The 225,760-nt window shown below is 33.5% G+C and carries 202 protein-coding genes, 2 tRNA genes and 3 pseudogenes (1 of these 207 only partly in view); 127 read left to right on the top strand and 80 right to left on the bottom strand.

Annotated features, from left to right (window positions below; genetic code table 11):
* The 7 genes from JOOMADRAFT_RS05650 to JOOMADRAFT_RS05675 form a co-directional block, all read left to right on the top strand.
* Nucleotides 1-84, top strand: partial view of a gluconate:H+ symporter gene (locus tag JOOMADRAFT_RS05650; protein WP_008611905.1) — the final stretch only. Its footprint begins 1,239 nt before the window's first position; 84 of the gene's 1,323 nt are visible here — the last part of the coding sequence; the start codon falls outside the window, past its left edge; its stop codon occupies nt 82-84.
* Nucleotides 85-319: 235 nt separating this feature from the next.
* Nucleotides 320-1,645, top strand: a complete 1,326-nt coding sequence (locus JOOMADRAFT_RS05655; protein WP_008611906.1) for an alpha-L-fucosidase — start codon at nt 320-322, stop codon at nt 1,643-1,645.
* 194 nt (nt 1,646-1,839) lie between these two features.
* On the top strand, nt 1,840-2,304 hold the full coding sequence (locus tag JOOMADRAFT_RS05660) for a RidA family protein (RefSeq protein ID WP_008611907.1): 465 nt from the start codon (nt 1,840-1,842) through the stop codon (nt 2,302-2,304).
* A 291-nt stretch (nt 2,305-2,595) separates the two neighbouring features.
* Complete coding sequence (locus tag JOOMADRAFT_RS05665; protein WP_008611908.1) at nt 2,596-3,699, top strand: D-TA family PLP-dependent enzyme; 1,104 nt, start codon at nt 2,596-2,598, stop codon at nt 3,697-3,699.
* Between the two features lie 61 nt (nt 3,700-3,760).
* The gene (locus JOOMADRAFT_RS05670; RefSeq protein ID WP_008611909.1) at nt 3,761-4,831 is read left to right on the top strand and encodes a dipeptidase; all 1,071 of its coding nucleotides are present in this window, start codon (nt 3,761-3,763) and stop codon (nt 4,829-4,831) included.
* A gap of 247 nt (nt 4,832-5,078) precedes the next feature.
* On the top strand, nt 5,079-5,216 hold the full coding sequence (locus tag JOOMADRAFT_RS20140) for a hypothetical protein (RefSeq protein ID WP_008611910.1): 138 nt from the start codon (nt 5,079-5,081) through the stop codon (nt 5,214-5,216).
* A gap of 315 nt (nt 5,217-5,531) precedes the next feature.
* On the top strand, nt 5,532-5,741 hold the full coding sequence (locus JOOMADRAFT_RS05675; RefSeq protein ID WP_157136656.1) for a hypothetical protein: 210 nt from the start codon (nt 5,532-5,534) through the stop codon (nt 5,739-5,741).
* 273 nt (nt 5,742-6,014) lie between these two features.
* On the opposite strand, the gene JOOMADRAFT_RS05680 is transcribed toward JOOMADRAFT_RS05675, so the two are convergent.
* Together JOOMADRAFT_RS05680 and JOOMADRAFT_RS05685 are read right to left on the bottom strand one after the other, a co-directional pair.
* Nucleotides 6,015-7,136, bottom strand: coding sequence for an IS91 family transposase (locus tag JOOMADRAFT_RS05680; protein WP_008611912.1), 1,122 nt, complete (start codon nt 7,134-7,136; stop codon nt 6,015-6,017).
* 2 nt (nt 7,137-7,138) lie between these two features.
* A complete protein-coding gene (locus JOOMADRAFT_RS05685) occupies nt 7,139-8,017 on the bottom strand; it encodes a tyrosine-type recombinase/integrase (RefSeq protein ID WP_394359000.1) in 879 nt (292 codons plus the stop codon).
* A 194-nt stretch (nt 8,018-8,211) separates the two neighbouring features.
* On the opposite strand from JOOMADRAFT_RS05685, the gene JOOMADRAFT_RS05690 reads away from it, so the two are divergent.
* Nucleotides 8,212-8,838, top strand: a complete 627-nt coding sequence (locus JOOMADRAFT_RS05690; RefSeq protein ID WP_008611914.1) for a hypothetical protein — start codon at nt 8,212-8,214, stop codon at nt 8,836-8,838.
* Complete coding sequence (locus tag JOOMADRAFT_RS05695) at nt 8,816-9,343, top strand: hypothetical protein (RefSeq protein ID WP_008611915.1); 528 nt, start codon at nt 8,816-8,818, stop codon at nt 9,341-9,343. Before JOOMADRAFT_RS05690 ends, JOOMADRAFT_RS05695 begins: the two co-directional genes overlap by 23 nt.
* 95 nt (nt 9,344-9,438) lie before the next feature.
* Here JOOMADRAFT_RS05695 and JOOMADRAFT_RS05700 read toward each other — a convergent pair whose 3' ends face one another.
* The 3 genes from JOOMADRAFT_RS05700 to JOOMADRAFT_RS05710 form a co-directional block, all read right to left on the bottom strand.
* On the bottom strand, nt 9,439-10,491 hold the full coding sequence (locus JOOMADRAFT_RS05700; protein WP_040879554.1) for an NAD(P)-dependent alcohol dehydrogenase: 1,053 nt from the start codon (nt 10,489-10,491) through the stop codon (nt 9,439-9,441).
* Between the two features lie 314 nt (nt 10,492-10,805).
* Entirely contained in the window at nt 10,806-12,356 is a 1,551-nt protein-coding gene (locus JOOMADRAFT_RS05705) for an Rne/Rng family ribonuclease (RefSeq protein ID WP_008611917.1), read from the bottom strand.
* Between the two features lie 438 nt (nt 12,357-12,794).
* On the bottom strand, nt 12,795-13,115 hold the full coding sequence (locus JOOMADRAFT_RS05710) for an HU family DNA-binding protein (RefSeq protein WP_280985323.1): 321 nt from the start codon (nt 13,113-13,115) through the stop codon (nt 12,795-12,797).
* A gap of 103 nt (nt 13,116-13,218) precedes the next feature.
* Here JOOMADRAFT_RS05710 and mutY point away from each other — a divergent pair, with 103 nt between their 5' ends.
* From mutY to gldD, 4 genes are all read left to right on the top strand, one after another.
* Entirely contained in the window at nt 13,219-14,262 is a 1,044-nt protein-coding gene (gene mutY, locus JOOMADRAFT_RS05715) for an A/G-specific adenine glycosylase (RefSeq protein WP_008611920.1), read from the top strand.
* A gap of 144 nt (nt 14,263-14,406) precedes the next feature.
* The gene (locus tag JOOMADRAFT_RS05720; protein WP_008611921.1) at nt 14,407-14,895 is read left to right on the top strand and encodes a single-stranded DNA-binding protein; all 489 of its coding nucleotides are present in this window, start codon (nt 14,407-14,409) and stop codon (nt 14,893-14,895) included.
* Nucleotides 14,896-14,920: 25 nt separating this feature from the next.
* Entirely contained in the window at nt 14,921-16,240 is a 1,320-nt protein-coding gene (locus JOOMADRAFT_RS05725) for a gliding motility-associated protein GldE (RefSeq protein ID WP_008611922.1), read from the top strand.
* The gene (gldD, locus tag JOOMADRAFT_RS05730; protein WP_008611924.1) at nt 16,237-16,797 is read left to right on the top strand and encodes a gliding motility lipoprotein GldD; all 561 of its coding nucleotides are present in this window, start codon (nt 16,237-16,239) and stop codon (nt 16,795-16,797) included. The genes JOOMADRAFT_RS05725 and gldD overlap by 4 nt, the downstream gene beginning before the upstream one ends.
* Before the next feature lie 32 nt (nt 16,798-16,829).
* Here the strand turns inward: gldD and JOOMADRAFT_RS05735 are convergent, their stop codons facing one another.
* Nucleotides 16,830-17,708 carry an IS982 family transposase gene (locus JOOMADRAFT_RS05735; protein ID WP_008610872.1) on the bottom strand — a complete coding sequence of 293 codons (879 nt, stop codon included), beginning with the start codon at nt 17,706-17,708 and terminating at the stop codon, nt 16,830-16,832.
* 81 nt (nt 17,709-17,789) lie between these two features.
* Between JOOMADRAFT_RS05735 and JOOMADRAFT_RS05740 the strand changes: the two genes are divergently transcribed.
* On the top strand, nt 17,790-19,358 hold the full coding sequence (locus JOOMADRAFT_RS05740; RefSeq protein WP_008611925.1) for a hypothetical protein: 1,569 nt from the start codon (nt 17,790-17,792) through the stop codon (nt 19,356-19,358).
* A gap of 69 nt (nt 19,359-19,427) precedes the next feature.
* Here the strand turns inward: JOOMADRAFT_RS05740 and JOOMADRAFT_RS05745 are convergent, their stop codons facing one another.
* A complete protein-coding gene (locus tag JOOMADRAFT_RS05745; RefSeq protein ID WP_008611926.1) occupies nt 19,428-20,144 on the bottom strand; it encodes a hypothetical protein in 717 nt (238 codons plus the stop codon).
* 127 nt (nt 20,145-20,271) lie between these two features.
* Here JOOMADRAFT_RS05745 and istA (JOOMADRAFT_RS05750) point away from each other — a divergent pair, with 127 nt between their 5' ends.
* Nucleotides 20,272-21,816, top strand: coding sequence for an IS21 family transposase (gene istA, locus JOOMADRAFT_RS05750; RefSeq protein WP_008610833.1), 1,545 nt, complete (start codon nt 20,272-20,274; stop codon nt 21,814-21,816).
* 17 nt (nt 21,817-21,833) lie between these two features.
* A complete protein-coding gene (gene istB, locus JOOMADRAFT_RS05755) occupies nt 21,834-22,562 on the top strand; it encodes an IS21-like element helper ATPase IstB (protein WP_008610934.1) in 729 nt (242 codons plus the stop codon).
* An 88-nt stretch (nt 22,563-22,650) separates the two neighbouring features.
* Here istB (JOOMADRAFT_RS05755) and JOOMADRAFT_RS05760 read toward each other — a convergent pair whose 3' ends face one another.
* Nucleotides 22,651-23,862 (bottom strand): outer membrane protein assembly factor BamB family protein, encoded by a 1,212-nt coding sequence (locus JOOMADRAFT_RS05760; RefSeq protein ID WP_008611927.1) that lies wholly within the window; start codon nt 23,860-23,862, stop codon nt 22,651-22,653.
* Between the two features lie 337 nt (nt 23,863-24,199).
* Here JOOMADRAFT_RS05760 and JOOMADRAFT_RS05765 point away from each other — a divergent pair, with 337 nt between their 5' ends.
* On the top strand, nt 24,200-25,066 hold the full coding sequence (locus JOOMADRAFT_RS05765; protein ID WP_008611928.1) for a hypothetical protein: 867 nt from the start codon (nt 24,200-24,202) through the stop codon (nt 25,064-25,066).
* 60 nt (nt 25,067-25,126) lie between these two features.
* Here the strand turns inward: JOOMADRAFT_RS05765 and JOOMADRAFT_RS05770 are convergent, their stop codons facing one another.
* The 5 genes from JOOMADRAFT_RS05770 to JOOMADRAFT_RS05785 form a co-directional block, all read right to left on the bottom strand.
* Entirely contained in the window at nt 25,127-25,549 is a 423-nt protein-coding gene (locus JOOMADRAFT_RS05770; RefSeq protein WP_008611929.1) for a hypothetical protein, read from the bottom strand.
* Nucleotides 25,550-25,588: 39 nt separating this feature from the next.
* On the bottom strand, nt 25,589-26,848 hold the full coding sequence (locus JOOMADRAFT_RS05775) for a PepSY-associated TM helix domain-containing protein (protein WP_008611930.1): 1,260 nt from the start codon (nt 26,846-26,848) through the stop codon (nt 25,589-25,591).
* A gap of 5 nt (nt 26,849-26,853) precedes the next feature.
* Nucleotides 26,854-27,138, bottom strand: coding sequence for a hypothetical protein (locus tag JOOMADRAFT_RS20490; protein ID WP_245547651.1), 285 nt, complete (start codon nt 27,136-27,138; stop codon nt 26,854-26,856).
* Nucleotides 27,139-27,224: 86 nt separating this feature from the next.
* Nucleotides 27,225-29,189: a TonB-dependent receptor gene (locus JOOMADRAFT_RS05780; protein WP_245547652.1), complete on the bottom strand. Its 1,965-nt coding sequence runs from the start codon at nt 29,187-29,189 to the stop codon at nt 27,225-27,227.
* A 14-nt stretch (nt 29,190-29,203) separates the two neighbouring features.
* Entirely contained in the window at nt 29,204-29,737 is a 534-nt protein-coding gene (locus tag JOOMADRAFT_RS05785) for a hypothetical protein (RefSeq protein WP_050989658.1), read from the bottom strand.
* Nucleotides 29,738-30,065: 328 nt separating this feature from the next.
* Between JOOMADRAFT_RS05785 and JOOMADRAFT_RS05790 the strand changes: the two genes are divergently transcribed.
* From JOOMADRAFT_RS05790 to JOOMADRAFT_RS05850, 13 genes are all read left to right on the top strand, one after another.
* On the top strand, nt 30,066-32,024 hold the full coding sequence (locus JOOMADRAFT_RS05790) for a DUF2779 domain-containing protein (RefSeq protein ID WP_040879944.1): 1,959 nt from the start codon (nt 30,066-30,068) through the stop codon (nt 32,022-32,024).
* Between the two features lie 2 nt (nt 32,025-32,026).
* The gene (locus tag JOOMADRAFT_RS05795; protein ID WP_008611935.1) at nt 32,027-33,025 is read left to right on the top strand and encodes a helix-turn-helix transcriptional regulator; all 999 of its coding nucleotides are present in this window, start codon (nt 32,027-32,029) and stop codon (nt 33,023-33,025) included.
* 101 nt (nt 33,026-33,126) lie between these two features.
* Entirely contained in the window at nt 33,127-33,399 is a 273-nt protein-coding gene (locus JOOMADRAFT_RS05800) for a DUF2604 domain-containing protein (protein WP_008611936.1), read from the top strand.
* Nucleotides 33,399-35,084: a ThiF family adenylyltransferase gene (locus JOOMADRAFT_RS05805; protein WP_008611937.1), complete on the top strand. Its 1,686-nt coding sequence runs from the start codon at nt 33,399-33,401 to the stop codon at nt 35,082-35,084. The genes JOOMADRAFT_RS05800 and JOOMADRAFT_RS05805 overlap by 1 nt, the downstream gene beginning before the upstream one ends.
* Entirely contained in the window at nt 35,072-35,542 is a 471-nt protein-coding gene (locus JOOMADRAFT_RS05810; protein WP_008611938.1) for a Mov34/MPN/PAD-1 family protein, read from the top strand. Before JOOMADRAFT_RS05805 ends, JOOMADRAFT_RS05810 begins: the two co-directional genes overlap by 13 nt.
* Before the next feature lie 234 nt (nt 35,543-35,776).
* The gene (locus JOOMADRAFT_RS05815) at nt 35,777-36,184 is read left to right on the top strand and encodes a hypothetical protein (RefSeq protein WP_008611940.1); all 408 of its coding nucleotides are present in this window, start codon (nt 35,777-35,779) and stop codon (nt 36,182-36,184) included.
* A 78-nt stretch (nt 36,185-36,262) separates the two neighbouring features.
* Nucleotides 36,263-37,099, top strand: a complete 837-nt coding sequence (locus tag JOOMADRAFT_RS05820) for a DUF932 domain-containing protein (protein WP_008611942.1) — start codon at nt 36,263-36,265, stop codon at nt 37,097-37,099.
* Between the two features lie 615 nt (nt 37,100-37,714).
* Complete coding sequence (locus JOOMADRAFT_RS05825; RefSeq protein WP_008611944.1) at nt 37,715-38,053, top strand: single-stranded DNA-binding protein; 339 nt, start codon at nt 37,715-37,717, stop codon at nt 38,051-38,053.
* Between the two features lie 69 nt (nt 38,054-38,122).
* Entirely contained in the window at nt 38,123-38,572 is a 450-nt protein-coding gene (locus tag JOOMADRAFT_RS05830) for a JAB domain-containing protein (protein WP_008611945.1), read from the top strand.
* A 129-nt stretch (nt 38,573-38,701) separates the two neighbouring features.
* Entirely contained in the window at nt 38,702-38,899 is a 198-nt protein-coding gene (locus JOOMADRAFT_RS20495; protein ID WP_040879946.1) for a hypothetical protein, read from the top strand.
* 375 nt (nt 38,900-39,274) lie between these two features.
* Nucleotides 39,275-39,853, top strand: a complete 579-nt coding sequence (locus JOOMADRAFT_RS05840) for a BfmA/BtgA family mobilization protein (protein WP_008611949.1) — start codon at nt 39,275-39,277, stop codon at nt 39,851-39,853.
* Nucleotides 39,822-40,856 (top strand): MobB family relaxase, encoded by a 1,035-nt coding sequence (mobB, locus tag JOOMADRAFT_RS05845; protein WP_008611950.1) that lies wholly within the window; start codon nt 39,822-39,824, stop codon nt 40,854-40,856. Before JOOMADRAFT_RS05840 ends, mobB begins: the two co-directional genes overlap by 32 nt.
* A complete protein-coding gene (locus tag JOOMADRAFT_RS05850; RefSeq protein WP_008611951.1) occupies nt 40,853-42,298 on the top strand; it encodes a type IV secretory system conjugative DNA transfer family protein in 1,446 nt (481 codons plus the stop codon). Before mobB ends, JOOMADRAFT_RS05850 begins: the two co-directional genes overlap by 4 nt.
* 44 nt (nt 42,299-42,342) lie before the next feature.
* Here JOOMADRAFT_RS05850 and JOOMADRAFT_RS05855 read toward each other — a convergent pair whose 3' ends face one another.
* Genes JOOMADRAFT_RS05855 through istA (JOOMADRAFT_RS05885) form a run of 7 tightly spaced genes read right to left on the bottom strand, consistent with a single transcriptional unit; the run spans nt 42,343 to nt 51,619 of the window.
* On the bottom strand, nt 42,343-42,726 hold the full coding sequence (locus JOOMADRAFT_RS05855) for a hypothetical protein (RefSeq protein WP_008611952.1): 384 nt from the start codon (nt 42,724-42,726) through the stop codon (nt 42,343-42,345).
* 43 nt (nt 42,727-42,769) lie between these two features.
* Complete coding sequence (locus JOOMADRAFT_RS05860) at nt 42,770-43,666, bottom strand: helix-turn-helix transcriptional regulator (RefSeq protein ID WP_008611953.1); 897 nt, start codon at nt 43,664-43,666, stop codon at nt 42,770-42,772.
* A gap of 10 nt (nt 43,667-43,676) precedes the next feature.
* Nucleotides 43,677-45,728 (bottom strand): protease Lon-related BREX system protein BrxL, encoded by a 2,052-nt coding sequence (gene brxL / locus JOOMADRAFT_RS05865; RefSeq protein ID WP_008611954.1) that lies wholly within the window; start codon nt 45,726-45,728, stop codon nt 43,677-43,679.
* 11 nt (nt 45,729-45,739) lie between these two features.
* The gene (locus tag JOOMADRAFT_RS05870) at nt 45,740-47,974 is read right to left on the bottom strand and encodes a hypothetical protein (protein ID WP_008611955.1); all 2,235 of its coding nucleotides are present in this window, start codon (nt 47,972-47,974) and stop codon (nt 45,740-45,742) included.
* Complete coding sequence (locus tag JOOMADRAFT_RS05875; protein WP_008611956.1) at nt 47,955-49,274, bottom strand: AAA family ATPase; 1,320 nt, start codon at nt 49,272-49,274, stop codon at nt 47,955-47,957. The genes JOOMADRAFT_RS05870 and JOOMADRAFT_RS05875 overlap by 20 nt, the downstream gene beginning before the upstream one ends.
* Nucleotides 49,275-49,328: 54 nt before the next feature.
* Nucleotides 49,329-50,057 (bottom strand): IS21-like element helper ATPase IstB, encoded by a 729-nt coding sequence (istB, locus tag JOOMADRAFT_RS05880; RefSeq protein WP_008610934.1) that lies wholly within the window; start codon nt 50,055-50,057, stop codon nt 49,329-49,331.
* Between the two features lie 17 nt (nt 50,058-50,074).
* Nucleotides 50,075-51,619: an IS21 family transposase gene (gene istA, locus JOOMADRAFT_RS05885; protein ID WP_008610833.1), complete on the bottom strand. Its 1,545-nt coding sequence runs from the start codon at nt 51,617-51,619 to the stop codon at nt 50,075-50,077.
* A gap of 153 nt (nt 51,620-51,772) precedes the next feature.
* Between istA (JOOMADRAFT_RS05885) and JOOMADRAFT_RS19830 the strand changes: the two are divergent.
* The 5 genes and pseudogenes from JOOMADRAFT_RS19830 to JOOMADRAFT_RS05910 form a co-directional block, all read left to right on the top strand.
* Nucleotides 51,773-52,045 (top strand): annotated as a pseudogene (locus JOOMADRAFT_RS19830) (conjugal transfer protein TraK); the annotation flags it as partial.
* Nucleotides 52,026-52,985 carry a conjugative transposon protein TraM gene (gene traM / locus JOOMADRAFT_RS05895; RefSeq protein WP_040879557.1) on the top strand — a complete coding sequence of 320 codons (960 nt, stop codon included), beginning with the start codon at nt 52,026-52,028 and terminating at the stop codon, nt 52,983-52,985. The pseudogene JOOMADRAFT_RS19830 and the gene traM, both read left to right, overlap by 20 nt.
* 87 nt (nt 52,986-53,072) lie before the next feature.
* Nucleotides 53,073-53,873: a DUF4138 domain-containing protein gene (locus JOOMADRAFT_RS05900; protein WP_008611958.1), complete on the top strand. Its 801-nt coding sequence runs from the start codon at nt 53,073-53,075 to the stop codon at nt 53,871-53,873.
* Nucleotides 53,874-53,968: 95 nt separating this feature from the next.
* Nucleotides 53,969-54,712 (top strand): DUF6577 family protein, encoded by a 744-nt coding sequence (locus JOOMADRAFT_RS05905; protein ID WP_008611959.1) that lies wholly within the window; start codon nt 53,969-53,971, stop codon nt 54,710-54,712.
* 28 nt (nt 54,713-54,740) lie between these two features.
* Nucleotides 54,741-55,802 (top strand): nucleotidyl transferase AbiEii/AbiGii toxin family protein, encoded by a 1,062-nt coding sequence (locus JOOMADRAFT_RS05910; RefSeq protein ID WP_008611960.1) that lies wholly within the window; start codon nt 54,741-54,743, stop codon nt 55,800-55,802.
* Nucleotides 55,803-55,861: 59 nt separating this feature from the next.
* Here JOOMADRAFT_RS05910 and JOOMADRAFT_RS05915 read toward each other — a convergent pair whose 3' ends face one another.
* From JOOMADRAFT_RS05915 to JOOMADRAFT_RS05925, 3 genes are all read right to left on the bottom strand, one after another.
* Nucleotides 55,862-57,193 (bottom strand): site-specific integrase, encoded by a 1,332-nt coding sequence (locus JOOMADRAFT_RS05915; RefSeq protein WP_008611961.1) that lies wholly within the window; start codon nt 57,191-57,193, stop codon nt 55,862-55,864.
* Nucleotides 57,194-57,353: 160 nt separating this feature from the next.
* On the bottom strand, nt 57,354-57,770 hold the full coding sequence (locus JOOMADRAFT_RS05920; protein ID WP_050989662.1) for a hypothetical protein: 417 nt from the start codon (nt 57,768-57,770) through the stop codon (nt 57,354-57,356).
* Between the two features lie 609 nt (nt 57,771-58,379).
* Nucleotides 58,380-58,751, bottom strand: a complete 372-nt coding sequence (locus JOOMADRAFT_RS05925; protein WP_008611962.1) for a hypothetical protein — start codon at nt 58,749-58,751, stop codon at nt 58,380-58,382.
* A gap of 95 nt (nt 58,752-58,846) precedes the next feature.
* On the opposite strand from JOOMADRAFT_RS05925, the gene JOOMADRAFT_RS05930 reads away from it, so the two are divergent.
* The gene (locus JOOMADRAFT_RS05930; RefSeq protein ID WP_008611963.1) at nt 58,847-59,743 is read left to right on the top strand and encodes a DMT family transporter; all 897 of its coding nucleotides are present in this window, start codon (nt 58,847-58,849) and stop codon (nt 59,741-59,743) included.
* Nucleotides 59,744-59,804: 61 nt separating this feature from the next.
* Here the strand turns inward: JOOMADRAFT_RS05930 and JOOMADRAFT_RS05935 are convergent, their stop codons facing one another.
* Both JOOMADRAFT_RS05935 and JOOMADRAFT_RS05940 read right to left on the bottom strand, forming a co-directional pair.
* Nucleotides 59,805-61,868, bottom strand: coding sequence for a M16 family metallopeptidase (locus tag JOOMADRAFT_RS05935; RefSeq protein ID WP_008611967.1), 2,064 nt, complete (start codon nt 61,866-61,868; stop codon nt 59,805-59,807).
* A 9-nt stretch (nt 61,869-61,877) separates the two neighbouring features.
* Nucleotides 61,878-63,209, bottom strand: coding sequence for a M16 family metallopeptidase (locus tag JOOMADRAFT_RS05940; RefSeq protein WP_008611968.1), 1,332 nt, complete (start codon nt 63,207-63,209; stop codon nt 61,878-61,880).
* A gap of 189 nt (nt 63,210-63,398) precedes the next feature.
* Between JOOMADRAFT_RS05940 and JOOMADRAFT_RS05945 the strand changes: the two genes are divergently transcribed.
* The 5 genes from JOOMADRAFT_RS05945 to JOOMADRAFT_RS05965 all read left to right on the top strand — a co-directional run bounded on the left by JOOMADRAFT_RS05945 (nt 63,399) and on the right by JOOMADRAFT_RS05965 (nt 67,264).
* Complete coding sequence (locus JOOMADRAFT_RS05945) at nt 63,399-63,860, top strand: DUF4199 domain-containing protein (RefSeq protein WP_040879953.1); 462 nt, start codon at nt 63,399-63,401, stop codon at nt 63,858-63,860.
* Between the two features lie 97 nt (nt 63,861-63,957).
* Nucleotides 63,958-64,626: a 50S ribosomal protein L21 gene (gene rplU, locus JOOMADRAFT_RS05950; RefSeq protein WP_008611970.1), complete on the top strand. Its 669-nt coding sequence runs from the start codon at nt 63,958-63,960 to the stop codon at nt 64,624-64,626.
* Nucleotides 64,627-64,694: 68 nt separating this feature from the next.
* On the top strand, nt 64,695-64,955 hold the full coding sequence (gene rpmA / locus JOOMADRAFT_RS05955; protein WP_008611971.1) for a 50S ribosomal protein L27: 261 nt from the start codon (nt 64,695-64,697) through the stop codon (nt 64,953-64,955).
* Between the two features lie 140 nt (nt 64,956-65,095).
* Nucleotides 65,096-66,682 carry a tetratricopeptide repeat protein gene (locus JOOMADRAFT_RS05960; RefSeq protein WP_008611972.1) on the top strand — a complete coding sequence of 529 codons (1,587 nt, stop codon included), beginning with the start codon at nt 65,096-65,098 and terminating at the stop codon, nt 66,680-66,682.
* A 165-nt stretch (nt 66,683-66,847) separates the two neighbouring features.
* On the top strand, nt 66,848-67,264 hold the full coding sequence (locus JOOMADRAFT_RS05965; RefSeq protein ID WP_157136658.1) for a carboxypeptidase-like regulatory domain-containing protein: 417 nt from the start codon (nt 66,848-66,850) through the stop codon (nt 67,262-67,264).
* On the opposite strand, the gene JOOMADRAFT_RS05970 is transcribed toward JOOMADRAFT_RS05965, so the two are convergent.
* A complete protein-coding gene (locus JOOMADRAFT_RS05970) occupies nt 67,261-68,139 on the bottom strand; it encodes an IS982 family transposase (RefSeq protein ID WP_008610872.1) in 879 nt (292 codons plus the stop codon). The two genes, JOOMADRAFT_RS05965 and JOOMADRAFT_RS05970, sit on opposite strands and share 4 nt — an antisense overlap.
* A gap of 58 nt (nt 68,140-68,197) precedes the next feature.
* Here JOOMADRAFT_RS05970 and JOOMADRAFT_RS05975 point away from each other — a divergent pair.
* The 3 genes and pseudogenes from JOOMADRAFT_RS05975 to JOOMADRAFT_RS05985 all read left to right on the top strand — a co-directional run.
* Nucleotides 68,198-70,696: pseudogene (locus JOOMADRAFT_RS05975) on the top strand (TonB-dependent receptor); the annotation flags it as partial.
* 385 nt (nt 70,697-71,081) lie between these two features.
* Complete coding sequence (locus JOOMADRAFT_RS05980) at nt 71,082-72,089, top strand: phytase (protein ID WP_008611973.1); 1,008 nt, start codon at nt 71,082-71,084, stop codon at nt 72,087-72,089.
* A 67-nt stretch (nt 72,090-72,156) separates the two neighbouring features.
* The gene (locus JOOMADRAFT_RS05985; RefSeq protein WP_008611974.1) at nt 72,157-72,744 is read left to right on the top strand and encodes a DUF3332 domain-containing protein; all 588 of its coding nucleotides are present in this window, start codon (nt 72,157-72,159) and stop codon (nt 72,742-72,744) included.
* Between the two features lie 114 nt (nt 72,745-72,858).
* Here the strand turns inward: JOOMADRAFT_RS05985 and JOOMADRAFT_RS05990 are convergent, their stop codons facing one another.
* Nucleotides 72,859-75,117, bottom strand: a complete 2,259-nt coding sequence (locus tag JOOMADRAFT_RS05990; protein WP_008611975.1) for an acyl-CoA dehydrogenase family protein — start codon at nt 75,115-75,117, stop codon at nt 72,859-72,861.
* Nucleotides 75,118-75,478: 361 nt separating this feature from the next.
* Between JOOMADRAFT_RS05990 and JOOMADRAFT_RS05995 the strand changes: the two genes are divergently transcribed.
* From JOOMADRAFT_RS05995 to queG, 4 genes are all read left to right on the top strand, one after another.
* The gene (locus JOOMADRAFT_RS05995) at nt 75,479-75,760 is read left to right on the top strand and encodes a hypothetical protein (protein ID WP_157136659.1); all 282 of its coding nucleotides are present in this window, start codon (nt 75,479-75,481) and stop codon (nt 75,758-75,760) included.
* 145 nt (nt 75,761-75,905) lie between these two features.
* Nucleotides 75,906-76,928 carry a Holliday junction branch migration DNA helicase RuvB gene (gene ruvB / locus JOOMADRAFT_RS06000; RefSeq protein WP_008611976.1) on the top strand — a complete coding sequence of 341 codons (1,023 nt, stop codon included), beginning with the start codon at nt 75,906-75,908 and terminating at the stop codon, nt 76,926-76,928.
* Between the two features lie 39 nt (nt 76,929-76,967).
* Entirely contained in the window at nt 76,968-78,302 is a 1,335-nt protein-coding gene (locus tag JOOMADRAFT_RS06005) for a cytochrome P450 (protein WP_008611977.1), read from the top strand.
* Entirely contained in the window at nt 78,299-79,228 is a 930-nt protein-coding gene (gene queG, locus JOOMADRAFT_RS06010) for a tRNA epoxyqueuosine(34) reductase QueG (protein WP_008611978.1), read from the top strand. Before JOOMADRAFT_RS06005 ends, queG begins: the two co-directional genes overlap by 4 nt.
* A 48-nt stretch (nt 79,229-79,276) precedes the next feature.
* Here queG and JOOMADRAFT_RS06015 read toward each other — a convergent pair.
* A pseudogene (locus JOOMADRAFT_RS06015) lies at nt 79,277-80,335 on the bottom strand (bestrophin family protein).
* 277 nt (nt 80,336-80,612) lie between these two features.
* Between JOOMADRAFT_RS06015 and JOOMADRAFT_RS06020 the strand changes: the two are divergent.
* From JOOMADRAFT_RS06020 to tsaB, 21 genes are all read left to right on the top strand, one after another.
* Nucleotides 80,613-82,901, top strand: coding sequence for an NADP-dependent malic enzyme (locus tag JOOMADRAFT_RS06020; protein WP_008611979.1), 2,289 nt, complete (start codon nt 80,613-80,615; stop codon nt 82,899-82,901).
* A gap of 84 nt (nt 82,902-82,985) precedes the next feature.
* Nucleotides 82,986-83,567 carry a Holliday junction branch migration protein RuvA gene (gene ruvA, locus JOOMADRAFT_RS06025; RefSeq protein ID WP_008611980.1) on the top strand — a complete coding sequence of 194 codons (582 nt, stop codon included), beginning with the start codon at nt 82,986-82,988 and terminating at the stop codon, nt 83,565-83,567.
* A 5-nt stretch (nt 83,568-83,572) separates the two neighbouring features.
* On the top strand, nt 83,573-90,679 hold the full coding sequence (gene sov / locus JOOMADRAFT_RS06030) for a T9SS outer membrane translocon Sov/SprA (RefSeq protein WP_008611981.1): 7,107 nt from the start codon (nt 83,573-83,575) through the stop codon (nt 90,677-90,679).
* Nucleotides 90,680-90,751: 72 nt separating this feature from the next.
* On the top strand, nt 90,752-91,132 hold the full coding sequence (gene gcvH / locus JOOMADRAFT_RS06035; protein ID WP_008611982.1) for a glycine cleavage system protein GcvH: 381 nt from the start codon (nt 90,752-90,754) through the stop codon (nt 91,130-91,132).
* Nucleotides 91,122-91,496, top strand: coding sequence for a VanZ family protein (locus JOOMADRAFT_RS06040; protein WP_245547656.1), 375 nt, complete (start codon nt 91,122-91,124; stop codon nt 91,494-91,496). Before gcvH ends, JOOMADRAFT_RS06040 begins: the two co-directional genes overlap by 11 nt.
* 64 nt (nt 91,497-91,560) lie before the next feature.
* Complete coding sequence (locus tag JOOMADRAFT_RS06045) at nt 91,561-92,271, top strand: energy transducer TonB (RefSeq protein ID WP_008611985.1); 711 nt, start codon at nt 91,561-91,563, stop codon at nt 92,269-92,271.
* A gap of 112 nt (nt 92,272-92,383) precedes the next feature.
* The gene (locus JOOMADRAFT_RS06050; protein ID WP_008611986.1) at nt 92,384-93,163 is read left to right on the top strand and encodes an energy transducer TonB; all 780 of its coding nucleotides are present in this window, start codon (nt 92,384-92,386) and stop codon (nt 93,161-93,163) included.
* A 330-nt stretch (nt 93,164-93,493) separates the two neighbouring features.
* Nucleotides 93,494-94,399, top strand: a complete 906-nt coding sequence (gene cyoE, locus JOOMADRAFT_RS06055) for a heme o synthase (protein ID WP_008611987.1) — start codon at nt 93,494-93,496, stop codon at nt 94,397-94,399.
* Nucleotides 94,399-94,980: a cytochrome c oxidase subunit 3 gene (locus JOOMADRAFT_RS06060; RefSeq protein WP_008611988.1), complete on the top strand. Its 582-nt coding sequence runs from the start codon at nt 94,399-94,401 to the stop codon at nt 94,978-94,980. The genes cyoE and JOOMADRAFT_RS06060 overlap by 1 nt, the downstream gene beginning before the upstream one ends.
* A gap of 50 nt (nt 94,981-95,030) precedes the next feature.
* Nucleotides 95,031-96,008 carry a cytochrome c oxidase subunit 3 gene (locus JOOMADRAFT_RS06065; RefSeq protein ID WP_008611989.1) on the top strand — a complete coding sequence of 326 codons (978 nt, stop codon included), beginning with the start codon at nt 95,031-95,033 and terminating at the stop codon, nt 96,006-96,008.
* An 18-nt stretch (nt 96,009-96,026) separates the two neighbouring features.
* Nucleotides 96,027-96,374, top strand: coding sequence for a cytochrome C oxidase subunit IV family protein (locus JOOMADRAFT_RS06070; protein WP_008611990.1), 348 nt, complete (start codon nt 96,027-96,029; stop codon nt 96,372-96,374).
* A 73-nt stretch (nt 96,375-96,447) separates the two neighbouring features.
* The gene (locus tag JOOMADRAFT_RS06075) at nt 96,448-97,128 is read left to right on the top strand and encodes a hypothetical protein (protein ID WP_008611991.1); all 681 of its coding nucleotides are present in this window, start codon (nt 96,448-96,450) and stop codon (nt 97,126-97,128) included.
* Nucleotides 97,118-97,798, top strand: a complete 681-nt coding sequence (locus tag JOOMADRAFT_RS06080; protein WP_008611993.1) for an SCO family protein — start codon at nt 97,118-97,120, stop codon at nt 97,796-97,798. The genes JOOMADRAFT_RS06075 and JOOMADRAFT_RS06080 overlap by 11 nt, the downstream gene beginning before the upstream one ends.
* Before the next feature lies 1 nt (nt 97,799).
* Nucleotides 97,800-98,330, top strand: a complete 531-nt coding sequence (locus JOOMADRAFT_RS06085) for a DUF420 domain-containing protein (RefSeq protein ID WP_008611994.1) — start codon at nt 97,800-97,802, stop codon at nt 98,328-98,330.
* Between the two features lie 10 nt (nt 98,331-98,340).
* Nucleotides 98,341-98,553 (top strand): hypothetical protein, encoded by a 213-nt coding sequence (locus JOOMADRAFT_RS06090; protein ID WP_008611995.1) that lies wholly within the window; start codon nt 98,341-98,343, stop codon nt 98,551-98,553.
* A gap of 168 nt (nt 98,554-98,721) precedes the next feature.
* Complete coding sequence (locus tag JOOMADRAFT_RS06095) at nt 98,722-99,426, top strand: ABC transporter ATP-binding protein (RefSeq protein WP_008611996.1); 705 nt, start codon at nt 98,722-98,724, stop codon at nt 99,424-99,426.
* The gene (locus tag JOOMADRAFT_RS06100) at nt 99,416-100,645 is read left to right on the top strand and encodes an ABC transporter permease (protein ID WP_008611997.1); all 1,230 of its coding nucleotides are present in this window, start codon (nt 99,416-99,418) and stop codon (nt 100,643-100,645) included. The genes JOOMADRAFT_RS06095 and JOOMADRAFT_RS06100 overlap by 11 nt, the downstream gene beginning before the upstream one ends.
* A 2-nt stretch (nt 100,646-100,647) precedes the next feature.
* On the top strand, nt 100,648-101,904 hold the full coding sequence (locus JOOMADRAFT_RS06105; RefSeq protein WP_008611998.1) for an ABC transporter permease: 1,257 nt from the start codon (nt 100,648-100,650) through the stop codon (nt 101,902-101,904).
* A gap of 11 nt (nt 101,905-101,915) precedes the next feature.
* Nucleotides 101,916-103,037 carry an efflux RND transporter periplasmic adaptor subunit gene (locus JOOMADRAFT_RS06110; protein WP_008612000.1) on the top strand — a complete coding sequence of 374 codons (1,122 nt, stop codon included), beginning with the start codon at nt 101,916-101,918 and terminating at the stop codon, nt 103,035-103,037.
* 28 nt (nt 103,038-103,065) lie between these two features.
* Nucleotides 103,066-104,436, top strand: a complete 1,371-nt coding sequence (locus JOOMADRAFT_RS06115; RefSeq protein WP_008612009.1) for a TolC family protein — start codon at nt 103,066-103,068, stop codon at nt 104,434-104,436.
* 21 nt (nt 104,437-104,457) lie between these two features.
* Nucleotides 104,458-105,129: a tRNA (adenosine(37)-N6)-threonylcarbamoyltransferase complex dimerization subunit type 1 TsaB gene (gene tsaB / locus JOOMADRAFT_RS06120; RefSeq protein WP_008612010.1), complete on the top strand. Its 672-nt coding sequence runs from the start codon at nt 104,458-104,460 to the stop codon at nt 105,127-105,129.
* A 126-nt stretch (nt 105,130-105,255) separates the two neighbouring features.
* Here tsaB and JOOMADRAFT_RS06125 read toward each other — a convergent pair whose 3' ends face one another.
* Together JOOMADRAFT_RS06125 and JOOMADRAFT_RS06130 are read right to left on the bottom strand one after the other, a co-directional pair.
* Nucleotides 105,256-106,068: a mechanosensitive ion channel family protein gene (locus JOOMADRAFT_RS06125; protein WP_008612011.1), complete on the bottom strand. Its 813-nt coding sequence runs from the start codon at nt 106,066-106,068 to the stop codon at nt 105,256-105,258.
* A gap of 149 nt (nt 106,069-106,217) precedes the next feature.
* A complete protein-coding gene (locus tag JOOMADRAFT_RS06130; RefSeq protein ID WP_008612012.1) occupies nt 106,218-106,418 on the bottom strand; it encodes a dodecin family protein in 201 nt (66 codons plus the stop codon).
* Between the two features lie 189 nt (nt 106,419-106,607).
* Here JOOMADRAFT_RS06130 and JOOMADRAFT_RS06135 point away from each other — a divergent pair, with 189 nt between their 5' ends.
* Nucleotides 106,608-108,875, top strand: a complete 2,268-nt coding sequence (locus tag JOOMADRAFT_RS06135; protein ID WP_008612013.1) for an inorganic phosphate transporter — start codon at nt 106,608-106,610, stop codon at nt 108,873-108,875.
* Between the two features lie 76 nt (nt 108,876-108,951).
* Here the strand turns inward: JOOMADRAFT_RS06135 and JOOMADRAFT_RS06140 are convergent, their stop codons facing one another.
* Nucleotides 108,952-109,869 (bottom strand): NifU family protein, encoded by a 918-nt coding sequence (locus JOOMADRAFT_RS06140; RefSeq protein ID WP_008612014.1) that lies wholly within the window; start codon nt 109,867-109,869, stop codon nt 108,952-108,954.
* Between the two features lie 85 nt (nt 109,870-109,954).
* On the opposite strand from JOOMADRAFT_RS06140, the gene JOOMADRAFT_RS06145 reads away from it, so the two are divergent.
* The 5 genes from JOOMADRAFT_RS06145 to JOOMADRAFT_RS06165 all read left to right on the top strand — a co-directional run bounded on the left by JOOMADRAFT_RS06145 (nt 109,955) and on the right by JOOMADRAFT_RS06165 (nt 113,011).
* Nucleotides 109,955-110,950: a PorP/SprF family type IX secretion system membrane protein gene (locus JOOMADRAFT_RS06145; protein ID WP_008612015.1), complete on the top strand. Its 996-nt coding sequence runs from the start codon at nt 109,955-109,957 to the stop codon at nt 110,948-110,950.
* Nucleotides 110,951-110,980: 30 nt separating this feature from the next.
* Complete coding sequence (locus JOOMADRAFT_RS06150) at nt 110,981-111,496, top strand: gamma carbonic anhydrase family protein (RefSeq protein WP_008612016.1); 516 nt, start codon at nt 110,981-110,983, stop codon at nt 111,494-111,496.
* Between the two features lie 118 nt (nt 111,497-111,614).
* Nucleotides 111,615-112,490, top strand: coding sequence for an ACP S-malonyltransferase (gene fabD, locus JOOMADRAFT_RS06155; protein WP_008612018.1), 876 nt, complete (start codon nt 111,615-111,617; stop codon nt 112,488-112,490).
* Nucleotides 112,491-112,623: 133 nt separating this feature from the next.
* Nucleotides 112,624-112,785, top strand: a complete 162-nt coding sequence (locus tag JOOMADRAFT_RS19835) for a DUF1328 family protein (protein ID WP_008612020.1) — start codon at nt 112,624-112,626, stop codon at nt 112,783-112,785.
* 37 nt (nt 112,786-112,822) lie between these two features.
* The gene (locus tag JOOMADRAFT_RS06165; RefSeq protein ID WP_008612022.1) at nt 112,823-113,011 is read left to right on the top strand and encodes a hypothetical protein; all 189 of its coding nucleotides are present in this window, start codon (nt 112,823-112,825) and stop codon (nt 113,009-113,011) included.
* Between the two features lie 69 nt (nt 113,012-113,080).
* Here JOOMADRAFT_RS06165 and JOOMADRAFT_RS06170 read toward each other — a convergent pair whose 3' ends face one another.
* Entirely contained in the window at nt 113,081-113,272 is a 192-nt protein-coding gene (locus JOOMADRAFT_RS06170) for a hypothetical protein (protein WP_008612024.1), read from the bottom strand.
* A gap of 633 nt (nt 113,273-113,905) precedes the next feature.
* On the opposite strand from JOOMADRAFT_RS06170, the gene JOOMADRAFT_RS06175 reads away from it, so the two are divergent.
* Both JOOMADRAFT_RS06175 and JOOMADRAFT_RS06180 read left to right on the top strand, forming a co-directional pair.
* Complete coding sequence (locus JOOMADRAFT_RS06175; RefSeq protein WP_157136660.1) at nt 113,906-114,241, top strand: hypothetical protein; 336 nt, start codon at nt 113,906-113,908, stop codon at nt 114,239-114,241.
* Between the two features lie 123 nt (nt 114,242-114,364).
* A complete protein-coding gene (locus JOOMADRAFT_RS06180; RefSeq protein WP_008612026.1) occupies nt 114,365-116,593 on the top strand; it encodes a TonB-dependent receptor in 2,229 nt (742 codons plus the stop codon).
* Between the two features lie 177 nt (nt 116,594-116,770).
* On the opposite strand, the gene groL is transcribed toward JOOMADRAFT_RS06180, so the two are convergent.
* The 7 genes from groL to miaB form a co-directional block, all read right to left on the bottom strand.
* The gene (gene groL, locus JOOMADRAFT_RS06185; protein ID WP_008612027.1) at nt 116,771-118,402 is read right to left on the bottom strand and encodes a chaperonin GroEL; all 1,632 of its coding nucleotides are present in this window, start codon (nt 118,400-118,402) and stop codon (nt 116,771-116,773) included.
* Nucleotides 118,403-118,559: 157 nt separating this feature from the next.
* A complete protein-coding gene (locus JOOMADRAFT_RS06190; protein ID WP_008612029.1) occupies nt 118,560-118,838 on the bottom strand; it encodes a co-chaperone GroES in 279 nt (92 codons plus the stop codon).
* A gap of 249 nt (nt 118,839-119,087) precedes the next feature.
* A complete protein-coding gene (gene secG / locus JOOMADRAFT_RS06195) occupies nt 119,088-119,441 on the bottom strand; it encodes a preprotein translocase subunit SecG (RefSeq protein ID WP_008612030.1) in 354 nt (117 codons plus the stop codon).
* Between the two features lie 7 nt (nt 119,442-119,448).
* A complete protein-coding gene (locus tag JOOMADRAFT_RS06200; protein WP_008612032.1) occupies nt 119,449-120,342 on the bottom strand; it encodes a hypothetical protein in 894 nt (297 codons plus the stop codon).
* Between the two features lie 3 nt (nt 120,343-120,345).
* A complete protein-coding gene (locus JOOMADRAFT_RS06205) occupies nt 120,346-120,837 on the bottom strand; it encodes an LptE family protein (protein ID WP_008612033.1) in 492 nt (163 codons plus the stop codon).
* A 37-nt stretch (nt 120,838-120,874) separates the two neighbouring features.
* A complete protein-coding gene (locus JOOMADRAFT_RS06210) occupies nt 120,875-122,146 on the bottom strand; it encodes a sigma-54 interaction domain-containing protein (protein ID WP_008612034.1) in 1,272 nt (423 codons plus the stop codon).
* A gap of 27 nt (nt 122,147-122,173) precedes the next feature.
* Nucleotides 122,174-123,619, bottom strand: coding sequence for a tRNA (N6-isopentenyl adenosine(37)-C2)-methylthiotransferase MiaB (gene miaB, locus JOOMADRAFT_RS06215; protein ID WP_008612035.1), 1,446 nt, complete (start codon nt 123,617-123,619; stop codon nt 122,174-122,176).
* A 134-nt stretch (nt 123,620-123,753) separates the two neighbouring features.
* On the opposite strand from miaB, the gene JOOMADRAFT_RS06220 reads away from it, so the two are divergent.
* From JOOMADRAFT_RS06220 to JOOMADRAFT_RS06260, 9 genes are all read left to right on the top strand, one after another.
* Nucleotides 123,754-124,989: an LVIVD repeat-containing protein gene (locus JOOMADRAFT_RS06220; protein WP_008612036.1), complete on the top strand. Its 1,236-nt coding sequence runs from the start codon at nt 123,754-123,756 to the stop codon at nt 124,987-124,989.
* 192 nt (nt 124,990-125,181) lie between these two features.
* Nucleotides 125,182-125,949 (top strand): hypothetical protein, encoded by a 768-nt coding sequence (locus JOOMADRAFT_RS06225; RefSeq protein ID WP_008612037.1) that lies wholly within the window; start codon nt 125,182-125,184, stop codon nt 125,947-125,949.
* A 237-nt stretch (nt 125,950-126,186) separates the two neighbouring features.
* Nucleotides 126,187-128,709 carry a type I DNA topoisomerase gene (gene topA, locus JOOMADRAFT_RS06230; RefSeq protein WP_008612038.1) on the top strand — a complete coding sequence of 841 codons (2,523 nt, stop codon included), beginning with the start codon at nt 126,187-126,189 and terminating at the stop codon, nt 128,707-128,709.
* A gap of 94 nt (nt 128,710-128,803) precedes the next feature.
* The gene (locus JOOMADRAFT_RS06235) at nt 128,804-129,961 is read left to right on the top strand and encodes a formimidoylglutamase (protein ID WP_008612041.1); all 1,158 of its coding nucleotides are present in this window, start codon (nt 128,804-128,806) and stop codon (nt 129,959-129,961) included.
* A gap of 147 nt (nt 129,962-130,108) precedes the next feature.
* Complete coding sequence (gene porK, locus JOOMADRAFT_RS06240) at nt 130,109-131,464, top strand: T9SS ring complex lipoprotein PorK/GldK (RefSeq protein WP_040879568.1); 1,356 nt, start codon at nt 130,109-130,111, stop codon at nt 131,462-131,464.
* Nucleotides 131,465-131,524: 60 nt separating this feature from the next.
* Entirely contained in the window at nt 131,525-132,181 is a 657-nt protein-coding gene (gene porL, locus JOOMADRAFT_RS06245; RefSeq protein ID WP_008612044.1) for a type IX secretion system motor protein PorL/GldL, read from the top strand.
* Between the two features lie 45 nt (nt 132,182-132,226).
* Nucleotides 132,227-133,828 (top strand): type IX secretion system motor protein PorM/GldM, encoded by a 1,602-nt coding sequence (gene porM / locus JOOMADRAFT_RS06250; protein ID WP_008612045.1) that lies wholly within the window; start codon nt 132,227-132,229, stop codon nt 133,826-133,828.
* Between the two features lie 15 nt (nt 133,829-133,843).
* Complete coding sequence (gene porN / locus JOOMADRAFT_RS06255; RefSeq protein ID WP_008612046.1) at nt 133,844-134,734, top strand: type IX secretion system ring subunit PorN/GldN; 891 nt, start codon at nt 133,844-133,846, stop codon at nt 134,732-134,734.
* Between the two features lie 137 nt (nt 134,735-134,871).
* Nucleotides 134,872-135,747: a pirin family protein gene (locus JOOMADRAFT_RS06260; protein ID WP_008612047.1), complete on the top strand. Its 876-nt coding sequence runs from the start codon at nt 134,872-134,874 to the stop codon at nt 135,745-135,747.
* Between the two features lie 266 nt (nt 135,748-136,013).
* On the opposite strand, the gene JOOMADRAFT_RS06265 is transcribed toward JOOMADRAFT_RS06260, so the two are convergent.
* On the bottom strand, nt 136,014-136,223 hold the full coding sequence (locus JOOMADRAFT_RS06265) for a hypothetical protein (protein ID WP_008612048.1): 210 nt from the start codon (nt 136,221-136,223) through the stop codon (nt 136,014-136,016).
* 171 nt (nt 136,224-136,394) lie between these two features.
* On the opposite strand from JOOMADRAFT_RS06265, the gene JOOMADRAFT_RS06270 reads away from it, so the two are divergent.
* From JOOMADRAFT_RS06270 to JOOMADRAFT_RS06330, 13 genes are all read left to right on the top strand, one after another.
* Entirely contained in the window at nt 136,395-136,853 is a 459-nt protein-coding gene (locus JOOMADRAFT_RS06270; protein ID WP_008612049.1) for a GAF domain-containing protein, read from the top strand.
* Nucleotides 136,854-136,963: 110 nt separating this feature from the next.
* A complete protein-coding gene (gene purH, locus JOOMADRAFT_RS06275) occupies nt 136,964-138,496 on the top strand; it encodes a bifunctional phosphoribosylaminoimidazolecarboxamide formyltransferase/IMP cyclohydrolase (RefSeq protein WP_008612050.1) in 1,533 nt (510 codons plus the stop codon).
* Between the two features lie 151 nt (nt 138,497-138,647).
* Nucleotides 138,648-139,676, top strand: coding sequence for a rod shape-determining protein (locus JOOMADRAFT_RS06280; RefSeq protein ID WP_008612051.1), 1,029 nt, complete (start codon nt 138,648-138,650; stop codon nt 139,674-139,676).
* A 9-nt stretch (nt 139,677-139,685) separates the two neighbouring features.
* Nucleotides 139,686-140,507 carry a rod shape-determining protein MreC gene (gene mreC, locus JOOMADRAFT_RS06285; protein ID WP_008612052.1) on the top strand — a complete coding sequence of 274 codons (822 nt, stop codon included), beginning with the start codon at nt 139,686-139,688 and terminating at the stop codon, nt 140,505-140,507.
* The gene (mreD, locus tag JOOMADRAFT_RS06290; protein ID WP_008612053.1) at nt 140,500-141,009 is read left to right on the top strand and encodes a rod shape-determining protein MreD; all 510 of its coding nucleotides are present in this window, start codon (nt 140,500-140,502) and stop codon (nt 141,007-141,009) included. The genes mreC and mreD overlap by 8 nt, the downstream gene beginning before the upstream one ends.
* Nucleotides 141,006-142,934, top strand: coding sequence for a penicillin-binding protein 2 (mrdA, locus tag JOOMADRAFT_RS06295; RefSeq protein ID WP_008612054.1), 1,929 nt, complete (start codon nt 141,006-141,008; stop codon nt 142,932-142,934). Before mreD ends, mrdA begins: the two co-directional genes overlap by 4 nt.
* Nucleotides 142,935-144,215 carry a rod shape-determining protein RodA gene (gene rodA / locus JOOMADRAFT_RS06300; protein WP_008612055.1) on the top strand — a complete coding sequence of 427 codons (1,281 nt, stop codon included), beginning with the start codon at nt 142,935-142,937 and terminating at the stop codon, nt 144,213-144,215.
* A gap of 285 nt (nt 144,216-144,500) precedes the next feature.
* Nucleotides 144,501-145,739, top strand: coding sequence for a site-specific integrase (locus JOOMADRAFT_RS06305; RefSeq protein ID WP_008612056.1), 1,239 nt, complete (start codon nt 144,501-144,503; stop codon nt 145,737-145,739).
* On the top strand, nt 145,736-146,545 hold the full coding sequence (locus JOOMADRAFT_RS06310; RefSeq protein ID WP_008612057.1) for a hypothetical protein: 810 nt from the start codon (nt 145,736-145,738) through the stop codon (nt 146,543-146,545). The genes JOOMADRAFT_RS06305 and JOOMADRAFT_RS06310 overlap by 4 nt, the downstream gene beginning before the upstream one ends.
* Before the next feature lie 203 nt (nt 146,546-146,748).
* Entirely contained in the window at nt 146,749-146,994 is a 246-nt protein-coding gene (locus tag JOOMADRAFT_RS06315; protein ID WP_245547702.1) for a helix-turn-helix domain-containing protein, read from the top strand.
* A gap of 493 nt (nt 146,995-147,487) precedes the next feature.
* Entirely contained in the window at nt 147,488-147,724 is a 237-nt protein-coding gene (mbpA, locus tag JOOMADRAFT_RS06320) for a mobilization protein MbpA (RefSeq protein ID WP_008612060.1), read from the top strand.
* A gap of 93 nt (nt 147,725-147,817) precedes the next feature.
* On the top strand, nt 147,818-148,675 hold the full coding sequence (locus tag JOOMADRAFT_RS06325) for a relaxase/mobilization nuclease domain-containing protein (protein WP_008612061.1): 858 nt from the start codon (nt 147,818-147,820) through the stop codon (nt 148,673-148,675).
* 11 nt (nt 148,676-148,686) lie between these two features.
* Nucleotides 148,687-149,133 carry a DUF6730 family protein gene (locus tag JOOMADRAFT_RS06330; protein WP_008612062.1) on the top strand — a complete coding sequence of 149 codons (447 nt, stop codon included), beginning with the start codon at nt 148,687-148,689 and terminating at the stop codon, nt 149,131-149,133.
* Between the two features lie 236 nt (nt 149,134-149,369).
* On the opposite strand, the gene JOOMADRAFT_RS06335 is transcribed toward JOOMADRAFT_RS06330, so the two are convergent.
* Nucleotides 149,370-149,780 (bottom strand): helix-turn-helix domain-containing protein, encoded by a 411-nt coding sequence (locus tag JOOMADRAFT_RS06335; protein ID WP_008612063.1) that lies wholly within the window; start codon nt 149,778-149,780, stop codon nt 149,370-149,372.
* Between the two features lie 167 nt (nt 149,781-149,947).
* Here JOOMADRAFT_RS06335 and JOOMADRAFT_RS06340 point away from each other — a divergent pair, with 167 nt between their 5' ends.
* Genes JOOMADRAFT_RS06340 through JOOMADRAFT_RS20720 form a run of 3 tightly spaced genes read left to right on the top strand, consistent with a single transcriptional unit; the run spans nt 149,948 to nt 150,724 of the window.
* Nucleotides 149,948-150,253 carry a hypothetical protein gene (locus tag JOOMADRAFT_RS06340; protein WP_008612064.1) on the top strand — a complete coding sequence of 102 codons (306 nt, stop codon included), beginning with the start codon at nt 149,948-149,950 and terminating at the stop codon, nt 150,251-150,253.
* Between the two features lie 30 nt (nt 150,254-150,283).
* Entirely contained in the window at nt 150,284-150,577 is a 294-nt protein-coding gene (locus tag JOOMADRAFT_RS06345; protein WP_008612065.1) for a hypothetical protein, read from the top strand.
* A 12-nt stretch (nt 150,578-150,589) separates the two neighbouring features.
* Complete coding sequence (locus tag JOOMADRAFT_RS20720) at nt 150,590-150,724, top strand: helix-turn-helix transcriptional regulator (RefSeq protein ID WP_008612066.1); 135 nt, start codon at nt 150,590-150,592, stop codon at nt 150,722-150,724.
* A 332-nt stretch (nt 150,725-151,056) separates the two neighbouring features.
* Here JOOMADRAFT_RS20720 and JOOMADRAFT_RS06360 read toward each other — a convergent pair whose 3' ends face one another.
* The 11 genes from JOOMADRAFT_RS06360 to JOOMADRAFT_RS06410 all read right to left on the bottom strand — a co-directional run bounded on the left by JOOMADRAFT_RS06360 (nt 151,057) and on the right by JOOMADRAFT_RS06410 (nt 162,806).
* A complete protein-coding gene (locus tag JOOMADRAFT_RS06360; RefSeq protein WP_008612068.1) occupies nt 151,057-151,674 on the bottom strand; it encodes a hypothetical protein in 618 nt (205 codons plus the stop codon).
* 30 nt (nt 151,675-151,704) lie between these two features.
* Entirely contained in the window at nt 151,705-152,892 is a 1,188-nt protein-coding gene (locus JOOMADRAFT_RS06365) for a hypothetical protein (protein WP_008612069.1), read from the bottom strand.
* 15 nt (nt 152,893-152,907) lie between these two features.
* The gene (locus JOOMADRAFT_RS06370) at nt 152,908-155,967 is read right to left on the bottom strand and encodes a CHAT domain-containing protein (RefSeq protein WP_008612070.1); all 3,060 of its coding nucleotides are present in this window, start codon (nt 155,965-155,967) and stop codon (nt 152,908-152,910) included.
* 3 nt (nt 155,968-155,970) lie between these two features.
* Complete coding sequence (locus JOOMADRAFT_RS06375) at nt 155,971-157,134, bottom strand: tetratricopeptide repeat protein (RefSeq protein WP_008612071.1); 1,164 nt, start codon at nt 157,132-157,134, stop codon at nt 155,971-155,973.
* A 1-nt stretch (nt 157,135) separates the two neighbouring features.
* On the bottom strand, nt 157,136-157,738 hold the full coding sequence (locus JOOMADRAFT_RS06380; RefSeq protein WP_008612072.1) for a sigma-70 family RNA polymerase sigma factor: 603 nt from the start codon (nt 157,736-157,738) through the stop codon (nt 157,136-157,138).
* A 174-nt stretch (nt 157,739-157,912) separates the two neighbouring features.
* Entirely contained in the window at nt 157,913-158,401 is a 489-nt protein-coding gene (locus JOOMADRAFT_RS20390; RefSeq protein ID WP_008612073.1) for a hypothetical protein, read from the bottom strand.
* Between the two features lie 70 nt (nt 158,402-158,471).
* Nucleotides 158,472-158,675, bottom strand: coding sequence for a hypothetical protein (locus tag JOOMADRAFT_RS06390; RefSeq protein WP_008612074.1), 204 nt, complete (start codon nt 158,673-158,675; stop codon nt 158,472-158,474).
* 181 nt (nt 158,676-158,856) lie between these two features.
* On the bottom strand, nt 158,857-159,348 hold the full coding sequence (locus tag JOOMADRAFT_RS06395; protein ID WP_008612075.1) for a hypothetical protein: 492 nt from the start codon (nt 159,346-159,348) through the stop codon (nt 158,857-158,859).
* Between the two features lie 21 nt (nt 159,349-159,369).
* A complete protein-coding gene (locus JOOMADRAFT_RS06400) occupies nt 159,370-160,212 on the bottom strand; it encodes a hypothetical protein (RefSeq protein WP_008612076.1) in 843 nt (280 codons plus the stop codon).
* Nucleotides 160,213-160,238: 26 nt separating this feature from the next.
* A complete protein-coding gene (locus JOOMADRAFT_RS06405; protein WP_245547657.1) occupies nt 160,239-161,489 on the bottom strand; it encodes a hypothetical protein in 1,251 nt (416 codons plus the stop codon).
* Nucleotides 161,490-161,627: 138 nt separating this feature from the next.
* The gene (locus JOOMADRAFT_RS06410; protein WP_008611204.1) at nt 161,628-162,806 is read right to left on the bottom strand and encodes an IS4 family transposase; all 1,179 of its coding nucleotides are present in this window, start codon (nt 162,804-162,806) and stop codon (nt 161,628-161,630) included.
* Nucleotides 162,807-163,027: 221 nt separating this feature from the next.
* Between JOOMADRAFT_RS06410 and JOOMADRAFT_RS06415 the strand changes: the two genes are divergently transcribed.
* Entirely contained in the window at nt 163,028-164,530 is a 1,503-nt protein-coding gene (locus JOOMADRAFT_RS06415) for an ATP-binding protein (RefSeq protein ID WP_008612078.1), read from the top strand.
* A 105-nt stretch (nt 164,531-164,635) separates the two neighbouring features.
* Here JOOMADRAFT_RS06415 and JOOMADRAFT_RS06420 read toward each other — a convergent pair.
* The 3 genes from JOOMADRAFT_RS06420 to mutS form a co-directional block, all read right to left on the bottom strand.
* Nucleotides 164,636-164,721: transfer RNA gene (locus tag JOOMADRAFT_RS06420), tRNA-Leu, on the bottom strand.
* Between the two features lie 84 nt (nt 164,722-164,805).
* A tRNA-Gly gene (locus JOOMADRAFT_RS06425) sits at nt 164,806-164,878 on the bottom strand.
* A 143-nt stretch (nt 164,879-165,021) separates the two neighbouring features.
* Nucleotides 165,022-167,589: a DNA mismatch repair protein MutS gene (gene mutS / locus JOOMADRAFT_RS06430; protein ID WP_008612079.1), complete on the bottom strand. Its 2,568-nt coding sequence runs from the start codon at nt 167,587-167,589 to the stop codon at nt 165,022-165,024.
* A 552-nt stretch (nt 167,590-168,141) separates the two neighbouring features.
* On the opposite strand from mutS, the gene JOOMADRAFT_RS06435 reads away from it, so the two are divergent.
* Entirely contained in the window at nt 168,142-168,672 is a 531-nt protein-coding gene (locus tag JOOMADRAFT_RS06435; protein WP_008612080.1) for an RNA methyltransferase, read from the top strand.
* Nucleotides 168,673-168,820: 148 nt separating this feature from the next.
* Here the strand turns inward: JOOMADRAFT_RS06435 and folK are convergent, their stop codons facing one another.
* Nucleotides 168,821-169,945, bottom strand: a complete 1,125-nt coding sequence (gene folK / locus JOOMADRAFT_RS06440) for a 2-amino-4-hydroxy-6-hydroxymethyldihydropteridine diphosphokinase (protein ID WP_008612081.1) — start codon at nt 169,943-169,945, stop codon at nt 168,821-168,823.
* Between the two features lie 473 nt (nt 169,946-170,418).
* Here folK and sppA point away from each other — a divergent pair, with 473 nt between their 5' ends.
* Nucleotides 170,419-172,182: a signal peptide peptidase SppA gene (sppA, locus tag JOOMADRAFT_RS06445; protein WP_008612082.1), complete on the top strand. Its 1,764-nt coding sequence runs from the start codon at nt 170,419-170,421 to the stop codon at nt 172,180-172,182.
* A gap of 3 nt (nt 172,183-172,185) precedes the next feature.
* The gene (locus JOOMADRAFT_RS06450; RefSeq protein WP_008612083.1) at nt 172,186-172,896 is read left to right on the top strand and encodes a queuosine precursor transporter; all 711 of its coding nucleotides are present in this window, start codon (nt 172,186-172,188) and stop codon (nt 172,894-172,896) included.
* Nucleotides 172,897-172,925: 29 nt separating this feature from the next.
* On the opposite strand, the gene JOOMADRAFT_RS06455 is transcribed toward JOOMADRAFT_RS06450, so the two are convergent.
* Nucleotides 172,926-173,804, bottom strand: a complete 879-nt coding sequence (locus JOOMADRAFT_RS06455; RefSeq protein WP_008610872.1) for an IS982 family transposase — start codon at nt 173,802-173,804, stop codon at nt 172,926-172,928.
* A 479-nt stretch (nt 173,805-174,283) separates the two neighbouring features.
* Between JOOMADRAFT_RS06455 and JOOMADRAFT_RS06460 the strand changes: the two genes are divergently transcribed.
* The 8 genes from JOOMADRAFT_RS06460 (at nt 174,284) to hemN (ending at nt 191,140) form a co-directional block, all read left to right on the top strand.
* Nucleotides 174,284-177,016, top strand: coding sequence for an AsmA-like C-terminal region-containing protein (locus JOOMADRAFT_RS06460; protein WP_008612084.1), 2,733 nt, complete (start codon nt 174,284-174,286; stop codon nt 177,014-177,016).
* 152 nt (nt 177,017-177,168) lie between these two features.
* Nucleotides 177,169-178,251, top strand: a complete 1,083-nt coding sequence (locus JOOMADRAFT_RS06465; protein WP_008612085.1) for a carbohydrate-binding family 9-like protein — start codon at nt 177,169-177,171, stop codon at nt 178,249-178,251.
* 11 nt (nt 178,252-178,262) lie between these two features.
* Complete coding sequence (locus JOOMADRAFT_RS06470) at nt 178,263-179,372, top strand: glycoside hydrolase family 10 protein (protein WP_008612086.1); 1,110 nt, start codon at nt 178,263-178,265, stop codon at nt 179,370-179,372.
* Nucleotides 179,373-179,795: 423 nt separating this feature from the next.
* A complete protein-coding gene (locus tag JOOMADRAFT_RS06475; protein ID WP_008612087.1) occupies nt 179,796-182,930 on the top strand; it encodes a SusC/RagA family TonB-linked outer membrane protein in 3,135 nt (1,044 codons plus the stop codon).
* Between the two features lie 4 nt (nt 182,931-182,934).
* Nucleotides 182,935-184,416, top strand: a complete 1,482-nt coding sequence (locus JOOMADRAFT_RS06480; RefSeq protein WP_008612088.1) for a SusD/RagB family nutrient-binding outer membrane lipoprotein — start codon at nt 182,935-182,937, stop codon at nt 184,414-184,416.
* 392 nt (nt 184,417-184,808) lie between these two features.
* Complete coding sequence (locus JOOMADRAFT_RS06485) at nt 184,809-187,946, top strand: SusC/RagA family TonB-linked outer membrane protein (protein ID WP_008612090.1); 3,138 nt, start codon at nt 184,809-184,811, stop codon at nt 187,944-187,946.
* An 11-nt stretch (nt 187,947-187,957) separates the two neighbouring features.
* Nucleotides 187,958-189,628: a SusD/RagB family nutrient-binding outer membrane lipoprotein gene (locus JOOMADRAFT_RS06490; protein WP_008612091.1), complete on the top strand. Its 1,671-nt coding sequence runs from the start codon at nt 187,958-187,960 to the stop codon at nt 189,626-189,628.
* A 153-nt stretch (nt 189,629-189,781) separates the two neighbouring features.
* The gene (hemN, locus tag JOOMADRAFT_RS06495) at nt 189,782-191,140 is read left to right on the top strand and encodes an oxygen-independent coproporphyrinogen III oxidase (protein WP_008612092.1); all 1,359 of its coding nucleotides are present in this window, start codon (nt 189,782-189,784) and stop codon (nt 191,138-191,140) included.
* 42 nt (nt 191,141-191,182) lie between these two features.
* Here hemN and JOOMADRAFT_RS06500 read toward each other — a convergent pair whose 3' ends face one another.
* The 8 genes from JOOMADRAFT_RS06500 to JOOMADRAFT_RS06535 all read right to left on the bottom strand — a co-directional run bounded on the left by JOOMADRAFT_RS06500 (nt 191,183) and on the right by JOOMADRAFT_RS06535 (nt 199,870).
* Nucleotides 191,183-191,890, bottom strand: coding sequence for a sulfite exporter TauE/SafE family protein (locus tag JOOMADRAFT_RS06500; RefSeq protein ID WP_008612093.1), 708 nt, complete (start codon nt 191,888-191,890; stop codon nt 191,183-191,185).
* A 4-nt stretch (nt 191,891-191,894) separates the two neighbouring features.
* Entirely contained in the window at nt 191,895-192,341 is a 447-nt protein-coding gene (locus JOOMADRAFT_RS06505) for a FixH family protein (RefSeq protein WP_008612094.1), read from the bottom strand.
* A gap of 7 nt (nt 192,342-192,348) precedes the next feature.
* Nucleotides 192,349-193,770: a cytochrome c oxidase accessory protein CcoG gene (gene ccoG / locus JOOMADRAFT_RS06510; protein WP_008612095.1), complete on the bottom strand. Its 1,422-nt coding sequence runs from the start codon at nt 193,768-193,770 to the stop codon at nt 192,349-192,351.
* A gap of 197 nt (nt 193,771-193,967) precedes the next feature.
* Nucleotides 193,968-194,831: a cbb3-type cytochrome c oxidase N-terminal domain-containing protein gene (locus JOOMADRAFT_RS06515; protein WP_008612096.1), complete on the bottom strand. Its 864-nt coding sequence runs from the start codon at nt 194,829-194,831 to the stop codon at nt 193,968-193,970.
* Nucleotides 194,828-195,019 (bottom strand): hypothetical protein, encoded by a 192-nt coding sequence (locus tag JOOMADRAFT_RS06520; RefSeq protein WP_008612097.1) that lies wholly within the window; start codon nt 195,017-195,019, stop codon nt 194,828-194,830. The genes JOOMADRAFT_RS06515 and JOOMADRAFT_RS06520 overlap by 4 nt, the downstream gene beginning before the upstream one ends.
* 2 nt (nt 195,020-195,021) lie before the next feature.
* Complete coding sequence (gene ccoN, locus JOOMADRAFT_RS06525) at nt 195,022-197,226, bottom strand: cytochrome-c oxidase, cbb3-type subunit I (RefSeq protein ID WP_040879579.1); 2,205 nt, start codon at nt 197,224-197,226, stop codon at nt 195,022-195,024.
* Between the two features lie 3 nt (nt 197,227-197,229).
* Nucleotides 197,230-197,427, bottom strand: a complete 198-nt coding sequence (ccoS, locus tag JOOMADRAFT_RS06530) for a cbb3-type cytochrome oxidase assembly protein CcoS (RefSeq protein ID WP_040879581.1) — start codon at nt 197,425-197,427, stop codon at nt 197,230-197,232.
* A gap of 70 nt (nt 197,428-197,497) precedes the next feature.
* Nucleotides 197,498-199,870, bottom strand: a complete 2,373-nt coding sequence (locus JOOMADRAFT_RS06535) for a heavy metal translocating P-type ATPase (protein WP_008612100.1) — start codon at nt 199,868-199,870, stop codon at nt 197,498-197,500.
* 102 nt (nt 199,871-199,972) lie between these two features.
* On the opposite strand from JOOMADRAFT_RS06535, the gene JOOMADRAFT_RS06540 reads away from it, so the two are divergent.
* Nucleotides 199,973-200,659 (top strand): Crp/Fnr family transcriptional regulator, encoded by a 687-nt coding sequence (locus JOOMADRAFT_RS06540; RefSeq protein ID WP_040879961.1) that lies wholly within the window; start codon nt 199,973-199,975, stop codon nt 200,657-200,659.
* Here the strand turns inward: JOOMADRAFT_RS06540 and JOOMADRAFT_RS06545 are convergent.
* A complete protein-coding gene (locus JOOMADRAFT_RS06545) occupies nt 200,656-201,123 on the bottom strand; it encodes an ankyrin repeat domain-containing protein (protein WP_008612102.1) in 468 nt (155 codons plus the stop codon). The two genes, JOOMADRAFT_RS06540 and JOOMADRAFT_RS06545, sit on opposite strands and share 4 nt — an antisense overlap.
* A gap of 446 nt (nt 201,124-201,569) precedes the next feature.
* Here JOOMADRAFT_RS06545 and JOOMADRAFT_RS06550 point away from each other — a divergent pair, with 446 nt between their 5' ends.
* Nucleotides 201,570-201,764 (top strand): cold-shock protein, encoded by a 195-nt coding sequence (locus JOOMADRAFT_RS06550; protein ID WP_008612103.1) that lies wholly within the window; start codon nt 201,570-201,572, stop codon nt 201,762-201,764.
* Between the two features lie 168 nt (nt 201,765-201,932).
* Complete coding sequence (rpsU, locus tag JOOMADRAFT_RS06555; RefSeq protein ID WP_008612104.1) at nt 201,933-202,127, top strand: 30S ribosomal protein S21; 195 nt, start codon at nt 201,933-201,935, stop codon at nt 202,125-202,127.
* A 30-nt stretch (nt 202,128-202,157) separates the two neighbouring features.
* On the opposite strand, the gene JOOMADRAFT_RS06560 is transcribed toward rpsU, so the two are convergent.
* Entirely contained in the window at nt 202,158-202,958 is an 801-nt protein-coding gene (locus tag JOOMADRAFT_RS06560; RefSeq protein WP_040879584.1) for a DUF2797 domain-containing protein, read from the bottom strand.
* A 40-nt stretch (nt 202,959-202,998) separates the two neighbouring features.
* On the opposite strand from JOOMADRAFT_RS06560, the gene JOOMADRAFT_RS06565 reads away from it, so the two are divergent.
* Nucleotides 202,999-204,519 (top strand): GH3 auxin-responsive promoter family protein, encoded by a 1,521-nt coding sequence (locus JOOMADRAFT_RS06565; RefSeq protein WP_008612106.1) that lies wholly within the window; start codon nt 202,999-203,001, stop codon nt 204,517-204,519.
* Between the two features lie 221 nt (nt 204,520-204,740).
* A complete protein-coding gene (locus JOOMADRAFT_RS06570) occupies nt 204,741-205,103 on the top strand; it encodes a hypothetical protein (RefSeq protein WP_157136662.1) in 363 nt (120 codons plus the stop codon).
* A gap of 72 nt (nt 205,104-205,175) precedes the next feature.
* On the opposite strand, the gene JOOMADRAFT_RS06575 is transcribed toward JOOMADRAFT_RS06570, so the two are convergent.
* The 11 genes from JOOMADRAFT_RS06575 to JOOMADRAFT_RS06625 form a co-directional block, all read right to left on the bottom strand.
* Entirely contained in the window at nt 205,176-206,183 is a 1,008-nt protein-coding gene (locus JOOMADRAFT_RS06575) for a type II toxin-antitoxin system antitoxin SocA domain-containing protein (RefSeq protein WP_008612108.1), read from the bottom strand.
* 18 nt (nt 206,184-206,201) lie between these two features.
* On the bottom strand, nt 206,202-206,420 hold the full coding sequence (locus tag JOOMADRAFT_RS19660) for a hypothetical protein (protein WP_050989665.1): 219 nt from the start codon (nt 206,418-206,420) through the stop codon (nt 206,202-206,204).
* A 450-nt stretch (nt 206,421-206,870) separates the two neighbouring features.
* The gene (locus tag JOOMADRAFT_RS06585) at nt 206,871-207,125 is read right to left on the bottom strand and encodes a hypothetical protein (RefSeq protein ID WP_008612109.1); all 255 of its coding nucleotides are present in this window, start codon (nt 207,123-207,125) and stop codon (nt 206,871-206,873) included.
* A 79-nt stretch (nt 207,126-207,204) separates the two neighbouring features.
* Entirely contained in the window at nt 207,205-208,434 is a 1,230-nt protein-coding gene (gene clpX / locus JOOMADRAFT_RS06590) for an ATP-dependent Clp protease ATP-binding subunit ClpX (protein ID WP_008612110.1), read from the bottom strand.
* Nucleotides 208,435-208,477: 43 nt separating this feature from the next.
* Nucleotides 208,478-209,155 carry an ATP-dependent Clp endopeptidase proteolytic subunit ClpP gene (gene clpP / locus JOOMADRAFT_RS06595; protein ID WP_008612115.1) on the bottom strand — a complete coding sequence of 226 codons (678 nt, stop codon included), beginning with the start codon at nt 209,153-209,155 and terminating at the stop codon, nt 208,478-208,480.
* A gap of 90 nt (nt 209,156-209,245) precedes the next feature.
* On the bottom strand, nt 209,246-210,568 hold the full coding sequence (tig, locus tag JOOMADRAFT_RS06600) for a trigger factor (protein ID WP_040879587.1): 1,323 nt from the start codon (nt 210,566-210,568) through the stop codon (nt 209,246-209,248).
* 260 nt (nt 210,569-210,828) lie between these two features.
* Nucleotides 210,829-211,170: a phage holin family protein gene (locus JOOMADRAFT_RS06605; protein ID WP_008612117.1), complete on the bottom strand. Its 342-nt coding sequence runs from the start codon at nt 211,168-211,170 to the stop codon at nt 210,829-210,831.
* Between the two features lie 89 nt (nt 211,171-211,259).
* Complete coding sequence (locus tag JOOMADRAFT_RS06610) at nt 211,260-212,741, bottom strand: SGNH/GDSL hydrolase family protein (RefSeq protein WP_008612118.1); 1,482 nt, start codon at nt 212,739-212,741, stop codon at nt 211,260-211,262.
* A gap of 21 nt (nt 212,742-212,762) precedes the next feature.
* Nucleotides 212,763-214,007, bottom strand: a complete 1,245-nt coding sequence (locus JOOMADRAFT_RS06615) for an OmpP1/FadL family transporter (RefSeq protein WP_008612119.1) — start codon at nt 214,005-214,007, stop codon at nt 212,763-212,765.
* 109 nt (nt 214,008-214,116) lie between these two features.
* The gene (locus JOOMADRAFT_RS06620; RefSeq protein WP_008612120.1) at nt 214,117-214,887 is read right to left on the bottom strand and encodes an alpha/beta fold hydrolase; all 771 of its coding nucleotides are present in this window, start codon (nt 214,885-214,887) and stop codon (nt 214,117-214,119) included.
* An 83-nt stretch (nt 214,888-214,970) separates the two neighbouring features.
* Nucleotides 214,971-215,684 (bottom strand): pyridoxine 5'-phosphate synthase, encoded by a 714-nt coding sequence (locus JOOMADRAFT_RS06625; protein ID WP_008612122.1) that lies wholly within the window; start codon nt 215,682-215,684, stop codon nt 214,971-214,973.
* A gap of 190 nt (nt 215,685-215,874) precedes the next feature.
* Between JOOMADRAFT_RS06625 and JOOMADRAFT_RS06630 the strand changes: the two genes are divergently transcribed.
* The 8 genes from JOOMADRAFT_RS06630 (at nt 215,875) to murI (ending at nt 224,049) form a co-directional block, all read left to right on the top strand.
* Nucleotides 215,875-216,531: a CBS domain-containing protein gene (locus tag JOOMADRAFT_RS06630; protein WP_008612124.1), complete on the top strand. Its 657-nt coding sequence runs from the start codon at nt 215,875-215,877 to the stop codon at nt 216,529-216,531.
* 79 nt (nt 216,532-216,610) lie between these two features.
* Nucleotides 216,611-217,495, top strand: a complete 885-nt coding sequence (locus JOOMADRAFT_RS06635; RefSeq protein ID WP_008612125.1) for an NAD kinase — start codon at nt 216,611-216,613, stop codon at nt 217,493-217,495.
* Between the two features lie 110 nt (nt 217,496-217,605).
* Nucleotides 217,606-218,298 carry a type IX secretion system protein PorG gene (gene porG, locus JOOMADRAFT_RS06640; RefSeq protein WP_008612126.1) on the top strand — a complete coding sequence of 231 codons (693 nt, stop codon included), beginning with the start codon at nt 217,606-217,608 and terminating at the stop codon, nt 218,296-218,298.
* Nucleotides 218,299-218,304: 6 nt separating this feature from the next.
* Nucleotides 218,305-219,042, top strand: a complete 738-nt coding sequence (locus tag JOOMADRAFT_RS06645; protein ID WP_008612127.1) for an isoprenyl transferase — start codon at nt 218,305-218,307, stop codon at nt 219,040-219,042.
* A 7-nt stretch (nt 219,043-219,049) separates the two neighbouring features.
* Nucleotides 219,050-221,590: an outer membrane protein assembly factor BamA gene (gene bamA / locus JOOMADRAFT_RS06650; RefSeq protein WP_008612128.1), complete on the top strand. Its 2,541-nt coding sequence runs from the start codon at nt 219,050-219,052 to the stop codon at nt 221,588-221,590.
* A 117-nt stretch (nt 221,591-221,707) separates the two neighbouring features.
* Nucleotides 221,708-222,532, top strand: a complete 825-nt coding sequence (locus JOOMADRAFT_RS06655; RefSeq protein WP_008612129.1) for an OmpH family outer membrane protein — start codon at nt 221,708-221,710, stop codon at nt 222,530-222,532.
* 143 nt (nt 222,533-222,675) lie between these two features.
* Complete coding sequence (locus JOOMADRAFT_RS06660; protein ID WP_008612130.1) at nt 222,676-223,185, top strand: OmpH family outer membrane protein; 510 nt, start codon at nt 222,676-222,678, stop codon at nt 223,183-223,185.
* A 75-nt stretch (nt 223,186-223,260) separates the two neighbouring features.
* Nucleotides 223,261-224,049, top strand: coding sequence for a glutamate racemase (murI, locus tag JOOMADRAFT_RS06665; protein ID WP_008612133.1), 789 nt, complete (start codon nt 223,261-223,263; stop codon nt 224,047-224,049).
* A gap of 144 nt (nt 224,050-224,193) precedes the next feature.
* On the opposite strand, the gene JOOMADRAFT_RS06670 is transcribed toward murI, so the two are convergent.
* Nucleotides 224,194-224,682 (bottom strand): dihydrofolate reductase, encoded by a 489-nt coding sequence (locus tag JOOMADRAFT_RS06670; RefSeq protein WP_040879591.1) that lies wholly within the window; start codon nt 224,680-224,682, stop codon nt 224,194-224,196.
* Between the two features lie 3 nt (nt 224,683-224,685).
* Nucleotides 224,686-225,078, bottom strand: coding sequence for a 2TM domain-containing protein (locus tag JOOMADRAFT_RS06675; RefSeq protein WP_008612135.1), 393 nt, complete (start codon nt 225,076-225,078; stop codon nt 224,686-224,688).
* Nucleotides 225,079-225,760: the final 682 nt, after the last annotated feature.

Raw genomic sequence — 225,760 nt, forward strand, 5'->3', positions numbered from 1 at the left:
ACACTTTCTACATGGACGGTTATGGAAACTACAGTCGGAATAATGGGGCTTCTAGGTGTTTTGCTATTAAATATGTTTGTTTAATAAAATAATTAATGTTAGAACAAAAATACAAGACTGCTTCGCTACAAGAAAAATGACCAAACTTTAACTATCATAAAATAAATAGCTAATAAAAATATCGTTATTAAAATCTATTTTCTGTTGATACTTTTTAATAGTAAGAGACTATTTTGGAAGCCTTTTTTAAATTATGAAACAAGTGGAGTTTAATAAATTCTGTCTACTTTTATTAGATAATAATGAAAAAAAATAAAATATGAATCTAAGAATTTTAGTACTATTTTTTCTAGCGAGTACTAGTATAAACGCTCAGCAGTTTCAAGATGATAAAGATAAAATGCAGTGGTTTGGAGATGCTAAGTTGGGTGTTTTTATTCATTGGGGTTTGTATTCTGTAAATGGAATTGACGAATCATGGTCTTTTTATAATGGCTATATTTCTCATGAAGATTATTTAAAACAAACTAGCGGATTTACAGCTAGCAAATACAATCCAGAGGAATGGGTAGATCTCATTAAAGAGTCTGGAGCTAAATATTCTGTTATTACCTCTAAGCATCATGACGGATTTGCACTCTGGAATTCTCGTTATGGCGATTTTGATGCGGTAAAAAGTGCAGCAGCTAAAAAAGATGTTCTAACTCCTTTTGTTACAGCTTTACGTAATAACAATCTAAAGGTTGGAATTTATTACTCACTTCCAGATTGGTCATATCAAGATTATACACATTTTACACGAGATAGCATACGGTATAAAATTGGGGAGGAGTCTAAGAGATGGGATAAGTTTTTAAGATTTTACCAAGGACAATTAAAAGAATTGTCGGATAATTATAACCCAGATTTATACTGGTTTGATGGCGATTGGGAGCATTCTTCGGAAGAATGGGAAGCTCCAAAAGTGCGACAAATGTTATTAGATAAAAATCCAAATACCATTTTAAATTCGAGATTAAAAGGACACGGAGATTATGCAACTCCAGAGCAAGGAATGCCAATTACTAGACCAAAAGATGAATATTGGGAGTTATGCATGACGATGAATAATTCTTGGGGGTATCAAAAAAATGATCATGATTATAAATCACTAAACCAAATTATAGGCATTTTCACTGATGTTATTGGAAATGGTGGTAATTTATTGTTAGATATCGGTCCAAAGGCAGATGGTTCTATTCCAAAAGAACAAGTTGCTATTTTAAAAGGTTTGGGGAGATGGACTTCTAAACATAAAGAAGCTATTTATGGAACAGTGGCTGGAATACCAAAAGAGCATTTTTATGGCGCTTCAACCTTATCAAAGGAGGGAAATATTTTATATCTTTTTGTAAAAGGAAATCCAGAAGGAGAAGTTATTGTAAGAGGATTAAAAAATGACATAAATAGGATATGGGTAGTAGGAGAAGGCACTAAGCTTTCTCATAAAGTTGTTGGAAGTGTGTATTGGAGCGAATATCCAGGAATAAAATACATTCAAGTTCCAGATACAGTTTTTGATGAAAATATGACTGTTTTAGCGTTGCTTTTGGACGGGAAAGTAGATTTGTATCGAGAAGATGGCGCTGTAATTGAAAGCAATTAATAAGTTTTCTAAAAGAAAAGAGTTTGTTTGCTGAACTTATCAAACATATATTAATGAGCATTAATGTCCGAGAAAAATACAAGACCGCTTCGCTATAAGAAAAAAGAACAAAGACTAAATATTAACTATCATAAAATAAGTAGTTTAAAGAAATAACATTACTAAAATCAATTGTTTAACTTAAATTTATTTGTGTGAAAAAGCCTTCAGAAAAAATAAAAGAATTAGGATTAATACTGCCTCCAGCACCAAAACCAGCAGGAGTATATCGCCCAGTTTTGGTAGTAGATAATTTCTTGTATGTATCTGGACAAGGACCTGTAAATACCGATGGAAGTTTGATGTTTGGAAGAGTAGGGGATGATGTAAATTTAGAAGATGGATATGCTGCTGCTAGGCAAGTAGCACTCACAATGCTTTCTACTATTCAAACTCATTTTGGAGATATTGATAAAATAAAACGAGTGGTAAAGGTATTGGGGATGGTAAATTGTACCCCAGATTTTAGAAAACATCCTTTAGTAATAAATGGATTTAGCGAATTAATGGCGGAAATTTTTGGAGCAGAACACGGAATTGGAGTTCGTAGTGCAGTAGGAATGATGCTTCCCGATAATATTCCTGCAGAAATAGAAGCAATGTTCGAACTTCATAAATAACGTAAGTTAGACATAAGAATTATGAAAATATAAGAGAACTGGCCTATTTAAAAAGTATTGAAAATCAAGGAAGCCGTATGGGATTATAGATAAAAAGCTGTTTGAGCGTAGCGAGTTCTTTTTATTTGTGGAGGGTGTTTCCGTAGATTTTCTCATGCTTTTTAAATCAGTCTTGACTTTTTTGTTTCGTTTTTGTGTCAAGACAAAAATGAAAATTGACTTAGGTGATTGAAAATAATATGGTTAAATATACGCTATGTTGATATATAGAACTCACGTTAAATAGAAAATATGAATTGGTACGAAATTTCAAACATTGATACAATTGCTACACCAGCGCTACTAGTATTTCCAGAGCGGATAAAATTAAACATTCAAAGAATGCTTGAGATTTCAGGAGATGTAAATCGACTAAGACCTCATACAAAAACGCATAAAACTGCAGAGGTAATAAAATTGCAACAAGAGGTAGGAATTAATAAATTTAAGTGTGCTACTATTGCTGAAGCAGAGTTATTGGCAAAATGTGGTGCCAAAGAAATTCTTCTGGCAATGCAACCTGTTGCTGAAAATATAAATCGCTTTTTTAAACTGAAGGAAACGTATCCAAACTCTTATTTTTCAACACTTGTAGATAATGATTTAATACTTGAGCAAATTAATAAATTGGCAGGTGAAAAAAGTATGAAAGTCGGTCTTTGGATGGATGTAAATGTTGGGATGAATAGAACAGGCATTGTGCCAGATGAGAAAGCTTTTAAGTTATTTAAATCGCTCATAGCTTCAGAGAATATTATTGCAGAAGGCTTCCATGTATACGATGGACATTTACGAAACCCCAATTTTAATCAACGTAAAAAAGATTGCGATACTGCTTTTGAAAAAGTTTTATTGCTAAAAGCTAAGTTGGAGAAAGAGAGTTTCAATGTAAAACATATTATAGCGGGAGGTTCTCCTTCTTTTCCAGTACATGCGTTAAGGGATGATGTCGATTTGAGTCCTGGTACAACCTTGCTTTGGGACGCTGGCTATGGAGATTTGTTTCCAGAAATGAAAATGCTTCATGCGGCAGTTTTGGTTACTCGAATAATTAGTAAACCTTCTGAGGGGATTTTGTGTTTAGATTTAGGACATAAATCGCTTGCCTCAGAGATGCCTTTTCCAAGAGTAAAGTTTTTAAAACCAAACGACTTTGAGCAAATAAGTCAGAGTGAAGAGCATTTTGTGGTTAAAACTAAAACTCCTGAAAAATATAATATAGGTGATGTTTTTTATGCTGTACCGATGCACATTTGTCCTACCGTTGCAAAATACCAAGAGCTTAAGGTGGTAAAAAATAACGCTGTTGTAGGAACTTGGGACGTAGTGGCTAGAAATCAGAAAATAACTATTTAGTAGGATATAGAAAGGATTATATTTCAACACTCAACATTCAACATTCAAAATAAAAAAAAATATGTTTATACTTGATGCGCACCTAGATCTTTCCATGAATGCTATAGATTGGAATAGAGACTTACGATGGACAGTTGAAGAAATCCGTGCTTATGAAAAAGGTATGACCGATTTGCCTGGGAGATCCGCAAATACAGTGTCTTTGGATGCTATGCGAAAAGGGAATGTTGGGGTGTGTGTAGCCACGCAAATAGCACGTTATGTAAAAAAAGACAATCCCTTACCAGGTTGGAATTCTCCACAACAAGCATGGGCACAAACCCAAGCGCAATTAGCTTGGTATTTGGAGATGGAAGCTCTAGGAGAGATGAAGCAGATTAGAAATGTGAATGAGCTAGACTCACATTTGGAGTACTGGAATCATTCGGATGATTGTAATAAAGCGATTGGTTTTATTCTAAGTTTAGAGGGAGCCGATTCTATAGTTTCTATGGAGCATTTACATAAAGCGCATGCATATGGATTGAGAGCTATTGGTCCTGCGCATTATGGACCAGGAACTTATGCTTTTGGGACAGATTCTGTAGGAGGAATAGGTGAGAAAGGAAAGGAATTGCTTAGAGAAATTGAAAAACTAAACTTAATCTTAGACGCCACACATTTATGCGACCAAAGTTTTTGGGAAGCTTTGGATGTTTATAATGGTGCCATTTGGGCAAGTCATAATAATTGCAGGACTTTAGTAAATCACAACAGGCAATTTTCTGATGAGCAAATTAAAGAATTGCTTAAAAGAAATGCTGTAATTGGAGTAGTAATGGATGCTTGGATGATGGTTCCTAATTGGGTGCGAGGGAAATCTACTCCTAAAAGTATGGATGCTTCTTTGAAGCAAGTGGTAGATAATATCGATCATATTTGTCAGCTTGCAGGAAATACTTCTCAAGTAGGAATAGGCTCCGATTTAGATGGCGGTTTTGGATTAGAGCAAAGCCCACATGATATAGATACAATAGCCGATTTACAAAAAATTCCAGAATTACTAAAAGCACGTGGATATTCAGAAAAGGATATTCAAGGAATTATGCATGGAAATTTCTTGAAGTTTATAAGAAGGGTTTGGAGAGGGTGAGTTTTAATCCCTTATAGAGGGGCTAATTCTCCAGAGCATGTCCTGAGTATATAAAGGGTTCTGTCTCGAAATGAGTTAAATTTGTTTTCTTTGAGGATCTTGTGAGCTTGCCCCGAGGCAGTTGATTAATTATATGAAATAGTTCTAAATATAGAAAATATTCACTATATTTGATATGATTCATCGATATAATTTTACAATTTATAGATGTTTTTAATAATAGTTACTAACTTAAAATTATTAAAACATGAAAAATTTATTCCTTCAAACACGTTCTTTTTGGAGTGTTACTATGTGCTTATTATTACTTACTTTTTGTTTAATAGGGTGCGAAAAGGAGCAAATTACATTTGAAGATCCTACAGTGATAAATGCTAAAAATTGATTCCAATTAAATAAAGTTGAAAACAATTTTGAACTATTAAATTATGTAAATTACATTGATTGGAAGAATGCCAAATCGTTCACTGATGAAAGTACAAAAGTTCTAGAAATACCTCTTATTTTAGAAGAAAATATCAGACTTAATTCTGATAAGGACTTTACGTTATATAATAGATTAATTATTAAAGAGGTTATAGAAACTGGTAAATTATCATCCTTTATTGTTAATATCTTTGTGAGAAATAGTAAACTAAATGATATTGATGATTTGAATTACTTTAATATTCCAGTTGATTTTTCGGGAAAAATAATTATAATGAATACTAATAGTAGGAGTGTTTATCTTAATACTATTTTTAATGGTGAATCAAAAAATAAAGATTTAATAGCTAAAGCTCCCGCTGTTTGTTATGAAATTATTGAATTATTTGACACTGGTCCACCCCGACCAACTGGTATTAAATTTTGTGATACGAGTGGTAATGTAGAAAATCTAAGTACAGGCAGTCCAAACTATCCACAATAACTAAGCGTTCGTGTGGTCGGTACGACCAAACATGAACGCCGTGTTGACTGAACCGGTAGTTGATCGGTTAGCCTACTATGGGGATTGGTTTATTTTTTAAGAGGAGTTTAAGGGGGTGTTCCAGATTTATTTTTATTTCGTATGTCACTCAACAATCGTTTTTCTGCCTTTTCAAGATAGCTAAATCAAGTATTCATGTTTTACAAAGTTTTTTTCTTTCATTAATTTAAAATTTAGCCAATAGCTGCCTGTTACGTGCTTGGCAACGTTATTTTATTGAGGGGTATGTAACTGATCTATCCAGTATTTTGGCGGACCTCGAGCTGTAAATGTTGTAATGGTTATTAAGTGTCCTTGTCGGCATTTAGGGCATATATTGTGTAATAACGGTGGTTTTTCTTTTAACCTTACAGGATCAAGCGTTTTCTTTAATTCAGCTAAATTTTGCCTTTTATGATAAGAGCTCAGCATACCATAATGTCTGATACGGACAAAACCTTTGGGCAGTATGTGTAAAGCAAAACGTCTGATGAACTCGGCATCTGGTAAGCACATTGAAGAGCGTTTGCCGCCATGCCGGTAATCTTTCATCGAAAAGGTCACAGAACCATTCCCGACATCCTGTATGCGATGGTTACTAATGGCTATTTTATGGGTGTAGCGCCCTAAGTATTCTATTACTTGTTCGGGACCTAAAAAGGGACGCTTACAATACACTACCCAGGGCTTTTTAAATAGGCTATTATAAAAACCTGATAACATCTCCAGATTAGGCTCTTTTCGTAATTGTGACACAAAGCGTGCTCTGAACACCTTACTCATGGCTTTTACAGGGAACAGGTATTTTCCTCTGTGTTTTACTGGTTTCCATCGTCCTGAAGGTGTTAATCCGCCTCCAGGAACAATACAATGCAGATGCGGATGCAACGATAAATTTTGTCCCCAGGTATGCAGTACTGCAATCATTCCCGATCGAGCGCCTAAAAATTTAGGATTGTTCCCAAAGTCATGAATCACCTGCCAGGCCACTTTAAAAAGGATGTTATAAAGTGGTTTAGGCATATAAAGGCACAAGCGGTTAAGTTCCTGTGGCAGTGTGAATACCACATGAAAGTAAGGCACGGGTAACAGTTCAGCTTCGCGAGCCCGTATCCACTGTTCTTTTTGATGTCCCTGGCACTTGGGACAATGACGATTTCTGCAACTGTTATAGCTTAAGTGTAAGGTGTTACAATCTGGATTATTACAACGGTCTATGTGACCACCCAAAGCTAGGGTTCTACATTTTCGGATGGCATGTAAAGTCCGATGTTGCCAACTGGTATAGCAATAGGCCTGTAAATGGTCTTGATTGCGTTCTAACACCTGAGCTACTTCGTAGGTAGCACAACGCATAGCTATTCGCTATATAACCGATCTAACGGACTAAAAGGCTTTTGCCTACCTAATTGCGCCACATGAAGGTAAACCAGCGTGGTTTGGATATCGGCATGCCCCAACAACTCCTTTATACTAATAATATCCAATCCCATTTCCAGTAAATGGGTAGCATAACTATGCCGAAAACTATGTGTAGTCACCTGTTTTTTAATGCCACTATGTTTACGGGCTTCGCGTATAATCCACTGTATACCCCGGGTAGATAACGGCACAGGTGTACCTTCTGAATGATTGCCGTTAAAGCACCAGATACGAGGATGTTCGGCTGAGATATAGGTTTTAAGACCTCGAATTTGCAGATCAGATAAAGGAACGTAACGATCCTTGTTACCCTTACCCTGACGGATATGTAGCATCTTTCGATCGAAATCCAGATCCTTTAACTGAAGGTTACGAAGTTCGAAGCAACGTAGTCCACACCCGTATAGCATAGCCAGTACCAATCGGTGTTTGAGTAGTTTTGGCGTTTTAAGAAGACGTTTTACCTCTTGACAGCTTAATACTACGGGAAGTCTGTTTGGACGCTTAATGGCTGGAAGTACCACGCGCATCTTCTGTAACTCATAGATACGATACAGATACCTTAATCCGTAAACCGTATGTTTAAAAAAACTCTCTGATGGTGTTTTGTTTTTAGATTTTAAAACATGGAGATAATCTAAAATTTGTTCCTCATCCAAATCTAGTGGACTACAGTTAAAATGCAAGGTGATGTGTGCTAAACAACGTGCATAATTGGTAAGCGTGCTTTGGCTTTTTCCTGATAACGTTACAGAGCGTTCTAGTTTGCGATATAAATCTGTAAACTCAGGTACAGAATGACACGCTTTTTCAATGAGCGTATGACTTTTTTTTCATAATTTTAATATTTCAAGATTTAATATGACTTAAAGGTAGCCAAAAGTGACTTTACTGCACTGGAAAGCTACCTTTAGGTTTAGTTCAACATGGGGGAAATAGAGGAGGAAGTAGTACATCTAGTACAGATAATTATAAAATCACCGCAAACCTTACAGGTAAAGCCAAGTGTGTGTATGATAAACTAAATATAACAAGTAATAAGTTTAAAAATGCCATACAAAAGTTTGATGGCGATTTTCCTGTAAGCCATTTGACTTTTAATATTAATAATTCACTTCCAAGTGGTAATTATGGAATAACAAAAAAGCCTGCTAATTATAATATTACAATTGAGATGAGTAATACACAACTTTCAAAAATATCTGACCTAGGAAGTGTTGTAGCGATTACACATGAGATAATTCATGCAGAAATATACAGGAAAATGTTAAGTGCTGCAAAAAAAGGAGATTTGAATCAAGGAGAGTATTCAACTCAGGACAGAATAAATTATATAAATTCATTGGCTGATAACTTTCCTGGATTATATGATTATTATTGGAAAAGATACAAGCCTACATGGAATCATAATTTAATGGCACAACATTATAGAAATACAATTGCAGATATAGTGCAACAATTTGATAATAATAGATTGTCAAGGCAGATATATGTTGATATTGCATGGGCAGGCTTAAGAATCTTAGAGGATAGAAAAGAATCTGATGCATGGTCTAATTTATCTCCTTCAGAACAAAACAGAGTGCTTTTAAATCTAAAAAATAACTTTTTTAATGGAATTTCAAATTGCAAATAAAATGAAAACCTTATTTTTTTCTATTTTATCTTTTTTTTGTGCGACTATATCTTTTTCTCAAGACAAAGAGTTTTATACCTTATATAAGGGAGGAGAAAAAGTTCAAAAAAAAATAGTCTACATATACTTTAATAAGGATTCTATAGGGAATTCTGTGGATATCCAAAATGATACTATTTACTTTGTGTACGAAGCAAGAATACATGCATACGGAAACTCATTTGAAACTCTTACAGATAGGTTCCAAAATAAAGAAGGGATAAAGCTATATGATAAATTAAATAAAAATGATATTGATAATTTAATATATAGTATGGAAGATTTATACAAAATAGAAGAAAAGCAAATAAAGAAAGACCGTAATAGAGTTGAGAATGAAACAGGATTTAAAGGACTTCCTCCAATAGGTCGTCATGCTGATTTAGATATACGTATATGTGTGCCTAACAATAATGAGGATACGTTTCGTATTTATAAAGTGAATTGGTTATATGAAGTTTTTTAGGATATGACATTATAGAAGGATTATAAATGTAAATATTTAAGAATATATATAGCCTTTCTCTGTTTGAGAAAGGCTAGTTGTTTATAGGTAATTGTTTATACCTCTTTCAGGCTTTTCATATCAATAACAAATCGGTATTTTACATCCGATTTTACTACCCTATCAAAAGCTGTATTGATATTTTGGATGTCTATCATCTCAACATCAGAAACAATATTATGCGCTCCGCAAAAATCTAACATCTCTTGGGTTTCTTTAATACCACCAATCATTGAGCCAGCTACACGTTTTCTGCCCATTACTAATGCACCACCATGAACAGGATCTATTGGCTCAATGGCACCAACTAATACCATAGTTCCATCTCTTTTTAATAGCCCTAGGTATGGATTAATATCATGGCCAACAGGGATAGTATTTAATAAAAAGTCAAAACTAGCTGTATGCTCTTGCATTTGGGTGTTGTCTTTAGAGATTAATACATCATCAGCCCCCAAAGATTTTGCATCAGTTGCTTTTTCTGGAGAAGTGGTAATCATAATAACTTCGGCGCCTAAAGCATGAGCAAATTTTATTCCCATATGGCCAAGTCCTCCTAAACCAATAACGCCAACTTTGTCTCCTTTTTTAACATTCCATTCTCGTAGTGGTGACCATGTTGTAATTCCAGCACAAAGAAGTGGTGCAGCAGCTTTTGTATCTATATTTTCTGGTACTTTCAATACAAAATCTTCTCTAACAGTTACTTGTTCAGAATAACCTCCAAAGGTATGCCCGCCCAAATCTTTATCTTTTCCATTGTAAGTTAGTATTGCTCCATTTTCGCAATATTGTTCTAGGTCTTCTTTACAAGAGTTACACTCTTTGCAAGAATCAACCAAGCAGCCTACTCCTACTAAATCTCCTACTTTAAATTTTGTTACTTTAGATCCAATTTCTGTAACTCTACCAATAATTTCGTGACCAGGAACTACAGGATATTTTGAGTTTTTCCAATCGTTTCGTACTTGGTGGATATCACTATGGCAAACCCCGCAAAAATCTATTTCAATTTTTACGTCATTCTCTTTTGTATTTCTACGTTCTATTTTATGGGGAATTAAATCTGCATCGTTTGACAATGCCGCATATGCTTTTACCTGACTCATAACTAAATTTAATTTTGTTAGTAAGAGCAAGTTATTTAATAGTTTATAGAATAATATTAACACATGTTAATTTAAGAATCAACAAAAGTTAAATCTCTCATTGAGGGTTTTATTTCCCAAAGCTTGTCCAGAGTTTACAGAAGAGCTCTACATCGAAATGGATTACATTATTCTCCATTGAATACCTCGTAGGCTTGTTTCGAGGGAATTTATTTTATTAAACATCAACTTAACAGCCTGAATTTTAGTGGAGTAAATAAAAAAAACCACGCTTACAAATAGTTATTTGAATGGCGTGGTTTTAGAAAAATATTTTAAAATTTTAAATTATTACCGTCTTTGTCTTTAAAGCGGTATTCTAGATATGTGTAAGCATCTCTTGGTAAAATCTTGACCCATTTTTTATGTTCTAAAAACCATTTAGAACGTACGGATGGAAATCCTTTTGTTAAATATGCAGCAATAAATGGGTGTGTATTAAGTACAATTCCATTTTTACTGTTCTTGCTTTGCATGATGCGTTCTAGATCGAAAGTAATTTTGTTTATTAAAACAATTGGGGCTTCAATTTCACCACCATTTCCGTTCGGGTTTTCCTCACGGGTTTTAATATTCATTTCTGGTCTTACGCGTTGTCTTGTAATTTGTATGAGGCCAAACTTACTTGGAGGTAGGATTTTGTGTTTGGCTCTATCGTCTCGCATTTCTTCTCTTAAATGGTCGAATAGTTGTCTTCGATTGTCGGCATTTGCCATATCTATAAAATCAACAACAATAATGCCTCCCATATCTCGTAATCTTAATTGGCGTGCTACTTCAGAAGCAGCAATTAGATTAACCTCTAAGGCGGTGTCTTCTTGAGACTTTGCTTTGTTAGAACGATTTCCGCTATTTACATCTATAACATGTAATGCTTCGGTGTGTTCTATAACCAAATACGCCCCTTTACTGGAGGATACGGTTCGTCCAAAAGAAGTTTTTATTTGTCTCTCAACTCCATATTTTTCATAAATAGGAATATTTGATTCATACAATTTTACAATAGATTCTTTCTCTGGTGCAATTTCATGCAAGTAATCTTTAATTTGAAAATAAAGCGTTTCGTCATCTACATAAATTCCAGTAAAATCATCGTTAAATACATCTCTTAAAATAGAGGCTGCCCGATTCATTTCACTTAAAACTTTAGATGGATAATTTGCCTTATAAATTTTTTTGCACAACGCTGTCCATTTTGCTAACAGGTTGTTTAAATCTTTGTCTAGTTCGGCGACTTTTTTGCCTTCTGCCACTGTTCGCACAATCACTCCAAACCCTTTTGGGCGGATGCTTTGTACAAGCCTTTTTAAACGATCTTTTTCTTCTTTACTTTCTATTTTTTGAGAAACAGAAACTCGATCAGAAAAAGGAACCAATACCAAATACCTTCCGGCTATAGATAGCTCAGAACTAATTCGGGGTCCTTTTGTAGAAATAGGCTCTTTTACAATTTGTACTAGTATAGATTGATTGGCTTTTAAAACGTTGTTTATTACGCCATTCTTGTCTATATCTTTTTCAAATGGGAAGTCTTTTAAAGAGAAATCTTTTAATTTACCTGTGCTTACACGTTTTATGAATTTCAACAAGGAGCTCAATTGTGGGCCTAAATCGTGGTAATGCAAAAATGCATCTTTTTCGTATCCTACATTTACAAAAGCTGCATTTAAACCAGTAACTGGTTTTCTTACTTTTGCAAGCATAATGTCACCCACGGAAAAGTCGCTACTTTCTTCTTCCTTGTGTAATTCAACAAGTTTTCCATCCTTTAATATGGCAAAATCAACGTCAGAGGAACTAGATCTTACAATTAATTCTTTATTCACTCTGAATGAATTTTTATCTGTTTTGATATTTTAATTCCCTCACAGAGGGTTTAATTTTCCGACGCTTTCCGCGGAAAAGTATTATAAATAAACAAAATTGCTTAGTATTATACCCTTAATAGGAATTAAAATTGCAAAACTGATGGATTAAACAATAAAATTTGTTTCATCTAAAAAAAATGAAATAAATTTTTACTACAGGTTTTTTTGAATAAACCCAACGAAATTTACCCTAGCGTTCTTGCTAAGATTAAATTTCTTTTTCAATGAACGTTTGTATAATGAGTATACAATCACATAAAAAAGAAAAAGTAGTTATCTAACTACTTTTTCTTGTGACGGTTAGCTCTTCTTCTTTTCTTACGCTTATGCGTAGCTACCTTATGTCTTTTTCTTTTTTTACCGCTTGGCATCGACTTTAATTTTTTATATTAATACTTATTTTACTTCTACGCTAGTTTTAACACCCTCTACAAATACTTTTGCGGGTTTGAAAGCTGGGATATTGTGAGCAGGAATCTTAATAGTTGTGTTTTTAGAAATGTTTCTTCCTGTTTTTTCTGCTCTAGTTTTGATAATGAAACTACCAAAACCTCTTAGGTAAACATTATCACCGCTTTCTAATGAGTTTTTCACCTCTTCCATAAAGGATTCAACAGTTGCCTGTACATCTCCCTTTTCCATGCCAAGTTTCTCTGAAATCTTAGCTACAATGTCTGCTTTAGTCATTTTTTTATATTTGTTTACAGTGTTATAAATTTAGGGGATGCAAATATATAAATTAATTACCCAATAAATAAACTGTAAATAATTAAAATTTAACTAAATAAAGCTATTATTTTTGTACACGATAAAGAAACATATGGATTTTAAAGGCGTTATCATGCATTGGTATGATAAAAATAAAAGGATTTTACCATGGAGAACAACCAAAAATCCGTACAATATATGGCTTTCTGAAATCATGCTTCAGCAGACTAGAGTGGAACAAGGACTCCCTTATTACCTAAAGTTTACCGAAAAGTATCCTACAGTTTTTGATCTTGCACAGGCTTCGGAAGAAGAAGTTTTGAAATTGTGGCAAGGACTTGGCTACTATTCTAGAGCTAGAAACTTACATACAACAGCTAAAAAAGTTGCTTTCGAATTTGATGGAAACTTTCCTGATAACTATAAGGATTTAAAACAACTAAAGGGAGTGGGAGATTATACGGCTAGTGCTATTGCCTCTATTTGTTATAATGAAATAACGCCTGTTGTAGACGGGAATGTATATAGGGTTCTAGCTAGATTTTATGGGATAGATCTACCAATTAATAGTACCGAAGGGGTTAAATATTTTAAATCTTTGGCAGAAGAATTAATAGATACTCAAGACCCAGGCACTTACAACCAAGCATTAATGGAGTTTGGAGCAAAGCAATGTAAACCTCAATCTCCAGATTGTAGTATTTGTGAGCTTCAGTCTAAATGTGTTGCTTTTAATAAGAACGAAATTTCTTTACTTCCTGTTAAATTAAAAAAGACGAAGGTTAAAAAGAGATATTTTAATTATTTAATTATTACGGATGATAAAAAAACAGTCCTTCAACAGCGAACAAAGAAGGATATATGGCTTAATTTATATGAATTCCCTTTGATTGAAACTTCTTCAGCAATAAAAATAGACGATTTAATAAAGCACGAAGACTTTTTAAAACACACAAAAGGCTACACTTTTGATGTGAATTTGTATAATGAGGAGTCTAAAGTTCATAAATTATCACATCAACATATATATACTCAGTTTTGGATTGTAACTTTGCAGAGCGAATTAAAAAACGGGATTTCTGTAGATAATGTAAGAGATTATCCTGTACCTGTGCTAATTGCAAATTTTGTTGAAGAGTTTGGATTTAATAGTTAGTGCGTTTTAATTGCAAACAAATACTTTTAAAGTTGAAGTTGCAATTTGAAGGACATCTTGTAAATTACCATTTTTTTGCAATGAAAATTTAGTAATTTTTAATACATTTATAAATTAACGAAATAGATTTTAAGAAATAATATTATGAGTGGAACGTTAAATAAAGTAATGCTGATTGGTCACTTAGGAGACGACGTGAAAATGAATTATTTTGAAGGAGGCAATTGTATTGGACGTTTCCCGCTAGCAACCAATGAAACGTATACAAACAGACAAACAGGAGAGCGTGTTTCTAATACCGAATGGCATACTGTTGTAGTACGTAATAAAGCTGCCGAAGTTTGTGAGAAATATTTAAGCAAAGGTGATAAAGTTTATATTGAAGGACGCTTAAAAACAAGACAGTGGCAGGGAGAAGATGGAAATATGAGATATACCACAGAGGTACAGGCAACAGATTTTACTTTCTTATCTAATAAAGGAGAAAGTGCAGGAGGGGCTCAGCAAAATGCTTCTTCGCCTAGTCAAAATCAAAGTAGCAATAACCAAAATACAGAATCGCCTCAGCAGCATCATCAAGCATCGGAACAATCGCCATTATCTCCAGATGCAGATGACGATTTACCATTTTAACCAAGTTTAATCAAAACAAAAACCTTTGGACCCAGAGCCCTCGAGTTTATTTTCAATTTTATTATTTATTGACACAACTTCAATTATTAAATTGATAGTTTTAGTTGTATTACTTGCTTGTTCTGCTCTTATTTCTGGAGCAGAAGTAGCCTTTTTTTCACTTTCTCAAACAGATGTTAACGACGTCCAAGACAAAAAAACTACCGTAGGAAACATAATTGTAAAGCTACTAGACAAACCAAAAAAGTTATTAGCAACTATTTTGGTTGCCAATAATTTTATAAATATTGCCATTGTATTATTGTTTAGTTCTCTCGGAAATTTTTTCTTCGGAGGCTTAGAGGGAAGAATTTTAGGAATTATAGAAGTGCGTTTTATTGTGGAAGTAGTTGTTGCTACTTTTCTAATTTTGCTCTTTGGAGAAATTCTTCCAAAAGTATATGCAAATAGAAACAAGCTCAAATTTGCTTATTTTATGGCATATCCCTTGAATGTTTTAGATACACTTTTCTATCCTTTAAGTATGCCAATGCGCTCCATAACCATCTTTTTACAAGATAAATTAGGAAAACAGCGTACCAATATTTCAATAGATCAACTTTCTCATGCATTAGAACTTACCTCGGAGGAAGATACAACAATAGAAGAACAGAAAATCTTACAAGGAATTGTTTCTTTCGGAAATACGGATACACGACAAGTAATGCAGCCTCGAATAGATGTTTTTGCATTAAATGAAGAGATGAAGTTTCAGGAAATTGTGGATGAGATTATTAAGAATGGCTATTCTAGAATTCCAGTTTTTAAAGATAATATGGACAATGTAACTGGAGTTTTATATGTAAAAGATTTATTGCCATATCTAGATAAAAAGAATTTTGATTGGGCTTCTTTAAAAAGAGAGCCTTATTTTGTTCCTGAAAATAAAAAATTAGACGATTTATTGAAGGAGTTCCAAGAGATGAAAAAGCATTTAGCTATTGTTGTGGATGAATATGGAGGGACTTCGGGATTGGTAACTTTAGAAGATATTATTGAAGAAATTGTAGGAGATATTAGTGATGAATTTGATGATGAAGATCTTGTTTATTCTAAATTAGATGAAAAAAACTTTGTCTTTGAAGGAAAAACAGCATTAAAAGACTTTTATAGAGTTATTGATATTGAAGATGAAAGTATTTTTGAAGACAATAAAGGAGAATCTGAAACCATAGCAGGATTTGTTTTGGAAATAGCGGGAAGCTTCCCAAAAAAAGGAGAAAATATTGTTTTCAATAATATTACCTTTAAAATTGAAGCGTTAGATAAAAAGCGAATCAAACAAATAAAAGTTACACTTCATTGAAAAAAGCAATCTTTATAAACATATTTATTTTAAGCGTAGTTTTATATTCATGTGGAAATGATCCAGTTCCAAAACCTAATGGAATGCTTCGTTTGGAATATCCTACTGCTTCTTATATTTCAGTAGAGAGAGTATGTCCTTATATTTTTCAAGTGAATAAAGAAACAACGGTAAAGACCTCTAACAATTGTTCCATGACGGTTGATTATCCGCAAATGAATGCGAGTATCTATATTACGTATAAGCCCGTTAAGAACAATTTGGACAAATTATTACGAGATGCTCAAAAACTTACTTATGAGCATGTAGCTAAGGCCGATAATATCCAAGAACAGCCATTTGTAAATCCAGATAATAAGGTTTATGGAATGTTTTATTTGGTAACAGGCAATGCGGCTTCGGCTTCTCAATTTTATGTAACCGATAGCACTTCTCACTTTCTAACAGGGTCATTATATTTTAACACCAAACCTAATTACGACTCGGTACTTCCAGCCGCTAAATACTTAGAAGAAGATATTAGAAAGATTATGGAAAGCCTAAAGTGGCAAAATTAACTACCTAAATAATATATTAACCCGTTGTGCATTTAGGCAATATTGATTTTTAGGTTATTGATATTTCTGTTGAATTCAAATATGTTTATATATTGAATGACCGTCATAGCCGTAATCTTAGATAATATTCTGTTTTTGAATCCCTCAAAAGATTTAGCATAATTCCTTCGAATCATAAATTGGTCGCAAAGTTGAGAAAACAATGTTTCAATACGCTTTCTGGATTTCTTAAAAACGTACGGCTGCTCCCTATAGTTATGCTGGTTTGTTCTCATAGGGGTTTCAAGTCTAATATTATGATATTCAAATAAATTCAATTGATATTCAGCCGACAAATACCCTTTATCACCAAGTAATATGCAATCACTTAATTGATGCTTTATATCCTTTAAATAATTAATATCGTGCACAGAGGCTGGACTAATATCCATACTTTCGATAACACCCTGAGCAGAACAGACAGCATGTAATTTATATCCATAATAATGGCTTGATTGACTTGCACAATATCCTTTTTCGGGCAGACTGTAGTTTTGTTCTTTACATATCTTACTTCTAGCGCTTCTTGATAATTTACAGACCTCTAACGGCATACTGTCAACAATATAACAATGCTCAGATTTATTCAACTTTCTCACTAATGCCTTGCGAAGTGATTCTCTAAAAGAAAACAACTTACGCTTTCTTCTATTGTAGACACTGCGCTCTATTTTGCTGGATAGACCAGCAGGTAACATTCGAAAAAGCTGGCATTCACTATCAACACTCATATATTCTGATGTTAAATCAATAGCTATAAGCTCTTTATCTCTTAATTTAGGTTTACGGATTTGATGTAAATAATCCATTTTACAATCCAATTCTTTTAAAACCTTGAGGATTTTGTCGTAATTTGCTTGAAAGTTGTGCATATAAATTATAGTGTGGTTACTACAATTTACTGCATTTTAGCAGTTTGCACAACTTTTTCTAAATGCACAACGGGTTATATTATGTTGCGTATACTAATTTTAATAGTATTGATTCTTCCATGGTTTTCATGGTCGCAGGCTGCGGATATCGACAAGGAGTATTTCTCTGTTGCTTATGTGAAATTACCTTCTCATCCTATTTTAAATGAGAACGAGCGAACTTATAATGTTTCAAGTACAATAGACGAAACCGTAGGGAATTTAATTTCTGAAACAGCTATTTCTAACGATATCCAAATACAAGGATTTAGAAGAGAAGAAGTAGCACCTAAAGTACATGTAAAGTTAAATTTATCGAGTTTTTTAATCGATCCCCAATCGTTTTCTATTGACAGTAAGCTTATAGAGGTAAAAGACGATGATGGGAATGTTGTGCGGTCATATTATGTATACCGTTATTTGTTTAGTTACAAAGTAAGAGGAGGGTATATGGTTGAAAATCCGTTTGAACTTAAAATGGAAAATAACCTAGACAGAGTGGAGAAATACGCTTCAGATTATTTTAACAGTAAACAAGAGGCTTACGCACATTACGATGTAAATAAAGAGGAGATAAAAGAAGAAATACTTTATAATTTTGTGGAGTATGTTAGTTATAGAATAGATGATATAATAAACTCGGCTTTTGGATATAGACCCTATAAAACGAATGCTTATTTATGGATATTAGATTCAAGAAATAATCCGCTTACAGAGCCTCAGAAAACAGAATTTAGCAAGGTAAAAGCGATAATGAGTGGAATAAACCATGAAGCTCCAATTGAAGAAACTAGAGAAGCATTATCTCCAATAGTTGAAGCGTTTGAACAAATGGCTAATCAAATAGAAGGAGATTCTAGAAGAGAGCGAAAGGTAAAATTTGCTTGTTTATATAATTGCGCTATTCTATCATACTATATGGACATCCCTAGTCAAGCCATAAAATATGCTGAAATGATTTTTCCACTTAAGTATAGCGATACAGATGCAGAAGAGTTAATAAATACCGCCAGTGATTTAGATAAAATACTAGCCGCAAATATGGTAGATAGTAGAAGAATGGTAGTTCCAATAGATGAGAAATTTAATGAGGTAGAAGTTGAAGAAGTAAGTAGTTTTGCATATTTGGTTACCGTTGAGAACGATACATTAATCGCAAATATGAATTATCAAGATCTTGCAATGGTAGGAGCAGAAGCAAAGGTATATTTACCCGATGAGAACGGAAATTTAAAGCTAAATATATTTAATGCAGCAGATTTAAAAGAATTAGTTTTTGATGAGAACAACATATATGTTCAGAAGGAATTTATTTCATACAAAAACAACCCTCGGGCTAAGTCGCCAGAAAAATATTTGGTACGAAAAGAATTTGAAACAGAAGAGCTTTCTATGTATGCATTTCTAGACGATGAGGTTGTTTTCTTTATAAAAGATGAAGAGGTAGGTTATTCTAACCGTTCGTATAAATTTTTGATGGGGTTTAAAAATGAGTTAAAAAAGTTTACAGGTTCTTGTTCTAAAGTAAATGAGTTGATAGATAAGAACTATTATAAAAACAATACGGCAAGCTTACGCAGTTTTATTGAAGATGTTGTGTATTGTGAATAGAATAAAGAAAGAGGAGTTTTTAAACTCCTCTTTTACCTTATAAGTACATTGTATTTAAATCGATAGTGTCTATTCTGATTTAAAAACTTTAACCTGATTTTTTACACTATAATAAATATCATCGGTAGCATAATCTACATCGTAAATTGGTCTTAGATTATCAACAGTTATTTTATCTAGTTCTTCTCCTGTTTCTTTATCTACTTTTATTAATAAGCGTTCACCATTTTCTCCTTTAGCAAAAAGAATAGCATATTTGTTTGTTTCTTGTAGGGCATTGTGTCTTTCCTTAGCAAAAAGCATTGCTGCAGCGGTAGCTATATAGCCTGCATCGCCAATTGCTTTAGCTTTATCACCAAAAACTGCCGAAGTAGAACTTCTACTTACTATATTTCCTTCAGAATCTCTGTAGTAAGTATTTGTAGTAGAAGTTGCACCAGCAACAGCAAAGCCAATATTTGCAAGTCCTAGCCCTATATTTTTTAGTACACGACCTGTTTCTCCAGGTTGCTTGTATTGGTTATGAAATATAACTTTTCCACTTTTATCAACTCCAACAACTTCATTTAACCCTGTTATTGTTACATTATTAGGGAAAATTTCTAGACTTGTTAAATCTTTTTCATTTTTAAGTTTTAATTCTGCATAAGGCTCGGGTTTTTCAGTACTGTTTTCATCAAATCGGTAGAGCTCTTCATCGTTGTATATAATAAAGTTTCCAGAGTTTTCATTGTATTCAGCAAATGTTGGTCGCTTTTCGTGGAAATTCTTGCCAAACTGACCCATGTAATCCTGCGAAAGTGACCCACTGAATCCTATTTAAAGTGACCCGGGTATTCCTGTCTAAATTGACCCACCTCTAGAAAGAGCATGTATTAAATAACTTGTATGGTTATAATCAAGAAAAATAACCATGGCAAACATACATTTAGACATGCGAAAAATCAAACAACTATATCGTTTACATACTCAAGGAGTTAGTAAGCGGAGCATCAGTAAACAACTTGGTATATCCAGGAATACTGTTCGCAAATACATCGAATTATTACTAAAGAGCAAGCTTACAAGTGAAGAGGTTGATAAGCTTGGTTTTGAAGATTTACGTATATTATTGCATATTGATGAGACCCACATAACGACTCGTCATGAGTATGTTTTTAAGTTATACCCAGAGGTAAGCAAACGCCTTAAAAAGGTTGGAGTTACTCGTTACATGATCTGGGAGGACTATTATCAAAATAAAAAGGTATTTATCTCTTATTCTAGATTTTGTCATTTGTATAGAGTTTGGTCTCGTACTCAAAATCCAGTCATGCGATTTAACCATAAGGCTGGGGATAAAATGTTTGTGGACTTCACAGGAAAGAAATTAGCTATCATAGATCCCGCTACTGGTTTACTAAAAGAAATGGAAGTATTTATTGCTGTACTAGGAGCAAGCGGCTATACCTATGTAGAAGCTTGTCGTTCACAAAAACGAGAGGATTTTATTGGGTGCATAGTAGGTGCATTACATTTTTTCGGAGGCGTTCCTAGAGCAATAGTAACTGATAACTTAAAGTCAGCTGTTACAAAAAGTAGCAAGTATGAGCCTATCCTTAATGAGAGTTTATTGGCTATGGCAACTCATTATGATACCACGATACTTCCAACAAGAACCTATCGTCCAAGAGATAAGGCACTAGTAGAAAATGCTGTAAAGATTATCTACACAAGAGTTTTTGCTCCATTAAATGGGAATGATTATTATACCTTAAGTGCTTTAAATGAAGCTGTATTAGAACTCACGGGGAAGCATAATAAAATTAACTTTCAAGCAAGGGACTGTTCTAGGTTAGATTTATTTACATCTTTGGAGCAAGAAGAATTATTGCCATTGCCTACAGATAAATATCAACTACGTGCCTACCTAATGGGAACAGTATATAAGACCTCTCATATCCACATTAATAAAGATAAGCATTATTACAGCGTTCCTTATCGTTATATAGGAAAGAAGGTTCGCATCATTTATACAAAAGACACCGTTGAAATTTACTATAAGCAAAAACGGATTGCTGTTCATAAAAGAGGCTTAAAACGTCATGGTTACACTACCGATAGCGAGCATATGCCTTCAACACATCGTTATGTAGCTGATTGGAATCCTGACACCTTTTTAAATTGGGCTGAAGGTATTGGAGGCCATTGTAAAACTTTCATCACTTTATTATTAGGAAAAAGACAACATCCTGAACAATCCTATAAATCTTGTGCTGGTGTATTAGGGCTAGCTAAAAAAGTTGGGAATGAACGTCTTGATAATGCTTGTAAACGAGCTTTAGATTATGAACGCATCAATTATCAAAGTGTTAAAAGTATTCTTGAAAAAGGATTGGATTTTATACAGGAAGATACCAATACAGAATCTACAATCCCTAAGCATGGAAACATCAGAGGGGGCGATTATTATAAATAATTAAATCATTATAAATTATGAATGACCAAACATTACAACAAATGAAACAACTAAGGCTATATGGCATGCATAGAGCCTTTACGACAACACTAGAAGCAAATCATCTAGCATATACTAATGATGAGCTAGTAGCGTATTTATTACAATCTGAATGGGATGATAAACACAATAGAAAAATAGAACGATTAACCAAAGCAGCCAAGTTTAGATATAAAGCTTCTGTAGAAGAGATATCTTTTGAATCCAGCCGAATGATTGACAAAAACCTATTAATTAGGTTCACATCGTGCGAGTTTATTAAAAACAAGGAAAACATACTCATTACAGGAAGCACAGGTGTTGGTAAAAGCTTTATTGCCTCAGCTATTGGATACCAAGCTTGTTCTCTAGGGTATAAAGTCAAATATTACAATATCAATAAGCTTTTTGCTAAACTCAAACTAGCTAAAGCAGACGGTTCATACATGAAAGAAATCGATAGAATAGAAAAACAGGATTTGCTCATTCTTGATGATTTTGGACTTCAAGAACTTGATACTAATAAAAGACAAGCTTTTATGGAAATCATCGAAGACAGACATGGAAAACGTGCTACTATCATAGCCTCACAACTACCAATTATGGGATGGCATCAAATTATCGGAGAACAAACTATTGCTGATGCTATTTTAGATCGACTGGTACATGCAGCACATAGAGTGGAACTTAAAGGTGAATCCATGAGAAAAAAAAGAAAAAAACAATGATAAATTTTATATTTTTATAAGCACAAAACTGCTCTTTTTAGAACCTGTTTTACTATGCTCAATTTAAACAGGAATGGGTGGGTCAACTTTACAGGAATTTACACTTTTCGTTCAACTTTAAATTTTTTCTCCATATTTTTTCACCTGTTTTATAATTTACCATATTTGCGTAGGTGGCAGTTATGTATAAAACACGACCGTTTTTAGTTTTTTCAAGAAAATAAATAGGATCCTCTTCATCATCACATATTTTTACATCTTTTTTCCACATTTTCTCACCTTCTTTATTAATAAGCATCATTTCATCATCATACACATACAAGAAATCGGTACCAATGGGAACAACACTCTTAATTCCTTTACCTTTAGGATCTTTTTTCCATACTTTTTCACCAGTTGTATAATCGTAGAAATTGAATCCTTTCTGATGTGCTAAAAGCATTTTATCTTGCCAATCTTCAAAAAGAACAACATATTTGGTAGTTAGTTTTTTATCCCATATTTGGGTGCCATTTTCTGCATTATACAGCATTACTTCGTTTTTGTTGGAAATTATTCCTTTACTTTCTATAGTTACTACTTTTGCTCCGTCTAATGATCTTTTGAAATCAATAATATCACCAGAGTCTACTTTCCATAATAATTCTCCTGTTTGCTTATCTAGCACGAAGAATTGTTTTTTAATTAAAGAAAAAACTTTATCGTTGGTATAATCCATTTTGTCTAGATCTCCAATTTTATTCATTCCAGCTATTTTACTCACGGTTTGTAACCATTCTGCATAGGTTTCAGAAACAACGGTTTGCCATTCGAACTTTTGTTCTGGAATATTGTATTTAGCAATTATGAGTTCTTTGCCTTTAACACCTCTTAGTAAAAAGGCATTTTCATCAAAAAGATATTCCGCTTGGAAATACTCTGCTTCGCCTTCAGCAGAAAAAAGTATTTGCCCATCATAACTATTAATAACAAAGAGTCTTCCGTCAAAAAATTTCTCAACAAAGGGAGTGGATTCAATAACATTAAACTTGGTATAATCAATCCCTCCAGTAGTTAAAAATTCAGCTGCCATATCGACTCCTGTACGTTGAGGGGCTGGTTTCTCCCAAATAATTTTTTCTTGTTCGGGGTCGTAAGCATATACCTTGGCGCCATCTGAAATTACAGTAATGCCGTTGAAAGGTACAACTAGAAGGTCGTCTACTGTGTTTTCAAAATCTAAAGTTTTAGAGGCTTCTCTCTGTGAGAAGCTAAGCTGCGTTGCAAGAAGGCAGCATAAGATAAGTACTATTTTTTTCATTTTATTTACATAATTTGATAGCTCTAAATATAGAAAAAAGTAATCATTTAGAGGTAAATAGATAATTTTAGTTAGAATATTTTTTATGTATTTACGTAAGAGATACTTAGAAGAGGATATTAGAAAGATTATGGGAATAGTTCATTGGAAATAAGATACTCCTTCTCCAAGAATAACTTATTAGTGCTTTCAAATTCTCAAATTATAGCTTAAAAAAATAATTAAGTAGGGTAAATCTTAATGTTTAATCAAAAATTTACTACTTATTGATGTTAAATTATGATTTTATATTTGTAGGAGGTGTCTTTATAAAGGTCTAATTATAAATATAATATATATGTCTATCTCAAAAACATATCCGAGATTTCTCCTTACTACACTACTTTTTTTGTCTTTTGTAACAAGCACGCTAACTGCTCAAGATTCTGTGGATATAATCACCATGCTAAATGGAGATATTAAAAAGGGGAAGGTAATAAGTGTAAATTCCGATGCTATAAAGTTTACTTATGTTGGGGAAAGTTTGGAATATGAGATTTCCAAAGAGGAAATAAATCAAATTCAATTTTCCAGTGGTAGGGTAGAAGTTGTGAATGAGCCAAAGCAAGCTTCTAGTTTGATAGCAAATAATTCATCTTCAGGAAGTACTAAAAATAAAGTGGCTGTGTTACCTTTTTCTATTGTATCTAATGATGATGCCATAAAACCTGATGTTTTTGGGGTGCAAGTACAAAACGATTGTGCAAATATTTTGCGAGAAGAGAGTGCGTTTGCTGTAACTATTCAAGACCCAATGACTACAAATGCATTATTGGCTAAAAAAGGAATAGATGCAGCGGCTATAGCTACACTTTTACCAACTGAATTAGCTTCTATACTTGGAGTGGAATATGTTATGTATGGCGCAACTGAAGTTATAAATGAAGGAACAAGAACTTATGGTAGTGATGTAGTTTCTTACAAGGATAAAGAAAAGGAGAAAGACAGAAAAAATACAGAGAATAAAGGGGTAGCAATAGCTTCATCTAATTCTTCAACAACAATAAGCTACGATGTAAAATTAGATTTAAAAATCTTTAACGATAAAGGGGAAAATATATATGCAGAGTCTAGACATCCTTTTGGATTGGGGATTGATGCGTATCACTCAGGGTTAAAGTATATGATTAAACGTTGCCCTTTTGGTAGTAAGTATAAAAAATAATTAAAAAATGCCTTCAAAACTTAATTTTGGAGGCATTTTATTTGATTAAGATGTCAAAAATTACTTTTCATTTAACAATAACTCAGCATTTTCAATACTGGTATTGATTTCTTGTTTTAAGGCTTTTACGTTTTCTTCTTCTTCTTTTAATAATTCCTTTTTTTCTTCGGAGAGTTCTTTTCCGTTAAGGATTTCTTCATGGTCAAAACGTTCTCCAAAACTCTGCATCCAATCCATCATTGATTTATGTGCTGCTTGAAGGTCTTTTTTTGCCGCTTCATATTGCATTCCAGTTTCTGTGGAATCTACTTTTGCGTTTAGCGCGCCAATTAATTTAGTTATGGTATTCATTTTAGGCATCAAGCTATCGTGTACAGCCATTACCATTTCCATTTTAGAAGGCTCTGAACTTTGTTTTTTCTCTTGCTTGCAACCAATTACGCTAAATGAGATTGCTAAAATTATTAATAATAATTTTTTCATTTTTAATGATTTTTTATTTTCAATAGACTTTCAAATATTCTATAGTTGGGTTTGTAGTTTTTTCTTGTTAAAACTCCCAATAAGAGCAAAAATACAGATTAATATAACACTTAATCCAAATAGAGGGAGTAGAATACAAAGAATTCCAACTAGAATAACAACACCATAACTTGCTTTAAAAGATGCTGGAACTTTTGGAATTCCCCAATCTCCTTTGCGTTTTCGTAAAGCATAGGAGATTAATGCGGAAAGACTCATTAGGAATAAAACTGCCCCTGCAAAAATCATTAAAATCCAATTCCACTTTCCAAATTGCCCTTGGTGAAAAGCCATCAACCACATTCTGCCGCGCATTAAAATTCCAACATCTTCCCAATTGTGTTGCAATACTTGTGCTCCAGTATGCGGATTAAAATGAATCATTTTTTGGTCATTTTGATTTGCATAATATGTGTTGGAAACACTGTAAACCCCGTTTTTCCCTTTTGGAAAACTTATTTTTACCTCCCCAGGAAGGTTTAGCAGTTTTGCTTTTACTACCATTTCATCTAAGGAAATTATAGGAGCGTTTTCAGGGTTGTTATTTACACTAAACTTATTCCAAGTGGAAGGGTAACCCGTGTTGGTTTTCTCTTGAACCCATTTAAATCCAGCTCCCCAAATATCTGTCCAAGGTAATCCTCCAGCTAGAATTATTAGGAATAAAATGGACATCCAAAATCCAGTAATAGCATGGGTGTCTCTAAAAAAAGTACGTTTACCTAGATTTGTTCTCGGAATAAAATAACCTTTTATTTTCCAACCACGTTCTGGCCACCAAATAAATAAACCAGTAAGGATTAAAACTACCATCCAGCAGGCAATTAATTCAACTACTTTAGTTCCATATTTCCCCATGAGAAGCTCTCCATGAAGTTTTCTTACTTTATACATAAACGATTTTTGGGGCAATATTTCTCCAGAAACGTCTCCTTTATACGGATTTACAAATAAACTGCTAGCATGTCCAAACATTCCAGAAGTAAATTCGGTTGCTTGAGTTTCTTCAGAAGAAAGAATCATCCCGTTAGGCTTTTTTACCGCATTTTCTTTGGCTATTTCCCATTGCTTTTGGTAAGAAATTGCCTTCCCTTGTGCTGCTACTTCTTTTACGGGTTTATAAATGGGAGCTTCGTATTGTGCTTTAAATAGATATATTACTCCAGTAACCGAGAGTAAAAGTATGAATGGAAGCGAAACAAGGCCTGCAATAAAATGCCATTTCCAAAGCCACTTGTTGAGTTTAGTGTTTTTTTTCATCTGTATTAAAATTTATAACGAATTCCTACATGAAAAGCACGCGGATTTCCAATGCTGTAATTATTTTCTTTACTGTATTGGTTAAAAGACGCCCTTGTAGAATAGAGGGTATCGAAAATGTTTAAAGCATGTGCCCAAATTTCAAATTGTTTGAGTTGGTAGCTAGCCCGTAAATTAAAAATATTATGTCCATCATAGGTTGCGGTGCTAAAAGTTCCATCGCCATTATCTATTTGGTTTTCGAAACTAGTATTGTATTTTCCTACCAATTCATATTCTAAACCAAGCATAAAATTTTTAATGAAATTAGGGTGATAATTTATTTGAGTGTTCCCTAAAAGACTAGGAGCCGTTTCTTGGTCGGTGTTAGAATAATCTATACCCCTTCGTAAAATTTAATGTAGCGATGCTTTGCAAAACTTCCATTGTGGGTTAAGCTTAATTCTGGAATTGGTTTATAGGTTATTCCATATTCAACTCCGTAAGAGCGTGTTTCTCCAGCATTGGCATTGTAAAATTCATCGTTAGTATCTCGCAAGGTTACTAAGGTGTTTTTTCCGTCTAAAATGTAAAGTGCAGCATCCAGTTTCCATTTTTCAGATACAAAATATCCACCTATTTCATAATTGTCATAGTGGCTAGGCTTTAAGTCAAAAACTTCTCCACCAACACCTACATAACTATTTCTGTATAAAGTAGAAGTCTGCGGGGGTGTAAATCCGTTTGAATAATTAGCATAGACACCAGAACGGTTTGTAAAGTTGTAATTAAAACCAATTTTAGGAGCAAAATTATCATAATTATTTTCCGAATCTTTAGGCCCTGCCTGCCCGTCTAACATATTATTGTAATCATAATCAAAGCGGTCGTAACGTAATGCAGCTGTAATTTTTAAGTTTTCAATAGGATTAATTTCATACTGAAGAAAACCAGCATAATTAAATATATCGGCATTGTAATTAAGTATGTAATCCCCATTGTTTAAATTATAATCAGTATTAATTCCTGTAGATGGATCCACAAAAACAGTTATAGATTCTGCAACATAAGTCTGCGGAGAATAATCGGCGGTTGCCCCAATAATTAATGATGAGTTTGCAAAATCAAAATCTTTTTTATGCTGAAGTAAACCAACAAAACTATTGTAAGTATTAGAGTTTATTTCTCCAGAACCTTCTCCCGTTAATTGTCCGTTTTGTCTAATTTGACGAATTCGATACGACGGAATTTGATCCATAGTATTGTTTCTGAAAACAAAGTTGAACGAAGTTTTATTTTTTTCATTCCAAACCTTATCTAATGTGGATCTAAAGCGAAAAGCTTTGGCTACCCTTTCAGTAAAAGTTTGATCGCTTTCATAATTCCCTGCTTGATAATCTTCTTCTGTTAAAGAACCAGACATATCTGACCGATAATCTACCATATCAAAAATATTTGTCCATCGAAGCGATGGATCTATTTGATACACAGTTTTAAAAGTAACCGCAAATTTTTCGTAATCGCTATGTTGTATTGGACCATTATTTCTCTGAATGTATTGTGTGCCGAGGTAGAGTCCTAGTTTTTCACTTACATTTTTTGAAGCATCAAAAGAATACTTTGTGAGTCCTAAATCGTTAATTTCAAAACCTAAACTCCCTTGTAATTCTGGAGTAGGTTCTTTGGTGATAAAGTTAAAGCTTCCTCCAATAGCTTCGCTTCCATAGATGCTAGAAGCAGAGCCTTTTAAAATTTCTACTCTTCCAAAAGAAACATCGTTCATTTCCAATAGAGCATTATGGTTAAAAACTGCTGTAGGTCTAATTGGAAGTCCGTCTTCTAAATATAAAAACAAAGATTTTGTCGAGATAGGAGAACGTACAGCCATCATATGTTGTTCGTTGCTCGATGCTTTGGAAGTAGACATATAAATACCTGGCGCTTGATTAACTAATTGCTCAATTCCAAAAGGCTTTGTTTCTTCTATGGTTTTTGCACTAATAACCGAAATAGCACCCGGAACTTCCGAACGCTTTTGTTCTTCACGACTAGCAGAAACTATTATTTCTTCCAAATTCTCGGTGCTTTCTTTGAGAATAATGGTATTAAAATGGTTGTTTAATACGATCCTTCTTGTTTCATACCCCATGTATTTTACAATAACTTTAGGGGCGTTTAGCGTAATGGAAAAATTACCATTTACATCTGTAGAAACTCCTTTATTTTGATTGTTTTCTGATATAATTGTTACTCCATCTAATGGAGTGTTTTGTGAGTCTTTTACTTGCCCTTTAAATGCATTTTGTGCAGTAAGAGTATATCCCATCAAGAAAATGACGGTTGCTATAAATATATTTTTCATTGGTTTACGTTAGCTTATAAAGAATATTGAAGTCCGAAGGTTAATGTTTCTTGATTTTTTAGTTGAATACCATTCATGTTTTGATAGATAGGAAGCGCTGCTTCAAAACCAAAACGTAAATTTTTCAAACTTCCTTTAAAGGCATATAAGTTGAAGCCTATACCTGCTTCTGCATATGTTTTTCCACTGTTTGCAGTGTCTGCTGTTACAACCATCATCGGATTTAAATCTGGATTCTCACCTTCTATTTTTCCGAGAGATGCCCACTTTATACGCCCAGAAAAGCTAAACCATTGGTTAACAGGCATTGATATCCAGTTATTAATGCTGTATTCGTTTCCTAAGCGGTATTCGTTATCATTTTCTCCAAAACGGAAAACCCCTTTAATTTGTGACCCAAACGATAGGCGTTCCCATTGTTTTAAATAAGTAAGTCCTAAGTTGGTATCAAAAGTGCCGCTTCCAATTTGCATGGGGTAAGGTAGAATTGTTTCGTTTGGAGCAGACATTGGAGTAATGTCTTTTTTGTCTATGCTTCCTGTTGGCAATGAAACACCTACTTGAGCATGTAATTGCTGACTATTTTTATTGAAAAATGTATACAGAGCTACAAGTTTAAGGTCTCATAACCCGAAGGTCACTGGTTCGAGTCCAGTTCCCGCTACTAGGAAAAACAAGGGTTTCAAGAGATTGAGACCCTTTTTTATTTCCACCTAGTACAGAATAAGTACAGAATCAGCTTTTTTTTGATTCTTTATATAATTTGTATTCATTCTAAACTATTTGAAGGTAAGTTTAATTAATTTTCATTCTAAAAGCATTATTTCCTACATTGAAGCTGAAAAAAAATTAGCCAAACAAAACTCAGCAAAATCAATGTTACCTCTAACTAAATCTCGCTTTAAATTAGGATTAGAATGCCCAAATAAACTTTACTTCACTTCAAAAAAAGAATTTGCTAATACACATTTGGAAGATTCATTTTTAATAGCCTTGGCAAAAGGAGGTTTTCAAGTAGAAGCCTTGGCTAGATTACACTACCCTAACGGAATCTTTATAGATACTGAAAATTACGAATATGATAAAGCAATTCAACAAACTCAAATTTGCTTCCAAAAAGATAATGTAGCTATTTATGAAGCTGCATTTGAAAGTGAAGGTCTTTTTATTCGGACGGACATTGTTTCTAAGAAGGGAAATCATATTAAACTCATCGAAGTTAAAGCAAAATCCTTTGACCCTAGTGATGAATTTCTTTTTGTAGGAAAACGAGGTGGTATAAATAGCGGATGGAAATCTTATTTATTCGATTTGGCTTTTCAAAAATATGTAGCACAAAAGGCTTATCCAGAGTTTACATTTGAAGCTTATTTGTTAATGGCAGATAAAACTAAGGTTGCAAAAGTAGATGGACTAAATCAATTGTTTCGTATTCCTAATAATGGTAACCCTAGAGCGTATACTGTAACCAGTATAACTTCCCTTAACGAAATTGGAGATTCTGTGCTTTCAGAAATTAATGTTGATGCTATCATTAATGCTATTATGGATAATAGACATCCTTATTTCGATAATCTTTCATTTAAAGAATCTATTGAACTTTTTAAGGAGGCTTATCAAGCCAACAGGTATCTTAATTGGCCTACAGATTTTAGCAGTTGTAAAAACTGTGAATTCAAAACTTCAAAAGAACAAGAGATTCAAGGATTGCAATCGGGGTTTAAATATTGTTTTGAAAAACAACATAATTGGTCTCCAACAGACTTTGATAAACCTAATGCTTTTGAAATATGGAATTTTAGAGGGAAGAACTTGGTTGCCGAAAACAGATTGTTAATGACAGACATCACAGAAGAAGATATTAATGTCAAACCCAGTGCAGGGAAATTATCAGCTTCAGAAAGACAATGGTTACAGGTAGAAAAGGCTCAACAAAGCGACACCTCTATTTTTGTACTGAAGGAGGAATTAAAGGATGAAATGGATAATTGGATGTTCCCCTTACATTTTATTGACTTCGAAACCAGCACCGTGGCGTTACCTTTCACAAAAAACAGAAGACCCTATGAACAAGTTGCATTTCAGTTTTCACATCATCAATTGAATGAAGATGGAAGTATTGAGCATAAAAATCAATACATCAATAACGTCCCCGGAGAATTTCCGAACTTTAAATTTGCAAGAGCATTGAAAAAGGCTCTTGCAAATGACAACGGCACTATTTTTAGGTTTGCAGCTCATGAAAACACCATTGTCAATGCCATCATTGACCAGTTACAAGCAAGTAATGAAAGTGATCGTACTGAACTCATAACTTTTTTGAAATCTATATCCACGGCAACAAAAAATAATGCTGACTATTGGGATGGATATCGAAGTATGGTAGATCTTAATAAAGTTGTTAAGGATTATTATTATAACCCACTTACAAAAGGATCTAATAGTATAAAAGCAATACTTCCCGCAAGTTTAAATTCTAGCCCCTACTTACAGGAAAAATATGGAAGACCTATTAATGAAATTGGTGTTGGAAGTTCCAATTTTGAAAAGAATCATATTTGGTTGCATAAAAAGGAAAGTGTGATAATCAATCCATATGAAATGTTACCTCCTCTTTTTCAAGGTTGGAGTATAACTGATTTGGAAAATACCCTCTCTGAACTGGAAGGTGTTGCTGATGGAGGAGCTGCCTTAACAGCCTATGCTAAATTACAGTATATGGATATGGAGGAAAATGAACGTCAAGAAATCACAAACGCCCTACTGAAATATTGTGAACTTGATACTTTGGCTATGGTAATGGTATATGAACATTTCCAAGAATTAATAAAATAAGTATGGGAAAGTTACCTAAGAATATTCAGTTGCGATACCGTGTCATTGATCGTTTACTTAGAGATTATGATACCGTTAAAACAACCATGATAATTGATAAAATATTTGAAAGGCATGATATTTCAGTTGGCAAAACTACAATTCAGAAGGACATAAGAAATATGATGATGGATTATCATGCTCCTATAGAATATGATAATTCAAAAAAGGCCTACTATTATCCCGAAAACGTAGATGAAATTTTTCCAATTATAGAATTGTTAAATGAAGAAATTGATGCCTTGCTCTTTTACTTTAAAACCATAAATCAATATAGAGACTATCCCATATTCACGGAAATATCTATGACCACAAAGAAAGTTATAGATTCATCAAACATTCCATTGAAAACTAAAGAGCTTTTTGAACAAGATACTTTACTGGAAACGGAAAGACATCCTTTAATACCAGGTCTAGGACTAATCACTGGATTGCTTGAAAGTATTGCAAATCAAAATATAATTGAAGTTAATTATAGACGCCATAATAAAGATCCAAAGAAGCATTTAATTAAACCGCTATTATTAAAGGAAGACAAATTATTATGGTATTTAATTGGAATCAATATTAAATATGATAGCTTGATAACTTTTGGATTAGATAGGATAATTAGTTTTAAGAATACTGGTGAAGATTTTGAGAAAATTGAATTTGATAGCCAAGAATATTTTAAACATTCTTTCGGGGTGACTGTTACGGATGAAGACCCTATTGAAGTGATTATTTCTTTTAATTCAAGACAGGGACATTATCTTAAAACGCTTCCCATTCACAACACACAGGAGATAATTGAAGAGAACTCAGAGTTTTTAATCATTAAAGTTATGGTAAAACCATCTTATGAATTCTACTCAAAAATTCTTAGTTATGGTTCGGATGCTAAAATAATATCTCCAAAGTCTGTTATAGATAAGGTGATAGACACCTTAAATAAAGCCAAAGACCAATACCTATCTCCATAAATTAAAAAATATAAATATTTTTTTTCATGGCGCACTTAGATTGCGCCATGTGGTTGTTTTTTTGTAGAGTAAAATAATTTTTAATCTAAATTCATTGCAGTATGAAGAAAGAAAAAATAACCATAAAGGTTCTGATAGAGAATGACAGAATCTATGTAGATGATTACAATGCCAACCAGAAAGTTCAGGTAATTGTAAATAAAACTTTAGCAAATCTTAATATAACAGCTGAAGGGAGAGAGCTTCGTCACGAGGATGGAGAGCCTATTACTGACTTTTCAAAAACAATTGAAGAAGCCAATATCCAAGATGGAGAATGCCTCCGATTTGTTAAAAAAAGCACCAAGCCTGACAGAGATAAAGGTTTTGCATAATGGAAACATTTTTATGGCACGAAAAGGAAGCTTTAAAAAACCTTTACGAGAGTGAAATTGATATTCTAAAAAGGGGGCTAAAAGGAGATTTTAAGTTATTCAAATTATTTGATCCAGCTACAACAGATGGTAGAATTGTTGCAGTTGGAGAACTTTCATTTGGGAATAATCAGAAGCAAGATTTGCAAATTATTTTTCCAACGAAATATCCTTTTGCTCCCCCAAAACTCATTTCAGTTAATACTCAAAGGGATAATGACGGTAATTTAATTGAAGGTATTCAGCCTAAACATTTCAATAAAGGAAACCAATACAATGATGCTTCTTTATGTCTTTTTGAGAAAGAATTATGGAATAAAGAAGAACATAATATTGCTTGGACTTTAAGAAGGGCTCAAAAATGGTTAGTCAGAGCTAATTCTCCAGAAGGGTTTTCTAAAGAAGAAATAATTGAAGAGTACCCTGCTATCATGCCACATTTGGGGCAAGTGCTTTTACCAAAAAGCATAGAACTCCCAAAAGGCTCTAATTCAGGACAGTTTGTTTTGACACAATTCAAGCCGAATCATTATATCCTAGAGCAAAATGTTTTAAGTAAGACTCCATTTACTTTAAGCATTAATAAAGAGGTTTTTAATTGGTTTGCCTTTGATAAAAAGTTGACACAAAAAGAACTCCTTTCAAATATTAATGCACAGGCTTTTATTAATATTCTATCCAAATATTTTGGTGTAAATCTTGCAGACTTAGAAACTAAGAATCTTGCATTTTATTTACCGGCAGAAGAAAATCCATGGTACTTTTTCAAATTTAACTTACAACAGGTTAATGGCCAATTAATAATTAGTAACCCTATTTATTATATCTCTAGAACGATAAGTAATGAACTCTATTTAAGGAGCAAAGATATTTTTGATGATAAAATATTAATAAACAAAAACGTTACGATTATTGGTGTTGGTGCTATTGGCAGTGAAGTTGCAAAATCATTAGCTAAAAATGGTGTAGGTAATTTTAATCTATTTGATATAGATACTTTTGAAATTGGAAACTCCATTAGGCATGCTGCTGACTTATACTATATTGGAGAGAAAAAAGTAGAGGTAGTAAAGCAATTAATATTAAGGTCTAATCCCAATATTTCTGTAAATGCCTATCATCAAGATGTGCTGAACGATAATGGTTTGCTTGAATCTGCATTAAGTAAAAGTGATTTATGTATTGTTTTAACTGCTGAGGATTCCGTCGATTATTTAATTAATGATAATTACATTAAAAATTTTAATTATCCATTTGTATTTGCACGAGCTTCAACAGGAGCGTTCTCCGGAGCCATTCAAGTGGTAGATTCTGATAGTGCATGTTTAAGATGCCTAAGCTTGGAAGGAATCGATGTATTACCTCAACCTAAAAGCAAAGTCAATTTTTCAGAATTGAAACGAGAATACGGAAGTTGTTCTAGTCCTGCATTGCCTGGTTCTGAAATCGATACGAAAGAAATAGCTCTACAAGTTGCTAGGGTTGCTATACAATGCTTAATGCATAATGAAAGTTCCAATTACCCAAAACTTGCCCACAAACTGCTTTTTTGGCATGGTCCGTATGGGTCTAAAAATCGTAAGCCTTTCACTTGGGAAATGAAAAACCATGAAAAATCCAAATCTTGTAAGTTATGCAATCCATAAAGAAGGTTCATTATAAAAAACAAGCGATTGAAATGTTTCAATCCGAAATTGAAAAATTTGAAGGCTTGGAATCCGGCGGTGTGCTTATAGGTCATTTGGAAGATGATGTGTTAATAATAGACAAGGCTTCAAACGGAGGACCAAATGCAGTCCATGAAGAGTTTTATTTCAGAGCCGATCCTAATTATATTGATATGTTTATCGATATGGAAATCGCTAATTCTGATTGTAAATTACGATATATAGGCGAATGGCACACGCATCCACAAATAGACCCTACTCCCAGTGATTTAGATTTACAATCTCTAAATGAAATATCTGAATCATCTGGAGATTTTTGTATATTATTAATTATAGGGGCTATTAATTTTCAGCCAAAATTCTTTTCTAAACAAGCGATCTCAATTATTAAACATGTTAAAGAGCGTAAGTTCTACCTACTCAAGTTAAATCCTTAATTTTTATAAATTGGATTAAGTTTTTATGATTCATGTTTCCTCGTTATAACTAAAATAGTTAAGAATATATCTATCCAATATTCCCGAAAATTAAACTCGCAAAATATTTCTCGGAAAAGGGACGGCATAAAGCCGTTCCGATGTCTCTTTTTATTCCGTTTCCTTTCCACTCCAAAATTTTGGCTTCCGTTTGTGTTGTGCTCAAATATTGTTTAATCTAAAAATTTCATTATCATGGAAACAAAAACAAAAGCAAACGGCGTAGCAAAAAATCAAAGTGCAACCGTTAAAAAAGAGGTTCAAAAGAAATTAACCCAGGATGCTATCGGGAAAAACGTAACACCGGAACCTAAAGTGATTTCTCAAAAATCTGAAATTAGTCTGGATGAACGTATCCAGAAGTTTGAGAAGTTAAGAGGTTTAGCAACTCAACGGGAACGTTTAGCCGAGACCTTAACCGAACTTACCAAGTTCAACTACAATCAGGATGGTTCGAGTAGCTTCTTTATTCGGGATTCTCGTCATTTGGAATTTAAGACCACCAATTCAAATCTTATCAAATTGGTAACATCACATTTACAATCCACCTTGGAACAGCGTAAAGCTGAAATTGAACAGCAGATTGTTCAATTTGAGCTCTAACGCTTAAAGTGTTGTTTTATCAGAAAGCCTACTCCCAAGAGTGGGCTTTCCTTTTTTTTAATCTAAAATTTTAGTATCATGTATTTAAATCATTTACAACAGGACGAGATTTTTATTCCATCAGAAATAAAATCTTTTGAAAGTATTACCGGAATTCAATCCCGTAGAGGGCTTGAAAATGTTATTGTATCCAATGGTAAGATTGTCAATGTGGTATCCAAAAGCTATGGGCATATCCCTAATGAATTGTTTTTCCACAAAGCAGAACAACTTTTAGTGGATGCCAATCTAAAGTATAGTAAACGAACCATCAACCGAAATGACAGATCGTTTGTAGTTGATTTTATTATTGACAATGACAATTTGTTTAAACTTAAAAATAAGCAAGATCACATACTACCCATGCTTCGTTTTAAGAACTCTTATGATGGGAGTGAAAAAACTTCAGGTCACTTTGGCTTTTACAGAAAAGTATGCTCCAACGGGCTACATGTGTCACAAGCTAAAATTGCCTTTTCCATCAGACACACTAAAAACAGTACGGATTTGATCATGCCAAACCTAAATCGGCTTTTCGATAAATTTCTGGATAATGAGTATTATGGTGTAACGCAGAAGTTTAAAGAACTAGAAGCCATCGAAATTATCGATACTATGGCCTTTGTTAAAGACATTCTGGATAAAACAAAATTGTTCCGTTTTGAATGTAGTGACCATAACGACGAGCCTTCCAAAAAATCACGAGAGCTTATTGAATTGATTGAAAATGAGTCATCTTCAATTGAAGCAAGACCCTCATTGTGGACGGGATACAATGCCTTTAACTGGATGCTACACAATAATCTAAAAAAGGGGTTTGCACAACAGGAAAAATTGGATAAAGTACTGTTTGATGAAATTTATGAAATAGTTTAATCTTTTTAAATACTAAGGTTACTCCAGTACCTTTAAACTGGAGTATTTTTATTTAATAGCTGTACATGGTTTTGTTCAGCCCATTACCCTACATACCGCTTCTCTTTATTTCGGGTAAAGCACTTCTCAAAAGACATCTTGGACACAAGCCTTTGGTTTTATTGTAATGACACTTTATGAATTCATATTAAGTAAAATGGCACACCAACATAAAATCAAAGGCTTACGTCCGCTTCATCGGAATTCCTTTGTTGCATTTAGTTTCACTTCCTGATAGTTCTCGGTTCTTCATAATAGGGTTTTTATACCCTCCCCGCCGTAACTGTTATTCTTTTTTTGACCGCAAAACACCAACATTTTGGAGTTGACCGGACTGCATAAGCCGCTCCCTTTACTCGCTTTTATAAGTCCTTGTCAATCCAAAATATTGAAATCGTGTAAGCATCAAAAAAAGATAACAGCTATACGGCTCTATGGGAAGTAAATCAAAACCAGTTTATCATGAAATCACCAGTAAAATATCAATTCGGAAGTGAAACTAAAAAAAATCAAAAAAGAAAAACGCTGCCGGATATAATAAGTAAATCAATGTTTAATTTTTTAAATTTTTAAGTCATGAGTACATTAAGAAACAAAGTACAGTTAATCGGAAACGTAGGTCAAGAACCTACCATTACTACACTAGACAACGGTAAAAAAGTTGCTAGAATTTCATTGGCTACCAATGAGAATTACAAAAATTCCAAAGGCGAAAGACAAACCAATACCAACTGGCATACCATTGTCGCTTGGGGTAAAACTGCCGACATTATCGAAAAGTATGTTAGCAAAGGCAAAGAGGTTGCTATTGAAGGAAAATTAACCTCTCGTTCATACGAGGACAAAGAAGGCGTAAAACGCTATGTTACCGAAGTGGTTACTTCTGAAATCTTATTACTAGGGGGTAACGATTAAAACAACAAAGAGGGTGTGACCGTCGAAAGTAGCACCCTCTTTTTATTATTCACTTTAAATAAAGGAACAATGAACGACAAAGTTAACGAAATACAGATAAGCTACCGTGAAAAAATCGGTACATTGAAATCAAACCCTATTAAAAGTTCGTCGCAAGCTGCGGAATTACTCTTTAAGAATTGGGATAAAAACACCATAGGTTTAAACGAAACCTTTAAAATCCTATTGCTGAACAACTCCAATAAGGTAAAAGGGATTTATCCATTATCGACCGGAAGCATTACAGGTACTTTGGTTGATATTCGCATCCTATTTGCCATTGTATTAAAAACTTTATCGGTGGGCGTTTTATTGGCGCATAACCATCCGAGCAATAAATTGGAACCGAGCGAAGCCGACAAAAGATTAACCGATAAAATCAAACAAGCGGCACAGCTTTTGGATGTTGCCGTACTTGACCATATCATTATAACGCCTGATGGTGGGTATTATAGCTTCGCTGATAATGGATTATTATAAAAATGAATGTTATGGAAACAAGCAATAAAGAATTTGAAAACTGGTTGGAAGCATGTCAAGACCAAGGAAACTATCCCGATGATTTTGACCCTAACCTATATGATTTGTAAGGAACTTAATTTTAAAATTATGGTCTATTTGAATTATAACAATCTCGATAATGACACCCAAAATCGTTTGCTTTCCATGTCCAAAAAGGATGTCGAAAGCCGTTTTGGGGAGCAATTAAAGAACTATGCCAGGGAACATTATGTCAATTACGAAGCCCTATTGGAAGAAGAAGCCATACGAAATCTATACAATTATAAGTATATTTTCAATATCTAAACAACAAATCACACCAATCTAGCCCATTTATTATAATGGGCTTTTTCGATGTGTAAATCCTTAAAAATTGTATCTTTAGAACATTGAATAACAACATCTTTTGGTCATTACTTTTTTTATTTGACTTTCCTTAAATGACCAATTCATAAATGAAAATAGAGCATCCAACTTTGGTTGGGTGTCTGAGAAATTTTGTCCCTGCGGGACGGAAATCGAAGAGCAAGAGGGTAACACGCGATGCGGTGTTTCGATTTGCTTAAAATTTATAATTAACTGGTTTTCAGTTGATTATAAATATATTAATTGTGCTGATTTTCAGGAGTTTGCAGCAAAACTTCTGAAACCCATGATAAACAGGCAATTTTTTGCAGCAAAATGAAGAAATTTTCAACATACGGCTTCTCTGGGATCAATGTCAAAAAAGATATTGCCGAACGCTTTCGGGCTTTTTCCAAATCTGTTTCCAAATCGCATTCGGAAACCTTAGAGGCTATGTTAAACTTCTTTAAGTGGAACAACCTTAACCCTAATGATAATCTTGGAGTTAAAGCCGATGATACCAAAAAACGAATCAATGCCCTAATTGCTATTGTTCGTAACATCGAAAAACAACAGACCCTGCCCACCAAAGCCATGTTGGATACGCTCTTTCAGGAAATAACACAATCAGAAGAACAAGAGGAAATTGAAATGACAAAAGATCCTTTTGATTTTGGTACTCCTGAAACCATTACCAGGGATACCGAATTGGAACATTACCGAAATCGTTTTGAAGAGATACAACAGGAACTCAGTGGTTATAAAAATCAGATGGATGTTTTATGGCGACAGTTAATATATACAAAGGGAACTTTTGGAAAAGGCTACCATAAACTGAATATGGATAAAGACGAATTGGAACATTTTAAAAAAGTATTAAATAATGTACATCACCATAACCGCACAAAGTCTTAGCGGAAACTTTGGTCAAAGTGCTACCGCTTTTGTAGACTATCTCGAAAAGGAGAATGAAGGGAAACCCATGCCTGAACTAGAGCATTTTTTTGATCAGCATCATAATGAAATCTCCGCTGAAGAGGTCATCAAAGAAATTGACAACAATACGGCAAAGCTTAAAAAATCAGAACCTAAGTTTTATTCCATTACCCTAAACCCAAGTCAGGGAGAACTAAAAGCTATTGGGGATTCTCCTGAAGCTTTAAAACAATATACCCGAGAAGCCATGAAAGCTTACGCTAAAGCTTTTAACCGGGAAATTGATGGGAAACCTGTTAGTATAAATGATATTAAATATTTCGCCAAAGTGGAACGACAACGTACGTTTAAAGGCTCCGATAAAGAAATTCAAGAAAATCAACCCTATGCCACTAAAATTCTGGAACTAAAACAACAGGTTCGAAGCATTCAGCGTGGAGAAACAGCAGGCAATATCAAAAAGCTGCAAAAAGCCATTGAGCGTCTGGAACGTGAAGCACCACACCAACTAAATGGGAAACGTATTGTTAGAGATATGCCTAAGCCCGGACCTCAAAGCCATATTCATATTATTGTGAGCCGCAAGGATGCATCTAATCGTTATAGCTTGTCTCCGGGAAGCAAATACAAAGCATCTGAAGTGGAAATGAACGGCAAAACGGTGAAGCGCGGATTCGACAGGGATGCTTTTTATAGGAATGCCGAAAAAACTTTTGATAACCTATTCAAATACAAACGTAATTATGTGGAATCATACACTGCCCGTAAAACCTTTCTAAAAGACCCGAAGCTGTATTTTTCCATGATTACCAAACTACCCACAAACGAAAGGGCGATGGCTTTTAAACTGTTACAAAAAACAGGCATAAATACATCACTACTTAGTATCCCTACCAACAAACTGCAACTCACCATGAAAGCTATTAATACACTGAAAAGGGGTATTGGAAAAGCAATTGAATCCGGATCTATTGGGATATGAATTGGCAGCTTGAACATATCATCCTGTATATTGTTTCTCCAATGTTATTTGTGGGGGCTGTTTTGTATGGACTTTTTTACGGTGAAAAAAAGGAACAGATTCATAAGAAATATAAGGTGCGTTTCAAACTGAAAAACGGCAACTTTAAAATCGATAATATCCGAAGAGGGGCTTCGGTCATTGGTTCAGCAGGTAGTGGGAAAACGGAAAGCGTGGTCTATAATTTTTTGCAACATTTCAGCCAAAATGGTTTTTGTGGGGTCATCCATGATTATAAGGATTTTGAGCTTACTGAAATGGCCTATCCGCTATTCACTGCCATGGAAATTCCTTTTTATACCATTGCTTTTGATGTGATTTACTTTCGGGTAAATCCGATCGCTCCGAAATACTTAACCAATGAGGAAAGTGTTAATGAGGTGTCGCGAGTCCTCATGGAAAACTTATTGGAACAGAACCTATCGGAAAATAGCGGTAGTAATAAATTTTTCTCTGATGCAGTGGAAGGCCTACTCAGTGGTATGATTTGGAAAATGAAAACATCGTATCCTGATTACTGTACCTTGCCTCATATCATCACCTTGTTTCAGACGCTGAACACAAAAAAATTAGTGGCATTTTTAAAGTCTGACCTGACATCCCGAAGTATGGCAAGTGCTTTTATCAATGGGATTGAATCCGAAAAGCAAACCGCTGGGGTGAAAAGTACCCTGGCCAATGCCTTTAAAAAAATCAGTTCCAAAAAATTATTCTATGTGTTGTCTAAAGATGAAGTGCCTTTGGATATCAATAACCCCGACAACCCTGCGGTGATTGCCTTGGTGAACAACCCTAAATATGATTCAGCCTATTCGCCTGTCATTGCCATGGTGATGCATACTATTATCAAACAGATGAGCCTACGGGGTAAAGCCTCCTCCTTTTTATTGATGGAAGAAGCACCAACTCTGAAATTCCCCAATATGCACCGCATTCCGGCGACGCTACGTAGTTATGATATTTGTACCGTCTATGTGATGCAGGATAAAGTACAAAACGATCTGCTATATGGGGATAAAGCCAGCAAGGCTATTTTAAGCAACTTATCGTATCAGTTTTTTGGAAAAGTGAATGATCCAGATACCGCCAAATACTATGAACGTTTTTTTGAAATGATTAAAACGCCCACTAGAAGTATTAGCAAAAGTAGTGGTATGAGTTTTGAAAGCCGTATTACCAAAGGGGAACGCGAGGTTTCTAAACGTAGAGCCGAAATTTTCTTTAAACTGAAGCAAGGAGAATTTATAGCCTTTGCGGATGGGAAGGATAAAAAGGTACGTTTTCAGTTACAGCCCATTTTAAAAGATAAGCCTAAACAAGAACATCAGGTATCAGAAACAGACCTGGCTATACATTTTCAGAAAATCCATCGGGAAGTGCAGTCTATTTTTAAAGGTATATAACCTAATTGTTTGAAGTATTATTTGCTTCTAGTTTATCCCAAATTTTAGTGTTTCAGAAATCCCTCTCGCATGGGCTTCGTAATTTGGTCGTGAAATTTTTTATTAAACAATAATCGACCATTAACAGGTTTAATGATACCTTCTATTCTTTCTGATAATTCCTCATAGCGATCTAGAACTAAAGTAAATCCTTTATCTCTGTGGATAACAAATTTTTCATCCTCAGTTAGCAAGTAAATATGCTTTAAAATATTAGCAGGGGATTCATCTTCTTCAACACCAGTATGAAAGCCAAACTCGCTATAGGCATCACACCCTAGAAATACAATTCCAGGACCTTCCATAGTAGGTATTTGTATGGTGAAAAATGCCACGTATTCTCCCGGGCGACTTGCTTTGAATATAGTTTTTATTGTATTGTTTGCCATAAGGGTAAAATTAGTAATTCATATTTTAAACTAGCCACATGACTTAATAGTTTTTTACAATTTTATCGTTCAAATAATCTTTAAATATTTTAGGGTACACCACCTCAATTTCTCCAGGTAACCCAAGTACAAAACGTCCAACCCCTATAAAATTCCCTACATCAGTGGTTAATAAATAATGGGTGTCATTTTTTTTCTTGAGATACTTCTCGCTTAAAGGAAATTCTTCTATTATAAGATTATAGGCTAATAATGATAGCTTTAATTGCACCGCAATAGGTTCAAAACTTTCCATTCGGAATATATCTGTAATTCCAACTTGATGCTTGGGTTTGAATTGCCAATCATTATCCAGTATTTCCACCTCTTCAATTCTCGAAGCCTTGAATATTTTATTGGTTTGGTCTTCGGTATCGTAGCACCAAACTCCCGTGTAATTGATTGTGAAATCAATAGGCTCAACGATTCTATCCCGAATATTCTTGCTGTTACCAGATTTGTACTCCTTTAAAACAACTTGTTTTTGCTGCTTGATGGCTTGGATTAGGTTGTATATATTTTCAGTTTCTTCTTTTTTAGCAATGGCATGAATCACTCTATCAAAATCATATAGGCTGTAAAGCTTCTTGACTAACTTCTCCTTTAATTCTGAATCTTCATCAATGGCATGTATGGTTTTACTTAGAATAAAAGCCTCTTCCTCTGTAAAATGCAGCAATTGGCTAATATCCTGTGCCGTAGAATTTTCCTTATCAATTCTGAAATAGCCGTTATTGTTTTCAATAACAAAGCCCACCTGTTTGAAGGTATCAAAATAGCGATACACCGTTCTTTGAGAAATATCAAAACGATCCGAAAGCTCCGAGATAGTTCTACCATACTTGCAATCAAGCATGAGAAGCACCTCCAACATTTTCTGAAATTTCGCCTGGTCTGCCATAATTTTTGTTTTAATCCAAAAGGATTCCCTTTTGCATTAGCATTTGGTTATTCGAGTAGAACGGAACATCTGTATTTCCAAGAACTGATGCAGGGACATTTGCTAATTCAGAAAGGTTATCCATTGGTACAATTACTGTTTTTGCACCATTTTCAGAAAGCATTGTTATTTTATCTGCAAAATTTATCGCTCTTTCAACCGCACCCCCGACCGATAGATTACCTAAAACAGCCAGTCCAGGCTTTAGGTTTTTCTTGTAGATTGCCGATATGATGGATATATAAACTGCGGATCCTATTCCAGTAGAAATACTTGCCCCAAGCATATTGGTAACTTGAATAGAAACATCAAAGTTCTTTAATGAATGCTGTTCATTAAGTATGCTCTTCTCGTTTGCCTTAATGTACTGAAATGTATTTTTAATATTCTCTTTTACCTGAGTATTACTTACACCTGAGATATTTAGCTTTCCAGATCCCGAAGTAATTACTGCCTCAATTCTGACCAAAGCCATGTTTTCACCATCACTTGTTGAAGTATAACAGACACCCGGTTGTAAAGGTGTATTTTCAATTAGATGTGAGCCCTTTTCTTCAGGAAGACCTACATAATGTTCCTCCTGTGTCTCCTTGTCAATGTATGAAAAGTTCGTGTCCCAAAACTCCATTCCACCAATTCTCTTCAATTGCTCCTTAACTCTTCTTCTCATCTCAATAGCAATTTCAAGATACTCCCTCACATCTTCTTTATTGTAGTTACCGTCCGGATGCATCAGCTTTATGAATCCTGAGACAGTTTTCTTTACAGGCTTAGTATCTCTTTGCTTTAAATGAGAACCAAGTGTAAAGTATTCTTCAATAACATCAGTATAGGTTACTTTTCTAAATGACTTTAAGCATTCCGAGAAATAATCTGTACTGAAACCAAAATTACTTGTGAAGTTTTTGGGAGAGAACTTAATCATTTCCCAACCCGGTAGATAAAAATGGATCCTATCTAAAAATGCTGTGTCATTATTCACTTCATCGGATAAAGCACTAAACAAGTGGCTAGTTTGTAAAACTGTCTCAACAGGTTGGTTGATATTACCATTCAAAATAATTGAAGCTACACCAGTTATTTCACCACCTGCACCTGCTCTTGAAAAGGAACCTGACTCCATGTAATCCTTCATCAAAGGAATAGCATCTTTTTCCTTAAATATCTTATCGGTAGATTCATCAAAACAAATAGCATCCCATTGCCCAACAGCCCCAACTTTACCTGTACTACCGTGAACGAATAATTTAGCAACAGTACCTTGTCCACCTGAAACTAATACTGCATAAGGGGTAAGTTCTTTAAAAACAAATGACTTACCAGTAGAACGTGGACCTAATTCTATAAAATTGAAGTTTGATTCAACCATTGGAATTAAACGAGAAAGCAGAAGCATTTTTACTCTATCTGACATTCCCTCTGATTCGGGTTCGTACCCACAACTTCTTAGTAAAACATTCAACCATTCTTTTTTATCAAATTGATGACGCTTTTCTAAAAGTTTAGAATTATCAAACGTAGATAGCTGTATGGGTTTAATATCTTGAATAACGAACGGAGTACCCTTGTTGCCGTCTTTTGAAAAGGCATCGTACTCTATGTCTATTATTGCCCAAATACCACCCATCAACATCTTGTCGTGGGTGCTAACCATTGCATCAGATATTACTCCGTTTTTAATATTACTATTTTGTAAATGAGCCCAATAAACATCTTTTGAAGTATCGAGCTTAACTGAGATTTTATCAATGATTTTATAGGTTCCTTTTTCCCTAATTCTTGATTGAATTAAATCGCTTTCTTCAGGATTCACATAATGTTCAGATAAAATCTTCTTCACATTTGCCATTCCCTCTTTGATCTTATCTTCATCGTCCGTAGAGCATGAGTTAGCTATAAGATATTCCAATACAAAAACAGGAACATTTGCTCCAACCTTTACTAATCTTACAAGGTCTTTTTTTACCACAAAGCCTCTAAAGGCATCTAACAATTTATTATCTAAAGCGTCTAGTGTTATCATATACTAATATTTTATAGTAAGCCTCCTAAGTCTCTTGCGGAGCTTTTAGTTACAGTGGCTTTGTCTAATTGTTCTCTCGTAGTGGCATCCAGCACCTTGATTTCAACTTGCTGATGTCCATCAAACTGATATTCCTTTTTGATCTCTTTGCCTTTTTCAATGGTAATGATGTCACTTTTGTTAATCTCATTGCCATCATTAAAAAACATTAAGAATACTTTTCTCTCAGAAGCAAACAAACTACTTGAATCAGCGTGACCTTGTATCTTAACAGCATAAAGATTCCCGGTGATTTCCTTTAAATCTGACTTGTTAGATATGGATACATCTAGTAAATCGGCAGTTGAAGTTCTGTTTGTCCACTTGAAATATGGAATCAGTGTTTCCTGTGGAGAAATTCCACCATGGCTAAATCCATAAACACCTGGAGTTTTAAATGGACCCAATCTTTTTGCAAAATAGCAGTATTCAAACTCCTTGTATGGAAGTTCCTTCTCGATTAATAAGCTACTGTCAAATTGTTGCTGTGTTTTCGATCGGATATATCGTTCGCTTTTATCAGTAGTACCTGATAAACTGATTTCTATTTTATCCGAATTTTCTAAAATACCGGTTAATGTAAAGCCATGATCAGTAACCAAATAAACTTGCTTATATCCATTTTGTAGGAGCTGTTTTATTTTATCAGCAAATATGGTGGCAACTTGATCGAAGTACTTTAACGCTTTTTGTTGATAGGTTTCTCCCAGTTTATCAGGATCCTTGTAGCTGCATATAAGGTAGTCTGCTTTATCGGTGGTCTCATTTACATTTTCTAAATCAATGAACTCGATATTTTTATCTTCATTCGTTTTAGTAATGTATTGTTCTCTTTCCTTTTTTGTGGGAAGTACTTCTCCGGTAGCTACATATAACTGGCTCATATTGTGTTCCGTTTCGGAAGGTAATCCTGCAAAAAGATAGTTTTTTGATAGTTCGTAATCCGATTTACCAAACGCATCAATTATATCTTGTGCAAACTCCCAAGAAACACCATCACCAACAACAATAGCCGTTTTGTCCTTATGGCTATCTAGTATTTCTTGAATTTTTCCAGTTTGAGTAGATTGATAGCTATCAACATATCGGAACCACTTATCTAAGTAGATAGTGGCTAAATTTTTATAGTAAGCCTGCCATGGTTCAATTATTTCCTTTTGTGTAAGGAAAGAGCTGTAAAGCTTTCTAATAGCTCCATCTAATTTTGAGAAATGCTTTATATAAAAATCGACCGCTTCTTTGAAAGAGCTAATTTGGTTGATGTTTTTTTCGTCAAACTCTAGAAGTGTTTTAACCTGCTTCCAAAAGATAATCCCTAAACCATTAGCAGCCTTATCGGCATTTCGCTGATTCACTTTCGGAAGAATAGATGCAATAAATGAAGCATTATCTAATTGTGTTCCAATTTCCTTTAACCACAACTCATCAACTTGAACAAACGGATGTGAAGGATGTATTTCAAATGGGTTTGCTTTTTTTCCGGGTTTATATTTCGCAAGATAGCTTTGGAATGAAGCTTTGTAGCTCACACTATCCAACCATGCCTTGTAAACATTTAAAAGCAGTGGATTAACATTGTTATTCCATAAACCATCTAACAAATGATTTGCAACTTCTGATGCCAATGTCGTAGCTGGTTTTTCTACATAGCTTTGACCAATGAGCTCAGCTACTTTTTTATAAAAAATCTCTTGTGTAGCAACATCAAACTTCTTCACAAATGCTTTTGAATTATCCAAAAAGGGAAGCAACTCTTTCTCTAGATCAAAAATTTCAGACGCTCCCTTATGGCTCAAATCGATCCAATAAGTTTGATCTTTACCTACGCTAACCTTTGCTGCCGAAATCAACTCTTCTTTAGGTAGGTTGATATTTAAGTTTAGGTGTTGACTTACTTTTTTCTTTATGTAGTGATCCAAATATTTAATTTCCACACAACCATTTGTTTCACAGTATTCACGCACAAACTTTAGGTTGTTTTTAGGAGTGTTAGTGTAGATTAAATACTTACTTCCGTTGCCATTGTATTTTTCAATCTCATACTTGGCTTTTAATTCTTCTACTTCGTTTGATACTCTATAAACATTAGCTTCATTCTTCAACTTCTCTAACAGAAATGAAGCGTCATTAGATTCATCTACAAATACAGCAATGGAATGATTGCCTAAAATTTTGTCTATATCTTTTTTAAACCAGTTGTCTATCATTACTTTCTAATTCTATTGGTTCGTTTTCATACAGTTTTTCTAACTGATCAAATACTATCTCAAAGTGGCTAAATGAATCAGGAGGGAAGTTTTTTACTTCATTTGAAAAATTATCTTTATTACCTTGAATGTTGAATACAGTGGTACCTAATATTCCAGCTCCCTTCATATTATTTGCCTCAAGAATATTGTTCTCAAAATAGTGCTCTACAACAAAGTATCTTTGTATCATATCTGTAGCTGTTACAAAATCTGAACGAAAAGTAGGTACAGGAAGAAGAGCAGCGTATATTTCTTTTTCTTTATGCTTCCTCGTATTATTTTCAATTTGATAAGTCTCGAATACCTCATTGTTTACCCCCTTAAACTTTTCATTTCCTTCTCGATCATTATCAAAAAGACCAACCAACTTAATGCTATCGGAAATAGTAGAAACTAATTCAATTGTTCTCCTCACAAAATCGGCATTTCCAGATCTTTTCGTTTCATCTAAATTCAATCCGCTAGAAATAAACAGGAAAGGACACTCAGTAGAGGGGTTTAACTTATCCCATGCTGTTTCTAATATTAACTTATCTGTTTTACCCTCAGTTATAACTATTATCTTTTGTTCTTCACTTTCTGTAAGATTCAGAAGAGTTCCTGCTAATGATGACACTACGGAGTCATAACTATCTTTTGGCAAACTCTTAATGGTTCCATCTGACAAGTTCAGTGAATTGATGAAGAATAGCTCTCCTTCCTCAGCTTTTTGTATTAGCCGATCATTGTGAGAGATTAGGAATACTTGATTATTTTCATCTCTTCGTAATTCATCAATTAAGGCTGCTTGTAAATTTGAATGAACATGAGAATCTGGTTCATCAATTAGCAATATATTTAAACAATGGTCAACTCTGTTAATAAATTCAAGAGTAGAGAATATCTCGAGTACTTGAAGTATTCCACTTCCTACTAATGAAATATCAATTTCTTTTTTATTCTCTTCTTTAATGGTTATCCTAACATACTCTTCATCTTGCTTACTTCTGTTCTTTACTTTTAAAGTGAATTTAGAATTAAAAACTCGCTGAAGTTTTTCTTCGATTGTCTGAAATTTTGTCTCACTATTTTCACACTTTAAAAGCTTATTTCTTATAACCTCATGGGACTTACCAAGTGAAATTTTCTTTAATAACTGAGCATTGTTGTAGAATGGCTCATTTTTAATCGAGTGAAAAACAGGTTTAGTTTGATATAAGTATACTACAGTGTAAATTCCTGTAAAGTTGACCCACCCATTCCTGTTTAAATTGAGCATAGTAAAACAGGTTCTAAAAAGAGCAGTTTTGTGCTTATAAAAATATAAAATTTATCATTGTTTTTTTCTTTTTTTTCTCATGGATTCACCTTTAAGTTCCACTCTATGTGCTGCATGTACCAGTCGATCTAAAATAGCATCAGCAATAGTTTGTTCTCCGATAATTTGATGCCATCCCATAATTGGTAGTTGTGAGGCTATGATAGTAGCACGTTTTCCATGTCTGTCTTCGATGATTTCCATAAAAGCTTGTCTTTTATTAGTATCAAGTTCTTGAAGTCCAAAATCATCAAGAATGAGCAAATCCTGTTTTTCTATTCTATCGATTTCTTTCATGTATGAACCGTCTGCTTTAGCTAGTTTGAGTTTAGCAAAAAGCTTATTGATATTGTAATATTTGACTTTATACCCTAGAGAACAAGCTTGGTATCCAATAGCTGAGGCAATAAAGCTTTTACCAACACCTGTGCTTCCTGTAATGAGTATGTTTTCCTTGTTTTTAATAAACTCGCACGATGTGAACCTAATTAATAGGTTTTTGTCAATCATTCGGCTGGATTCAAAAGATATCTCTTCTACAGAAGCTTTATATCTAAACTTGGCTGCTTTGGTTAATCGTTCTATTTTTCTATTGTGTTTATCATCCCATTCAGATTGTAATAAATACGCTACTAGCTCATCATTAGTATATGCTAGATGATTTGCTTCTAGTGTTGTCGTAAAGGCTCTATGCATGCCATATAGCCTTAGTTGTTTCATTTGTTGTAATGTTTGGTCATTCATAATTTATAATGATTTAATTATTTATAATAATCGCCCCCTCTGATGTTTCCATGCTTAGGGATTGTAGATTCTGTATTGGTATCTTCCTGTATAAAATCCAATCCTTTTTCAAGAATACTTTTAACACTTTGATAATTGATGCGTTCATAATCTAAAGCTCGTTTACAAGCATTATCAAGACGTTCATTCCCAACTTTTTTAGCTAGCCCTAATACACCAGCACAAGATTTATAGGATTGTTCAGGATGTTGTCTTTTTCCTAATAATAAAGTGATGAAAGTTTTACAATGGCCTCCAATACCTTCAGCCCAATTTAAAAAGGTGTCAGGATTCCAATCAGCTACATAACGATGTGTTGAAGGCATATGCTCGCTATCGGTAGTGTAACCATGACGTTTTAAGCCTCTTTTATGAACAGCAATCCGTTTTTGCTTATAGTAAATTTCAACGGTGTCTTTTGTATAAATGATGCGAACCTTCTTTCCTATATAACGATAAGGAACGCTGTAATAATGCTTATCTTTATTAATGTGGATATGAGAGGTCTTATATACTGTTCCCATTAGGTAGGCACGTAGTTGATATTTATCTGTAGGCAATGGCAATAATTCTTCTTGCTCCAAAGATGTAAATAAATCTAACCTAGAACAGTCCCTTGCTTGAAAGTTAATTTTATTATGCTTCCCCGTGAGTTCTAATACAGCTTCATTTAAAGCACTTAAGGTATAATAATCATTCCCATTTAATGGAGCAAAAACTCTTGTGTAGATAATCTTTACAGCATTTTCTACTAGTGCCTTATCTCTTGGACGATAGGTTCTTGTTGGAAGTATCGTGGTATCATAATGAGTTGCCATAGCCAATAAACTCTCATTAAGGATAGGCTCATACTTGCTACTTTTTGTAACAGCTGACTTTAAGTTATCAGTTACTATTGCTCTAGGAACGCCTCCGAAAAAATGTAATGCACCTACTATGCACCCAATAAAATCCTCTCGTTTTTGTGAACGACAAGCTTCTACATAGGTATAGCCGCTTGCTCCTAGTACAGCAATAAATACTTCCATTTCTTTTAGTAAACCAGTAGCGGGATCTATGATAGCTAATTTCTTTCCTGTGAAGTCCACAAACATTTTATCCCCAGCCTTATGGTTAAATCGCATGACTGGATTTTGAGTACGAGACCAAACTCTATACAAATGACAAAATCTAGAATAAGAGATAAATACCTTTTTATTTTGATAATAGTCCTCCCAGATCATGTAACGAGTAACTCCAACCTTTTTAAGGCGTTTGCTTACCTCTGGGTATAACTTAAAAACATACTCATGACGAGTCGTTATGTGGGTCTCATCAATATGCAATAATATACGTAAATCTTCAAAACCAAGCTTATCAACCTCTTCACTTGTAAGCTTGCTCTTTAGTAATAATTCGATGTATTTGCGAACAGTATTCCTGGATATACCAAGTTGTTTACTGATGCTCCGCTTACTAACTCCTTGAGTATGTAAACGATATAGTTGTTTGATTTTTCGCATGTCTAAATGTATGTTTGCCATGGTTATTTTTCTTGATTATAACCATACAAGTTATTTAATACATGCTCTTTCTAGAGGTGGGTCAATTTAGACAGGAATACCCGGGTCACTTTAAATAGGATTCAGTGGGTCACTTTCGCAGGATTACATGGGTCAGTTTGGCAAGAATTTCCAGTATATAATCGTCTCTTGCAGTATTCGCTTATACAGAAGGTCATCAGCATTCAATCTCATGTAGCAATAGAAAGCGAACCCTATCCATTCAAAACGGTAACTACTTTCCAAATCAACCGGGGTGCCATAACCGATACCTACGAACTTATATCCAGCGGAAACCTGATCCATGTGGATCGGAACTTTCCGCATAATCCCCATGGATTATTAGTTACCGACTATTTTGAAAATACACTTAGAAAACTTAAAGATTATGAAAATCCAGAAAAGTAAAATCGTAATGGTATTGATCATTGCAAGTGTGGTCTTGTTTATTGTTTTTTATGCCATCATCACCTTTGGAAAGGATGAGGATACGACTATTAAAAACAATCAAGTACCTGTTCCTAAACTAGGTGAAGAACAGAAACAATATGAAAGCAAAATGGAGGCTATCGAAGCCTTAAAAGAAGAACGGGAAACCAATGCGCCAAGTGTCTATGATGAACGGTTATTAGATTCTCTGGGATACTACAATGCCGACCAGGATAGTATCCGCAAAAAAAGAATAATTGACAGTGTCTATTTCTTAGGGCAAAAGCGATATGAAAACATTTCAGCATTAAAACAGTTAGAAAGTAATTATTCAGAAGGGCCTAAGGAGCCCATATTTCAAGTTTCTGATATTCCTGAGACCGATACTTCTATTATCGAAGAAAAAGAATTACAGGTTAGCGTAAAGGAACTGGGATTGGGACATCAACTATTTTTTGCATCTGATCCAAAAGAAAATCTAGAACAACTTATACGTCATACGGACAAAGAATTAATGGCGCGCGTAGATGGCACACAGACCGTAAAGCAAGATTTTAGATTGCGTATGCGGCTTTCTAAGTCAGCCAAAATTGGCGGTGATATAATTGAGAAAAATACCCTGGTGTATGGTTTTGTAAGTTTTAAACCAAACCGAACCATCCTAAATATTGAACATCTCAATGGACGCGCTATTCAGTTTGAAGCGTATGATTTGGATGATGGTAGTAAAGGTATTTACATAGAAAACAGTTTTCAGGAAGATGTACGAAAACAAGTCGTAGGTGATGTGGTCGATGATATCAACATAGCTGGAGTTCCGCAAGTAAGTGGCATCAAACAACTTTTTAGAAGGAGTAACCGACAAGTTAAAGTGACTGTAATGGACAATTATCAACTAGTATTAAAACTTAAGCAATGAAACAGCCTTAATTATTTCTTGAACACACAAAGGGATGATTATATGGATGTTCCATGTGATATTTAAAAAACAATAAATTATGAACACATGAAAACAATACTTGTACTTATAACTATAATTTTTTCGAGTTCTTTAAAAGCTCAATCTGTATCAGATACGCTGTATGCTAATAACAAAAAGAATGTTGCCTTATTTTTTCCGGAAGCTATCCGCCAAGGGATAACTGGAGCCTCTCATTTTGTGTTTACCTATAATCGGGAGACAAAACAATATTTCGGATTATTGCAAGCGCAGCCTGGTGAAGTAAGTAATTTGTTGGTTGTAACAGAAGACGGACAGGTGTATTCATATATTTTGAAATATGTTGAACAGCTACCAAAATTAAATTACTTTATATCAAAAGCAGAAAGCATTGGTTCGGAAGTACCGTTGTCGGCGGAGCCAAAACCAAAGCAGAAACGGTTGGATAGTATTGAGAAGAATTTCGAATACTTTAAATCCTTCAGTACATACCTGCTTAAAACCAAGCCTAAAAGAATAGCTGCAAAACAAAAGAATGGGATTAAAATACAACTTCAGAAAATGATTTATCACAAATCCGAAATCTATTTAGTAATGGAAGTATTCAATACTTCTGGCATTACGTTTGAAACTGATTTTTTAAAAGTTTATAGTGTCAGTGGTAATAAAAAGCGAAAATCTTCTTATCAAAGGCTTGAAATGAAACCAATTTACATTTGTAATCATCCTAATAAGATATGGAATGGTCAATCGCTTCGCTTTGTATATGTGTTACCTAAATTTGTACTTGGAGATAAGGAAAAATTATTGATGGAATTACAGGAATTGAATGGGAGCAGGAAGGTAACTTTGTCAACTAGACTTTGAAAATTATAGATGGAATAAAAATATTAAACTTCGGCAGTAAAAATAATTTACTGCCGAATCTTAGCTTTTTATTATCTTTGTCCAAATGAATTGTTTTGTCATATACATCTTTACATATCGATAAGTTAAAGGAAGGATTTATTCCTGGTCAAAAAATAACCATTCAGGATATTGTTGATTTCTATGAACAATTTAATGAACGGATAAAACGATCCACTATAGATTGGAGAATCTATAAGCTGACCCAAAAAGGAATCCTACATAGGTTATCAAGGGGGGTCTATGCGCTTTCAGAGGGTGAAATTCAAGAGTATGTCCCCGAAACCGACAAATCCCTAAAAAAACTATTCAGGAAAATTAATGACCAGTTTCCGTTTGTTAATACTTGTGTATGGTCTACTAAATGGCTCAATGAATTTATGCTTCACCAGCCTGGTCGGTTTTACACCATACTGGAGGTGGATAGGGATGTTATGGAATCCGTGTTTTACGCATTGAACGACCAGGGCAAAAATGTATTTCTTGACCCTTCAACAGAGATACTGAACCAATATGTGGCCAATGCAAAAGAGCCTGTTATAATAACACACTTGACCACAGAGGCTCCTATACAAGAGGTTAATCAAGTAAGTACAACAACCCTTGAAAAAATGTTGGTTGATATCTATTGCGACCCGGATTTGTATGCAACTTTTCAGGGTGCAGAACTACAAAGGATATATCAAACTGCTTTTGATAAATACCATATCAATGAGCCGAGAATGTTGCGTTATGCCACGAGGAGAACTAAAAAGTCAGAAATACAAGAGCTAATAAACAAATCAAAACAACGGCAGTAAATTATACTTACTGCCGAATCTTAGAACAATGATACACCCGGATTCACTAACAATAAAATGGATAGATGATGTTGCAAGAAAATATAAATCCGATCCTATACTAGTCGAAAAAGTAGTACGGGCATTATACTTGTTGGAACATCTTCAAAATAGTAGGCTTGATTATATATTTAAAGGCGGTACCGCACTCATGCTGTTACTTCCTTCTCCCAAAAGACTATCAATAGACGTGGACGTTATTGTTTCCAATAGACCACAGAAAATCGAGGAAATTTTTAGTGGTGTTATTCAAAATTCAGATTTCCTTGAATTTGCGGAAAACGAACGTGAAATAGAATCGGATATAGAGAAGGCGCATTATAAATTCTATTATAAACCGGTTACTAACACGAAAGCAGAGAAAGAATATATTTTGTTGGATATTCTGTACGAGGAAAGCCATTATGAGGATTATACTGCTGAAATTGAAATTGCTTCCATATTTACAAAATCAGAATGGGACAATTTAACGGTAACAGTTCCTATACCTGAAGCCATTCTGGGGGACAAACTAACGGCGTTTGCACCCACTACAACAGGCGTTCCTTACAACAGAGAGAAGGAAGTGGAGATTATCAAACAACTGTTTGATGTTGGCCATCTATTTGATATGGTTGAAGACATGGAAATTGTTTCTACTGTGTTTAATCAATTTGCCAAGACCGAGCTGTCGTATCGTGGTATGAAGAATCTAACCCCGGAAGATGTTTTAAAAGACATATTTGAAACAGCAATGGTTATTGCTACCAGGGGCAAAAGCGGTAATGGGAATTTTACTGAGCTTCATAAAGGTATTCAGAACATCAAAAATTATATCTTCTCTGAAAACTTTCATATAGAGCGTGCCATGATACCGGCAGCAAAGGCTGCATACATATCAGCCTTGCTTCAAACAGGAGCAAAAGAAATAGAACGATTTACAGATCCAAGAGAATTAACCCATTGGATTATAGAACAACCTTTCGAAACCCGATTGAATAAACTAAAAAGGTCAAATCCGGAATCATTCTTTTATTGGTTTAAAGCCTATATGCTTTTATCAAGGTCCTGAAAAAATGTAAGACATAGGGACACTATTTCTTTCAAATATTTGTTTCGAACCTTACAAAATTAAAAATTGATAACACTATCTAAAGCCTCATCAGCTTCTTTGTGAATGAAGTTCGCTTGATAATTCAATGTGGTTTTAAGATCACTATGGCGATACAGTTTTTGAAGCATTAAGGGGTGTATCTTATCACCGGCTATATTACCAAAACTATGTCGGGCTATATGATTCGATAGTTTTTTTTCCACCTTACATTGTTCAGCTATTCTCTTAAGGTATTTATTGAAGAGCGCTGTTGCATTACGTGTTTTTACAAAAATATCTTCTACATCTTTAGGGTTTGCTTCCTTCAAAAAAGGAAATACATAACCGTTATTGAACCTCTTTTCTTTTTTGTACCATTTTAAAATGGTTTCTGCCTTATCCGGAATTTTAAGGCTAAGAGGCTTTTCGTTCTTATTCATAACATAGAATAGGCGGCCATCTTTAAAGTCTTCCCATTTTAACTGTACTATATCGGATATGCGAATTCCTGCAAAATAAAAAGCAACTAACCACACGTTTCGAGTATGCCATATAGAAGTCCCTTTTTTTAATTCTAAATCTTCTATACGCTCTATTTCTTCAATGGTTAATCCTATTTTATGACTAGAACCAATACGTATCTTTTCCTTATCCCCGGCAAATGGATAGAATTTTGAATCAACCACACCATTTTTTATCGCCATATTAAATAACGTCCTAATAAAAATAAGTTGATTGGTAATAGTTCTTGTTTTTTGACCAAGATATGCTGCACAAAAAGTTTTATATTTTTCGATGAACCTCTCATTAATATCTTGAAATCGTAAAGATTCTTTCTTTTTAAAATGCGTAAGGGAATCCATCAACGAAAATTCAGATTTACGACCTTTGCTGATACGTTCCTTCCGGCGGTCTTCAATCCCTTTAATTGCTTTTTTTCTACTCATTGACGTTTTTAAATTTAAAAACTCTTCCAAATTGTATAATATGGATAATTCTGATTTTGCCACTGAAAAAGTACCACGGTCATATTTGGTTTTTATCCGTTCAGCTGCAACCGCAAAAAATGACTTAGAGCCTCCGGCTCCTTTAAGCTTTTGTTTTGCCGTCTTTGGGGAAACATAATCATTGGCATCAAAGTAAATATTATTTACTTCCATAAGCTTTTTCATCAAAAACATATTTACCTTTTTATGGTTAGGATGAGAGCTTTTTACTTTACCAGTATCTTTATCCCAATCTTTTTCTAGTACAGAATGACCTATCCATTTGTAGTTAGTTCTATAGTTTTCACTAATACGAATAGCCAATGGAATAGTTTTGTCTTTCTTAATCATATTCTTGCGTAGAACGATTTTTACATTTGCCATATCTGATAATTTATACAGTTATAAAGTTAAAAAATTATAAAGAAAAACTAGTACAGAATAAGTACAGAATAAGATGGTTTTAAATGGTTTTAAATGCTATTTTTTAAAATTCGAATTTTATTATTTAATTGATATTCAGTAGTTTAGTTGTTGTTTGATTTTATTGTAATAAAGCTCCAAAACCTGAAGATTCTGTATTAAATTCTCCTCCCATTATGTTGCCTAATGTCATCTCTTGAGCAGTATAATTTGCCATTGCCATTAACGTAATTTTGTTTGACGGCGCATACATAATTCCTAGCATATGCATATTCATAGGCATACTCTTTGGGGTAATCATATATTGTGAAAGTGCATCGCTGTATGGAGCATCGCTACTTCCGCGGTTTAAGTCTTCCATATTCATATACATATACCGGTAGGAAAACATCCATTCTCCTTTAGAGTGAGTGTGGTCTCCCATTACCGATATTGGTGCATGTCCATCTGGTCGTCCAGATGTCCATTTTGTAGTTTCTTCCTGTGCTTGTACTATTGAAATTGCCATGAAGAGCATGGTAGCTATATATTTTTTCATTTTTTTCTTGATACAAATGTGTTATTGTGCTAGTCTTAAAAGTAATTTGTAATTGTTAAACTGATTTGTCAAGCTGAACTTGTTGAATTAAGCTTGTCGAACTGAGCTTATCGAGCTGAGCTTGTCGAAGTTTCACAACGAGCTTAGGACGATATTTATAGTTTTGATACTTTTTAGACAGACACTTTTTTTTAAATGTTAGTGTGCTGTTTTATACTCCAATAATTATGAAATAACCATTATAAATCTTCTCAACCTTGTTGGAGGAGAGCGCTTTTTGGGTATTCAAAAAAACGTAGTTAAAACAACTGTTTTAAAATCAAACTTGTCATAGAATCAACTACCTCAGGGCAAGCCCACAAGGTATTCAAAGGATACAAATTTAATTAATATCGACGCAGAGCCCTTCGGTAAATTCAGCACAGGCTCTGGGGAATTAGACTCTCTATGAGGGATTAAATATTCGAAAGAGGTGTTTTTAAATAAATTGTTTTCAGTTTGGGAGTTCTCCCTTTTGCGTTAGGGATTGAAGCAAGCTACCGCGTAGCGCGAAAAGCCCGCCCGAAGGGAACGCCCAAATAAAATAATTGTTTCGAATAAATAATATGATTAAGAAAAAATAGGAGGGTGGAAATATTGGTAGCTATTAAGAAAGCTATATTTATTGGTATAATTGTTTGTATTTTTTAAATCTGATGGAGAAAAAGTGGTGTTTTCTAATGTTAAAACGGTAACAAACCCTATTGGATACTCTCTTAAATCTATAGAAGGTAAGTTTTGCTTTTTTTCATTGCGTTGCTCTTCTAACATCTGCATTAAATAACATTTCCCATCACAATGCATTTCGGGTTTGTCTTTATTAATACATAAATACTCGGCAATATAATCTTGATTTACCACATAATCGAATACTGGCAAAACTGGTTTTAGCATGGCCAGCATGTACAATAAAGTAAATAATATTGGGTAAATTCTTAACATCAATGTTATTGATTATACAATTGCAAAAATATATAAAAAAGCGATAGAATCTACTTTAAAAATCTCAATTTTGCGACTTCAAAAAAATGTGTTGGATGGATACGAATCGGAAAAAATGGATTTATTTAATTGTACTTTCTCTTATTTGGGGAAGTTCCTATATCTTAATTAAGAAGGGATTGGTTGGATTAACACCAATTCAACTTGGAGCGGTACGTGTACTATTTTCTTCTATTTTTTTATTTCTGATTGGTTTTAAGTGGTTGTGGAAAATAGACAAATCAAAATGGAAATGGATTGCAGCCTCTGCAATGAGTGGGACTTTTATTCCTGTATTTTTATTTGCATATGCCGAAACGGAAATTGATAGTAGTATTGCGTCAATATTAAATTCTTTAGTGCCTTTATTTACAATTTTTATTGGGTTTTTGGTGTTTAAGGTTGATTTTACAAAAAATCAAGTAGTTGGTGTGGTTGTGGGATTACTAGGTGCGATTTTACTTATTTTTCAAGGTGCGAATGTGAATCCAGGGCAGAATTACTTTTTTGCACTTTTGGTGGTAATTGCAGCAGTTTGTTATGCTATCAATGCTAATATTGTAAAATCTAAATTGCAAGAAGTTCCTGTAATGGCAATCTCAGTTGGGATTTTTGCGGTTATGATTTTTCCTGCAATTATTGTCTTACTTTTTTCTGGAGTTTTTAAAACGGAAACATTACAGAATGAAGCTTTTCAAACTTCCTTACTTTATATAGCAGTTTTAGCTGTATTTGGGACTGGGATGGCTAAAATTTTATTTAATAAACTCATTCAGATCTCAAATGCTGTTTTTTCAACATCTGTTACTTATTTAATTCCTGTTGTTGGTATTTTTTGGGGAATTTTGGATGGAGAAAAGTTTACATCTATTCATTTATTAGCCTCAGGAATTATTCTTTTAGGAGTTTATATTGTAAATAAGGGGAGAAAAAAAGAAACCCCAAAAACATAATGTTTTTAGGGTTCTTTAACTCGTGAATTGAGATTGTTATAAAAAAATCTTATTGAAATCTCTATTCAAAATCTGCTTCGGTTAATTCAGGATTTATTATTACTTCTGTAAGAGTGCTTTCTACAGTTTGTCCGCCAAGAGCTGCCTTTTTTACGGAAGGGAATTTAATTCCTTCATAGTCTTTATAGTCTAAAAGCAAGGCTTCTTGATTTTGAGTTTGTCCTCCCATATTAATTACCGCTAATTCTTTTACTTTTAGACCACTTTCAGTATCATAAAAATAAAATGCTTGAACGGCTTCTCCAGGAACTTCAACTTTATAAGCATCTTTTCCTTCTACTTTTTCAATTCCAACTACTTTAACAGCGTCATTAGTTAGCAAAGTAAGTTCTGGAAATATTCCAACAGCATTTTTCATATCGTTAACCATTGCTGGAGGAAGTGGAACTTTATTACCGCCTTGTTTCATAAATACTTCCGTTTCGTTTGCCACAACAGCCATCATCGGACTCCCATTCATGTAGGTAGTTTGCGCATATTTATTGGCAGTTCTTTTTTCTTCAGCCTTAATTGTTGCACCATTAAAACTTCCTTCGTAGGTAAATGAGATAGAATTTAAAGCTGAAACTTTATCTTTTCCTCCAATGGCTTCGATGTATTTATTTAAAACACTTTCTGCAGTTACATCTTTTGGAATAGCAACATTATAGTTTGGCTTTTCAATTTTATTAGCCTCTTTGTCATAATAAGTAACAGGGTAGTTTAAAGCTTCTAATTTGTCTGCTACCTCACTACCTTTTCCTGTAACTACAATACGAGCATTATCGGCTTTAAAATATTTGTTGGCCACTCTTTGTACATCTTCTACAGTTACTGCATTAATTTTTTCAAGATAGTTTACATAGAAATCATCTGGTAAATTTCTAGTTTTAATATTTAGGGCATATCTAGCAATTGTTCTTGGGTTTTCTAGCGCAATTACAAAATCTCCAACATATTTAGCCTTAGCATTAACTAAATCTTCCGCACTAACAGGTTCAGTTCTAATACGTTTTATTTCTTTCATAAACTCAACAACTGCACTATCTGTAACCGCATTTCTTACACTTGTAGAAGCAGAAAAATTTGATGCATTGTATTCGTCTGTATCTAAATAAGACCTAGCTCCGTATGTATAGCCATGAGCTTCGCGTAAATTCATATTAAGGTAACTGTTAAAGCTTCCTCCAAAAATATGATTTGCAATAAGTGCTGCATGGTAATCTTTGTCAGACATTTTAAGGTCGATCATATTTCGAACTTTAATTTCCGACTGCACAGCGTTAGGCATGTCTATAAAATCTATTTGAGTATACTGCACGTTTCTTGGAGCTCCGTAAGTTACTCCAGGAGCACTGTCTTTTTTCCAAGAAGAAAAGTTGTCTCTTACTAATTTCTCAACTTCCAAAGGTTTAACATCTCCAACAATAACTAAATAAGCTTTCTCTGGTTTGAAGTAGGTATTGTAAAAATTAGTAGCATCTTCTAAGCTTACATTATTAAGTGTTTCTTCTGAAATAAATTCCCCATAAGGGTGGTTCTTTCCATAAGATAAAGCGTTAGTAACTCTAGAAGCAATAGAAGAAACATCGTTTTCTGAAGATTTTATACCTTCTTCCAATTGCTTTTTCTTTTTATCAAATTCTTCTTGACTGAAAACAGGATTAAGAGCCCCATCTGCCATTAAAGAAAGTATCTCAGGAAAATATTTAGATAAACAACTAGCATAAGCACTTTGAGATCCAAAATTAATATTGGCGCCTAGAAAATCAATTCTTTCGTTGTACTCATCTTTTCCAATAGATGTAGTTCCGCTTCCCATAATATCACCTGCAAGTTGAGAAACTCCAGCTTTTTTACCTTCTAAAACAGGAGAATTGTCTATTGTTAGTGTTACGGAAACTCTTGGTAATTTATGGTTTTCTACAACCATAACTGTAAGGCCATTTTCTAAAACAAAAGTTTCAGGTTCCTCTAAATTAATAGTAGGTGCTGGTCCTGGAGCAGGTTGTTTTGAGCGATCTATTTGTGCAAAGGTAAAACCTACACAAAATAATAATAGTATCGATAAAATTTTTGTCTTCATAAGGATATTTTATTTTTCTTCTTGAGTAGATTTTGGTAGATACTCAATACGAACACGTTGATTTTTATTTAAATATTTATTGGCAACTCTTTTGATGTCTTCTTTGCTGATATTTCTATAAATTTCAATTTCAGAATTAATCAAGTTTGTATCGCCATAAAGCATATAATATCTAGCTAATGAATTTGCAACCCCAGAAATACTTGCATTGGAGTTTACAAAATCGTTTTCCATTTTATTCTGAAGCTTTGTATAATCGTTATCAGAAATTAAAGAAGTTTGTAGCTTTTTTATTTCTTCGTCTATTTCAGTTTCAAGCTTTGAAAGCGGAACATCTCCTAATGGAAGCGCAAAAATATTATACATACTATAATCTTCTTGAGATCTATTAAAAGCAAATACTTGTAAAGCTGTTTTGTTTTCATCTACCATTTTTTTGTAGAGTTTAGAGGTTTTTCCGTCACTCAAATAGGTAGAAATCATGTTAAGAACATAGGCATCTTTGTCTTTCATTGAAGGTGTTCTATAGGAAAGTGCTAATGCAGGAATTTGAATGTTGCTATCATATTCCGTAGCTGTAATTTCTTGAGTAATAGGGTCTTCTTTAGGATGATTTCTAACGATAGCTGCTCCTTCTGGAATAGGACCGAAATAGTCCTTAATCATTTTTTGAGTCTGCTCAATATTAATATCTCCAGCAACCACTAAAACAGCATTGTTTGGAACATAGAATTTTTTATTAAACTCTTGGAATTCTTCTAATGTAGCGGCATCTAAATGATCCATAGACCCAATAACACTCCATCTGTAAGGGTGTTTGGTAAATAGATGCGGCTGGATAGCCGTACCGTAGCTAAGTCCGCCATAAGGAGCGTTGTCTACACGCTGTCTCTTCTCTTCTTTAACTACCTCATTTTGCGTTTCTACCCCTATTTCGTTTATAATTGGATGCATTAATCGTTCAGATTCCATCCAAAGTCCTAACTCTACTTTGTTAGAAGGGAAAACTTCATAATAGTAAGTTCTATCTGCCGTTGTATTTGCATTGTTGCTTCCGCCGTTAGAGCTCACTATTTTAAACCATTCGCCTCTCCCGATATTTTCGGTTCCTTCAAAAAGTAAATGTTCGAAGAAATGTGCGAAACCAGTACGTTCCGGATTTTCATCTTTAGATCCTACATGATACATAACAGAGGTTGTTACTACAGGAGCTGTGTTGTCTAGATGAAGAATAACATGCATGCCATTGGCAAGATCATATTCTTGGAATTTGATTTCTTGAGCATAGGAAGTAGCGAAAATTGCAGTACCTAATGCTAAAGAGAGTAATTTTTGTTTCATAATGAAAAATTGTTTTAGTAGTTATTTGACAAATTCCATGCGGAAATGTTACAAAATATTTTTTTAAAGTTAGAAAAATACTGATTTTATTCTATAAAAAAAATGGATTGAATGAAAATTAAAAAATCTTTAACTTTCTTAATGTGTTTTTTTCGTAACTTAATTGTCTATAAACCAAATATTAATCACATGGATTCAAATAAGTTGTATTTAAAATATGGTATTTATATAGCAATAGGTCTTATAGCTTATTTTTTAATTATTAAATTAATAGGACTTCAAGAATACATATGGTTACGTTTGTTAAACGGACTTATAGTGGGGTATGGGATTTATTCAGCAATAAAAAAACGCAAATTACTAGAAGGAGATAAGTTTGATTATTTTAAAGGATTCAAATCTGGTTTATATTCAGGATTTGTAGCAACTGTAATTTTTGTGGTTTTTATGGCTATCTATATGTATCATTTAGATCCAGAATTCCCAAATTCTATCATGGATTCTTGGATAGAAGATTACAATCAAGGGCCTGGAATACTGATATTTATCTTGTTTATAGAGGGCTTGGCTTCCAGTGTGGTACTTACCTTAACCTTTATGCAGAAATTTAAACCAAGTTGGAATACAAAAAAAAGTGTGCAAAACGTATAAAAACATTTGTTCTTTAATGATTTAGCAGTATATTTGCACCCGCTTAAATTTTATTTAGGCAAGGTTTATATTAGTTAAATTAATTAATTATTACGCTATGTACGCAATTGTAGAGATAGCAGGGCAGCAATTTAAAGTTGCGAAAGACCAAAAAGTTTTTGTTCATCGTTTGGCTTCTGAAGAAGGAGATAAAGTATCGTTTGATAACGTACTTTTGTTAGATAATGATGGCGATGTTACTTTAGGCGCCCCGGCTATAGACGGAGCTTCTGTTGAAGCAAAAGTCGTTAAGCACCTTAAAGGTGATAAAGTTATTGTTTTCAAAAAGAAAAGACGTAAAGGTTACCGTAAGAAAAACGGACACAGACAATCTTTAACGGAAATCGTTATTGAAAGCATCGTAGCAAGTGGAGCTACAAAAAAAGCAGCTCCTAAGAAAAAAGCAGCACCAAAAGCTAAAGAAGAGGCTAAACCTGCAGCAAAAAAAGCTACAACAAAAAAATCTGCTTCTAAAAAAGGAGACGATTTAAAGAAAATTGAAGGAATTGGACCAAAAGCAGCTGAGGCTTTAACAAATGCAGGCGTTGATACGTATGCTAAGTTAGCTAAAAAATCTGCTGATGAAGTTAAAGAAATTTTAACGGAGGCTAGTTCTACTTTAGCTCACTTAGATCCAGGAACATGGGCAGATCAAGCAAAACTTGCTGCTGATGGAAAATGGGACGAGCTACAGAAATGGCAAGACGAATTAAACGGTGGTAAATAATCCATCGAGAGTTTTAAAATAAAGTATAATTTTCTTGAGTTAAATCAAGAGCATTAAAACCGAAAGAAATGGCACACAAAAAAGGTGTTGGTAGTTCTAAGAATGGTAGAGAATCAGAATCGAAACGCTTAGGTGTTAAGATTTTTGGTGGTCAAGCTGCTATCGCTGGGAACATCATCGTAAGACAAAGAGGTACCTCTCACAATCCAGGTGAAAATGTATATATGGGGAAAGACCATACATTACATGCTAAGGTTGATGGTATCGTTAAGTTTCAAAAGAAAAGAGATAACAGATCATACGTTTCAATAGAGCCTTTCGAGGCCTAGTGAGCTCAATCTCTTATGGTACTAAACCCTTTCTAATTTAATTAGAAAGGGTTTTTGTTTTTAATACAACATTTTGTTAACACTAGTTTAATCATTTCAATTTCCTAAAAAAGTACTTTTCAAAATTTTAAAGTACTTTGATGAATCTTTATAAATACTTTTTAGTTTTCTTCTTATGTTGCTCTTGCTTTATACAATCGCAAGAAATTAGTAATGATTCTATCCTTTCTCAAACGGTTGATAGCGTTTTTTTTAAGCTGAAAAAAGAACTCACTCAGGCAATAGATGCAGATAACGATACTATTGTGCTTCAAAAATATATTGAGTTCGCCGATTTTTATAAGAAGTCGGGTGCCGTAAACGAGGCAATAGTTAATTATCAAATAGCAGATACTATATTAAAAGATAAAAAGGACACTTTGAGAGTCTATTTAAAACTTCAAATTGGAGCTGTAAACTTTTCGGTTAAACAATTTGAAATTGCTAAATCTGCTTATAAAGAAGCTCTTGAGATTTCAGAAAAAATAGATTATATAAAAGGAGAAGCTTTAGCGCAAAGTGCTATTGGAAGTTGTTTTGAAAAGCAAGGAAATTATAATAAGGCGCTCTTTCATCAGTATAAAAGTTTACCTCTTTTTGAAAAAATACACGATAATATTGGACTAGCGCTTGTAAATGAGAATATAGGTAGTATTTACGAGGATAAATTGGCTTTTGATAAAGCATTTAATTATTTCCAGAAAGCACTTGACTATATTGTTTTAACTGATGATGTTGATAGGAAAATTAATATTTTAAACAATTTAGGAGACGCTAAAAGGAAAGATGGAAAATATGAGGAGGCTTTAATTTATACGCTCCAAGCTAAAGAAATGGCTATTGAAACTTCTAATAAGCATCAACTAGAGAGCGCTTACAAAGACTTGTCTAAGAATTATGCCCTTACTAATAATTATGAAAAAGCATATCTAAATTTAGGGATTTCAGATTCCATTAGAGATGAAATTTTATGGCGGCAAAATGTACAGCAGGTAAATGCATTACAAGCGCTTTATGGAGCAAAAAGTAAGCAAGCTAAAATTGATTTATTAGTAAAAGAGAATCAGGTTAAATCTGCTCATGAAAGTTTGTTGATACTAGTTATTGTTGTGCTCCTTGTGCTAGCTGTTATTTTGTATTTCTATTTTAAGAAACGAAAAGAGAATGCTATTAAACTTCAGCACTATAAACAAAAGGCGCTTCAGGCTGATTTGGAGAAAAAGAAAATAATTGAAGAGAATCTACAAAGGGAAATTCAGTTAAAAACATCCTCATTATCAAAATATAGTCTCCATTTAGCGCATAAAAACAAAACACTTTCTGAGGTTGCACATACCTTGAAAAACTTGAAAGGGAGAAAGCAAATAGATATTCAAGGAAAACTTACAGAAGTAGTAGAGGTAATAAATGAAGATTTATCTGAGAAACAAGAATGGGAACAATTTATGGGGTATTTTGAACAAATACACCCCAGTTTTTTTAAAAAACTAGAAAAAAAGTCTGTAGAGGAATTATCTCCTTCGGAATTAAGATTATGTACACTTTTAAAACTAAATCTTTCTTCTAAAGAAATAGCTTCTATTTTAAGAATAACTCCAGATAGTATTCGGATTGCAAGATATAGATTGCGTAAAAAGTTAACCATAGCTTCTGGAGATAAATTAACTCGTTTTTTACATCAGCTTTAGTGAATATTAAGGCAATTGCTCTTTTTGTTAATTCAATGTTACGTAATCATAAATGTTGCCTTTGTATACTATCTAAATATGCATTTTAATTACATTTTGTTTTCATCAGTTTTACCTCCTAAAGTATTGTTAAATATAGATTTGCATAAAAACAAACCTAATTTTATGAAATCATTTAAATTAATTTTTACAATCTTAATTGTTGCCTTTTTTACGAGCAGTATGAGGGCTCAAAATGGGAATGTTCAAGGAACTATTACCGATGAAAACGGTATTTATGTTCCAGGAGCTACAGTTTTAATACAAGACTTAAATAAAGGAGTAGTTTCCGATATGGATGGTAAGTTTACTTTTATTGCACTTCCTGCCGGAAAGCATCAACTTCTAATTAAATATCTAGGATTTACAGATTATTTTCAGGAAATAGAAGTGCTAGCAGGGCAAACTATTTCCGTAGCTGTAAACCTTAATTCTGAAAGTTTAGAACTTGAGGGAGTGGAAGTATCTGCATATGGATTAAGTGGACAATCTAGAGCCTTAAATACCCAAAAAAATAATACAAATAACCCGTTGTGCATTTAGGCAATATTGATTTTTAGGTTATTGATATTTCTGTTGAATTCAAATATGTTTATATATTGAATGACCGTCATAGCCGTAATCTTAGATAATATTCTGTTTTTGAATCCCTCAAAAGATTTAGCATAATTCCTTCGAATCATAAATTGGTCGCAAAGTTGAGAAAACAATGTTTCAATACGCTTTCTGGATTTCTTAAAAACGTACGGCTGCTCCCTATAGTTATGCTGGTTTGTTCTCATAGGGGTTTCAAGTCTAATATTATGATATTCAAATAAATTCAATTGATATTCAGCCGACAAATACCCTTTATCACCAAGTAATATGCAATCACTTAATTGATGCTTTATATCCTTTAAATAATTAATATCGTGCACAGAGGCTGGACTAATATCCATACTTTCGATAACACCCTGAGCAGAACAGACAGCATGTAATTTATATCCATAATAATGGCTTGATTGACTTGCACAATATCCTTTTTCGGGCAGACTGTAGTTTTGTTCTTTACATATCTTACTTCTAGCGCTTCTTGATAATTTACAGACCTCTAACGGCATACTGTCAACAATATAACAATGCTCAGATTTATTCAACTTTCTCACTAATGCCTTGCGAAGTGATTCTCTAAAAGAAAACAACTTACGCTTTCTTCTATTGTAGACACTGCGCTCTATTTTGCTGGATAGACCAGCAGGTAACATTCGAAAAAGCTGGCATTCACTATCAACACTCATATATTCTGATGTTAAATCAATAGCTATAAGCTCTTTATCTCTTAATTTAGGTTTACGGATTTGATGTAAATAATCCATTTTACAATCCAATTCTTTTAAAACCTTGAGGATTTTGTCGTAATTTGCTTGAAAGTTGTGCATATAAATTATAGTGTGGTTACTACAATTTACTGCATTTTAGCAGTTTGCACAACTTTTTCTAAATGCACAACGGGTTACAAATATTACAAATGTGGTTTCTACAGATCAGATTGGTAAATTCCCAGATGCTAATATAGGGGATGCTGTAAAACGTATTCCAGGTATTACCATGCAGGTTGATCAAGGAGAAGCTCGAAATATTATTGTGCGTGGTTTATCGCCTCAATTAAACTCTGTAACCTTAAATGGAAGTAGAATTCCTTCAGCAGAGGGAGATAATAGAAACGTGCAAATGGATTTAATCCCAGCAGATATGATTCAGACTGTGGAAGTAAGCAAGGCTGTAACTCCAGATATGGACGGAGATGCTTTGGGAGGGTCTGTAAATTTAATTACTCGTACCGCTCCACAGGGTTTTAGAGTTTCTGCAACTGCTGGATCGGGAATCAATTTTATTACAGATAAAAGAATCCTTAACGGATCTCTGTTAGTAGGAGATAGAACTAAAGATGGAAAATTTGGATGGATGGTTTCTGCTTCTGTAAATGATAACGATTTTGGTTCTGATGATGTGGAAGCAGAATGGAGTAATGAGTTTGAATATAATACAGGAACTCAAGATGCCGATGGGGAGGATATAATTGAAGAAATGGAGGTAAATCCATATGCTACAGATTATGAAGTAAGAACGTATTTGGTACAAAGAATTAGACGTAGTTTCTCTGCTAACCTTGATTATAAGTTAGATGAAAACAATAGTGTGTACTTAAAAACAATGTACAATTGGAGAGACGATCGAGAGAATAGATATGCATATAGCAACGCAATTTTAGATGGAGAGGATATTTCTTCAAACGATTTTACAATTGATAGTAATAACAACTTGGTAAGCTTTCCAGTGGAAGCAAAACGAGAAACAAAAGGAAGTATTCCTGGCGGAAGAAATCAGAATGCGCGTTTAGAAGATCAGAGAATTCAAAACTACAGCATTGGAGGGGATCATTTATTCGGGAAGTTAAAGTTTGATTGGATGACTTCTTATGCAAAGGCTTCTGAGGAACGCCCGCATGAAAGATATATTACGTATGCAAGTGAGTTTGGAATCAACAGAAATTTAGATACTAAAAAGCCTTTATTTACGCCTCAAAATATAGATGATACAGCGCTAAGTAATTATGAGCTTGATGAGCTTACAGAAGAATATCAATATACAGAAGAGGAAGATTTAAATGCTTTTTTAAACTTTGAATTACCAGCAGATTTCTTCGGAAATGGAGACGGAACTATTAAGTTTGGTGCTCGTACTCGTTTAAAAAACAAAAATAGAGATAATAACTTTTTCGAGTATTCTCCACTAGGTTCTCAATATGACACTATGGATATGGTTGGAACTAAAGACTATACAGATCCAGACTACCTTGCTGGAAGTCAATACCAAGCAGGATATTTTGTAACTCCAGAATTTTTAGGGGACTTAAATCTTAACGATGGGAGTCAGTTTGAAGGGGAATCTGTTCCAGATGAATTTTTAAGAGCTAACTTTGATGTTGATGAGGATGTGTATGCTGGATATGTAATGACTACACAGCAATTAACAAATAAGTTAAGTGTTTTGGCGGGACTTCGTGTGGAAAACACTAGAGTTACTGCAACAGGAAACAGCATTATGGATGAAGAAGACTTAATTGGTCAGATTACAGAAAAAAGCTCTTATACAAATGTGCTTCCAGGAGTTCACTTTAAATATAATTTTACAGATAAAACTATTTTACGTTTAGCTTGGACAAATACCTTGGCTAGACCAAATTATGTAGATCTTGTTCCGTATGTAGATGTAATTTCTGAAGACGAAGAAATTGTTTTAGGAAATGCCGATTTGGATCCAACAACTTCAATGAACTTTGATTTAATGGCAGAGCATTATTTCCAATCTGTTGGGATTTTGTCTGGAGGGGTATTTTATAAGGATATAGATAAGTTTATTTATACATCTGTAATTGAAGCTACCGATAATACGTATGGAGATGGAACTACAGGCTTTGATTTATACCAGCCACAAAATGGAGAGAATGCTTCTATTTTTGGTGCAGAACTTTCTATACAAAGGCAATTAGACTTTTTGCCAGGCTTTGCAAAAAACTTCAATATTTATCTTAATTATACGTATTTAGCTTCAGATGCTAAAGGAATTAAAAATGAAGATGGAGATGAGCGAGATGATATCGATTTACCAAACACTGCTCCAAATATGTTTAATGGTTCTTTAGGGTATAATGACAAAAAGCTAAGTATCCGTTTATCTGCTAATTATTCCGATTCTTATATTGATGAAATTGGTGGAAATCCTTTTGAAGATCGTTACTATGATGAGCAGTTTTTCTTAGATTTTAATATTAGTTATGCTATAACAGATAATCTTAGAATTTATGCCGATTTAAATAATATCACCAACCAACCATTGCGTTACTATCAAGGACAAAAAGATAGAACAATGCAAATGGAGTATTATGAGAAGCGATTAACTTTCGGACTTAAATACGATTTGTTTAAAAAATAAGAATTGAACTCATCTTGACTTTTTGCTTAAACACAAAAAATCAAGATGAGTTCATTCATACAATTTTCGGGAGAGAAGCAATCGTATCGATTTTAATTCCAATTCTTCAGATTGCTTCGCCCGTTTTTGTTAAATATAAATCATTAATGTCCGAGTAAATATACAAGACCGTTTCACTGTAAGAGAAAAGAGCAAAGACTAAGCCTTAACTATTATAAAATGAGTAGTTTAAAGAAAAAACATTACTAACTCCTCTTTTTATTCATTTTTCTTGATAGTAAGGGGGCTATTTTTAAAAACCTCTTTTAAACCTTTGTATAAGTGGAGTCTAATAAATTCCGTTAACTTTTATCGGACAATAATAAAAATAAATAAAATATTCAAAATGAAAATATATAGAGTTTTAGCATTGACAGCACTTGTGGTAATTGGGTGTAAAAAGAATAATTTACCAGCTATAAGTCCAGATGTAATTACAGAATCTACATTACACGATACAGATGATCCTGCAATATGGGTTAACAAAAAAGATCCTTCTAAAAGTATTGTTTTTGGTACCGATAAAGATACCGATGGCGCTATTTATGCTTTTGATTTAGAAGGAAAAATAATAGAAAGTAAAACAATAAGAGGGTTAAAACGTCCAAATAATGTTGATCTTAGATACGATTTTCAATTAAACGATTCTACAAAAGTAGATGTATTAGCTTTTACTGAGAGAGAGCGTCAGCAAATACGATTGTTTTCAATTCCAGATATGAAACCTTTAGATGGTGGTGGTTTTCCTGTTTTTACTGATGTTACAGCGCCAGAACAAAATTTACCGATGGGAATAAGTTTATACCATTCTGAAGTAGATGGGGCTATGTATGCAATTGTAGGACGTAAAACAGGTCCGTTAGATGGTTATTTATATCAATACATCTTAAAATCGGATTCATTAGGAGTAAAAGCAGAACTAGTTCGAAAGTTTGGAAAATTTAGTGGGAAAAAGGAAATCGAAGCCATTGCTGTAGACGATAAGGAAGGAATAGTTTATTATTCTGATGAAGGTGCTGGAATACATAAGTATTATGCAGAGCCATCTAAAGGGAATGAAGAGTTAGCCTTTTTTGGGGGTGAATATTTTCTAGATGATATAGAAGGACTTTGCATCGCAGATTTACCTAATGGAGAGAGCTATATTATAGTTTCGAATCAGCAAAACCATAGTTTTGTAATTTTTAATAAAAACACGCATGAGTTTGTTAAGGAGTTGAATTTAAGTACACAAGAAACAGATGGTTGTGAGATTGTTACTACAAGCTTAACCCCTGTATTTAAAGACGGTTTGTTCGTTGCGATGAATAATGATAAGCGCTTTTTCTTCTATAACTTAGGAAAATTACTATAAAAAAGTGATGTTATTTCTAATTTTATTAATAAATTAGATTAACTAATAATCAAAAAATTTTTTTATTATGAAAAAAGTTGTCATTTCTGGTGCGTTAGCACTTACTATTTTATGTTCAAGCTGTTTAGGGTCTTTTAGCGCTTTCAATGGTTTGAAAGATTGGAACCAAGGAGTAACAGGAAATAAGTTTGTGAACAACCTTATCTTTTGGGGTTTAAACATTATTCCAGTATACGGTTTATTCTTTTTGGGTGATGCAATTATTTTTAATGTAATTGAGTTTTGGACAGGTTCTAATCCAATTGCAATGAAAGAGGGAGAAAAAGAAACTCAGATTGTCGAAAGAGACGGAAATACTTATGAAATGACAGCTACTAAAAATAGAATGCAAGTATCTGTTGTGGAAGGGCCTAAAAAAGGAGAAAAAGTAGATTTAGTTTATAGCCCAGATGCTAAGTCATGGAGTGCTATTAAACCAACAGGAGAAGTTATTGAACTTTCTTCATTCAAAGAAGGAATGTATATTGTACACCTTCCAAATGGAGAAGAAGTTAAGATTGATCCTGCAACTCCAAGAGCAGAAGCTGTAGCTTATTTACAAGAAAGAGTAGCTTGTAACTATAGTGATGCAATGGTTGCTTCTTTAGAAGATTAATTATTATACATAACACTTATTAAGTGGCTGTTTAAAAAATGTTTTGTAGTTGTCAAACTGAGCTCAGGATGACACTTAGCGTATAAATATTTTTTAGACAGCCACTTTTTGTTGCTATAAAATTGGAGTTTTTAAGCAGCTTTTTGGAATCCCGAAGCCATCAACAAGCGTATTTACATGTGGCCTTAATTCCGAACAAATCCGTTCTACCTGCTTTCTAATAGCCTTAGATTTATTAGCACTTATATATCCATGTTCTAAATACCAAGCGGCATGGTGGTTTATCTCACTCAAAGCAAATAAAGCGCCTAATTTTTTAAATAAGAACCGAAGTTCTTCTTCCTGTATTTTTTCTACAAAATTTAAAAATTCATTATAAGATAATTCTTCACTATATGCTTTTCCTAGCATAACCATATGTGTTTGAACTTTAAGAAATGCTTGGTATGATGGAATTCCTTTTTTTATGTATTTCTGAACTCTAGAAGCAACAGAAAATGTAAGTCTACGGGTTCTGTATTCAAAAGCTTCTTTATGGAATTCAGTATCAAAGAGGTGTTCTTTATCTGTTTTATTGGTGAAAATAGGATTAATTGTAGTGAGTCTGTCGGATAATTGTGTGCCTACGTATTTGAGCACATCCATAAAATTATCACTGTTAAATTCAGTTTTGAAATTAGTTAAAATACCTTTGGCAGCTAATTGAATCAATACCGTGTTATCTCCTTCAAAAGTGGTAAAAATATCTACATCTCCTTTTATATGCGGAATTTTATTTTCTATTAAATACCCTTTCCCGCCACATGCTTCTCTACATTCTTGAATTGTTTGGTTAGAAAACCATGTAATTGATGCTTTTAGCGCAGCTGCTTGGGTTTCTATTTCTCTCCGCCCGTCTTCTTTAGAATTGGCATAATCCTTAATGAGTTTATCTAAAACAGTATGGTAAACATAAGATTTTGCTATGGGTTTAATTAAACGTAGTTGATGCGTAGGATAATCCATTATTAAATCCTCTTGGATTTTTTCATTACTGTTAAATTGTCGTCTTTGTAAGGCGTACTTTACAGCAATAGATAAAGCCTTTTTTGCACCACTTAATGCACCTTTTGCAACACAAATTCTACCACCAACCAAAGTGCCGAGCATGGTAAAAAAGCGTTTATTAGGATTTTCTATCGGGGAGGTGTAATTTCCATCTTTGTCAATATCTCCATACCTGTTTAATAAGTTTTCTCGTGGTACAGCAACGTTAGAAAACCAGATTTTTCCATTATCAACACCGTTAAGTCCCAGTTTGTAGCCGTTGTCTTCCACTTTTACACCAGGCATTAAATTGCCATCTTTATCTCTTATTCTGGTTAAGATAGCATGCACGCCTTCGTTTTTTCCGTTTACAATTAGTTGTGCAAAAACAGTTGCCATTTCCGCATGGAGTGCATTCCCGATGTATTCTTTATTATCGTTTTCTCCAGGAGTTTCAATAACAATAGAATCGGTTTCTTTTACATAAGTAGCAGTAGTTTTTACTCCTCTTACATTAGAGCCATGTCGGGTTTCGGTCATAGCGAAACAACCTAAAAGATTGGCTTCTCCAGTTTCTTTTAAATATTTGTCATGATGCTTTTTTGTTCCTAAGTTCTGGATACTTCCTCCAAAAAGACCAAACTGAACGCCAAATTTTATGGTTAGACTTCCGTCTACATACATTAGGTTTTCAAAAATACTTGCGTAAGTAGGCATGTTTCCAATACCTCCATATGCATTGTCATATGCCATTGCGCCATAGCCATCTTTTGCTAAAAATTTAACTTGTGTTAAAACATGATTTCTAAATTCTTCTTTGTTTCTTATAATTTGAAAATCAAAAATGGGATCATTTAATTTCTCTCGAAATTTATCAACATATGGAGCGTGTTCTCCTTTAAGGAGCGTGTCTATTTTTTCAGCTGAATAAAAAGCAGCGCTACTAGCAGTTTCTATTTTTACATCAAATAGATGATGATAATGATTGGGTTGAATCCCTAAATTAATCTCTATATATTTTAAACTTTCATCATAAATTTCTGTAGATTGACTATTGCTTGCCAACCTCATACTAAATGAGGTTAAGGGGTAAGCATCGCTTTCTATTAATTTTAATCCAGAATCATTAATTATTTTTTTCCAAGAAACAAGAGTTTCATCTAGAGGAGATTCTTCAGCATTAATCCATTTTTTAAGTGTGGTTTTGGCTGCTTCAGAAATAGAATCGGTTTCTATAGATTTTTTAAATACAGAAATCTCCGAAGGCGAAAGGAGTTCATCAGACCAAATAACATATAAAAAGGGAATATATTTTAGTATTTCGGCGGTATATGTAGTTTTCTTCATAGCTACAAATTACAAATTTCTATTTCAGAAAAATAAAATTTAACCAATTTATAACTTGGTAGCTTAAATCTTATTGGTCTTTAAATTATAGCCACAAATTCACGAATATATAATACTCTCTATACTTGGAGAAGTTCTTAATAGTAGGAAAAACAAAAAATATTAGTGAATTCGTGGCAGTAGTTTTCTTAATACTTTGTACTTCATACAAAATACCAAGAACGAAAATAACATTAGTGAATTCGTGGCAGTAATTTTCTATAGTTTAAGTCGCAGATACACGGATTTATATAGCAGAATTTTCTAAATACTTTGTACTTAATACTTCATACTAAATATCAAAAATAACATTAGTGAATTCGTGGCAAACATATTCTTATTTGATGCAGATAAATGCTTCCCCGCAGTCGGGAAGCATTATAAGGTTGCTGGGAAAGCATTCCAAGTCTGCAGGAAGGGTAACAATGCCTGGGGGAAGCTATACAAGTTCGGCAGGAAGGGTAACAATGTCCGGGGGAAGCTATACAAGTTCAGCGGGAAGGGTATTTACCATGTGGGGAAACCTTTTTTTAGTGCAGGAATACTTTTTAACCCCTTATTGAGGGTTTCTCCTCGATATTTTTATAAACTACTTATTTTGTAATAGTTACTATTTAGTCTTTATGCTGCTTTCTTGCGGCAAAATGGCCTTGTATATTTACCTGTACATAAATGAAGAAAAATATAGTTTTTTTATTGACAGTTAGCGAGCATTATCAATGAAAAAAAATCACGTACTTTTGTAATCTATGAACGAATATTTAGATCCTACAGGCGATAATTTTTCTGCGGAAGAAGTAGATATAGAAAAGGCATTACGACCGTTAAGTTTTGATGATTTTGCTGGTCAAGATCAAGTATTAGAAAACTTAACTGTTTTTGTGCAAGCGGCTAATCTACGTTCCGAAGCGTTGGATCATACTTTGTTTCATGGTCCTCCAGGGCTAGGAAAAACAACTTTGGCGCATATTCTGGCAAATGAGTTAGGGGTAGGAATAAAAGTAACCTCTGGACCAGTGCTTGATAAGCCTGGAGATTTAGCGGGATTACTTACTAATTTAGAGGAGCGCGATGTACTTTTTATAGATGAAATTCATAGATTGAGCCCTATTGTAGAAGAGTATTTGTATTCTGCAATGGAAGATTATAAAATCGATATTATGATTGAAAGTGGTCCTAATGCAAGGACGGTGCAGATTAATTTGAATCCGTTTACACTTATAGGTGCTACCACACGCTCTGGATTATTAACAGCACCAATGCGTGCTAGATTTGGAATTAGTAGCCGACTCCAATATTATTCTACGGAGTTATTGGCAGATATTGTTCAAAGAAGTGCACAAATTTTAAAAATGCCAATTTCTATGGAAGCGGCTATAGAAATTGCAGGTCGTAGTAGAGGAACGCCTCGTATTGCAAATGCACTTTTACGCAGGATTCGAGATTTTGCTCAGATAAAAGGTAATGGAAAAATAGATATTGAAATTTCTAAATTCGGACTCAAAGCGCTTAATGTAGATGCCTTTGGTTTGGATGAAATGGATAATAAAATTCTAACAACTATTATTGATAAATTCAAAGGAGGGCCAGTGGGAATTACTACATTGGCAACTGCGGTATCCGAAAGTGCGGAAACTATTGAAGAGGTGTATGAGCCTTTTTTAATACAACAAGGATTTATCCATAGAACTCCACGTGGGAGGGAGGTTACCGAGCTTGCTTATAAACATTTGGGAAGAGTAAAAGGAGGGATTCAAGGAGGACTATTTTAAAGTATTTCTTATTGGAAATAACAAAAATTCGAGATTTTTATGCATAAATTACCGAAAGTTCCACATTGGAGAGTGATTTTAAATGCAAAGCGGATTTTAAAAAATCCTATTTCTTTTCATAGAGAGATTTTTGAAGAATTAGGAGCAATCTTTACGGTTCGGACGCCTGCTGGAGAACCAGTTGTTTTTACAAAAAATCCAAAAATTATTCGGCATGTCCTTCAAAAAAATCATGGGAATTATAAAAAATCACCATTACAAACCGAGGATTTAGCAAATTATATTGGTCGTGGTTTATTAACTTCAGAAGGGGAACATTGGCTTGTACATCGAAGAATGATACAACCAGCATTTCATAAAAAGAAGCTAGCAGATTTGCTTCAAATAATGTGTCAAGCAATAAAAGGAGAGCTTCTTCAGATTAAAGAAAATACTACATTGGATGTTTATCCGTTAATGGGCGACTTAGCATTTCAGGTGGTTGCAAAATCGTTGTTTAGCAGGTCGGATATCCGAGAGGCTATGGCAAAACTTCAGCATATAACAGAAGTGAATCAGCAAATGGTAATTCGAGAAATGAGACAACCTTATCTTCAATGGTGGTTTTCTTTATCAGGAATGAAAAATAGACATCTTGGATATGCTAAAGAAGGAAGGGATATTCTAAATACCATAATCGAAGAAAGGATTTCTTCAGAAAAAGAAGAAAATGATCTTCTCGATATGTTGCTAAATGCTAAATATGACGATGGAACTTTTATGTCGAGACAGCAATTAATCGATGAGGTTTTAATTTTATTTACTGCGGGACATGAAACAACAGCAAATGCGCTGAGTTTTACATTATTTCTCTTGGCTAAAAATCCTGAAATTCAAGAGAAACTTTATCAAGAAGTAAAAAATATAAATATTGATGAAGGTAATTTAGCTGAAATTTTTGGGAAACTACCTTATGCAAAAGCCTGTATTGAAGAGGCAATGCGTTTGTATCCGCCCGTATATGTTATAGATAGAGTAGCTGTTGAAGATGATGAGGTAGAGGGACATACTTTTAAAAAGGATACACTTATATTATTGTCTATTTATGAGTTGCAAAGGGAGCAGAATTTTTGGGAATATCCAGACGAATACCGTCCAGAACGATTTTTAGATATCGATAAAAAAGAATATTCAGGATATTATTATCCATTTGGAGCGGGTCCACGAATGTGTGTTGGAAATAACTTTGCTATGTTTGAAATGATACTTGTTTTGGTAGAAGTAATTAAAAAGTATGAAATATCTTCTAAATTAAATGCCATAGAGATAAACCCACTTATTTCGTTAAAGCCTAAAAACGTTCCACTTTATTTTAAAATGAGAGTTAATAATTGACAGTAAAAGAAAAACATACAGCCCTAATTAAAACGGAAGCTAAACGCCTCGGATTTTTGTCGTGTGGAATTTCTAAAGCAGATTTTTTAGAAGAAGAAGCGCCTAGATTGGAGAAATGGTTGAAAAATAATATGCATGGCGAAATGCAGTATATGGAAAATCATTTTGATAAGCGTTTAGATCCGCGACTTCTAGTAGAGGGGTCAAAATCTGTAATATCGTTATTGCTAAATTATTTTCCTTCGCAAACCCAACAAGATCCAGAAGCGCCTAAAATATCAAAGTATGCTTATGGAACCGATTACCATTTTGTAATAAAAGATAAATTAAAACAACTTCTAACTTTTATAGAAACGGAAATAGGAGAAGTTGGTGGGCGAGCTTTTGTAGATTCTGCACCTGTGCTTGATAAGGCTTGGGCAGCAAAAAGTGGATTAGGATGGGTAGGTAAAAACAGTAATTTACTTTCTAAGCAAGTGGGGTCTTTCTTTTTTATTGCTGAATTAATAGTAGATTTAGAGTTGGAATACGATGCGCCTGTAACAGATCATTGTGGGAGTTGTACTGCCTGTATAGATGCTTGCCCTACAGAAGCAATTACAGAGCCCTATGTGGTGGATGGCAGTAAGTGTATTTCTTATTTTACGATTGAATTGAAAGACCAAATTCCTACAGAATTTTCAGGTAAATTTGATGATTGGATGTTTGGTTGCGATGTGTGTCAAGATGTATGCCCATGGAATCGTTTCTCAAAACCTCATAACGAACCCCTTTTTAATCCAAATCCTGAACTTCTTTCTATGTCGAAAAAAGATTGGGAAGAAATTACACAAGAGGTTTTTAGTGAAATTTTTAAAAAATCGCCCGTAAAGCGAACAAAATTTGCTGGATTAAAACGAAATATTGAGTTTTTGAAGGACAAATAATCCATTCAAACAGACATAGTAGAAAGAGAATTATTTTAAGCTAGGATTTTACATCTGCACATAACTTCTTTCTTCAAATTGATTTGGGATGCTTTCTGGATCTTCGCCTAGATTCTGTCTTAAATCTATTTCGATTCCTCTTGTAATGGTAGAAATAGGCACGTCGTTTGCAGAGCCTTCAAATGGATTTTCACCAACTCTTCCTATCCTATTCATAGTATGAAAAACCCACATTACAGCTATTGAAAAAGGAACAGATAACCAAACAAACCATTGATCTAAACCAACTGTTTTTTTTGCAAGGGTTTCTCCTAAATCATGAAATTGAGCAGCAATAGCTATAGGGATTGTCAAAATAAAAAGCCAAGTAAAGTAGTGTAAAAGAGAGGCAAACTGTCTTGGATATGGAAAGTTTTTTATCCTTTCAGATTTACCTTGGTGTGTAAAAAGTTCTTCTATTACATTTTCTAATTCTAAAAAAGAAAACTCCCAAATAAGCCCCTTTTCTTTTAATTTTTTTAAATGCTTGGATTGTAAATATAAAATTGCAGTTTGTTTGTTGCTTTTATTTTGAAGATGTTCAATTTCTTCTTTAGATAGGTAAGGGGTAATAGCTTCGTTGAAAGGGATATTAAATTCAGGAACATAAATTTTATTTGCCCACTCTTTATTAGTGTTTTCCTTCATTACGTATTCCCATGGTTTGGGTTGCCGCATTGCATAACGCAAAGCGGTCATCCAAGCAATATGTCTGTAGGTTATTGTTTTAATTTCTTGTTGAAGTTCCTCTTCACTTATAGGATTTTACGCATGTTCATTATTGATAAAGTCTTTTGTCTTCATTCCAAAAGTTCTGGAAGAATTAACTATAGAACCCCATATTTGTCTTGCTTCCCAAATTCTACCATAAGCAGAATTACTCTGAAAACCAATAATAAAAGCAACAGCAGTACCTACTAAAGCAACTGGAGTAAAAGGGATTTGTACAATCCCATCACTTAAATTAAATATAAGAACTTCTATAGTGGCAATAATTATAAATTTGTAGAGTTCAAAGCGTGTCCAAAGCAACATATCCTTTGCACCAAATATCTTTTGTGTATACATGAAGTATTATTTAGCTTGATAATTGTTAAGCGTTAAGCAATTAAATATAGTAAAAATATTATATATCTAAATGCAGCGCTAAGACATAATTAATTGTAATTTAAGAGATGTATAATTATTTAAAATTTACAAAAACATTTCACTTTTGAGGTGTTTTATTAGAACAAGTTTCTTATACCTTTGTATGATAAAATGAATTGTCGTTTTTGATGTTATAAATTATAAGTAAATAGGAGTCTAGATATTCAGTATCCAATTAAGGATTAAAATAGCAACTATGAGTAAAGAAAGTAGAAGAAGAGAAGCTTTAGTATACCATGCTAAGCCCCAGCCGGGAAAAATAAAGATAGTCCCAACAAAACGTTATTCCACACAAAGAGATTTAGCGCTAGCATATTCTCCAGGAGTAGCAGAGCCTTGTTTGGAAATTGCAAAAAATAAAGACAACGTTTATAAATATACTGCTAAAGGAAATTTAGTAGCTGTAATTACTAATGGAACAGCAGTTTTAGGACTTGGAGATATTGGGCCAGAAGCCTCTAAGCCTGTTATGGAAGGAAAAGGATTGCTATTTAAGATTTTTGCAGATATAGATGGAATGGATATCGAATTAGATACTAAAGATATCGATAAGTTTATTGAAACTGTAAAAACAATAGCCCCAACTTTTGGAGGAATTAATTTAGAAGATATAAAAGCTCCCGAAGCTTTTGAAATTGAGCGTCGTTTAAAAGAAGAGTTGGATATTCCTGTAATGCACGACGACCAACATGGAACAGCAATTATTTCTGCAGCAGCATTGTTAAATGCATTAGAAATTGCTGAAAAGAAGATAGAAGACGTAAAAATTGTGATTAGTGGAGCTGGAGCAGCTGCAGTTTCTTGTACAAGACTTTACAAAGCATTTGGTGCTATGCCAGAAAATATTGTAATGCTAGATAGTAAAGGGGTTATTAGAAAAGATCGAGAAAATCTTTCAAAAGAAAAATTAGAGTTTGCTTCCGATAGAAAAATAGATACTTTGGAAGAGGCTATGGTAAACGCCGATGTGTTTATAGGTCTTTCAATTGCCGATATTGTTTCGCCAGCAATGTTAAATTCAATGGCAGATAATCCTATAGTTTTTGCAATGGCAAATCCAGATCCAGAAATAGATTATGAGCTTGCAATGAGCACTCGTAAAGATATTATTATGGCAACTGGAAGATCCGATCATCCTAATCAGGTAAATAATGTACTAGGTTTTCCTTTTATTTTTAGAGGGGCTTTAGACGTTCGTGCTACAAAAATTAATGAGGAAATGAAAATGGCTGCTGTAAAAGCATTAGCCGAGTTAACAAAAGAGCCAGTTCCTGAACAAGTAAATATTGCATACGGAGAAACCCGATTAAATTTTGGTCGCGATTATATTATTCCTAAACCATTTGATCCAAGACTTATTGCGTCTGTACCGCCAGCGGTTGCAAAAGCTGCAATGGATAGTGGAGTTGCCAAAGAGCCAATAGAAGATTGGGCTAAATATGAGGAAGAGTTATTACAACGTTTAGGAAACGATAATAAAATTGTTAGGTTACTACACAATAGAGCAAAAACAAATCCTAAAAAAGTAGTTTTTGCAGAAGCAGATCATTTAGATATTTTAAAAGCTGCTCAAATTGTTTTAGAAGAAGGAATTGCAGAACCTATTTTATTAGGAGATAAAGAAACGATTCTTGAATTGATGAAGGAAATCGATTTTGATGCGGACGTTTTAATTATCGATAATAAAACAAATGAGTGTAATGAGAAGAAAAATCAGTACGCAAAAAAATATTGGGAGGCTAGAAAGCGTCATGGAGTAACCTTCTACGATGCGCAAAAGAAAATGCGCGACCGTAATTATTTTGCTGCCATGATGGTAAATGAAGGAGATGCGGATTGTTTGATTTCTGGGTATTCTAGAGCGTATCCAACCGTTGTCCGTCCGATGTTAGAACTTATCGGAAAAGCAAGTGGGGTAAGTAAGGTTGCAGCCATGAACTTAATGATTACAGAGCGTGGACCAATGTTTTTATCAGATACCTCAATAAACATAGAACCTACCTCAAAAGAGTTGGCTAAAATAGCGCAAATGACAGCAACTGCGGCAAAAATGTTTGGGATAGAACCTGTTATTGCAATGCTTTCTTATGCAAACTTTGGTTCTTCTAGAGATGATAGAGCAAACAAGGTTGGAGATGCCGTGGCATATTTACACCGCCATTATCCAGATATTACGGTTGATGGAGAGGTGCAATCAGATTTTGCTTTGAATAAAGAATTGCTTCAGAGTCAGTTTCCATTTTCAAAACTTGCTGGAAAAAAAGTGAATACATTGATATTTCCAAACTTAGATTCGGCAAATATTACTTATAAATTAATGAAAGAATTGAATCAATCAGATTCTATTGGACCAATCTTACTTGGAATGAATAAACCAGTACATATTTTACAGTTAGGTGCTGGGGTTGAGGAGATTGTGAATATGACGGCTGTAGCGGTTGTAGATGCTCAAGAAAAAGAAAAGCGACAGAAAGCAGCCTTATAGTAAGAAATTTAAATTCAAAATAAGATTAAATGCTCTAAGTGTAATTAAATTTGTTACATTTGGAGCATTAACGTTTTATTAAGAATGATTACACAGATCAAAGGAAAACTTGTTGAAAAGAATCCAACCGATGTGGTTATCGAGTGTAATGGAGTAGGATATCAAATACATATATCTTTGAATACCTATTCGAAGATATCCTCCAATGAAAACTTACAGTTGTATACCCATTTACAAGTAAAAGAAGATTCACACACCCTTTACGGTTTTGCAGATAAAGCAGAAAGAGAAATTTTTAGATTGCTAATTTCTGTTTCAGGAATTGGGGCAAGTATTGCTAGAACAATGCTAAGCTCTTTAGAACCTGTGCAAATACGAGATGCAATTGCTTCTAGTGATGTTGCAACCATTCAATCTGTAAAAGGAATCGGTGCAAAAACTGCACAACGTGTAATTATAGATTTGAAAGATAAAATACTTAAAATTTACGATATTGATGAAGTTTTTGCTAAGCAGGACAATACAAATAAAGATGAAGCGTTATCAGCTTTAGAGGTTTTGGGATTTGCCCGAAAACAAGCTGAAAAGGTGGTGGATAAGATTGTGAAAACTGAACCCGATTTAAGTGTTGAAAGCATAATAAAAAACGCGCTTAAAAACTTATAACTGGCTTGAAAACTATAACCAGCCCTAACTTAATTAATAAACAGTTGAGAATATTTATTGTTGTTTGCTGTTTATTTTTAACAACTACTGTATTTTCCCAGGAGGAGTCCGAGCAAGAGCAAGATTCCACCCAGGCAGGGGTTTCCTTGGGTAGAATTAAAATGCAGAAGTTAGAAAGCGTTTCTTCAAAATATACCTACGATCCAGTAACAGATAAATATATTTATACAGAATCTATAGGGAATTATGATATCTCTTATCCTGTTATTCTAACTCCTGAAGAGTATGAGCGACTCATTTTAAATGAGCAAATGAGAGATTATTTCAAAGAGAAAATCGATGCTGTTTCTGGGAAAGAAGGAACAGAAGAGGCTCAGAAAAATCTTTTACCTAACTTTTATGTGAATTCTAATTTCTTTGAAAGTGTTTTTGGAGGGAATACTATAGAAGTAATTCCACAAGGATCTGTGGCGATGGACTTGGGAGTGCGTTTTCAAAAAAATGATAATCCAGCCTTATCACCAAGAAATAGAAGTAATGTTTCCTTTGATTTTGATCAGCGTATTAGTTTGAGTTTATTAGGGAGAGTAGGTACGCGGTTATCAATTAATGCAAATTATGATACAGAGGCAACCTTCGATTTTCAAAATCTTATAAAACTTGAATATACTCCAAATGAAGATGATATTATTCAGAAAATAGAAGTTGGTAATGTAAGTATGCCACTTAATAGCTCTTTAATAAATGGAGCACAAAGTCTTTTTGGGGTAAAAACAGAATTGAAATTTGGTAGAACTACTGTAACTGGTGTTTTTTCGGAACAACGCTCTCAAAGTAGAAGTGTAACAGCGCAAGGAGGAGGAACTATCAACGAATTTGAGATATTAGCGTTAGATTACGATGAAGATAGACACTTCTTCTTATCGCAATATTTTAGAGATCAATACGATCAGGCCTTAGAAAATTACCCTTTTATTAGAAGTCAAGTTCAAATTACGAGAATTGAGGTTTGGGTAACAAATAGAGCACAGCGTACAGATAACGTAAGAAACTTAGTGGCACTTCAAGATTTAGGAGAACCAGAGCCAGCCAATACGCGTATTAATCAGAATGCGCCTCCAGGATTTTTTGGTACTATTAATAACTTACCCCGAAATGCCTCCAATGCTTACGACCCTTTCAATATAGGGGGAGCTGGTTCTGCGTTGACAGAATCTATTAGGGATATAGCTACTGTTCAGCAAGGATTTAATGTTGCTGGCTATAATCCGAGTCAGGGGTTTGATTATTCTATCTTAGAAAATGCTAGAAAATTAGAGCCAAATCGTGAATACACAGTAGATACACAACTCGGTTATATCTCCTTAAACCAAAGATTAAGTAATGATGAGGTTTTAGCTGTTGCATTCCAATATACCTATCAAGGAGAAGTGTATCAAGTGGGGGAATTTGCAAATGATGGGGTAAATGCTACAGAGTTTGAAGAAACAAATGGGGTGGTAACGCAAGTAAATCCTCAGGCGTTAGTTTTAAAAATGCTGAAAAGTAATATTACCAATGTTAGCGACCCTATATGGGATTTAATGATGAAAAACTTCTACTCAACAGGAGCATATCAGCTTTCTCAAGAAGATTTCAGAATGAATATTTTATATACAGATCCTTCACCAATAAATTACATCACTCCGGTAGACGATGCTACTTGGCCGCAAGGATTGGAAGATAGAATATTGCTAGATGTTTTTAATTTTGACAGATTAAATGTGTATAACGATCCGCAGAATGGTGGAGATGGTTTCTTTGATTTTCTGCCTGGTGTAACTGTAGATGTACAAAATGGCTTAATAAAGTTTACAAAAGTAGAACCTTTTGGAGAGTTTTTATATGATGTTTTAGGAGGAGGAAATAACTATGATGATCCTAATTTTACTCCTAATAATGACAATCAAGCGCAATATGTGTATCGAAACATGTATAAACTTACAAAAGCTGCTTCTTTAGAAAGTGCTGAGAAAAATAAGTTTATGCTTAAAGGGCGTTATAAAGCAGAAAGTTCTGGAGGAATTCCATTAGGCGCTTTTAATGTTCCTCGAGGTTCTGTAAGAGTTACTGCTGGCGGAAGAGTGCTTCAAGAAGGAATTGATTATACAGTAAATTATCAGGCGGGAACAGTTCAGATTTTAGATGAAGGCCTACGAGCATCCAATGTTCCAATTGAAGTGTCCGTGGAAAATAATGCCGTTTTTGGACAACAAACTAGAAGATTTTCTGGAGTTCATATAGAGCATCAATTTAACGAAGATTTTATGTTGGGAGGTACGTTTTTAAATATGAGTGAGCGTCCGTTAACACAAAAGTCAAACTTCGGAATTGAACCTGTAAATAACACCATTCTTGGTTTGAATGGAAACTATTCTAAAGAGCTTCCTTTTTTAACTAGGTTAGTAAATAAACTTCCGAATATAGATACCGATGTAGCGTCTAACCTGTCTGTGCGTGGAGATTTTGCTTATTTATTGCCAGGCTCACCAAAGAGCTCCGACTTTGATGGGGAGACAACCTCATATTTAGACGATTTTGAGGGAGCTCAGGCATTTATAGATATTAGATCCTCTTTAGCTTGGTCTTTAGCTAGTGCTCCAATAGGATATGGAGGAGAAATTGAAAATGATAATATAGCCTCTAGAGCAAAACGGGCAAAAATGGCATGGTATACTATTGATCCAATTTTTTATAGTAACCAACGTCCAGGAGGAATTACGGATGATGATATCTCTACAAATCAAACACGACGAATTTTTATTGATGAAATTTTTCCTCAGCAAGATGTAGCGCAAGGTCAAACATTGGTACAGCCTACTTTAGATGTTGCATATTATCCTGGAGAGAAAGGACAGTATAACGATAATGCTAATTTCGAAACACTTCCAGCTCAAGAACGTTGGGGAGGAATTATGCGCTCTGTTAATAGTACAAATTTTGAGCAATCTAATGTTGAGTATATCCAATTTTGGCTTTTAGATCCTTATTATGAAGATGGTCCAACAACGGGTGGAAGTGGAGAACTTGTATTTAATTTAGGGAATATAAGTGAAGATATTTTAAAAGATGGAAGGAAGCAGTATGAAAATGGATTGCCAGTAGAAAGTAACCCTGCGTTAGTAAATACTACCTCTTTTGGTAGAGTACCTTCAACACAATCTTTAGTCTATGCTTTTAATGCAGATACTTCCAATAGAAATATTCAAGATGCTGGTTATGATGGACTTTTAGATGATCAAGAGGCTAATTTTTATAATAATCCAGGGCCAGATCCAGCTTTAGATAACTACCAGTTTTATTTAGAAGCTACTGGAGACATCTTAAATAGATATTATAATTATAATAATCCGCAAGGAAATTCTCCTGTACAAGTAGGAAATAATAATAGAGGTTCTACAACTTTACCAGATGTGGAAGATGTTGATCGTGATTTAACGATGAATACGGTGGATAGTTATTTTCAGTATAGAATTCCAATTGGACCAAATATTCAACGTACCGACCCTTTTGTTACAGACATTAAAGAGGTTGAGGTGGAAACACCAAATAATGATAATTACCGTGTGCGGTGGATTCAATTTAAAGTTCCTATTGATGAATATGATGAGGCTATAGGAGGAATTACCGATATCCGATCTATCAGTTTTATGAGAATGTTTATGACAGGATTTAATGATCCTATTGTATTGCGTTTTGGAACCTTAGATTTAGTACGTGGAGATTGGAGGAACTACTCTCAAAGTTTACAGCCAGAAGACGATCCAGATCCAGATGACGATGGTACTTTTGTGGATGTAAATACCGTAAATATTCAAGAAAACGAACAAAGAGATCCTATTCCATATAGATTGCCGCCAGGGGTTGTTAGAGAACAATTAAATAATAACAATACAATTATACGTCAGAACGAACAATCACTTTCGTTTGCCGTTTGCGACTTAGAACCAGAAGATTCTCGAGGAGTATTTAAAAGTATTAATATTGATATTAGACAGTATAAGCGCTTAAAAATGTTTATTCATGCAGAGCAATATAAAACCAATCCGGTAGCAGATGGAGATTTGGTTGCTTTTTTAAGAATAGGAACAGATTTTACAGAGAATTATTATCAAGTAGAAGTTCCTTTACAGATAACTCCTGGAGGGACTACAGATCCATCAACAATTTGGCCTGATATAAATAGTATTGATTTACCGCTTTCTTTACTTTCAAAAATTAAAGCTGCCGGAATAGCTAATGGATCGCTTCAAGAGGTAACTTATTATGATGAAGAAGGGAATGAAATTGATGAATTTGCACCTCGAGAGCTTGGAGATATGCGAGTTGCGGTAAAAGGGAATCCTAGTTTAGGAAATATTAGAGCCGCTATGGTTGGGGTAAAAAATCCAAGTTCGGCTGTTGGAGATGATGTTTGTGGAGAGGTTTGGTTTAACGAATTGCGTTTGGCAGAATTAGATAACGAAGGCGGATGGGCGGCAATAGCAGCAATGGATTTAAACGTGGCTGATTTTGCTAATATTTCAGCTACTGGGAATATGAGTACTTCTGGATTTGGAAGCATAGATCAGACTCCAAATGAAAGAAGTCGTGAAGATGTGGTTGGTTATGCACTTAATAGTAATGTTAATTTGGGACAATTACTACCTAAAAATTGGGGGGTTCAAGTGCCTATGAATTATAGTGTTTCTGAAGAATTAATTACTCCAGAGTTTGATCCTTTATACCAAGATATAAAATTAGATGATAGACTGGATGCAGCAACGAGTACTCAAGAAAGAGAGCAAATAAGAAATCAAGCTGAAGATTACACAAAAAGAAAGAGTATAAACTTTATTGGAGTTCGAAAAAATAGAGGAGAAGAGCAAAAACCAACGGTATACGGTATTGAGAACTTCACTTTTAATTTTGCTTACAACCAAGTAGAGCATAGAGATTATGAAATTGAACGATTAAGGGATCAAAATGTAAGAACAGGGTTTTTATATAATCATAACTTTAAGCCATTGGAGGTGGTGCCTTTAAAGAATTCGGATTCTATTTTAAAAAGTAAGTATTGGGATTGGTTAAAAGAATTTAATTTCAATTTACTTCCAACAAGTGTTTCTTTAAATTCAAATATAACAAGGACTTTAAATAGACAATCTTTTAGACAAGTTTTAGCTGCAGGAGATTCCTCTAATTTATTAGGATTACCAGAAGTGCAGCAACGAAATTATTTATTCGATTGGCAATATGCAGTAAATTATAATTTGACAAAGTCGTTGCAGTTTAATTTTACAGCTGCCAACAATCATATTATAAAGAATTATTTTGAAGAAGACGAAAATGGAGATCAGATTGTAAATAGAGATCTCGCTCTGTGGGATGGTTTTTGGAATGTTGGAGATCCAAATAGGCATATGCAGCAACTTCAATTAAATTATGATATTCCGCTGGATAAGATTCCGTTTTTAAATTTTATTACTGCAACTTATGCCTATACGGGAGATTTTGATTGGCAACGTGGAAGTGAGGTTTTAAATGAAGTAGCAGGAGAAGATTTAAATACAATTCAAAATGCAAGTACTCATAATTTAAATGCTTCTTTTGGAATGGATAAACTCTATTCTTATCTCGGGTTAAAAAGAAAAACAGGTACTACTGCAAATCAGTCTTCTAGAGGAGCTTTACCAATTGCCGATCCAGATCAAGAACAAGCGCCAGCGGAAATTAAGACTAAAAAGTATGGAGGTTACAATACAATGATAGACTTGGTAACCATGGTTAAAAGAATCAATCTTAGTTATACTTCCAACACAGGAAAAGTGTTGCCGGGATATACGGAGTCGGTTGGTTTTATAGGAACATTGCGTCCTTCATGGGGGTTTGTTTTCGGAAGTCAGTCTGATGTTCGTTATGAAGCCGCCCAAAAAGGATGGTTAACTACCTTTCCAGAATTTAACCAGCAATATATGTCGAGAGAAGCTACGCAATTGAATATTTCTGCAAACGTTCAGCCCTTTAGAGATTTAACTATCGATTTGGTAGCAGATAGGCAGTATTCCGAATCGTATGCTGAAAACTATAAAATTGAAGATATAAATGGAGATGGGATTTTTGACTATAATGCGCTTATTCAAAATCAATATGGAGATTTCTCAATTTCTACAATAATGATAGGTACTTCTTTTGATCAAACTAAAGAAGAATCATCAGAAACATTTAATCAATTCAGTAAAAATAGAATTTTAATAGCCCAACGCTTGGCTGGAGAACCAGAAAACCCAGATGCTGCTGACTATCCTGTTGGGTATGGGCCAACCAATCAAGCTGTATTATTACCTGCATTTATAGCCGCTTATACTGGTAAAAATGCAAGTAGTGTCTCTTTAGGAGCTTTTAGAGATACTCCAATACCAAATTGGACGGTAAAGTATACTGGACTTATGCGGATGCAATGGTTTAAAGATAATTTTAGACGTTTTTCTTTGGCGCACGGGTATCGTTCTAGTTATAGTATTAATAGTTTTAGATCAAATTTGGATTACGGAAAAGGAAGTCAGTTTGATCAATCAGGAAACTATAAAAATGAAATTTTATACACCAATGCAACCTTGGTAGAGCAATTCAATCCACTGATTAGAATGGATTTTGAAATGAATAATTCTGTAAGTGTTTTAGCAGAAATGAGAAAGGATAGAGCGCTTTCTTTAAGTTTTGATAATAATTTACTTACTGAAATGGCAGGGAATGAATATGTTGTTGGTTTAGGATATAGAATTCCAGATCTTAGGTTTGTAACTAATATTGGAGGAAGAAGAAATGTACTGAAAGGCGATTTAAATTTAAAAGCAGATTTATCGTTACGAGACAATATAACGGTTATTAGAAATTTAGATATCAATACAAATCAAGTAACAGCAGGGCAGAATATTTGGGCACTTAAGTTTACTGCAGATTATGCGCTTACTAAGAATTTAACAACACTTTTCTTTTACGATCATACGTTCTCAGAGTTTAAAGTTTCCACTGCATTTCCGCAAACTACTATTCGTACAGGGTTTACATTACGATATAATTTTGGAAATTAACAACTTTCTGTTTGAAATCATTAGTATAAAGAATTACATTTGTCGAGCTAATATTATAATATTTTATTTTTTATGAACATTCCTTCAGAATTAAAATACACAAAAGACCACGAATGGGTTAAAATAGAGGGCGATGTAGCTACCGTAGGAGTTACAGATTTTGCTCAAGGTGAACTTGGAGACATCGTTTACGTAGAAGTAGAAACCGTAGATGAAACTCTAGAAAGAGAAGAGATTTTCGGGACAGTTGAAGCTGTAAAAACAGTTTCAGATTTATTTTTGCCACTTTCTGGTGAAATTATAGCGTTTAATGAGTCTCTAGAAGATGAGCCAGAAAAAGTAAATTCAGATCCTTATGGAGACGGTTGGATGATTAAAATTAAAATTTCTGATGCTTCTGAAGTTGAAGATTTATTGAGCGATGCCGATTATAAAGAACTTATTGGAGCTTAATAAAAATTGGTATCTTTTTTTAGCCGTTTTATGGCTGTTTTGTATTACAGTAGCAAGTTTAGTTTCCGTTGAAATTGTAAAAGAAGTCGAATCGGGGATTGAAGTTTCAGATAAACTAGTACATGGTATATTTTACTTTGTAAACACAGTTTTATTCTATTGTTACTATAAAAAAATCAATTTAAAAAGAGCAATTTCTAAAGTTTCTCTGTTTTCTTTTGCTTATGGTATAATTATTGAGTTATTACAATATGTATTACCATACGAAAGATCCTTTGATTTGAGAGATATTATCGCAAATTTAGTAGGAATTTTAATAGCTATCTTTTTGATAAACTTTTATTTAGCAAGAAGATTGCGTTAAAAAAGGAAATTTAATTGGAAATTACACAAATAAATAATTAAATTAGCAAACAAATATATAGATTATGGAACCTAAAAAGAATCCAAAAGCTGACTTAACTCGTAATAGCGGTTTATACTTTGCTATCGGGCTAGCTATCATCTCGTTTGTGTGTTGGCAAGCAATCGAATGGAAAAAATACGACAAAGTAGAAGCTTTTAATTATACTATGGATGTTGATGAGCAGTTAGAGGAAGAAGTGCCTTTGACGGAGCAAATTAAAACTCCACCACCTCCACCGCCACCAGCGGCACCAGAGGTTATTGAAGTTGTAGAAGATGAAGAAGAAGTAGAAGAAACAGTTATTGAGTCTACTGAAACTACTCAAGAAGAAGAGATTGCAGAAGTTGAAGACATTGTTGAGGTTGAAGAGCCTATTGATGTTGATGTACCTTTTACAGTTATTGAGGATAAACCAATGTTTGAAGACTGTAAAGGTGTTCCTAAAGCACAGCAATTTACTTGTTTTAAAGAAAATCTTGATAAGCACGTAAGAAAAACATTCCGTTACCCTGATATGGCTCAAGAAATGGGGATTCAAGGTAGAGTGTATGTAAACTTCCGTATTAATAAAGATGGTACTATTACTATTCTTAATACAAGAGCTCCAGATAAGAGTTTAGATGAAGAGGCAAGAAGAATTATTAATAAATTGCCTAAACTTATCCCTGGTAAACAAAGAGGTAGACCAACACCAGTAACATTTGCTTACCCAATTGTATTTAAATTAAACTAATTTAGTTTTATATAATATTTTTAAAAGCCTGAGTTTAAAACTCGGGCTTTTTTATTTTTGGTACGTTTCTTGAATGTGGTTTTGAAGTTAACTATTTTAAAACCATATATTTATGAAAGATTTTACAAAAAAAGAATCCGAAGTTGTTAAAGAACGCTCATCAAGAGCTTCTAAAAAAGATTTTAAGATTAAAGGCGGAGTAATTCGTTTTCAGATAGGATTGTTAGTAGCGTTGGTAGGATGTTATTTTTTAATCGAAACTGCATTTGCAATTCCAGAAGTGGCTAACTTACCTGAAGTATCTATGTTAGAAGAGGAAAAAGTGTATGTAATGCCTGCTTTTGAAGTAGAAAAGGTTAAAGAAGTTACACAGAAAAATGACCTTCCGAAAATTTCAAAATTGATTGATGAATTGAAAGTGGTAGATGATGATACTAAAATTGATGCTAAAGATGAGTTTTTAAATAAATCAGAAGATAAAATAGAAGTATCAGTAGACGATATAGTTAATGCGGAGCCTGTGGAAGACATAGGTCCTATCTCAATAAATACTGTTGAGTTTGTTCCTGTTTTTCCTGGTTGTGAAACTTTGGAAACAAATAGCGAGCGTAGAGATTGTATGAGTGATAAAATTAATAGGATTGTTCAGAAAAATTTTGACGCATCAATAGCTTCAGATTATGGGTTGAGTGGGACATTAAGGATAGATGTTCAGTTTAAGATTAATAAACAAGGAGAAGTTTCTGATGTTAAAGTTCGAGCTCCTCATAAATCATTAGAGAAAGAAGCGGCGCGAGTTACAGGGTTGATACCTCAGATGAAGCCTGGGAAACAGGGTAATCAGGAGGTTGATGTTGTTTTTTTAAAACCTATAATTTTTAAAGTGCAGTAATTTAACTGGATGCGATTTTTAAATTGTAGTGCAATGCCTTTTTTGTGTTTAATTCCTTATGGAGGGTTTGATCCCGAAGAGCTTGTCCTGAGTATATTAAAGAACTTTACATTGAAATGAGTTAAATTTGTTTCAATTCATACCTCGTGGGTTTGCCTCTAGGTATTTTTTTTGAGTAACATAGCAGTGTTGCAGAGCTGGAAAAGATAAAAAGCGAGTGCAAAAAGGTGTTTTTTTAGTTAATTGGGAAAATCAGGATGAGTTCATTAGTTAAATCATTGCATAAAAACCTTTTGTGAGTTATCTTTGCACCCGATTTAGAATGGATTGATGAAAACCGCGTTGGATACAACTACAAATACAAATACATTTTCCCTGATTTTTGATGATTTTAAACAAATTACAAAAGCAGGTCTCGCATTTAGTGTGGTTTTTTCTTCCATAGCTGGATATTTATTGGGAGCAGAGACTTTTAGTTGGAAAGTTTTACTTCTTTTAGCTTTCGGAGGCTATTTTATGGTAGGAGCTTCAAATGCTTTTAATCAGTTAATAGAAAAAGATTTAGATGCGTTGATGAAGCGTACACAAAACAGACCAATTCCTTCTGGAAGAATGTCTGTTAATGTAGCCTTTACAATAGCAATTACTTTTACCATTTTAGGAGTAATTACACTTTATGTAGTTAATCCTAAAACAGCAATGTTTGGAGCTATTTCTATATTTTTATATACCTGTGTTTATACACCTTTAAAGACAAAAACACCGCTGGCGGTGTTTGTTGGAGCCTTTCCAGGAGCAATCCCTTTTATGTTAGGCTGGGTTGCTGCAACAAATGAATTTGGAATAGAGCCAGGGACTTTATTTATGATTCAATTCTTTTGGCAATTCCCACATTTTTGGGCTATAGGTTGGCTCTTAGATGAAGATTACAAAAGAGCTGGTTTTAAAATGTTGCCTACTGGGGAAAAAGACAAAGCAACTGCTAATCAAATTATAATGTATACTATTTGGATGTTATTAGCATCTGTGTTTCCAGTGACGGGGCTTACGGGGAGTTTAACACTTTCTGTTCCAGCCGCAGTTATTATATTTTTAATGGGAATTGGAATGCTTGTTTTTGCATTTAGGCTGTATCAAAAAAGGGATAATAAATCGGCAAGAGCATTAATGTTAGCAAGTGTAAGCTATATATCGTTAATGCAAATTGTATATGTAGTAGATAAATTTTTAAGTTAATGGATTTAACGCAAGGTAGTAGCGAATTAAAAAATGCTAGAGCTAAAAAGATGATGCTTTGGTTTGGGATGATTAGTATTGCAATGATGTTTGCTGGTTTAACCAGTGCATATGTGGTAAGTAAGTCAAGACCAGATTGGGTGTCGAGTATTGAAATTCCGCCAGCATTTTTTATCAGTACCATTTCAATAATAATAAGTAGTATTACTTTTTATATGGTAAAAAAAACCATTGAGAAAAATAATCGTAGTGCTGCAACTGGGTTTTTATTAGCAACTTTTGTATTAGGATTGTTGTTTGTATATTTTCAGTTTAAAGGATTTTCAGAAATTATAGATGCAGGTTATTATTTCACAGGAAGTGAAAGTACAATTACCACATCTTTTTTATATGCCATCGTGTTTTCGCACTTAGTACACGTATTTGCTGGTTTATTAGTGTTGATTATTGTAATTTATAATCATTTTAAAGAAAAATATATACCCGGTCAAACCCTTGGTTTAGAACTCGGTGCGATGTTTTGGCACTTTTTAGACTTTTTGTGGGTATATTTGATTTTATTTTTCTATTTCTTTAGATAAATAAAAAACGTAAATTTGAAAAATTTTAAAATAAGAATACTTTAACATTTATGGAAGCTACTGTTACAACAGGTTCTGAAGAAAAAGTTTGGGGTGGAGGAAATGAGCCTCTAAGCGCAAGTTATGGTAAAATGATGATGTGGTTTTTTATCGTATCGGATGCACTAACTTTTTCTGGATTTTTAGCCGCTTACGGTTTTTCTCGATACAAGTTTATCGAAACATGGCCAATTGCCGATGAAGTGTTTACTCACTTTCCTTTTTTACATGGCGTAGACGCACCAATGTACTATGTGGCATTGATGACGTTTATCCTTATTTTTTCTTCTGTTACTATGGTGTTGGCAGTAGATGCTGGTCATCAATTAAAGAAAACTCGCGTTATATGGTATATGTTTTTTACTATTATAGGAGGGATTATCTTTGTTGGTTCTCAAGCATGGGAGTGGAAAAACTTTATTAAAGGTGAATTTGGAGCAGTAGAATTAAAATCAGGAAGAATACTTCAATTCCTAGATGCTTCAACTGGAGAGCGCGTAGCGTTAGCAGATTTTGCAAAACCATTACATGGAGAACGTGTTACGCAAGAATCAAATCAAGGAATTTGGTTTATGTCGGAAACTACATTGCCATCTTTTTCAGTAGAAGAAGTAAAAGCAGGTTTTGAAGCAAATCATAATATTGTAGCTAGAACAGAAATGTCTGATGAAACTGGTAAGAAAGTTGTTCTTACGCGTGAGCAGACAGCAGAGCGCCTAGCACAAGCTGCAATGGTGGTAGAAGGAGCAAACCTAGTGCATAATGAATATGGAAATCGTTTATTTGCAGATTTCTTCTTCTTTATTACTGGATTCCACGGTTTCCACGTAGTTTCTGGAGTTGTTATCAATATCATTATATTTATCAATGTTATTTTAGGAACTTACGAAAGAAGAAATAACTACGAAATGGTTGAAAAGGTTGGTTTATACTGGCACTTTGTAGATCTTGTTTGGGTATTTGTATTTACCTTCTTTTACCTTGTATAAATTATATAGTTAAAAAAAATGGCACACGCACACGAATCGAATACAAAAAGAATTTGGGTAGTTTTCGGAATCCTTTCCGTAATTACTATTGTAGAAGTTATATTAGGTATTATACGTCCAGCAGTTCTTGATAATTATGTATTAGGAATGAAATTATTAAACTGGATTTTTATCATCTTAACTCTTGTTAAGGCATATTATATTGCATGGGCATTTATGCACTTAGAAGGAGAAAAAGGAAGTTTTAGATGGTCTATAGTTTTGCCACTACTTATTTTAATTCCATACTTAATGTTTATCTTATTAGTAGAAGGTAATTACATTCATGATGTCTATCATGATGGCTTTATAAGTTGGGATTTTTAATACTTTAACAATACTCATAAGGCGGTTTTTAACCGTCTTTTTTATTTTTGTACTGTTTTTAATTACATGCTAGATGAAGAAATATATCGTTCTTGGAGTTTTGTTTATACTTCCTATTGCTGTTTATCTTTTTTTTGCTTCAGGAGTAAATAATTTTGGAAAATTACCTGTTTTAAACGAGCAAGTCCAAGATGTGAGTTCGTTCTCTTCTGAAGGGAATAAAGTTAGTCTACACGGTAAAATAACAGTTCTTGGTTTTTTAGGGCAGAATGTGAGTTCTAAAAAACTAAATGCCTTCAATTTAAATCAGAAAATATATAAACGATTTAACGGATTTAAAGATTTTCAATTTGTTTTTCTCTCTCCAGAAGGAACACAAGAAGCAGTTAAAGGTTTAAAAGAAGAATTAAGTCCGTTAGCAGATGTTTCTAATTGGCATTTTATTTTTACTTCAGAAGAAAACATAGCTTCGGTTTTTAATAGCTTGCAAACCCCATTTTCATTGAATGAAGATTCTTATAGTCCTTATGTTTTTATAATTGATAAAGAGGTTAATCACCGAGGACGTCTAATAGACGACCATACAAACAGAGAGTTGTATGGCTATGATGCTACTTCTGTAGCTGTTTTGAATAATAAAATGATAGACGATATTAAAGTTCTTTTAGCTGAATATAGAATGGCTACCAAAAAGAATGGTGTAAGTGATAAGGAGTCGTATTTAAAATATAACAAGAAAAGCAATGAAGAATAAGTCTTATATAGTTGTTGGGTTTGTAATTTTAGTTTTCGGGATAATTTTTATTCCAAAAATTATTGATCGTGTAAAAAGCGGTACGGTGGTGGATATGGACCGTCATGCTATTGGTGAAAAGAAATTAGAAGCTGATGATTTGTTAAAGATGGGGAAAGTACCTGGCTTTGAATTTGTAGATCAACACGGAAATACTATTACAAACGAAGACTACAAAGGAAAGGTTTATGTGGTAGAATTTTTCTTTACTACTTGTCCTACTATTTGTCCTGTTATGACAGGGAATATGGTTAAAATTCAAAATAAATTTAAAAGAAATGAAGATTTTGCAGTAGCTTCTTTCTCTATAAATCCAGAGCATGATACTCCAGAAGTTTTATTGGCATATGCTAAGGAATACGGAATTACAAGTCCAAACTGGCATTTGTTGACAGGAGATATGGAGCAAGTTTATGAGTTATCTAACACAGGATTTAATTTATATGCAGGGCAAAATGCAAATGTTAATGGAGGTTTTGAGCACTCAGGGCTTTTTGCTTTAATTGATAGAAATGGATTTATTAGATCTAGAGCAGACAATTTTGGAAATCCTATTGTATATTATGATGGCACAACCGATGAAGGTGTTAAAATGATAGAACAAGATATTGCAACGCTTTTAAATAAATAAGATGAGTACAAAAACACCAGAAGAAAAAAAATATAATAAGTGGATTGTAATTTTATCAATTGTAATTCCTGTTGCAGTAGCTGCCTTATTTGGAATAAAAATTCCAAATGTTGAGCCTTTATCCTTTTTACCGCCTATTTATGCTAGTACAAATGGGTTAACCGCTATTTTTTTAATAGCCGCTTTTATTGCTATTAAAAAAAGAGATTATGTGTTGCATGAGTGGTTAATGAAATTTTGTATCGGACTTTCAGTAGCTTTTTTGGTAATGTATGTAGCATACCATATGACCTCCGATTCTACCGTTTTTGGAGGAGAAGGCGTTATAAAATATATCTATTATTTTATTTTAGTAACACATATTATATTATCCATTGCAATTATCCCGTTGGTATTAATTACCTATGTACGTGCGCTTTCTAAACGTTTTAATAAGCATAAGAAAATTGCAAGAATTACATTTCCGTTATGGTTGTATGTTGCTGTAACAGGGGTAATAGTTTATATTATGATTTCTCCATATTACGCCTAAAATTATTTAAATGAAGAGCTTTAAAATTTTAATACTGATTGTTGCTTTCATACTGTTGCCAGATTTTATTCATGCACAATGTGCTATGTGTCGTGCTGTTTTGGAAACAGGAGAAAATCAAGAGGTAGCAGAAGGGATTAATAATGGAATAGTCTATCTTATGGCGGTTCCATATATCTTAATTGCTGTATTAGGTTACTTTATTTTTAAGCGAATGAAATAATTTGTGTCTGATAATCAGGTGTTTACTGCTGTTCGTCAATTTTTTTTAATTTATTCTGTAACATTTCATTTGTTTGGTAGTCATATATGTGTAAGTAAGTTTTAATCGAGCTTATATTTTTGTATTTTCACTAAGTTTTTAGTGTCTTACTTAAGAAAACTAACCATCATGATTGAAATAAAAGACCTTCACAAGTCGTACCACATGGGGAGTAATTCACTTCATGTATTAAAAGGAATAAACTTTTCTGTAAAAGAAGGAGAGTTAGTTGCCATCATGGGGTCCTCAGGATCTGGAAAATCTACTTTGTTAAATATCTTGGGAATGCTCGATAATTTAGATGAAGGCGAGTATCTTTTAGATGGAGTTACCATAAAAAATCTTAATGAAACCAAAGCGGCTAATTACCGCAATAAATTCTTAGGTTTCATTTTTCAGTCTTTCAATTTAATAAATTATAAATCTGCTTGGGAAAATGTAGCACTTCCGCTATACTATCAAGGAGTTAATAGAAAGTTGAGAAAGGAGCGTGCTATAAAGCATCTTGAATCGGTTGGATTAGGGCCATGGGTGGATCATTTACCTAGCGAACTTTCTGGAGGGCAAAAGCAAAGAGTTGCTATTGCAAGAGCTTTGGCAGCAGAACCAAAAGTAATGCTGGCCGATGAGCCTACAGGAGCTTTGGATAGTAAAACGTCTCATGAGGTAATGGATCTTATCCAGAAAATTAATGATGAAGGGAAAACCATTTTAGTGGTAACTCACGAAGACGATATTGCACATATGTGTAAGCGTATTGTGCATTTAAAAGATGGTGTTATAGTAGAAGATAAAGTAGTTGATCAAGTAAGAGTTACTCCGTATGTTCAGTAGAGATCTTTGGTCGGAAATATTCCATAGTATAAAAAGCAACAAGCTTAGAACATTTTTAACAGGGTTTTCTGTGGCTTGGGGTATTTTTATTTTAGTATTGTTGTTGGCTTCTGTAGATGGTATGAAAAATGGATTTACAAAGCAGTTTAATGACGATGCTACTAATTCTATTTTTATATATCCTGGATCTACTACAAAACCTTATGGAGGTTTTGAAGCAGGAAGAAGAATACAATTTGATAATGAAGATTTAGATTTTATAAAACAGAGTTTTACAGGGTATTTAGAATATATAACTCCTAGATTTTCTAAAAGTGTTACTGCAAATTTTGGAAAAGAAACAGGAACTTATTCTATTAGAGGTGTAAATCCAGATCATCAAATAATAGAGCGTACAGTAGTTGAAAAAGGACGTTATATTAATGAAAATGATATTCAAAACACTTTAAAAGTTGTTGTTATTGGGAAAGTAATTGCCGATGAACTTTTTAAAGATGTAGATCCAGTTGGTCAAAATATAATTTTAAACAAATTATCTTATAAAGTAATAGGAATTTTTTCTGATGATGGAAATGAGCGTGAGGAACGAAATATGTATACGCCTGTAAGTACGCTTCAGCGTTTGTATGGAAATACTCGCAACATTGATCAGATTGCTTTGACCTATAATCCAGAATTTAATTTTGCGGAGGCTATAAATTTTTCAGACAATATAGAAGTAGCTTTAAAACGAAGATTAATTATAGACCCTGAAGATCAAGGAGCACTGTATTTTAATAACTACGCAGAACAATTCTCTAATGTTTCCAACTTTACTACAATGCTTTCAGTAATAAGTATTGGTATTGGAATGTTAATTCTAATAGCTGGAATTGTTGGGATTGGAAACATATTAGTTTTCATTATAAAAGAAAGAACAAAAGAGATTGGGGTTAGAAAAGCATTAGGAGCAAAACCTTTTGATGTAATTAAATTAGTCTTGTTAGAATCGGTATTTATCACTTCTATATCTGGGCTAATAGGAATGTTGTTTGCCATGGCTGTGGTTGCATTAATTTCTCCAATTATAGATGCTCCTGCCTTTTCAAACCCATCCGTAGATAATGTAACTATTATTACCGCTACCATTGTATTGGTTGTAGCGGGAGTATTAGCAGGATTGATTCCCGCAATGAAAGCGGCAAGCGTTAAACCAATTGTAGCACTAAGAGCAGACTAACTATGGGAATATTTGACAGAGACCTTTGGAGCGAAGTTTTTAGTACGCTAACTAAAAATATGCTTAGAACATTCCTCACAACACTTGGGGTTATTTTTGCAATAGTTATTTTAATTCTTTTGTTAGGCGGTACAAACGGAATGTCTAATGGATTTAATAGAATTTTTGCAGGAACCGCTACAAACAGTATGTTTATGTGGACTCAAACTACCTCTATGGCTTATAAAGGTTTTGAAAGAGGAAGACCTATAGATTTTACCTTAGAAGATGTAGATTTAATAAAACAACAGGTTAGTGAAGTAGATATTATTGCACCTAGAATTCAACTAGGCGATTTTGGAGGGACAGCAACCGTAATTCGTAATGGTAGAACTAGCGGTTCTGGAGTTTATGGAGATTACCCAAGTATAGATTTAGTATCTAAAAAACGTATTGTAGAAGGAAGATTTATTAATCAAAATGATATTGAAGACTCTAAAAAGGTATGTGTTATTGGGGTTGATGCTTATAAATTGCTGTTTGATAAAGGGGAGAATGCAATAGGGAAGTCCATTAAAATAAATGGAATCTACTTTTCTGTGGTTGGGATTTATAAGAAAAATGATAATATAAATTTTGAAGGAGAGAATGCAATATTTGTTCCTTTTACCACCTTTCAGAATGCATTTAACAGTGGCAATAAAATAGGTTGGATGGCTATTTTAGTAGATCCTGATAAAGAAGTTGCTGTTGCTGAAAAAAAAATAAAAACACTCTTAAAAAGGAAATATAACATACATCCAGATGATATAAGAGCAATTGGATCGTTTGATTTTTCTGAGATTTTTAAAGGAATTAGTGCTTTTACACTAGTGCTTCAAGGGTTCTCGTTTTTTGTGGGAACATTCACCTTGTTAGCAGGAGTAATAGCTGTGAGTAATATTTTACTGATAACTGTAAAAGAGCGAACCAACGAAATTGGAGTTAGACGTGCTTTAGGCGCTACGCCAAAAATAATAAAGCGTCAAATAATATTAGAATCTATTGTACTTACAACTTTTGCAGGCTTAATAGGTTTTGTAATATCGGTAGCGGCATTGCATTTTTTGGATTATAAATTTGGACATACAGATGAGTATCCTTTTGTGAACCCAACGGTGAGTATTCCGCAGATATTATTTTCATTTATCCTTATGATAGGATTGAGTGTATTAATAGGATTGATTCCAGCCAATAGAGCTGTAAAAATAAAACCAATAGAAGCATTAAGAGAAGAATAAACTAAACAACTATGAAAAAAATTTTAAGATACGTTTTAATTGGAATAGGCGTAATTTTGGTTCTATATGCCGTTGCAAGAGTTTTAAAAACAAATAGCAAACCAGCTGTAACTTTTGATACGGCAACTGCAACAGAAGAAACTATTACAAATAGAGTTGTTGCAACAGGAAAAGTTATTCCTGAAGATGAAGTATTGATAAAACCACAAATTTCTGGAATTATCGAATCTATTTTAGTAGAAGAAGGAGATAAATTAAAATCTGGAGATTTAATTGCAAAAATTAAAGTAGTTCCAAACGAGCAGTCGTTGGTAAGTGCTAGAGGACGTGTGAGTAATGCTCAAATAGCACTCAATAATGCTAAAATTGAGTACGATAGAAACAAGAAACTTTTTGACAAAGGAGTTGTTGCTAGTCAGGATTTCCTTTCTGTAGAACTACAATACAATCAAGCAAAGCAAGAATTGCAAAATGCACAAAACGATTACCAAATTATCCGTGTAGGATCTGCTGGAGGATCTGCAACTGCAAATACAAACATTCGTGCTACTGTAGACGGAACTGTTTTAGAGATTCCAGTTAAAGAAGGAGATCAGGTTATTGAGGCTAATAATTTTAATGATGGTACTTCTATTGCTACAATTGCCGATATGTCTAAAATGATTTTTGAAGGGCAAGTAGATGAAGCAGAAGTAGATAAATTAGAAATGGGAATGCCAATCTCTATTAATTTAGGAGCTGTTCAAGACAAAGAGTTTGATGCTAAGTTAAAATTCATCGCTCCAAAAGGGGTTGAAGACCAAGGAGCGGTTCAGTTTACCATAAAAGCAGATCTTTCTCTTCCTTCAGATGTTTTTATCAGAGCAGGATATAGTGCAAATGCTTCTATTATTTTAGAGAAAAAAGAAGGTGTTCTTGCTATAAAAGAAGCTTTACTTCAGTTTGATAAAGAAACAGAGAAACCGTATGTTGAAATTGTTACTGGAGAGAATGAGTATGAGCGTCGCGATTTAGAGCTAGGTGTTTCAGATGGAATTAATGTAGAAATCTTATCTGGAATAACAAAAGATGATAAAATTAAGGTTTGGAATAAAACTGAACCTATGGACGATGAAAAAAAAGGTGATAGCTAATTAATACTGAAAATTTAAAATGAGCTTTATGAAGTTTAAAATATTAATTTTAGCATTAACGTGCTCTGTTGTTGGCATTGCTCAAGAAAAAAAGCTGTGGACACTTGAAGAATGTGTGAGGTATGCTGAAGAGCACAATCTTACTATTCAACAAGCAGAATTAGATTTAGAAAGTGTTAAGCTTGACAAATCGGACGCTATAGGGAACTTTATACCTTCTTTAAATGCGCAAGCGTCTGCCTCTTCAAGTACAGGGTATTCTATTGATCCAACTACAAATAGTTTTGTGAATCAAAAGTTCTTTAACGTTACACCGTCTATTTCTTCTTCTTTAACTTTATTTGATGGGCTTCGTAATTTTTATCAGTTAAATAGAGCTAAATTAAATGCAATGGCTGTTCAATATCAATCGGACGACATTCGAGATGATATTAGACTTTCTGTTGCAAATGCATACCTACAAATATTGTCTAATAGAGAAACGCTTAATGTTTTAAATGCTCAATATAGAGCTACACAACAAGATTTAGAGCGTACCAATGAGTTAGTAGAAAATGGAGTGTTGCCAAAAGGAGACCTTCTAGAGATCCAAGCTACTGCTGCAAATCAAGAACAACAAATAGTTGCTGCTGAAAACAGTGTGCTTATAGCAAGAATAAGTTTAGCGCAATTGCTTCAAATAAGCGATTATGAAAATTTTGATGTAGTAGATGAAGGGTATGCAATTCCAGATGATGCTGTATTGGAGATTACCCCAAGAGAAATTTATGAGAAAGCTTTGACTTTTAGAAATGATATAAAAGCATCAGAAGCAAATGTGGATTTAGCAGAAAAAGATCTTCAGATAGCAAAAGGAGCTAGGTATCCTACCATAAGTGCTTTCTTTCAATATAATACCAGATATTCTGATAACGCAAGATATCCAAGTACTATAGATCCTAATACGCAACAAATAATACCTGGAGCAGAAATTTCTTTTAAAGACCAATTGTGGTTGCAAGATGGTTTTGCATATGGTGCGCAAATTAATATTCCAATCTTGAATGGGTTTTCTGTAAATAATAATATCAAGAGAAGTCAAATTGATGTGGAGCGCGCTAAATTACAGTTTACACAAGAGAAATTAAATTTAGAAACAGATATTAATCAGGCTTATGTAGATGTAAAAGGTTCTTATAAAAGTTATGAAGCAGCAGGAAAAACAGTAGAAGCTAGACGTCTGTCTTATGATTATGCTAAAGAACGCTACAATGTTGGATTAATGAATAGCTTCGATTTTAGTCAGGCGCAAGCACGTTTAGACGATGCAGAAGCTACTTTAATTCAAACAAAATATGATTTTATCTTCCGTTTAAAGGTGCTTAAATTTTATTATGGAATTCCTTTGGAAGAATGGTAATATAGCTAGTATTTTTGCATAATGGCAAAGATTCTAAATATAGAAACCGCAACTACCAATTGCTCTGTGAGTATAAGTGCTAACGGAAAAATAGTAGCATTAAAAGAAATTAATGATAGCGGTTATACGCATGCTGAAAATTTACATGTATTTATAAAAGAAGCGTTGAAAGACGCTTCTTTGTTGTTTTCAGAAATAGATGCTATTGCGGTAAGTAAAGGTCCTGGTTCTTATACAGGCTTGCGCATAGGAGTTTCTACTGCAAAAGGATTGTGTTATTCTTTGGATAAACCATTAATTTCTGTTCCTACACTGGCTGTTTTAGCCGAAAATAATAATGAAAAAACCGATTTTGTAGTCTCTTTGCTAGATGCAAGAAGAATGGAAGTTTATGCTGCTATTTTTAAAAATGGAGTGCAAGTAAGGGCTACAAAAGCTGAAATAATTACTCCAACATCTTTTTCTGAGTTTTTAGAGGAGGGAAGCGTTTATTTTGTGGGCGATGGTGCTGAGAAATGTAAGACTGTAATTACACACGAAAATGCTATTTTTTCTTCTGAAGTAAAATATCCTTCAGCAAAAGATATGGCAGTTTTAGCAACCGAAAAATATAAAATAGGCGACTTTGAGGATGTCGCCTATTTTGAGCCTTATTATTTAAAAGATTTTGTAACTACAAAACCTAAAAAATAAACTAACTCGCAGGACAAGCCCACGAGATATTCGAACGAAACAATTTAACTTCTTTCCCTGCAGAACCCTATAGTTAACTTATAAAAAAAAGAAAAGGCTCTGGGAAATTAAACCCTTCTTGAGGGATTAAGCTTGTTTTTGAATCTCCACTTGATGAGGGTAAGGAATTTCAATACCTTCTGCATCAAATCTATTCTTTATTTCTTCTAAAACATACCAACGGCAATCCCAGAAATCATCGTTTGTAGCCCAATATCTTAATGATAAATTTACAGAGCTATCTGCAAGTTCTGCAACCATAACAGCGGGTTCTGGATGCTTTAACACCTTGTCATTACTACTTACAATATCAAGTAAAATTGCTTTTGCTTTTTTAATATCAGAATCATAGCTAATTCCAGCTGTTATATTTTCTCTTCGGGTGCTCTCTGCACTATAGTTTACAATGTTTTCATTGGAGAGCTTTCCGTTTGGAATAATAGCTTGTTGGTTTCCGAAAGTATTTAAAACGGTATTGATAATTCCAATTTCTTTAACGGTACCAGAAAGCCCTTGTGCTTCTATAAAATCGCCTACTTTAAAAGGCTTGAAAATAAGAATAAGAACTCCTCCAGCAAAGTTTGCTAAAGAACCTTGTAGTGCCAAACCAACAGCTAAACCAGCCGAGGCAATAATAGCAGCAAAAGAGGTGGTTTCAATACCTAATGTTCCTAAAATAACAATAATTAGAAGTATTTTTAGCGCCCAATATAAAAGGGTTCCTAAAAATTCACGAAGACTTATTTCATAGTTTCTTCGCTCCATTATTTTTCGTGCGTATTTTACTACTCGGCTAAATATTATAGAACCAATAATCCATATTAAAATAGCCATTACAATTTTTGGAGCGTATTCTACTACTAATGCAATTCCTTGCTCTAACCACTTGTCTGTTTCCATATTAATTTTTTTTAATTTTTTCAAAATTAGAACCTATAATTCTAAATAGAAAAAATATCAGGTGCTTTATGATGTTTATTTTCATAAAAATAAAAAAAATCTGTTTAACGGCTTTTAGCAATTAAACAGACTTTCTATCTTTTTAAGACTTAATCTATTTCGAAAGTGATTTTTAGATTTACCCGATAATTATCAATTTCTCCATTATTTACCGTTGCACTTTGTTCGTTCACATAAACCGATTTAATGTTATTAACCGATTTAGATGCTTTCTGTATTGCATTTTTTGTAGCGTCTTCCCAACTTTTGTCAGAATTAGCTAATACTTCAATTACTTTTAAAACTGCCATAATATTACATTTTGATGTTAATTATTCGTTGTACCTAAATATAATTTATTTTTATCAGTATCTAAAATTCATAGTTACTAACTTATGGATTCATAGTTAGTTATTAATTTCAAAGTAATATTTTGGTAACTTTAAATTAACTTGGCTTTTAAATTGTTAATAGACTTTTGCTTTTAGTTAAAAGTTTATATGGAGCAGTTTTATATTTTTATGTTGGTGGTACTTTTTGTATTGGCCATTACAGATTTAACAGTAGGTGTGAGTAACGATGCAGTGAATTTTTTAAATTCTGCCGTAGGTTCTAAAGCAGCGTCCCTTAAGACCATATTAATTATTGCTAGTATTGGGGTAGCAGTAGGAGCTATATTTTCGTCTGGATTGATGGAGGTTGCTAGGAAAGGTATTTTTAATCCGGGACAGTTTTATTTTGATGAAATCATGATCATCTTCATGGCCGTCATGATAACAGATATTTTGCTTTTGGATCTATTTAATTCACTTGCATTACCAACTTCTACCACAGTTTCTATTGTATTTGAACTGTTGGGCGCATCTGTAGCAATTTCTATTCTTAAAATTATAAAAGCTAATGATGCTATTGGGGCTTTAGGTAATTATATTAATGGAGATAAAGCCGCAGAAATTATCTTTGGGATTTTACTGTCGGTTGTTATTGCATTCATTGTAGGTGCTTTTGTACAATGGATTTCTAGATTTATCTTTTCTTTTCATTATGAAAAACGTATAAAATATGTTGGCGGAATCTTTGGGGGAATAGCTATAACTGCAATTACTTATTTTATTCTGATAAAAGGAATAAAGGGAGCTTCTGTAATTCCGCAATCTTTTTTAGATTTTATTGATGGTAATAAATTATTAATAGTAGCTTTCTGTTTTGTTGTTTTTACAGGAATTTCGCAAATAATTATCAGCTTTACTAAACTGAATATTTTAAAAATAATAATCCTTATTGGAACTTTTGCATTAGCATTAGCTTTTGCTGGAAATGATTTGGTGAATTTTATAGGCGTTCCAATTGCAGCATATCAGTCTTATGAATTATGGCATGGAGCCTACCAAGCTTCTGGGGTTTTACCAACAGAATATACAATGAACAGCCTATCTGGGCAAGTGGAAACGCCAACTTATATGTTGATATTGGCAGGTTTGGTAATGGTTGTTACGCTTTGGCTTTCTAAAAAAGCACGTTCGGTAATGTATACAGAAATTAATTTGGCAAGAAGTGGAGAGGGGTCAGAAAAATTTCAGCCTAATTTTTTATCTAGATTTATTGTACGCGCTTCTGTCAATTTAAATCAAGCTATAGCGGTAGTGCTTCCTGATGAAATCCAACAGCGTATTGAAAAGAGATTTTCAAAACCAGAAAGTAAAAGAACAAAAAAGAATGCAGATGAACCTGCATTTGATATGGTTAGAGCAGCCGTAAATCTTATGGTTGCAAGTATTTTAATATCTATGGCAACATCCTTAAAGCTTCCATTATCTACCACATACGTTTCTTTTATGGTAGCAATGGGGACTTCTCTTTCCGATAAAGCTTGGGGTAGAGAAAGCGCTGTTTATAGAGTTGCTGGTGTTTTTAATGTTATTGGAGGCTGGTTTATAACGGCAATTGTAGCGTTTGTAGCGGCTGCAATATTTGCCACGGTTATTTATTATGGAAAAGGAATTGCACTAGTAGTTTTGTTGATTATTGCTGTATTATTAATTACTCGTAGCTTTTTAAGCTACAAGAAAAAGGAAAAGGAGAAAGAAGCAGCAATTCAAATTGATAGAACATCTCTAATTACAATTAATGAAATTATAAGCGATAGTTCCGATAATATCTCTAAAGTAATAAGACGTATAAGCAAAGTTTATGGAGAAGTGGTAGATAATTTAGGTTTGCAAGATCTTAATAAACTTAAAAAATCTAAAAAACAACTCAGTAAATTAGAAGATGAAGTTGATACGCTTAAAAGTGACATCTTTTACTTTATAAAGTCTTTAGATGAAAGTTCTGTTGATGCAAGTAAATTCTATATCCTTACCTTAGATTATTTGCAAGACATGGTACAGTCTATTAGTTATATTACAAAAAATAGTTACTCGCATGTAAATAATAACCATAAGAATTTAAAATTTAATCAAATTCGAGATCTTAAGAGAATTGATGAAAGATTGGAGGTTCTTTTTGAAAGAATAAAAGTTGATTTAGACGGAAATACTTTTGAAGATATTGGTTTTATTATTGAAGATAAAAAAGAATTGCTAGATAATGTTTCAGCATTAATTCAGAAGCAAATAGACCGCATTCGAAGCACAGAAACGAGTCCAAAAAACACGAAATTATATTTTAGTTTATTGTTAGAAACAAAAGACTTAATTACAGCTACTATTAATTTACTAACACTCTTTAAAGAGTTTCATGACGATTATAAGCGCATAAAAAGTTAAGAAGTTTGTTATGAAGAAGAACAAAGCCCGAGTTAAATCGGGCTTTGTTTTTTTAATTTTTAAAATAAATTGTTGATTACCCGTTAATGGCAACTACTTCATTTACTTTATCTACTAGCATGCTTTTTAACATACTCTCAATTCCATTTTTTAAAGTGAATGTAGAAGAAGGACAACCGCTACATGCTCCCTGAAGAATTACACTTACAGTTTTAGATTCTTCATCATACGATTGAAAAAGAATGTTTCCACCGTCACTAGCTACAGCAGGTTTTACATATTCTTCTAAAATGTCAATAATTTGTTTAGAAGTATCATCCAAATTAGAAGTGTCTACGCTTTTATTGTTATTAGGAGTTTCTGCTGCATCTGTAGTCTTGCTTTGTGCGTTGTCAGATACTATGTCTTTCCCTTCTTCAATGTGTAAACGAATGTATTCTCTTAATTCAACTACAATATCATCCCATTCCGCAATATCATACTTTAGAATAGAGATGTAATTTTCGTCAATAAAAACTTCTTTAACAAAAGGAAAATGGAAAAGACCACTTGCTAAAGGAGAATCTTTAGCTTCTTCAATATTTTTAAATTCGTAGGTTGATAAAACTAATTTTTTGTTGGAAACAAATTTTAAAGCAGCTGGATTTGGAGTGCTTTCTGCATAAATGGTTACTGGAATTTTAGAAGGAGTAGTATCATCTTCTATAATAACAGGTTCTCCAGAGTTTAAATAATTTTCAATCTGCTCAGCTACTTCATCTTGAACATCTGCCCACTCAACAATATCATAACGTTCTATAGCAACAAAATTACCAGAGATATATACTGTTTTTGTAAACGGAAGATAGAAAAGCTGCTTTGCCAAAGGCGAATTCTTAGCGTCGTCTACGTTTTTAAACTCATAATTTTGCTTACGAGTTAAAAACTTATTGGCTTCAAACTTTATAATTGCTGGCCTATTTGTTGGCTGTATGTTTATTTTATATGGCTCCATTTCATCGATTTTGTTGCAAAATTACAAAACGTAACTCATCTTTTGATATCTTTGAGCCATTAACCTACCAAATAAAGGTACTTTCATGAAGTTCTTTCAGAAAATCTATTTTTCTTTACTTTTTTTACTTGTAACATCTTCCTATGCTCAAGAGGGAATCCCCGTGTATTTTGACTACCTATCCGATAATTATTACCTTGTATATCCATCAATGGCTGGAGTTGGTCAAGGTGGAAAGGTTAGAATGACTGCAAGAAAGCAATGGTTTGATGTAGAAAAAGCGCCTGCATTACAAACACTCAATGCACATATGAGAGTGGGCGATAGAAGTGGGGTGGGAGCTATATTATTTAATGATAGAAATGGATACCATTCTCAAACAGGAATGAAATTAACATATGCGCATCACATTACGTTGTCCGAATATAGAGATGGAGTTAATCAATTATCGTTTGGAGTAAATGTAGGTTTTTTGCAAAGTAGGTTGGATGAGTCTGAGTTTGTTTCTATTATTCCAGATCCAATAATAACAGGTACTAGCAACAACGTAAATTATTTTAATGTTGATGTTGGGATGTCTTATAATTTTTTAGAGTTTTATGCTCATTTTGCTGTTAAAAATATGTTGGGAAGCGGGAGAGATTTGTATTCTGCGGAAGAGATAGATAATGTAAGACGCTATTTGTTTTCTGCTGGTTATGTTTTTGGAAAATCTCAATGGCAATTTGAACCTTCTTTTCTATTTCAATTTTCAGAATATACAGAAGAGTCTGCTGTAGATGTAAACGCAAAGGTATATCGAGAAATGGATTTTGGTAAAATATGGGGAGGACTTTCATATCGGAGAAGTTTTGATGGCGCCGAATATGAAATTAACGGGAATTCTGGAAAACAAAAGTTACAATTATTTACTCCAATAGTAGGTGTGAACATTAAACAATTTATGTTCTCATATAATTATTCGTATCAATCTGGAGATTTAAGATTTGATAATGGAGGGTTTCATCAAATAACTTTAGGATACAATTTCCTTCAAGGAAAACCACGTTATAAATGTAAGTGTCCTGCTGTAAATTATTAAACTCCAAGTATCTTTGTAGAAATTCTAATTATGATTATTAAAGAAGTAAATGGAAAGCATCCAGTTTTTGGCGCGGATATTTTTATTGCCGAAAATGCCACAATTGTTGGAGATGTATCAATGGGAGCTAATTGTAGTGTATGGTTTAATGCAGTAATTCGTGGAGATGTGCATTATATAAAAATAGGCGATAAGGTAAATATTCAAGATGGAGCCGTTATTCATTGTACCTATAAAAAATACCCTACTACTATTGGAAATAATGTCTCTATTGGTCATAATGCAATTGTTCATGGTTGTACCATAAAAGATAATGTGTTAATTGGAATGGGGAGTATTGTAATGGATAATTGCATTGTAGAAAGCAACTCTATTATAGCTGCAGGTGCTGTGGTTACTCAAAACACGCATGTAGAAGCGGGTTTTATATATGCTGGCGTGCCTGCAAAAAAAGTAAAAGAAATTAGTAAAGATTTAAGTAAGAATGAAATTGAGCGTATAGCTAATAGTTATGTTATGTACGCTTCATGGTTTAAGGAGGATTAATTATAGCGGTTTTTATAATTAGTTTCTATTGAATGCCTCGTTGCTTGCCTTTATGCTAGTTAATTCTTTTTGAAATATAATTTCTATTTTTGCTGAAAACCTGTAAATAATAAAACACATGAATGCATATATTTTTCCTGGACAAGGAGCACAATTTGTTGGAATGGGACTTGATTTATACGAGAAATCCGATTTGGCAAAAGAATTGTTTGAACAAGCAAATGAAATATTAGGTTTTAAAATTACTGATATTATGTTTGAGGGTACTACGGAAGATTTAAAACAAACTAAAGTTACTCAGCCAGCTGTATTCTTACATTCAGTTATATTAAGTAAAGTTATAGGGAATACATTTAATCCAGATATGGTTGCTGGACATTCTTTAGGAGAACTTTCTGCTTTAGTTGCCAATAAAACTTTAAGTTTTGAAGATGGTTTGAAATTGGTGTCTCGTAGAGCATTGGCAATGCAAAAGGCTTGTGAACTTAAGCCAAGTACAATGGCTGCTGTTTTAGGATTAGACGATACCATTGTTGAGCAAGTATGTAAAGAAATTGAAGGAGTGGTTGTGCCTGCAAATTACAATTGCCCTGGGCAACTTGTTATTTCTGGGGAAGTAGAAGCAATTAATGCTGCCTGTGAAGCACTTAAAGAAAAAGGAGCTCGTAGAGCTTTGGTTTTACCTGTTGGTGGAGCGTTCCATTCTCCATTAATGGAACCAGCTAGAGAAGATTTAGCAGCTGCCATAGAGCAAACAACTTTTAGTAAACCTATTTGTCCTGTTTACCAAAATGTAACTACAACAGCAGTTGTTAATCCGGATGATATTAAAAAGAATTTGATGGCTCAATTAACGGCACCAGTTAAATGGACTCAAAGTGTTGAGAATATGGTAAAAGATGGTGCATTATTATTTACCGAAGTTGGTCCAGGAAAAGTACTACAAGGACTGGTTAAAAAGATTCATAGAGAGTCTGAGGTTGCTTCTGCTTAACATGTTGTAACTATTTGATATTGTGTTTAGTGGATTAACAACGAATTAACATTTTAAGTTAAAATTCCTTAAAGATACGTCAGAAAACACTTTGTGTACGTATATTAGAGTATAACCAAAAAACTTAAATATTATGTTACGTTGGACAATCATTTTTTTAATAGTAGCAATTGTAGCTGCTGTATTTGGCTTTGGTGGAATTGCTGGAGCTGCTGCAGGAATTGCTAAAATATTATTCTTTGTATTTTTAGTGTTATTTGTAATATCACTTATAAGTAGAATGACCAGAAGATAAAAATAATTATAATTAATAACCATTAAAACTAAACAACATGAAAAAGATATTTTTAACTCTTGCATTAGTATTTTCATTAACAGCTTTTACAACTAGTTGTAAAGAGAAGAAAGACACTCCTGCTGAACAAGTAGAAGAAGCAGTTGATGACGCTGGTGATAAAATTGAAGAAGGGGCAGAAGAAGTAGAAGATGAAATCGATGATATGACAGATGAAAACAAATAAATTCATCAGTTTATAAAGACAAAAAACCACGCATTTGCGTGGTTTTTTTATATCAATTTTTTTTAAAAGCTAAGCTGTTAAAGTACAATCTTTACAGTCTTTAATAGTACCGTAATAAGTTTCTCTGTACTTGTGAATAGTTCGAAGCGGTATTCCTAATAAATGTTTTCTAATATAAGTAACTTTAACACTTATACTTCCCATTTTCTTACTGTACCTTTTCTCTAATTTTGTTTTTCTTCTAATTTTTATAAAAGCCATAATAGTTATTTGCTCACTTTGTGAGGTTTTAGAATGTTTCGACTGTACTGTCGAAATTGATTCATTTTCAATACCCTATAAAATTTGTAGAGTATATCGTTGGAACAAATATCGTTAATATTATGCTTAAAATCAAATAGTTATATTCTATGTTATTAATCTTACTAAAGATAAAATCTATAGTATGTAGTTGTTTTTAATAAATTTATTGATAATTGTATGTTGTTTTGAGGAATTAATAAGGTTATTTTTTTTCTATAATCGAGCTTTGAAAGTTTCAAAGTCTGCCTCTAAATATTTTTTAGATTTTCCTTTAAATGCCTCATCAGCTTGCTCCGAGATAGTTTCTATCTATTTTTTTCCTAATTTTGAATCATTGTTATCCGATAAAAGTAAATAGATTTTACTCTTTTTTTCTTGAAGGAAACGGGTCTTGTATCTTAAATCAAATAAAAACTGAATAAAATTATTTTGAAAAGCATCATTCACATAAAGTTATTTGTAATACGATGCTTTCTCATTTTAGGAGTTTTAATTTACCTATTGAGTCCTTTTAAAAGTTCAGTTTTTAATTTTTTACATTTTGTGAGTCACAAGGTAGAATTTTTCACAGAAAATGGACATAAAGAGTCAATGCATCACTCACACAATTTTCAATCGGTTAATCGTTTTGCATATAGTGGGTATCATGGTCACGGGAGTAATTCAAATCATAAGCATTCAGCTAATAATAGTCATCATCATGGAGCGCTTTCTTTTATAGCATCGCTATTTATTTCCGTGAAAAATAAAAAGGAAGATGAAAGGAAATTGTTGTCTAACACTAAATTAGATGAACATTTGTTCTCCGAAATTTTTAATTTTTATCCTATTACGCTAATAATTTTTCAAGAAAAAGAATGGCGTCTAAATAGTACTTCTTATTATATTTCTATAGATATAACTACACCACCTCCGCAAATAAGCTAATTTATTTTTAAAGAGTTGTTTCTGTCTTATCAGTCCTTTCTTGCTTCGAGGGAATTGGGGTTTGATTTAAAGGCAAAAATGCGTATGTCTCAAAAGAAATACTAAATTCAAATAAGAATTATAATGAAAAAAATAATAACAGTATTTGTTATACTTGTTGTAAGTGTGTCTTATGCACAAAATTTATCGGGAAGAATTGTTGATTCTGAGGGGAACCCTCTTTCCGATGTTGGTGTTTTTAATAAAACATCTGGTAGTCATTCTCATTCTAATCAGAGTGGCACATATAGTTTGATAAAAACTTCTATAAAAGACTCTGTCTATTACTCTAGTTTAGGTTATAAAACAGTTTTGGTTGTGGTAGATGATGCCGATTTAAATCAGCAGAAAAATATTACTTTATCCCAAACTAATATTTCATTAGAGCAAGTTGTTTTAGTGTCAGAAGTAAATACGTTAAGCAAGTTTGTAGATGTAGATATTCAAATAAACCCAGTAAAATCTTCTCAAGAAATATTAAGAAAAGTTCCAGGCTTAATTATTGGTCAGCATGCAGGAGGAGGAAAAGCAGAGCAAATTTTTTTACGTGGTTTTGATATTGACCATGGAACCGATGTTTCTATAAATGTGGATGGAATTCCTGTAAACATGGTTTCTCATGCCCATGGGCAAGGGTATTCAGATTTACATTTTGTAATTCCAGAAACTATAGAAGGTATAAATTTTGGGAAAGGTCCTTATTTTGCTAATCATGGAGATTTTACAACTGCAGGTTATATAGATTTAAATCTTAGAAAAACGCTCGATAATAGTTTAGTTTCCTTGGAAGTTGGGCAGTTTAATACGAGTCGTTTTATGGGGATGTTAAAGGTTTTGGATACTGAAAAAAGTAATGCTTATGTAGCTTCAGAGTTGTATTTAACAGATGGTCCTTTTAATAGTCCGCAGAATTTTAACCGGATTAATGTGATGGCTCGTTACAATTATAAATTAGCTGCAGATGAAGATTTAACCATTACAGCCTCTCACTTTCAAAGTAAATGGGATGCTTCTGGGCAAATTCCACAGCGTGCTGTAGACGAAGGTTTGATAGATAGATTTGGAGCAATAGACGATACCGAAGGCGGTGAAACTAGCAGAACTAATTTGTCGGTTAATCATTTTAAAGTTTTAGATGAAAATAGGGCTGTAAAAACAAAAGCCTTTATTTCTCAATATGATTTTAATCTTTTTTCAAACTTTACATTTTACTTAGACGATCCAGTAAATGGAGATCAAATAGAGCAAAAAGAAAGTCGTGTAATTGTTGGAGCAGAGAGTGTATTTGAAAGAAATAATTATGAGTTAGGAAATAATATTCATTTTGAATACCAAGCAGGAGCTGGATTTAGATATGATAATGTGGACGATATGCAGCTTTCTCACACTTTAAATAGAAAGGAAATTCTAGAGCGTTATGCCTATGGAGACGTGGACGAGGTAAATACATATGGTTTTGTAAATACCGAATTTAAAATTGGAAAATGGACCTTCAATCCTGCAGTGAGATTGGATTATTTTAAGTTTGATTATTACAATAAGTTAACCAATGTTTATGATAATAAAAGTGAAAGTAAAGTAGCTGTAAGTCCTAAGCTAAACACTATTTTTTCTGTAAATTCTAATTGGCAGCTTTTTTTAAAAACAGGAATGGGCTTTCATTCTAACGATGCACGTGTGGTTGTTGCTAACCAAGGAGAAGATATTTTGCCAACGGCTTATGGAGCAGACTTAGGAACAATCTATAAACCCTTTAATAAACTAGCTTTAAATGCTACTTTATGGTGGTTGTATTTAGACCAAGAATTTGTATATGTTGGAGATGCAGCTATAGTTGAGCCAAGTGGAGAAACACGTCGTTTAGGGGTTGATATTGGTGCTCGTTACCAAGTGCTACCTTGGTTGTATATTTATGCCGATGCAAATTATGCCCACGGAAGAAGTGTAAACGATCCTGATGGAGAAAATTATATTCCTTTAGCGCCAGATTTTACTACGGTAGGAGGAATTTCGGTTGAAAATTTAGGTAATTTTTCAGGAGCACTAACTTACCGATATGTAGATGATAGACCAGCAAATGAAGATAATTCTATTATTGCTGAAGGTTATTTTGTAACCGATTTTAATATTAGTTATTCTTGGAAAAATTGGACTTATGGTATCATAATCGAAAATCTTTTGGATACAGAATGGAACGAAACACAATTTGCAACCGAAAGTCGTTTGTTTGATGAACCTGCTCCAGTAGAAGAAATCCATTTTACACCAGGAACGCCTTTTTATCTAAGAGGAAAAATAACAGTAGCTTTTTAACGAGCTATTTATTGTTATAACTTTTAAATCCCTCATTGAGGGTTTTATTCCCCGACGTCGAAATGGATTAAATTATTTTCCTTTGCATCCCTAGTAGGCTTGCCTCGAGGAAGTTGATTTAAATACATAAAAAAACGCGGTGCAAAGCACCGCGTTTTAATTTTTATGGGAGTGATATTACATCATTCCTGGCATTCCTCCGCCACCCATTGGAGGCATTGCAGGAGCATCTTCTTTAATATCTGTTAAAGAGCATTCGGTAGTTAAAATCATACCAGCAACAGAAGCAGCATTTTCTAATGCAATTCTAGTTACTTTAGTAGGATCTATAATACCAGCTTTTAACATTTGTACATATTCTCCAGTTTTTGCATTGTAACCAAAGTCGTCTTTGCCTTCGTACACTTTAGCAACAACTACAGAACCTTCATTTCCTGCATTTTCCACAATTGTTCTAAGTGGTGCTTCAACGGCACGAGTTACAATTTGGATTCCTGTTTCTTCATCGTCATTATCAGCTTTAAGCTTGCTAAGTACTGCTTTAGCTCTAAGTAAAGCTACACCTCCACCAGCAACAATACCTTCTTCTACAGCTGCTCTAGTTGCGTGTAATGCATCGTCTACTCGGTCTTTTTTCTCTTTCATTTCAACTTCAGAAGCAGCACCTACGTAAAGTACAGCAACACCTCCAGCCAATTTAGCTAAACGCTCTTGAAGTTTTTCTTTATCATAATCAGAGGTAGTAGTATCTATTTGTGCTTTAATCTGGTTTACTCTTGCTTTGATAGTTTCAGCATCTCCAGCACCATTAACAACAGTAGTGTTGTCTTTATCTATAGTAACAGTTTCTGCAGAACCAAGCATATCTAAAGAAGCATTTTCTAGAGAGAATCCTCTTTCTTCAGAAATTACAGTACCTCCAGTTAAGATTGCAATATCTTCAAGCATTGCTTTACGTCTGTCTCCAAATCCTGGAGCTTTAACAGCAGCAATTTTAAGTCCACCTCTTAGTTTGTTTACAACTAAAGTAGCCAATGCTTGTCCGTCTACATCTTCAGCAATAATTAAAAGAGGTCTTCCAGATTGAGCAACTGGCTCTAAAATTGGAAGGATTTCTTGAAGGTTAGAGATTTTCTTGTCAAATAAAAGGATGTATGGATTGTCTAAATCCGCAATCATTTTGTCTGTATCGGTAACAAAGTATGGAGAAAGGTATCCTCTGTCAAACTGCATTCCTTCAACAACATCTACATAAGTATCTGTTCCTTTTGCTTCTTCTACAGTAATAACCCCTTCTTTACCAACTTTAGTAAATGCTTGCGCAATTAGGTCTCCAATAGTGTCATCATTATTTGCAGAAATTGCTGCAACTTGTTTGATCATATCTGAAGAATCTCCAACCGTTTGTGCTTGTTTTTTAAGGTCTGCAACAATAGCTTCAACAGCTTTATCGATTCCTCTTTTTAAGTCCATTGGGTTTGCGCCAGCGGTAACGTTTTTAAGTCCTTCTTTTACAATAGCTTGAGCAAGAACGGTAGCTGTTGTTGTACCATCTCCTGCAAAGTCGTTAGTTTTAGAAGCAACTTCTTTTACCATTTGCGCTCCCATATTTTCTAGCGCATCTTCTAATTCTATTTCTTTTGCTACAGAAACACCATCTTTTGTTACTTGAGGAGCTCCAAAAGATTTATTAATAATTACATTACGTCCTTTAGGACCTAAAGTTACTTTTACTGCGTTTGCTAAAGCATCCACACCGCGCTTTAGTCCGTCACGAGCTTGAATGTCAAATTTTATATCTTTTGCCATGGTTTTTAAATTTTACACTTAAAAGCAATTTACATAATGCAGTATGCTTTCCTAGTGTTTGTTTTAATTGTATTTATTTTATCGTTTAGCCATTTGTTTTTTGAGATTTTTTAAAACCTCACTTGCTTATGGCTTTTTGTATATAGCTTATAGCTGTTTATACAATAGCAAGAATATCGCTTTCGCGCATTATTAGGTAATCGTTACCTTCTAATTTTAATTCGGTACCGGCATATTTTCCGTATAATACAGAATCGCCAACCTTTACAGTCACTTTTTCGTCTTTAGTTCCTGGCCCTACAGCTACAACAGTTCCTTTTTGAGGTTTTTCTTTTGCGTTGTCTGGAATAATAATCCCTGAAGCTGTTTTAGTTTCAGCAGCTTGCGGCTCAATAAGAACTCTGTCAGCAAGCGGTTTAATGTTTAACTTCGACATATTTTTAATATTTGATTAATTAATTTAAAATTCACTTTCATTAATCAGACAGAAATTGTGCCACGCATTATAAACTGACAATTTTACTCATGTGCATATATTTTTCATGTCTTAACTGTCATTTTTATAAATTTTCAAGTAAAAAAATGTCAAAATGTAATTCTAGGAAAAGTAAGAAGAAAGTGTTTTAAAATAAAAATGCCAGCTTAATTATAAGCTGGCATTTTATATGTGTAATAAGATAAATCTTTATTGTCCGTCAGTACTATCTGTAGCTGTTGCAGGAACTTCTGCTGAAGGTACTGTAGTACTAGGCGCAGTAGTTTGTACGTCTCTTCCGTCTAATAATTTAGATTCGGTAGAATCGTTAGAAATTAATGTAATGTTAGAAAGCAATATTAATGCTACTAAAATAGTTGCTAGTGTCCAGGTACTTTTATCAAGAAAATCCCCTGTCTTTTTAACTCCTCCTACAACTTGACTTCCGCCACCACCAAAAGAAGAAGACAATCCGCCTCCCTTAGGGTTTTGTACCATAATCACTAAAACTAATAAAAAGGCTACTATTATAATTAGTACCAAAAAAATTGAAAACGTACTCATTTCTATATTAATTATTGTCTTTTAATTTCTTAACTGCGTTAATTTGGTCTGCAAAGAAACCACTTTTTTCTGGATATTTCAAACTTAAAATTTTATAAGCTTGAATTGCTTTTTTGTATTTCTTTTGCTCCAAGTAAACCCGTGCCAAAGTTTCCGTCATTAATTCGGTTTTTTCGGCATTATTTTCTTTTGCCAAATTTACCTTGTTAGCTGTATTGGCAGCTGGAGGAATTTTAGGATTGTTTTCTAAAAATTTATCTATAAGCTTTAATTTTCCTTCTATTCCAGACTTCTTTTCTTTTTTATCTTCTTGTTCTTCTACAGGTTTTTCTAATGCAATATGCTTCTTTTCTTCTCTTTTAATGGGTTTAGCAGTAGCAGATAGCTGCATCCATTCCATAAAAGAATGGGTTTCTCTTTTGCTGAAGTCTAAAGGTTTTCCGAGCTGTAAAGTTGATTTTTCTTCTGATAAAGTTTCTTCTGTTAGGTTTTCTTCTTTAGGTAGAAACAACTCAGGATCCATTACAGCATTTGAATTTACTTCGTTAAAATCAAAAGAAGTTTTATTATCTTTTACAATAACCTCTTCTGCGGTAACATCAATTCCATAGAGCGTTTCGTTAGTAGTTTGTAGCGCTATTTTTTTAGCAATAGCATGTTGCTCAAACGCTTCCGAAGTAATGTATTCAAATAAAATAGAACGGTCTGTAGTGTAAGCTGCGGTATGCTTTAACTCGCTATTGTATTTAAAACTTTCTTGTGCTTTTAAAGCTTTTAGGTAAACGGCTCTTGCTGCTTGGAAATAAGGGAACTCCTCGATAATCTTTTTTAGAGAATCGACGTGTTGCTGTGTAATTTGTTCAGGCTTTTGTAATAAATATGAAAAATCAGTAACATTCATTTATTACCAGTTTGCAAGGGTTTCGTTAAAAATATCTTGTGTTATACGCTCAAAAATTTCATCATGAGCAGCTTGTTTTACAGTAATCAATTGGGTTGCCGCAGGGTAATCATAGAAGAAAGAAAATCTTCTTTCAAAATCTTCTTCAGGGTTTTTGGTGTCGTAAAAACGTACATTAACCGAAATTGTTAATCGGTTTTGTGCCGCTGTTTGATCGGCGGTAGCAGACATTGGAGAGACTCTGTATTCTACAATTTCACCTTCATAAATTAAATCTGCATTTCTGTTAACTAGCTGTAAGTTTGTTTGATTTAATATTAAATCTTGCAGCGCATTTGTAAAATCATAATCCAAACCAGGCTCAATAATAGGAGCCTCATTTCGGAAAAAGTTTACCTGAAAGGATTCTGCAGTTGTGTTAACTCCTGTAAAAGAATAAGGACCACAGCCTTGTATGCTTATAATTGCTATAAAAAGTACAAAAAATTTCTTCATTTTAAAAATTGTGTAAGGTTCAAAAGAACAAAAAATATTATAAATCGTATTGTTTTATTTTTCTATAAAGTGTTCTTTCGGAAATCCCAAGTTCGGTTGCTGCGGCTTTGCGTTTTCCTTTGTTGCGTTCCAAGGATTTTTTGATAAGTTCTAATTCTTTATCTTGAAGAGAAAGCGTTTCTTCCTCTTGGATTTCTTCTGCAAAATGATATTTGTCTTCAACAGAAGTGCTATGTGGTAAATTTTTCTGATGTTCTACTTGAAGAATTTCCATAGCATCTTCTTCATCGGCTTGTTCAAAATCTATTTCGTCTTCTTCTCCTCCATATATTTTATTGATAAGCGTTTTATTTTCTTGCTGAACTTTTTCACCATTCGTCCCATCCTTCATGAGTTCCATGGTAAGTTTCTTTAAATCGTTTAAATCTCCTTTCATATCAAAAAGGATTTTATAAAGAATTTCACGCTCGCTACTAAAATCGCTTTCCGATTTCTGATTCTTAATAACGGCTGGTAAATTACTGCCAGCATCTGGAAGGTATCCCTTTAAAGTATCATAAGTAATAGCTCTATTTTGCTCTAAAACTGAAATTTGTTCAGCAATATTTCTAAGCTGACGCACATTTCCGCTCCATCGGTATTTGTTTAAAAGTTGAACAGCATCTTCTTCTAAACGGATGGTTGGCATTTTGTATTTCTGAGCAAAATCTGAAGCAAATTTTCTAAAAAGTAAATGGATATCGTCTTTACGCTCTCTAAGTGGAGGCAAATGTATTTCTACAGTGCTTAATCTGTAGTATAAATCTTCACGAAACTTCTCTTTTTCAATAGCTTCAAACATATTGATATTGGTAGCAGCTACGATACGAACATCCGTTTTTTGAACTTTTGAAGATCCTACTTTTAAAAATTCTCCATTTTCAAGTACTCTTAATAGTCGAACCTGTGTGGTAAGTGGAAGTTCTCCTACTTCATCTAAAAAAATAGTTCCGCCATCTGCTTCCTCAAAGTATCCACTTCTAGTTTGTGTAGCTCCTGTAAAGGCTCCTTTTTCGTGCCCAAACAGCTCAGAATCAATTGTTCCTTCTGGAATTGCACCACAGTTTACAGCTATAAATTTTCCATGTTTTCTATGAGAAAGTGAATGTATAATTTTTGGAAGTGCTTCCTTCCCAACGCCACTTTCTCCTGTAATTAATACAGAAATATCGGTAGGGGCAACTTGAATGGCTTTTTCAATAGCACGATTTAGTTTTACATCGTTTCCGATGATACCAAAACGTTGTTTTGTAGCTTGAACACTCTCCATGTTTATTTTGTTTTTAGGAAGTTGTTTTTAGTTATTCTCCGAATATCCAATAGCTTCGCCAATAAGGGTTGCCGTTGTGCATTCGTTGATTTTAACATTAACAAATTCTCCAATTTTATATTGTTCTTTTGGGAAAACAGTAACCGTGTTTTGTGAGGTACGTCCCATCCAATGTGCATCAGATTTTTTAGAATTCCCTTCAATAAGTACTTCTACCGTTTTGCCTAAATTTTGCTTAGTACGGAAGGCGCTATGTTTTTGCTGAAGGTTTATAATTTCTGTAAGTCTGCTCTTTTTAGTTTCTTCTGGAACATCGTCTTCTAATTTTCGTTCTGCAAGTGTTCCCGGGCGTTCCGAATACGTAAACATATAACCGAAATCGTATTTTACATGTTCCATTAAATCCATAGTGTCTTCATGGTCTTTGGTAGTTTCTGTAGGAAAACCAATAATCATATCTTGAGAAACAGAACACTCAGGAAGGATTTTTCGGATATTATCTATCAATTCAAAATACTCTTCACGGGTATGAAGACGATTCATTTCTTTTAAAATTCTATTACTTCCACTCTGTACTGGTAAATGGATGTGCTTACATATATTCTTATGTTTTGCCATTGTTTCAATAACATCCAATGTCATATCTTGAGGGTTGGAAGTTGAAAAACGAATACGCATTTTTGGATGTGCTTCCGCAACAAGAGATAGTAATTCTGAAAAATTTACTGCAGTTGCTTTTTGCATATCCGAAGCTTTATCATAATCTTTTTTGAGTCCGCCACCATACCATAAATAGCTATCCACATTTTGTCCAAGCAGCGTAATTTCTTTAAAACCACGTTCGGCAAGATTTTTTACTTCTTCTAAAATAGATTGTGGATCTCGGCTACGTTCTCTCCCGCGGGTAAAAGGAACCACACAAAATGTACACATATTATCACAACCACGAGTAATAGATACAAAGGCGCTAACCCCATTGGTATTTAAACGTACAGGAGCAACATCTCCATAGGTTTCTTCTTTGGAAAGAATTACGTTTACTGCATTTTTTCCTTCGCCAATTTCTTGTACAAGGTTAGGTAAATCTTTGTAGGCATCTGGGCCTACAACCATATCTACAATTTTTTCTTCTTCTAGAAATTTATCTTTTAAACGTTCTGCCATACAGCCAAGAACGCCAACTTTCATTTTCGGATTAATACGTTTTACGGCATTAAATTTTTCTAAACGCTTGCGTACAGTTTGCTCAGCTTTATCTCTAATAGAACATGTGTTTACCAACACAAGGTCGGCTTCTTCCATTTTCTCGGTGGTATTAAAACCTTCTTTTGCCAAGATGGAAGCAACAATTTCGCTGTCAGAAAAATTCATCTGGCACCCATAACTTTCAATATAAAGCTTTCTAGAATTGGTTACTTCTTGCTCTAAAACTAAACTATTACCTTGTTTGTTTTCGTCAATAATCTTCTCCATCGTATCCTTAAAAAATCAATTTGGATGCAAAGATAAGATTATATTTGGTGTAGTGACAAATTGTCAGCGTAAATTTAACGCAACTTTTTAACTTAATTTGAATCTATGAGGAAATAACCAAAAAACCAAAACCAATGAAAATTAATAAGTTACTACTGTGTTTGTTGTCTTTGCTTGTGTTTGTTTCTTGTGCAAATGACGATGATTATGAAACTGTGCAAGTTGCATCTGCAATAACAATGAGTGTTGCGGAATTGCGAAACTCTACCTCTGTACTTCCGCCGCAAAACATCTCTGAGTCTGGAAAGGTTTATGTAAAAGACCATTTAATTCTGATAAACGATAAAAAAGAAGGAATTCATTTAATAGATAATACGAATCCTGCAAATCCTCAAAAAACAGCCTTCTTAAAAGTGCTTGGAAGTAACGATATGGAAATTAAAGGAGATTATCTGTATGTAGATAGTTATATGGATTTGGTGGTTTTTGATATTTCTAATCTAACTGAAATAAAAGAAGTGGAAAGATTAGAAGACGTTTTTCCTTATTATGCTCCTTATCCTGTGGATGCTACTTATATTAATTATAATACCTATCCGCAAGATCAAAAAGCGATAGTAGTTGGTTGGAATATAAAAGAAGAGCGAAGAAAGATAGAAGACAATCCTGTTTATTATGATGTGTCTAATGCTGCTTTTAGTGAAAGTTTTTCTTCTTCTGAAACTGGACAAGGAGGCTCTTTGGCGAGGTTTAAAATTGTAAATAATTATTTGTATGCTGTAGATTATAGCAATATTAATGTTTTTGATATTTCTAATTTGAATACGCCTCAGAAAAAAGAATCTGTTGAAGCTGGTTTTGATATCGAAACTATATTTAACAGAGGGGAGTACTTGTTTCTTGGGAGTATGAATGGCTTGTATATATATGATATAAAAACACCTGCAGTTCCTAGTTTTGTTTCAGAATTTAGACATGTTACCTCTTGCGATCCTGTTGTGGTGGATGGAGATTATGCCTTTGTAACCTTAAGAGGAGGGAATTTTTGTGGTGCTATAAATAGTAGTTTGCGAGTGATAGATATTTCAGACATTATGAATCCAGTTGAAAAATCGTCTTACACTCTAGAGGAACCTTATGGATTAGGAGTTAAAAACGATAAATTGTATGTGTGTGATGGGGATGCTGGACTTAAAGTTTTTGATAAAAAAGATGTTCCTTCGGTTAAGTTACTAGAAACTTATGATGTTGAAAAAGCTTACGACGTAATTCCATTAGCCAATAATTTAATAATGATAGGAGATGGTATATTATATCAATATAGTTATTTAGAAAACGGATTGGAATTAGTAAGTGAATTTGAGTTATAAATATTTAAAATATTTTAGAGGTTTTTAAAGCTTTATGGGGTTTAGTGTAAAAGCATGTTTAAAGAGTCGGGTATAGTTTTTTAGGGCGAGTTGAGGGGGAGATTTTTGGCTTTATTTTTAAATGGTCTTTTTTAATTTGGTTCGAAAAAATAATATTAATTTCGTGCGACTAATCCATCAGAAAAAATAAAAATGAATTTTAATCTTCTATTAGAAAAAATTGAAAGCAGTAAATCTATCGACTTTGGGTCTGTTTTTGGAAAGGCAATTGAGTTGTTTAAAAAAACTTGGGGGCAAGGAGTGTTACTAGTAATTGTTACTTTTTTATTAATGCTTCCTGCGTTAATGATACTTTATGTTCCAATTATTGGCGCTGCAATGGCTCAATCTTATAATTCGGAAATGAGCTCGGAAATGTCTCCAGCCGCAATGATTCCTTTCTTTCTATTACTGCTTCCAGTGCTTTTAATTATTCAAACTATATCTTTAGGACTTATGGCTGGCTTCTATAAAATTGTAAGGAGTAAAGATTTAAATAGGGAAGTAGAAAATAATAGTTTGTTTATGTTTTTAAAGAAACCTTATTTAGGGAAACTTTTTAAGCTGTCATTTTTCTCATTAGTAATAGCGTTATTGGCAACACTTTTATGTGTTTTTCCTGTAATATATGTATCGGTTCCTTTGGCCTTTATTTCCATTATATTTGCTTTTAATCCAGAGTTAAGTGCTAAAGAAACGTTGAAGGCTAGTTTTAAACTAGGAAATAAAAAGTGGTTAATAACTTTTGGTTTAATTGTAGTTTCTAGCTTTTTGGCTCAAATGGTAGGGATGATACTTTGTGGAATTGGACTTTTATTTACAGCATCTTTTACCTATTTACCTACTTATTTGGTGTACAAAGAAGCGGTAGGTTTTGATGATGATAATGAAATATCTCAAATTGGTGCCTCTGAAGTTTAAGAAAATGTCAATTATTTAAGTGAAGTAAAAAAGGAGTTTAAAATTAATTTCTAAGTACTCGAAAATGCGAGTATTAGTATAATTAAACTCACTTCACTATCAAAATATAAAGAGAGAGCCTTTGCTGTTTAGCAAAGGCTTTTCTATGATTTTATGGGTATTTTAATTGCTTAAAAAAACGGAAAGTATTGGAAGTTAAAAAATCTGTATACTTTTGTAATCTTAAAAAATGGCTTTATGGCAAAGAATTTGGTTATTGTTGAGTCCCCTGCGAAAGCGAAAACTATCGAGAAATTTTTAGGAAAAGATTATACGGTAGCTTCTAGCTTTGGGCATATAGCAGACCTTCCTTCGAGAGAATTGGGGGTGGATGTAGAAAAGGATTTTAAACCTAAATACATCGTTTCTTCTGATAAAAAATCGGTTGTTAAGAAATTAAAAGACCTTGCAAAAACCGCTGAAATGGTTTGGTTAGCAAGTGATGAAGACCGAGAAGGGGAAGCTATTGCATGGCACTTAGCAGAAGAGTTGAAGCTTGATGCAAGTAAGACTAAGCGTATTGTTTTTAATTCAATTACCAAAAGTGCTATTCAAAAAGCTATTGAGAATCCGCGTACCATAGATTATAATTTGGTAAATGCACAACAGGCAAGAAGGGTTTTAGATAGATTGGTGGGGTATGAGCTTTCTCCTGTGTTATGGAAAAAGATTAAAACTGGACTTTCCGCAGGGAGAGTGCAATCTGTTTCTGTACGTTTAATTGTAGAAAGAGAACGAGAAATTAAAGAGTTTACTCCTGAAGCTTCTTTTAAAATTGTTGCTGAATTTAAAAATGAAGAAGGGAAAACTTTTAAAGCTAAAATTAATAAGAGTTTTAAATCGAAAGAAGAAGCAAAAGCTTTTCTTGATACCAATGTAGGTGTTAATTTCAAAATAGCCGATTTAGATACGAAGCCAGCTAAAAAAACACCTGCAGCACCTTTTACAACTTCAACTTTGCAACAGGAAGCTTCTCGTAAGTTGTATTTCTCGGTTGGAAAAACCATGAATATGGCGCAACGTTTATATGAAGCTGGACTTATAACATATATGAGAACAGATAGTGTAAACTTGTCTAGTGAGGCTGTTGAAGCGGCAAAAGATGAGATTATAAAATCTTATGGTAAAGAATTTAGCAAGCCGAGAAATTATACAGGAAAATCTAAAGGAGCGCAAGAAGCTCACGAAGCTATCCGTCCTACAGATATGACACGTCATCGTGTTCAAATAGATAGAGATCAAGCACGTTTGTATGAATTGATTTGGAAAAGAACCTTGGCTTCTCAAATGAGTGATGCTCAATTAGAGCGAACAAATGTTAAGATTGAAGCAGATAAGCATTCCGAATTGTTTACAGCAAATGGAGAGGTATTAAAATTTGAAGGTTTTTTAAAGGTTTATTTAGAAGGAACCGATGATGAAGATGAAGAGCAAGCAGGAATGTTGCCAGCTTTAAAAGTTGGAGAGACTGTTTATGATAATTATATTACCGCAACAGAACGTTTTACGCGTCCGCCATACAGATATACAGAGGCTTCTTTGGTTAAAAAACTGGAAGAGCTAGGTATAGGTCGCCCGTCTACTTATGCGCCAACTATTTCAACTATTCAAAATAGAGGGTATGTGGAGCGTGGAACTATTGATGGAGTGGAGCGTGCATATGTTCAGTTTACTTTAGAGAATAATAAAATAAAAGAAGAGAGCCTAACAGAGAATGTGGGTTCTGATAAAGGTAAATTAGTGCCTACAGATATTGGAATGATTGTAAATGACTTTTTGGTAAATCATTTTTCAGGAATTCTAGATTATAATTTTACGGCAAAAGTAGAGCAGAGTTTTGATGATATTGCTTCTGGAGAAGAAGATTGGACAAAGATGATTGAGAACTTCTATAAAGATTTTCATCCAAATGTAAAAGATGTAGAAGAAAATGCCGAGCGTGAAAGTGGGGAACGAGTTTTAGGGAAAGATCCGCAAACAGGAAGACAGTTAAGCGTGCGTTTAGGTCGCTTTGGGCCGATGGCGCAAATAGGAACTGCGGAAGAGGAAGAGAAGCCTAAGTTCGCCAGTTTATTGCCAGATCAGTCTATAGATACTATTACCTTTGATGAAGCTCTAGATTTATTTAAACTTCCACGTCAGTTAGGAACATTTGAAGGAGAAGAAGTTGAGGTTAATGTTGGGCGTTTTGGACCGTATGTTCGCTTTGGAAAAAGTTTTGTTTCCTTAGAAAAAGGGGAAGATGTTTTTGAAGTAGATATGGATCGTGCAAAAGAGCTCATCCTTCAGAAGAAAAAAGCAGATGCTCCAATAGCAAGTTATAAAGATATAGATGTTACTAAAGGAGTTGGGCGTTTTGGTCCTTTTATTAAATGGGACGGAATGTTTATCAATGTCAATAAAAAATACGATTTCGATAACCTTTCACAAGCCGATATTGAAGAGCTTATTGAAGACAAGCTTAAGAAAGAGCGAGAAAAAGTAATTCATAATTGGGAAGAAGAAGGAATCCGTGTGGAAAAAGCACGCTGGGGACGTTCTAATATCATAAAAGGGAAAACAAAAATAGAGCTTTCTAAAGATGTTGATGCTACAAAATTAACGCTTGAAGCGGTGAAAGATTTAATTGAAAAGAAGGCACCTAAGAAAAAGGCAGCAGCTAAAAAGAAAGCGCCTGCCAAAAAGAAAGCAACAACTAAGAAAACAAATACTAAAAAGTAATTATGAAACATCCATGTCTAATTTTAGGCAAATAGCTGAATGATTATTATTTGGATGTTCCGTATAACCATTTAAAGACAATAAAAATAAACATATGAATATTGAATTTTTAGCGCCTGTTAAAAGCGTAGTTTTGGCGCATAAAGAATTATTGCCCAAACAAGCTTTAGGAAAAACAATTCATATTCATACCGAAAAAGGTGGTTTTCCTGACTTGGAAAATATTCAGCTAGCAATAGTTGGAGTTAAAGACACCCGAAGCGAAACAGCCGATAATTATGCGGAACTCGATTTAAATGCTATAAGAATTGAGTTTTATAAACTCTTTTATGGAAATTGGCATGCTTCAATTGCCGACTTAGGAGATATCGAGCCTGGAGAAACCTTGAAAGATACGTATTATGCGCTTTCAGAGGTAACAACTTCGCTTCTTAAAAAAAATATCATTCCTATTGTAATTGGAGGGAGTCAGGATCTTACTTATGCCATGTATAGAGCGTATGATACCATGGAGCAAATGGTAAACTTAACCTCTGTAGATAGTAAATTCGACTTTAGTGCTTCCGACGAATTAATAGCCTCCAATGCATATATGAGTAAGGTTATTATGGAGCAGCCTAATAATTTATTCAATTATTCTATTGTAGGATATCAAACTTATTTTAATGCACAAGAAGAGATTGATTTAATGGAGAAACTCTTTTTTGATGCGTATAGATTAGGGGAAGTTATTAATGATGTTTCTAGTGTAGAACCAGTATTTAGAGATACCGATTTGGTGAGTTTGGATATAACCTCCATAAAAGCTTCAGAGCTTGGATATGCCTCAGGAAGCTATCCTAATGGTTTTGATGGGAGAGAGATTTGTGCAATTGCTAGGTATGCAGGAATAAGTGATAAAGTAACTTCATTTGGGTTATTTAATACAAGAAAAACATTACAATGTGCACAATTATCTGCACAAATTTTGTGGTATTTTATAGAAGGTTTTAACTTTAGAAAAAAGGACTATCCTTTCATTACAAATACCAACTATAACAAGTATATAGTGCCTTTGGAGGAAATGGATATTTGTTTTTATGAGAGTAATATTTCTGGAAGGTGGTGGATAGAAGTACCACAAATAGAAAATTTGAATAATAAATACAAAAGACATGCGTTATTACCATGCACACGCAATGAATATCTTGAAGCTAGTAATGGCGTAGTGCCAGAAAGATGGTGGAAAGCATATAAAAAAATGTTAGTTTAGCGGGTGTAGAAATAACACGATATTTTAGGTTGACTGTGGTTTCTCGGCGTTTTACAACAAAAATAAAGAGTTTATTGTTTTTTTGAATTTTATTAAATAGGTTTACCATCTTAAATCTAAGAATGTAATTTAACCTCAATTATGTATATGAAAAAGCTATTTCTATTAGCATCTGTTACATTATTATTAACCAGCTGTGGTTCTAATGACAGAGGAGAATTAGTTGGCGTGAGTGGAAAAAAATGGCATCCCGAAAAGCCCTACGGAATGTCACTTGTTCCAGGAGGAGCCTTCATAATGGGAAGGTCTGAAGAAGACATGGCCGATGTTCTCAATGCTCCAACTAAGACCGTAACAGTGCGTTCATTTTATATGGACGAAACAGAGATAACAAACAGCGAGTATCGTCAGTTTGTAGAATGGGTAAAAGATTCCACTGTCCGTACTAAATTAGCAATTCTTGCTGATGATCTCGGAGAAATTCCTGGAAATGGAGGAATTGGGGAGTATGCATTTAAAGATGCAGACACTACAAATCTTTCAGAATATGAAAAGTATATGCTTTTTAATTATGCTGGAATGGGAGAAACAGGATACGAAGGGAGACGCTTAAATAAAGATGCAGATCTAATTTGGGATGTTTCTGAATACCCAGACGAATACTACACGGAAATAATGGATACCATGTATATTCCTGTTGAGGAGTCTTACAACGGACAAAGAACTATTGATGTAACTAAATTAAAATTTCAATACGACTGGATGGATATCCAAGCAGCTGCCAGAGCTAAAGGTGGTGGAAGTCGTAAAGATTTTATTAGACATGAAGAGGTGTTGGTATATCCAGATACTACAGTGTGGATTAAAGATTTTAGTTATTCTTATAATGAGCCAATGCATAACGACTATTTTTGGAGTGAAGCGTATAGCGACTATCCAGTAGTTGGAGTTTCTTGGAAACAAGCAAAAGCTTTTTGCGCATGGCGTACAAAATATAAAAATGATTTTCAGAAACAGAAAAATCAACAATTTGTAAATCAGTTTAGATTACCTACAGAAGCAGAATGGGAATATGCTGCCAGAGGCGGAATTGAATCTGGAACATATCCTTGGGGAGGTCCATACATCTTAAACGACAGAGGTTGCTTTATGGCAAACTTTAAACCGTTGCGAGGAGATTATGCAGCCGATCAAGCTTTGTATACTGTGGAAGCTAAGTCGTATGACCCTAACGATTATAATCTTTACAATATGGCAGGTAATGTTTCTGAATGGACAAATTCATCTTACGACCCCAATTCGTACGAGTACGTTTCTACAATGAACCCAAACACTTATGATGGCGAAAACAAGCGTAAAGTTATAAGAGGTGGTTCTTGGAAAGACGTAGCTTACTTTTTACAAGTAAGTACTAGAGATTATGAGTATCAAGATTCTGCAAGAAGTTATATTGGCTTCCGAACAGTTCAAGATTACATGGGTATTGAAGCTACTCAGAATTAAACTTTAAACCAAATTACTACTTATTTAATAACTTGACTTAACTTAAAAATTTTTATTACTATGGCACAAGCAAAATCATCAAAAAAACTATTTAACATGGCCTACGGGCTAGGGGCTTCGGTTGTAATTATTGGAGCATTATTTAAGATTTTACACTGGGAGTTTGGTCCCATTAATGGAGGGCTATTATTGGCCATTGGTCTAATTACAGAGGCTTTAATTTTTGCAATTTCTGCTTTTGAACCTGTAGACGACGATTTAGATTGGACATTAGTATATCCTGAATTAGCAGGAGGTGCTACTGTTTCTAGAAAAAAAGATGTATTAGAAGTCAAAGAAGCAGAAGGTCAGCTTTCTAAAAAACTTGACGAAATGCTAAAAGAGGCTAAAATTGATTCTTCTTTAATGGCTAGCTTAGGAGATAGCATCAGAAACTTTGAAGGTGCTGCAAAAAATATTTCTCCAACAGCAGAAGCATTAACTTCTACTAGAAAATATAGTGAAGAACTTTCTTTAGCTGCTGTACAAATGGAATCTTTAAATAGCCTTTATAAAGTGCAATTGGAAAGTGCTAATAAGCAAGCAACAATTCAAGAGGAAGTTGCTGCAAACGCTGGAAAATTAAAAGACCAAATGCAGTCGCTAACAAATAATTTGTCTTCTTTAAATGGTGTATATGGTGGAATGCTTTCTGCTATGAACAGACCAGCTAATTAATTCAGTTTTATTGAATAAATAATTAACATTAAAACTAATTAAGAAATGGCAGGAGGAAATTTATCACCACGTCAAAAGATGATTAACCTAATGTATTTGGTTTTCATTGCAATGTTGGCGTTGAATATGAGTAAAGAAGTATTGTCGGCTTTTGGATTATTAAACGAAAAGCTTACAAACTTTAATGAAAAAGCTACAGAACGTAACTTGGCAGCGTTTAACGATTTGAAATTAAAATCTACAGAACAGCCAGAAAAATACGAAGCTCTTTTTAGAGATGTAGAAGAAATAAAGGAAACATCAATGAAGTTTAATAGTTATTTAGATAGCTTAAAAGGACAGATGGTTTCTAAAATTCCACAAGAAGATCTTCAAGATTATGAAGTAATGGATAAGTCGGATTACCTAGATCAGGCTTTCTTTCAAGGGGATCGTTATTCTGCGGAAGGACAAAAATTTGTAAATTATATTAACAACTTTAGAGAGAGCTCTATAGAAACGATTACTGAGATTCCAGATTCTTTAATGAAACCTGCTCAGAAATCGGCTTTGAAATCTTCAATCGAAACTCGTTTTACTACAGGAGATGAAAATGGAAAAGCGGAAAATAGAGATGGTAAAAAGATCGATTGGTTAAACTATCATTACGAAGGATTTCCTTTAGTAGCCTCTTTAACAAAGGTTACTTTATTACAGTCGGATATTAAAACTACTCAGGATGAGATTTTAAAAGCGATGTTGCAAGGGCAAATGGCTTCCGATCTTTCAATGACCAATTATACTACGTTGTTAGAGCAGCCTAAATCTGCTTATTATCAAGGAGAAACTTTTGATGGAGCAATTGTTTTAGGGAGAAAAGATGGAAGTACTAAGCCTAACGAAGTAAATCTTAAGTTAGACGGAAGAGATCTTAAAGAAGGAGATGATTTCGTTATTGAAAACGGGCGAGTAAAACTTAAAGTAAGTGCTGGTTCAGCAGGAGATCATACTCTTGAAGGGAACTTAATCTTTAAACAAGATGGAGAGCCAATAGAAGTGCCAGTTTCTCAAAAATTTGCAACTATTACCAAGCCAAATGCGGCAGTAATTTCAGCAGATAAAATGAATGTGGTGTACCGTGGAGTTTCTAATCCTATTACAATTTCTATTCCTGGTATTCCAGATAATAAAGTAAGTGCATCTGCGGCCGGACTTAAAAAAGTTTCTGGAAGTAAGTATGCAATGAATCCTGGAACAGGAAGAACTGTTGTGATTAAGGCAAGTGGAACACTTCCAGACGGTCAAGGAGTTTCTTCAACTTCAGAATTCAGAATTAAAGATATTCCACGTCCTTCAGGAACGGTAAGAGGCGAATATGGCGAAATTAAAATGCCAAGAAATAACCTTGAAATCTCTACTGTAGGAGCGATGTTAGAAGACTTTGACTTCGATTTAAACTTAGCTATTAGTGGCTTTAAATTTAAAGTACCTGGTCAGCCAACTGTTGAGGTTAGAGGAAACAAATTAGATAGCCGAGCTAAATCTGCACTTAAAAGAGCAGGTAGAGGAGAGGCAGTTCAGATTTTTGATATTGAGGCTTATATAACTAATAACAGATCTTACAAACTTAAAAAAGTATCGCCTGTTGTTGTTGAGCTAACAAATTAATAAATTATTGATGTTATGAATTGGAAAGGTATTGTATTAACTATAACAACTGTTCTTGTGTCTGCAAGTAGTTTTGCGCAAGCAAACCTATTAAATGCAGAGTTTCCAGAAGAAGTTGGTGTAAAAACGGTGGATCAGATAGAGGCCGATAACGATGAGCCTTTGCCATACGGTTATGTAGACGATAGAGATATTCTTTGGTCTAAAACTGTGTGGGAGCGAATCGATTTAGATGAGCGTATTAACTTCCCATATTATTATCCAATAGATACTGTAGATATAGGAAGCGAGCGTAGATCTTTATACGATGTCATCATTAAAAATATCAAAAATGGAAATTTAAAGGATATTTATGTTGATTCGTATTTTACCGAAAAAAGAAAATTTGGAGATTTAGAAGCTACTTTGCAAAAAGTGGATACTACAGATCTTGGATATGAACAACTAAATGCTGGAGAGCAAGTTTCTTTAGAGTATATAAACCGAAGAGAGCTTACAGCTGCCGATATTCAAGAATGGCGTATTAAAGGAGTTTGGTACTTTGATAAGCGTCAAGGAGAATTAAAATATCGTTTGCTAGGGCTAGCGCCTGTTGCTCCAGATGTGAATTTTATTGACAGTGAGCAATCAGATTTAGTAGAGTTATTCTGGGTTTGGTTTCCAAGTTCAAGAGATATTTTACACGAAGCAAAAGCCTTTAATAATAAAAATTCTTCAAGACCAATTTCTTTCGATCAATTGTTAAATGCCAGACGTTTTAACGCTGTTATATACAAAGAAGAAAATGTGCAAGGAGATAGATCTATTAAAGATTATATCCCAGATAATGCCATGTTTCAATTGTTAGAATCTCAACGTTTAGAAGAGAAAATAAGAGATAAGGAACAAGATATGTGGAGTTATTAAAATTAAATAGCTGCCAATTCAATACAAAATAACATTTAAGAGTCGTCTAAAAATTAATTTTTTAGGCGACTTTTTTATTAGGGTATTATTTTAAAATAGTTTCTCTTGTATAGCTATCTTTATAAAAAAGAAAAAATATGTCAAACAAAGGTTTAATTATAGAAGAGCGTGCTCGAGATATTGGAGATTTTTTAGTGGGAAGATTACTTCCCTTCAGAAAAAAAAGAATGGTAGGTCCTTTTATATTTATAGACCACATGGGGCCAACAACTATAAAACCTGGTGATTATATGGATATTGGTCAGCATCCACATATTGGAATTTCCACGCTTACGTATTTATTTGAAGGAGAAATTAGGCACCGAGATAGTGTTGGAAGTGATCAAGTAATTACCCCAGGATCTGTTAATTGGATGACAGCTGGAAAGGGCGCTGTGCATACCGAACGTACGCCAGAGCTTTTAAGAAATGGCGAAGCGTTTACAACTCATGGTTTTCAAATATGGGTAGCATTACCTGAAGAATTAGAAGCAATGGAACCCGAATTTCATCATATTGAAAAGAAGCAATTGCCGAAATGGGAAAAAGAAGGAGCTAATTATACATTAATTGCTGGGGAGGCTTTTGGAAAAAAATCGCCTGTTCCAGTTCATTCTCCTTTGTTTATGGTTGAAATAAAGACCACAGGTAAAACTAATTTAGAGGTTGTAGATCAAGTAAAAGGAGAGATTGGAATTTGTATTGTAAAAGGAAGTATTCAGGCTTGTGATGAAAAAATTGATGAAGGAAATATGATTGTTTCTAAAACGGAAGATGTTTGTAAAGTAGAAGTTGCCGAGCATACACATTTGCTCTTATTTGGAGGAGAAGCTTTTCCTGATGAGAAACATATTTTTTGGAATTTTGTAGCTTCAGAAAAAGAGACCATAGAGAAGGCTAAGGAGCGATGGATTAATAGAGAGTTTCCAGAGGTGAGTAATGACGATTCTTATATTGAAATGCCTCGAGGGTAATTTAAAAAGAAGCTGTTTAAAAAGTGCCCAAAACTCAAAATGTCCTCCTGAGCTTGTCGAAATGTCTTCTTGGTCGAGATGTCATCCTGATCGAGATGTCCTCCTGAGCTTGTCGAAGGATGACATTTTGAGTTGAGATGTTCGAAACTTCGACAAGCTCAGTTCGACAACGACAATTACTGCTTAAACAGCCCCTTTTGGCTTAGCAAAAAAAACTACTAATATGTAAGCTAATTGTTTTTACTAAGGTGCTATTTTGATTGAAATTAGTCTCCTATCTTATCTATAGTTTCATCTACTTCTTCGTCAACTTTACCGTCTACCTTTTCGCCAACGCGCTCAAGAACACCTTGGTCTTCTTCTGCGGCAGGTTCTTCTTTTATAATAACTTCTTTTTCCTTTGTTGTTTCTTTACACGATACAAAAGCACCTCCTGCTATCAATAACATAGATGCACTTAATATTATTTTTTTCATTTTCTTTATTTTTAAGTTTATTCCTAAGGTAAGAAATAATTTCTAAAGTAAAAATTTTCTTGTTAAATAGGGAGGGAGTCTTCGTTTTTATAGTGAAATGATATTCTTCTTTTCAGAATACAAACTTTATAAACATTAAACTTTATTATACCTTTGTCAAAATTTTTTAAGATGACATTTGAAGATTTAAAATCTGAAGTAAAAAATATAATCAAGAGGGAAGATGCCTCAGTTGATGATAGATTAACAGGTATTTGCGAGCTTCTGCAAGAGAATGTTCCGTATTATGATTGGGTTGGTTTTTATTTCAGAAATGAAAATAAAGAAGAATTAAAGTTACGTTCGTTTGCTGGAGAGCCAACAGATCATACTATTATCCCTTTTGGAAAAGGAATTTGCGGCCAAGTGGCTGTTTCCAATAGCAATTTTGTAGTACCCGATGTAAAAGCGCAAAACAATTATATTGCATGTAGCATTTTTGTAAAAGCTGAAATTGTAATTCCACTTTTTGTAAACGGGGAAAATATTGGGCAAATAGATATTGATTCGCATACTGCAGATCCATTTTCTAAAGAAGATGAAGAATTTTTAGAATTTGTAAATAGCCAAGTAGCTTCAATTCTAAAATAAAGCATATAATAATCTAAAAACAGCTTTAATGCTGTTTTTTTCTTTTATACAGCACAACTATTTAATGCAAATAAATTACTTTTGCACAATCCAAAAACAACACAATAACAATGAATAATTTGAAGCAAGCCAAATCGGCTTTAATTTCTGTTTTCAGTAAAGACGGATTAGAACCAATTGTAAAGAAATTAGATGAGCAAGGAGTAACAATTTACTCTACTGGAGGAACCGAGAAATTTATAAAAGATCTGGGTATAAATGTGATCCCTGTGGAAGATGTTACTAGCTATCCTTCAATTTTAGGAGGGCGTGTTAAAACATTGCATCCAAAAGTTTTTGGTGGAATTTTAAACAGACAAGATCATGATGGAGATGTTGCAGAATTAGCGCAATATGAAATTCCACAGCTTGACATTGTTATTGTAGATTTATATCCGTTTGAAAAAACGGTAGCTAGTGGAGCAAGCGAGCAAGATATTATTGAAAAAATTGATATAGGAGGAATTTCTTTAATTAGAGCTGCTGCTAAAAATTTCAAAGATGTTATTTGCGTTTCTTCTATGGAAGATTATGCAGAATTTTTGGATATTATAACAACGCAAAATGGACAAACTTCAATTGAAAACAGAAAGCGTTTTGCAGCTAAAGCTTTTAATGTTTCTTCACATTATGATAGCGCAATATTTAATTATTTCAATCAGACAGAAGAAATAGAAGCTTATAAAGTAAGCGAATCTAATGGGCAAACGTTGCGTTATGGAGAGAATCCACATCAAAAAGGATATTTTTACGGAAATATGGACGAGATGTTTGATAAACTTCATGGAAAAGAACTTTCTTATAATAATTTACTAGATGTGGATGCTGCTGTAAATTTAATGGGAGAGTTTAAGAACGATGATCCAACATTTGCTATTTTAAAGCATAATAATGCGTGTGGAGTTGCAACTAGAGCAACTATAAAGGAGGCGTATGTAGATGCGTTGGCTGGAGATCCTGTTTCTGCTTTTGGAGGTATTTTAATTTCAAATACAGAAATTGATGAAGAAACTGCTGAGGAGATTCATTCTTTATTTTGTGAAGTAGTAATTGCGCCTTCATATTCTGCACAGGCTTTAGAGGTTTTAAAGGGGAAAAAGAATAGAATCCTTTTAGTTCAAAAAGATATAGAACTTCCTAAAACAACTGTTCGTTCTTGTCTGAATGGAGTTTTGGTTCAGGAAAAAGACCTTAAAACAGATGTTTTAGAAGATATTACTTATGAGACTAACAATAAACCTATCGAAAGTGAGTTAAAGGATTTATTGTTTGCTTCTAAAATTTGTAAGCATACAAAATCTAATACAATTGTTTTTGCTAAGAACTTACAACTTTGTGCGAGTGGAACAGGGCAAACAAGTAGAGTAGATGCTTTAAGGCAGGCTATTGAGAAAGCAAAATCTTTTAGTTTCGACCTTAATGGAGCTGCAATGGCTAGTGATGCTTTCTTCCCATTTCCAGATTGTGTAGAAATTGCAGATAAGGCAGGAATTACAAGTGTAATTCAGCCAGGAGGTTCCATAAAAGATCAATTAAGTATTGATTATTGTAATGAAAATAATGTTGCAATGGTGTTTACAGGAACACGTCATTTTAAACATTAATTCATTACATTTGAAAGAATTAAAACAGAAATAACCTCGCAAAGTACTTTGCGAGGTTATGAATAAAATAAACAAATAAATACCGAAATAAATATTCGGTATATTTTAGTCGCACTTTGCGGAAATAACCAGATTAATATCAGAAGAATTCATGGGATTTTTTGACTTCTTGACCGAAGAAATTGCTATAGATTTAGGAACAGCAAATACGCTAATTATTCATAACGACAAAGTGGTTGTGGATAGTCCTTCTATTGTGGCCAGAGACAGAATGACTGGAAAAATTATTGCAGTTGGTAAGGAAGCCAGCATGATGCAAGGAAAAACCCATGAAAATATAAAAACAATAAGGCCTTTAAAAGATGGTGTAATTGCCGATTTTGATGCTTCCGAAAAAATGATCAATATGTTCATTAAAGGAATTCCAGCATTAAAAAAACGTTTTTTTCAGCCTACATTGAAAATGGTTATTTGTATTCCATCAGGAATAACAGAAGTAGAAATGCGTGCTGTAAAAGAATCTGCTGAGCGTGTTAATGGAAAAGAGGTATATTTAATTCATGAGCCAATGGCTGCCGCTATTGGAATTGGATTGGATATTATGCAGCCTAAAGGAAATATGATTGTTGATATAGGTGGAGGAACTACCGAAATTGCAGTAATTGCTTTAGGAGGGATTGTTTGTGATAAATCTGTAAAAATTGCTGGAGATGTATTTACAAACGATATTATTTATTATATGCGGACTCAGCATAACTTATATGTTGGAGAAACTACTGCAGAAAATATAAAAATAGCTATTGGAGCTGCTACCGAAGATCTTGAAATTCCGCCAGAAGAAATGAGTGTTCAAGGGCGTGACCTTTTAACAGGGAAACCTAAACAAGTGCAAATTTCATATAGAGAGATTGCTAAAGCTCTGGATAAATCGATTTTAAGAATTGAAGATGCGGTAATGGAAACCCTATCTCAAACGCCACCAGAATTAGCTGCCGATATTTACAATACAGGAATTTATCTTGCAGGAGGAGGTTCTATGCTTAGAGGTCTTGATAAGCGTATTTCGCAAAAAACAGATCTTCCTGTTTATATTGCCGAAGATCCATTAAGAGCGGTAGTAAGAGGTACGGGGATAGCTTTAAAAAATCTAGAGAAGTATAAACCAATCTTAATAAAATAGAATTAGTGAATGCAACAAATTGTCAATTTTTTAATAAGGAATAAGACCTTTATTACCTTTCTATTGCTTTTTGGCTTGTCGCTATTTTTTACTTTTCAGTCACATTCATATCAAAAAACTAAGTTTGTAAACTCGGCAAATTGGGTATCTGGAAAAGTATATAGTAATTCTAATAATATCTCAGATTACTTTCATTTAAAAGAGTACAACAAGCAATTAGTAGAAGAAAACTTGCGCTTGCGTAAGCAGCTTTTAAATATTGAAGATAATGCAATAGATTCTACATTTTCTTCTGATTCTTTATTTACAAATTATAATTTGTACAATGCTTCAATTATAAAAAATAGCTTTAATAAAAGGCGTAATTATTTGCTTATAAATAAAGGGAGAAATGATAGTGTAAAGCAAGATATGGGGGTAATTACTTCCAAAGGAATTGTTGGGATTATAGAGAATAATTCTAGCAATTATGCAAATGTACAATCGGTATTAAATTCGCTTTCAGAAATAAATGCATCTATAAAGAATACTAATAATTTTGGATCTTTAAAATGGAATGGAGAAGACTTTAAAACTGTTCAGTTAGTCGATATTTTACGGTCTGCTGCCATTAAAAAAGGAGATACCGTAATAACTGGCGGAATGTCAAGTATTTTCCCCAAAGGAATACCCATTGGAACCATAGAAAATTTTGATTTGGATGTTTCTCAAAATTATTATTTAATAGATGTAAAATTGTTTAACGATATGACCACGTTAGACCATGTTTATGTTATTGAAAACCTGAACAGGGATGAGATTTTAACCCTTGAAGCTTCTATCGATGAATAATACAGCTTTTGTAACCATACTTCGATTTGTGGCGCTTGTAATTTTACAGGTGGTTATTTTTAGTAATATTAACTTTTTAGGTTATTTAAATCCGTATATCTATCTACTTTTTATCATTCTATTTCCTTTTGATAAAGACAATAGGATTTTATTTATTTTTTCAGCTTTTCTTTTAGGGTTAGCAATAGATATGTTTAGTGATAGCGGTGGCGTGCATGCAGCTGCATGTGTTTTTGTAGCCTATTTTAGACCGTTAATGATGCGGTCTGTTTTTGGGGTAAGTTATGATTATCATAATATAAAGATTGAAAAAACATATTTTGGTCAGCGTATTAATTATCTCATTATCTTAATTTTAACACACCATTTTGTACTTTTCAGTTTAGAGATATTTAGTTTTGCACATATATTGCTGATTCTAAAAAAAACCTTATTTTCTGCAATATTCACCTTAATTATGTGTTTAATCTTTATCTCACTCTTTAGTAGAAAAAGTACATGAGAAAACTTCTTTTAGCATCTATTATTATTATCATCGCTATTGTTTATATAGGGAGGCTTTCTTATTTGCAATTGTTAGATAATACCAATAAAAATCCATTAAATGATACTGCAATTAATGCAGTTTATGATTACCCAGAAAGAGGGCATATTTATGATAGAAATGGGGAGTTATTGGTGGCTAATCAACCTTCTTATGATGTAATGGTTATTCCAAGAGAAGTGAAGCCGCTTGATACTCTAGAGTTTTGCGCTTTGCTTAATATTACCAAAGAAGAGTTTGAAAAAAAATATAAGAAAGCAAGAATTTATTCTCCTAGACTTCCTTCAGTATTTGTACCGCAGCTTTCTAAAAAGGAGTATGCTATTTTGCAAGAAAAAATGCGTAAATATGAAGGTTTTTATATTCAGAAACGATCTTTAAGGCACTATATGACACATGTAGGGGCTAATGTTTTAGGGTATATAAGCGAAGTGAATAACCGTGATTTAAAAAAATATTCTTATTACCAATCTGGGGAGTTAATAGGTAGGCAAGGTGTGGAAGAAGAGTATGAAAATGTTTTGCGAGGAAGAAAAGGGGTGAAGTTTATTCAGAAAGATCGTTTTAATAGAGTTATTGGTCCTTATAAAGATGGTGTTTTTGATACGCTCCCTGTTCCTGGAAAGGATATCGTTTTGACGTTGGATAATGAGCTTCAGAAATATGGAGAAAAATTAATGATTCATAAGCGTGGAGGGATAGTGGCTTTGGATCCTAAAACGGGAGAAATATTGGCTTTGGTTTCTGCGCCTAGTTATGATCCAGACTTGTTAGTAGGGAGGAAGAGGTCAAAAAATTATACAGAGCTGTATTACGACTCCATTGCGAAACCCTTGTACGACCGAGGTTTGAATGCTATGTATCCGCCTGGTTCTCCATTTAAAACAGTGAATGCTTTAATTGGCTTGCAAGAAGGAGTTATAGATGAGAGTACAACTTTTACCTGTTACCATGGGTATCGCTACGGAAGAAATTCGTTTATGGGCTGCCACTGCCCATCTGGAACACGAAACAACTTAAGAAGAGGAATTGAAGCATCTTGTAATGCTTATTTTGCAAATACATACAGGCGAATTATTGAGAAGTATCCTACTTCTGCAGAAGGGATGAATGCTTGGGAGAAGCATGTAGAAAGTTTTGGATTAGGAAATTATCTAGGATATGATCTTCCAACGGGTCAATCTGGTAAAATTCCAGATGCAGATTATTATAACAGCGTATATGGAGAAAGACGATGGTTTGCAACAAATACATTGTCTAACGCTATTGGACAAGGGGAGGTTTTGTCTACCCCAATTCAGTTAGCAAATTTAACGGCTACTATTGCAAATAGAGGGTATTATTATACGCCACATATTATCAAAGAAATAGAAAATGATACCATACCAAATAAATTTTTAGAAAAACATCAAACCACAATTGATACTAAAAATTTTGAGCCTGTAGTGCAGGGGATGTATGATGTTTATAATAAGGGAACAGCAAGCTTGCTTAGAATTCCAGGGATTAATATTGCTGGAAAAACAGGGACTGCGGAGAATTTTACAAAAATAGAAGGAGAAAGAGTACAGCTCACAGACCATTCTATATTTGTAGCTTTTGCACCAGTAGAAGATCCTAAAATAGCTATAGCTGTTTTTGTTGAAAATGGATATTGGGGGAGTAGATGGGCTGGTAGAATTGCTAGTTTAATGATAGAAAAATATGTAAAAGGCGAAATTACCAGAACAGATATGGAGAATTATCTTTTAAAAGGTAGTTTGGAAGAAGAATATGCTAAGCCACTAAGTGGAGAATCGTTTAGGATAAACGATGGAAAAACATTTGTTAAATGGCCAGAAAAAGAAGTTATAAAGCAACCTACTAAAAAACCTTTGCCTTAAATGAGTGATTTTTTAAAAAAAGTAGACTGGTTTAGTATTCTGCTGTATGCATTATTGGTTTTTATTGGTTGGTTAAATATTTATTCCGCTTCTTTTACTGGGGAGTTAGGGAGTGTTTTAAATGCTGAAACTTATTATGGGAAGCAATTAGTGTTTATAATTGTAAGCTGCGTCCTCATTGTCCTTATTTTATCTGTAGAAGCTAAATTTTACGAACGGTTTTCTAGTATTATTTATTTGGTTTCGTTGCTATCTTTATTAGGGCTCTATGTTTTTGGGAAAAATGTAAATGGAGCAACTTCTTGGTATGCAATTGGAGGGATGACGCTTCAGCCGTCTGAGTTTGCTAAAGCTGCAACAGCTTTGGCATTGGCTAAATTTTTAAGTGATATACAAACCGATATTCAGAACCCTAAAGACTTATTTAGAGCTTTTATTATTATAAGTTTACCAGCATTACTTATCATTCCGCAGCCAGATCCTGGAAGTGCATTAGTCTATGCTGCTTTCTTTTTTGTATTGTATCGAGAAGGGTTACATCCAATGTATCTTTTAGTGGGATTGTTTGTTGTTGTTTTATTTGTGTCCACGCTACTTTATGGTACTATCTGGGTGTTTTTGGGTTGTGCATTGTTGTTAGGGTTGGTTTATTATTTCTCTAAAAAGAAAAAGAAAAAAGTATCTATTCCTCAGCTAACAATTATTTTAATTATAGCTACTGCTTTTTCGTATTCTGTTAATTTTATCTACAATAGTGTTTTTGAGCAACGACACAGAGACCGTTTTAGTTTGTGGTTACGACTAGAAGACGATCCTCTGAAACTTAATCAGATTAGAAAAACTATTGGGTATAATACGTACCAATCGGAATCTGCTATTGGTTCTGGAGGTTTTATGGGGAAAGGATTTTTAGAAGGAACAAGAACCAAAGGAAACTTTGTCCCAGAACAACATACCGATTATATTTTTAGTACAGTTGGAGAAGAGTGGGGTTTTGTAGGAACATCTGCAGTTATTCTATTGTTTTCGATGCTTATTTTAAGGTTGTTGTTTTTGGCAGAACGCCAAAAATCTGCTTTCAGCAGAATATATGGTTATTCTGTAGCATCTATCATCTTTTTTCACTTTGCAATTAATGTAGGAATGGTAATTGGTTTGTTGCCTACTGTAGGAATTCCATTGCCGTTTTTTAGCTATGGAGGGTCAGGTCTGCTAGGATTTACCGTACTTTTATTTATCTTTTTGAAACTAGATGCTAATAGAATTAACGAGTGGATGTAGGTTAATTTTGCATGAACACAACAATTGGGAATGATCCAAAATAAGCGTACAATAAAAGTCTATAAAAATAAAAAACCCTTGAAAATCAAATGATTAACAAGGGTTTTTGTACTCGAGGCGGGAGTACTATAGAACTTTTCTTATTTTATACCTCCTGTAACCCCTTATAAATCACTATATTTGGTGTATGTGAAATTTACTTAAACCTATTTTTTTTAAGTTTTTTAAAAATTTTGTCACCTTTTTTGTCACCTCTTTTGTCCAATTAAATCCATTAGTAATATTATGCAAGTTTCTTTTTATGTTGTTAAGAACAAGATTGATAAAAGTGGTCTTTCACCAGTTTATTATAGTATTACTGTAGATGGGCAGCGTATCCGTAAACAAGTTAAAGGGGTAAAATGTTCGCTTTCCCAATGGATGGAGGATAACCAACGTATCCGGCCACCAAGAAAAGGGGAAGCCTATAATTACCATATAGAGTATAATAAGAAGATAGACGAACTTGAAACAGATCTCAAAAAATTATTCAGGTACATCCTTTTAAATGAAATTACTTCCTCTAAAGAATTTATATTGGAAAAGCTCGATACCAATCTAAGTGCTACCCGTTTAAGCCATGAGTTTTGGCCTTCTTTTGTCGAGTTTATTGAAAAAAGTAAAGCTACCAAAGTAGAAAGGACTATTAAATCTTACGTAACCATCTCTAATTTTTTTAAAACTTTTGAGAAAAATACCGGTTATGCTTTGTATTTTGATACTATCAATCAAACCTTTTTTGAAAACCTACAGGAATATACTTTTCTAAAGAAAAAGTACACCAATAGTTATTTTGCCTGTATCATTAAAATTTTAAAGACGTTCATGACATGGGCATCGGATAGGGGATATCATGATAACCATGCATACAAGAAATTCAAAGCGAAAGAAGATCCCATCGAAGTGATCTTCCTTACCATAGAAGAGCTCATGACCTTATATCAGCATGAGTTTACTTCAAAGAAATTAGAACATGTACGCGACACTTACTGTTTTAGCTGTTTTACGGGACTTCGCTTCTCCGATGTCAAGCAATTACGTTCATCGAACATACAAGAAGACCATATCCGGCTTAATGTCCAAAAAACAAAGACAATAGATCAGGTTATACCCCTGAACAATTATTCAAAAGCTTTGTTGGATAAATACAAGGATACCATTTATGAACCACTACCGGTAATTTCTTCACAGAAATTTAATGAATACATTAAAAAGTGCTGTAAAGAGGCCGAAATCAATATTCTGGTAACCATTACCCGCTATATCGGACAAAGGCGGGTAGATAAGACCGCACCCAAGTATGAATTTATAACGAGTCATACCGCTCGTAAAACATTTGTAACAAATAGTTTAATTTTAGGGATGAAAGAAATAGTGATCAGGAATATTACTGGACATAAAAAGGAAAGCTCCTTTAGGCGTTATGTAAAAATCGCTGAAGATTTTAAAAGGCAGGAAATGGACAGCACTTGGAATAAGATATGAATAATTTTTTTGAACATATCGGTGTTTTGATGATAAAAATGGATGATGCAGCAAGAAGGCTTTATAATAAGATAAGGGCTTTCTTTTCTGGGAATCTGTACATTATCTTCTTTACAATACTTTTTTTATTGTTTACTTTTTTAGAAGTTAGCTTTTTTCTGAATGATTCCTATGATTGGAGTTTCCGTACTTTTTTTACCATAGCCTACATACTAATTCTTTTGGTCAGTGCCACAGCTATGTATTTTTACATTAAAAAGAGACAGGTTAAGCGGGTAAAAGACTCTTGGAAAGTAGTGGATTATAAGGAAGAGAATAATCCGGCAGTAAATTTGTCAACCAAGACAGGCTCCATTGAAATGGTATACCCGGTGGTACCTGTATATCCCTCGATCAAACTTAAGTTAAGACCCCAAGGCTACCACAACAAGGAAACCATAGGACAAAAGGATATTTTTAATTATCTAAGCGAATATTATAACCATAATTACCAGGATGAAATCCGTCATTTTGTATTCACTAATTTTGAACCGGAGCGGGGACAACAAAAGCTTCGGGGGATAAATGGTTCTTTTTCCCCGCCACCGATACTTGATAAGGCCAGCTTTATAGAACTCTTTTGGGTATTGTGCAAGGAAGAGATTATTACCAATCCCTTTTCCGATGTAGCCATGTTATTAAAAGCCATTTATCCAGGGCTTGGACAGTCCGTAGAAAAACTTCCGAGCGAGATGAAGTTTGCCACTCACTATAAAAATTCTCCTAATATCCGTACCTTTTTAAGCAAACTTAAACGAAACACTTAAAAGTAAAATGAAATACCCTAAAGTGCGTTAAAGCTACGATATCAAAGGTTTTACTGCATGGATTAAACGAACACTCAATTATACAGCGCAGTTTTATTCCAACTTTGAACTGTTGAAACAAGAGTTTAATTTAAAAAAGTTTGAAGATGGGAAACGTATTATTCTACACGCACAACAAGGAAGATTTGAAAAGAGTAGTCCGAATGGTGGTCGAAGAAATCCGAAAAACAGAAACGATACCTATCGGCAGTACCAACCCGGAAGAGGACAGGCTAACCCAAAAAGAAGCGGCAAAATTTCTGGGTATATCGGTCACCAGTCTGATCAGCTGGAAGAAAAAGGGTATGGTGCCATATTTCCAGATAGGACGGTCGGTTTTCTTTTCCAAAAAGGAATTGTTGGAGCTGGCTCGTAAGAACCCCAAACTGGTAAAACCGAGTAGGTGGTAGTAAAATAGAGACTTTTCTATGGAGGAGCACGAGAATTTATCAAAAGAAAACAAATTTTCTAAAGGACGGGAAGGCGAACAGGAAAAGACCCCCTGAAATTTTTCCTTTGTCAAAATCCAGGGCACTTTCCGGTTTAGTAAGCGGAGAAGGAAGCTTGGTTTCTAAGTTCCTTTCGGTCAGAAACCAAGCCCCTTTCGAAGTGTCTTTGCTATTTCCAACTATTTACCACTTTAACAATTTGTAAGCTATATCTATTTTAGAAAGAAGCATCACAGTAATGTTTTTAGTTGATGTATGGAGTAAGTATAAATTCATTGTACGAAGTAATTGGAGACTTGAACTACTTGGAAGTAGCTAACCACATTTTATCCGGCTGAGTAAGAATTTCAAGATGTGTTTTTGTTGCCACAAAAACCATCTTGCTTTACTCCCGAAGGTCGCAAAGGGTACAGCATTAAAAAGTGAAATACTTCCTCATATAAATAATTAAATCATGGCAAAAGCCAAAGTAAAAATAAAAGCAACCTATATCAAATTTCGGTGTACCCGATTTGAAAAGAGATTGTTACAGGTCAAAGCAAAAAGAGCAAACCTCAGTTTGAGTTCTTATTGTCGGATGACGGCTTTGGATGACAAGATCATTGAGCGGTTTACCGAAGAACAAATAGAGGTTTATAAAACCCTTATTCAGTACCATCATCATTTTAAACGCATTGGGAATCATGTTTAAAAAAAGGAATCCCAAGCTAACCGATGAAGTTTACCAACTCGCTGAAGAAATCAAAAACCATTTGCAAAATTTTAAAAAATGATAGGAAAAGGAATGGCTATAGCACATACAGGGGCTTCTATGCGTTATGGAATGAATCAGGAAAAAATGTCAGAAGTGGTCTATAAAGCACACTTAGCTGGAGAAACTCCATCAGCGGTAACCCATGAATTTAAAATTATACAAGATACCAATTCCCGTTGCCAGAAAAACACCTTGAGTTTTGTACTCAGTCCAACTGTGGAAGATGGAAAGAAATTGAGTGTAAAAAAGCTGAAGGAGCTTACCGATAGGTTTGTAAAACAAATGAAACTACAACAGCATCAAGCCATGGCTTTTGTACACCGAGATAAACAACACCTTCATGTTCATTTGTATGTAAATCGCATTGGATTTGATGGAAAGGCTTATAATGACAGTTATATAGGAAAGCACAGCCAAATGGCAGCAGAGAAAGTGGCTAAAGATATGCATTTAACCACCGCTAGAGAGGTGCAACAAGCAAAACAACAATCGCTGTTACATATTCGGGCACTTATCAAACAACAACACTTAAAAACTTTACAAACCAGACCCAAAACCGTAGATCAGTATATAAAACGCATGCAAAAACAAGGAGTTAAAGTGATCCCTGTGATTAATAAATCCAAGCAATTGCAGGGATTTCGATTTACCTATAAATCGCATAACCTAAAAGGAAGTGCTGTGCACAGAGAAATGTCAGGAGGTAAAATACTACAAGCGATTTCTTATAACAATGCAAAAGGATTAAAACTATCAAAAGAGAACACCCTTAAAATAGTAAATCAAACAGTAACCCTTAATGCTAATCTTGCAGCATCCATCGCTAAAAAAGTAGCAAAACATGTTATTAAAAAAGCTATTGACACGGGGATTGGGATTGGTTATTAAAATAGAAAGCAATGGCAAAATTAGAAGAGATAGCAGCTTTGCTGACGGAGGAAATTGAAGAATTTAATGTATCGGTAGCTAAATTAGAAGGGCTTTCAAAAAAGCTTCGTGAAGTAAAAGTGAAAGCTGATACTTCACAGATTGAAGATCTGTTGGAAACACATCTAAAAAGGCAAGCGCAATTTGAAGAGGTGCAGGCTACAAATACAAGAGACTTAATTCATAGTATGGATAAGTCCAAGCTATTTCCGAAATGGATAGTGGTATGTAGTATTATATACATCGTGCTTTTATTAGTATTGGGTTTTAGGACACTAAGTTACCGGCATACGAATCAGCAATTAAAAGATAAAAACGAACGTATAAAAAGACATTATAAAAGTTTTATAAAAGACTCTCCTGAAGTTGAAGCACACTACTTGAATTGGATGAACCCTCCTGAAAACCAAGCGAAATAGTATTAGTTATGGAAAGATTTGGGGGTATGATATGTATATTAATGATGCTATGCAATCTATAGTTTTAAAGTGAAAATAGGCGGACTCTAATTAACATTAAAAATTTTAAATACTACCAATTTAGAAAAAATGGAGGTTGCAAAGGCTAACCTTGTACAAAAAATTAAAACCATAAGTAATTCGTTCTTTTGTGAAATTACTTATGGTTTTAACATTTTAAAAATAATCATGAAAACTTATTTTTTATTTAAAAGCTTCTCTAAATAGCTGATTTTATCCTTTTCGGCTTTTAATAATTCTTGGTAGAGTTTTTTATTTTCATCAACCAACTCCATAATTTTATCGATTGGATTAAATGTTGGGTTGTATAAAACCCCATTTAAAACTGAGTTGTCATGAAAAGTATTGGACATTATATTAAGAACGGATTCCTCAGAGAAATTCTTTATAGCCTCTGATGTAACACCTAAAACTTTGGCTACCTGTTCCAGTTTTTCATCTTCAATGGTTTCACTTTGTTCTATTAGTGAAACACTTTGTTGGCTAATCCCCAGTTCCATAGCAAGGGCTTCTTGTTTCATGCCTCGTAACTCCCTGATTCGGCTAATTTTTCTGCCTATATGATTTGGTTTTGTTGCTGTACTCATAGTTTAAATATACTACTTATTCTATTTGTTTTATTAGTAAAGATAGTAGAAAATCCTCAAACAGCATTGGTAAGATACCAGATTCCATTGGTAACATACAAGCTTTTTAGGTTCGGCACACAAGAAAGACTTCTTTCCTTTATACAAGTTAACCGAAAAAACAAATCATGGCAATTCAGTTCAATTCTATCAATTACATTCATAATAATACAATATCTGGAGGGAGTATGATCTCTTATGAGTCAGGGCAGGAGTGGCTAATACTATTAAGAAGATTCATTCAGGAACAAGACAAAAGAAATCAAGCAATCCATGCATTATTACAAACCTTAATGGAAATGGAAGCAACAAAGAAAGCAGACATCCTTCCTGAAATTATGGAGTTGCTGAAAGCTAACGTAAAGTATCTTGATATTTTTAAAGAAGTCATCGAAAAAGATGGGCAGAATGGACGTGATGAAGACAACCAATAATTTTTAAAACAATAATTAAACGTTACAATTATGGAAAATGCTTATTTAAAAAATCCGGAAGATGAGTGCCCCATTGATGTCAGGAAAAACAGGTTTAAAGCATCGTTTTTGGAATTTAAGGGTTATTTAGATTTGCTTATTACTATTGAGGCATTGATAAATGGTTGCATTATGGCAACTCAGGGAGATCATTATAGCCAATCTTCTGTCGATAATTCAGGCAGTGATATTCGAAAGACATTAGAGTTTGTTAGACAACTTTTGCCGATAGAGGAAGGGGAGTATTTGGATGAATGTTATAACCTTTTGATAAAAGAACCATAAAATGTCATTTGAATGAACAACACAGTTGGAAATAACCTCCGAACACTCCACAAAAGGAAAGGGCTGACCCAAGAAGAGGTGGCAGATATGTTGCATGTCTCGCAATCTGCATACGCCCGGATGGAAAACGGTCAAACCAACCTCTGAATATTTCGGTTCTTCAGCAGAATATGCACTTCAAGTATAAAGTTGTACCAAATTGGGTTACCTTTTAGGCTTTACTCTATTAACACATAAACTTAAAGAGAATGAAAGAGTTATTTAACATTTGTGTAGACATCCTTAAAGATTTGTCCGGTTACTTTGATATTAGCTATGAAGTCATTAATATTTTATTGTTTGTAATTATTCATCCTTTAATTACCGCTATTCTTTTATTTATGGTTATAAATTTATTGAGAAAGAATAGAAGATATAGACACCCACTAAGCGATAAAAATCTCAGCTGAATTTATAGTGAAAAGATTACTATTTGCTTTTTAATGTTCCTTAATCTGTTCCCAGTTCAAAATGCTTTTTATACGACTTATGCATTGTGCAAATGTTGGTCTATGCTGTTTTATATGAGACTGAATATTATTCTCGAGCTTTATTATATCAAATTTATATCCACCTTGAATTTCTACTAAATAGTTTCTTGGATCAATTTCGAAAAGAGATTTCGATAAGCTGTCCCCTTCTTTTAAATTACCATAATATTCAACAGTTAAATATGCTAAAAGGTCTCGTTTAGTTTTACTTTCAATCTTGAACATTCTTAAACATTCGGCAAAATCTAAATAGTCCTGACATCCCTTAAAATCAGATGACTGGTTAAAACACATGTTTATATTAGTATCCTGATATATAGTCTGGAAATAACATCCATAAATTAGACTACACAATCTTTCTGGCATATTTTTTAGAGGTGTATCCGCTTTACCTAAAGGGATCTTCCTTTTAGTTTGACCTTCATAATCTACTTCATTAGTATATTTCTGAATTAACAGAACCTCTTCAATTTCAAAGATATTATATAGTTCATTTATCAATTTGTTAGCTACAAAATGACCAAGTTCATGAAAAAATACGGTTTCAAGATTTTTGTTTTTTGGCATAAATGCAAGAGAGATAATTGGTTATTGGGTTTACAAACTGGAATAAGTTTTAACTATTCTAATGTAATCATTATTCAAAAGTTTAAACATACTGTTAGGCTCAGACATTCTAGAAGACACTATTAGCTTAGAAGCCTTAATTAGTGTTATTTTTCCTTTGTCAGTTACAGTAATTAAAATTTCATTTTCATCATTTATAAAAACAACATTATCAGGAATAAATTGATGGTTTTCACCCAAACTAATTTTAATGCCTTTTCCTCCAAAAACTGTAAATCGAAAATCTATAACAGGTATTAACTTGTAATGTGCACTTTGACTATCCAAAAAGAACACTAAGCCTCCACTATTGTTAATGCTTGTAATCGAGGTTAAGCAATCACCTTCTGATAGCTCTATTAGTCTTTTATAATCAATTTTATCACGTGCACTTCTAATAACTCTTCCTTTATTTGTTACAATGATAATTTCTGAATTGGGAGGATTAAGTATCCCAGTTACAACAGCATCATTATTCAGATGATCTAAAATTTTAGTGCTTCCATGCTGTTCATAAATATGAGATATTAAGCTAAGTACTTGGGTTAAATTCTTTTTTTGAGCTACGGCCGTTTTTGTTACTATCACTAAACTAACGCCAGTTCTGTCAAACTTCTTGTTTATTGAATAGACCTTTAATATTTTTTTTCCTTTGAGCGGAATTCTTTTTTGTTTATAAAATCTATTTACTAAATCTCTTACATTAACCTTAAACACAGACTCATCATCAAGTACCATTAATACATTTGAATCTATTTCAGTAACTACAAAATCGGCAAAACGTTTTCTTTCTATATTAAGATTTCTTAATGCATCTAATAAATCTTCTTTATTTTCTACCCCTAAAGCTTTGTATCCACCACTCTTAGTTATAAAAAATAAAAAAACAGAATATTTAAATAAATTGACTTGATTGCTTACAAAGTATCTTTCCTCTACTTCAGGGATAAGTATAGAGTCTATACTTTTTTCTTTATCAACATATTTCTTTTTACTATTTTTTTTATTATAAGTTTTAGCTTTATTCTCTAAATAATCCTTACATATGATTATGACAAATACAGCCAATATAAGCATTGGTATAAACCATAAACCTTTATCAATCAATAATACCATCCAACCCAAAAATGTTATCAACATCATCCATAATGGCGGAGAATATGATTTTTTAGCTGCCATATATCATTTCTTTTATTAATCTATAACCTGAAAACCAGCCCAATACACAGGATCGGGATAATTTATTTTTATTTCGTTTTGGGCTTTTTGTAAAGATTCATTCGCAGAATTACCTTTGAGGTAATGTTTATAGAATGCTACCATTAACTGGGATGTTTGTTCATCAGGAACTTTCCATAAGCTTATAATCATTGATTTAACTCCTGCTCGTTTAAATGCTCTTTGCAGACCAAAAACTCCTTCTTGACCTTTTAGTTCGCCTAATCCTGTCTCACATGCCGATAAAACGAGCAAATCTATATTAGAGAAGTCTAAATAAGTGATTTCTTGACCTGTTAAAATGCCATCATTATTTTTATCATAACTTTTATCATGGTTTGCTCCTGCTAATAAAAGACCACACCTCATTAAAGGGTTGTCATAAACATCCATATTTGCTCCTATTTTATTTACAATAGAGCTTCCAACAAGAAAACTCGAGTGATAATAATATCCATGTGTTGCTATATGAAGAACGTTTACATCCTGGTTTGGAATTACTCTCATTACAGATTCTGTTGCAGAATTTCCAGTATAAAGAAATGGTTCTTTGTATTCACTCTTATCAAATAATTCTTTGATTTTCACCACTTCATCTAAAGTATATTTTAACTTGGAGAATGAACTACTGCGATTAATGTTTGATACAATATTTTCTTGTTCTTGAAGACCTGCAATGTTATTCGTAACATTCTTTGATGTTAAATTATAATTGACTCCTCCAAATAATGCGGCTTTCATATTGTAATCCCTTTTTTTCTTATATCTAATGTTATTCGTGCTTGAAACAATTGAAAAAGTACTTCCCATGTTTGCACTATCGAGAATAGCCGAATATGGGACTTTGTTCAATATACCTGTAGGTGAAAAATAATATTTATCATAATTAGCCATGTATTGTTTTAACGAATCGAAGATTATCTTATTAATCTTATGTTTGTTTTTACCAAACACCGCATTTATCCCATCCTTATTATTTGCTTGATCTATATATTCATTTAGTATATTTTCATTAAATAGATAGACCAACTCAGGGGAGGTAGATTTATTATTTATAACAAGGGCATAATAGTCTATTTCATTTTCGTTATTTTCAATTCCTTTTTTAATGGTAAAAGTTTCAATAGCTAATTCATCCATATTTAACCTATCTCTTATATTTTCCCAAGTGATTTGTCGTGGATTTACTGAGCGGAAATTATCCATGGACGTAATCTTTTTAATCAATTTCCGTTCTTTTTCAAGTATAATATTTAAGGAATCGCTATCAAATACACCTGAACTCCATTCCAAAGCTCTTCTCTTTAATTTTAATTCTTGATACTCCTTAAGTAGCCCCCCCTCCAATGTTTTCACGAAGCTTTTAAAATTCTGTTCAGATCGCAAGGCTATTTGTCGCATTGCCAGTAGATTGTTATATAAAAGCTCATTGGCCGATGAGTCTTTTAAGTCAACATAAATAGAATTAATTAAATTAAGATCTTTCTCTACTTTTGTAACGAACAACTCCTTTTCTCCCTGGTTAAGAAATAAGAAATTGTTGATTAGCTTATGGTTAAGATTTTTTTCTATGCCTCTTAATGAAGATATGATTTCTTCATGGTGTTGATTTTTGTCTTTTTTAAATAGTATGTTTTTAAGTAATACATCAAAGTATATTTCTTTATTATAATTAGACGAGTTTTTGATTAAAGTTAAAGACTCCTTGTATATCTCTCTCGCTTTTTCTACCTCATCAATTTTTAAGTTAAAATCTGCTATTTGCATCAATATGGACACATAACTAATGCTATTAATACCATATTTATCCTCTATAATTCCCAGTAACGAATCATATACCTGGATAGCTTCATTAAGGTAATCCTCTCTTTCATCTATTTTCTTACCCATGATTCTATCAAAAATTGATTTATCAAGTAGCTCTTCATTACCTCCACCTTTTTGCCATGCCAAAAAACAATAATGGGCCTTTGCATAAAGATAATTTATATAGATAGGGTGACCTTCATTGCGTTCCGCAATTGAAGTAGCTTTTACCAAAAGTCTCCCTGCACTATCAAAATTATCTATCAGAAGGTTACTAAGTGAGGCTGTCATTAAAAGACTGGCATAAGTTTTCGATTTCTGATTGCCTCCTTTTTCAATATATAGATTAAGGATGTTTGAGCATACAGCTTGAAATCTTCTATAATCACCCACTCTTAATAGTCTGTCGGCGAATAACAATTGAGAATTTATCAAATAGGTTAAATCTTGTTTGCTACATGTTGCGAGCACATTTGTCAACTCTGAAAAAATATCATCAGCCTTAAAGTAATCACCTTCTCTTAATTTCAGTTCGCCAAGCGAAAGCAAAGGAAACAACAATAAATTATCCTTCTGTGAATCAATAAGTTTATTATTTGCGATATTGATTGCTTCTTTAAACACTTTTTCAGCCTCATTTTGTGAATTGAAATATTCTAAAAGACAGAATCCGTAATTAATAGTTGCCGAATATTGTTTAACGAGGTTTACCCTTTGATCAAATTTAGTTTTCGAATATAATTGTGTCAAAAAAAAGAAATTACTAATTCTACTTCTGTTTTTAATATTGTAATATTTGCTTTCTGCTATTTCAAACGCTTTTTTATACTCTCCTGAATCTATCAACTCCTCTGTTTCTTTTATATCTTCATATTTATCTGATAGTATTTTTGCAAAATAGAGAGAAATACCTCCAGTAGAAAAGTAATTAAAAAGAAGAATACTTGCCATAAAAACTAATGTGCAGATCAATTTAAAAATATCCTTCATTGAAGATTTCTTTTTAAAGAAGGATTTCAATCCAGATAAAAACCAAGTAAATATTACAATAAGTAAAAAAAGAAATACTAAAGCAAATACAAGCGTTCTTAGGAGTTCTGTAAAATATAAAAAACCAAAAAAGCCATCAGGAGAAGCAATATACCATGTTAAATGCAAAAAACTTATTATAATATAACCAAATATGATTAATAAAATATATCCAGAGATGTTTTCAACTACTTTTCTCATTATTTAAAACCATCGTAATTCTCCTAATATATCATCAGCTTCAGATGAAAACTTACTTGTTTGAATTAATTTTGAACTTAAAATCCCTTTAGCTTTTTTAAGTTCCCCTTTTTTAATGTAACCAAGGGCTAAGTAAAATTGAACTTCAATTTCAAACTTATAATAAGCTACATTAGTTAAATAATTAAAATTATTAATCGCCTTTTCAACTTCATTAGAATTTAGTTGGGCTAGGGCTAAATAGAAAAGAACTTGACGATTATCTTCCTTCGGATTTATTTCTGTCAAAACTAGCTTAGCATTAGTATATTCTCCTTTTTTTATTTCTTCTATAGCCTTAAAAATTGCAAGTGATTGTTGTTTGGTATAACTTGTATCTCCCTTAATAACTGGTCTAAAAGGCTCAAAATCTCTCGAAATATTATTATTCAAAGAAAGGTTGAATTCTACTACATCTAATCCTCCAAATTGATCAATATCCTTAATGTTTGATAAATTGCTCTTATAATTATTAAAAATCATTTCATTTGATGATTTATGCGGTTGCCACACAATAAATCCAATTACTATTGCAGCAGCGACACTAGAATATTTTAACCATAATGAAATAATCTTAGTTTCTTTTTTATTTTTAGCAGGCTTTTCAGCTGTTGGTTCAGCTCTTTTTTCTAAAATAACATCTTTTTTTACTTCCCTGTTCCATGTTTGTATTTTCTCCCTCAGGTCTTCCCGGGCTTTTTGTTTTACGGCATTTTCAATGTCCTTTTCACTGGGTTGAAACGTTACTCTTTGATATGCCAATGGCAGTTCTTCTTTAATCCTATTTCGTTCTGCCTTGGTAATGACATTTCTTAACGTTTTTAAATAATGTACCCGTTTAACGAAGTCTTGACTCTGCGTTAAAATTTCCGATGTTTTTGAAATGTTTCCAAGCACGTAATCTTCAGCCACCTCTTCAATGAAATTCCTGTACAGTTTAGGGAGTTGAAAAATGAGTTTTTCAGGATCATTCAATTCAAGCTTGTAAATTTCTGTGTACAATGGTTTTTGATTGCTTTTAAATACCACAAATCCATTAAGAACCTCATCCCAATTTACCCTTTCCAAATGCTCAGGTGGTATAGAATTGCTTAAAATATCTTTTATGATTCTTATTCCTCTTTCCATTTTAGGCATTTAAATAATTGAAAGCCAATTTTTCTAACCGTTTTTGGCATTTTGCCTTTTGGTTTTTTGCATTAGCCGGATTCGTATATCCGAAAATCTCAGACAGCTCTTTCATAGATTTTTTGTGATACCAAAACAATGTAAGCAGCTCATAGCATTTTCCTCCGGCGTTTTTCATTTCGGTAAGGGCATTTTCCATAGCCTTAAATTGTTCTTCATTTTCGGCCTCCACATCAACCAGTGTATCCGTTACCGCACCATCAAATTGTAAATGCTCTCCATTATTGTCAAAATCTTCAAGGCTTATATTCTGTTTATTCTTTTTAAATCTATTTAATAGTTGAAACCTGCAAACAGAACTTAGATAAGTTTGAATGGATGCTGTAAGTTTAAAATTTCCTTCAAGGATTTTTTCATATAACACCATAACGGCATCGTTGAATACTTCGTCTAGGTCTGTATCAAAACTGTTATTTGAGCCTTTTACCTTATGCATGAACATGATGCAGTAATCGTAGCATCGTTTATAAATGACCCCTAAATAATCTGAATCATCTTTAATCAATTCAATAAGTTCCTGATCTGAAATTTGGTGTATGTCCATTAGTTTATTTGTGATGGTTGTATTAGTTCTTCACAAAATAAACAAAATATTGCAAATTTTACATTTGATTTTCCACAAGTCGTTCAAACATAACCGGTCTCTTCATATTTGAAGAAGCCCGGCTTTGTTTATCATTACTGATAAATCTATGTTGTAGAATTATATTAGCACGTCTTATAGTCTTGTGTCATAATTGTACGTACTAACACGATTATCCTTACCGCCCAAAATTTGCCGAGTAAGTCGAACTTTTTCCATATAGGCTTTCGCAAACTTTACTGGGTCTACAATATTATTTGTTCGGTAGGTTGATGTATTTTTATAAGTCGATTTGCTCTCATCAGAAAGAGAGGGCATACTTGGAAGTGATAAAGCCGGCTGATATATTCTACCTTGCCCTGTGTGAGGATAAGGGTTTGAGATAGTATTCCTTCTTGTATTAGAATATGATCCTTCTCTTGGTTTCGTGCCCGCTTTACCTGTATATGGATTTACATTGCCAACTGTACTCCAATTATCGTTTACGGTGTGGTTGGGAGCGGTTCTGTAATGTGGTTGAACATACGTTCCATTACTTTTGTAATATCCTTTTACATATACTTGTTGTGAAAATCCGAAATAACCGGTTAATAAAAATACTGCGATAAATAATAAATTTTTCATGATACTAATTTTAAAATGTTTTACTGTTTTTTTACATCTGTTAATAGCTCTTTTTTGAAGAGGTAACCCACTAATTGCATGGTAATTTATATAATAGCTCTCCTTCTAATGTCACTATCTTATATGCAAGGAAATTTTTAGTCCCCCTAATGGCAGAAATTTGTTTTTTGGCATATTCAAGAGCTTTGGTTACGCTCAACATTAATGCTACATTTTCAGGATAATCGCATTGATAGTTTTGAAGATTATTATACGATTTCAATTTTACTTTCATGTTTTTGGATTTTAAGTTTGTACTCGTTTAGTTTGTTTTTCAACTATTAATAGCCATAACTTAAAAAGGTAACCCACTATCTTCGTTTTTTTTAAGAAAAAGAAGACTGCTTATAAAAACAGTCTTCAAAAAACAAACATAAAACCCTCAAACCTACGGGTATTGTTACAGATAAAATGAATTAGTTCTTTTGATAAACATCAAGGTCTAATGAGCCTTCAACAAAACCTTTATAAATAAGGATCTCGAGATCTTCCGGTATAATTTTAATGATGAAATGATTTCCCTGCGGCTTTTTAATTATCTTCATTTCTACGCTTGCGTTACCTTGATCAGCATTATAAGAATTCCAATATTTCCAATAAAATGTTAATCTTTGATTGTTATATCCATCCCTATCATAGAAAGGAGTGTCCAAAGTAAGATTATAGATTATCCCATTACTATATGAATCTGCTTTTGGCCAAACATTAGCAAAATAGATTTCTTTATCTCCCTTATATTGGTAAAAAGCAAGAAAAGCATTTTTTGACAAAAGTTGAGAGGTTATATCTTTTCCATCCATTGTAGCGTCCATAATTACAAACCTTCCCATTACATCAACATTGTCTTGTGCTGTGCCAAATAAGGCGGTAAGCAACACTATTACAAATAGAATCCATGTTTTATTCATGATTATACTGGCTTTAAGGTTTTACAACATACTTAAAAGCTTCGAACTCATTTGAGATTCAGAACCATCTAGAATAAATTTATAATCATCCGCGCCTGATTCTTTTAACCATTTATCCCAGAAATAGATAAGCTTTTGTGTTTGCAATACGTCTAGGTCATTTTTACTAGAAATGCCAGAGATTATCCAATGAATGCCTTTAGGAAGTTTGATAGGGAATAGGCCATAATCACTACTTCTGGCTTTTTGTTTCCAATCAATACCGGTAATTTTGTTTAGAAATTGGGTGCTTGTATATCTGTTCTTTTGTTTCAGGACGTGCCCTCTATTTTCAAAATCAAAATATCCATCTGTTAGTATTATAACTGTATTATCATATCCTTCCAGTTGTAAAGACTGTCCGTAATCATTCAAATAAGCCCACAAATCCACACCGAAATAGCCATTTCTTTTGTCACTGTAGTTTGCTTTATCTCTTAATTCACTCAATGTTTTGGTAATGGAATTTGAAAATTCAACCATTTTATTATTCTTGTCCTTGATTGACATTTCATTAAGTTTTAATTGGAGCATATTCTCAAAATAGTTAATGTCCAAAGGGCTATTTTTTTGAGGAACTATTTTTACACTAAATCGGTCTTTGGAAGTTAAGATTAAGCCTCTTCTGGCTTTAGCCTCAAATTTTTCAAATAATTGTTCTATTTGAGCTTGGTCTTTTTCCAATTGGTGTTCAGAAAGTATTCTATCACTTAGGTCTAATATTACGGTATAATTGACCGGTTTTCTTATGGTTTGAGCCTGTGCATTTATTTTCAATGATGAGAATGCTATGAACAGAATACTAATAATAACTATATTTTTCATGATGTTTGTTTTTAATGGTTATTGTATTAATTAAGGTTAGGGATTTGTTTAAAATGGGTCTCCATAAATTCTTTGTAAGCAGATTCGCATTCTACTTTTTTAACATCAAAGTCGGGAGAGCTGTTCAAGTATTGTCGCCAACCCATATAGAAGCTAGTTAAGCACTGTGATAGTAGATCAGGGTTAAGAACAGCTTTTTCCAAATCTTTCTTTAAGTTTTCAATTCTTCCAGCCAACATACTGATCTGTGATTCCAATTGGATTACTTTTTCTTTAAGACCTTTTATTTCATCTTTTTGAGAACGAATCTTACTTTTAAGATCTCTAATGACCAATTGAGCACAGGTTCCAGCATTTTTCTTATTCTTTTCCTTTATCATTAACTCATACATATATCCCCAAACTAAATAGGCCAAAAAGCCAAATGTTAAGACCAAATAAAAATTAATACTGGTTAAAAAGAACCAATTTTCTTCGGCTACACCCGCCATGACTTTTAAATTGTAAATACCTGAATCAATTTTGTATGCCAATAATGAATCCACTATTAAAGCACCGAGAATTGCAATCGCCTTCCACAGATTTTTACGTTTTCCTTCAAAAGTGTGGGGAATTAAACCAACGGCAAAAAAGAGAAATGACCCTAAATAGACAATAATAAGGGAGGGCGAAGGTGTGAGAATCCCTTTCATATCAAAAATTGAATCAAGGTATAGTATTATATCATCCCCTGCTGTAGCTAACAAACTATTAGCATTCCTAAAAAATGAAGCATAAATTGTTGACGCATAAAATAGAATAAGATAAACAGAAAGTACTCCCACTAAAATACCATAGGTTGCTAATTTGATTGGTTGGTATCCTGTTTGAAGTTTTTTCTCTTCCAAGTCCAATTTTGTCTGATGGATTTCATCGTTAAGCTCGTCTATTTTTTGGTTACATGAGGGAATATGGATTTCTATGGTAGTTTTCTTTTCACTTTCTAACTTTTCTTTTTCCTCATGCTTGCTGGTAATCTCTTCATGGGTTTTTTCTTTTCGGGTTTCGTGCTCCTTTTCATTGTATGTAGCATCAACTACATGCCCATCTTTAATCCATTTTAGATGCATTTTCATGGAGGTAGCGTCTCCATTGTTCAAACCAGCTTTTTGAATTGCATAATCTGTAAAACTTTTTACACGTTCTACTTTCTTGAATGAGCCCTCAGTCTCATCTACTGAATTGCTTGTTTCTGTTAAAGTTTCCATTTTTCTGTTTAATGATTTTAAAAGTTTCATGATGTTTTTGTTTTGCTCTTAATAGCGGGAATGGAAAAAGGTAACCCTAACATGAATGTTTTTTAGCTTACTGAATTGATCTACTTATGAGAAAAAGAATATTTTTGTATTTCATTAATGTCTTTTAGTACTGATGCGTTAAGTTTTTGCATCAAATAAATTCCACAAATTTTGTTCTTTGACGTTTTGATTTTTTTGATCTTGAACTATTAGCTCTTTCAACGGTGTTTTATCGAAAGCTGACACCCCTAGTATTTGTATGATTTCGTAAATAGATAATGAGCTTTTCAGAGTAAGTTTGACCAGAGCTATAATCAGGTAGGTGCAGATCGCTGTCCAGATGTGGATATTAACTGCATTTTCCGAGTGTCCCCAAAGTGACTTAATGACTAGATTCTGTTTTATCCACTTAAAAAACACCTCTATCTGCCATCTATGGCGATAAAGTCGTGCAATTTCAAGTGCTGACACATCAAAATTATTGGCTAGGAAGAGCAGTTCGACCTCTTTTTCTTGGTCATAATATCGTACCAGTCTTAGCGGTTCAGGATAAAGTTTTTTAGACTTGTATCCGTTTAGTACAATAGTGTCATCCGCCAATAGCCCTGTCGAAGGATCGATGTTGAAATTACTTTCAATAATGGAGAAATCCATTGTGGATTTGGCTCTGGTGATAAAATATGCGCCACGAGTGTTTATGCCTTGTAATGCAGCAAAGTCAATATAGGCCCTGTCCATGATATAGATCGAATCGGGTGTCGTGATCAGGTTATCCAGCACGTTGCTGTCGTGATATTTACCATCAGTAACTAGAATAAATGCGGGAATACTACCTCTTAGATCCAACAAAGTATGTACTTTGACCGCTCCCCGGGAGTATTTACCGGGTGCCCAATTGAACAATTTGAGGCTGAGCGAAATGGTGGTGGAATCCAAGGCAAATACTTCACCTGCAATGTCTACTCCCGCAATACGTTCGTTACTGTACAGAGGTCTGATCTTACCGATCAGATAATTTCCAAAATCGGAGAAAATACGATAGTCACGGACTTCATTTGCCCTAGATAAAGTAGATTGATTTACATACTTGCGAATCCCTAGGTGATACAACTTATTCTGGTGTGCTTTCAAACATACGCAAATGTCCCGAAGCGAGTTGCGTGAAGTTAACTGCCCAAAAAACAGTTGAACAAACAGGTTCCAACAGTTAAATTCTCTTGTTCGGAAGTCTCCATTGTATTTTTCTACACATTTATCGAACTCGTATCTGTCAATAAACTGAAGAAGTTGAGAGAAAACATACTTTCCTGAATTCATAGCCACATTTTTAAAGTGACAAAGCTACAGGTAAATTCAAATCAAAAAATCAAAGAACGAATATAATATATTAATAAACAGATGATTATGTTAAGTTTTAAAAACTTAACGCATCACTAGTAAATGTCTTTAATCAATTATAATGTAAAGAGATACTTTTCTATATATGTGGACTTAGGAAAAGAAATGACAACTTATAAATAGAATAATTAACTGAATAAATGAGTGAAAGACAAAATATAGAATGGAAGAAAATTTGGCATGATGATTATCTTAAATGGGTCTGTGGGTTTGCGAATGCCATAGGAGGGGTTATTTATATCGGTAAAGATGATAATGGAAATGTTGTGCATCTAGAAAACTATCAAGCCTTAATGGAATACATCCCTAACAAGATACGTAGTCTTATGGGGATTATTTGTGATGTTAATTTGTTGGAGGAAAATGCTAATAAATATATCGAGATAAAAGTCAATCCTTATTCTGTGCCAGTCTCATTAAGAGGAAGGTACTATTACCGTTCGGGGAGTGTAAAATCTGAGCTTACTGGTATAGAGCTGAATGAATTTTTACTTAAAAAAGCCGGTAAAACATGGGATGATGTTGTAGAAGAAGGGGCAGGTATTCAAGATATTGATGATGGTAGTATCAATCAATTTATTGAGGATAGTAGGGAAAAAGGTAGATTACCTGATACTACGGGATTAAGTTCTTTGCAAATATTAGATAAACTTCGTTTAACAGAAAAAGGTAAGCTAAAAAGAGCTGCATTAATTCTTTTTGGAAAAGATCCAAATCGTTTTTACCCAAATGTTATGGTAAAAATAGGACGTTTTGGGATAGACAGTTCTGATTTAAAGTTTCAGGAAGTTGTAGAGGGTAATTTAGTCCATTTGCTTAATGAAGTTCAGGTGCAGTTAAATTATAAGTTTTTAACCCGTCCTGTTGATTTTGCAGGTTTGCATCGTATTGAAAAAGGAGAATACCCAGTGGCTGCCTTACGTGAAATGTTATTGAACGGTTTGGTTCATAAAACGTATATGGGGACATCGATTCAAATTAGGGTATATGATGATAAACTATCTATTTGGAATGAAGGAGTGCTGCCTCAAGGACTAGATTTAGAAAGTTTAAAAAGTGAACACAATTCAAGACCAAGAAATCCTAAAATTGCAGATTCTTGTTTTAAATCCGGTTATATAGATACTTGGGGGAGGGGGACTCTAAAAATTATCAATTCATGTAAAGAAGCAGCACTTCCTGAACCCGAAATTATTGAGAAAGATGGGGGAGTACAAGTTACTTTGTTTAAAAAAAACCAAGAGAGTAGTCCAGTAAAAATTGAAAATAACTTATTAGAAATTCAAAGAGCTTTTGGAGCCATTTCAGACCGGATAAAACTTGGAGCAGATAAGAATAAAGAATTTCTACGGGAACATTTTGAGGTGATTGCAGAAGAGCTTCGAGAAAGCTTCAGGTTAACTTCAGGAAAGCTTCATGAAAGCTTCGGGTTAACTTCAGGAAAGTATATATCTAATACTGCTTTAACATTAGAGTTAATAACTATAACTCCTGAGATTAAGGCAGAGGAGATAGGGGCAATCCTAGATGTTTCTGAGAGAACAGTACAAACCTATCTTAAAAAATTAAAAGAGGATGATTTTATCGAAAGAATTGGCGGAAGGAAAGAAGGCTATTGGCAAATAATAAAACAAGATTCTTGAAATTAACTTTTTGAATTGATCCGAAATCAATCAAAATCTGTCACCTTTTTTGACACCCAAAAAATAAAAACCCCTGTAAAAACGATGTTTTACAGGGGTTTTAAGTACTCGAGGCGGGACTTGAACCCGCACGGACATTACTGCCCACTGGATTTTAAGTCCAGCGTGTCTACCAATTCCACCACTCGAGCGAAATATTATTTAGAGCGAAAACAATTCTGAGTATTCTCAGAAAGCTTCTAACATTTTCAATTTGTCATTCGCTCATTTTATTGAGCGAAAAACGGGATTCGAACCCGCGACCTCAACCTTGGCAAGGTTGCGCTCTACCAACTGAGCTATTTTCGCATTAGTTTAAATAAATAAAAGAACACTTGGTCTTTGTAGCGCTCAGTATCTCTCTGATTGCGGATGCAAATTTAATATAATTCTATAAAAACCAAAGCTTTTTTTGAAAAAGAATTCAATTTATTTTTTAACTGCCACAGTATCTACTTCTTAACAAGCATTCTTTTTATCTCATTTAGCTTCATTAATGCTTCTACAGGGGTTAGTGTGTCTATATCGGTATGCAGAATTTCTTCTTTTATGTTTTGTAAAAGTGGATCGTCTAAATTAAAAAAGCTCAATTGCATTTCATTTTGAGATGCTTTTAGGTTATCGGTAAGCTCTTCACTGCTATGAGATTTTTCTAATTTCTTTAAGATTTTATTAGCTCTATGAATTACCTGTTGTGGCATTCCAGCCATTTTTGCTACATGGATTCCAAAGCTGTGCTCGCTCCCTCCTGGGATTAATTTCCGAAGAAAAAGAACAGTATCTTTTAATTCTTTTACAGAAACATTGTAGTTTTTTATTCTAGAAAAGGTTTCGGTCATTTCATTGAGCTCATGGTAATGTGTGGCAAAAAGTGTTTTTGCTTTCCCTGGGTGCTCATGGATATATTCGGCAATTGCCCAAGCAATCGAAATCCCATCATAAGTACTGGTTCCTCTTCCTATTTCATCTAAAAGAATTAAACTGCGCTCAGAAAGGTTGTTTAGAATAGATGCGGTTTCATTCATTTCTACCATAAAAGTAGATTCGCCTAAAGAAATATTATCACTAGCGCCAACGCGTGTAAATATTTTGTCTACAATTCCAATTCTAGCTTTCTCGGCAGGGACAAAACTTCCCATTTGTGCTAATAAAACAATAAGTGCTGTTTGACGTAAAATAGCCGATTTACCGCTCATATTTGGTCCCGTAATCATAATTATTTGCTGCTCGTCCCTGTTAAGGATTACATTATTGGTAATATATGCTTCTCCTAGTGGGAGTTGTTTTTCTATTACAGGGTGTCTTCCTTCTTCTATTTCTAAATCATAAGAATCGTCCATTTCTGGAAGCACATAATTATTCTCCTTTGCCAATTGTACAAATCCACATAAACAATCTAATTGCGCTATTAAAATAGCGTTTGTTTGTACAGATTGTATGTAAGAATGCATCCAAGTAACCAATTGAGTGAATATTTGCTGTTCTAAGATTGCAATTTTCTCCTCAGCTCCTAAAATTTTAGCCTCATATTCTTTAAGTTCCTCCGTTATATAGCGTTCGGCATTTACCAAGGTTTGCTTCCGTATCCACTCTTCTGGAACTTTGTCTTTGTGGGTGTTTCTTACTTCTATATAATATCCAAAAACATTATTGCTTGCAATTTTTAACGATGAAATTCCTGTGCGTTTCATCTCACGCTCCAACATGCTGTCTAAGTAATCTTTTCCTGAAAATGCTAGTTTACGGAGTTCGTCTAACTCTTCAGAAAAACCAGTAGCAATAGCATCCCCTTTATTAATATTTACTGGCGCTTCTTCGTGTAGGGTTTGTTCAATGCGCTCTCGTAAAACATCACAAGCGTTTAGTCGGTCGCCAATAACTTTCAAGGCATCGTTATTGCTTTTTGCAGCTTCTTTTTTTATTGGAACAATGGCGTTTAAGGAATTCTTCAAAAGCACAACCTCACGCGGATTAATTTTTCCTGTAGCTACTTTAGAAATCAATCGCTCTAAATCGCTTATCTGCTTTATTTGGGTTTTAAAACCATTAATAATTTCATCGTTTTCAGAAAGGTATTGTACAATTTGATGGCGTTGTCTTATTTTGTCAATACTCTTTAAGGGTAAGGCAAGCCATCTTTTTAATAGGCGTCCTCCCATTGGAGAAATTGTTTTGTCAATTACATCAAGTAAGGTCACCGAATTTGCAGTTGGTGCTTGGTACAATTCTAAATTTCTAATGGTAAACCTATCCATCCACACATATTCTTCTTCTGCAATTCTGCTAATAGTAGTAATATGCTGTAATTTGTTATGTTGAGTTTCCGACAAATAATGTAAAGCAACTCCAGCAGCAATACTCCCATGCTGTAGATGATCTATTCCGAAGCCTTTTAAAGATTTGGTTTGAAAATGATTGTTAAGCGTTTCTTGGGTATAATCTTCTTGGAAAATCCAATCTTCCATAAAAAAAGTATGGAATTCTTTTCCAAAACTCGACAAGAATTCAGTTTTATGCTTTTTAGAAATTAAAACCTCACTCGGACTAAAGTTCTGGAGTAATTTGGCAATGTACTCTTCATCTCCTTCCGCAGTTAAGAATTCTCCAGTAGAAACATCTAGAAAAGCAATTCCCAACATTTTTTTTCCGAAGTAAATAGCGCTTAAAAAGTTGTTAGATTTTGCATTAAGAATATCATCATTCAAAGCAACTCCAGGTGTTACCAATTCCGTAACCCCTCTCTTAACAATGGTTTTGGTTTGTTTTGGGTCTTCTAGCTGGTCGCAAATTGCTACTCGTTTCCCAGCTTTCACCAATTTTGGTAAATAGGTGTTTAAAGAATGGTGTGGAAAGCCCGCCAACTCTGTTCTATCACCGCCGTTGTTTCGGTGGGTAAGTACAATGCCTAAAATTTTGGCAGTAACAACAGCATCTTCGCCAAAAGTTTCATAAAAATCGCCCACCCTAAAAAGCAATAATGCATCTGGGTATTTCGCTTTAATAGTATTGTACTGGCCCATTAAGGGGGTCGTTTTTTTCTTCTTTGCTGTTGCCAAATCTCAAAAATTAGGTTCTTTAGCGAAAGTATTATATTTTACCTTTTTATACCATTTTTAGCGCTATTGATTATGAACAACTTTTGTTAATCTCTCATCAAGGGTTTAATTTCCTAGCGCTTGTTCTGAGTTTACCGAAGTGTTTTACCTCTAAATGGATTAGATTATTTTTTATTAATGTCCTAGTAAAATACAAGACCGCTTCGCTATAAGAAGAAAGAACAAAGACTAAATCTTAACTACCACAAAATAAGTAGCTTAAAAAGACAACATTTCAAAAATTCTCTTTTTTATTCATTTTTACTAATAGCAAGGGGGCTATTTTTAAAACTCCAATCAACTACCTCTTTGGTTTGCCTTAAGGGAGTTTACTTTCTTTTTGGAGCATTTTTAACCGTCTCCCATTAAAATCTGTTTCCTGCTTTTGCCACTACACGGTAGTTGGCTCAATCAGGGCTAGCTGCTTTCGTTTTTTTGTACAGCGAGAATCCCTACTTTTGCGGAAAATAATTTAGCATGCGAAAATTAAAAAATAACGAGCTCGACCGATTAAATGTAGAAGAATTTAAAGAGTCTAAAAAAACACCTTTAATTATAGTTCTAGATAATATCCGTAGTTTAAATAATATAGGGTCTGTTTTTAGAACCGCCGATGCTTTTTTGATTGAAAAAATATATCTCTGTGGCATTACAGCTACTCCGCCGCATAAAGATATTCATAAAACAGCCTTAGGAGCTACAGAGAGTGTTGCTTGGGAGTATGTTGAAGATACTGTTGCACTAGTCGAAAAACTAAAAGATGATGGGGTAATTACTGTGGCTATTGAGCAAGCAGAAAATGCTACAATGTTGAACGATTTTAAGGTTTCTTCAGATAAAAAATATGCTTTAATTTTTGGGAATGAAGTAAAGGGAGTAATGCAAAAAGTGGTTTCTTCGGTAGCTAATGTTGTAGAAATTCCGCAATTCGGAACCAAACATTCTTTAAACATTTCGGTAAGTGCAGGAGTAGTGGTATGGGATTTGTTTGCTAAGCTTAGTAGATAAAAAAAGGATCCGAAATAAGTCGAATCCTGGTAAATATATTAAGTAAAGTTAGCTAGTTTCTTTTTGAAAATCTGATACGAATTAAGCGAACCTTGACGAGAAATCCAAAAAAAAGAGTAATAAACTTTCTTGAAATTAACAGATAACCCTAAAATTCATGTATTTTATCGATGATGAATTGGTAGTCGTTTTTATTTTGTAAAAAATCTAATTCTGAAATGTCAATAATTAATGGGTTTACTCCTGGGTGTGTTTTAATAAAATCTAAATATCCATTATTTATTTCTTCTAGATAATTAGGAGGAATACTTTGTTCATAGCTACGTCCTCGTTTTTTGATATTTTGTAAAAGCCTTTCCGTATTTTGATGTAAGTAAATGTATACATCTGGTTTTACAACTTCTTTATACATAAAATTAAAAACCTTACGATAAAGCATAAATTCATCTTCCTGTAGCGTTACCTTAGCAAAAATAAGCGATTTAAAGATGTCGTAATCGCTAACCATAAAGCTTTTAAATAAGTCAGGGTGAGAAGTGTCGTCTGTAAATTGTTGGTATCTATCGGCTAAAAAAGACATTTCTAAAGGAAAAGCATACCTATTTCTGTCTTCGTAAAACTTAGGTAAAAACGGATTGTCAGCAAAGCGTTCTAAAATAAGTTTACCATTAAAATCTTCTGCAATTTTATTGGCAAGGGTAGTTTTTCCTGCTCCGATATTCCCCTCAATAGCAATAAAATTGAATTTTGAAAAATCTTTTTTAGAGAGTGTAATCTCCAAATTTGTTTTATCTAGTTCACTATCATCTTCACAAATATCGAGCAATTCAATAATGCTTTTTTCTAAAATAGGATGAATTTTTCCTGGAGCAATATCGGCAAGGGGTTGCAAAACAAACTTCCGTAAATGTAAATGTGGATGTGGAACAATGAGGTCGGGTTCATCAATAATAGCGTCTTCATAAAATAAAATATCTAAATCGATGGTGCGAGCTGAATATCCTTCCGTTTGTGTACGAATTCTCCCCATTGTCTTTTCTATCTGAAGTAAACAATCTAAAAGTTCTTGAGGTTGAAGTTCCGTATCAATTCCAATACAGATATTATAGAAATCCTCACTTTCAAACCCCCATGCTGGAGTTTGATAAATGGGAGAACAGGAAATTACGTTTCCAGCTTTTTCTTTAAGAAGCTGAATAGTCTGATTGAGATTTTTAAATTTATCTCCTAAGTTACTTCCTGCGGAGAGGTATGTGCGTTTGTAGTGAATCATATGAAGGCACAAAATTAACGAAAACAAACAGGACGAAACAGATAAAAAAAGATTTAATTCATTTCAACATTTCAATCCTCTGGTGTTTTTTTAATCCCTCATTGAGGGTTTTATTCCCCAGAGCCTGTTCTGAGTATATCGAAGTGTTCTAGGTCGAAATGTATTAAATTATTTTTCTTTGAATACCTCGTAGACTTGCCTCGAGGTAGTTGATTTACCTCTAAAATATATAAAGAATTTTGGCTGTTAGCTTCTATAAAAGTCTAGAGGGAAGGAAGAAAAGGATTTATTTGTGAATTCGGAACAAGAAGTTTTAGTCTTTTGCAGGCCTCTAAATCTTTAAGTAATGAGTGGTTTAGTATATTAAAGTAAGCTAAAATATTTTTTCTTTTGTAGGGAGATTTCATACAGATAAACTATATTGCTTCGGTATTAAAATCTTGAATAAACAACAACATTAATTTAATTTATAAATGAAATTTTTAAGGAATCTCTTAGCGGCAATATTAGGAACGCTTATCGCTTTAGGAATTATTATTATGTTTTTTGTAGTTATTGCTGCGGTTGCAGGGAGCGGAGAAGAGCAAATAACGGTAAAAAATAATTCTGTTTTAGAAATAGCTTTTAATGAGCCATTGAAAGATTATGGAGGTAAATATGAGTTTACCGATATAGATTATAAATTTGAAGAATACAATGGGTTAAATAATGTTTTATTAGCCATAAATAAAGCCGCATCTGACGATAAAATTAAGGGAATTAGTATTCATAATTCTTTTATAACTACAGGAGCTGCAAATACAAGAACCATTAGAGAGGCTATTAAAAAGTTTAAGGAATCTGGGAAATTTGTATATGCTTATGGAGATATTTACCTTCAAAAGGATTATTATTTAGCTTCCGTAGCAGATTCTGTGTTTTTAAATCCAACTGGAAACCTTGATTTCAGAGGACTTTCTTCTGAAGTTTTGTACTTGAAAGATTTGCAAGAAAATTCAGGAATAAAAATGGAAGTAATTCGCCATGGAAAATATAAAAGTGCTGTAGAGCCTTATTTAAACAATGAAATGAGCGAAGCTAATAGAGAGCAAATTTCAGAACTTTTAGAATCGGTTTGGGGGACATATTTAAATGATATTTCTAATAGTAGAAATATAGAAGCGTCACAATTAGATGTTTTTGCGGATGAGTTAGCAACAAGAACTCCAGAGCTTGCATTGCAGAATAAGTTTGTTGATGGGTTGCGTTATATAGATCAGTATAATGGATTGTTGAGAAATGAGATGAACCTCCAAAACAAGGATGAAATTAACAAGATTAATATTCTAGATTATGCAGAATATGCTTCTAAAAAAGTAAGAACTGCTGGAAAGGATAAAATAGCAGTAATTTATGCACAAGGAGAAATTGGATATGGGAAAGGAAACGATAATTATATTGGACAAGAAACCATATTTAAATCTTTAAAAGCAGCAAGAGAAGACGATAAGGTAAAAGCTATTGTAATGCGTATTAATTCTCCCGGAGGGATGGCTTTAACTTCTGATATTATTTGGAGAGAAATTCAAGTTACCAAAAAAGTAAAACCTGTAATTGTTTCTATGGGGAATTTAGCGGCTTCTGGAGGTTATTATATGGCAGTAGCTGGAGATAAAATTTTTGCTGAACCTTCTACAATTACTGGTTCTATTGGAGTTTTTGCTACCATTCCAAATGTTAGTAAACTTGCCGATAAATGGGGAATTAATGCGGAACAGGTTAATACCAATAAAAATTCAACTACGTATAGTTTATTCGAATCTGATAACGAAAGTTTTAAAAGCTATGCAAAAGAAGGAATAGAAGATTTTTATCAAACTTTTTTAAAGCGTGTAGCAGAAGGTAGAAAGATGGAAGTTGCAGCGGTAGACAGTGTTGCGCAAGGAAGAGTTTGGACTGGAATCCAAGCTAAAGAACGTGGACTAGTAGACGAAATTGGTGGCTTGGAAGATGCAATTTCTTATGCTGCAGAATCAAATAATGTGAGCGAATATTCGGTTAAAAACTTCCCAGTTTACGAAACAAGTATTGAGGAGTTATTACAAGGGTTTTCTGGTCTTGGTTTTGTAAAGAGCAAAGAGGAATTATTGAAAGAGGAGTTAGGAGAAGAAATATATAATATCATTCAGCAAATGAAAACGATGACAAATCAAAAAGGATTGCAAGCTAGAATGCCGTTTGAAATGAATATAAAATAATTGATGACTCAAAAAGATAAGAAGTTAGCATTTAAAATATACCTTTATTTAGGAGCGTTGTTTATAACCTCGCTGGTAGTGTCAAATCTTATTTTTCAAAAGTTCTTTTATTGGTATCCTTTTGGAGAAACTAAAATTTTTGGTGCTTCCTTGTTTGAAATTTCTGTCGGTATTTTACCCTATCCGATTACGTTTTTAATTACCGATTTAATTTCCGAAATCTACGGACAGAAAAAAGCAAATCAGGTGGTGACAGCGGGAATATTTGCCTCAATTTTTTCAATGGGAATTATTTTAATTGCAGAAAAAGTTCCTGCTTTAAAAACATCGCCAATTCAAGATGATACTTTTACACATGTTTTTGCGCTTTCTCCAATAGCAGTGTTAGCGTCTATGATTGCGTATTTGTTTGCACAATATATAGATATTACTATTTATCATTTCTGGAAAAAAATGACGAAAGGGAAATACCTTTGGTTGCGAAATAACTTCTCAACTTTTACCTCTCAATTTATAGATACCTTTACTGTTGTTTTTTTATTGTGCGTTTTTGAGGTTTTACCTTGGGAATTATTTTATGGCTTAGTAGTAAGCGGATTTTTATTTAAAGTGCTAATAGCTATAATAGATACACCTTTTCTGTATTTATTTGTAGCTCTTTTCAGAAAAAGATTTCATTTAAAAGTAGGAGAGGAAATTGATTTAGAAATATAGGTTTTTAAATAAAATAACCCGTTGTGCATTTAGGCAATATTGATTTTTAGGTTATTGATATTTCTGTTGAATTCAAATATGTTTATATATTGAATGACCGTCATAGCCGTAATCTTAGATAATATTCTGTTTTTGAATCCCTCAAAAGATTTAGCATAATTCCTTCGAATCATAAATTGGTCGCAAAGTTGAGAAAACAATGTTTCAATACGCTTTCTGGATTTCTTAAAAACGTACGGCTGCTCCCTATAGTTATGCTGGTTTGTTCTCATAGGGGTTTCAAGTCTAATATTATGATATTCAAATAAATTCAATTGATATTCAGCCGACAAATACCCTTTATCACCAAGTAATATGCAATCACTTAATTGATGCTTTATATCCTTTAAATAATTAATATCGTGCACAGAGGCTGGACTAATATCCATACTTTCGATAACACCCTGAGCAGAACAGACAGCATGTAATTTATATCCATAATAATGGCTTGATTGACTTGCACAATATCCTTTTTCGGGCAGACTGTAGTTTTGTTCTTTACATATCTTACTTCTAGCGCTTCTTGATAATTTACAGACCTCTAACGGCATACTGTCAACAATATAACAATGCTCAGATTTATTCAACTTTCTCACTAATGCCTTGCGAAGTGATTCTCTAAAAGAAAACAACTTACGCTTTCTTCTATTGTAGACACTGCGCTCTATTTTGCTGGATAGACCAGCAGGTAACATTCGAAAAAGCTGGCATTCACTATCAACACTCATATATTCTGATGTTAAATCAATAGCTATAAGCTCTTTATCTCTTAATTTAGGTTTACGGATTTGATGTAAATAATCCATTTTACAATCCAATTCTTTTAAAACCTTGAGGATTTTGTCGTAATTTGCTTGAAAGTTGTGCATATAAATTATAGTGTGGTTACTACAATTTACTGCATTTTAGCAGTTTGCACAACTTTTTCTAAATGCACAACGGGTATAAAATAATATTGTTGTCCGATAAAAGTTAACGGAATTTATTGAACTCCACTTATATCAAGGTTCAAATGGGTTTTTCAAAATATTATTTCTTTAAACTACTTATTTTGTGGTATTTAAGATTTAGTCTTTGTTCTTTTTTCTTATAGCGAAGCGGTCTTGTATTTTTACTCGGACATTAATGATAAAATAATATTGCGAATTAAACCCTCTATGAGTTTAGATAATCCTTATCTAGCTTGCATCCGTATATATTTTTAAAAGATTAAACTTTTATTAAAGTGTAACTATTTATAAAAAATTTACTCCATTTTTGTAATGAACTCATCTTGACTTTTATGTTTAAGCAAAAATAGTTAAGATGAGTTCAATAAAACAAAATCAAGAAAAAGATAATTGTACATATGAAAAAAATACTTAAAATTATAGGAATAGTAATAGCGCTGTTGGTAGTTTTTTTAATAGCTGCTCCTTTTTTGTTTGAAGGGAAGATTATTGAAATGGTTAAAAACACAGTGAATAAAAACATCAATGCAAAATTTGATTTTGCAGATGCCGACGTTAGTTTAATTCGCAATTTCCCGAATGCTTCTGTTACGGTTGAAGATATGAGTTTAATAAATAATGCTCCCTTTGAAGGCGATACTTTGGTCTTTGCAAAAAAAGCCAACATTAGTGTGCCGTTTATGCAAATATTTAATAAAGAAGGCGAGCCTTACTCTATAAATTCTTTTACTATAGATGGAGCTGTTGTAAATGTTTTGGTTGATAAAGATGGGAATGCAAATTATGATATTGCAAAAGAAACCGCTGCGTCTACTTCTTCTAATACAGCAACTAAATCAGACTCTACTCCAGATGAATCTGCTCCAGAAGCTTCAAATAATAATGTTTCTTTTTCGGTTCAGAAGTATGAAATTACCAATTCTCGAATTAAGTATTTTGATGAAAAAGGAAAGATGTATTTTGAATTAGATAGTTTGAACCATTCTGGAAATGGAGACCTTTCAGCAGTAAAATCTGAATTGGATACCGAAACAAGTGCACTAATATCTTTTGATATGGATAGTGTAAATTATTTCAATAGAAATGCTATTAACTTAGATGCTAAATTGGGAATTGATTTAGCCGAAAATAAATATACTTTTTTAGAAAATAAAGCAATAATTAATCAATTAGAGCTAGTTTTTGATGGTTTTATTAAGTTAAATGATGATAATCAAGAGGTAGATATTTCTTTTAAAACACCTTCTTCAGACTTTAAAAATTTCTTGGCTGTAATTCCAAAAGAATATTCAAAAGATATTGCTAATGTACAAACCACGGGAGATTTTGTAGTTGAAGGAAAATTAAATGGAGTGGTAGACGAAACACATATTCCTGCTTTTAATATAGCAATTACTTCCAATAATGCATCGTTTAAATATCCTGATTTATCACAAGCGGTTACCAATATTACTATTGATACCAAAATAGCAAATGAAACAGGATTACTTGAAAATACGTATGTAGACATTAATAAGCTTACTTTTAAAATTGCGCAAGATGTGTTTAGTGCCAATGCCAATATTAAAAATATTATGGGGAATCCATTAGTGAATGCAAACTTAAAAGGACGTATTAATCTTGCGAATCTTTCTAATGCATATCCTATGCCTGAAGATTTAAATTTAAGCGGGATTTTAGATGCAAATCTAAGTACAGCTTTTGATATGCAGTCTATTGAAAACGAACGATATGAAAACACCAAAAATAGTGGGTCTTTAGGACTCAAAGATTTTGAATTTACATCTGAAGAGATGAAAAATCCAGTCCAAATTTCTAATGCTGCAATTACTTTTAATACGCAAAATGTTTCTTTAAATGCTTTTGAAGCCAAAACTGGAAAGACTGATTTATCTGCAAAAGGTTCTATTGAGAATCTATTAGGCTATATGTTTAATAAGGAAACATTGAAAGGGAATTTTACACTAAATTCCAATACGTTTGCAGTTAACGATTTTATGATGGAAAGTACAGAAGCTACTCCCTCTGAAAAACCAAAAAGTGAACAAGGTTCTTCTGATAAAAAACAAACAGAACAACCAAAAAATACAGCTACAACTGGGAAAGAAGAAATAAAAATACCATCGTTTCTAGATGCAACAATTGCTGCGAAAGCAAATACAGTAATTTATGACAATCTTACGCTTAAAGAGGTGTCTGGGACATTAATTGTTCGGGATGAAACGGTGACTTTAAAAGACTTAAATTCTAGTTTATTTGGCGGGAAAATAGCTGTTAATGGCTCTGTTTCAACCAAAAATGAAACGCCTACTTTTAATATGGATTTAGGAATGAAAAGTTTTAATATAGCGGAGTCTTTTCAAGGACTAGAAATGTTACAAGCTATTACTCCAATTGCAAATGCTTTGCAGGGGGTGTTAAATTCTAACTTCTCTATAAAAGGAAATTTAAATAACGATTTTACTCCAAATTTGAATTCGGTTTCTGGAAATGCCTTAGCTGAAGCTATTGTAAGTGGTTTCGATCCAGAAAAAGGAAAGATGTTGAGCGCTTTAGGGAATCGTTTAGAATTCTTAAACTTTGAAGAAGGAGAGACAAAAGATATTAAAACAACCCTTACTTTTGAAGATGGAAAGGTGAATGTAAAACCTTTCAATTTAAAATATAAAGATATTGATATCCAAGTAGCCGGGAGTCATGGATTTGATAAATCTATAAATTATGATGCTACTTTTGAAGTGCCTGCAAAATATTTAGGGAAAGATGTAAATAATTTGATTGCAAAATTAAATGATGCAGATGCTCAAAATATTACGGTTCCAGTAAAAGCAACAATTGGAGGTACATATAACAGTCCAACTGTAAACACCAATTTAAGTGCAACAGCTACTGAGCTTACTAAGAAGTTAGTGGATATGCAAAAGGACAAGTTGCTAAACCAAGGAAGTGATAAAGTTAAAGATGCAATTAACGACTTTCTAGGGGGAAGTAAACCAGCGGATACAACAGCTGTAGGAAAGGAAGCTGCTCAAAAGCAGGATTCTGTTAAGAAAGATAAAATTAAAAATGCCGCCGACGATTTAATAAAAGGATTGTTTGGTAAAAAGAAGGACACCACAAAAACAAATTAGAGATACTGAAAGTCGACGATTTTACGGTGTATGGCAATAAAAAAATGTTGTTGGTCTAATTGATTTTATAATATAAATATAAAATTGAAATTTTAGGATAGTAATAAAAGGACACTAAGGTGTCCTTTTTAGTTTTCATTAATATACAGAATATGTATTTTTCTTTTAAAAAGAGTCTTGTCGGATTTTTAGTTTTTTTGCAGTTAAGTGGCGTGTCTGCTCAACAGAAAATGGTTGTGCCGAAATCTTATATCGCTCATAAAACTTCAGAAAGTATAAGCATTGATGGAAAAGGAGAGGAAGCTTCTTGGGGAAGTGCAAAATGGACCTCAGACTTTATAGATATTGAAGGGGCAAAAAAACCACGTTATCAAACGCGTGTTAAAATGCTTTGGGATGAAAAATATTTATATTTCTATGCTGAATTAGAAGAGCCACATGTTTGGGCAACATTAAAACAGCGCGATACCATTATATTTTATAATAATGATTTCGAAATTTTTATAGACCCCGATGGCGATACATACAATTATATGGAATTTGAGATGAATGCCTTAAATACTTTATGGGATTTATATCTAACAAAACCTTATAGAGAAGGAGGGAAAGTAATAGATAACTGGGATATAAAGGGTATTAAAACTGCGGTTCATATTAATGGAACCATAAATAATACTTCAGATATTGATAAAGGCTGGAGTGTTGAAATTGCAATGCCTTGGACTTCTTTAATAGAAGCTGGGGATAATAAAATTCCAGTAGACAATTATTGGAGAATCAACTTCTCAAGAGTTAATTGGGATTATCAACTAAATCAAGACACATATCAACGAAAACAAGGAGCTAACGGAAAATATCTTCCAGAATATAATTGGGTTTGGTCTCCGCAATGGGTTGTAAATATGCATGAGCCAGAGTGGTGGGGATATGTATATTTTTCTTCAGAAGAAAGAGAAAATTCTAAAGATGAATTTATAGTTCCTTTAGATGAAAAAATAAAGTTAGAACTCTACAATTTATATAGAAAGCAAAAAGAATATCAACGAAAAAACGGGGCTTGGATAGAATCTTCTCAAAAATTAATTACAAGCCCTATTGTTATTGAAGGAAAAGAAATTGAAGTGATGCTAGAAGCTCATAGTCAGGGATGGAATCTTATCGTTGATAGTCCGTTTACAGATAAACAATTAATTCTCAGTGAAGACGGCGCATTTAAAACCAAAACTAATAACTAAACCACTATACTATGAAATTATTAAAATTAGCTATCCTTACAATGCTCTTTGTGTTTGTTTCTTGTAGCGAAAAGAAAGAGGTTAAAAGAGATAAGGAGATTAAACAAGTTGAGACTCCTAAAGAAGAAAAGGATTTTAAATATTGGACATGGACAACTGCAAATGCTCAGCGTGCAGACACCTCCTACCAGAGAGAGTTTGCTAAGTATAAATCTAACGGAATTGATGCGGTTTTAATTAATACAAATACAGATCCGAAGCTTTTAGAACGTTTAACACCAATAGCAACCAAAGAAGGCTTAGAGGTACACGCATGGATTATGGCGATGAATCGTCCTGGAGATTCTGTAGCATTACAACATCCAGATTGGTATGCTGTAAGTAGAGAAGGGAAATCGTGTTTTGATACCCGCCCTTATGTAGATTACTATCAATGGATGTGTCCAACCCGAAAAGAATCTCGTGGCCATGTACTAGATTTAGTTGAAGGTTTGGCAAAAGTAGAGGGGGTTGCAAGTGTGCATTTGGATTACATACGGTATTCTGATATTTTTCTACCAATAGGATTATTACCAAAATATAATTTAAAACAAGAAGTTGAATTACCAGAATTTGATTTTTGTTATTGTGATGTTTGTGTTGCTGAATTTGAGAAAATTCATCACAAAAACCCAAGAGATTTTGAAAATCCAGCTATCGATATGGAATGGAAGCAATTTCGATTAAACAAAGTTAAAGCTGTGGTAGACGATGCCTATAAAATTGCTCATAAATACAACAAAAAGCTTACTGCAGCAGTATTTCCCTATCCTGAAATGGCAGATCATATGGTTCGTCAACGTTGGGATAAATGGGATATTGATATGGTATTACCTATGATTTATAATAATTTCTATAATGAAGAAATAGATTGGATAGGATTTGCAACTGGGCAGGGGGTTAAAGACCTTGAAGGAATGAATACAGAGCTACACACAGGAGTTTTTGTTCCTACGATGTCTGCAGAAGATGTTTCTACAGCTATTAAATTAGCAAAAGATAATGGTGCAAAGGGAATTTCTTTCTTTGATGGAAATGCCATAACAGAAGCACAATTTATAGCAATTAAGGCTTCAAAATAGATTAATAAGTTTTACACATAAAATAGTAATATTAAAAGACTCTTGAATTTTTTCAAGGGTCTTTTTATTTTTCAATAATAGTAAATCCTCAATATATACCCTTTCTTATTTTATCAATTTCATTCGTAATAAAGTTTTTTGAGAATTGGTTAATTTTTTATTGAGTATAATTTTTTTGATTGAGGTTATTTTTTCAAAAGGGTAATCGTGTGGTATATACCAGGTTATATAGTAGATAATACCTATATAAGTATTTAAGATAAACTGAAAGTCTTAGTTTTTATGTTATTTATAGCATATTATCTGTTGTTCGTCGAAAATAGTTTTTAATTAATTAAGTTTTCATTAACATTTAGTAAATTTTCTGTTAACGCCTCGAAGGCATTAACAATTATTCAGTCAACTAACTTAAATATGTAATTTATGCGTAAAAAGCTATTAGCCTTTTTGGTGTTTGCGTTTGTTTTGTTCAGTAATGTAATATTGGCACAAGACATAGTTGTTAAGGGTGTGGTTTCCGATGAAAATGGAATGCCATTACCTGGTGCAAGTGTATCTGTTAAAGGGACTTCTAATGGAACCCAAACAGATTTTGATGGAAATTATTCCATTGAAGTGAATTTAGGAAATGTATTAGTTTTTTCTTTTGTAGGTCAAAAAACAGAAGAGAGAACTGTGGATGCTTCTAGTAACATTAATGTAACATTGGCTCAAGATGCTGAGGCTCTTGATGAAGTAGTGGTTACAGCTTTGGGTATTAGAAAAGAAACTAAAGCGTTAGGGTATTCCTTAACAGAAGTTAGTGGAGATGAAATGTCTACTGTAAAACAAACAAATGCAATTAATTCTTTACAAGGTAAGATTGCGGGTGTTAACATTACCCAAAACTCAACTGGAGCTGGAGGTTCAAGTAGAGTTATTATTAGAGGGCCAAGTTCATTAACAGGAAATAATCAACCATTATATGTAGTTGATGGAATTCCAATTAGTAATCAAAATAATGGAGAGGCTGGTTTATACGGAGGAAATGATGGAGGAGATGGAATATCTAGTATTAATCCAGATGATGTTGAATCTATAAGTGTACTAAAAGGAGGAGCGGCTTCAGCATTGTATGGTTCTAGAGCATCTAATGGAGTTATTTTGATTACAACCAAGTCTGGAAAAAAGCAAAAGGGCTTTGGAGTTGAAGTGAGTAGCTCGATTAATTTTGTAAATATTAATAATAATATTCAAGATTTTCAAACTGAGTACGGACAAGGGAACTTTGGAAGAAAACCAAGTAATAAAGAAGCAGCATTGGATATTGGCTTGTCTGCATGGGGTGCAAAACTAGACGGATCTTCAGTGGTGCAATGGGATGGCGTATCAAGACCGTATTCATATGTTGGGGATAACTTTAAGCGTTTTTATAGAACTGGAACTACCTTAGTTAATACAGTTTCTTTGACAAAATCTACAGAAGGTTTAAATTATCGTTTTTCGGCATCAGATTTTGATACCAAGGATATAATGCCTAATTCAAGAATAAATCGTAAATCCTTTTCTTTAAATGCAGATGCAGTATTAGCTGAGAGATTAACAACTCAAGTAAATGCAAAGTATATCATTGAGAATGCTAATAATAGACCAAGACTTTCCGATGCTCCTGGGAATGCAAACTTTACTGTAGCAAATTTGCCTCCAAACTTGGACGTAAGAGATATGGAGCCAGGAACAAATCCAGATGGTACTGAGAGAGTTTATTCTAATAATATTTATTCTCAAAACCCATATTTTGCTGCATACAATTTTAGAAACGAAGATGTTCGAAATAGAATTATAGCATCTGCATCTCTTAAATATGATATAAACGATTGGATATATGTTATGGGGAGAGCAGGGACAGACCATTATACAATCAGAAAAACCTCAGTGGAACCATATGGTACGGCATATAGACCATTAGGAGCCATTGTAGAAAGTGAAGTAAGGTATACTCAAGTGGATGCTGATTTAATGCTCGGAATTGAAGGAGATATTTCTGAATCATTTGGTGTTTCAGCATTGTTTGGTGCCAATAGTAATTCTATAAAAGAGGAGACATTGGGGCAGCGGGGTGAAAACTTTATCGTTCAAGGACTAGAAGATGTTGGGAATACACAAAATCAGTCTAGATATAGGTATTACGGAACTGAGATCAATGGAGTTATGGTTGGTGGAGAACGAAAAATAGGTGCTTTATATGGATCTTTAGAATTTTCCTATAAAGACTTTGCATTTATAACTTTAACAGGAAGAAACGACTGGTTCTCCACATTGTCATATCCAGGAAAAACAACTCCGAATGATGATTTTTATCCATCAGTTAATGCCAGCCTTGTATTGTCTGATGCATTTAATATGGAGGGAGCTGTTAGCTTCCTAAAATTAAGAGGAGGCTATTCAGAAGTTGCAGGAGGAGCTCAAGAACCTTATCGACTAGCATTGAATTATGAAATATTTGCACAAGGCCATCAAGGGCAGTCTTTAGGTAGAATTAATGGTAGTGGAGTTCCAAATGCAAATTTAATAGCTTTTAATAAGGAAGAGTATGAAGTAGGATTAGATTCAAGGTTTTTTAATAATAGATTGTCATTAGATTTAGCTCTGTATAAAAATGAAACAACAAATGATATAGTTCCAGTAACTACTTCAGTTTTTTCTGGATATAGCACTGCGGTTGAAAATGTAGGAGTATTACAAAACAAAGGGGTTGAGTTTTTACTTTCTGGAACACCTGTGAGCTCAGAAAATTTTAGTTGGAGAACTAGTATTAATGGATCTTTTAATGAAAGCATTGTAGTTGCAACAAATGAAAAGAATGGAGATATTACACTTGGAGAGCCAAGAACACAAAATGTGGAAATTAAGCAAATTGTAGGGGAACCTTATGGAACTATTGTTGGTGTTTCTTATGTAAGAGATGATAATGGCGCTATTGTTTATGATATATCCGATGATGGAGTTCCTCTTGCTAGAGAAGGAGGACGAGAAATTTTAGGAGAAGGAATTCCACCTTGGACTTTTGGTTTTAGTAACACTCTTAGGTATAAAGACTTTTCATTAAGTTTTTTAATTGATGGTAAGTTTGGAGGTCAAATATTTTCAGGAACTAATACGGTTACTTATGGAAATGGTATGCATAAAGCTACATTGGAAGGAAGAGCTAATGGATTAGAAGTTTCTGGAATAAATGGAGATACTGGTTCATCTTTTACTGCTACAGTAGCACCAGAAGATTTACAGACATACTATGGAAGAATAAGCAGGATAGCTGAACAGTTTGTTGAAGATTCAGACTTTATAAAATTAAGACAATTAAGTGTTAGCTATAATATGCCTTCTTCAATTTTAAAGAATGTTTTTATTGATGGAATTACAATGTCTATAGTTGGACAAAATTTATTTTACATTATGAGAAGTGTAGATAATATTGACCCCGAAAGTGCTTACAATGTTGGGAATGCTCAAGGTCTTGAATACTATGGAGTACCTCCAACAAGAACATATGGTTTAAATGTTAATATTAAATTTTAAATTTATGAAAAAGATTATATATGCATCCTTATGTTTTATGCTTGTTTTTTCAAGTTGTGATAAAGGATTTGAAGAAATAAATGTAAATCCTACGAAACCCTCTCAAGTAGGGGTAACTACAAAGTTAACTTCAACACAATTATTTACTTCTGGGGAGCGGTATGAGAACTGGAGGGCAAACCTTATTTATTGCTCTACCATGATGCAGCATTTTTCTACTACAGCTGGTTATTGGTCCGGAGATAAGTATACATGGGAGAAAGGATATGCTTCTTCAATGATTGATAGAATCTATGGAAATGCTGTTAAAACTGTAGAAGATATGTTAGTCCAAATTGAGGAAGAAGGACAACCAGAAGAAATGAAGGCAATTACTCGAATTATGAGAGTGTTTATTTATCATAGGTTAACAGACTTATATGGAGATGTACCATATTCTGAAGCTGGAGCTGCATATACTGATGGTGTTTTTACCCCAGCTTATGATGAGCAAAGCTTTATCTATATGGATATGCTGAAGGAACTTGAAGAATCGGCTAGTGTTTTGGGAAGTGGAACCTCTGGTTTTGGAGCAGCAGATTTAATGTTTCAAGGAGACCAAGCTAAATGGAAACGCTTTGCTTACTCTATGATGATGCGTTTAGGATTTAGATTGATAAAAGTGGATCCAGCTGCTTCTAAAGAATGGGTTACCAAAGCTATAAATGGCGGTGTAATGATGTCTAATGATGACATTGCTTATATTGAACATGCACTAGGGCCAGAAGGGATTAATAAAAATGGAAATGGGGAGGTTTTTACTGCCGATAACAATATGCGAATGAGCAAAACTTTTGTTGACTTCCTGCAAGGGGATCCAAGGTTGCCAATTCTAGCAGCAAGAAAAAGTGATGGAAGTACAGATGTTGCTGATTTAATTGGGTTGCCAAATGGATTGGATTCTAATCTTTTAGAAGAATCAACGGGAGAAACAGACTCTGAAGCATATGCAGAACCTAATAGAAATATAATTACAGGGGAAGATGCTCCTATGTTTTTCCAAACATATGCAGAAGTTGAGTTTATGCTTGCAGAGGCAGGAGAGAGATGGGGGTTAGCTGGAGATCCAGAAGAACATTATAATGCAGGTGTTCGTGCGGCAATGAAAATGTTGGCAATTTATGGGGAAGCTGCTACAATCGGCGATTCAGAAATTGATCAATATCTTCTTGATAATCCTTATGACTCCGCTAATGCTTTGCAGCAAATTAACACACAATATTGGGCTGCTACATTCTTAAATGAGTATGAGGCTTATGCAAACTGGAGAAGAGTGGGTTATCCAGTTTTAATAGCTGTAAACTTTCCTGGAAATGAAACCAATGGTACTATACCAAGAAGATTAACATACTCAACTAGCGAACAAAGTATTAATAAAGAAAATTATGAAGAAGTGATTGCTAGACAACCTGATTTATTAACTACTAGAGTTTGGTGGGATAAATAGTATAATAAATTTTAATTGATAAAAGGGGCTGTCTGAAAAGACAGCCTTCTTTTTTTGCCATTTCTAATAAATTCTTGGCTACCTTTTTTTGTATTAATAAAGTATTGGATTATACTATAAATAATGGGGTATATGGCTAGAGTCTATATTTACTTTTTCTCGTTTTAAGCAGTACTCTTTCTGTTTTTCAAATACTTAGATTCTAGAAAATAAAACTGTTAACATTCTTAGAAAGACGGTTATGTTTGATTTTTTGTTGTTTGTAACTTTTCTTACGTTGTTTGTCGAAATATTTTTACTTTTATTAAGTATTTTTTAACATTTAGTAAACTTATTGTTAATTCACTTGTGTTTTAACAATTTTTCAATCAACAAACTTAAAAATATAATTTATGCGTAAAAAACTATTACCTATTTTGGTGTTTGCGTTTCTTTTATTCAGTAATGTATTACTGGCGCAAGAAAAAACTGTATCAGGTACAGTCACAGATGGTGATGACGGAATGCCATTGCCAGGTGTAACCGTAGTTGTGAAAGGTACAAGTAATGGAACCTCTACAGATTTTGATGGGAATTTCACTCTAGATGGTGTAGCACAAGATGCAACATTAGTAATTACAATGATAGGATATTCCTCTCAAGAATTAAATACAACTGGAAAAACCAATTTTACCATTTCCATGAGTGTAGATGCTCAGCAATTAGATGAGGTAGTTGTAACATCTTTAGGTTTAACTAGAGATAAAAAATCCTTAGGATATTCTGTTACCGAATTAGACGGAGAGAGTGTTTCTTTAGTAAAAGAGTCTAACGTAGCTAGTTCTTTAGCAGGTAAAGTAGCTGGGGTTGTAGTTACCAAATCTACTTCTGGAGTAGGAGGTGGAACTAGAGTTGTTATTCGTGGAAATAATTCTATTACAGGGAACAATCAACCTTTATATGTTGTTGATGGGGTGCCAATAGATAACACTTCTTTAGCAACTTCTAATGGAGCTGAATATTCTGTTCCAGATTTAGGAAATGGAATCTCGGATATAAATCCAGACGATATAGAAAGTATGTCGATATTAAAAGGACCAAATGCAGCAGCACTTTATGGGTCTAGAGCTAGTAATGGGGTTATTATTATAACAACCAAAAGTGGAAGAAGAACAAAAGGACTTGGAGTTTCTTATACCTCTAGTGCTACTTTTGATACTCCTTTAGTATTACCAGAATACCAAAATCAATTCGGAAGAGGTAATAATGGGAATTTTCCTCAGGTAGATTCTACAGCAGATTTGGCAACACAAGTAAATTCAGTAACTAGCAATGGTGGATCATGGGGTCCAAGATTTGATGGTTCTCAACGTCTTGAATTTGATGGAACAATGAAGCCATATTCTGCACAGCCAAATAATGTAAAAGATTTTTTTGAAACCGGATCAAGTATGGTTAATACTTTGGCTTTAACAGCTGGTTCAGAAAAAGCAACAGTACGTTTTTCTTATACAAATTCTGACTTAGAATCAATCTTACCAAACTCTAATGTAAAACGTAATAATTTTAATTTAAGAGGTACAGCAAATCTTTCTGATAAATTATCTTTAGATGCTAAAATCACTTATTTTTTACAGGATGCTAAAAATAGACCAACTCAAGGAACAGAAGGAGTTGTTGCTTATGTGTATCCTTTAGCAAGAAATATTGATGTTAATGATTTAAAGAATTATCAAGATTTAGAAAATCCAATAGATCCTACCAATCCATATAGAGTTATTGCTCCAACATCTTCAGGTGGAAACCCATATTGGATGTTAGAAAACGATTATAATGGAGATACAAGAACCCGTGTTACTGGATTTGCAAAATTAGAATATAAATTTACAGATTGGTTATCTGCTTTTGCTAGAGTTGGTACAGATGCAGTTCAACAAGATACTGAGGCATATGAAGCAACTGGACATCACTTTTTTCCTGATGGAAGAATCCGTTTTAGTAAAAATGATAGAACAGAAACAAATTACGATTTCTTATTAATGTTTAATAAAGATGTAGGAGGGAACTTTAATATTTCTGCAAATGCAGGAGGGAACATGAGACATTCTACTTTTATTTCTTCTTCTACAAATGGATATGATTTTAAGATTCCAGGAAAGTATTTTTTAGATAATACAGATGGTTCTCAACTTACAGCAACACAGTCAGATTTAATAGAGAAAAGGGTTAACTCGGTTTATGGATCTACATCATTTTCTTATAACGATATGGTGTATTTAGATCTTACTGCTAGAAATGATTGGTCTTCTGCATTGGCAGCAGAAAACAGATCGTATTTTTATAGTTCTGCTAGTGTGAGTGTACTTTTAAATGAAATATTTAATCTTCAAGAGTCTAATATTAACTTATTGAAGCTTAAAGCAAGTACAGCTAGTGTTGGTAACGACACTGGGGCTCAGCAAATAGTAAATTTATTTTCAGTAGCATCAAATGGATATTTAGGAAACACACAAATTAATAGACCTAATATTAGATTTAGTGAAAGCCTTCAGCCAGAAGATGTAAAATCAAATGAATTTGGTTTAGAGTTCAAAGCTTTCAATAATAGATTATATGCAGACTTTGCTTATTACGATATTAGTAGTAAAAACTTAATCTTTGATGTTCCTGTAGATCCTGGTACTGGATACGATTTCTTTAGAGAAAATGTAGGGGAGATTACTAACAAAGGTTTTGAGATATTAGTGGGAGGAACTCCAGTAAGCAATCAGAACTTTGGTTGGGATGTCTCTGTAAATATGGCTAAGAATAAAAACGAATTAGTAAGTTTAATTGATGGGCAAGAAAACTTTACTTTTAGTTCTAGTAATGGAGGGATTGTAGATGTAAGAGCTCAAGTAGGAGAAGGATATGGAGATATCTATGCTACCGATTGGTTGCGTAACGATAATGGAGACCTTGTTTTAACTGCTGAAGGTCGCCCACAAGCAACTTCAGAGCGTGTGAAAGTAGGAAATTATCAGCCAGATTTTTCAGGAGGTTTTACAAATACTTTTAGAATTAAAGATTTTACATTAAACGCTTTAGTTGATTTTAGAGTTGGTGGAGAAGTATTTTCTTATACAGATGCACAACTTGATGCAACAGGAGTTTCTAAAAAATCTTTACAATACAGAGATGGTGGTGTTGTAGTAGATGGTGTTATTGATGACGGTAATGGTAATTACACCCAAAATACAGAGAATATTACTGCTCAAGAATATTGGGGGGCTGTAAGTGGGATAGGTTCAGAATATGTGTTTTCTCAAACAAATGTACGTTTAAGAGAATTGAGTTTAACTTATAACTTACCTTCTAAATTTTTGGATCGCTCCTTCTTAACAGGTTTGTCTTTAAGTGCAGTAGGTAGAAACTTATTCTTTATTTACAAAGAAGCTGATAATTTTGATCCAGAATCTAGTTACTCAACTTCTAACTTGGGGCAAGGAGTGTTATTTTATGCGCTTCCAACAACAAGAAGCATCGGACTTAGTTTGAACGTTAAATTTTAAAAATGTACGCCATGAAAAAATTCAAATATATAACAGGTCTTTTGTGCCTCCTAGTAGGAATATCTTGTACAAAAGATTTTGACGAAATAAACACAAATAATCAAGGCTTTACCTCAGATGAGGTGAGTGCAAAATATTTCTTAACTAGTGCTCAGGTTGGTCTATATGCTCCTGGTCGTTTCGAATATTGGAGAGCACATTTAATTCATACCGATAGATTTGCGGGGCATTTTACTTTTGGAATGAACCAAAGCTGGTGGGCAGATGGACTTTCATACACTTATGATCCTGGATATACAGATGCGGCATACGACTGGCTCGCAGGATATTTTGGAAATATTAAATCGTTTGGAGATTTAACAGCTGAAGGAGGAGAGTTTGAAAATCAGTTTATGTATGCAATGTCCTTAATTATGAAAGGACTTTATTACCAAATGTATACAGATACTTTTGGTATGGTTCCATTTAGTGAAGCTGGAGTAGAGGGGTTTTTGACTCCTAAATATGATACTCAAATGGAAATTTATAAAGGCATTATAGCTGATCTTGATACTGCTATGAATATTATTGGAGATGAAGAAAGAACAGGTTTAGGAATTGATGATGCAGGAGCTAATGATGTTTACTGTGGAGGTGATTTACAGTTGTGGAAAAAATTAGCAAATACTTTAAAGTTAAGATTAGGAACTCGTGCTTTAGGAGCTCCTGGTGAGAATTTTGCAACTCAAACTATAACAGAAGCAATGTCGCAGCCTCTTTTAGATGCTGGAAGCGGTAGTGTAACAATGAAAAAAGACTTTGTTATTAGTGAGTGGACATCTTCTTCTTATGGAGATGTATGGAATGATTTTGGTGTAGGATCAGACTGGACTGTTAGTCAGCCTCTTATTAATTTACTTCAAGATAATAACGATCCTAGGTTAGCTATCTATGCAAAACCAGCTAAAGGAGGGACTTTTAATTTTGAAAATGATGGAGATGATGATTTTATGGAGAGAGTAGATTTTATGGAAGCTGCTTTAATAGCTGCTGGTGCTACTTATACAAGAACAGATAATGGAAACACTGTGGTGTTAGAAGTACCATCAGGGCAATATATTGGTCAGCCAGTTAGAATGAATGGTTTAACTATGCCATACGTTCGTTATGACCTGTTTAGTACTCCTTCGGATGCTATTATCCAGCCAAGAGGTAAAGAAGCAGAAGGATATCCAGAAATAATAATTAGTAGTGCAGACTCTTATTTTTTACAAGCGGAAGCTGCTGTTAAAGGTATTGGCTCTGGAGATGCGCAAGCTTTATTCACTTCTGGTATAAAAGAGGCTATGAAGCTATGGAATATAGGAGAAGGAGATGCAGATACTTATATTGCATCAAGTGCTATTGCTGATATTTCTGTAGGAACAACAGAAGAGAAATTAGAAAAAATAGCATTACAGCGTTGGTTGGCAAGCTATACAGATGGTTTTGAAGCTTGGGCAGTTGTAAGAAAAACTGGTTACCCTCAAGAGTTAGCTGCTGGAGTTAACAACCAAACTATTTTTGAATTAGGAACTTTAAATGGAGCATACCCACAAAGGCTTCGTTATGGAACTGGAGCACAGGCAAATCCTAATTTTAATGCTGCAATTAGTACGCAAGGACCAGATGCGCAAGGAACAAAATTGTGGTGGGCAAAATAAAATACTGTTAGTTAATTAATATTCCCTCATTGGTCGTCTAAATTTATTAGACGACCTTTTTTTATATAATATATTTATGGGGATAACTAACTGATAATTATCATTTTTTGCAGAGGCTTATAGTAGTATTTTTGTGTGGCAAATTGTGAGATTATGAGTAATTCTTTAATTCAAAAATACAATGTTCCTGGGCCTAGATATACAAGTTATCCTACAGTGCCATTTTGGGACTCAAGTACTTTCTCTTCAGAAAAATGGAAAACTTCAATTAAGCAATCGTTCTCAGAAAATAATGGAGAGTTAAGTCTTTATATTCATTTACCATATTGCGAAAGCTTGTGTACTTTTTGTGGGTGTCATAAGCGAATTACAAAACGACATGAATTAGAATCGCCGTATATAAAAACTCTTTTAGAAGAGTGGAAACTATATTTATTTTTATTTGAAACTACTCCTAAAGTTAAAGAAATTCATCTAGGAGGTGGGACTCCAACTTTTTTTTCAGCAGAAAACCTCAAGCAATTAATCGATGGGATTTTTAAATATGCTGAAAAAGCAGATGATTATGAATTCAGTTTTGAAGGACATCCAAATAATACAACAAAGGAACATTTACAAACACTATATAATTTAGGGTTTAGAAGGGTTAGTTATGGGGTTCAAGATTATAATCTGGAGATACAGCAAGCAATACACAGAATACAACCTTTTGAAAATGTAAAAAAAGCGACCGATTTAGCTAGGGAGATTGGTTACACATCTATAAGTCATGATTTAATTTTTGGTTTGCCATTTCAGAAAATGGAACATGTGGTAGACACTATCAATAAAACCTTGTTATTAATGCCAGAACGAATAGCTTTTTATAGTTATGCTCATGTGCCATGGGTAAAGGGAAACGGGCAAAGAGGGTTTGATGAAAATGATATTCCGAAGGGAGATGAGAAACGTACTTTGTATGAAACTGGTAAAAAATTATTGGAAGAGTTGGGGTATATTGAAATCGGAATGGATCATTTTGCGCTAAAAAGAGACAGCCTAACCATGGCGATGAATGAGAAAGAATTACATCGTAATTTTATGGGATATACTACCCAAAAAACAAATATGATGATTGGGCTTGGAGCATCCAGTATAAGCGATAGTTGGTATGCATTTGCTCAAAATGTAAAAAATATAGAGGAGTACTCGCAGTTGGTGGAAGAAGGAATTATACCCGTTTTTCGAGGACATGTTTTAGATAAAGAAGATTTGATAATTAGGAAGCATATTTTAAATTTAATGTGTAACCTTCAGACTTCATGGGAAAGTTCTGATAGCATTTTTGAAGACTTACCTAATGTAGTGACTGCTCTATCTGAATTTGAAAACGATGGATTAATTTCAATTTGTAGAGATCGGCTTATTGTAAATGAAAAGGGGAGACCATTTGTAAGAAATATTTGCATGGCTTTTGATATGTACTTAAAGAAATCAAAACCTGAAAATAAGTTATTCTCAATGACTGTTTAGTAGCTTTTTAGAGTTTAGAGAGGGGTGCTCAAAAAATTATTTTTAAGGAACAATACAATCGGGATTGGCTTTTACCATTAATTGAATGTCCGATGGCGACAGGTAAGGGATTCCCAAACCTAAGCCGCGTACAATAAATAATATACCTATACAGATAACGAAAACAGGAATTGCTTTCGTTATTTTTTTTCGTACAGAAACCGATAAGAAATTGCCTAAATAAACAGCACTTGTCATTAACGGAATGGTTCCTAATCCGAAGAAAACCATATAGATGGAGCTTTGGTAGGGATTGCCTAATGCTATGGCAGTAAATAACGCCATATAAACTAATCCGCATGGGAGGAACCCATTTAAAATGCCAATTGAAAAGAGTGCTGAAGTTTTTTTCTTTTTAAGCTGTTTTCCTAATGCCGATTGTACTCTGGAAATCCAAAGCATCATCTTTTTTGTAATGAGATTACTTTTAGTTTTTTTTAAAGGAATTAATGCAATTAAAATAATAATAATGCCTATAATTATTGATAAGCGTTGTTGTAGTCCGCTTACAAAAAGCCCTTTTCCTAGCCATCCAAAAATAAAACCAATAAGGGCATAAGTCAAAATTCTTCCTGAATGATAAATTACAATTTGAAATGCTTTTTTTGTTTTGTTTTTATGATCTAAAGGTAATAAAAAGGCAATAGGGCCGCACATTCCAATACAATGGAAGCTTCCTAACATTCCTAATATTACTGCAGATAAAAGCATAGTTTTATAAACTTAATTCTTTTTTATAATAAAACCCTTCATTATGGTAACTCCAATCTACCTCTATATTCCAACGTCCGCTAGGAAGTTTTTCTTCGGGAATCAAAAAAGTAGAATTAGTAAGTTTCAAAATAGTATTAAAGTCTAATTTTTTATTGGAAGGACGATAGAGAAATACCTCGCCTGTAACTTCCTCCACATTAATTTCAGAAGGGAAAGTAATAAGCAACCCTTCGGCAATGTTTTCAACATTTAATTGAAATCCTTTTTCCTTAGCTTTTTGAGCTTTATTAATTTTACTTTGGTATTCGAGTTCCTTTTTATAGTAATCTTTGGTAACTAAATCGTGGTCGTATATTTTGTTAGTATTCATCTTGATAACAAAGTACATGATGAAACTAATAAATAGTACAAAGGCAATAATAATTCCTGTTCCCCAGTTAAATTTCATGGCTTTTTTATTTTCTGTAACTTCTTGGACCTAAAAATGTAGTCGAAGTTGTTTCGATTAATGTATTGTTGCTAAAGACACCAATTTTTAATGTCGTTTTATCTTTTTGTAAAAAGGCTTTATCAATTTCAATAAATAAAGTTCCTTCGTGTAATCCTTCTTTAGGAATGTCAAAATTTTCCTTAGAAACTAATTTAACTTCTCCTTTGGGGCTTAATAATTCAAAATGAATATTATCAATTTCTTTTACTGTTTTATTGATAATTTTAAAGGTATAGACATTGCTAATAATATGCTCCCCTTTGTGTTCATAGAGTTGTCCAGGAAGTCTAAGAACACTTGCTTCTACATCGTTTCTTAAAAATAACATTCCTATAAGGAGACCTATTAAAATTAATAAAACAGCAGCATAGCCTTTTAGTCTAGGAGTAAGTTTAAAAGAAGCCTTTTTTTCAATATTCTCTTCACTTGCATAGCGAATTAACCCTTTTGGTAAATTCACCTTTTCCATAATTGTATTACACTCATCAATACAAGCAGTACAATTAACACATTCTAGTTGTGTTCCATTTCTAATATCAATTCCAGTGGGGCAAACATTTACACATTGTTTGCAGTCTATACAATCTCCAACCCCAAGCGCATCTCTATCTTCTCCTTTTTTGAATTTTTTTCTTCCATTTTCAGCCTCTCCACGTTTATGATCGTAGGCCACAATGATAGATTTAGTGTCGAGGAGTACGCCTTGTAATCTTCCGTAGGGACAAGCAATAATACAAACCTGTTCTCTAAACCACGCAAAAACAAAATAGAAAACTGCTGTAAATATGAGTAATGAAATAAGGGTTGAAATATGGTCAAATGGGTTCTCGGTTATATAGCGTAAAAGTTGATCGCTCCCAATGAGGTAAGCAAGAAAAACATTAGCTATAATAAATGAAATACAAAAAAAGATAAACCATTTTAAAGTTCTTTTTCTAATTTTTTCTGCGTTCCATTCTTGCTTTTCTAAACGCATTTGCGCACCACGGTCGCCATCAATCCAATATTCAATACGTCTAAAAACCATTTCCATAAAAATGGTTTGTGGGCAAATCCATCCACAAAATATTCTTCCAAAAGCTACAGTAAATAAAGTAATAAAAACTACTCCAATAATCATGCAGATTACAAATAGATAGAAGTCTTGTGGCCAAAACGGGAAACCAAAAATATTAAACCTTCGTTCTAAAACATTAAAAAGCAAAAACTGATTCCCGTTAATTTTAATGAAAGGCGCTAAAATTAAAAAGGAAAGCAGGAAATAACTCACATATTTACGATATGTATAGAATTTTCCATTTGGTTTTTTTGGAAATACCCATGCTCTTTTCCCTTCTTCATTAACAGTACCGATAGAATCTCTAAAATTTTCTTCGGACGTTTCCATATGCTGTTTTTATAGGTTTAAATCCCTTATAGAGGGTTTAATTCTCTTACGCTTTACGTAAAAAGAATTATTTGTTTTGTTAGATTCCTTCGGGGTTCATTCCGAGGGAGTTGATTCTATATAAAAAAGTGGTTTATCTTTTTTAAGATTGAATAGTATAACACAACAACCTTATAGTTTTTGGTTGCTGTATATTATTATTCAGTTACTTCAGCTTCTTTCCAAATATCTCCTTCTGGTTCTTTTGGGTCTGTAGGATTTGTTCCGTGTAAGGTTAAAATATAACTAGCAACCAATTGTATTTCAGAAGGTTTGAGAGATTGTTTCCAAGCAATCATTCCTTTTCCACTTCGTCCACCTTCGGTTATTGTATGGAATATGTTTTTTATTCCTCCCCCTAAAATCCAGTAATCATCGGTTAGATTAGGACCAATAGCGCCTCCTCCATCTGCACGGTGACAAGCAACACAATTTATTTTAAATATTTCAGCTCCCTTTTTAATATCCCCATCTTCTGTTAAGGCTACTACAGTTTTAGCATCTACTAAATCTACCGCAGTTTTTTTGTATTCTTCAATAGCAATTTTTGCAGCAGCAACTTCTTTTTCATATTCTACTTTTTGAGAATCGCCATTTAAAACTTCATATTTAATTAAATAAATGGCTGCAAAAAGTATACTTGCATAGAATCCATATAACCACCATGGCGGCAATGAATTATCTAGTTCTTTAATTCCGTCGTAATTATGATCTAAAATAATTTCCCCTTCTTCTTCAATAGGTTTTGTTTTGGTTAGTTTTTTAAGAAGGTTTTTATACCATGAATTTTCTTCAGCTTCTTTAAGTTGTTCTTCAGACAACAGCGCTTTTGTAAGGCTATTCATGGAAGCTACAACTATTTCAACTGCAACAAGTAGTAGTGTAAATAATACTAGAAATATAGCTACTTGTGGATATTCTATAAAAGCTGGTTTACTTCCAGAATCTATAAAATATTCAGCAGCACAAAAAACAATAAAAACTATTAGTAGAACTCGTAAATATGATGTAAAATTTCTCATGATGTTAGGTCGGTTTTATCGTTATTGTCTAATGGAAACTGACTCAATTTATTGATATAATCTTTTTTAGCAGTAAAAACCCACCAAAATAGAATTACAAAAAAGACGAAAAATATAAGTAGGGAAAAGATGGGGTAGATTGCAACCCCGTCTATCGATTCCATGTAATTTTTAACAAACTTCATCATAACTATTTGGTTTTACTAGTTGATTCTTCTTGATTGAAATCTATTTTTATATCAGTTCCTAATCGTTGTAAATAAGCAATTAACGCTACAATTTCACGATTTTTCATTTCTATAAAATCTTCATTATTAAGTTCAGCTGCACGCTTATCTTCTTCATAAGTTTCTTTAAAATCAGGATCTTGATATAAGTTTTGTTCTATAGTATGCGCTTGTTTGTCCATGTCTTGTTGCGCATTAGCTATTTCTTCTTCCGTATATGGAACTCCAAGTTTTACCATAGCTTTCATTTTAGCTTCTATGTCAGATCGGTCGAGTTCGTCCATAATTAACCAACGGTAAGAAGGCATAATACTTCCTGCGGATGTACTCTGTGGATCGTACATATGGTTAAAGTGCCAGTTGTCGTTATATTTTCCTCCAATACGATGTAAATCTGGTCCAGTACGCTTACTTCCCCATAAAAATGGATGATCGTAAACATATTCCCCTGCTTTGGAATATTCTCCGTAGCGCTCTACTTCACTTCTAAAAGGACGAATCATTTGTGAATGACAAGAAACGCATCCTTCTCTAATATAGATATCCCTTCCTTCTAATTCTAATGGGGTGTAAGGCGTAACACTTGAGATGGTTGGGATATTAGATTTAACCAATAATGTGGGCACAATTTGAACGATTCCTCCAATTAGAATAGCTATAGTTGCTAGAATTGTTAATTGTACGGGTTTTCTTTCTAACCAACTGTGGAAATTTTCTCCTGAAAGTCTCTTTTTAGAAACTCTTGTTAAAGGAGCAGCTTCCGCTAATTCATCCTTAACATCTACCCCTAGCTTAATAGTTCTTACGGCATTGTAAACCCCTATGGCAGCACCAATTAAATACATGGTTCCTCCTGCGGCTCTCATAGCGTACATTGGAATGATTTGCTGTACTGTTTCTAAGAAATTTCCGTAGAGCAACGTTCCGTCTGGATTAAATTGATTCCACATGGAAGCTTGTGTAAATCCAGCTACATACATTGGAAGTGCATAAAGTATAATTCCTAACGTTCCAATCCAGAAGTGGAAGTTGGCTAATTTTAATGAATATAACTTTGTTTTGAACATTTTTGGAACTAGGTAATAAATCATTCCAAATGTTAAGAAACCATTCCATGCTAATGCCCCTACGTGTACGTGTGCAATAATCCAATCGGTAAAATGCCCAATAGCATTTACAGATTTTAAAGAAAGCAAAGGGCCTTCAAATGTTGCCATTCCGTAACCTGTAATAGCTACCACAAAGAATTTTAAAACAGGATCCACACGAACTTTATCCCAAGCTCCTCGTAAAGTTAAGAGTCCGTTTATCATACCTCCCCAAGAAGGCATTAATAACATTACCGAAAATGCAACCCCTAGATTTTGAGCCCATTCTGGTAAGGCAGTATATAATAAATGATGAGGTCCAGCCCATATATAAATAAATATTAGCGACCAAAAATGTACAATTGATAGTCTATATGAATAAATAGGTCTGTTGGCAGCTTTTGGAACAAAGTAATACATAAGTCCTAAAAATGGAGTTGTAAGGAAAAACGCTACTGCATTATGTCCGTACCACCATTGTACTAAAGCATCTTGCACCCCTGCATATACAGAATAGCTTTTCATGGCGCTAACTGGAAGTTCGATATTATTGAATATATGTAATACTGCAACGGTTACAAAAGTTCCTAAATAAAACCAAATAGCAACATATAAATGGCGTTGTCTTCTTTTAAGAATAGTACCAATCATATTAATTCCAAAGGCAACCCATATTACTGCAATAGCAATATCTATTGGCCATTCTAATTCTGCATATTCTTTAGAAGAAGTATATCCTAAAGGGAGCGAAATTGCTGCGGCAACAATAATAAGTTGCCATCCCCAGAAATTTAAACCACTTAAAAAGTCGCTATACATTCTAGCTTTTAAAAGTCTTTGTAATGAGTAATAAACTCCAGCAAAAATTGCATTTCCTACAAAAGCGAAAATAACTGCATTTGTGTGTAAAGGTCTTAATCTACCAAAGCTTAACCACGAGACACCGTCGGTTAGGTGTGGGAATATAAATAAAAATGCGAGCAGTAGACCTACTAGCATTCCAACTAATCCCCAGAACATAGTAGCATAAAGAAACTTCTTTACAATTTTGTTGTCGTAGTAAAATTGTTCCATTTCCATAGTTTATGATTGTTGTTTATTTTTGGTTTTACAAGTTTCAGTTTTACAAGAATCTTTTTTTATTTCATCTTCAAATAACATACGTACAGAGGGAGTGTAACTATCGTCATATTGCCCAGATTTTACAGCGCTTATAAAGGCAATAAAAAAGATTAAGGCAATTAAAATACTTATTGATAATAGTATATATATAACACTCATGATTGTATATTGTATTGCAAAATTATGGGCAACTATTATCAAAAAGAATGACAATTATCATGTTGCCTTATCAAATTAATTTTCTACTTACAAAATTTGTACACAACGTTGTAAAAACAACAATACTAATAGAGCTTAGCGGCATTAAGATTGCTGCAATAACGGGAGATAAATGCCCGGTAACAGCAAATAATAACCCTATAATATTATAGATAAAAGACAGTATAAAACTTGCTTTGATAATGTTAATGCCTTTTTTGCAAGTGTTTAAATACTTGTTTAATTCAGTAATATTTCTAGCGTCTAATATTGCGTCGCAGGCAGGGGAGAATATATTTACATTTTCTGAAATAGCTATCCCAACATCGCTTTGCTTTAGAGCACCAGCGTCATTGAGACCGTCGCCAATCATTACTATTTTAGCACCTTCTTCTTGATGATGCTTTATGTAAATCAATTTATCATAAGGTTGCTGGTTAAAAAGCAACTTTGTATTTATAGGAAGTAATTTACATAAATTTTCTTTTTCACTTGCATTATCTCCAGATAAAATTACGAGTTCATATTTTTTATTGAGTTTATTAAATAGTTTAGAGATGCCTTTTCTGTATTGGTTATAAAAAACATACCTTCCTTTATATTTATTATTTGTACTAATATGAACACTCGTTTTTAGCACTTCTTTTGCAGTATTTTTATTAACAAAACTTGCAGAGCCTACTTTGATATTTTGATTGTTTACACGGGCTTCCAGTCCTTTTCCTGTAGTTTCTTTAAATTCATCTAAAGAAATAATATTGTTTGCTTTTAAAAGTTGATAAAGCTGTCTGCTTAATGGATGGTTGGAGCCTCGGAGGGTGTTTTTTAACAAAATCTCTTCATCTGCATTCAGGACTTCGCCCTCGTAGGTAATTGTGTTTTTATTGGAAGCTGTAATAGTTCCAGTTTTGTCAAAAATTATGGTATCTATTTTTGCTAATTTTTCAATTACATACCCATCTTTTAAATAAAAGCCTTTTTTGCCAAAAATCCGTAATAAATTCCCTAATGTAAAAGGTGCAGAGAGTGCTAAGGCACATGGGCAGGCTATAATTAAAATAGCTGTAAAAACATACATTGCTTGAGAAGCATCTTTCCATAACCAATAAAAGAGAGATGAAAATGCTATGATTAAAATTGCAATGGTAAAATATTTACTTATTTGGTCGGTAATACTTTTAAAATGAGTTGTATTTTCTTTCTTAAAGGCATCGTTACTCCAAAGTTGCGTTAAATAACTTTGAGAAACAGTTTTTAAAGCTTCTACCTCGATACTATTTCTTGTTTGTTTCCCACCAGCAAATATTTTATCTCCCGAAGTTTTAGTAACAATATCCGACTCGCCAGTAACAAAGCTATAATCAATTTTTGCCTCTCCTTTTATAAGAATACAGTCAACAGGGATAATTTCTTCACTTCTAATTAAAATTCGGTTCCCTTTTTTTACGTCTTGAACTTGAATGTTTTCTTCTTGATTGTTATTTTTAATCACTGTAACTCCTATGGGGAAGTAGCTTTTATAGCTTCTTTCAAAAGACAAAAAGTTGTATGTTTTCTGCTGAAAAAATTTTCCAATTAGTAGGAAGAATACAAGCCCAGACAGACTGTCGAAAAAGCCTTGGCCAGTACCGCTTATAATTTCGTAGGTACTTCTTATAAAAAGAACAGCAATTCCTAAGGCAATAGGAATGTCTATATTTAATATTTTAGATTTTATGCCTTTATATGCCGAGATAAAATAATCGGAAGAAGCATAGAAAACTACGGGCAGTGAAAAGGCAAACATAATCCACCTAAAGAAAGGTTTGTAATGGTCAAGCCAATATTCATTTACTTCAAAATATTCAGGAAACGATAAAAACATGATGTTTCCGAAGGCAAAACCAGCAATTCCGAGTTTGTATATTAGACTTCTGTTAATAGAAGTGTTTTCTGTATTCTTATTTTCTAGATTTATTTTAGGTTCATAACCAATAGTAGCCAATAAAAGCACAAGACTTTTGAGGTTATAACTTTCGGTTTTATATGTTACTCGAATTGTTTTTTTTGGGAAATTAACCTGAGCATCTTTTACATTTGAATTTATTTTATGGAGATTTTCCAAAACCCATATACAAGAGCTGCAATGAATTGTTGGGATGTAAAGATTTACAATTTGGAGGTTATCATCATTAAATTCAAGAAGACTTTCAACGATTTTTTGATTTTCTAAGATATCATATTTTCCACGAATTTCTTTTGGAGTAATCCCTGGATTTTTATCTAAATCGTAATAAGACGTTAGGTTGTTATCTGAAAATATTTGATAAACAGTTTTACAACCATTACAGCAAAAAATCTTATCATCAAAAAATAAGGAGTCTTGCTCACAATCTAGACCACAATGAAAACATGAATTGCTCAATTTCTTAGTTTTAAAAGGTCAAATCTCTATAAATATATAAATAAAAAGTATGATATTTGTCATTGTAAAATGATTTAATGAATAATGCAAAGCGCTACAGAGATGAGTAAATGTGAACAATGTATAGTGCGAAAATTTAGTTCCTTAAAAAGCTTAGATAAATCAGAATTAATAAGTATTTCTGAATGTAAAACTTCTCAACAAATAGAAAAAGGCTCTTTTCTTTTTGAAGAAGGAGATCATTTAAATGGAGTTTATTGTATTAAGTCTGGGATTTGTAAGCTTACAAAATTGGCTTCTAATGGAAAGAGTCATATTGTAAAATTCATCAAAAAAGGAGATTTATTAGGGCAACGAAGCATTGTTAGTGATGATGCCGTTGGATTATCGGCAACAGCTATAGAAACAATGGAGGTTTGTTTTATTCCGAAATCGGAAATACTTTCTGTATTTAAAAACAATGCTAATTTTTCTGCGGATATAATAAATGACATCTGCTATGATTTAAAATTGGCAAATGAGCATATAGTGCAAATGGCACAAAAACCGGTTAAATCTAGGTTTGCTTCTTCATTGCTAAGCTTATATGAAGAATTTGGAGTTGATAAAGAAGGCTTTTTAAAAATATCCCTTTCCAGAGAAGAATTTGCCAACATTGTAGGAACAGCTACAGAATCTATGATTAGAATGATTTCCGATTTTTCAAAAAAGGAATTGATTGAGACCGAAGGGAAAAAAATAAAATTACTAAATAACGTTAAGTTAGGACTTTTGGCAGAAGACCTCTAGCTTAAGATAGCTATAATTTCATTATGTTTTTGCATTTTTGCATGGTCTAACGCTGTTAGTCCATTTGCATCTTTAATGGCTTTGTTAGCATCATTTTTAAGTAACAGCTTAATAATTTCTGGTCTCCCAAAAGTAGCAGCAAAAATTAATGCAGTACTCCCGTTACCATTTGATAAATTTACACTTGCATTATGAGCAAGGAGTAATTCTGCAATGGTAATATATCCTTTAAAACAAACGCCCATTAAAGCGGTATTTCCTGAAGCATCTTTTGCATCTATTTCTGGATTGAACTTTAAAATGGTTCTTGCCACCTCATTGTTTCCATAATAAGTTGCCAATAATAAAGGAGTAGAACCACGTTGATCTCTCTGGTTTACCAATTCAGAATTTTTGGTAAGCAGTTCTTCTACTTTGTTTAAATCTTCAGATCGGATGGCATTAAATAATTCTTCTGTTTTCATGTGTAATTTTAAGAATAAGCACGCTATTAAAGCACTTCTCTCAAAAGTACAATTTTAGGCTGATAATTGGTGTTGATTTAGATTAGAATTAATAATGTAACTATTTATTTTTTTTGAAGTTAATAATGTTTTTCTTTGAAAAAAGGAGCTAAGTAAGATTGTGCAGAGTTGTAAAATACTGATAATCAATAAAAATTTAGAAATAAACTAGAAATAAATAGATTAATCCGAAATAAAGACGTTTCTTTGCACTCAATAGCAATGAAGCACATACAAAATTTGGTATTTTTTATCCTTCCGAGAATTTATTATCCCACTTTTTTTTAGACTTTTTGCCACAGATACATAATTTCTTGTAATTGTGTTCTTGTCAATTTTTATAATTGATGTGCACAGCCTACATGATTTTATTGTATCGACTTATAAAAATTTAAAATTATTATACAATGAAAGAAGGGACAGTAAAGTTCTTTAACAGAACCAAAGGATTTGGATTTATCACTGAAGATGGTAGTAATGAAGATATCTTTGTACACGAAAGTGGTTTAATTGATAACATCAATGAAAACGACAAAGTAAGATTTGAAACCGAAAGAGGTAGAAAAGGAATGAATGCAGTAAACGTAGAAATCGTTGACTAAGCATTTATAAAAATAAAACCATCCTTATTTTGAGGGTGGTTTTTTTAATTCCATTTACTGGGGTTTATCTGGCGCTTTTGCGCTCTTGTAATTAAAATGATTTTCGTTTAGCTACTTTGTAGATTTGCTCTGAAGTAGTTTTTATTAACTATAAATAATATACGCACTATGCTTATAATTCCGATTAAAGAAGGTGAGAACATTGATAGAGCCTTAAAAAGATACAAACAAAAGTATAGAAAAACACAACAATTAAAGAAGCTACGTAGCAACCAACACTTTACAAAACCTTCACAACAAAGAAGAGAAGAAGTTGCAAAAGCTATGTACAAGCAAGAATATCAAAGAAAGTTAGAGGATTAACCTCTAACTTTTTTCTTTTTACTCTTATTTTTAAGAAGGCATACTATTTATATTCACTACTAAGCCTTCATTTGCTCTGATATTAAAAACAGTTTGGTCTTCAAAGATTAAATACTGACCTTTTATTCCTTTTAAAACCCCAGTGTATTCGGGAGTTTTAGATAAATTGAGACTTTTTGGTTTTACAGGGTATGCTTCCACTGGAAATTCAATGGTTGTTTCTTCATTTTGATTAATAAAATAAGGCAACGCTTCCTCAGGGATGTATTGTTTTAACTGGTCTCTATAGGTCGCTAAATTTTCGTCTGTAATATCATTTTGGAGCATTTTGCGCCAATTTGTTTTGTCAGAAACGTGGTCTTTTAAGGCAACTTCCATAATTCCCGCTAAATATCTATTAGGAAGTTCTGCTATTTCAATAGCTTCATGTGCTCCTTGGTCTATCCATCTAGTTGGAATTTGACTCTTTCTAGTAACACCAACTTTTATACTGCTAGAATTTGCTAAATAAACAATATGCGGCTGTAATTGGGCTTCTTTTTCGTAAGCCAAATCTCTATCTTCAATATCTAAATGTGCTTTACTTAATTCGGGCTTTAAAATCCAATCGGCAGCTTTTGGAGTTTCAAAAAAACAACTTTTGCAAAATCCTTGTCGGTATATAGGTTTGTCTAAATGACAAGAAAGACATTCGAATTTTATAAACTTAATTTGAATCTTTTTATTGAGAAGCTGATTGAAATTTAGGTAGTTGTTTTCAAAGACTAAGTAGTAATTTATTGGTTTTGTGTATTCAGTTTGCATTTTAGTGAGAACACCTTCGAACATGATAAAAGTTTTTTCCTATTTTTATCAAATATAATTTAAATAAATGTCAATTCCATTATTCAACTCGATTGCTTCATGGCTTTTAAAAAAGCGTTTTCATCAGATGGAACTTTTTTTAAAATATCCAGGAGAAGTACAAACAGAGGTGCTTATTCAATTAATGTCTGTAGCTAAAGATACCGAAATGGGGAAGAAGTATGTTTTCTCCGAAATTGAGTCGTATGCTACCTTTGCCGATCGTGTTCCAATTGTTCGCTATGAAGATATTGAACCAATGATTGAAAGAGCTCGTAAGGGAGAAAGTAATATTTTTTGGCCTTCAAATATAAAATGGTTTGCAAAAAGTAGTGGAACTACCAATGCTAAAAGTAAGTTTATTCCTGTAAGTACAGAGTCGTTAGAAGATTGTCATTTTAAAGCAGGGAAGGATATGCTTTCTCTTTATTTTAATAATAATGAAGATTCTAAGCTTTTTACTGGAAAAAGTTTAAGACTTGGAGGGAGCAAGGAGCTGTATCAAGATAATAACACTTTTTTTGGAGACCTTTCAGCAATAATTATTGATAATATGCCTTTTTGGGCAGAAATGAGTAGTACGCCTAGCAATAAGGTGTCTTTAATGAGTGAGTGGGAAAGTAAGTTGGCAGCTATTGTAGAAGAAACAGTTAGGGAAGATGTTACAAGTCTTGCCGGAGTGCCATCTTGGATGCTTGTTTTGTTGAATGAAGTTTTAGAAAAGACAGGAAAAAATCATCTGTTCGAAATATGGGAGAATTTAGAAGTATACTTTCATGGAGGAGTAAGCTTTAACCCATATAGAGAACAATATCAAAAAATATTACCACGAAAGAATTTTAGGTATTACGAAATTTATAATGCTTCTGAAGGCTTTTTTGCTATTCAGGACCGTAATAACTCGGACGAATTATTATTGATGCTTGACTATGGTATTTTTTATGAATTTATCCCGATGGATGTTTATGGAACCCCAAATGAAAAAGTAATTCCACTTTGGGAAACAGAAATAAATAAAAATTACGCTATTGTAATTACCACAAATGCGGGTTTATGGCGCTATTTAATTGGAGATACCGTGCGTTTTACGTCAACGTCTCCTTACAGGATCAAAGTAACAGGGAGAACAAAACACCATATTAATGTTTTTGGAGAAGAGCTAATTATAGAGAATGCTGAGGAAGCCTTACAAAGAGCCTGTAAAGAAACAGGGGCCGAAATAATAGATTATACTGCAGGGCCTATTTTTATGCAAGGAAAAGAAAAAGGAGCGCATGAATGGTTGATAGAATTTAGAAAATTACCAGAAGATATTAATGTTTTTGCTGGGGTAATGGACAATGCGCTTAAAACTCTTAATTCTGATTACGAAGCTAAGCGTTATAATAATATTACACTTAACATGCCAACCATACATATTGCAAGAAAAAACCTTTTTTATGATTGGTTAAAGAAATACGATAAGTTAGGAGGACAGCACAAAATCCCTAGACTCTCTAGCAATAGGCATTATCTAGAAGAGTTACTGGAAATGAGTAAAGGAAGCTAATTTTTCTTTGGAAAAATTAGCTAGATATTGAAAGATAAATGTAGAAGTGTTTTTGTAGAGGTATTAGCTATAAGTTGAACAGACCAACAAAAATTTTAATAAATTTAAATAATCAAACTCTAATATGAATTCATAACTGAAGTTGAAAAATGAAATTCCTGATTAACAAACCATATCTGATTTTTTGGACATCTATTCCGATAATAATCTTGTTCGGAATTTTGACTAAAGCAGACTCTTTCGGATTTAATATTTACGACACTTATTTTATAATTGCAACTAATGATTTAATAATCCTGTTTTCAATCCTTTTTGGAATAATCGGGCTTGGATATTGGACTATGCTGAAAGCAAATAGAAAACTATCCAAATGGCTGAATTTCACTCATATTGTGCTGACTTTTGGCGGAATTTTGATAATTTGGATTTTATCTCAGCTTTACAGAGAATCGATAAAGGAATTTGATTTTAATGATAATCTGACTTTTGCAATCTATTCAATCGCTTTGATTACTGTTTTCGGACAAATAATATATCCGATTAATATTGTAAGCGGATTAATAAAAAGTAAACCCAGTGGCTAACATGTGTATCAGGTACACCTTATAAAATAACTACTATTTTTTTATAAACACGTTGGCAACAACTTGAAACAATCAAATGTGAATTAATTCAAATGCATAATTATAATCTATTAAGCTTTTGCTTTTTTCATTTTCTAGCCAAGCTTTTTCCTCGTGGCTTTTCTCCATTATTTGGGTAGCATTATACCCTCTAAATGTACTCACAATAATATTTAAAGACTCTATTTCTTCTATACTGAATAATTCAGAATTGAAATCTTTTTGACTAGATTTATAAAAACATTTACCCCAATATCCATTTCCATAATCTTCCACTTTCATAAAAATATAATCCTTATTTGCCGCATAATCAAAAATACCTCCAAATCTCACTGGAACTGGACCGTAATTATGTGCCATATAATTTGAACCACTTATTGAATATGCAGTTTTCTTGTAATTATAAAAATCAGAATAAAACAATAATTTATTCATCATTGTTTCGGTAGGATTTAGCTTTTCGGCAAAAAATAAAATCATATTTAACATCTTTTCCATATCAGGTTTTCTATAACCTGAATAATTATCTGGTAATCTATTTTCAAATAAGATATCTACATATTTTTTATCATCCTTGCTTTCTTGGTAATTTTCAATGACAACGTTGATTCTTTTAAGAATTTTTACTTTTTCTTCTTGGTTTAAATCATTGTTTAAATTCACTAACAACTTAAAGTTCAAAATACTATTTGATACAGTATTAATTAAGTTAGCATTTGCTAAACTTGGAACTTCCCCTTTTTCGTGATTTCTATAACTATTGGTTCCAAAACCTAATATTTTGGACATCATGCTTGCAGATAGTCCATAAGTATTTCTTAATTTAATAACTTGGTCTGGAAAAGGAATATTATGCTTGTCCCTATATTGATTGTAAACTTGATTCAAATTAAATTCATCTAATTCTGTGGTTGTATATGATTCTCCACTATCTTCACAATAATAACTTTTGTGATTATATTCGAATTTTTCTTTTCGAAATTCTAAAGTGTTTTTTTTAATTTGTAAGGTCATTTTCTTACCTGTGATTGGACTTTTCATAATTAACTTGTTTTTAGTTTAATCCTTAAACGGGAATTCCATAAAGAATTCAGCTTTATGGAAAGAAATGCAAATTGCTTGGTCTGTGATTTGAGAGATAGTCAGCTTAATATAAATTTGTTGCCCTTTAATTATTTTACCAAAAATCCACATTTCAGTACCTCCTTGTTGAGCTTCCTCTATAGGACCTTTACTGTAATCCTCAATTTCTAGATTGAGAATTATTTCTTCACGCATTTTAGCAGTGATATTTATATCTGCAAGATTTTGAATACTATTTTTAGGACGATTGGAGAAGATAATGCCCCATACTTTAATAATCCTTCAGTTTTTGCAAGAAAGATTTTACAATTGATTTATCTGCCATTTTTACGCGTCAAATTCAATCTAAATATAAATGTATTTTAAATATAAAACACTATAAAGTTGATTTTAAATATATTATATAGTGTAATTTCAACTTTAAAGTGTAAATTAAATTAGCTTATGTCATTCCCTATTAAAACACCAACCCATTATAAAATTTCTACTTTAGTTTGTTGCTAAAAGTATCCTATACAATTGCCCTAATTTTCTTATGAAAGACCAGTAGAAGATTTGTGTATCTCTATTTTCTAGTAAAAAATTGGTTGTAATAATTTGATTTATAGTGATTTTACTTAAAAGATGTTTGCTTGAAAAACCTTTTTAGATAAGGTTTAAAAGTAACCTGATAATTTCACTTTTTTCAGTTTCATTATTCATGATATAAAATTCTTTTAATTTAGAAAGATCATTTTTATCCCATATTAAATGCTTGTTGTTCTCAAACCAAGATTTTATATTTTCTGTGGAGAGATTGCAAATTTCTTTTTCTAATATATCATCACCTTTTAATGAGGGTACATTTAATGTTTTGCCTTCGGTTACATATTTGTCCACCTCTTCTCGAATAGGAACCATATAAGGACTATGAGTGTTGTTTATAAAACAACAAAGCCCCCTAAAAGGAGGCTTTATTGATAAGGCTGTATAAAAAATATTAAGAAACTGCTTTTAATTTATTTACAGTTATCTTATTTAGTTTTTCTTCAACATATTCTTTGTTTACTTCAAGTTTGTTTTCTTTTGAACTTGGTAAATCAAACATAGCATCTGTTAAAATGGTTTCGCATAAGGATCTTAATCCACGTGCTCCCAATTCGTATTCTATTGCTTTTTCAACAATAAAATTTAATGCTTCATCATTTATTTTAAATTCAATATCGTCCATTTCAAACAGTTTTGCGTACTGTTTAATAATAGCATTTTTTGGTTCTGTTAGGATGGAACGTAGTGTTTCTGCATCCAACGGATCCATATAAGTAAGCACTGGTAATCTCCCTATAATCTCTGGAATCAAACCAAAATCTTTTAAATCTTTTGGAATAACATATTGTAATAGGTTCTCACGGTCTACTAAATCTTTTTTAGAAACACTGTAACCTACTGCTTGCATGTTTAACCTTTTGGAAATATGTCTATTAATTCCATCAAAGGCACCACCAGCAACAAATAATATATTTTCAGTATTTACTTCAATAAATTTTTGATCTGGATGTTTTCTTCCTCCTTTTGGCGGGACATTTACCACAGTTCCTTCTAGAAGTTTTAGCAATGCTTGTTGAACTCCTTCTCCAGACACGTCTCGGGTAATAGAAGGATTATCGCTTTTACGAGCAATTTTATCAATTTCATCTATAAAAACAATCCCTCTTTCTGCTTTTTCAAGATTGTAATCTGCTGCCTGTAAGAGACGAGTTAAAATACTTTCTACATCTTCTCCAACATATCCAGCTTCTGTTAAAACAGTAGCATCTACAATTGCTAAAGGAACATTTAGCATCTTGGCAATAGTTTTTGCCATAAGGGTTTTACCAGTACCGGTTTGCCCAACCATGATGATGTTACTTTTTTGGATCTCGATATCGTCTTTACTGGCTGGCTGTAATAATCTTTTATAGTGATTATAAACAGCAACAGACATCACTTTTTTAGTAGCATCTTGACCAATGATAAATTGATCTAGATATTCCTTAATCTCAGCTGGTTTTTTTAAAATCAGCTCTGAGGATAATTCACTATTCTTAGATTGTTGCGATTCTTCTAATACAATTCCATGTGCTTGTTCAATACAGCGGTCGCAAATATGTGCATCCAGACCCGCTATAAGCAAGCTAGTTTCTGGCTTTTTTCGACCACAAAATGAACACTCTAATTCTTCTTTCGCCATTTTTTTACATTTGTGAAAACGTAATACTACGTTTTCTATTTAATTAGACGGTTCTTTTTAAAACTTCGTCTATCATTCCGTATGCTTGTGCTTCTTCAGCTTTCATCCAGTAGTCTCGATCGCTATCTTCGGTTACTTTTTCCATAGATTGCCCTGAATGATTAGCTATGATTTCGTATAATTCTTCTTTTAATTTAAGAATTTCACGTGCTGTAATTTCTATATCACTTGCTTGCCCTTGAGCGCCGCCTAGTGGTTGGTGTATCATAACACGACTGTGTGGCAAAGCAGAACGTTTTCCTTTTTCTCCAGCACATAATAAAACAGCTCCCATAGATGCCGCCATTCCTGTACAGATAGTAGCTACGTCTGGTTTAATGTATTGCATAGTGTCATAAATTCCTAAACCAGCATATACACTTCCTCCAGGGGAGTTAATATATATTTGGATGTCTTTAGAAGCGTCTGCACTTTCTAAAAACAATAATTGTGCTTGAATAATATTAGCAACTTGATCGTTGATTCCGGTTCCCATAAAAATGATTCTGTCCATCATCAATCTAGAAAATACATCCATAGCAACAGCATTTAACTGACGCTCTTCGATAATGTTTGGGGTAAGTCCCACGGGAGTCATAGCGCTTACAATTTTGTCGTAATACATGCTATTAATTCCTCTATCTTTTGTGGCAAAAGCCTTAAATTCTTTTTCGAAATTCATAAATTATATTTACTGTTTTTTTAGTACGTAAAAAGGCGTTAAAACTTACAGTTTAACGCCTTAAAGATACTTAATTTATTTTATAAGGATTTACCCATAAACTTCTTTAACAAAGTTTTCGTAAGTAATCTCTTTTGTCTTTAAGTTTGCTTTTTCCTTGTATAAATTCACAAGTTTTTCGCTCATTATTTGTTCAGACAATCTTTTAGCTTCTTCTTGATTAGATAAAACACGTGAAGAAATGTTTTCTAGAACTTCTTCCTCTGGATCTGTTTGCCCAAATTGTGCCATTTGCATACGTACGTATTTTTTAGCAAATTCTTTAAGCTCATCATAACTAACTTGAAGGTCATTGTTGTTAATAATTTTTCCTTCGATAAGTTGATATCTTAATCCTTTTTCAGATTTAGCATATTCTTCGCTAGCTTCTTCTTCAGAAAGATTGTTCTCTCCAGTAGCTTGAATCCATTTGGTAAGGAATTCAGCTGGAAGGTCAAATTTAGTATTTTCAACTAAATATTCAGTAATGTCATTTAAAAGTCTTTGGTCTGCTTGTTGAGCAAATTGCTTTTCAGCATCTTCTTTGATTTTAGCTCTCATTTCTTCTTCTGAAGTAACAACACCTTCACCAAAAAGCTTATCAAATAACTCTTGGTTTAATTCGGTAGCTTCTCTTTTGTTAGCTTCATCTATTGTAAATGTAACTTCAATTTCTAAATCGTGAGCCTCATCATGTTCTACTTTTAAGAAGTTAATCAAATCATGATCGTCTTCAAAAAGTCCTTTAGTTTTAAGTTCTAAAGTATCTCCTACTTTAGCACCAACAAATTTATTTAGGTTTCTTTTACCTTTAAGTTTGTCTAAAGTAAGTGTTGTTCTGTTCTCAAGTCCTTTTTCTTCATTTTTAAAAACTCCAGTAACTTCACTTTCTTCTGTAACTTCGTCTTGAGCGATTAATTTACCGTATTGTTTTGCAATTCTATCAACTTGCTCATCAATCATTTTATCGTCTGCAATGATTTGGTATTGAGTAATTGCTTTTTTAGTTTTTAAATCAACATCAAAAGCAGGAGCAAGACCTAATTCAAATTCAAAAGAAAAATTTTCAGCATCCCAATCTAAATCATCTTGTGCTTTAGGAAGTGGATTTCCAAGTACGTCTAATTTTTCTTCAGTAAGATATTTGTTTAGTGAATCTTGTAAAAGCTTATTTACTTCATCAACTAAAACAGCTTTTCCATATTGCTTTTTAACCAATCCCATTGGAACATGTCCTTTTCTAAAACCTGGGATGTTTGCAGTTTTTCGGTAGTCGGTTAAAATACTATCTACTTTATCGCTGTAATCTTCTTTTGTAATAGCAACTTTTACTATTGCATTTAAATCGTCAATTTGCTCTTTCGTAATGTTCATTCTCAAAAAATATTTAATAGCCCGTAAATGGGCATGCAAAAGTAAAACATTTTCAAAAGTTAACCAAGTTTTTAAAAGGCTGAAAAACAAATTCTTAATTTTTATTTTCCAGTTTTCATTTAGAAGTCCTAAATAAGGGCATTAAATGGTAATTGGTTAACTTTTATGATGTCTTATTTTATTAAAATTTTAAGATTTTTAAACTGAAATAAATGCTCTTTTTTAAGAAGATTTAATCACTTTTTGTTAATAATCGAGATTTATTCTGCGCCTACTAAAGATTCAAAAATAGACTGTAGAATAGATAGTAGTAAACTGAATAATAATGCCCACCATATGTTTACAACGGAAAATCCACCTACAAAATAATCTGCAAGTAAAATTATACAGGCATTAATAATTAGTAAGAATAACCCTAATGTAATAATGGTAACTGGAAGGGTAAGGATTACTAAAATTGGTTTTACTATAAAATTTAATAGCGCCAAAACTATGGCAACTATTATTGCAGTTCCGTAACTTTCTACGCCTACGCCAGGAAGTATTTTTGCTAAAATAACTACGGAGATAGCTGTTAAAAGTATTTTGATTATAAATTTCATTATGATTGGTTTAAATTGTTATGTATTAAAGATATAAAAAAAGCGCCTGTTTTACACAGGCGCTTTTGAAAACTTAGTAAGATATAATATTATTTCACAAAAATAGTTGGATATGCTCCAGGGTTTAAAGCTGGAATAGTAGCATTGTATTTTTCGTTAATAGCATTTATAATTTGGTTTGCAATTACTGCATAACCTCTTTGTGTTGGGTGCACACCATCAAGAGAGAAAGCGCCACCAGTAGCAAAGGTGTTGGTAATGTTTCCGCCATCAAATGAAATTCCACCATTTGCCAATTGATTCATCAATGCTTCTACATCTACAAAAGCTAAATCGTATTGAGTAGCTAGCGCTTCAATAGTTGCATTGTAGGCTGTTTGTGCATTTGTTACCATTTCAATTTCTGTAGCAGTTAAAGCTTGACCGTCGGTTAGAGGGACAGCAACACCAATAATTGATTGAGGATTATTTGGGTCTGCCAATGTTCCTAAAATAGAGGAGGTTGTTAGCGGAAGTAAATCTTCAGCCGTAGCTTGTCTCATATTTGTAAGTCCTGGGTTTATGCCTGTTAAATCTGTTAAATCTTCATCTAATATTACAACTGCATTTTGTCCAGCGCTAAACTGTATTGTACGTTGCGCTACTTCTTCGGCAGTTATTAAACCGAAAGATTGCGCTTGTAGTAATCCGCCATTATATTGCGCATATGCTTGGTTTACAACACCTGCAGTTTGTGCGTCTAATGGGATAGCATTGTAAGGTACCGTAGTAAAATATGGTATAGTTGTAACATTTGGAATGTTTGCTACCACCCCTTTAGCGCCTCCGTTTGTAAGGGCTGTAAGTAAATCGTTATATACTTTAGCAAATACATTTGGGTCTGTAATATCATTCTCTCCATAGGTAGTAGGGTCTAAATTCCCAGATTGGTCTACTCCAATTCCACCGCTTGTTGCATAACTTAATATGTCGTTATTTCCTATCCAAAGTGAAAAGAAAGTTGGATTTTGAGAAGCAGCATCTTCTATAATAGAAGCATCTGTAGTGCTTGCCATTCTTACAAAATATGGATTTGCTGCGCCTACTTCAAGATTAGCAATATTTCCGTAACCGTTGGCAACTAAATGAAAAATTTTAGAACCAGGAACTCCCATATTGTTAAAAGGACCTTCTAGTACATTTGAAATATCTGTAGTTGGGGTTCCGTCTAAGATTTCTGGTGTCTGACTTCCGTCTGTTCCAAGTACTATAACACGACGGTTATCCATTATTTGATTTCCATTTGCTAATAATCCTCCAAAATTGTCGTTTACTAATGGTTGTGTAAAATCTCCTCCACCAACATGCTTAAATTGTATAGCTAGCATGCTTGGAAAAGAGTTTTGTTGTCCGTTTAGATACAATGCGCCATCTGCATACCCGGCAGTAAGAGAGTTTCCAACAGCAACAAAGTTTGAAAAGTCGGCATCGCCGCTTGAGTAAAAACCTTGTTCGTCTACTGGATCGTTAAATTCAGGCTGACAAGAAGTCAATGCAATAGCTGCAATTGATATATATAGTAGTTTTTTCATTTTCTTAATAATTAGCATTTGTTAAAATCCGTAAGTGATTCCTAAGCCTGGAACAAAAGCATTGTTCTTATAAGTCCCTCCAAATGGCACATTTTGACCATTTTCTTGATAATAATCGTAAGACTCGTCCACTTCATCAAAGTGGATGTATAAGAAGGATGCATCCAAAGCAAAACGATTGCTTAATTGGAAAGTGAATCCTCCAGTAAAGTTATCAGAATCGTTTCTTGGTGTTTCTGGAGCAAAATATCCAGACTGCACAGGAGATTCATCAAAATAATATCCACCCCTTAACGTGAAACGATTGGTGGCTTTGTATTGCAGTCCAAATCTATAAGTGGATGCATTTTTATAATTACGAGGATTTAAAGATTCTTGTCCATTACTAAAAATAACATCTAATGCTTCGTAAGCACTCCAGTAAGCTCGGTTGTAATCAAAAGCAACCAACCATTTGTCGTTAATAGCGTAAGAAGCTCCAACAGTTAATTCTGCTGGTAAAGGTAAGGAAGCGTTAAAAGTTACCCCTTCATACAATGGAGCTACTCCAGATGGGACGTTTTGGAAATCTGCTTCACCATTTTTAGCATCCATTTGTATTTCGGAGCGGTAATTAATACCTAAAGTAAATTCTTCGGTAGGTCTAACCATTAAACCAAGGTTATATCCCCAAGCACCAATTCCGCTTTTGTCAATAGTAACATTGGCTCTTTCTCCTTCTGTATTTGTGGTGGTACGGTCAATATTTCTATTGAAGTTAACAGCTCCAGTAGCATAAATAGGTCCCCCTCCTATACTAATTTTATCATTTATTTTAATAGAGAGTGTAGGCTGAATAAAAATAGCTTGTAAGCTAATGTCGTTTATTAAATGAGAGCCTTCCCAGTTGGTAGGGTATTCAACACCACTACCATATGGAGTGTAGATTCCTAATCCTACACTAGCCCAATCGTTAATTTTATAAGCGGCATATACATTAAATGGAGTAGAAACAGGGTTGTTTGCTTCAGTATACCATCCATATTGTTCGTTTTGAAAACTGATATTTGCGAAAACGGCATTTGCGCCTCCACTCACAGTAAATTTTTCGTTTAAGAAAGTAAGACCAGCTGGGTTGAAGAAGACAAGTTCCGAAGAGTTGATAACAGCTACTCCAGTATGCCCCATGGCAAGTTGCTTTTGTCCTTGCAAAGAAATTCGATATCCTCCAGCATAAGTCAAGGCACTAGTAAGCAATACCATCGCCAAAAGCGTAAGTTTTTTCATGAATTTGTTAATTTAGAATTATGAATATTAGCTATTCAAAATTAATATAAAATTATTCATCTGCAATTTTGAGGCTACTGATATTTAAAAATCATTAAAAAATTAACATTTATGAGTTAAGGAATGTTAGTGATTTTTCAAAAAATTGTTTTGGATTTTCTGCATGAAGCCAATGACCTGCATTGTCAATAATTTCTACAGAAGCTGTAGGGAAATGAGATTTTATAAGCTCTGTATCGTTTGGAGATATGTACTCAGATTTTGATCCTCTTAAAAAAAGTGTTTTTCCTTGAAACGTTTTTTGAGAAGGAAGGGCTTCTCCAATTTCTTCTTGAGATTCCGCTAAAACATCCAAATTAAATCTATATCCTAAAGTTTCTTTTGTTTTCCAATATAAATTCTTTAATAAAAATTGGCGCGTACCCCAGTCGGTAATATAATTGGATAGTTCTTCGTCGGCTTCGGTGCGGGAAGAAATTTTGGTAAAATCTAAAGCTTTTAATCCTTTAATAATATCTTGATGATGTGGTGGATAATATTTTGGAGCTATATCTGCAATTAATAATCTTTTTATAACTTCAGGATTTGTAACCGAAAGGAGCATGGCTACTTTGCCTCCCATGGAATGACCAATTATGTTAATGTCTTCTAAATCATTTAAATCAAGATAATTTAAAACATCTTCTACCATGATTTCATAGGAAAAATCTTCAGAATGAAAACTTTTTCCGTGGTTTCTGAGGTCTAGTAAATGTACTTCAAATCCTTCATCTGCATATTTAGTGCCAAGGGTTTTCCAGTTGTCGGACATTCCTAAGAAACCATGTAAGATGATTAATGGTTTACCCTTTCCTATAACTTTAGATTTAAGAATTTGCATGATTTAAAGGAGTTTTAAAAATTATTGGATTCAAAGATTAATAAGTGTCATTTTTTCAATGAGACATTTAGCTGTCTAAAAAATTATTTTAGTTTTTGCAAATACATTTGTACTACATTTTCGAGGCCTAAATAAAGAGATTCTGCAATAAGCGCATGTCCAATAGAAACTTCTAATAAATTTGGTATGTTTTGCTTAAAATAAGCAGTGTTCTCAAGGTTTAAATCATGACCAGCATTGATGCCTAAGTCAACTTTATTGGCAACCAAAGCAGCTTCAATGTATGGTTTGATGCCGTCTTTGTTCCCTTTTTCAAATTCACTAGCGTAGGCTTCCGTATAAAGCTCAATTCTGTCGGTTCCTGTTTCAGCAGCGCCTTCAATCATTTTAGAAATAGGGTCTACAAAAATAGAGGTTCTAATGTTATTCGCTTTAAATTCAGCAATAACATCAACTAAAAAATCTTTGTATTTAATAGTGTCCCAACCAGCATTAGAAGTAATGGCATCCTCTGCATCTGGAACCAAAGTTACTTGCGTAGGTTTTACTTCTAATACTAAATCCATAAAACTTTTTATAGGATTTCCCTCTATATTATATTCGGTATGTACTACACTTGGTAGATCCCTTGCGTCTTGATACCGAATGTGTCGCTCATCTGGTCTTGGGTGAATAGTAATACCTTCTGCACCAAAATCTTGAATGTCTTTAGCAACATGTAAAAGATTGGGAACATTGCCGCCTCTAGAATTTCTAAGGGTTGCAATTTTATTTATGTTAACGCTTAACTTTGTCATGAAAATAAAATCATATTAATTGACTACAAAAATACAAAGTAGTCCCCCGCATACCAAGCTCAAAAAGCATTAAAATTAATGAATCCTGTAATATTGATAGCAGGATAGTGTTATTTCATTTTTACTTAGTAGTTAAAGCCTGCCTTTTTGTGGTAGAAATTGATTAATTTGCCAAAGAAATAATTGTGTTATGAACATACATTCTTATATAAATAATGATATCCTTCCATTATTGCCTAACTATCCGGTAAAAATGGTTAGAGGAATGTTTTCTGATTGTACCAATACACATATTTCCGTTGTTGAAGATAATAGGCTGCTCGGAAATATTTCTGAAGACGATGTTCAGGGTTTTGATCCTGAAAAAAAAGTGAGCGATTATCTGTATGCTTTAGACTTATTTTATGTGCAAAAGCATACCAATTGGTTGGATGTGCTGGAGGCATTTGCAAAATATAACGCTAATGTATTGCCTGTTTTAGATGAAAACAATATTTACATTGGTTATTATGAGCTTATTGATATTATGAATTTGTTTAAAGAAACTCCTTTTTTAAATGAACCTGGAGGAATTCTTATAATTGAAAAAGGAAATATAGATTATTCTTTTAGTGAAATTTCTCAGATTGTAGAAAGCAACGATGGAAAATTACTTGGTGCTTTTATTTCTGATGAAGAGGGAGATGTAACGCAGATAACTTTAAAGCTCGGAACTTCTGGTCTAAATAATATTATTCAGGCTTTTAGAAGGTATAGTTATAATATTATAGCTGGGAATGAAGAAGATTCTTATATTGAAGCCCTAAAAGATAGATCTAATTACTTAGATAAATTTCTAAAAATATAACTTTGACGCCGACTTAAAATGTGCGCGAGTTCTATAAGTCGATAAAGAATTATTATATTTCAGCAATAAAAAATAGCTAATGAAAGTAGGTATTTACGGTCAGTATTACAAAGAAGATTCTGAAGAATACATTCTTAAACTTTTAGAAGTATTACAACGCAATAAAGCCGAGGTGTATTTGGAAAGTGAGTATTTAATGCAAATAAAAGAACCACTTGGTATTACCGAAGCCTACAAAACGTTTTCTTCTTTTAACGATTTAGATAATTCCTTCGATATTTTTTTAAGTGTTGGTGGAGATGGAACCATGCTCCGTACGGTTCTTTTTGTACGGGATCTTGATATTCCAATTTTAGGAATTAATACAGGGAGATTAGGTTTTTTGGCAACCGTGCAAAAAGAAAATATAGAAGCAGCAATAGAGGAGGTGCTTAAAAATAGATTTGAGGTTAAAAAAAGAGCTTTACTTCAAGTAAGTGCAGAAACTCCAATGGAAGATCAAACAGAAGTAAATTTTGCGCTAAACGAAATTACTGTCAGCAGAAAAAATACAACTTCTATGATTACTATTGCAACTTGGTTGGATGGAGAATATTTAACTTCTTATTGGGCAGACGGACTCATAGTGGCAACGCCAACAGGGTCAACTGGTTATTCTTTGAGTTGTAACGGTCCCGTAATTGCGCCAAGTACCGATGCGCTAGCTTTAACGCCTATTGCGCCGCATAATTTAAACGCACGCCCATTGGTGATTCCTGATAAAACAAAAATCCGCTTGAAAGTTTCTGGACGAGAAGATACCTTCTTAGTTTCTTTAGATTCTAGAATAGCAACATTAAATAACGAAACAGAAATTTTTATTGAAAGAGCCCCTTTTACTATAAAATTGGTAGACCTTAAAGAAGAGAGTTTTCTTAAAACCCTCCGAAATAAGCTTTTATGGGGAGAAGATAGACGTAATTAATCCCAATGAAGGCAATAATTTTTCACAAATTTTGTTTTACAAGCACATTCATTTAAATGATATTACTCATAAAATATCATAATGTATATATTTGCAAACTTTGAAAAGGTATGAATTTTAGAATCTTAGCTATTGCGCTTATGTTAACCACAACAATATCTTATGCTCAGATGTTTGAGGCTGGGGTATTTGCAGGTGGAAGTAATTACATTGGAGATGTAGGGTCTTCTTGGTACATAAAACCTAATAGCTTTGCAGCTGGAGGCGTGTTTAAGTGGAATATAAGCAAGCGCTACGCATATAGAGCTTCTTTTACATTTTCTACACTGCATGCTGCAGATAGAGATTCTGATAATTCTGCTAGAAAAGAACGCGATTATAGTTTTTCTAATGGAATTGTAGAAGGTTCGCTAGGGATGGAATTTAATTTTCTAGAATTCGATCAAAGTGATTTCGAAAGACCCATTACTCCTTATTTATATGGAGGAGTTTCAGTTTTTTTGCATGATGAGTTATATTATACAACCAATAATGCTCAAGTATCTGGAAATAAAACTACATTTGCAATCCCTATGGCAATAGGAGTTAAGGGTAAAATAAGCTCGCGTTTCATTCTCGCAGCAGAGATTGGAGCACGTTATACTTTTACCGATAATTTAGATGGAAGTAATCCTAACACACTTCTGCCTAATAACGAAGATTTGAAGTTTGGAAATATCTTTAGCGATGACTGGTATGTTTTCTCTGGGTTAACATTAACCTATACATTTGGAGAACGACCGTGTTATAGCTGTTTTGATTGATGAGTAATGAATGAAGAGTTAATTAATAAGGAAAATCTACCTAAGCACATAGCTATTATCATGGATGGTAATGGACGTTGGGCTAAACAGAAAGGAAAACTTAGAGTTTTTGGTCATGAAAATGGAGCCAAAGCTGTAAAAGAAGTGGTAGAAGGTTGTGCGCGTTTAGGTGTTCAAAACTTAACGTTGTACGCTTTTTCTACGGAAAATTGGAACCGTCCAAAGTTGGAGGTAGATACCCTTATGAAACTTTTAGTCTCTTCTCTTAAAAAAGAACTTCAAACGCTTCACGAAAAAAATATCAAGCTTAAAGCTATCGGAACCATAGAAACACTTCCTCAAAAAGTACGCGAAGAACTTTTGGAAGTAATGGAGAGAACCAAAGATAATACACATATGACACTTACTTTGGCATTGAGTTATGGGGCTCGAGAAGAATTAAAAAATGCTGTAGTACAGCTATGTACGAAAGTTAAAAATAATATAATTTCTATAGATTCTATTGACGAATCAATAATTAATAATCATCTTTACACGCAAGATTTGCCCGATGTAGACCTACTTATAAGAACAAGTGGAGAGCATAGAATAAGTAATTTCTTACTTTGGCAGATTGCATATGCTGAGTTGTATTTTACGAAAACACTTTGGCCAGATTTTACCAAAGAGCACTTGTGGGAAGCAATAATAAATTATCAAAACAGAGAACGTAGATTTGGAAAGACAAGCGAACAACTTAACTAAAAATATCATGTCTAAACGATATTTGGGTGTATTTATTTTACTATTACTATCCTTCACTAATTATTTAAATGCGCAAGAAACTTCTTTCGATAAAGGTAAGAAATATATTCTTGGTGGAATTGAGGTAACTGGTGTAAAAGGTTATAATGAGCAAACAGTTATAACATATACCGGTTTGAGAACTGGTCAAGAAATTACCGTTCCTGGAGAACAAATAAGTGAAGTTATTAGTAAACTATGGGGTTTAAACCTTTTTAGTGATATTAATGTTTACAAAACTAAAATTGAAGGAAATAAAATTTTCCTCGAACTTAATGTAACCGAACTTCCAACACTTTCTGATGTTAAAATAACAGGAATAAAAAAGAAAAAAATTGACGACATTGAAAAGGATGCCGATCTTAAAAAAGGGAAAAAGGTTACTGAGAGTTATATTTCAAATACAAGAAACTACCTAGTAAATAAATATAAAAAAGAAGGATATTTAAATACAAAAGTAAATATCAACACTATTCCAGATACCTCTGAGGTGAATGCTGTTAAAATGGTAGTTGGAATAGATAAAGGTGAAAAAGTTAAGATTAAAGACATTTCCTTTAATGGAAATGAAAAACTAAGCGAAAAGAAACTTAGATCTGCAATGAAAAACACCAAAGAAAAAATGGTGTTGCGTTTTTGGAAGAAATCAAAGTTTATTCCAGAAGATTTTGATGCAGATTTAGTGTCTATTGTAGATGCCTATAAAGAGAAAGGGTATAGAGATGCACGTATCACTAGAGATTCTATTCTTTATAATGACGATAGTACTATAGATATCCAGATTGATTTAGAAGAAGGAGATAAGTACTACTTTGGAGAAATTGATTTTGTTGGAAATGCTGCTTATACCGACGAGCAATTAAGTCGTGTTTTAGGATTAAAAAAGGGAGATGTATATAATGGAGTCTTATTTGATAAGCGTATTGCAGACCAAACAAAACCAGATGGACAAGATATTACCAACTTATATCAAAATAATGGATATTTATTTTCGCAGATAAATCCTGTTGAGGTTTCTGCCAAAAATGATACCATAGATTTTGAAGTAAGAATTATTGAAGGGAAATTAGCTTATTTTGAAAATGTAACGGTTACTGGGAACGATAAAACAAACGACCACGTAATTTATAGAGAGCTAAGAACTAAACCTGGTCAGTTATATTCTAAAGATAATGTGGTAAGAACTATTAGAGAGCTAGGGCAACTTGGTTATTTTGATCCTGAAAGTATAGCTCCAGAAATCTTAGACCCAAATCCACAAAACGGAACAGTAGGAATTAATTATGCGGTAGCAGAAAAAGGATCTAGTCAAATTGAACTCCAAGGTGGTTACGGTGGAGGAGGTTTTATAGGAACTTTAGGGCTTTCTTTTAATAACTTTTCCATAAGAAATATCTTTAATAAAGAAGCGTATAAGCCAGTTCCAATGGGAGACGGACAAAGACTGTCGTTGCGTTTGCAAGCAAGTAGATTTTTCCAAACATATAGCTTCTCTTTTGTGGAGCCATGGATGGGAGGAAAAAAACCTGTACAGTTTTCTACTTCTATAAACCGTACGCTACAGTTTAGATACAATCCTAGAACAGGAGATGCCGATAAAGATCAGCGTTTTGTAATTACAGGAGCAACGGTAGGTTTGGCAAAACGTTTAAATTGGCCAGATAACTACTTCCAGTTATCTCATGCTTTGAGTTTTCAGCATTACGATCTTCAAAATTATCAAACTTCGTTGTTTAATTTCCCTAACGGATATTCTAATAACTTAGCCTATACCATAGCATTGTCTAGAAACAATACTTCGGTAAACCCAATTTTCCCAATGGCAGGTTCTGAGTTTAGTATTAGTTTAAAATTAACAGCACCATATTCATTATTTAATAATATAGATTATGCAAATCTAGGAGATGATCCAGATTATCAAACTGTAGGGCCTAACAACGAAATTATTCCTGATGCAGAAAAAATAGATCAAGAAAAATATAAATGGTTAGAGTTCTATAAAGTAAAATTCAGCGGAAACTGGTATACTAATTTATTTGCTAAATTGGTAATGAAAACAGGAATGGAGTTTGGATTCTTAGGAGCTTATAATCAAGATAGAGGGGTAATTCCATTTGAGCGTTTCTTCCTTGGGGGAGACGGATTAGGAAATTATACTTTAGATGGTAGAGAGAATATACAATTAAGAGGATATCCAAACCAGTCGCTTTCTGGAAATGATGGATCTACGGTTTATAATAAATTCTCATTAGAAATGCGTTATCCTATTACATTGAAACCAACTGCTTCGATATATGCATTATCATTTTTAGAAGGAGGAGCGTCTTATGACAACTTAGAAAGTTATAATCCATTCGACCTAAAACGTTCTGCAGGACTTGGAGTACGTATATTTATGCCTGCTTTTGGATTGTTAGGAATTGACTTTGGGTATGGATTTGATCCTATCCCTGGGCAGATTGAACCTAGCGGATGGCAAACACATTTTATTATTGGACAACAATTTTAATTTGTGGCACGATATTTTCTATATAATTTATGTTTTTATAAATATCTATTACTTAGAAAGATTGATAAGTAAGAAATTTTTGTTTTCTTCGTATTCAGAAATTAAAAATTTAGAAGGATGAAAACTTATGTTCTTTTTATATTGATAGCTTTTAGTACGTTTTCTGGTATTGCACAGAGAGGAGTAAGAATTGGCTATGTTGATATGGATTACATTTTACAAAATGTAGAAGAATATCAAATGGCAAATAAACAATTGGCTTCTAAAGTGCAAAAATGGAAAGGTGAAGCGGAAGATCAAGAACAGACTATCCAAAAGATGTGGGCTGATCTAAATGCTGAGAAAATTCTTCTAACAAAAGAACTTATTCAAGAGCGTGAAGAGGAAATCAACGCTTTGGAAAGACAGATGAAAGATTACCAGCAAGATAGATTTGGACCTCAAGGCGATCTAGTTAGACAACGAAGTCAGTTAGTGAAACCTATTCAAGATCAAGTTTTTAATGCTGTTCAAGAAATTGCTGCTAATAAAAAATACGATTTTGTTTTTGATAAATCAGCAGATGTTGTTATGTTGTACTCCGATAAGCGCCACGACATAAGTGAGCAGATTTTAAGAAGTATTAATGTAACCCGAAAGCAAGAAGATAGGAAAGCGCCTAATAGTGCCTTGGATGAATTTCAGGAAGAAGAGAAAGATCCAGAGCTAAAAGCTAGAGAAGAAGCTTACGAGGAGAAAAAGGAAACAATAGCGAATGATGTAGAAGCGAGAAGAGAAGCTAAGTTGAAAGAAATTGAAGCGAGGAAAAAAGCATACGAAGAGCGGAGACAAAAAATGTTAGAAGAAAGGGAGGCCAGAAGAAAAGCTAAACTTGAAGAAAGAGAAAGATTAAAAGAAGAAAATAAAAGTTCAAACACGACGGAAAACGAAGAGGGAGAATAAATATGGAGCCTAAAATAATATCAATTAAAGATAAAAAAAAGGCTGCAACATAAAGGATTCAACACAGTAGTTGAAAAATTTAAATCTCACTTTTAGTGAGTAATTAATTAACAAGTAAATATTTTTAGAAATTTTAGAAAACCATGAAACACTTTAAAACATTAGTAATTGCAGTTGTATTAGCAGTAGGATCGATAAGTTTTGCATCTGCTCAGAGTAAAGTAGCTCACATTGATGTTCAGCAATTAATGAAAGACATGCCAGCAATGAAAACTGCACAGGCTGAATTGCAAAAATTAAGCGAGAATTATCAAAACGATATTAAAACAAGTTACCAAGAACTTCAAACTAAAATGTCGCTTTACCAAAATGAGGCTGCTACAAAATCTCAAGATGAAAATCAAAAGAGAGCTGCAGAAGTAGACGGAATGCAAAAAACAATCATGCAAGCACAGCAACAAGCGCAAAAAGAACTTCAAGAAAAAGAGCTTGAATTGCTTCAGCCTATTATGCAGAAAGCAAATGATGCTATTCAGAAAGTAGGGAAAGAAAAAGGTTTCCAGTATGTATTAGATGCTTCTCCAGGATCTGGAGTTATTTTAGCTGAAGGTACTGATATCATGGCAGACGTAAAAAAAGAATTAGGTTTCTAAGAAACAAATTAATTTTTTATTAAAATATTCGAAACTGTCTACAGAAATGTAGGCAGTTTTTTTATTTTTACTATTATGAACACACAACCTATAGGTATTTTTGATTCTGGTGTTGGAGGAACTTCCATTTGGAAAGAGATCTATAAATTACTGCCTTCAGAGGCTACTATTTATTTGGCAGATAGTAAATATGCGCCCTATGGAGAGAAAACACAAAAAGAAATACTCCAATTAAGTATTAAAAATACAGATTACCTCTTGTCTCGAGGATGTAAAATTATTGTAGTGGCGTGTAATACTGCAACAACAAACGCTATAGATTATTTAAGAGAAAACTATAAAGTTCCTTTTATTGGAATTGAGCCAGCTATTAAACCAGCAGTTTTGAATTCTCAAACAGGGGTAGTTGGAGTGTTAGCAACTAGAGGAACCTTGGCAAGTAGTTTATTTACAAAAACAACTGCTTTGTATGCTAAAGACAGAAAGGTTATTGAGCAATTTGGAGACGGATTAGTTCCTTTAATAGAAGCTGGTCAAATTGAAAGTAAAGAAGTGGAGGTTTTGTTGCAAAAATACCTCACGCCAATGGTGAAAGAAAATATTGATTATTTAGTACTAGGCTGTACACATTACCCATATCTTATCCCGCAGTTAAAAAAAATACTGCCAAATACAGTAACTATTATAGATTCTGGTAGTGCTGTTGCAAAACAAACACAAAAGGTACTACAGGAGAATCTACTTCTAAATAATAGTAATAACAAGGCAGTCATTGAATTTTACACCAATAAAGAAGTCGAAGTTTTAAAGTCCTTATTAGGAGAATATGCTGTAGAAAGTAAAGTCTCTTATTTGGAGTTTTAATCCCTGTTTATTAGGAAGGGGCATTATGTTTGAAACAGTTTTTCAGCAGCCTATTAAAAAAAGGTCAGAATCTAAATTTAGAATCCAACCCTTAATATTATTTATCCATTTTCTTTGGGGTAATGTTTGTAAAATTAATCTGAATTATTCCTTTCTAATATAAGTCAAATAAGTAAAGCTATAATTGTGTTTTTCATCTTTCTCATGGTGTTCTTCAGATACTAATTCCCAATCCTTAGTATTAATTTCTGGAAAATAAGCATCCGCTTCAAAAGTTCCATGTACGCGTGTCAGTTCAATTTTATCAGAAAATGGGAGAGCAAGTTTATATATTTCGCCACCACCAATAATAAAAGGTTGCTCATCATCTGTAGCTTCCTTAATAGCGGCCTCTATATTATTGACAACAATACAACCATCTGCGGGCTTGTAATCTTTCTGTCTAGTAATTATTATATGTTTTCTGTTGGGCAGCGGACTAGGGAAACTCTCATATGTTTTGCGACCCATAATTATAGCATGTCCTGTTGTTAACTTTTTAAATCTTTTAAAGTCGTCTGGCAAATGCCAAACCAAATCATTGTCTTTTCCAAGAGCATTGTTTTCTGCAGCTGCAGCAATCATTGTAATCATTAATTATAAAGTATTTTCAGTGTTATTTTCCAATGGAAATTCCTTTTCAACTTTCACTTGCAATTTAGCAATTCTGTCTTTCTGTTTAGTAACTAATTTTTCACGCTGATTCCTTTCCCATTCTTTCCCCAAAAATCTATCTGTTACATATACATTAATAATATGCATTAAAAATAAGAATCCCCAAGCAGAAATTCCCCATATAAACCAATTGTATGATTCGCCATATTTTAAAAACTTATTCATTACAATCATTATTACACATCCTATCAAAAAGATTACAAAGTGGTAATACAATCTCTTTTTTTGTCGAATCCTCGCCTGTGCTTTTTCAATTAATTCATGTTGGTCAAGCTCTATTTCGTGTTTCGGTTGTATTTTGTTTTTTGAAAACATAGTTTATCTTTTTTATAAATTTACAAAATCTGTATATATATAGAATAAAAGTTAGGCTAATTATTTTTCTATCTACTACTTTTTTATCAGTCTTTATTCTTGTTTGAAAGAAGTCCGAAGACCGAAGTCAGGAGTCGGGAGTCGGGAGTATAATGGGAGAGGCAAGAATAAAGAGCAAAGAGTATAGATGCATTCTAACTCTTTTTCGAATTTGTAGTTAACCATTAACTAAAAACTAAAAACTTACTGCTTATTGAAAGAAGTCCGAAGACCGAAGCCGGAAGTAAAAGGGGATACAAGAATAAAGAGTATAGATTTTTGTATTCTTTATAGAATTTGTAGTTTGCCATTAACCATTAACCATTAACTAAAAACCATAAACTTACTGCAAACTGAAGACTGCCTGCTGATCACTAAACACTTTATTAATGGCGTGTCCCTTCGGGTCGGGCTCTACGCTTTATCTTTCTTCGTGCCTCATAAAGGATGCCGCTTCGATCCCTCACGCAAACAACACTATATATGTGTACTTTTTAGTTTAAGTAGATTGAAAGATTGAAAGATTGAAAGATTGAAAGAAGACCGAAGATCGAAGTCAGGAGTCGGAAGTAAAAGGAGAGGCAAGAATAAAGAGTAAAGAGTATAGATTGTTTCTAACTTTTTTCGAATTTGTAGTTTGCCA

Origin of the sequence: Galbibacter orientalis DSM 19592 (assembly GCF_000260115.1) — a bacterium.
In the GTDB taxonomy this organism is placed as follows: Bacteria; Bacteroidota; Bacteroidia; order Flavobacteriales; family Flavobacteriaceae; genus Galbibacter; species Galbibacter orientalis.

What these genes read in the sequence shown, in the direction of transcription:
- JOOMADRAFT_RS05735 (WP_008610872.1), bottom strand. Translation starts at nt 17,708, where the DNA reads ATGCACAACTTTCAAGCAAATTACGACAAAATCCTCAAGGTTTTAAAA.
- JOOMADRAFT_RS06145 (WP_008612015.1), top strand. Translation starts at nt 109,955, where the DNA reads ATGAAGTTCTTTCAGAAAATCTATTTTTCTTTACTTTTTTTACTTGTA.
- JOOMADRAFT_RS06225 (WP_008612037.1), top strand. Translation starts at nt 125,182, where the DNA reads ATGAATTTTAATCTTCTATTAGAAAAAATTGAAAGCAGTAAATCTATC.
- JOOMADRAFT_RS05910 (WP_008611960.1), top strand. Translation starts at nt 54,741, where the DNA reads ATGATACACCCGGATTCACTAACAATAAAATGGATAGATGATGTTGCA.
- JOOMADRAFT_RS20140 (WP_008611910.1), top strand. Translation starts at nt 5,079, where the DNA reads ATGAAAAATTTATTCCTTCAAACACGTTCTTTTTGGAGTGTTACTATG.
- istA (WP_008610833.1), bottom strand. Translation starts at nt 51,619, where the DNA reads ATGGCAAACATACATTTAGACATGCGAAAAATCAAACAACTATATCGT.
- ccoG (WP_008612095.1), bottom strand. Translation starts at nt 193,770, where the DNA reads ATGGAAACGTCCGAAGAAAATTTTAGAGATTCTATCGGTACTGTTAAT.
- JOOMADRAFT_RS05770 (WP_008611929.1), bottom strand. Translation starts at nt 25,549, where the DNA reads ATGAAAAAATTATTATTAATAATTTTAGCAATCTCATTTAGCGTAATT.
- folK (WP_008612081.1), bottom strand. Translation starts at nt 169,945, where the DNA reads ATGATTCACTACAAACGCACATACCTCTCCGCAGGAAGTAACTTAGGA.
- JOOMADRAFT_RS06190 (WP_008612029.1), bottom strand. Translation starts at nt 118,838, where the DNA reads ATGTCGAAGTTAAACATTAAACCGCTTGCTGACAGAGTTCTTATTGAG.
- JOOMADRAFT_RS06080 (WP_008611993.1), top strand. Translation starts at nt 97,118, where the DNA reads ATGAAGAATAAGTCTTATATAGTTGTTGGGTTTGTAATTTTAGTTTTC.
- brxL (WP_008611954.1), bottom strand. Translation starts at nt 45,728, where the DNA reads ATGATAACACTAGACGCTTTAGATAATAAATTGTTAGATGCCTTTAGA.
- JOOMADRAFT_RS05930 (WP_008611963.1), top strand. Translation starts at nt 58,847, where the DNA reads ATGGATACGAATCGGAAAAAATGGATTTATTTAATTGTACTTTCTCTT.
- porG (WP_008612126.1), top strand. Translation starts at nt 217,606, where the DNA reads ATGAATTTTAGAATCTTAGCTATTGCGCTTATGTTAACCACAACAATA.
- hemN (WP_008612092.1), top strand. Translation starts at nt 189,782, where the DNA reads ATGAGTAATTCTTTAATTCAAAAATACAATGTTCCTGGGCCTAGATAT.
- JOOMADRAFT_RS05960 (WP_008611972.1), top strand. Translation starts at nt 65,096, where the DNA reads ATGAATCTTTATAAATACTTTTTAGTTTTCTTCTTATGTTGCTCTTGC.
- JOOMADRAFT_RS05855 (WP_008611952.1), bottom strand. Translation starts at nt 42,726, where the DNA reads ATGGCAAACAATACAATAAAAACTATATTCAAAGCAAGTCGCCCGGGA.
- JOOMADRAFT_RS06315 (WP_245547702.1), top strand. Translation starts at nt 146,749, where the DNA reads ATGGTGGTCGAAGAAATCCGAAAAACAGAAACGATACCTATCGGCAGT.
- JOOMADRAFT_RS05870 (WP_008611955.1), bottom strand. Translation starts at nt 47,974, where the DNA reads ATGATAGACAACTGGTTTAAAAAAGATATAGACAAAATTTTAGGCAAT.
- JOOMADRAFT_RS06075 (WP_008611991.1), top strand. Translation starts at nt 96,448, where the DNA reads ATGAAGAAATATATCGTTCTTGGAGTTTTGTTTATACTTCCTATTGCT.
- JOOMADRAFT_RS06150 (WP_008612016.1), top strand. Translation starts at nt 110,981, where the DNA reads ATGATTATTAAAGAAGTAAATGGAAAGCATCCAGTTTTTGGCGCGGAT.
- JOOMADRAFT_RS20490 (WP_245547651.1), bottom strand. Translation starts at nt 27,138, where the DNA reads ATGCTTGGTTTAGAATATGAATTGGTAGGAAAATACAATACTAGTTTC.
- miaB (WP_008612035.1), bottom strand. Translation starts at nt 123,619, where the DNA reads ATGGAGAAGATTATTGACGAAAACAAACAAGGTAATAGTTTAGTTTTA.
- JOOMADRAFT_RS06380 (WP_008612072.1), bottom strand. Translation starts at nt 157,738, where the DNA reads ATGGACATACACCAAATTTCAGATCAGGAACTTATTGAATTGATTAAA.
- JOOMADRAFT_RS05860 (WP_008611953.1), bottom strand. Translation starts at nt 43,666, where the DNA reads ATGGCAGACCAGGCGAAATTTCAGAAAATGTTGGAGGTGCTTCTCATG.
- mutS (WP_008612079.1), bottom strand. Translation starts at nt 167,589, where the DNA reads ATGGGCCAGTACAATACTATTAAAGCGAAATACCCAGATGCATTATTG.
- JOOMADRAFT_RS06165 (WP_008612022.1), top strand. Translation starts at nt 112,823, where the DNA reads ATGAAAAAGATATTTTTAACTCTTGCATTAGTATTTTCATTAACAGCT.
- JOOMADRAFT_RS06115 (WP_008612009.1), top strand. Translation starts at nt 103,066, where the DNA reads ATGAAGTTTAAAATATTAATTTTAGCATTAACGTGCTCTGTTGTTGGC.
- JOOMADRAFT_RS06450 (WP_008612083.1), top strand. Translation starts at nt 172,186, where the DNA reads ATGACTCAAAAAGATAAGAAGTTAGCATTTAAAATATACCTTTATTTA.
- rplU (WP_008611970.1), top strand. Translation starts at nt 63,958, where the DNA reads ATGTACGCAATTGTAGAGATAGCAGGGCAGCAATTTAAAGTTGCGAAA.
- JOOMADRAFT_RS06210 (WP_008612034.1), bottom strand. Translation starts at nt 122,146, where the DNA reads ATGGAGAGTGTTCAAGCTACAAAACAACGTTTTGGTATCATCGGAAAC.
- secG (WP_008612030.1), bottom strand. Translation starts at nt 119,441, where the DNA reads ATGAGTACGTTTTCAATTTTTTTGGTACTAATTATAATAGTAGCCTTT.
- JOOMADRAFT_RS05985 (WP_008611974.1), top strand. Translation starts at nt 72,157, where the DNA reads ATGAAAAAAGTTGTCATTTCTGGTGCGTTAGCACTTACTATTTTATGT.
- rpsU (WP_008612104.1), top strand. Translation starts at nt 201,933, where the DNA reads ATGCTTATAATTCCGATTAAAGAAGGTGAGAACATTGATAGAGCCTTA.
- JOOMADRAFT_RS05920 (WP_050989662.1), bottom strand. Translation starts at nt 57,770, where the DNA reads ATGAAAAAATATATAGCTACCATGCTCTTCATGGCAATTTCAATAGTA.
- JOOMADRAFT_RS06260 (WP_008612047.1), top strand. Translation starts at nt 134,872, where the DNA reads ATGTCAAACAAAGGTTTAATTATAGAAGAGCGTGCTCGAGATATTGGA.
- JOOMADRAFT_RS06325 (WP_008612061.1), top strand. Translation starts at nt 147,818, where the DNA reads ATGGCTATAGCACATACAGGGGCTTCTATGCGTTATGGAATGAATCAG.
- JOOMADRAFT_RS05810 (WP_008611938.1), top strand. Translation starts at nt 35,072, where the DNA reads ATGCAATCCATAAAGAAGGTTCATTATAAAAAACAAGCGATTGAAATG.
- JOOMADRAFT_RS05680 (WP_008611912.1), bottom strand. Translation starts at nt 7,136, where the DNA reads ATGCGTTGTGCTACCTACGAAGTAGCTCAGGTGTTAGAACGCAATCAA.
- JOOMADRAFT_RS06490 (WP_008612091.1), top strand. Translation starts at nt 187,958, where the DNA reads ATGAAAAAATTCAAATATATAACAGGTCTTTTGTGCCTCCTAGTAGGA.
- JOOMADRAFT_RS06660 (WP_008612130.1), top strand. Translation starts at nt 222,676, where the DNA reads ATGAAACACTTTAAAACATTAGTAATTGCAGTTGTATTAGCAGTAGGA.
- JOOMADRAFT_RS06340 (WP_008612064.1), top strand. Translation starts at nt 149,948, where the DNA reads ATGGCAATTCAGTTCAATTCTATCAATTACATTCATAATAATACAATA.
- JOOMADRAFT_RS06280 (WP_008612051.1), top strand. Translation starts at nt 138,648, where the DNA reads ATGGGATTTTTTGACTTCTTGACCGAAGAAATTGCTATAGATTTAGGA.
- JOOMADRAFT_RS06375 (WP_008612071.1), bottom strand. Translation starts at nt 157,134, where the DNA reads ATGGAAAGAGGAATAAGAATCATAAAAGATATTTTAAGCAATTCTATA.
- JOOMADRAFT_RS06265 (WP_008612048.1), bottom strand. Translation starts at nt 136,223, where the DNA reads ATGAAAAAAATAATATTAAGTGCATCTATGTTATTGATAGCAGGAGGT.
- groL (WP_008612027.1), bottom strand. Translation starts at nt 118,402, where the DNA reads ATGGCAAAAGATATAAAATTTGACATTCAAGCTCGTGACGGACTAAAG.
- JOOMADRAFT_RS05825 (WP_008611944.1), top strand. Translation starts at nt 37,715, where the DNA reads ATGAGTACATTAAGAAACAAAGTACAGTTAATCGGAAACGTAGGTCAA.
- JOOMADRAFT_RS06085 (WP_008611994.1), top strand. Translation starts at nt 97,800, where the DNA reads ATGAGTACAAAAACACCAGAAGAAAAAAAATATAATAAGTGGATTGTA.
- JOOMADRAFT_RS05945 (WP_040879953.1), top strand. Translation starts at nt 63,399, where the DNA reads ATGGATTCAAATAAGTTGTATTTAAAATATGGTATTTATATAGCAATA.
- JOOMADRAFT_RS06365 (WP_008612069.1), bottom strand. Translation starts at nt 152,892, where the DNA reads ATGGCAGCTAAAAAATCATATTCTCCGCCATTATGGATGATGTTGATA.
- JOOMADRAFT_RS06540 (WP_040879961.1), top strand. Translation starts at nt 199,973, where the DNA reads ATGAGTAAATGTGAACAATGTATAGTGCGAAAATTTAGTTCCTTAAAA.
- JOOMADRAFT_RS06130 (WP_008612012.1), bottom strand. Translation starts at nt 106,418, where the DNA reads ATGGCAGTTTTAAAAGTAATTGAAGTATTAGCTAATTCTGACAAAAGT.
- JOOMADRAFT_RS06070 (WP_008611990.1), top strand. Translation starts at nt 96,027, where the DNA reads ATGGCACACGCACACGAATCGAATACAAAAAGAATTTGGGTAGTTTTC.
- JOOMADRAFT_RS06305 (WP_008612056.1), top strand. Translation starts at nt 144,501, where the DNA reads ATGCAAGTTTCTTTTTATGTTGTTAAGAACAAGATTGATAAAAGTGGT.
- JOOMADRAFT_RS06050 (WP_008611986.1), top strand. Translation starts at nt 92,384, where the DNA reads ATGAAAGATTTTACAAAAAAAGAATCCGAAGTTGTTAAAGAACGCTCA.
- JOOMADRAFT_RS06565 (WP_008612106.1), top strand. Translation starts at nt 202,999, where the DNA reads ATGTCAATTCCATTATTCAACTCGATTGCTTCATGGCTTTTAAAAAAG.
- JOOMADRAFT_RS05665 (WP_008611908.1), top strand. Translation starts at nt 2,596, where the DNA reads ATGAATTGGTACGAAATTTCAAACATTGATACAATTGCTACACCAGCG.
- JOOMADRAFT_RS06610 (WP_008612118.1), bottom strand. Translation starts at nt 212,741, where the DNA reads ATGAAAAAACTACTATATATATCAATTGCAGCTATTGCATTGACTTCT.
- JOOMADRAFT_RS05970 (WP_008610872.1), bottom strand. Translation starts at nt 68,139, where the DNA reads ATGCACAACTTTCAAGCAAATTACGACAAAATCCTCAAGGTTTTAAAA.
- JOOMADRAFT_RS06235 (WP_008612041.1), top strand. Translation starts at nt 128,804, where the DNA reads ATGAATATTGAATTTTTAGCGCCTGTTAAAAGCGTAGTTTTGGCGCAT.
- JOOMADRAFT_RS06005 (WP_008611977.1), top strand. Translation starts at nt 76,968, where the DNA reads ATGCATAAATTACCGAAAGTTCCACATTGGAGAGTGATTTTAAATGCA.
- JOOMADRAFT_RS05745 (WP_008611926.1), bottom strand. Translation starts at nt 20,144, where the DNA reads ATGGGTCAGTTTGGCAAGAATTTCCACGAAAAGCGACCAACATTTGCT.
- JOOMADRAFT_RS20720 (WP_008612066.1), top strand. Translation starts at nt 150,590, where the DNA reads ATGAACAACACAGTTGGAAATAACCTCCGAACACTCCACAAAAGGAAA.
- mutY (WP_008611920.1), top strand. Translation starts at nt 13,219, where the DNA reads ATGGATTTTAAAGGCGTTATCATGCATTGGTATGATAAAAATAAAAGG.
- JOOMADRAFT_RS06205 (WP_008612033.1), bottom strand. Translation starts at nt 120,837, where the DNA reads ATGAAGAAATTTTTTGTACTTTTTATAGCAATTATAAGCATACAAGGC.
- JOOMADRAFT_RS06090 (WP_008611995.1), top strand. Translation starts at nt 98,341, where the DNA reads ATGAAGAGCTTTAAAATTTTAATACTGATTGTTGCTTTCATACTGTTG.
- porL (WP_008612044.1), top strand. Translation starts at nt 131,525, where the DNA reads ATGGCACAAGCAAAATCATCAAAAAAACTATTTAACATGGCCTACGGG.
- JOOMADRAFT_RS06175 (WP_157136660.1), top strand. Translation starts at nt 113,906, where the DNA reads ATGCATCACTCACACAATTTTCAATCGGTTAATCGTTTTGCATATAGT.
- JOOMADRAFT_RS06335 (WP_008612063.1), bottom strand. Translation starts at nt 149,780, where the DNA reads ATGAGTACAGCAACAAAACCAAATCATATAGGCAGAAAAATTAGCCGA.
- JOOMADRAFT_RS06620 (WP_008612120.1), bottom strand. Translation starts at nt 214,887, where the DNA reads ATGCAAATTCTTAAATCTAAAGTTATAGGAAAGGGTAAACCATTAATC.
- JOOMADRAFT_RS06625 (WP_008612122.1), bottom strand. Translation starts at nt 215,684, where the DNA reads ATGACAAAGTTAAGCGTTAACATAAATAAAATTGCAACCCTTAGAAAT.
- JOOMADRAFT_RS06630 (WP_008612124.1), top strand. Translation starts at nt 215,875, where the DNA reads ATGAACATACATTCTTATATAAATAATGATATCCTTCCATTATTGCCT.
- JOOMADRAFT_RS05935 (WP_008611967.1), bottom strand. Translation starts at nt 61,868, where the DNA reads ATGAAGACAAAAATTTTATCGATACTATTATTATTTTGTGTAGGTTTT.
- JOOMADRAFT_RS06405 (WP_245547657.1), bottom strand. Translation starts at nt 161,489, where the DNA reads ATGAAACTTTTAAAATCATTAAACAGAAAAATGGAAACTTTAACAGAA.
- JOOMADRAFT_RS05765 (WP_008611928.1), top strand. Translation starts at nt 24,200, where the DNA reads ATGTCTATCTCAAAAACATATCCGAGATTTCTCCTTACTACACTACTT.
- JOOMADRAFT_RS06065 (WP_008611989.1), top strand. Translation starts at nt 95,031, where the DNA reads ATGGAAGCTACTGTTACAACAGGTTCTGAAGAAAAAGTTTGGGGTGGA.
- tsaB (WP_008612010.1), top strand. Translation starts at nt 104,458, where the DNA reads ATGGCAAAGATTCTAAATATAGAAACCGCAACTACCAATTGCTCTGTG.
- JOOMADRAFT_RS06105 (WP_008611998.1), top strand. Translation starts at nt 100,648, where the DNA reads ATGGGAATATTTGACAGAGACCTTTGGAGCGAAGTTTTTAGTACGCTA.
- mrdA (WP_008612054.1), top strand. Translation starts at nt 141,006, where the DNA reads ATGAGAAAACTTCTTTTAGCATCTATTATTATTATCATCGCTATTGTT.
- ccoS (WP_040879581.1), bottom strand. Translation starts at nt 197,427, where the DNA reads ATGAGTGTTATATATATACTATTATCAATAAGTATTTTAATTGCCTTA.
- cyoE (WP_008611987.1), top strand. Translation starts at nt 93,494, where the DNA reads ATGAAAACCGCGTTGGATACAACTACAAATACAAATACATTTTCCCTG.
- JOOMADRAFT_RS06585 (WP_008612109.1), bottom strand. Translation starts at nt 207,125, where the DNA reads ATGGTTCCTATTCGAGAAGAGGTGGACAAATATGTAACCGAAGGCAAA.
- JOOMADRAFT_RS06500 (WP_008612093.1), bottom strand. Translation starts at nt 191,890, where the DNA reads ATGCTTTTATCTGCAGTAATATTAGGAATGTTAGGAAGCTTCCATTGT.
- JOOMADRAFT_RS06460 (WP_008612084.1), top strand. Translation starts at nt 174,284, where the DNA reads ATGAAAAAAATACTTAAAATTATAGGAATAGTAATAGCGCTGTTGGTA.
- istA (WP_008610833.1), top strand. Translation starts at nt 20,272, where the DNA reads ATGGCAAACATACATTTAGACATGCGAAAAATCAAACAACTATATCGT.
- JOOMADRAFT_RS05820 (WP_008611942.1), top strand. Translation starts at nt 36,263, where the DNA reads ATGTATTTAAATCATTTACAACAGGACGAGATTTTTATTCCATCAGAA.
- JOOMADRAFT_RS06655 (WP_008612129.1), top strand. Translation starts at nt 221,708, where the DNA reads ATGAAAACTTATGTTCTTTTTATATTGATAGCTTTTAGTACGTTTTCT.
- clpX (WP_008612110.1), bottom strand. Translation starts at nt 208,434, where the DNA reads ATGGCGAAAGAAGAATTAGAGTGTTCATTTTGTGGTCGAAAAAAGCCA.
- JOOMADRAFT_RS06645 (WP_008612127.1), top strand. Translation starts at nt 218,305, where the DNA reads ATGAATGAAGAGTTAATTAATAAGGAAAATCTACCTAAGCACATAGCT.
- JOOMADRAFT_RS06670 (WP_040879591.1), bottom strand. Translation starts at nt 224,682, where the DNA reads ATGATTACAATGATTGCTGCAGCTGCAGAAAACAATGCTCTTGGAAAA.
- mreD (WP_008612053.1), top strand. Translation starts at nt 140,500, where the DNA reads ATGAATAATACAGCTTTTGTAACCATACTTCGATTTGTGGCGCTTGTA.
- JOOMADRAFT_RS06435 (WP_008612080.1), top strand. Translation starts at nt 168,142, where the DNA reads ATGCGAAAATTAAAAAATAACGAGCTCGACCGATTAAATGTAGAAGAA.
- murI (WP_008612133.1), top strand. Translation starts at nt 223,261, where the DNA reads ATGAACACACAACCTATAGGTATTTTTGATTCTGGTGTTGGAGGAACT.
- JOOMADRAFT_RS05670 (WP_008611909.1), top strand. Translation starts at nt 3,761, where the DNA reads ATGTTTATACTTGATGCGCACCTAGATCTTTCCATGAATGCTATAGAT.
- istB (WP_008610934.1), top strand. Translation starts at nt 21,834, where the DNA reads ATGAATGACCAAACATTACAACAAATGAAACAACTAAGGCTATATGGC.
- JOOMADRAFT_RS19835 (WP_008612020.1), top strand. Translation starts at nt 112,624, where the DNA reads ATGTTACGTTGGACAATCATTTTTTTAATAGTAGCAATTGTAGCTGCT.
- JOOMADRAFT_RS06370 (WP_008612070.1), bottom strand. Translation starts at nt 155,967, where the DNA reads ATGAGAAAAGTAGTTGAAAACATCTCTGGATATATTTTATTAATCATA.
- JOOMADRAFT_RS19660 (WP_050989665.1), bottom strand. Translation starts at nt 206,420, where the DNA reads ATGCGTGAAGAAATAATTCTCAATCTAGAAATTGAGGATTACAGTAAA.
- JOOMADRAFT_RS06480 (WP_008612088.1), top strand. Translation starts at nt 182,935, where the DNA reads ATGAAAAAGATTATATATGCATCCTTATGTTTTATGCTTGTTTTTTCA.
- JOOMADRAFT_RS06330 (WP_008612062.1), top strand. Translation starts at nt 148,687, where the DNA reads ATGGCAAAATTAGAAGAGATAGCAGCTTTGCTGACGGAGGAAATTGAA.
- JOOMADRAFT_RS20495 (WP_040879946.1), top strand. Translation starts at nt 38,702, where the DNA reads ATGGTCTATTTGAATTATAACAATCTCGATAATGACACCCAAAATCGT.
- rodA (WP_008612055.1), top strand. Translation starts at nt 142,935, where the DNA reads ATGAGTGATTTTTTAAAAAAAGTAGACTGGTTTAGTATTCTGCTGTAT.
- JOOMADRAFT_RS06180 (WP_008612026.1), top strand. Translation starts at nt 114,365, where the DNA reads ATGAAAAAAATAATAACAGTATTTGTTATACTTGTTGTAAGTGTGTCT.
- JOOMADRAFT_RS06465 (WP_008612085.1), top strand. Translation starts at nt 177,169, where the DNA reads ATGTATTTTTCTTTTAAAAAGAGTCTTGTCGGATTTTTAGTTTTTTTG.
- gcvH (WP_008611982.1), top strand. Translation starts at nt 90,752, where the DNA reads ATGAACATTCCTTCAGAATTAAAATACACAAAAGACCACGAATGGGTT.
- JOOMADRAFT_RS06410 (WP_008611204.1), bottom strand. Translation starts at nt 162,806, where the DNA reads ATGAATTCAGGAAAGTATGTTTTCTCTCAACTTCTTCAGTTTATTGAC.
- ruvB (WP_008611976.1), top strand. Translation starts at nt 75,906, where the DNA reads ATGAACGAATATTTAGATCCTACAGGCGATAATTTTTCTGCGGAAGAA.
- JOOMADRAFT_RS05850 (WP_008611951.1), top strand. Translation starts at nt 40,853, where the DNA reads ATGAATTGGCAGCTTGAACATATCATCCTGTATATTGTTTCTCCAATG.
- JOOMADRAFT_RS06400 (WP_008612076.1), bottom strand. Translation starts at nt 160,212, where the DNA reads ATGAAAAATATAGTTATTATTAGTATTCTGTTCATAGCATTCTCATCA.
- JOOMADRAFT_RS05760 (WP_008611927.1), bottom strand. Translation starts at nt 23,862, where the DNA reads ATGAAAAAAATAGTACTTATCTTATGCTGCCTTCTTGCAACGCAGCTT.
- JOOMADRAFT_RS06310 (WP_008612057.1), top strand. Translation starts at nt 145,736, where the DNA reads ATGAATAATTTTTTTGAACATATCGGTGTTTTGATGATAAAAATGGAT.
- JOOMADRAFT_RS05830 (WP_008611945.1), top strand. Translation starts at nt 38,123, where the DNA reads ATGAACGACAAAGTTAACGAAATACAGATAAGCTACCGTGAAAAAATC.
- JOOMADRAFT_RS05925 (WP_008611962.1), bottom strand. Translation starts at nt 58,751, where the DNA reads ATGTTAAGAATTTACCCAATATTATTTACTTTATTGTACATGCTGGCC.
- JOOMADRAFT_RS06140 (WP_008612014.1), bottom strand. Translation starts at nt 109,869, where the DNA reads ATGGAGCCATATAAAATAAACATACAGCCAACAAATAGGCCAGCAATT.
- JOOMADRAFT_RS06220 (WP_008612036.1), top strand. Translation starts at nt 123,754, where the DNA reads ATGAAAATTAATAAGTTACTACTGTGTTTGTTGTCTTTGCTTGTGTTT.
- JOOMADRAFT_RS05805 (WP_008611937.1), top strand. Translation starts at nt 33,399, where the DNA reads ATGGAAACATTTTTATGGCACGAAAAGGAAGCTTTAAAAAACCTTTAC.
- JOOMADRAFT_RS06550 (WP_008612103.1), top strand. Translation starts at nt 201,570, where the DNA reads ATGAAAGAAGGGACAGTAAAGTTCTTTAACAGAACCAAAGGATTTGGA.
- JOOMADRAFT_RS06455 (WP_008610872.1), bottom strand. Translation starts at nt 173,804, where the DNA reads ATGCACAACTTTCAAGCAAATTACGACAAAATCCTCAAGGTTTTAAAA.
- JOOMADRAFT_RS05915 (WP_008611961.1), bottom strand. Translation starts at nt 57,193, where the DNA reads ATGGCAAATGTAAAAATCGTTCTACGCAAGAATATGATTAAGAAAGAC.
- ruvA (WP_008611980.1), top strand. Translation starts at nt 82,986, where the DNA reads ATGATTACACAGATCAAAGGAAAACTTGTTGAAAAGAATCCAACCGAT.
- porK (WP_040879568.1), top strand. Translation starts at nt 130,109, where the DNA reads ATGAAAAAGCTATTTCTATTAGCATCTGTTACATTATTATTAACCAGC.
- JOOMADRAFT_RS05900 (WP_008611958.1), top strand. Translation starts at nt 53,073, where the DNA reads ATGAAAACAATACTTGTACTTATAACTATAATTTTTTCGAGTTCTTTA.
- JOOMADRAFT_RS05700 (WP_040879554.1), bottom strand. Translation starts at nt 10,491, where the DNA reads ATGAGTCAGGTAAAAGCATATGCGGCATTGTCAAACGATGCAGATTTA.
- JOOMADRAFT_RS06515 (WP_008612096.1), bottom strand. Translation starts at nt 194,831, where the DNA reads ATGAGAAATTTTACATCATATTTACGAGTTCTACTAATAGTTTTTATT.
- JOOMADRAFT_RS05940 (WP_008611968.1), bottom strand. Translation starts at nt 63,209, where the DNA reads ATGAAACAAAAATTACTCTCTTTAGCATTAGGTACTGCAATTTTCGCT.
- ccoN (WP_040879579.1), bottom strand. Translation starts at nt 197,226, where the DNA reads ATGGAAATGGAACAATTTTACTACGACAACAAAATTGTAAAGAAGTTT.
- JOOMADRAFT_RS06505 (WP_008612094.1), bottom strand. Translation starts at nt 192,341, where the DNA reads ATGAAATTTAACTGGGGAACAGGAATTATTATTGCCTTTGTACTATTT.
- JOOMADRAFT_RS06125 (WP_008612011.1), bottom strand. Translation starts at nt 106,068, where the DNA reads ATGGAAACAGACAAGTGGTTAGAGCAAGGAATTGCATTAGTAGTAGAA.
- JOOMADRAFT_RS06060 (WP_008611988.1), top strand. Translation starts at nt 94,399, where the DNA reads ATGGATTTAACGCAAGGTAGTAGCGAATTAAAAAATGCTAGAGCTAAA.
- JOOMADRAFT_RS06360 (WP_008612068.1), bottom strand. Translation starts at nt 151,674, where the DNA reads ATGCCAAAAAACAAAAATCTTGAAACCGTATTTTTTCATGAACTTGGT.
- JOOMADRAFT_RS05780 (WP_245547652.1), bottom strand. Translation starts at nt 29,189, where the DNA reads ATGAAAAATATATTTATAGCAACCGTCATTTTCTTGATGGGATATACT.
- JOOMADRAFT_RS06135 (WP_008612013.1), top strand. Translation starts at nt 106,608, where the DNA reads ATGGAGCAGTTTTATATTTTTATGTTGGTGGTACTTTTTGTATTGGCC.
- JOOMADRAFT_RS06615 (WP_008612119.1), bottom strand. Translation starts at nt 214,007, where the DNA reads ATGAAAAAACTTACGCTTTTGGCGATGGTATTGCTTACTAGTGCCTTG.
- JOOMADRAFT_RS05990 (WP_008611975.1), bottom strand. Translation starts at nt 75,117, where the DNA reads ATGAAGAAAACTACATATACCGCCGAAATACTAAAATATATTCCCTTT.
- JOOMADRAFT_RS05720 (WP_008611921.1), top strand. Translation starts at nt 14,407, where the DNA reads ATGAGTGGAACGTTAAATAAAGTAATGCTGATTGGTCACTTAGGAGAC.
- istB (WP_008610934.1), bottom strand. Translation starts at nt 50,057, where the DNA reads ATGAATGACCAAACATTACAACAAATGAAACAACTAAGGCTATATGGC.
- JOOMADRAFT_RS06415 (WP_008612078.1), top strand. Translation starts at nt 163,028, where the DNA reads ATGAGTGAAAGACAAAATATAGAATGGAAGAAAATTTGGCATGATGAT.
- JOOMADRAFT_RS06045 (WP_008611985.1), top strand. Translation starts at nt 91,561, where the DNA reads ATGGAACCTAAAAAGAATCCAAAAGCTGACTTAACTCGTAATAGCGGT.
- traM (WP_040879557.1), top strand. Translation starts at nt 52,026, where the DNA reads ATGAAAATCCAGAAAAGTAAAATCGTAATGGTATTGATCATTGCAAGT.
- JOOMADRAFT_RS06345 (WP_008612065.1), top strand. Translation starts at nt 150,284, where the DNA reads ATGGAAAATGCTTATTTAAAAAATCCGGAAGATGAGTGCCCCATTGAT.
- JOOMADRAFT_RS06170 (WP_008612024.1), bottom strand. Translation starts at nt 113,272, where the DNA reads ATGGCTTTTATAAAAATTAGAAGAAAAACAAAATTAGAGAAAAGGTAC.
- mbpA (WP_008612060.1), top strand. Translation starts at nt 147,488, where the DNA reads ATGGCAAAAGCCAAAGTAAAAATAAAAGCAACCTATATCAAATTTCGG.
- JOOMADRAFT_RS06390 (WP_008612074.1), bottom strand. Translation starts at nt 158,675, where the DNA reads ATGAAAGTAAAATTGAAATCGTATAATAATCTTCAAAACTATCAATGC.
- JOOMADRAFT_RS06545 (WP_008612102.1), bottom strand. Translation starts at nt 201,123, where the DNA reads ATGAAAACAGAAGAATTATTTAATGCCATCCGATCTGAAGATTTAAAC.
- JOOMADRAFT_RS05790 (WP_040879944.1), top strand. Translation starts at nt 30,066, where the DNA reads ATGTTACCTCTAACTAAATCTCGCTTTAAATTAGGATTAGAATGCCCA.
- JOOMADRAFT_RS06110 (WP_008612000.1), top strand. Translation starts at nt 101,916, where the DNA reads ATGAAAAAAATTTTAAGATACGTTTTAATTGGAATAGGCGTAATTTTG.
- JOOMADRAFT_RS20390 (WP_008612073.1), bottom strand. Translation starts at nt 158,401, where the DNA reads ATGAAAAATTTATTATTTATCGCAGTATTTTTATTAACCGGTTATTTC.
- JOOMADRAFT_RS06475 (WP_008612087.1), top strand. Translation starts at nt 179,796, where the DNA reads ATGCGTAAAAAGCTATTAGCCTTTTTGGTGTTTGCGTTTGTTTTGTTC.
- sppA (WP_008612082.1), top strand. Translation starts at nt 170,419, where the DNA reads ATGAAATTTTTAAGGAATCTCTTAGCGGCAATATTAGGAACGCTTATC.
- purH (WP_008612050.1), top strand. Translation starts at nt 136,964, where the DNA reads ATGAATAATTTGAAGCAAGCCAAATCGGCTTTAATTTCTGTTTTCAGT.
- porM (WP_008612045.1), top strand. Translation starts at nt 132,227, where the DNA reads ATGGCAGGAGGAAATTTATCACCACGTCAAAAGATGATTAACCTAATG.
- JOOMADRAFT_RS05800 (WP_008611936.1), top strand. Translation starts at nt 33,127, where the DNA reads ATGAAGAAAGAAAAAATAACCATAAAGGTTCTGATAGAGAATGACAGA.
- JOOMADRAFT_RS05740 (WP_008611925.1), top strand. Translation starts at nt 17,790, where the DNA reads ATGTTGCGTATACTAATTTTAATAGTATTGATTCTTCCATGGTTTTCA.
- tig (WP_040879587.1), bottom strand. Translation starts at nt 210,568, where the DNA reads ATGAACATTACGAAAGAGCAAATTGACGATTTAAATGCAATAGTAAAA.
- JOOMADRAFT_RS06100 (WP_008611997.1), top strand. Translation starts at nt 99,416, where the DNA reads ATGTTCAGTAGAGATCTTTGGTCGGAAATATTCCATAGTATAAAAAGC.
- JOOMADRAFT_RS06575 (WP_008612108.1), bottom strand. Translation starts at nt 206,183, where the DNA reads ATGAAAAGTCCAATCACAGGTAAGAAAATGACCTTACAAATTAAAAAA.
- JOOMADRAFT_RS06485 (WP_008612090.1), top strand. Translation starts at nt 184,809, where the DNA reads ATGCGTAAAAAACTATTACCTATTTTGGTGTTTGCGTTTCTTTTATTC.
- JOOMADRAFT_RS05840 (WP_008611949.1), top strand. Translation starts at nt 39,275, where the DNA reads ATGAAGAAATTTTCAACATACGGCTTCTCTGGGATCAATGTCAAAAAA.
- JOOMADRAFT_RS05965 (WP_157136658.1), top strand. Translation starts at nt 66,848, where the DNA reads ATGAAATCATTTAAATTAATTTTTACAATCTTAATTGTTGCCTTTTTT.
- topA (WP_008612038.1), top strand. Translation starts at nt 126,187, where the DNA reads ATGGCAAAGAATTTGGTTATTGTTGAGTCCCCTGCGAAAGCGAAAACT.
- JOOMADRAFT_RS05655 (WP_008611906.1), top strand. Translation starts at nt 320, where the DNA reads ATGAATCTAAGAATTTTAGTACTATTTTTTCTAGCGAGTACTAGTATA.
- mobB (WP_008611950.1), top strand. Translation starts at nt 39,822, where the DNA reads ATGTACATCACCATAACCGCACAAAGTCTTAGCGGAAACTTTGGTCAA.
- JOOMADRAFT_RS05875 (WP_008611956.1), bottom strand. Translation starts at nt 49,274, where the DNA reads ATGCTCAATTTAAACAGGAATGGGTGGGTCAACTTTACAGGAATTTAC.
- bamA (WP_008612128.1), top strand. Translation starts at nt 219,050, where the DNA reads ATGTCTAAACGATATTTGGGTGTATTTATTTTACTATTACTATCCTTC.
- JOOMADRAFT_RS05695 (WP_008611915.1), top strand. Translation starts at nt 8,816, where the DNA reads ATGGAATTTCAAATTGCAAATAAAATGAAAACCTTATTTTTTTCTATT.
- JOOMADRAFT_RS05815 (WP_008611940.1), top strand. Translation starts at nt 35,777, where the DNA reads ATGGAAACAAAAACAAAAGCAAACGGCGTAGCAAAAAATCAAAGTGCA.
- JOOMADRAFT_RS06470 (WP_008612086.1), top strand. Translation starts at nt 178,263, where the DNA reads ATGAAATTATTAAAATTAGCTATCCTTACAATGCTCTTTGTGTTTGTT.
- JOOMADRAFT_RS05675 (WP_157136656.1), top strand. Translation starts at nt 5,532, where the DNA reads ATGAATACTAATAGTAGGAGTGTTTATCTTAATACTATTTTTAATGGT.
- fabD (WP_008612018.1), top strand. Translation starts at nt 111,615, where the DNA reads ATGAATGCATATATTTTTCCTGGACAAGGAGCACAATTTGTTGGAATG.
- JOOMADRAFT_RS06270 (WP_008612049.1), top strand. Translation starts at nt 136,395, where the DNA reads ATGACATTTGAAGATTTAAAATCTGAAGTAAAAAATATAATCAAGAGG.
- clpP (WP_008612115.1), bottom strand. Translation starts at nt 209,155, where the DNA reads ATGAATTTCGAAAAAGAATTTAAGGCTTTTGCCACAAAAGATAGAGGA.
- JOOMADRAFT_RS06675 (WP_008612135.1), bottom strand. Translation starts at nt 225,078, where the DNA reads ATGTTTTCAAAAAACAAAATACAACCGAAACACGAAATAGAGCTTGAC.
- porN (WP_008612046.1), top strand. Translation starts at nt 133,844, where the DNA reads ATGAATTGGAAAGGTATTGTATTAACTATAACAACTGTTCTTGTGTCT.
- JOOMADRAFT_RS06520 (WP_008612097.1), bottom strand. Translation starts at nt 195,019, where the DNA reads ATGATGAAGTTTGTTAAAAATTACATGGAATCGATAGACGGGGTTGCA.
- JOOMADRAFT_RS06395 (WP_008612075.1), bottom strand. Translation starts at nt 159,348, where the DNA reads ATGAATAAAACATGGATTCTATTTGTAATAGTGTTGCTTACCGCCTTA.
- JOOMADRAFT_RS05775 (WP_008611930.1), bottom strand. Translation starts at nt 26,848, where the DNA reads ATGAAAAAAAACACTAAACTCAACAAGTGGCTTTGGAAATGGCATTTT.
- JOOMADRAFT_RS06635 (WP_008612125.1), top strand. Translation starts at nt 216,611, where the DNA reads ATGAAAGTAGGTATTTACGGTCAGTATTACAAAGAAGATTCTGAAGAA.
- JOOMADRAFT_RS06095 (WP_008611996.1), top strand. Translation starts at nt 98,722, where the DNA reads ATGATTGAAATAAAAGACCTTCACAAGTCGTACCACATGGGGAGTAAT.
- rpmA (WP_008611971.1), top strand. Translation starts at nt 64,695, where the DNA reads ATGGCACACAAAAAAGGTGTTGGTAGTTCTAAGAATGGTAGAGAATCA.
- JOOMADRAFT_RS05980 (WP_008611973.1), top strand. Translation starts at nt 71,082, where the DNA reads ATGAAAATATATAGAGTTTTAGCATTGACAGCACTTGTGGTAATTGGG.
- JOOMADRAFT_RS06605 (WP_008612117.1), bottom strand. Translation starts at nt 211,170, where the DNA reads ATGAAATTTATAATCAAAATACTTTTAACAGCTATCTCCGTAGTTATT.
- JOOMADRAFT_RS06020 (WP_008611979.1), top strand. Translation starts at nt 80,613, where the DNA reads ATGAGTAAAGAAAGTAGAAGAAGAGAAGCTTTAGTATACCATGCTAAG.
- mreC (WP_008612052.1), top strand. Translation starts at nt 139,686, where the DNA reads ATGCAACAAATTGTCAATTTTTTAATAAGGAATAAGACCTTTATTACC.
- JOOMADRAFT_RS06200 (WP_008612032.1), bottom strand. Translation starts at nt 120,342, where the DNA reads ATGAATGTTACTGATTTTTCATATTTATTACAAAAGCCTGAACAAATT.
- JOOMADRAFT_RS05795 (WP_008611935.1), top strand. Translation starts at nt 32,027, where the DNA reads ATGGGAAAGTTACCTAAGAATATTCAGTTGCGATACCGTGTCATTGAT.